Here is a 228,632-nt window from a genome sequence, read left to right on the forward strand (position 1 = left end):
GTTGAGGCATTTTTGCGTTCAGCAACTTTCAGCCAATGATTGATGCGCGCATGACATCTCATGCCGGCTGTGACACGCTCCGTGGCGCACTCCGAACCCGGGCGGCTCCGGTGAGCGGCTTGGGTTCCCCCCACCCACAAGCTGTGGCAAGGAGAGCGACATGAAGTACACCCCCACCCTGACCGGCTTGGCCGCGCTGGTGATGGCGGTCGGCATCGGTGTTCCTACCTCGGCGTATGCGAGCGGTGCCGTCGCCGGCGCGGAGGTCGACGGCGTGATCGTCGTCTCCGGGAACACCTGTACATGGACCGGTGCCGACGCCAGTGCGACTCCGCCGAGCGCCCTCACCGTCGACCGGTCCACGATCAACAAGCCGGGCGGGAACCTGTCCTGCGGCGGGGGCATCACCGCCTCACTCAACAACAACCCGGCTTTCACCTTCGACGACGCCGCCGGTACGGCGACGACGGACGTCATCGACCTCACCGGGAAGCAGTCGTTCGTCTCCTGCCGCTACAAGGTGACGAACATCGTCTGGAACCGGGACGGGGCCACCAGGAAGTACGTGAACACGCCCTTCACGGCCACCAAGGTGTCGGGCTCGTTCCTGTGCCCGGGGTCCTTCAGCGCAGCGGCCGGGGAGGCTTCTGTCGTGTTCCGTTGATGCGTGGCGCCATCTCTGGTCGATGGCCGGTGCGGCGTTTCTCGCCGTGCCGGCCATCGGCGTGTGCCGCTTCTACAGGCGGCCGGCTGCCTTCAGGGCGAGATACGCGTCGGCCAGGGCCGGGGCGAGGGCGTCGGGGGAGGCGTCGACGACCGTGACGCCGTGGCGGCGGAGCTGGTCCGCGGTGCGGGAGCGCTGGGACCGGGTCTGGGTGGCCGCCGCGGCCTCGTAGACACCCTCGATGGTGCCGCGGGTCGTCGCCATGCGGGCGACGTGGGGGTCGGAGACCGAGGCGAGCAGGACCGTGTGGCGCTGGGCGAGCTGGGGCAGCACCGGGAGGAGCCCCTCCTCGACCGGTGCGGCGTCGAGGCTCGTCAGAAGGACGATCAAGGAGCGGCGGGGAGCTCGGGCGAGGGCCGTCGCGGCCAGGCCGCGGGCGTCCGTCTCCACCAGTTCGGGTTCGAGCGGGGCGAGGGCGTTGACCACGGCGGGCAGGACGTCGCCGGCGGAGCGGCCCTGGACCTGGGCGCGGAGGCGCCGGTCGTAGGCCAGGAGGTCCACGCGGTCACCGGCGCGGGAGGCGAGCGCGGTGAGCAGGAGGGCCGCGTCCATGGAGGCGTCCAGGCGGGGGACGTCGCCGACGCGGCCGGCCGAGGTGCGGCCGGTGTCCAGGACGATCAGGATGTGACGGTCGCGCTCGGGGCGCCAGGTGCGGACGGCGACCGTGGACTGGCGGGCGGTGGCCCGCCAGTCGATCGAGCGGGTGTCGTCGCCGGGGACGTACTCGCGGAGGCTGTCGAACTCCGTGCCCTCACCGCGTGTCAGGACGCTGGTGCGGCCGTCGAGTTCACGGAGACGGGCCAGACGGGACGGCAGGTGCTTCCGGCTGGTGAACGGGGGCAGGACGCGGACGGTCCAGGGGACCTCGTGGTGGCCCTGACGGGCGGCCAGGCCCAGGGGACCGTACGAGCGGACCGTGATCCGCTCGGCCCGGCGGTCGCCGCGGCGGGTCGGGCGCAGGCTCGTGGTGAGGCGGCGGCGTTCGCCGGAAGGGACTGTCAGGCGGTGGCGCGAGGCGGCCTGTTCGGTGCCGGGGCGCCAGCTGCTGGGCGGCCAGGCGTCGCGGAGCTGGGCGCGGAGGGGGCGGCGGGACCGGTTGGTGACGGTGAGCTGGACGTCTGCCTCGTCACCGAGTCGAACGGATGTGTCACTACTTCGGGTGAATTGGAGCGTTCGTACTGGCGCCGCCAGGAGGTAGTCGCACAGAATTGCGAGGGAGAGGGGCGCGTTCACCGCGAGCATCCCCGCCCAGCTGGGGGCGAGGATGCCGACGGGGATCGATCCGAGGGCGGCGAGCAGCGCTGTTCGTCCGGTGAGGGCCATGGGGCGCCGTTCTCAGCGGGGGACGGGGACGTGGGCGAGGATCGAGTTGATGACGGAGTCGGGGGTGACTCCTTCCATCTCGGCCTCGGGCCGCAGGTGGATGCGATGACGCAGGGTGGGGAGAGCGAGGGCCTTCACATCGTCCGGGGTGACGTAGTCCCGGCCGGTGAGCCAGGCCCAGGCGCGGGCGGTGGAGAGCAGGGCGGTGGCGCCTCGGGGAGAGACCCCGAGCGTGAGTGAGGGGGATTCACGCGTGGCACGACAGATATCGACGACATAGCCGGCGATCTCCGCGGAGACGGAGACCTTGGTGACGGCGGCCCGGGCGGCTTCGAGTTCGGCGGGGCCTGCGACGGGGCGGACACCGGCGGCCTTCAGGTCGCGGGGGTCGAAGCCCTCGGCATGGCGGGTGAGGACCTGGATCTCGTCCGCACGCGAGGGGAGAGGAACCGTCAGCTTGAGCAGGAAGCGGTCTAGTTGGGCTTCGGGGAGGGGGTAGGTGCCCTCGTACTCGACGGGGTTCTGGGTCGCCGCCACCAGGAAGGGCTCGGGCAGTGCGCGCGGGATGCCGTCGACGGTGACCTGGCGCTCCTCCATCGCCTCCAGGAGGGAGGCCTGGGTCTTCGGAGGCGTGCGGTTGATCTCGTCGGCGAGCAGGAGATTCGTGAAGACCGGGCCGGGCTGGAAGGAGAACTCGGAGGTCCGGGTGTCGTAGACCAGGGAGCCGGTCACGTCGCTCGGCATCAGGTCGGGGGTGAACTGGACGCGCTTGGTGTCGAGTTCGAGTGCGGCGGCGAGCGAGCGGACCAGCAGGGTCTTCGCGACGCCGGGCACGCCTTCGAGGAGGACGTGTCCGCGGCAGAGCAGGGCGACGACGAGACCGGTGACGGCGGGGTCCTGGCCGACCACGGCCTTTCCGATCTCGGTGCGCAGGGCCTCCAGGGAGGCGCGGGCGCTGTCCGAGTTCGCAACGGTCTCGGGGGTCGGGGCGCTCATGAGGTGCGTACCTCTCTTTCGAGGGCGTCGAGTTGGTCCGCCAGGCGGATCAGAGTGGCGTCGTCGGCGGGAGCCGGGCCGAAGAGGAGATGGCGGGGGTCCGCGGTGGTCTCGGGGAGACGGACGGAGAGTGCGGGGAGGAGGCGGTCGGCGGAGTGGGCGTCCTGGACGGGGACGCCGAGCAGCGGGGCGATCCGGGTGCGGGTCGCGGTGCGCAGTACCGAGGCGGCGCGGTCGCGGGCGTTCGCCTTGCGGTAGAGGCGGGCGCGGCCCTCGGTGGTCTCGGAGGCGCGGAGGGTGACAGGGAGGCGCTCGGTCACCAGGGGGCCGAGGCGGCGGGCGCGCCAGACGGCGGCGAGCAGGGCCGCGACCGCGAGCTGGAGCGTGCCCCACAGCCAGCCGGAGGGGATGAGGGAGAGGAAGCCGCCCGTGGTGCCGTCGTCGGGTGTGTCGGCGGTGGCGGAGGCATCGGTCAGGGAGGGGAGGTACCAGACGAGATGGGGCCGGGAGCCGAGGAGCTGCAGGGCGAGCGAGGCGTTGCCCTGCTGGTCGAGACGCTTGTTGTAGAGGATGTCGGGCGAACCGAGGAGGACGGTGTCGGTGGTGCCCCGCCCGGGGAGGCGGAGCAGGGTCGGCAGGCCGTCGGACGGGTAGCAGGAGTCGGCGGTGCTGCCGGGGGCGGTGAGGTAGCGCTCGCCGCCGAGGTCGACGGTGCCGGCGCGGGTGGCCTCCGCCAGGGTGCAGGAGGGGGCGCGGTGCTCCACGGGGGTGCTGGTGGAGCTGGTCACTCCCGGGGCGAGGGTGTCGAGGGAGGGCTGCCCCGCGCCGACGAGGATCGTGCGGCCGGCGGAGCCGGTCATGGCCTGGTGGAGCGTGGCCTGCTGAGACCGGGTCAGCAGGTCGGGCGTGGTGACCAGGAGGGTCGCGTCGGGGGTGGTCGCGGCGGTGGCCTCGTCGAGGGTGGTGACGAGGGTGAGCTCGATGCCACGGGTCCTGAGGAGTTCCGCGACGGCCCGGCTGCCGGTCGGGTCGGCGGAGCGGGGGTCGAGGGAGCCGTGGGAGTCGGAGGACCTCAGCGTCGCGAGGGCCAGGCCGCCGATGAGGATCAGGGCGAGGACGAGTGCCGCGCCGCGGGCCCGGGTCCAGAGCTGGCGGGGGGAGGCGGCGGTCGACGTGGTGCTGGTGGCCGGGCGGCTCATGCGGGTGTTCCCGTGGAGGCGGTGTCGAGGGTGGGACGGGTGCGCTCCAGGGCGGTGTCCAGTTCCTCGATGCGGCGGTACGCGGGCTCGTCGGCGGTACGGCCGCCGTACGTGACGTCGTCGAAGACGCGGACGGCGAGGCGGAGGTCGTCCGCGTGGGCCGGGAGGGAACGGCTCGCTTCGGCGGCGGCCTCGTCCGCGGTGCGGCCGGGGCGCGGGTCGAGCAGGGTGCGTTCCTCCAGGGAGCGGACGATGGCCCGGGTGCGTTCCTGGACGGCCTGGTTCCAGCGGCCGGCGGAGGCGTGGCGGGCGGCGGCCGCCCGGTGGTCGCGGGCGGTGCGGGGGCCGTCCGCGAAGAGGGAGTCGCCGGTGGTGGACGGTGCGCGGCGGGGGGTGCCGAGGCGCCACCAGAGGGCGGCGACCGCGGCGATCACGAACAGGACGATCGCGACGAGGCCGATCGCGCCGCCGGGCGTGGCGCCCGAGGCGGCGTCGAAGAGGTCGCCGACCCACTCCCAGAAGCGGTCGAGGCCGCGCTGGAGGAGGTTCGGGTCGTTCTCGTGGTACATCGGCTTGGACAGCTCCCGTTCCGCCGCCTCCTGGGCGGGGACGCGGGAGATGTCCACCGGGATCTCGTCGTCGGCGCGGAGCCGCGCCAGTGCCGTGGTCGTTCCCCCCGTGACCGTCACGGCATCAGCCTCCGACGGTCTGGGCGCCCGGGGCGGGGCCGTAGCCGGGGATGCCCGCGGCCCGTGCCAGTTCGAGGTCCAGGGCTTCGCGGCGGATGCGCTGGTCCACGTAGAGGAGGACCGTGACACCGGCCGAGATCGGGTAGGTGATCGCGCTGGTGATCACACCGCCGATGCCCGTGATGATCAGGAACGGCCAGCCGAAGGTGGTGGACGAGCCGGAGAGCATGTCGGAGAAGCCGTCTCCGTCGACCGCGATGCCGATGATGGTGAACGGGATCGCGATGATCATGGAGAAGATGAAGATCAGCAGCTGGGTGAGGAGCGTGATGCCGAAGATGCGCCACCACGCGCCCCGCACCAGCTTCGCCGAGCGCTTCAGGGACTGGACCACGCCGCCGCGCTCCAGCATCAGGGCGGGAGAGGCCAGGTTGAAGCTGATCATCAGCCAGACCACCGCCACCAGGGCACCGAGACCGCCGAGGAGCGTCAGGGCCACCCCCGCGGCGCCGCCGATCAGCAGACCGGGCAGCAGACCGACCAGGACGATGGCGGTGCTCATCGCGGCCAGCAGCAGCGTCAGGCCGACGAGCTGGAGGAGCCGCGGCCGGGCCTCCTGCCAGGCGGCGCCGAGCGAGACCGGACGGCCGAGGACGGCGCGGCTGATCACGACGGTCAGCAGGGCGGCGCTGACCAGCGATGCCATCAGCGTCACGAGGAGGGCGGGCCCCAGACCGACCAGGGACGACTGGGCGGCGTCGAGGGACTGCTCGAGCGCCTCGGCCGGAGTGGCGTCCGGGTTCGCCGCCGGAACGTCCGGGGAGAGATAGCGCTGGGCCAGGATGTCGGCGATCTGGGAGATCACCGCGACCGTGACCGTGATGGCCAGGACGGTGCGCCAGTAGGTGCGGAGGGTCTTCACCGCGCCGTCGAGGATCTCGCCCATGCCCAGCGGGCGCAGCGGGATCACTCCGGGCTTCGCGGCCGGCGGCCGGCCCCAGTGGGCGTTCGGGGGAGGAGCGCCCCAGCCCTGGCCCTGACCCTGGCCGGGGGCCGGGGGCGGGGTCTGGCCGGTCGGCGGGGACCACTGGCCGGCGGGCGGCTGGTCCTTGGACCACTGAGGGGCGGAGCCGTTCGCGTCGGCCGGAGCGGCGGGCCGGGGGACCCCGGAGCCGTTCTGATCGTCGGAGGGGGCGGATCCGGGCGAGGTCCAGCCCGGAGTGTCGTTCACGGTCGTCCACCTCGGAGGAATGGTCGCGGTGCCGGATCGGCGAACCGGCTCGGTCACGGCGGCCGACACCTGACGCGGCGGCGGGCCGGGTGCCATCGTGCCACGCGGGACCCGCCCGTGGGCCGGAGCGTCCGTGACCTTCGTACCTTCGTCCGGACCTTCATTGTGGGAGAGACAGACGGCACACTGTGCGGATACCCGATCATCTCGCGCGAACCGTGCGGTGGCGGGCCGAGCGGGGCGCGATCGACGGGATCGCGGGTCCGGGCTGGGGGAGGCGCTGTGGGGCAGGTCACGGCAGGTAACGATTGGCTAATGGGATGATGTCGATATGAAGGGACGCGTTCTTGTCGTCGACGACGACACCGCACTGGCCGAGATGCTCGGCATCGTGCTGCGGGGTGAAGGGTTCGAGCCGTCGTTCGTCGCGGACGGTGACAAGGCGCTTGCCGCATTCCGGGAGGCCAAGCCTGACCTGGTGCTGCTCGACCTGATGCTGCCCGGGAGGGACGGCATCGAGGTGTGCCGCCTGATCAGGGCCGAGTCGGGTGTGCCGATCGTCATGCTCACTGCGAAGAGCGACACCGTCGACGTGGTCGTGGGTCTGGAGTCCGGGGCCGACGACTACATCGTCAAGCCGTTCAAGCCGAAGGAGCTCGTGGCCCGTATCCGGGCACGGCTGCGGAGGTCCGAGGAGCCTGCGCCCGAGCAGCTCACCATCGGTGACCTCGTCATCGACGTGGCGGGGCACTCCGTGAAGCGGGACGGGCAGTCCATCGCCCTGACCCCGCTGGAGTTCGACCTGCTCGTCGCGCTGGCGCGCAAGCCGTGGCAGGTGTTCACCCGCGAGGTGCTCCTCGAGCAGGTCTGGGGCTACCGCCACGCGGCGGACACCCGACTGGTGAACGTGCACGTGCAGCGGCTGCGCTCGAAGGTCGAGAAGGACCCCGAGCGGCCCGAGATCGTGGTGACCGTGCGAGGCGTCGGATACAAGGCGGGACCGAGCTGACATGAGTACAGGCAGTACTGCTCCGAAGCCCGGGGACCCGGGAGACCGTACGGGGCGGGCTGCCGGACCGGGGCGGGGGGGCTCGCGTTCCGGCCGTCCGCCGCGGGGCGGACGGCTGTTCCGGGACGGGACGCCGGGCGGACCCGTCCTCCGGCTCTTCGCGCGCTGGGTGCGCCGACCGCTGCTGCCCGCCGTGCGGCTGTGGCGGCGCAACATCCAGCTGCGGATCGTCGCGGGCACCCTGCTGATGTCGCTCGGCGTGGTGCTGCTGCTCGGCCTGGTCGTGATCGGCCAGGTCCGCAACGGACTGCTCGACGCCAAGGAGAGGGCCGCCCAGAGCCAGGCCGCCGGCGGGTTCTCCGCCGCCCAGGACCGGGCGGCGACGACTCCCTCGGCACCCGGCCAGCAGGACGGCGCGCGGGCCGGTGCCTCCGTGAACTGGCGCTCGACCCTGGTCGAGCAGCTCGCCAGTGGCGGCCAGAGCGCCTTCAACGTGGTCGCGCTCTCCCTCGACACCGGTGACGCCGCGAGCCGCGGCGCCCGGGCCTCCGGAGAGGTCGATCCGACCACCAGCATCCCCGCGGAACTGCGGCACCAGGTGGCGCAGGGCACGGACACCTTCCAGAAGTTCACCCGCATCCACTACACCAGCGGGAAGTCGTCCGAGGCCGGTCTGGTGATCGGCAAGCGGCTGAACGACGCCGAGGGCACGCAGTACGAGCTGTACTACCTCTTCCCGCTGACCCAGGAGGAGGACTCCCTCACCCTGGTCAAGGGCACCCTCGCGACCGCCGGGCTCTTCGTCATGGTGCTGCTCGGCGCCATCGCCTGGCTCATGGTGCGCCAGGTCGTCACGCCGGTACGGATGGCCGCCGGGATCGCCGAGCGGCTCTCGGCAGGCCGCCTCCAGGAACGTATGAAGGTCACCGGCGAGGACGACATCGCCCGACTGGGTGAGGCCTTCAACAAGATGGCCCAGAACCTCCAGCTCAAGATCCAGCAGCTGGAGGAGCTGTCGCGGATGCAGCGGCGGTTCGTCTCGGACGTCTCGCACGAGCTGCGCACCCCGCTCACCACGGTCCGGATGGCCGCCGACGTCATCCACGAGGCCCGGGTCGACTTCGACCCGATCACCGCCCGTTCCGCCGAACTCCTCGGCGACCAGCTCGACCGCTTCGAGTCGCTGCTCGCCGACCTTCTGGAGATCAGCCGCTTCGACGCGGGAGCGGCCGCCCTGGAGGCCGAGCCGATAGACCTGCGGCAGGTCGTGCGCCGGGTCATCGGCGGCGCCGAGCCCCTCGCCGAACGCAAGGGCACCCGGATCGTGGTCGTCGGCGACACGCAGCCCGTGGTGGCCGAGGCGGACGCCCGCCGGGTCGAGCGGGTGCTGCGCAACCTCGTGGTCAACGCCGTCGAGCACGGCGAGGGCAAGGACGTGGTGGTGAAGCTGGCCGCCGCCGGCGGCGCCGTCGCCGTCGCGGTGCGCGACTACGGCGTCGGGCTCAAGCCGGGCGAGGCGACCCGGGTCTTCAACCGCTTCTGGCGCGCCGACCCCGCCCGCGCCCGCACCACCGGCGGCACCGGCCTCGGCCTGTCGATCGCGGTGGAGGACGCCCGGCTGCACGGCGGCTGGCTCCAGGCCTGGGGCGAGCCCGGCGGAGGTTCGCAGTTCCGGCTCACCCTGCCGCGGACCGCGGACGAGCCGCTGCGGGGCTCCCCGATACCCCTGGAGCCCGAGGACTCGCGGCGCAACCGCGAGCAGGCGGCCGCCGGACGCGCCCAGGACAACGCACGCCTCGCGGCGGTGCCGGTGCAGCCCGCCGGCGACCGGCCGCAGCTCCCCGTACCGCCGAGGCTCCCCGCGCCGACGCGGGCGACCGTCGACCCGACGGCGCTGCCCGGCAGCGGTGCCCGGGTCGTGGCGCGTACGGCGGCGGAGAACGACGGTGCAGGGGCGGGTCCGGCCACGGCCGACGCACACGGGAACGCGGAGCGGGAGGACGGGACACGTGGGCGCTGACTCCTCACAGGGGCACGCGGGGCGGGGCTTCCGAAGGGGGCACGTGGCCTGGGGCTTCCCGGGCCTCCGCGGGGGGCACACCGCTCCGGACCTCCCTCCGGTGCAGGGCCGGGGCCGCGGTACGCGCGCGGTGGTGCTCGCCGCGTGCGGCGGACTCCTGGTGACCGGGTGCGCGACCATGCCCGACAGCGGCGACGTCCAGCCGGTCAAGGGGGCCAACCAGGGCGACTCGCAGGTACGGGTCTACGCGGTGGCGCCCCGGGAGAACGCCGACCCGGACGAGATCGTCGACGGCTTCCTCGAAGCCATGACCAGTGACGACCCCGGCTTCGCCACGGCCCGCAAGTACCTGACCAGCCAGGCGGCGCGGACCTGGAAGCCGGAGGAGAGCATCACCGTGCTCACCACCGCGCCCAACCGCGACCTCGCCGACCGGAACGCCGACCCCGACAACCAGGGCCGTTCCTACCCGCTCTCCGGCCGCAGGATCGCGACCGTGGACGACCGGCACGCGTACCAGCCGTACAGCCCCGCCGCGTACCTCCAGTCGATCCACGTCGTGCAGCAGCCCTCGGCCAACGGCAAGGGCAAGGAGTGGCGCATCGACAGCCTGCCGCCGGGCCTGGTGCTCGGCGAGGCCGATTTCCTGCGCAACTACCGGTCTGTCAACAAGTACTACTTCGCCTCGGGGGAGGACTGGGTCGTCGCCGACCCGGTCTACATCCGGCAGCGGCAGGACCCCGTCACCCGGATGGACCCGGTGACGCAGACGGTCCGGGCGCTCCTCGAAGGACCCACGGACTGGCTGAAGCCGGCCGTCGACTCCAGCTTCCCCTCCGGTACGGAGCTGCGGAAGGGCGTCACCACGCTCACGCCCGACGACCAGTCCACGCTCAAGGTGCCGCTGAACGGCAAGGCGGACCTGGTGGGAGGCGAGCCGTGCCGGCGGATGGCGGCGCAGCTGCTGTTCACGCTGCGCGACCTGACCTCGGTGAACGCCGAGCAGGTGGAGCTCCAGGGGTCGAGGGGCCAGGCGCTGTGCCGCCTGGGCAAGGGGCAGGCGACCGACGAGTTCGCCCCCGTGCGGAACACGGACCGGGACGAGAACCCGTACTTCGTCGACGAGCACCGCAAGCTGGTGATGCTGGTCGGCGCGGGCAAGGAGTCCAACGCGCCCGTCGAGGTGCCCGGCCCGTTCGGCAAGGGCACGCTGCGGCTCGGATCGGTCGCCGTGGACCGGGGCGAGACCCGGGCCGCGGGGGTCGCGGAGACCGGCCGCGAGCTGTTCGTCTCCTCCATCACCACCGAGGAGGAGGGGGCCCCCGCGATCCTGCGCAGCAAGGCCGTCAAGCCCACCGACCGGCTGTCCGCGCCCAGCTGGGACGGCCTGGGCAACCTGTGGATCGCCGACCGCGACCCCGCCGCGCCCCAGCTGTGGATGGTGCCGGACGGCACCGGCGACCCCGTCAAGGTGCGGACGCCGTGGCCGGCCGACGAGGCCAGGATCGAGTCGCTGCGGGTCTCCCCCGACGGGGTCCGGATCGCGCTCGTGGTCACCCGGGGCGGGGACACCACCCTGCAGATCGGCCGCATCCAGCGGCAGACGTCGGGCGACGAGCCGGTCGTCTCCGTGGACGACCTCCAGCCCGCCGCGCCCCGGATGGAGTCGGTCACGGCCGTCTCCTGGGCCGGTCCCAGCCGGCTCGTGGTGGTCGGCAAGGAGGCGGGCGGCGTCCAGCAGATCCGCTACCTCCAGACCGACGGCTCGACGTCGGCGTCCTCGGTGCTCCCCGGGCTGAACGGGGTGACGTCGGTGGCCGCGCCGTACAAGGGCTCCGCGCCGCTGGTCGCGGACTCCGGCAACGACGGCATCGTGCGGCTCGCGCCGGGCACGAACTGGCAGCCCGTGGTCAAGACCGGGATCTCGCCCGTCTATCCGGGGTAGCCGCCGCCCGGCTGCGGAGGGCCTCCGCCCAGGCCCTCCGCAGCCCACGAGGCTCCCGCGCGGCCCCCGGGGAGGCTGCGCGAAGCCTTCCGCGCGTGGCGGTCGCCGCCGTCCGCGGGCGGTTACCTGACGTACTCCGGGGGCACCCGCGAGGGGTTTTCCACAGGGGTGGCCGAGGCGCCCCGGAAGGCGCACAGTGGAGCCATGCGGGGGTGGTGGCGCGAGATCGCCGGGCTGGTGCTGCCGGTCGCCTGCGGAGGCTGCGGCAGGCAGCGCACCGAGCTGTGCCCGTCGTGCGAGGCCGCGTTGACCGGGGCGGGGAAGGGACCGCGCAGGGTGCGGCCGTCGCCCGAGCCGGCCGGGCTGCCCGTCGTCCATGCCGTCGCGCCGTACGCCGACGCCGTACGCGAACTGCTCATCGCCCACAAGGAACGCGGGGCGCTCCCGCTCGCCCGGCCCCTGGGCGGTGCCCTCGCCGCCGCCGTGGAGGCCGCTGCCGGGGGCGCCGAGGGCCTCGCGGCGCGACCGCTGCTCCTTGTACCGGTGCCCTCCTCACGGCGCTCCGTGCGGGCGCGTGGCCACGATCCGACGCGCCGGATCGCGCTGGCCGCGGCGGCCCGGCTGCGGGGCGCGGGACGGCGGGCGCGGGTCGTGCCGGTGCTGCGGCAGCGGCGGTACGTGGCGGACCAGGCGGGTCTCGGGGCGCGCGGACGGCTGGAGAACCTCTCCGGCGCGCTGGAGGTCGTGCCCGGCGGCGGGCGGCTGCTCCGGGCGGGAGAGGTGGTGCTCGTCGACGATCTGATGACCACGGGCGCCTCGCTGGCGGAGGCGGCGCGCGCTCTCGAAGACGTACACCCTTCGTTCATTCCTGGAATACCGCACGGCTTACCGAGTGGTTCGGCGCAGCGCGGATTCGAACAGCGGGCGGCGGCTGTGATCGCATCCTCTCCCGCTTCGTTCGAAATAAACCGGAACTCGCAAGGAACTTGGAACGTTGCAGGTGGTGAGAGGTGAAGGCACCCGAACGGAGGTATGTCTCGGTACCGGGTGCCGACACCCGTCCGAAGGGGCTATGTTCGGTTGTGAGGAATGGCGAAAGCCATCACCTAGCCGAATACATGGTTGCGCCTACAGGACAGGAGTTCAGGGCGAATTAACCTCTTGTCGATGGGGTGGGGATCTCGTCGACTGGGCAGGAGGAGGTGAAACTCGCCGAGTCCGAGCTCCGGTGACCGACCGGAGTCTGGTGCAAAGGGAGAAGCCCTGCGGCCGAGAGAGCCGACAGGGCGATCCGGGAACGGAGTTCTGCGTGGACATCGTCGTCAAGGGCCGCAAGACCGAGGTGCCCGAGCGGTTCCGCAAGCACGTGGCCGAGAAGCTGAAGCTGGAGAAGATCCAGAAGCTCGACGGCAAGGTGATCAGCCTCGACGTCGAGGTGTCCAAGGAACACAACCCGCGGCAGGCCGACAGGTCGGACCGCGTGGAGATCACTCTCCACTCCCGAGGCCCGGTGATCCGGGCGGAAGCCGCGGCGGCTGACCCGTACGCGGCCCTCGACCTCGCCAGCGACAAGCTCGAGGCACGACTGCGCAAGCAGCACGACAAGCGGTACACCCGCCGTGGAAACGGCAGGCTTTCGGCGGCGGAGGTCGGGGACGTGGTGCCCGGCGCCGCCCAGCTCAACGGAGACGGCCAGCTCGTCGCCGACGAGTCCGACAAGGTGCCCACCACGATGATGGGCTCGATCGAAGTCCAGGGCGAAGGCCCGCTGGTGGTCCGCGAGAAGACCCACCGGGCCGCACCGATGACGCTCGACCAGGCTCTCTACGAGATGGAGCTGGTCGGCCACGACTTCTACCTCTTCGTCGACTCCGACACGAAGCAGCCGAGTGTCGTCTACCGCCGACACGCTTACGACTACGGCGTCATCCACGTGGAGAGCGACCCGCTCGCCGAGGGTGGCGGCGCCGGTGGTGCGCTCGGCGGCTGACCGCCGTCTCGCGCCCCCACACCCCCATTGCCCCTCACGGTGCCCCTGGAGCGCTCTCCGCGCCCCCAGGGGCACCCCCGTGCGTCTGCGGATCGCCCCCGTTGCCGCCGGAGCATGAAAGCATGGCGTGCACGCCAACCGGTGCTCCCCGAGTAGCGGTTGGAGGACCGGAAACGACTTCAGGCCACGGCCTTCAGGGGGAGGAACGATGGCGGACAGCTTCGGGCCGGTGCTCAGCGGGCGCGAGCACGGTGGTGCGGTCCCGGAGGGATCGGAATCGGACAGCGGCGCGTTCCGCAAGGAGCCGATCCGGGTCCTCGTCGTGGATGACCATGCCCTCTTCCGCCGCGGACTCGAGATCGTCCTCGCGCAGGAGGAGGACATCCAGGTCGTCGGGGAGGCCGGCGACGGGGCGGAGGCCGTCGACAAGGCGGCCGACCTGCTGCCCGACATCGTCCTGATGGACGTACGGATGCCCCGGCGCGGCGGCATCGAGGCGTGCACCTCCATCAAGGAGGTGGCCCCCAGCGCGAAGATCATCATGCTGACGATCAGCGACGAGGAGGCCGACCTCTACGACGCGATCAAGGCGGGGGCGACCGGCTACCTCCTCAAGGAGATCTCCACCGACGAGGTCGCGACCGCGATCCGCGCGGTCGCCGACGGCCAGTCGCAGATCAGCCCCTCGATGGCGTCGAAGCTCCTCACCGAGTTCAAGTCGATGATCCAGCGCACCGACGAGCGCAGGCTCGTGCCGGCGCCCCGGCTGACCGACCGTGAGCTGGAGGTCCTCAAGCTCGTCGCGACCGGGATGAACAACCGGGACATCGCCAAGGAGTTGTTCATCTCCGAGAACACCGTGAAGAACCACGTCCGGAACATCCTGGAGAAGCTGCAGCTGCACTCCCGGATGGAGGCCGTGGTCTACGCGATGCGGGAGAAGATCCTCGAGATCCGGTAGCCGGGCGCCCTAACCCAGCGCCGCCACCAGGTCCTTCGCCAGTGCCGGGGTGTCCACGCGCTCCACCCTCACCGCGTCGCAGCCGACCCATTCGGCCGCCTCGCGCAGCGCCCGCGCCACCGCGGGCACGGACTTGGGACCGTCGAGCGACACCTGGCGGGCGACGAGCGTCCCGCCTTCCCGCGCCGGGTCCACCCGGCCGACCAGACGGCCGCCCGCCAGGACCGGCATCGCGAAGTAGCCGTGGATCCGCTTCTGCTTCGGCACGTACGCCTCCAGGCGGTGCGTGAAGCCGAAGATCCGCTCCGTGCGGGGCCGCTCCCAGATCAGCGAGTCGAACGGCGACAGCAGGGTCGTACGGTGCCGGCCGCGCGGCTCCGTGGCCAGCGCCGCCGGGTCCGCCCAGGCGGGCTTCCCCCAGCCCGCCACCGTGACCGGCACCAGGCCCGCCGCCTCGACCACCGCGTCGAACTGCTCCCCCTTGAGCCGGTGGTAGTCGGCGATGTCCGCGCGCGTGCCCACGCCCAGCGCCTCGCCCGCCTGCCGGACGAGCCGCCGCACGCACTCGGTGTCGTCCAGGTCGTCGTGGAGCAGGGCCTGCGGGATCGCCCGCTCCGCCAGGTCGTACACCCGCTTCCAGCCGCGCCGCTCGACCACGACCACCTCGCCGAACATCAGCGCCCGCTCGACGGCGATCTTGGTGTCCGACCAGTCCCACCACTCGCCCTTGTTCTTGGCGCCGCCCAGCTCGGTCGCCGTCTGCGGCCCCTCGGCGCGCAGCTGGTCGACGACCTTGTCGTACGCCCCGGCGGACAGCTCGTGGCCCCAGTGCGGGCGGCCGCGGTAGGCGCGCCTGCGGAAGGCGAAGTGCGGCCACTCCTCGATGGGCAGCACGCAGGCCGCGTGCGACCAGTACTCGAAGGCGTGGGGCCGTGCCGGAGGGGCGCCGTCGGGTCCGGTGGTCCAGTAGGCCTCCTCGACCGCCGTACGGCCGACGGCGCCCAGGCGCGCGTACGGGATGAGCTCGTGCGAGCGGGCGAGGACGGAGATCGTGTCGAGCTGGACCTGGCCGAGCCCGCGCAGCACGCCGCGCACTCCGGCGCGGCGGTCGGGCGCACCCAGGAAGCCCTGGGCTCGCAGGGCGATCCTGCGGGCGTCGTCGGCGGACAGTTCGGCGGCGGGGCGCGGCACAGTCGTCATGAACCGCACCCTAGGCCCCCGCACTGACAGTCCGGCGGGGGCGGTGCCGCCCGAGTCCGGCCCCGGAGCGGGGGCTCAGGACGGGGTCCGGAGGTCACGGGCCGGGAGGTACGGCAGGGGGCTCGGGAGGCCGAAGTCGGAGGGGAGCAGGGCGGCGACCCAGCTGTCCCGGAGCGTGCCCTTGTTGGTGAGGCCGGCGCGCTGGGCGCCCTCGACGACGAAGCCGACCCGCTCGGCCACCGCGCGCGAGCCGGTGTTCCCGACCTCGGCGCGCCAGACCAGGCGGGTGCAGCCGAGCCCGGTGAAGGCCCAGTGGGCGACGGCCCGGACGGTCTCCGTCATGTAGCCGCTGCCGCGGTGCTCGCCGGCGAGCCAGTAGCCGACCTCCCAGACGCCCATGCCGCGACTGGTCAGGGAGACGGCGGCGAGCAGCGGGCCGCCGGCCAGCGGCTCGACGGCGAAGGCGTACTCGGTGTCCTCGCGCCAGCCGTCGGGCACGAGGCGGTTCAGGAAGAGCTCGGCGTCCTGCCGCGTATAGGGGTCGGGGACGACGGTCCAGCGGCGGATGTCCGGGTCCTGACAGATGGCGTGCACCGCGTCGGCGTCCTCGGGGACGAAGTTCCGAAGCCGCAGTCGGTCGGTGGTGAGGGTGATCGGATCCATGCCGGGATTGTGGTGAGCCGCCGGACCGGAAGCGAACACTTTTCGGGTGGGGCGGCACCTTCCGCCCACCTCGTGCGTTCTCTTTCCGGGCGGGCGTACGGCTCCGGCACTGTGGGCCTCCCTTCGCGAGGGCGGTCTCGCTTACGATGGCCGTTGCGGTGGGGACCACCTGCCGTGCCCGCGCTCGCGTCCATGACAAGACCCAGTGCCAGGCCCGACCGGCAAGGAGACCAGCCTCAGTGTCCGTCTTCAACAAGCTCATGCGTGCAGGCGAAGGAAAGATCCTGCGCAAACTGCACCGCATCGCGGACCAGGTCAACTCCATCGAAGATGACTTCGTCAACCTCTCCGACGCCGAGTTGCGGGCGCTCACCGATGAGTACAAGCAGCGGTACGCCGACGGTGAGAGCCTCGACGACCTGATGCCCGAAGCCTTCGCGACGGTCCGCGAGGCCGCGAAGCGGGTGCTCGGTCAGCGCCACTACGACGTCCAGCTGATGGGTGGCGCCGCGCTCCACCTCGGCTATGTCGCCGAGATGAAGACCGGTGAGGGCAAGACCCTCGTGGGTACCCTCCCGGCGTACCTCAACGCGCTCTCCGGCAAGGGCGTGCACCTGATCACGGTCAACGACTACCTGGCCGAGCGTGACTCCGAGCTCATGGGCCGGGTGCACCGCTTCCTGGGTCTGTCCATCGGGTGCATCCTCGCCAACATGACGCCGGCCCAGCGCCGTGAGCAGTACAACTGCGACATCACGTACGGCACGAACAACGAGTTCGGCTTCGACTACCTCCGCGACAACATGGCGTGGTCCAAGGACGAGCTCGTCCAGCGCGGCCACAACTTCGCCTGTGTCGACGAGGTCGACTCCATCCTCGTCGACGAGGCCCGTACGCCGCTGATCATCTCCGGCCCGGCCGACCAGGCGACGAAGTGGTACGGCGACTTCGCCAAGCTCGTCACCCGCCTCTCCAAGGGCGAGCCCGGCAACCAGCTCAAGGGCATCGAGGAGACCGGCGACTACGAGGTCGACGAGAAGAAGCGCACCGTCGCCATCCACGAGGCCGGTGTCGCCAAGGTCGAGGACTGGCTCGGCATCGACAACCTCTACGAGTCGGTGAACACCCCGCTCGTGGGCTACTTGAACAACGCCATCAAGGCGAAGGAACTGTTCAAGAAGGACAAGGATTACGTCGTCATGGACGGCGAAGTCATGATCGTCGACGAGCACACCGGCCGTATCCTCGCCGGCCGCCGCTACAACGAGGGCATGCACCAGGCGATCGAGGCGAAGGAAGGGGTGGCGATCAAGGACGAGAACCAGACCCTCGCCACGATCACCCTGCAGAACTTCTTCCTCCTGTACTCGAAGCTCTCCGGCATGACCGGTACGGCCATGACCGAGGCCGCCGAGTTCCACCAGATCTACAAGCTGGGCGTCGTCCCGATCCCGACGAACCGGCCGATGATCCGCAAGGACCAGTCCGACCTGATCTACCGGACCGAGGTCGCCAAGTTCGCCGCCGTCGTCGACGACATCGCGGAGAAGCACGAGAAGGGTCAGCCGATCCTGGTCGGCACGACCTCCGTCGAGAAGTCCGAGTACCTCTCGCAGCAGCTCTCCAAGCGCGGTGTCCAGCACGAGGTCCTCAACGCCAAGCACCACGACCGCGAGGCGAGCATCGTCGCGCAGGCCGGTCGCCGCGGCGCCGTCACCGTCGCCACGAACATGGCCGGTCGCGGTACGGACATCAAGCTCGGCGGCAACCCGGACGACCTCGCCGAGGCCGAGCTGCGCCAGGCGGGTCTCGACCCGGTCGACCACGTCGAGGAGTGGGCCGCGGCCCTCCCCGCCGCCCTGGAGCGCGCCGGGAAGGCCGTGAAGGCGGAGTTCGAGGAGGTCAAGGACCTCGGCGGGCTGTACGTGCTCGGCACCGAGCGCCACGAGTCGCGTCGTATCGACAACCAGCTGCGCGGTCGTTCCGGCCGTCAGGGCGACCCGGGCGAGTCCCGCTTCTACCTCTCGCTCGGCGACGACCTGATGCGTCTGTTCAAGGCGCAGATGGTCGAGCGCGTGATGGCCATGGCCAACGTGCCGGACGACGTGCCGATCGAGAACAAGATGGTCACCCGGGCGATCGCCTCCGCCCAGTCGCAGGTCGAGACCCAGAACTTCGAGACGCGCAAGAACGTCCTGAAGTACGACGACGTCCTCAACCGGCAGCGTCAGGTCATCTACGGCGAGCGCCGCCGCGTCCTGGAGGGCGAGGACCTGCACGAGCAGATCCAGCACTTCATGGACGACACGATCGACGACTACATCCGCCAGGAGACCGCCGAGGGCTTCGCGGAGGAGTGGGACCTCGACCGCCTGTGGAACGCGTTCAAGCAGCTCTACCCGGTGAAGGTCACCGTGGACGAGCTGGAGGACGCGGCCGGAGACCGGGCGGGCATCACCGCCGAGTTCATCGCCGAGTCCATCAAGGACGACATCCACGAGCAGTACGAGTCGCGGGAGAAGCAGCTCGGCTCGGAGATCATGCGTGAGCTGGAGCGCCGCGTGGTCCTGTCCGTCCTGGACCGCAAGTGGCGCGAGCACCTCTACGAGATGGACTACCTCCAGGAGGGCATCGGCCTCCGCGCCATGGCGCAGAAGGACCCGCTGGTCGAGTACCAGCGCGAGGGCTTCGACATGTTCACCGCCATGATGGAGGGCATCAAGGAGGAGTCCGTCGGCTACCTGTTCAACCTGGAGGTCCAGGTCGAGCAGCAGGTCGAGGAGGTCCCGGTGCAGGCGAGCGGTCCCTCGCTCGACAAGCAGGACGCGGTGCCGGCTGCCGCCGGGCGTCCGGAGATCCGCGCCAAGGGGCTCGACGCCCCGCAGCGGCCGGACCGGCTGCACTTCTCCGCGCCGACGGTGGACGGTGACGGCGGTGTCGTCGAGGGCGACTTCGCCTCGGACGACGTCGACGCCGGTGACGGGATGACGCGGGCGGAGCGCCGCAAGGCGCAGAAGAACGCGGGTGGCGGCGGGCGTCGTCGCAAGAAGTGAGTGAGGTGAGGCCGCCGGCGCGGTGAGTTCGTCGCGCCGGGTCCTTCGCGGAGGGGTCGGTCGCCCGGGTGGGCGGCCGGCCCCTCCGTCATGCCGGGCGGGGTACGGGGCGGGTCGCCGCGCCCAGGCCGTCGAGCTCCACCGCGGCGCAGCGCCAGCGCTGGTCCCCGCCGCGTTCGAGCCGGAACGCCATGGCCCGGACGCGGGCGCCGACGGCGATCGTCGCGAAGGCCTCGACCGCGGTCCGGCCGTCGTCCACCTGGACCGAGCAGCGGCGCAGGACCGGGCGGGGGCCGAGGGAGCGCAGGGGCGTCTCCGGGGCGATCCGGACGAGCTGCTCGTACGCCTCGCCGACGGTGTGGCCGAGCATCCAGTGGACCGGGCGTTCGCCGCTGAGCACGGCGAGCAGGCGCTCGGCGAAGACGGTGTGCGGGGGCAGGGCGCGGGGCCGGTCCGGGCGGGGGTGGCCCTCGCGGGGGCGGGCTTCGCGCGGGTGGCCTTCACGGGGGTGGGCTTCGCGGGGGTGGCCTTCACAGGGGTGGGTGCCCGCCGGGCCGCGGGGGCGCGTGCCTGCCGGGCCGCCGGGCGCCCTGCGGGGGCGCGGGGTGCCGGTCGCGGTGAGGATCGTGCTGGTCATGGTGGCCTGCCCCTGTCGTCGCGTCACCGAGGGATACCGGTCGGTAACTTTCCGTTGGGGATCTTGTACGGGCGGGCCCTGAGGGGCCGCAAGGAGTCCGCCACCGCTCGACGGTCCGATAGGGGAATCACCTATCCGGGTGACGTGAGAGAAATTCGGCTCCCGGGGGTCCGGAGGACGGCCTCCCGGTGTGGACGTACGGCCGCTCCGGCCGCCCACCCCGAAGGGGGACTCCGCACGTATCCTGAGGGCCTCTCCGTCTACGAAAGCGGCCAGCCATGCGCGTCTACGTCCCCCTGACCCTCCCCGGTCTCGCACAGGCGCACAAGGCGGGCGAGCTGGGCCCCGGTCCGCTGACCGCCTACGCCGTCACCCCGGCCCTGCGCGAGTGGTACGTCTCCGACGACATCGAGGAGCTGGAGTACGCGGCGCTCAACCGGGCCGCGTCCGCCTCGCTGCGACTGATCGCCGGGGACCCCGAGGCTCCCCGGCGGCGGATCGTCGTCGCCGTCGACGTCGCCGACAAGGACGCCGCCACGGACCCCGACGGGGCGCTGACCGTGAGCTCCATCGGCGAGGTCCGGATCGCCGGTCCGGTGCGGCTCGCCAAGGCGGCGGCCGTGCACGCGGACGCGGACGACGCGGCGGCCGACGTGACGGCGGCGGCGGACGCGCTGGGGGCGGCGGACCAGGGCGACGACGACGCGCAGTTCGTCGTCGACGGGGCCGAGGACCACGAGCTGCTGTGGTTCGGGGTGCAGGAGATTCCCGGGCTGCTGGGCTGACACCGCCGGGTCCGGGAGCCGGGGCGCCCGGCTTGGATGTCTGTCGGTGGCGCCGGGTACCGTCTTTCCATGGGGAAGCACGACGGCTTGCGCGGCAAGCATCTGGTCTGGGACTGGAACGGCACACTGCTCGACGACATCAGCGCGGTCATCGGCGCGACCAACGCCGCGTTCGCCGAGCTGGGGCTCGAAGCGATCACTCTGGAGCGGTACCGGGAGCTCTACACGGTGCCCGTGCCCAAGTTCTACGAGCGGCTCATGGGGCGGTTGCCCACCGACGCCGAGTGGTCCGTCATGGACGGCGCCTTCCACCGGCACTACTGGGAGCGGGCCGAGGCCTGCGGGCTGACCTCGGGGGCCGCGGAGCTGCTCGCGGCGCGGCAGGCGTCCGGGTTCACGCAGTCACTGCTGTCGCTCGCGCCGCACGCCGAGCTGATACCGCTGGTGCGGAGGCACGGGATCGCCGAGCGGTTCGTACGGATGGACGGGCGGGTCGACGCCTCCACGGACGGGAAGTCCGGGCACATGGTGCGGCACCTGGCCGCGCTGGAAGGGGTGCTCGCCGAGCGGGTCGTCGTCATCGGCGACGCGGCGGACGACGCGATCGCCGCGCGGCACGTGGGGGCGAAGGCGGTGCTCTACACCGGCGGGTCCCACAGCCGGGCCTCGCTGGAGCGGGTGGGCGTCCCCGTCGTGGACTCGCTCGCGGAAGCGGTCGCCGTGGCGGAGGAACTGGTCTGACGGGGCCGGCCGGTGACGGGCGGAGCCCAGGGGCCGGCCGGTGGATGCGTGGTATCCGCTCACCCACCGGCCGGCGCCCCGTCGAACGTATGCCCGCGACCACCGGCGGCGGTGCCGCCCGGGGTCCCGCACGCGGTCCCTCGTGTCAGGCCTTCGTGTCAGGCCTTCGCCCGGAGGACCTTCAGGAACTCGCGCATCCAGGTGGGGTGGTCCGGCCAGGCCCTCGAGGAGACCAGGAGGCCGTCCACCACCGCCGCGCTGTCCTGGAAGGTCGCGCCGGCCGCCTGCATGTCCAGTTCCAGCGCCGGATAGGCCGTGACCCGGCGGCCCTCCAGGCCGCCGACCGCCGCCGTCAGGAGCGGGCCGTGGCAGATCTGGGCCACCGGCTTGTCCGCGTCGAAGAAGGACTTGAGGATCTTGCGGAGCTCCGGGTCGTTGCGCAGGTACTCCGGCGCCCGGCCGCCCGGGATCACCACCGCCAGGTACGCGCCCGGGTCGACCTCCGAGAAGGCCAGGTCGGCGGGCCAGGTGTAGCCGGGCTTCTCGGTGTACGTGTCGAAGCCCGGTTCGAAGTCATGGACGACGAAGCGCAGCTGCTTGCGGGCCGGGGCGGCGATGTCGACCTCGTAGCCCTCCTCCAGTAGCCGCTGGTAGGGGTACATCACCTCCAGCGACTCCGCCGCGTCCCCGGTCACGATCAGGATCTTCGCCATGGCTCTCCCAGATCACAGATGGTCGGTCTGCCGTGCTGCGCCCCTGCTCGCCTCCACGCTGCCCGCGTCGGGACGCTTTGCCAAGAGGACATGTGTCGCTGTCCAGAACGTCAAACTTCCACCCCGTCTTTTGTACACATACGGACCATGACGGTTCGGGGGGCGAGGGCGATAGGCTTTTGCCGTGATCAGCGCGATACGCCGTGGGGGCAGTGAAGCCCCCGGCTGCCGCCCGACCCGCGACAGCGGCCGGGCCGACAGTGCGTTCGCCGATCCTCTCCGTCCGGGCGCGCCGCTCTCTGTGGCCGATAACGACCCGGGCATCTCTCATTCGGGCATAACGTCGTCTTCGACCGGAATCACCGCGTCGAGGCGTCGCTGTGTCCTTTCTTCCACCGACGTCACGCAACGGCGCGCGACAGGAGTCAGAGGACATGCAGACCAAGCTGGACGAAGCCAAGGCCGAGCTGCTCGAAAGGGCCGCTCGGGTAGCTGAGCACAGCCCGGTCGGGGGGCGACTTCCGACGGGCCCGGAGGGTGCCGGGGAGCGCCCGGACCGGGACACCGTGCTCGAGTACCTCCAGCGCTACTACCTGCACACCGCGCCGGAGGACCTCGGCGACCGGGACCCGGTCGACGTGTTCGGCGCGGCGCTCTCTCACTACCGCCTCGCGGAGAACCGTCCGCAGGGCACGGCGAACGTGCGCGTCCACACCCCGACGGTCGAGGAGAACGGCTGGACGAGCAGCCACTCCGTCGTCGAGGTCGTCACCGACGACATGCCGTTCCTGGTGGACTCGGTCACCAACGAGCTCTCGCGCCAGGGCCGCGGCATCCACGTCGTGATCCACCCGCAGGTCCTCGTCCGCCGTGACCTCACGGGCAAGCTCATCGAGGTCCTCTCGGCGCAGATCGAGGGCGAGCTCCCGCACGACGCGCTCACCGAGTCGTGGATCCACGTCGAGATCGACCGGGAGACCGACCGCGCCGACCTCAAGCAGATCACCTCCGATCTGCTGCGCGTCCTGTCCGACGTCCGCGAGACGGTCGAGGACTGGGAGAAGATGCGCGACGCCGCGCTGCGGATCGCCGAGGGCCTCCCGGCCGAGCCCACCGCGTCCGACCTGCGTCCGACCGAGGTGGAGGAGGCCCGCGAGCTGCTGCGCTGGCTCGCCGACGACCACTTCACCTTCCTCGGCTACCGCGAGTACCAGCTGGTCAACGGTGACGCCCTGTCCGCCGTGCCCGGCACCGGCCTCGGCATCCTGCGCTCCGACCCGCAGCACGGCAGCGACGACCAGGGCCACCACGCCCACCCCGTCTCGCCGTCCTTCAGCCGGCTGCCCGAGGACGTCCGCGCCAAGGCGCGCGAGCACAAGCTGCTGATCCTGACGAAGGCCAACAGCCGCTCGACCGTGCACCGCCCCTCGTACCTCGACTACGTCGGTGTGAAGAAGTTCGACGCCGACGGCAACGTCATCGGCGAGCGCCGCTTCCTCGGCCTGTTCTCCTCGGCCGCCTACACCGAGTCCGTCCGCCGCGTTCCCGTGGTCAAGCGCAAGGTCCAGGAGGTCCTGGCGGGCGCCGGCTTCTCGCCGAACAGCCACGACGGCCGCGACCTGCTCCAGATCCTGGAGACGTACCCGCGCGACGAGCTCTTCCAGACCCCGGCCGACCAGCTCCGGTCCGTCGTCACCAGCGTCCTGTACCTGCAGGAGCGGCGCCGGCTGCGCCTGTACCTGCGCCAGGACGAGTACGGCCGCTACTTCTCGGCCCTCGTCTACCTGCCGCGCGACCGCTACACGACCCGCGTCCGGCTGCGGATCATCGACATCCTGAAGGAGGAGCTCGACGGCACCAGCGTCGACTTCACCGCCTGGAACACCGAGTCGATCCTGTCCCGGCTGCACTTCGTCGTCCGCGTCCAGCCCGGCAACGAGCTGGCCAAGCTGACCGACGCCGATGTCGACCGCATCGAGGCCCGGCTCGTCGAGGCCGCCCGCTCCTGGTCCGACGGCTTCGCCGAGGCGCTCAACGCCGAGTGCGGCGAGGAGCGTGCCGCGGAGCTGCTCCGCCGCTACGGCAACGCCTTCCCCGAGGGCTACAAGGCCGACCACTCGCCGCGCGCGGCCGTCGCCGACCTGGTCCACCTGGAGGCCCTCGCCCGCAGCGGCGGCGGCAAGGACTTCGCGCTCTCGCTGTACGAGCCGGTCGGCGCGGGCCCCGGCGAGCGCCGTTTCAAGATCTACAAGACGGGCGACCCGATCTCCCTGTCCGCCGTGCTCCCGGTGCTCAACCGGCTCGGCGTCGAGGTGACCGACGAGCGGCCGTACGAGCTGCGCTGCGCCGACCGCACCCACGCCTGGGTCTACGACTTCGGCCTGCGGATGCCCGTCGCGACCGGCAACGGCGGCGACTACCTCGGCGACGACGCCCGCGAGCGCTTCCAGCAGGCCTTCGCCGCCACCTGGACCGGTGAGGCCGAGAACGACAACTTCAACTCGCTCGTCCTCTCCGCCGGGCTCAACTGGCGCGAGGCGATGGTGCTGCGCGCCTACGCCAAGTACCTGCGCCAGGCCGGCGCGACGTTCAGCCAGGACTACATGGAGGACACCCTCCGCAACAACGTCCACACCACCCGGCTGCTCGTGAACCTCTTCGAGGCCCGGATGGCCCCGGAGCGCCAGCGCGCCGGCACCGAGCTGATCGACGCGCTCCTGGAGGAGCTGGACGCCGCCCTCGACCAGGTCGCGAGCCTGGACGAGGACCGGATCCTGCGGTCCTTCCTGACCGTCATCAAGGCGACGCTGCGGACGAACTTCTTCCAGCTGACGGCGGACGGCACACCGCACTCGTACGTGTCGATGAAGTTCGACCCGCAGGCCATCCCGGACCTCCCGGCGCCCCGCCCGGCCTTCGAGATCTGGGTGTACTCCCCGCGCGTCGAGGGCGTCCACCTGCGCTTCGGCAAGGTCGCCCGAGGCGGTCTGCGCTGGTCCGACCGCCGCGAGGACTTCCGTACGGAGATCCTCGGCCTGGTCAAGGCCCAGATGGTGAAGAACACCGTCATCGTGCCCGTCGGCGCCAAGGGCGGCTTCGTCGCCAAGCAGCTCCCGGACCCGTCCGTGGACCGTGACGCCTGGCTGGCCGAGGGCATCGCCTCGTACAAGACCTTCATCTCGGCGCTGCTCGACATCACCGACAACCTGGTCGCGGGCGAGGTCGTGCCGCCGGTCGACGTGGTCCGCCACGACGAGGACGACACGTACCTGGTGGTCGCCGCCGACAAGGGCACCGCGACCTTCTCCGACATCGCCAACGGGGTCGCCGAGGCGTACGGCTTCTGGCTCGGCGACGCGTTCGCCTCCGGCGGCTCCGCCGGGTACGACCACAAGGGCATGGGCATCACCGCCCGCGGCGCCTGGGAGTCCGTCAAGCGGCACTTCCGCGAGCTGGGCCACGACACCCAGACCGAGGACTTCACGGTCGTCGGCGTCGGCGACATGTCCGGCGACGTCTTCGGCAACGGCATGCTGCTGAGCGAGCACATCAGGCTCGTCGCCGCGTTCGACCACCGGCACATCTTCCTCGACCCGAACCCGGACGCTGCCGTCTCGTACGCCGAGCGCCGCCGGCTCTTCGAGCTGCCCCGCTCGTCCTGGGCCGACTACGACACCTCGCTGCTCTCCGCGGGCGGCGGCATCCACCCCCGCAGCGCCAAGTCGATCCCGGTCAACGCCCAGGTCAGGGCCGCCCTCGGCATCGAGGACGGCATCACCAAGATGACCCCGGCCGAGCTGATGAAGGCCGTGCTCCACGCGCCGGTCGACCTGCTGTGGAACGGCGGCATCGGGACGTACGTCAAGTCCTCGGCCGAGTCGAACGCCGACGTCGGCGACAAGGCCAACGACGCCATCCGCGTCGACGGCCAGGACGTCCGCGCCCAGGTCATCGGCGAGGGCGGCAACCTCGGTGCGACCCAGCTCGGCCGCATCGAGTTCGCCCGCACCGGCGGCCCCGAGGGCCAGGGCGGCAAGGTCAACACCGACGCCATCGACAACAGCGCCGGCGTCGACACCTCCGACCACGAGGTCAACATCAAGATCCTGCTCAACGGGCTCGTCGCCGAGGGCGACATGACCGTCAAGCAGCGCAACAAGATCCTCGCGGAGATGACCGACGAGGTCGGCAAGCTCGTCCTGCGCAACAACTACGCGCAGAACACGGCCCTCGCCAACGCCGTCGCCCAGTCGCCGTCCCTGCTCCACGCCCACCAGCGCTTCATGCGCCGGCTGGGCCGCGACGGGGCCCTCGACCGCTCCCTGGAGTTCCTGCCCAACGACCGGCAGATCCGCGACCTGCTCAACAACGGCCGCGGTCTGAGCCAGCCGGAGCTCGCCGTCCTCCTCGCGTACACCAAGATCACGGTGGCCGACGAGCTCATCGGTACGGAGCTGCCGGACGACCCGTACCTGCGCGGGCTGCTCCACGCCTACTTCCCGACGCTGCTGCGCGAGAAGTTCACCGAGGCCGTCGACAACCACGCGCTGCGCCGCGAGATCATCACCACCGTCCTGGTCAACGACACCGTCAACGCCGGTGGCTCGACCTTCCTGCACCGCCTCCGCGAGGAGACGGGCGCGTCGATCGAGGAGATCGTCCGGGCGCAGACCGCGGCCCGGGTCGTCTTCCGCCTCGGCCAGGTCTGGGACGCCGTCGAGGCCCTCGACAACCAGGTGCCCGCCGACGTCCAGACCCGGATGCGGCTGCACTCCCGCCGGCTCGTCGAGCGCGGCACCCGCTGGCTGCTCAACAACCGGCCGCAGCCGCTCCAGCTCACCGAGACCATCGAGTTCTTCGCCGAGCGCGTCGAGCAGGTCTGGGCGCAGCTGCCGAACCTGCTGCGCGGCGCGGACCTGGAGTGGTACCAGTCGATCGTGGAGGAGCTGACCGAGGTCGGCGTGCCGGAGGAGCTCGCGCTGCGGGTGGCCGGCTTCTCCTCCGCCTTCCCGACGCTCGACATCGTGGCGATCGCGGACCGGACGGACAAGGACCCGCTGGCGGTGGCCGAGGTCTACTACGACCTGGCCGACCGGCTGCGGATCACCGACCTGATGGACCGGATCATCGAGCTGCCGCGCGACGACCGGTGGCAGTCGATGGCCCGTGCGTCGATCCGCGAGGACCTGTTCGCGGCGCACTCGGCGCTGACCGCGGACGTCCTGGCGGCCGGGGACGGCGCGTCGAGCCCGGAGCAGCGGTTCAAGGACTGGGAGGAGAAGAACGCGGCGATCCTGGGCCGCGCGCGGACGACCCTGGAGGAGATCCAGGGCTCGGACACCTTCGACCTGGCGAACCTGTCGGTGGCGATGCGGACGATGCGCACGCTGCTCCGTACCCACAGCTAGCGGCTGAGGCAGTGACGTGAGAAGGGCCCCACCGGTCGTCCGGTGGGGCCCTTCTCGTCGGTCCGTGCCGCGCGGCTTCCGCCGTCCTCGTTACGCGGATTCCTCGGGCGGGCCGGTGACCGTCGACGTCCACAGGCGGCGGGCGGCCAGCAGGGTCGCAGCGAGCAGCAGGCCGTTGCGCAGGACCATGACGGTCAGCCCCTGGGGGGTGCCGGCGACGACGTGGTCGTACAGGACGGGGTACGCGAGGGAGCTGAGGGCGGCCGCCGGGAGCAGCAGCAGCGCCACCGGGCGCATCACGGTGCTGCGCGAGGTCAGACAGACGGCGGCGAGGCCGAGCAGCCAGATCATGTACTGGGGGCTGATCACCCGGCTGGTGACGGTGAACAGCAGGACGGCGGTGAGGGCCGCGTCGAGCGGGGTGGCGGCGGTCCAGCGGTGGGCCCGGACGCGCCACAGGAGCAGCCAGCCGAAGGCGACGACGGTGAGCAGCAGGGCGAGGTGGCCGAGGGTGGAGACGTAGGGGCCGACGTACTCGAAGGCCCCGTAGCGGAACGCGACCCTGCCCGGCCAGATGCCGCCGGCCTCGGCCAGCGCGAGGGCCGTGCCGCCGAGCGACTCGATCTGGATGCCGCGGCTGCCCTGCTGGCGCAGGAAGCCGAGGGAGTCGGAGAAGAACAGCGCCAGGGTGGCGAGCAGGGCGAGCGCCGCGACGACCGCGGCGGTCCACGCCTCGCGGGTGGTACGGCCGCGGGGGGTGCCGATCAGGGCGAGCGCCGGCCAGACCTTGACCATCGCGCCGATGCCCGCGAGCGCCCCGCCGAGCTGATGGGCGGCGGTGGAGCGGGCGGTGAGCGCGAGCAGCGCGAGGACGGCCAGGGCGGTGGCCTGGACGTCGTAGCGCGCGAGCGGCAGGTGCAGGAGCAGCGGCAGTCCGCAGACCCAGATCCACGCGCCGTGGGTGAGCCTGGCGCTGTCGGCGCGGGCGAGTGCGGCGGTGACGGCCGCGTCGGCCAGGAGGGTGAGCGCGACGAACGCCTGGAGGTACGTCAGCCAGGGGAGGATGCCCGGCGACATGATGACGAGCCCCGCGCCGGGCGGGTACTGCCAGGTGACGTCGCCGGGCGGGAAGGTGCCCTGGGCGAACTGCCCGTACCAGTACCGGTAGAGGTCCACCTCGCGGCGGACGCCGCCGATGCCGAGGTTGTCGCGCAGGAGCAGCAGCACCATGCCGACGCGGGTGATCAGCCAGACGGCCGCGACGGCGAGGTAGGGGCCGCGGTCGACCGTCACGAAGGTGGCGGAGGTGAAGGTGTCCGAGTCGAAGGGGGACTTGGTGAGGCTGGGGGGCTCGGCGCGGGACCCGCGGGCTTCTGGCGGCGGTGGGGGCTGATCGTTCGTCATCCCTCCGCACTGTAGCCCTTAATGTCTTATTTGCCCTTTTCTTTGGCCCCTGTTCCGGCTCCTGTCGCGGTGAACTCCTCGTACGCCGCCACCACCTCCTTCGCCGGACCGTCCATCCGCAGGGTGCCCGCCTCCAGCCACAGGGCCCGCTCGCAGGTCTCCGTGATCGTCGAGTTCGAGTGGCTGACCAGGAACACCGTCCCCGCCTCCGCCCGCAGCTCGTCGATCCGCTGCTGGCTCCTGCGGCGGAAGCGCGCGTCCCCGGTGGACAGGGCCTCGTCGATGAGCAGGACGTCATGGCTCTTCGCGGCGGCGATGGAGAAGCGGAGCCGCGCCCCCATGCCGGAGGAGTACGTCCCCATGGGGCGGGAGATGGCGTCGTCCTTCTCGTTGATGCCGGAGAACTCCACGATCCCGTCGTAGCGCTCGCGGACCTCCGTGCGGCTCATGCCCATCGCGAGACCGCCCAGGATCACGTTCCGCTCGCCGGTGAGGTCGTTCATGAGGGCCGCGTTGACGCCGAGGAGCGAGGGCTGTCCGTCGGTGTAGATCTGGCCGCGCTCGACGGGCTGGAGGCCCGCGATGGCCTTCAGGAGGGTGGATTTCCCAGATCCGTTCGAACCGATCAGGCCAATTGCCTCGCCCCGGTGCGCGACGAAGCTGACACCCTTCACGGCGTGGACCCGGCGGCCGGTCGGCCGCTTCCCGTCGCGCCGGAGCAGGCGGCTCAGCGCGGCCGTCGCGGCGCCTCGGCCGCCGGTGCCGCCGCCGTTGACCGTGTAGGTGATGTGGACGCCGTCGACCACGACGGTGGGTGCGGGTGCGGGTGCGGGTGCGGGTGCGGGGGTGGGGCTGGTGGTGAGGGTGGGGGTGGGGGTGCTTTGCGGGTCAGCCACGGCCGTACGTCTCCTCCGCCTTCCAGAACCAGATGAAACCGCCCGTGAAGGCCAGCAGGGCCCAGCCGGCGGCGAGTGCCCAGACGTGCGGCGGCAGTTGCGCCGACGTGTAGCTCTCGATGAGCGCGAAGCGCATCAGGTCGATGTAGACCGCTGCCGGGTTGCACTGGAGGGCGAGCACCACGGCGTCGGGGAAGCGTCCGCTCGCCGCCAGGTTCTGGATCGACCACATGGCGCCCGAGGCGTACATCCAGGTGCGGAGCACGAACGGCATCAGCTGGGAGATGTCCGGGGTGCGGGCCGCGAGCCGGGCGAGGACGAGCGCCACGCCCGTGTTGAACAGCGCCTGGCAGAGCAGTGCGGGGACGGCGAGGAGCCAGCTCCAGGTGGGGAACTCGCCGAGCCCGAAGAGGATCATGACCAGTGCGGCGAGCGAGAGCAGCAGCTGCTGGAGCTGCTGCAGCGACAGGGAGATCGGGAGGCTCGCGCGGGGGAAGTGGAGGGCGCGGACGAGGCCCAGGTTGCCGCTGATCGCCCGGGTGCCGGCCAGGATCGTGTTCGAGGTGAACGTCCACACGAAGATGCCGGTGATCAGGAACGGCACATAGTCGGCGACGCCGTCCTTGGCGTCCATGAGGACGCCGAAGATCAGGTAGTAGACGGCGGCGTTGAGCAGCGGGGTCATCACCTGCCAGACCTGGCCGAGCCGCGCCTGGCTGTACTGGGCGGTGAGCCGGGCGGTCGCGAAGGCGGCGATGAAGTCGCGGCGGGACCAGATCTGCCGGGCGTAGGCGGGCAGCGAGGGGCGGGCGCCGCTGACCGTGAGGCCGTGGCGCCGGGCGAGGGCGCGCAGGTCCTCACTAGAGGCCGCGCGCGGAGGGCCCTCCGGGGGAGAGGTGTCTCCAGGAGGCGGGCTCTGGAGGGGCGGGGGAAGCGTCTGGGTGGTCACGGGTGGGCGCTTTCGACGAAGGGTGCGGGCATCTTCGGCGATGGAACGGGTCCGTATCGTCGCTACGGGGAGAGTAGGGTCAGCAACGTCGGAACGCAACCGTATCGTCGTGACGGCGTCGGGGCGTCGCCGTTGGTTAGGATGCCGTTCATGACCGATCCGACCCCCCGCCGCGCCCCCGCCGGAGCGGCCGTGCTCCGCGAGGACGTGACCGAGGCCATCCGCGCCGCCGTCTTCGAGGAGCTCGCGGCCGTCGGTTTCGCCCGGATGTCCATCGAGGGCATCGCGCGCCGCGCCGGAGTCGGCAAGACCGCCGTCTACCGGCGCTGGAAGTCCAAGCTCGCCCTCGTCCTCGACCTCGTCGGGGCGTTCGCCGTCCAGGGCCTGCCGGCGCCCGCCACCGGCTCCCTCCACGGGGACGTGCGCGCGCTCCTCCAGGTGGCCTCGCACGCGCTGCGCCACCCCGTCGCCTCGCAGGTCATCCCGGACCTGCTCGTCGAGGCGGCCCGGCAGCCCGAGATCGCCGAGGCCGTCACGTCGGCGCTGCTCGACGGCCAGCGCGGCGTCGTGACCCAGATCGTCCGCGAGGCCGTCGCCCGCGGTGAACTCCCCGAGGGCACCGACCCGGGCCGCGCCCTCGACCTGGTCGTCGGGCCGCTCTACTGGCGCCTCGTCGTGGTCCGTACGCCGCTGCCCCCGGGGTACGTGGACGACCTGGCGCGCTCGGCGGTGGCGGCGCTCACGGCCTGAGCGCGCGGCGGAGGGCCGACGGCATCGCCGCCGGGGCGATCGCGGGCGGGGGAGCGCCGCCGGGTGGAGCATCACCGCTGGGTGGAGCGCCGGCGCTGGGAGCGCCGCCGGTGGGAGCACCTCCGGTGGGAGCACCTCCGGTGGGAGCACCTCCGGTGGGAGCACCTCCGCGGGGAGCGCCGTCGATCGAGGCGACGGCGATCCCCGCGGAGGCGATCCCGGCGCCCTCGTGGACCGGTGTCAGCCGTGTGTCGCCGGGGTCAGCGGGGCCACCGGCGTCGCCTCGACCGAGCGGGCGGCACGGTCGAGTGCGCTCGCGAGGAGGGCCAGATCCGTCGGCCCGTTGCCCAGCTCGCGGACCGGACGGCGGGTCGGCGGGTCGCCCATCCGCTCCCACTCCAGCGGCACGACGGTGGGGCGGAGCGTGGCCGTCCGGGGGATCCGGCCGGTGACGCGGCCCGCCTGGAAGGGCGTCACCCGGCCGTCCGGATGGCCCAGGCGTCCGCGCCCGGCCGCCGGTACGTCCGGGCCCGCCGTCACCGGGGGCGCGTCGAGCACGATCCGCAGCCGGGCCCCGTGGGCCAGCTCCGTGTCGGCCGTCCGGTCGGGGCGGGCGGAGGTCGCGACGAGGTGCACGCCGAGCCGTTCGCCGTTCCGCGCGACGGCCTCCAGGGCCCGCACGACGGACCCGGCGGCGGGGCGGCCGGAGGCGCCGAGCGCGGGGGCCACGAGGGCGTCGTAGTCGTCGACGAGAACGATGAGCCGGGGGAGGTGCGCGGGTCCGCCCGAGGCACGCCCGGCCCCCTGCTCGTCGCCCGCGGACCGGGGGACGCGCCCGGCCGTCTCCTCGCCGGAGGGCCGGGGCACGCGTCCGCTGGGGCGGTCGGTGAGGTCGCCGGTGCGGGACACGCGGCCGCTCGGGACTCCGCCGAGGTCGCCGTCGCCGGGGCGTGGCACCCGTCCGCTGCCGTGGCCGCCGAGGTCCTCGGCACCCGTCCGGGACACGCGTCCGCTGCCGTGGCCGCCCAGGTCCTCCGCACCCGTCCGGGACACGCGTCCGCTCGGGAGGTCCGTCAGGTCGCCGTCGCCGGTGCGGAGGGTGCGGCCGCCGGAGCGGTCGTCGCCGTCCCGGCGCGGCAGGCGTCCGCTGGGCGTGTCGGTCAGGAAGGAGTCGGCGCCGGGCCGGGTCCGGGCACTGGGCCGCTCGTCGAGCGAACCGTCCCCGGGCCGGGGCACGCGCACGCCGCCGGGTCCGCCGCGGTCGTCCGCCCCGGGCCGGGGCACCCGTCCGCTGCCCCGGCCGCCGAGGTCCTCCGCACCCGTGCGGGACACGCGTCCGCTCGGGCGGTCCGTGAGGTCGTCGTCGCCCGTGCGCAGGGTGCGGCTGCTGGGGCGGCCGAGCGGGTCCTCGGACCCCGGGTACGCGATCCGCCCGCTCGCCCGGCCGTCGAGGTCGCCCGTGTACGTGATCCGGCCGCTCGGGCGGCCGCCGAGGTCGTCCGACGCGGGGTACGGGCCGTCCGCGCGGCCGTTGCGCGCGGTCGGGAGGGCGCCGATCGTGCCGTCGCCCGTGCGCAGGGTGCGGCCGCTGGGGCGGTCCGCGAGGTCGCCCCGGTCGTGGAGACGGACGGTCGCGCGGGCGCCCTGGGGCACGGACTCCGCCGCGCTCGGGGCGCGCTGGCCGATCAGGCGGTCGGCGGCGGCCGGCGCGCGCGTCCCCCGGCGGTCGGCGAAGTGGCCGTCGCCGATCAGCTCCGCGCGGCGCTTCAGCTCTGCGCCCAGGGCCTGCGCGAACTCCCGCATCCGGACCGGGTCCGAGGCGACCAGGTGCTCCGTGACGTGCGGCAGTTCGGTGCAGACCGCGAGTCCTTCGCCGCGGTCGCCGCCCGCCCCGTCCACCAGGAGCAGGCCGAGCCGGTCGGGGCGGCCGCCGGCCGCGAGCGAGGCGGCGATGGAACGGAGCAGCTCCGTCCGTCCGCTTCCCGCGGGTCCCTCGATCAGGAGGTGCGGGCCCTCGCGGGTGAGGTCCACGGCCAGCGGGCCGCGCGGTCCCGTGCCCAGGACGGCCGTGCCGTCCCCGGCGGAGGCCCAGCGGGCCATCAGGGAGGCGGGGGTGGCACGGGCGAGCCCGAGCTCGTCGAGGAGGCGGGACGACGGGGGCAGCGCTGCGGCACGCGCGCCGGGCGCCGCCGTCGTGTCCGTACGCAGCGGGGCGAGCGCGCGGCCGAAGCGCTCGGCCCAGGCGACCGAGACCGCGTCGACCACACCGACGGTGCCGTGGCCGGCGACCCGTCCGCCGGAGGTCCTGAGCAGCCGCAGCGCCGTCGCCACGTCGCCGCTCAGGAGCGCGGCGGCCCCGCACTCGCGGAACGCGAGGGACGCGGCGCACGCCGTCTCGTAGGTGGCGGCCACCGGGGAGACCGGGGAGGCGGAGGGGGCCTCGGCGAGGCACAGGAGGTGGATCCCGGCCGCAGCTCCGGCGCCGGCCAGCCGCGCGACGGTCTCGCGCAGGGCCGCCGAACCGGGGTCGCCGTCGACGACCACGACCGTCGTCGGCCCCTCGTGGCGGGCCGCCGCCTCGGCGACGGACGCGCGGTCGGCGCTGGGCCAGCCGGGGCCGAGCGGACCGTCGTCGAGCCGTCGGGTCAGCTCCGCCGTACGGGCCTGGGCCTGCTCGCGGTCGTACGCCAGGAGCAGCCGGCAGTCCTGGCCGTGGGCCGGACGGACGTGGGGGAGCCAGCCGAGCCAGCCCCAGGACCGGCGCCGCTCGTCGAGGGAGCGGTTCCGGTCGGCGCTGATCAGCACGATCTCCAGGTCGGAGGGGGAGTGCAGGGCGGCGAGCTGGGCGACGACCGAGCGGGCCAGACCGGCGAGCCGGTCGGCGGGGCCCGCGAGGCCCAGCGAACCGGCCTCCCGCAGTCCCACGGTGACCGGGACGCCGGACAGCTCGGCGCGGTCCGTGGTCCCGAGCCGGACCACGAGGGACTCGGGGTGGTCCTGGCCGCGCTCCCAGAGCCGGGGGCCGGGACCGAGGGCGGTGAGCAGGACGGTGGCCGGGTCGGGCCAGGTGTCGGCCATCGGCACGGGCGCGGGGGAGCCCTCCGGGGCTCCGGCGGCGAGCCGGGCTCCCGTGTGGGTGTCCGGGGCCGTACGCGGGTCGGTGGCGGGCGCCGGGACTTCCTCGCGTCCGCCGGCCAGGCGCCGGGCCCAGGCGCCGAGGCCGCGCTTGCCGCTCCCCGCGCGCGGGGAGCCGGCCGGGGGAGTGTCGCCGCGGGACGGGCGGGTCCCGCCGTGGGCCTCGCCGCCGCCGTCGGGCCCGTCGGCACCGGGGTGGTCGCCGGTGCGGGCGTGGCCCGCGCCGGGGGAGTCCGTACCGCGGTCGCGGGCGCCGCCCGGGCCGTACGGGTCGTGGTGCGCGCCGTGGGCGGCACCGCCGAGCGGGACGCCGCGCGCCCCGCCGTGGGTGGTGTCGTCCACCGGGCCGGCGCCGGTCGCGCGGGGCACGCCCGCGCGGGCGTGCCGGTCGTCGGCGGCCGGATCCCGTCCGTCGCCTCCGGGCGGTGCCACGCGCAGGTGGCCCTCCCCGTCGGGGGCCGTGGGCCTCGCCTCCGCGCCGCCGGGGTCGCCGCCGGGGCCGGTCAGCCGGAGCGCCGACTCGCCGAGGCGCAGCAGGGCACCCGGCCGGAAGGCGACCGGGCGGTCGCCGACCGGCACGCCGTCGAGGGTCGTGCCGTTCGTCGAGCCGCGGTCGGCGACGGTGATCCGGCCGTCCTCGCCGACGGTCACGGTGCAGTGCGCGCGGGAGACGTCCGGGTCGTCGAGCGGTACGTCGGCGTCCACGGAACGGCCGATTCTGATCGCTCCGCCGTGCAGCAGGTGCACTCCGCCCGCGTCCGGGCCCGCCACCACGTGCAGCCGGGCCGCGGCGGCCTCGCCGACGCGGTCGTCGGGGCCGGGGACCTGGAGGGAGAGGACCGCGCCGTCGACCAGCGGGGGCTCGCCGAGCACGCACCGGCTGCCGTCGAGCCGCTCCGCGCCCGCGTAGAGCACGGTGGTGCCCGAGGCGGAGGTGTCGGGGCCGGTGACGGCGGCGGCGAGATGGGAGGCCACGGCGGCCAGGGCCGTCCCGGCGGGGGCCGTGACGAGAACGTCGCAGGTACGTCCGGCGCCATGGCCGGCGTACGGCGCGAGGACGGTCAGCCGGATCTGCATCGCCGTCAGCGGTCCCTTCTGCGTGATGCCCGGCAGGGGAACCGCCCTGTGACTCCCCCCACCCGGCACGGACGCGTCGCCCGGTACAGGTCGGCACGGCGCGGGGGCTCCCGACCCCACCGATGCGACGTGCTGGAGGCATCCTCGCACCTGCCACCGACAACCCGCCCCCGGGTCGGCCGGAAGTGATCTTGAATGGTCGGCTGTGGACGCAAAAGTGCCTGGTTGAGCATGCCTTCGGAACATGCCCGGCAACCGTCCGGCCTCCGGAAGCGTCTTCTTTCGGACAGACCGGACCCACCGGGACCCGCCCGGCGGAGGCGCGCGTCGCCGCCGTCGCCGGTACGGCACCGGTCCGCCCGCGGCGGGCCGCCGGCCGGGCCCCGGAATCGGAATCGGCCTGTGGACGACCGGCCGGTACCCCGTTCGGCGGCACTAAAGTGGGTCGGACACCCGGACGGGTCACAACAGAGAACAGGGACCCCGGGAGCATGACCGGATCACCCCAGGACCACGATCAGCAGGGAGCGCGTGACGTGCGGCCTATCGGCAGCAAGTACCTGCTCGAGGAGCCGCTCGGCCGCGGCGCCACGGGCACCGTCTGGCGAGCCCGCCAGCGGGAGACGGCGGGAGCCGAGGCGGCCGTGCCCGGCCAGCCCGGCGAGACCGTCGCGATCAAGGTCCTCAAGGAGGAGCTGGCCAACGACGCGGACATCGTGATGCGCTTCCTGCGCGAGCGGTCCGTGCTGCTCCGGCTCACCCATCCCAACATCGTGCGGACCCGCGACCTGGTCGTCGAGGGCGATGTCCTCGCCCTCGTCATGGACCTCGTCGAGGGCCCCGACCTGCACCGGTACATCCGGGACAGCGGCCCGCTCACCCCGGTCGCCGCCGCCCTCCTGACCGCCCAGATCGCCGACGCGCTCGCCGCCAGCCACGCCGACGGCGTCGTCCACCGCGACCTGAAGCCGGCCAACGTCCTGCTCGCCGAGCAGGGCGGCCAGATGCACCCGATGCTCACCGACTTCGGCATCGCGCGCCTCGCGGACTCCCCGGGCCTGACCCGCACCCACGAATTCGTCGGCACGCCCGCGTACGTGGCGCCGGAGTCCGCCGAGGGCCGCCCGCAGACCTCCGCCGTCGACATCTACGGCGCCGGCATCCTGCTCTACGAGCTGGTCACCGGCCGGCCCCCGTTCGCGGGCGGCACCGCCCTCGAGGTCCTCCACCGGCACCTCAGCGAGGAGCCCCGCCGGCCCTCGACCGTGCCCGGACCGCTGTGGACGGTCATAGAGCGCTGCCTCAGCAAGGACCCGGAGCGGCGGCCGAGCGCGGTGAACCTCGCGCGCGGTCTGCGCGCGGTCGCCGCCGGCATCGGCGTGCACTCCACGCCCGCCCAGATCGAGGCGGCCGAGGGCGTCGGCGCGCTCCTCGCCCCCGACCCGGCGCCCGCGCCCGTCCCGGAGACCCCCGGGGCCGGGGCCGCCGACCCCACCCAGGTGCTGCCCAGCGGCACCGGGATGCCGCCGCGGTACGACCCCGCGGGCGCGACCAGCGTCATGCCGACCAGCGGCGCGGCGGGCGCCGCCGACCCGACGGCCGTCATGCCCCCCGTACCGCCGCAGCCGCCGCAGGGCACGCAGGCGGCACAGGCCGCTCAGTCGGAGGATCCGCACCCCTGGCAGAGCCAGCTCCGCGCGGCCCGCGACCGCAACGAGCAGACGCAGGTGCAGTACCTGGACCCGAGCCAGGACCCGCTGCGCCGCCGCCCCCAGCGCCAGCAGCCCCCGCAGGACCAGCGGCCCGGCCAGTACGGCCAGCAGGGCCAGCAGGGCCAGCAGGGCCAGTACGGGCAGCAGCCGCCGCAGCCGTACCAGCAGCAGCGCCCCGCGCAGCAGCGGCCGCAGCAGCCGTACCCGCCGCAGCACCAGCAGCAGCACCAGCCGCAGCAGTACGCGCCGCCGCCCGCCCCGCAGCAGTACGCCCCGCCCCAGCAGCAGTACACCCCGCCGCAGCCGCCGCCCCAGGCCCCGGCCCCGCGCGAGCCGCGTCCGCCGCGCCAGCGCAGCGCCAACCCGGTGCGGATCCCCGGCCTCGGCTGCCTCAAGGGCTGCCTGGTCATGATCGTGCTGTTCGTGGTCGCGGGCTGGCTCGTCTGGGAGCTGACCCCGCTGCAGGACTGGATCGCCGAGGGCAAGGGCTACTGGGAGGCCATCGGAGACGGCATCTCGAAGGTGACCGACTGGTTCTCCAAGCTCGGCGAGGCCACCGACTCCACGGGTGCTACCGGCGGTACGACCGGCCAGTGACCCCGTAGGACGACGCAATACTGCCGATTTATCGACTTCCGAGGGGTGATTTCCCCTCGGAAGTGACGTCCGGCGGCTGCGGACGCGTAACTTTGCACGCGAACCGCAGCCGCTGAGGGAGCAGTCTTGGCACGGAACATCGGCAGCCGCTACACCACCCACCAGATCCTGGGGCGGGGCAGTGCAGGGACGGTGTGGCTCGGCGAGGGTCCCGAGGGACCCGTCGCCGTCAAACTGCTGCGCGAGGACCTGGCGTCCGACCAGGAGCTCGTCGGCCGCTTCGTCCAGGAGCGGACCGCCCTGCTCGGCCTCGACCACCCCCGCGTGGTCAAGGTCCGCGACCTCGTCGTCGACGGCAACGACCTGGCCCTCGTCATGGACCTCGTGCGCGGCACCGACCTGCGCACCCGCCTCGACCGGGAGCGCAGGCTCGCCCCCGAGGCGGCCGTCGCGATCGTCGCCGACGTCGCCGACGCGCTCGCGGCCGCGCACGCCGCCGGGATCGTCCACCGGGACGTCAAGCCGGAGAACATCCTGCTCGACATGGAGGGACCGCTCGGGCCCGGCGGCGCGCACCCGGCCCTCCTCACCGACTTCGGTGTCGCCAAGCTGATCGACACGCCGGGCCGCACCAAGGCCACCCGGATCATCGGCACCCCCGACTACCTCGCCCCCGAGATCGTCGAGGGCCTCCCGCCGCGCGCCGCCGTCGACATCTACGCCCTCGCGACCGTCCTGTACGAGCTGCTCGCCGGCTTCACCCCCTTCGGCGGCGGCCACCCCGGCGCCGTGCTGCGCCGCCACGTCACCGAGACCGTCGTCCCGCTGCCGGGCATCCCCGAGGAGCTGTGGCAGCTGGTCGTGCAGTGCCTGGCCAAGGCCCCGGCCTCCCGGCTGCGCGCCTCCGAGCTCGCCACCCGCCTCAAGGACGTCCTGCCGCTGCTCAAGGGCATCCCGCCGCTCGACGTGGACGAGCCGGACGCGGAGCCGGCGCCCGAGGCGCACGAGGAGGACGCGTACGCGACCGGTACGGGCGCGCGGGAGCCCGGTCCGCGCCGGGCCGCCGTCCCGCTCGTCCCCGGCGCCTCCGCCGACTCCAACCGCGACACCCACACCTCCATGCGCGTCCCGGCCCCCGACGAGCTCTCCGGCGGTCCGCTGGGCACGGCCCGCGCCCCGCGCTCCGCGGGGGCCCGCAGACCCGGCTCGGCCCGTCACAAGGCCGGGGTGGTCCGCAAGCGCCGGATCACCCTCACCATCGCGGCGGTGGTGGTCGCGGGCGCCCTCGGCGCGGGCGGCTACCTGGCGGTCTCCGGGGACGCCGAGACCCCGCCGCAGGACTCCAAGCAGTCCTCACTGCCGTAACAGGGGCGGCGAGCCGTTACGCTGGACGCGTGGCAGTCGTCGATGTATCCGAAGAGCTGAAGTCCCTCTCCTCGACCATGGGGTCGATCGAGGCCGTCCTGGACCTCGAGAAGCTGAGGGCCGACATCGCCGTGCTCGAAGAGCAGGCCGCGGCCCCGTCCCTGTGGGACGACCCGGAGGCGGCGCAGAAGATCACGAGCAAGCTTTCGCACCTGCAGGCCGAGGTCCGCAAGGCCGAGACCCTGCGCGGGCGCATCGACGACCTCGCGGTGCTCTTCGAGCTCGCCGAGGAGATGGACGACCCGGACACCCTCGCCGAGGCCGAGACGGAGCTCGGCTCCGTCCGCAAGGCCCTCGACGAGATGGAGGTCCGCACCCTCCTCTCCGGCGAGTACGACGAGCGCGAGGCCCTGGTCAACATCCGCGCCGAGGCCGGTGGCGTCGACGCCTCCGACTTCGCCGAGCGGCTCCAGCGCATGTACCTGCGCTGGGCGGAGCGCCACGGCTACTCGACCGAGGTCTACGAGACCTCGTACGCGGAGGAGGCCGGCATCAAGTCGACCACCTTCGTGGTGAAGGCGCCGTACGCCTACGGCACGCTCTCCGTCGAGCAGGGCACCCACCGCCTCGTCCGCATCTCGCCCTTCGACAACCAGGGGCGTCGCCAGACCTCCTTCGCCGGCGTCGAGATCCTGCCGGTCGTCGAGTCCTCCGACCACGTCGAGATCGACGAGTCCGAGCTGCGCGTCGACGTCTACCGCGCCTCGGGCCCCGGCGGCCAGGGCGTCAACACGACCGACTCGGCCGTGCGCATCACGCACCTCCCGACCGGCATCGTCGTCTCCTGCCAGAACGAGCGCTCGCAGATCCAGAACAAGGCGAGCGCCATGAACGTCCTCCAGGCCAAGCTCCTCGAGCGCCAGCGCCAGGAGGAGCGGGCCAAGATGGACGCCCTGAAGGACAGCGGCAGCTCCTGGGGCAACCAGATGCGCTCGTACGTCCTGCACCCGTACCAGATGGTCAAGGACCTCCGGACGGAGTTCGAGGTCGGCAACCCGCAGTCCGTCCTGGACGGCGAGATCGACGGCTTCCTCGAGGCGGGCATCCGCTGGCGCAAGCAGCAGGAGAAGTAACCCCGGAACACGGCACGTTCGGGCCCCGCACCGTCACGGTGCGGGGCCCGTCGTCATGCTGCGCGGTGGCCTCCGTCCGGTCAGCGGATTCGCTGACGCAAGCGGAAACGAGGTGGTCGGGGAGCTTTGTCGACAAGGGAACTGGCGGCGTGGAGCCCGGAGTTCTGGGTTTACGTCACAGTTGCATCGCCGTATGTAGGACACGTAGTGATCTTTCGGGCATCGCACGCGCAACGACCTTGACGCTTCATCGGAAACTCGGAAGGGTGACGTACTGGCATGCGCATTTCTGGGGCGCGTGCGAACGGGGGCGGGCCCAGTGGTGAGCCGCCTCTGTCGCGTGCCCCGAGCGCTGCCCCATGACGAGATGAGCTACTGGGGGTAGCAGCCAGATGACCAAGCAGATGCGAGTCCGTATCGCGCGCATCGCCGCGGGTGCGGTGATCGCGGCCGGTGCGTCGCTGACGGCGGCGGGCGCGGCACAGGCCGTGGACATGTTCGGCGAGCCGGACCCGACGCCCACCTGCATCCCGGGTACCGCCGGGTGCGAGGTGACGACTCCTCCGACCACCGAGCCGCCCACGACGGAGCCTCCGACCACGGAGCCCCCGACGACGGAGCCGCCCACCACCGAGCCTCCGACCACGGAGCCGCCGACCACCGAGCCGCCCACGACGGAGCCTCCGACCACGGAGCCCCCGACGACGGAGCCGCCCACCACCGAGCCGCCGGTCACCGAGCCGCCCACGACGGAGGAGCCGCCGGCCACCGAGCCGCCGACCGAGCCGGAGCCGGGCGACACGGACGGCCCGGGCCAGACCGAGGCGCCGACCACCCCGGGTGACGGCGGCGACACCGACAACGGTGACGCCGGCACCTGCACCGTCGACCTCGACGGCGCCGAGTGCGTGGACAGCGGCAACAGCAACACCGACACCAACAACGCCGGCTCGCAGCCCGTGCAGCAGGGTCAGGCGAAGGAGGAGCTCGCCGAGACCGGTGCGGCCGAGACCTCGTTCCTGATCATCGGCGCCGCGACCATGATCGCCGGTGGCATCGGCTTCCGTATGCTGCCGCGTCTCGTCGGCGGAGGCCGCGCCGCCGTCTGATCCCGCCGTGAGCGCGGATCGGTACGGCGCATGACGTACAGAGCATGAGGAAGGGCCGGGGAGTCTCTCCCCGGCCCTTCCTCATGTCCTCATGGCTCCGGCTCGTGTGGACGCCGTGCGGTCCCGCTAGACCGTACGGACCGCCGCGAGCAGGGCGATCGCGGCCAGCAGGGCGATCGCCAGCGTCAGCAGCATCGCGGGCGAGAGACCGTTCTGAGGGGTCAGTCGCTCCCGGTTCGCGCGGCAGACGGGGCAGCGGCCCTCGGCGACCGGGGCCGCGCAGTTGGCGCACACCAGTCGGTCGTAGGTCATGCGCTCTCCTCCTCCCGCACTGGGTTTCACACCAGGACAACGTCCGACGGGGTCCGGACGTTCCCCCTACCACTGTGCCAGCTCGACGGCGTTTCGGCGCGCCCCACCGGATCGCGACCGTTTCGTCCGCGAGGGCGAAAAGGATAAACAGCGCAAGCCGGAACCGCGACTGCGCGGGTCTTCCCCGGTCGCGTAAGGTCACGCACACCTACTCCCGGCCGACCGTGGTGCATCCGTGATCCGATTCGACAACGTCTCCAAGTCCTATCCGAAGCAGAACCGCCCCGCGCTCCGGGATGTATCCCTGGAGATCGAGAAGGGGGAGTTCGTCTTCCTCGTCGGTTCGTCCGGCTCCGGAAAGTCGACTTTCCTGCGGCTGCTCCTCCGTGAGGAGCGCGCCAGCCAAGGCCAGGTGCACGTCCTCGGCAAGGACCTGGCCCGGCTCTCCAACTGGAAGGTGCCGCACATGCGGCGTCAGCTCGGCACCGTCTTCCAGGACTTCCGCCTCCTTCCCAACAAGACCGTCGCCGAGAACGTGGCCTTCGCCCAGGAGGTCATCGGCAAGCCGCGCGGCGAGATCCGCAAGGCCGTGCCGCAGGTGCTCGACCTCGTCGGTCTCGGCGGCAAGGAGGACCGGATGCCGGGCGAGCTCTCCGGTGGTGAGCAGCAGCGCGTCGCCATCGCCCGGGCCTTCGTCAACCGCCCGATGCTGCTGATCGCCGACGAGCCCACCGGCAACCTCGACCCGCAGACCTCGGTCGGCATCATGAAGCTGCTCGACCGCATCAACAGGACAGGGACCACCGTCGTCATGGCGACCCACGACCAGAACATCGTCGACCAGATGCGCAAGCGCGTCATCGAGCTGGAGAAGGGCCGCCTCGTCCGCGACCAGGCCCGCGGCGTCTACGGTTACCAGCACTGAGCAGGTAGGGGACTCAACACACCATGCGCGCTCAGTTCGTGCTCTCCGAGATCGGCGTCGGTCTCCGGCGCAATCTCACGATGACGTTCGCCGTCATCGTCTCCGTGGCCCTCTCGCTCGCCCTGTTCGGCGGTGCGCTGCTCATGCGTGAGCAGGTCAGCACGATGAAGGACTACTGGTACGACAAGGTCAACGTCTCCATCTTCCTCTGCAACAAGGCGGACGCGGCCTCGGCGGCCAAGTGCGCCAAGGGCGCGGTCACCGCGCAGCAGAAGGAGCAGATCGAGGCCGATCTGAAGGACATGGCCATCGTCGACACCGTCATGCACGAGACGGCGGACGAGGCGTTCAAGCGGTACAAGGAGCAGTACGGCGACACCGCCATCGCCTCCGTCGTGACGCCGGACCAGATGCAGGAGTCGTTCCGGGTCAAGCTCAAGGACCCGGAGAAGTACAAGGTGGTCGCCACCGCCTTCGCCGGCCGCGACGGCGTCGAGTCGGTCGCGGACCAGCGGGGCATCCTGCAGAACCTCTTCGACCTGATGAACGGCATGAACATCGCCGCCCTCGGCGTCATGGGGCTGATGCTGGTCATCGCGCTGATGCTGATCGTCAACACGGTCCGCGTCTCGGCCTTCAGCCGCCGCCGCGAGACCGGGATCATGCGGCTCGTCGGCGCGTCCAGCTTCTACATCCAGATGCCGTTCATCATGGAGGCGGCGTTCGCCGGCCTCCTCGGTGGCGCGGTCGCCTGTGTGCTGCTGCTCGTCGGCCGGTACTTCCTCATCGACCACGGCATCGCGCTCGCGGAGAAGATGCAGCTCGTCAACTTCATCGGCTGGGACGCCGTCCTCGCCAAGCTCCCGCTGGTGATCGCGATCGGGCTGCTGATGCCCGCTATTGCCGCTTTCATCGCGCTGCGCAAGTACCTGAAGGTGTGAGAAGACACCACTGTCGGTGAAGGGCGTCGTACGGGCAAAGCCCGTGCGGCGCCCTTGCCTTGTCCTAGAGTGGGCGGCATGCCGGCCGGCACCGACCACCTCTGTATCCGGCCCCGCGGAGTGCTCCGTGGGGCCGTTCTGACGTTGGTCTTCACCGGGGTCCTGGCCACCGCCGCCGCCACCGGCTCGCTGCCCCGGCAGGAATCCGCCGGACGCACGGGGGCGACCCTGCGCGCGGGGGAGGCTGCGCGGAGTTCCGGGACGGTCGACAGCGCCGCCCTGAACCGGGCCGCGGCCGATGCCATGGCGGACGGCAAGTCGGGCAAGCAGGCGGCCGAGGAGTTCGTCAGCCGCAGCGGTGACCGCTGGGGCGCGGTGTACGACAAGAGGGAGTACGCCGAGTTCGAGCAGGCCCTTGACGGCGCCTACACCGGCGTGGGGCTCTCCGCGGGCCGGGTCGGCGAGAGCGGCGTCCGGGTGACCCGGGTGCAGCCCGGCGGCCCCGCCGAGCGGGCCGGGATCCGCGCGGACGACCGGCTCGTCTCCGTCGACGGCCGCCCGGTCGCCGGGCTCTCCGTCTCCGAGGTCGTCGCCCTCCTGCGCGGCGACGGCGTACCCGGCTCCACCGTCGCCCTCCGGGTCGAGCGCGGCCGCGCGGCCTGGACCCGGACCCTGCACCGGGCCAGGCTCGCCACGGACCCGGTCACCGTCCGCCGCCTCGGCGACGGGACCCTGATGATCAGGGTCGCCGCCTTCACGAAGGGCGCGGGCACGCGCGTGCGGGACGCGGTACGGGCCGCCCCGGCCGGCGCCGGCGTCCTCCTGGACCTGCGGGGCAACTCCGGCGGCCTGGTCGCCGAGGCCGCGGTGGCCGCCTCCGCCTTCCTCGACGGCGGTCTCGTCGCCACGTACGACGTGAAGGGCGAGCAGCGCGCCGTGTACGCGGAGGGCGGCGGCGACACCGCCAGGCCCCTGGTGGCGCTGATCGACGGCGGCACCATGAGCGCGGCCGAGCTGCTCACCGGCGCCCTCCAGGACCGCGGCAGGGCCGTCACCGTCGGCTCGCGCACCTTCGGCAAGGGCTCGGTCCAGATGCCGAGCGCCCTGCCGGACGGCTCCGTCGCCGAGCTGACCGTCGGCCACTACCGCACTCCGGCCGGTCACGCCGTCGACGGCCGGGGCATCACGCCCGACCTGACCGCCGGGGAACGGGCGGAGGAACGGGCGAAGACGGTATTGAGTGGCCTCGGAGGGGGCTCGTAGTGCGAAAATGACCGCACTATGGCAAAGGGACTCGTGAACGTGCAGGGCAAGCCTGCGAAGAAGAACCAGGACAAGGCGCCCGAGCGCAAGATCATCGCGCAGAACAAGAAGGCGCGCCACGACTACCACATCGTCGACACCTACGAGTGCGGACTGGTGCTCATGGGCACCGAGGTGAAGTCGCTGCGGATGGGCCGCGCCTCGCTGGTCGACGGCTTCGTGCAGATCGACCGGCACGAGGCGTGGCTGCACAACATCCATGTGCCCGAGTACATGCAGGGCAGCTGGACCAACCACTCGGCGAAGCGGAAGCGGAAGCTGCTGCTGCACCGCGAGGAGATCGACAAGCTGGAGGCGAAGTCGCAGGAGACGGGTCACACGATCGTGCCCCTCGCGCTGTACTTCCTGAACGGCCGGGTCAAGGTCGAGATCGCGCTCGCCAAGGGCAAGAAGGAGTTCGACAAGCGCCAGACCCTGCGCGAGAAGCAGGACACCCGCGAGACCAACCGGGCCATCGCGGCGGCCAAGCGCAAGCAGCGGGCGGCGCAGATCCCGTAGCCCCGCGCCGCCGCCCGGCGGCCCGGCGCGGCCGCGGGTAATACGCTGGCGACAGCGCCCGTCGGTCACGTACGATGGGCCGTGCACACCCCGCAAGGGTGCGCACTTTGAAAAATGAACATGGGGATGATCGGTTTCGACAGCGGATACCGATGCAGGGGAAGCGTGTCGAGGAAGCGGCAATGATCTCGTTAACCATATGTCGCAACCAATAATCGCCAACTCCAAGAGCGATAACTCCCGCTTCGCCCTCGCTGCCTAATTTTAGGTAACGACAAGAAGCCTCTGTGAGGAGCGTCAGCCCGGGGGTGGTCCCGACCCGGATCCTGGCGTCATTTAGGGATCTAAACCTCTCACCCCGGTCACGGGGGTGAGAGGGAAATCAAACAGTGACTGAGCCCGTCGGAGACTTGTCCGTGTGATCTCCGGGGCTGAGAAACTCGTAGCGGACTGCGCACGGAGAAGCCCTGTTTCCGTACCGTTGGACGCGGGTTCGATTCCCGCCATCTCCACCGAGCGTCCGGGAGGCCAGCCCTCTCGGACACCTCATCCCATGTGGGCGAAGGCCCGGCAGTCAGCAGACTGCCGGGCCTTCGTCATGCCCGGCCGCCGACCCTGGTCGCCGCGCAGAGCACCAGCGCCGCGGCGGCCGCGGTGGCCGGGACCAGGAATCCGAAGGAGGCGAACGGGGCGTGGTCGGCGGCCCAGCCGCCGGTCGCGGAGCCGGCCGCGATGCCGCCGAGCAGGGCGGTCACGGCCAGCGTCATGCCCTCGTTGAGCTGGCACGCCGGGGTCAGGCGCTGCACCAGGCCCATGCCCGTCACCATCGTCGGAGCCGTCGCCATGCCCGCCACGAGGAGTCCGGCGGCGAGGGCGAGCAGCGAGCCGGTCGAGGCGGCGAGCAGCGGCATCGTCATCAGGACGGCCATCGCGGCCAGGCAGGTGCGGAGCCGGACGGTGCGGCGGGCGCGGCCGTAGAGGAGGCCCGCCGCACAGGAGCCCGCGGCCTGGAGGGCCAGCACCGGACCGGCCACGGGGCCGTCCACGAACGCCACGGTCACCACCTCCATGGAGCCGAAGACCGCGCCGGTGGCGAGGAAGACCGCCAGGAGCGGGGCCATGCCGGGGACCCGCAGCGGGGAGCCCGCGGCGGTACGGGGGGAGACCGGCGGCTCGGTGGAGCGCTGGGCGGCGAAGACCAGGACGCCGGTGAGGAACAGGGCGGCGCCGACGAGGGTGCCGGCCTCGGGGAAGAGCGTGGAGCAGAGGAGCGCGGCCACGACCGGGCCGAGCATGAAGCAGAGCTCGTCGGTGGCCTGTTCGAAGGCGTTGGCGGTGTGCAGGGCGTCCCGGTCGCCCCGGAGGAGATGGGCCCAGCGGGCCCGGGACATGCCGCCCGTGTTGGGCGAGGTGGCGGTGAGCGCGGCGGTGGCGAACAGGGCCCAGGCGGGCGCCTTCTCATGGACGCAGAGCAGCAGCACCAGATGGCCGAGGACGGCGTAGGCGGTGGCGGGGACCGCGATCCGCGCCTGGCCGTACCGGTCGACGAGCCGGGCGATCCACGGGGCGGTGAGGGCCCCGGCGGCCATGCCGGTGGCGGTCACGCCGCCCGCCAGGGCGTACGAGTCGTAGGCCGCGGCGATCATGATCACCGCACTGACGCCGAACATGCCCATGGGCAGCCGGGCGATCAGATTGCCGACGATGAAGCCGCGGGCGCCGGGGACGGCGAAGAGGCGGAGGTAGCCGCTGCGGGGGGTGGGAGCGGGAGCGGGGGCGGACGTGCGGGTGGGGAGCGTGGGGCGCGTGGGGTGGCTGGGGGCGGCGGTGCGCCGGTCGTCGTAGCGGGGGGCGAGGGCCGGGCCCGCCGGGGTCAGGGTGAGGTCCGGTTGCGGCATGGATCAAGGCTCGCGGGAGGAGGCCGGACGGGTCCAACACCTGTTCGGTGGCCATTCACGCAGCTGTGTTGTTAAATGCGGCGATGCCCTCTCCGGTGCCTTCCCCCGTGCCGCCGCCCGCCGCGCCGGTGACCGCCGTGCCTGCGTCCGTCGTGCCGCCGCCCGTCGTGCCGCGGGACGTCGACCCCCGTCTGCTGCGCGCCTTCGCCGCCGTCGCCGAGGAGCTGCACTTCACCCGCGCCGCCGCCCGCCTCTACGTCGCCCAGCAGGCCCTCAGCCGCGACATCCGGCGCCTGGAGCGCGAGCTGGGCGCCGAGCTCTTCGTACGGACCACCCGGCAGGTCTCCCTCACGCCGGACGGCGAACGCCTCCTCCCTTACGCACTCCGGGTGTTGGCCGCGCACGACGAGCTGGCCGAGGCCTTCCGGGCCGCGCCCCGGCCGCTCCTCGTCGACCTCAACAGCCCCGACCTCGCCCCCGAGAGCGTGCTGCGCCGGGCCCGTGAACTCGCCCCGGACCACGAGCTGATGGCCCGCTACGAGAGCGGACTCACCGGAGCCGTACGGGAGATGCTCGCCGGGCGGCTCGACACCTCCTTCGGCCGGTACGGCGGGCTCGACGCCGGGCTGCGGGCCCGGCTCGACTCCCAGTTCGTGCGGTACGAGCGGATGGCCGTGATCCTCCCCGACGACCATCCGCTGGCCGGCCTGCCCGAGGTGCCGCTCGCCGCACTCGCCGGGGAGCGGATCTACGCGGGCGCCGGGAACGACCGCACGCCCGAGTGGACCGACCTCGCCGCCCGGCTCTTCGCCGGGCGCGGCATCGAGATCGCCCCGCCCGCGCCGCTCGCCGTCGGCAAGGAGGAGTTCCGCCGCATCATGGCCAAGCACCGCAACCCGGTGCTCGCCGTCGTCGACTTCCCGCCCATGCCGGGCTGTGTGCTGCGGCCGCTCGTCGACCCCGTACCCCTGTCGCCCGTGAGCCTGGTGTGGCGCAAGGGGCTGCGGCATCCCGGTCTGGACGCGCTGCGGACCGCGGCCGCCGAGATGGGCGCCAGGGAGGGCTGGCACGTCCGCCCGGCCGGGTCCTGGCTGCCGGAGGGGGAGCCGGGGCTGCCGGGCGCCTGAGGGGGAGCCGGGGCTGCCGGGGGCGCCTGAGGGCGCGCTCACAGGGGCTCCGCGCTCCGGGTGAGAGCAAGGTTCCGCTGCCGACACCTCCCGGCACCGGGCCGAAACGCGGCCTCCCTAGCCTCGGGGGCAGATGGACCGGGGCGGTGGACGCCCCAGGACCCGACACCCGCGGAGGTACGACATGGGCGGCCGGTGGATCGAGCAGTGGGAGCCGGAGGACGAGACCTTCTGGCGCGAGAAGGGGGAGCGGATCGCGCGGCGGAACCTGCTCTACTCCGTCCTCTCCGAGCACATCGGCTTCTCCGTCTGGAGCCTGTGGTCGGTCATGGTGCTCTTCATGGGGCCGCAGTACGGGGTCGACCCGGCCGGCAAGTTCTTCCTGATCGGGACCGCGACCTTCGTCGGCGCGCTGATCCGCATCCCGTACACCTTCGCCGTCGCCCGCTTCGGCGGCCGCAACTGGACGGTGTTCAGCGCCCTGCTGCTCCTGCTGCCCACCGGCTTCGCCTTCGCGGTGATGGAGCCCGGGACCTCGTACACCACTTTCGTCCTGGTGGCGGCGCTCACCGGCGTCGGCGGCGGCAACTTCGCCTCCTCGATGACCAACATCAACGCCTTCTTCCCGCTGCGGAAGAAGGGCTGGGCGCTCGGGCTCAACGCGGGCGGCGGCAACATCGGCGTCCCCGTCGTCCAGCTCGTCGGCCTCCTCGTCATCGGCACGGCGGGCGCGATGCACCCGAGGATCGTGCTCGGCGTCTACCTGCCGCTGATCGTCGTCGCCGCCGTCTGCGCCGCGCTCTTCATGGACAACCTCGCCCCCGTCAGGAACGACACCGGCGCCGCGAAGGAGGCCGTCCGGGCCCGGCACACCTGGATCATGGCCTTCCTGTACATCGGCACCTTCGGCTCCTTCATCGGCTACAGCTTCGCCTTCGGCCTGGTCCTCCAGACCCAGTTCGGCCGCACCCCGCTCCAGGCCGCCTCGCTCACCTTCATCGGCCCGCTGCTCGGCTCGCTCATCCGGCCCATCGGCGGCTCCCTCGCCGACCGGCACGGCGGTGCCCGCATCACCCTCGGGACCTTCGCCGCGATGGCCCTCGCGACCGGAGTGGTCATCTACGCCTCGGTGGCCGAGTCCCTCACCGTCTTCCTCGTCGGCTTCATCGGCCTCTTCGTCCTCAGCGGCCTCGGCAACGGCTCCACGTACAAGATGATCCCGGCGATCTTCCTCGCCCAGGGGCACCGCAAGGGCCTCGCCGGAGAGACCGCGGAGGCCTACGGGCGGCGGCTCTCCGGCGCGGCGATGGGCCTCATCGGAGCGGTCGGCGCGCTCGGCGGCCTCGGCATCAACCTCGCCTTCCGCCAGTCCTTCCAGACCTCCGGCACCGGCACGGCGGCCTTCGTCGCCTTCCTGGCCTTCTACGGGGCCTGCATGGCCGTCACCTGGGCGGTATACCTTCGCGCTCCGGCCGCGGTCCCCGCCACGGCCGCCGCGACGGCCGCCGCCACGGGCCCGGAGGGCGCCGGGGGCGTCGCCGAGCCGGAGCCCCGGCCCGGCTACGCGAAGGTGTGACGCCCGATGCCCGGCGCGGACCGTAACGATCAGGAAATACGGGCGAACCGAGACCGTCACGCGTCCCCGTCAGGCTCTGACCCCATGGACGAGCAGCAAGAACACGGCCCGGCCGGGCCCCTCGCCGGCTTCACGGTCGGCGTCACCGCGGCGCGGCGCGCGGACGAGCTCATCGCGCTGCTGCGCCGGCGGGGCGCGGCCGTCGTCCACGGACCCGCCCTGCGGATCGTCCCCCTCGCGGACGACACCGAACTCCTCGCCGCCACCAAGGAACTCATCGGCCACGCCCCGGACGTCGTCGTCGCCACCACGGCGATCGGCTTCCGGGGCTGGGTCGAGGCGGCGGAGGGCTGGGGATGCGGGGAGGAACTCCTCGCCGTCCTGCGGGACGTCGAGCTGCTCGCCCGGGGACCCAAGGTCAAGGGAGCCGTACGGGCCGCCGGACTCACCGAGTCCTGGTCGCCCGGCTCGGAGTCCATGGCCGAGGTCCTCGACCGGCTCCTCGGCGAGGGCGTCGCGGGCCGGCGGATCGCGCTCCAGCTGCACGGGGAGCCGCTCCCCGGCTTCGTGGAGGCGCTCACGGCCGGCGGCGCGGAGGTCGTCGGCGTCCCCGTCTACCGCTGGATGCCGCCGGAGGACATCGGGCCGCTCGACCGGCTCCTCGACGCCGTCCTGTCCGGAAGCCTGGACGCGGTCACCTTCACCAGCGCGCCCGCCGCGGCGTCGCTGCTGTCGCGGGCGGCGGAGAGGGGCGTACGGGCCGCACTCGTCGCCGCGCTCCGGCACGACGTCCTCGCGGTGTGTGTGGGGCCCGTGACGGCGCTCCCGCTCCAGGCGGAGGGCATCGACACGTACGCGCCGGAGCGGTTCCGGCTCGGGCCGCTCGTCCAGCTGCTCTGCACGGAGCTGCCGGCCCGCTCACGGGTCCTGCCCGTGGCCGGCCACCGGGTGGAGGTCCGCGGGCACGCCGTCCTCGTCGACGGCCTCCTCCGGCCCGTCCCGCCCGCCGGAATGGCCCTCCTCGGACTCCTCGCCCGCCGCCCCGGCTGGGTCGTCTCCCGCGCGGACCTGCTGCGCGCGCTGCCGGGCGCGGGGCGGGACGAGCACGCGGTGGAGACGGCGATGGCGCGGCTGCGGGCCGCCCTGGGCACGCCGAAGCTGATCCAGACGGTGGTGAAGCGGGGGTACCGGTTGGCGCTGGACCCGGCGGCGGACGCCAAGTACGGCGACTGAGGGGGACGGAGGACGGCTGAGGGGGGCGGAGGAACGCGACCCGGTTCGGGGGTCTCGCCTGACACAGTGGGGGCCGGTGGCGTACGCTCGACGGCTGCCCAGTGCACGTCAGAAGGGGGCCTTAGGTGGCCGCGCAGGAAGCCGTGGACACGGTCAGAGACCGTGAGATCGGTGTCGAGCAGGAACATCTGGATCACGTCTACCGCCGACTGGAGGAGAAGATCCACGAGGCGGAGTTCCTGATGAACGACGCCGCCCAGCGGGGCCAGGTCGGCACGCCCGGCGCGCTCGCCGAGCGCGACGCCCAGGTCTTCCGGGCCGGCATCCACCTCAACCGGCTCAACAACGAGTTCGAGGACTTCCTCTTCGGCCGGATCGACCTGCTGGAGGGGAAGGACGGGAAGAAGGGCCCGGACGGGGCGTACACCTCCGTCGAGCCCGCCGAGGACGCCGTGCGGCCCGACAGCACCGCCGAGATCGGCGAGACGCTGCACATCGGCCGGATCGGCGTCCTGGATTCCGACTACGCGCCGCTGGTCATCGACTGGCGCGCACCCGCCGCCGCGCCCTTCTACGGGTCCACGCCGGTCGATCCGGGCCGGGTCGTACGGCGCAGGGTCATCCGCTCCAAGGGCCGCAAGGTCCTCGGTGTCGAGGACGACCTGATGCGTCCCGAGCTCCGGGCCACCCTGGAGGGGCGCGAGCTGCCCGTCATCGGCGACGGCGCCCTGATGGCCGCCCTCGGGCAGGCCCGCAGCCACACGATGCGGGACATCGTGTCCTCCATCCAGGCCGAGCAGGACCTCGTCATCCGCGCGCCCGCCGCGTCGGTCACGTACGTCGAGGGCGGGCCGGGCACCGGCAAGACCGCCGTGGCCCTGCACCGGGCCGCCTACCTGCTCTACCAGGACCGCAGGAGGTACGCGGGCGGCATCCTGATCGTCTCGCCGACCCCGCTCCTCGTCTCGTACACCGAGGGCGTCCTGCCCTCCCTGGGCGAGGAGGGGCAGGTCGCCATCCGCGCGGTCGGCAGCCTCGTCGACGGTGCCGAGGCCACCGCCTACGACGACCCGGCCGTCGCCCGGATCAAGGGCTCCTCCCGGATGCTGCACGTGCTCCGCAAGGCCGCCCGCGGCGCCCTGGAGACCCCGCCGCCCAGGACCCAGCCCGAGCTGGGGGAGGAGGACGCCCCCGTCCCGGCGGGCACGCCGACGCGGCTGCGGGTCGTCGCCTTCGGCCGCCGTCTGGAGCTGGAGGCCGACGAACTGCGGCGCATCCGGCACAACGTCCTCGGCGGCACCGCACCCGTCAACCTGCTGCGCCCGCGCGCCCGTCGGCTGCTCCTGGACGCGCTGTACGCCAAGTCGGGCGCGGTCGGCCGGCACAGCGACCCCGAGCTCGCCGCCGAACTGCGCTCCTCGTTCGACGAGGACGTGTCGACGGAGGACTCCTTCCTCGGGTTCCTCGACGCCTGGTGGCCCGAGCTCACCCCGCGCCGGGTCCTCGACGCGATGTCCGACGAGCGCCGGCTCGGCCGCTGGGCCCGCCGCATCCTCAACCCGGGGGAGGTGCGCCGGCTCGCCCGTTCGCTGCGCCGCAGGGAGCTGTCCGTCCACGACGTGGCGCTCCTCGACGAGCTGCACACCCTGGTGGGGACCCCGGCGCGGCCCCGGAAGAAGCGCGAGTACGACCCGCTCGACCAGCTCACGGGCCTGGAGGAGCTCATGCCGGTGCGGGAGGAGACGCAGCGCGAGCGCGCCGAGCGGCTCGCCGCGGAGCGCACCGAGTACGCGCACGTGATCGTCGACGAGGCGCAGGACCTCACGCCGATGCAGTGGCGGATGGTCGGGCGGCGCGGCCGGCACGCCACCTGGACGGTCGTCGGCGACCCGGCGCAGTCCTCCTGGTCGGACCCGGACGAGGCCGCGGCGGCCCGGGACGAGGCCCTCGGGTCCCGGCCGCGGCGCCGCTTCGAGCTGACCGTGAACTACCGGAACCCGGCCGAGATCGCCGAGCTCGCGGCCAAGGTGCTGGCGCTGGCCATGCCGGGCAAGGAGTCGCCCCGCGCGGTCCGCTCGACCGGCGTCGAGCCCCGGTTCGTCCCGGTTCGGGAGGTCGAAGGCAAGCCTGATCTGGCTGAAACTGTTCGGTCCGAGGCGCGGCTGCTCCTGGAGCGGGTCGAGGGCACCGTCGGTGTCGTCGTGGCCATGAACCGGCGTCAGGAGGCGGCCCGCTGGCTGGCCGAGCTGGGCGACCGGGTGGTGGCGCTGGGCTCCCTGGAGGCGAAGGGCCTGGAGTACGACGCCACGGTCGTGGTCTCGCCCGCGGAGATCGCGGACGAGTCCCCGGCCGGCCTGCGGGTCCTCTACGTGGCTCTCACCCGGGCGACGCAGCAGCTCACGGTGGTCGCGGCGGCGGCCGACATGCCGGACGAGGCGGGGGTCCCGGACCTGCTGAGGGACTGATCCGGACCCGGCGGGAGGCTGGGCCGGACCCGTCGGGGGGCTGGGCCGCCGGAGCCCGGGACACCGATTTCAGGTCAACCTGTGGCGCTGGAATCACCGACCAGGGTGGTTTGTTAGCCTTGTCGTGGCACCGGCTCGATCCAAGCCCCCGGGCCCAACCTTCGTCCCTCAGAGGGACCACTTGCCGCGAGGCGAGCATGGCGGGTCGGTGCCACTTAGACGTATGTACGAAGTTGAGGCCCTCGTCACCCCTGGTGACGGGGGCCTCTTCTGTTTCCTCCGTACTTCTCGTATGGTGGAAACTACTTTCCGAAAACAAAATGACCGCATTACCTGCTACCGGCAGGTAGGTGCGACCATCGGAGGGCGCCGCCGGGCAACCAGCCGGGGCGGCGTAGCAACGAAGCTCAGGGAAAGCAGAGGAACTCGGCCATGGCAACGGCGCCCAGCGTCTCGTACTCGATGACGGTCCGGCTGGAGGTTCCCGCGAGCGGAACCGCGGTCTCCCAGCTCACCACGGCGGTGGAGTCCCACGGCGGATCCGTCACCGGCCTCGACGTGACCGCCTCCGGCCACGAGAAGCTCCGCATCGACGTCACGATCGCCGCGACGTCCACGGCGCACGCCGACGAGATCGTCGCCCAGCTGCGCACCATCGAGGGCGTCGTCCTGGGCAAGGTCTCCGACCGTACGTTCCTGATGCACCTCGGCGGCAAGATCGAGATGGCGGCCAAGCACCCCATCCGCAACCGTGACGACCTCTCCATGATCTACACCCCGGGCGTCGCCCGCGTGTGCATGGCCATCGCCGAGAACCCCGAGGACGCCCGCCGCCTCACCATCAAGCGCAACACCGTCGCCGTCGTCACCGACGGCTCCGCCGTCCTCGGCCTCGGCAACATCGGCCCGATGGCCGCCATGCCGGTCATGGAGGGCAAGGCGGCCCTGTTCAAGCGCTTCGCCGACATCGACGCCTGGCCGATCTGCCTCGACACCCAGGACACCGACGAGATCGTCTCCATCGTCAAGGCGATCGCCCCCGGCTTCGCGGGCATCAATTTGGAGGACATCTCCGCGCCCCGCTGCTTCGAGATCGAGGCCCGGCTGCGCGAGGCCCTCGACATCCCCGTCTTCCACGACGACCAGCACGGCACCGCCATCGTCGTCCTCGCCGCCCTGACCAACGCGCTCCGCGTGGTCAACAAGGGCATCGGCGACGTACGGGTCGTCATGTCCGGTGCGGGCGCCGCCGGTACGGCCATCCTCAAGCTGCTCATCGCCGCGGGCGTCAAGCACGCCGTCGTCGCCGACATCCACGGTGTGGTGCACGCGGGCCGCGAGGACCTGGTCGACGCCGCGCCCGGCACCCCGCTGCGCTGGATCGCCGACAACACCAACCCCGAGGGCGTCACCGGCACCCTCAAGCAGGCCGTGGTCGGCGCGGACGTCTTCATCGGCGTCTCGGCCCCCAACCTGCTGGGCGCGGACGACGTCGCCGCGATGGCAGAGGGCGCGATCGTCTTCGCGCTCGCGAACCCCGACCCGGAGGTCGATCCGGCCGTCGCGCGCCAGACGGCCGCCGTCGTCGCCACCGGCCGCTCGGACTTCCCGAACCAGATCAACAACGTGCTGGTCTTCCCGGGTGTCTTCCGCGGTCTCCTCGACGCCCAGTCCCGTACCGTCAACACGGAGATGATGCTGGCGGCCGCCACGGCCCTGGCCGGCGTCGTCACCGAGGACGAGCTGAACCCGAACTACATCATCCCGTCGGTCTTCAACGACAAGGTCGCGGGCGCGGTCGCCGGAGCCGTGCGCAACGCGGCCAAGGCGGCGGCCGGAAGCCCGGCGGCGACCGGGCGCTGACGGCGCGTCGCGATTCGCGGAGTCGTAAACCCGCCTTTAGGGTGGCTTTTCGGCTCCGCATGGTTTTCGCGGAGTCGACAGAACGTCACCACCACGGGGATCTGGCGCTTTTCGTGTGACCCCAGGGGGTGCCGGATTGGCGTTCCCGCCGCTGGTGGGGGCAGGATGCGTGTTTGGGCGCGAGGGTCTGTCATTAGACCCGGGTCCGGGGACTGTCCGAAGGCCCTGGCAGCATCGGCTTCGCTGTACCCAATCACGCGGCTTCCGCCGCGTGGCACGCCTCACAGGCAAGAAGAACACGGGAGTAACAACATGAACCGCAGTGAGCTGGTGGCCGCCCTGGCCGACCGCGCCGAGGTGACCCGCAAGGACGCTGACGCCGTGCTGGCCGCTCTCGCCGAGACCGTCGGTGAGGTCGTCGCCAAGGGCGACGAGAAGGTCACCATCCCCGGCTTCCTGACCTTCGAGCGCACCCACCGTGCCGCTCGCACCGCTCGTAACCCGCAGACCGGCGACCCGATCAACATCCCGGCCGGCTACAGCGTGAAGGTCTCCGCGGGCTCGAAGCTCAAGGAAGCCGCCAAGGGCAAGTAAGGCCGACAAGGCCGCGTAAGGCAGCCTGGAGGCACAGAAAGGGCGGCCACCCTGTCAGGGGGTGGCCGCCCTTTCGTTTGCCCTTCAGAGGCCCGCTGACGCGGTCGGAGGCCGGTGCACGCGCGCGGGGAGCGGTCCCCGTACGCGCACGGGCCGGTCGAAGGCGCCCGCGGCCGGCCCGTACGCGTACGTCGGGCCGGCCCGTACGCGTACACCCGGCCGGACGTACGCCTGCGCCCGGTCAGACCAGCGCGCTGCCCGGCAGCTCGACCTTGGCGCCGAGCTCGACGAGCTTCTCCATGAAGTTCTCGTAACCGCGGTTGATCAGCTCGATGCCGTGCACCCGGGAGGTGCCCTGCGCCGCGAGCGCCGCGATCAGGTACGAGAAGCCGCCGCGCAGGTCGGGGATGACCAGGTCGGCGCCCTGGAGCTTCGTCGGGCCGGACACGACGGCCGAGTGCAGGAAGTTGCGCTGGCCGAAGCGGCAGTCGGAGCCGCCGAGGCACTCGCGGTACAGCTGGATGTGCGCGCCCATCTGGTTGAGCGCGGAGGTGAAGCCCAGCCGGGACTCGTAGACCGTCTCGTGGACGATGGAGAGGCCGGAGGCCTGCGTCAGGGCCACGACCAGCGGCTGCTGCCAGTCCGTCTGGAAGCCGGGGTGCACGTCCGTCTCCAGGTGGATCGCGTTGAGCGAGCCGCCCGGGTGCCAGAAGCGGATGCCCTCGTCGTCGATCTCGAAGGCGCCACCCACCTTCCGGTAGGTGTTGAGGAAGGTCATCATCGAGCGTTGCTGGGCGCCGCGCACGTAGATGTTGCCCTCGGTCGCGAGCGCCGCGGACGCCCAGGAGGCCGCCTCCAGGCGGTCCGGGAGCGCCCGGTGGGTGTAGCCGTCGAGGCGGTCGACACCGGTGATCCGGATGGTCCGGTCGGTGTCCATGGAGATGATCGCGCCCATCTTCTGCAGCACGCAGATGAGGTCCTCGATCTCGGGCTCCACGGCGGCGTTCGACAGCTCGGTGACACCCTCGGCGAGCACCGCCGTCAGGAGCACCTGCTCGGTCGAACCGACCGAGGGGTACGGCAGCCGGATCTTGCAACCGCGAAGACGCTGCGGGGCCTCCAGGTACTGCCCGTCGTCCCGCTTCTCGATGGTGGCGCCGAACTGGCGCAGCACGTCGAAGTGGAAGTCGATGGGCCGGCCGCCGATGTCGCAGCCGCCGAGGCCGGGGATGAAGGCGTGGCCGAGGCGGTGCAGCAGCGGGCCGCAGAAGAGGATCGGGATGCGCGACGAGCCGGCGTGGGCATCGATGTCGGCGACGTTCGCCGACTCGACGTGCGTCGGGTCGAGGACGAGCTCGCCGGGCTCCTCGCCCGGACGGACCGTCACTCCGTGCAGCTGGAGCAGTCCGCGGACCACGCGGACGTCACGGATGTCGGGCACGTTGCGCAGGCGGCTCGGGCCGCTGCCGAGCAGGGCGGCGACCATCGCCTTGGGCACGAGATTCTTCGCGCCGCGGACGCGGATCTCTCCCTCCAGCGGGGTTCCGCCGTGGACGAGGAGTACATCATGGCTGTCTGTGCCGGTCATGAATCTCGCGTTCCGGAGTGGGTGCGGTCGGGTGGCCAGTGAAAAGGGTAAGGGTCCAGGAGACCCCTCTTGGGTGCTCCGGGTGCCCTGTCAGATGTAATGAATTCGGCACAACACCCTCTGTTCCCGTGATCTTGCGGAGCGTCACCGTCCGCTTCCGCCGCCCGGGCGCCGTCACGGGCCCGCCCCGTCCCCTCTGAACTGCGGCGGTCGGCGAGTTCCGGACATCGGGTCCCTCGGTACCCCCGAGACCGCCCGCGAAGCCGGAAGATGCGGGATCATGTCTCGCATGACCGAGGTGTCCTCGCTCACAGGACGGCTGCTCGTCGCCACCCCCGCCCTCGCGGACCCGAATTTCGACCGCGCGGTGGTGCTGCTGCTCGACCACGACGACGAGGGCTCGCTCGGTGTGGTCCTCAACCGGCCCACTCCGGTGACCGTCGGCGACATCCTCGCCCCCTGGGCCGGACTCGCCGGCGAACCCGGGGTGGTCTTCCAGGGCGGCCCCGTCTCCCTCGACGCCGCGCTCGGCGTCGCCGTGATCCCCGGCGACGAGGGGCCGCTCGGCTGGCGGCGGGTGTACGGGGCGATCGGACTGGTCGACCTGGAGACCCCGCCCGAGCTGCTCGGACCGGCCCTCGGCTCGCTGCGGATCTTCGCCGGGTACGCGGGCTGGGGCCCCGGTCAGCTGGAGACCGAGCTCGGCGACGGGGCCTGGTACGTGGTCGAGTCGGAGCCCGGTGACGTCTCCTCGCCGCAGCCCGAGACGCTCTGGCGGCAGGTGCTCCGCAGACAGCGCGGCGACCTCGCGATGATCGCGACGTACCCGGACGATCCCTCCCTCAACTGAGGGCCCCGGCTTTCAGTACCCTTGGCCCTTATGAGCACTCTCGAGCCCGAGCGCGGGGCAGGTACGGGAACCCTCGTCGAGCCGACGCCGCAGGTGTCCCACGGTGACGGCGACCACGAGCGCTACGCCCATTACGTCCAGAAGGACAAGATCATGGCGAGCGCCCTCGACGGCACCCCCGTCGTGGCGCTGTGCGGAAAGGTCTGGGTGCCGGGGCGTGACCCCAAGAAGTACCCGGTCTGTCCGATGTGCAAGGAGATCTACGACTCCATGGGCGCCGGCGGTGGCGACAAGGACAAGGGCGGCAAGGACAAGTAGAGCTGTCCTGACGTCCCGGAACGTCGGGGGCGGCCCCCGTCACGCGTACTTCGGTACGGGTGACGGGGGCCGTTTCGTTTTCCGGTGCCCGGAGCCGTTGCGCAGGGTGCTTCCGCCGGTCACGGAGTGGTTGAGGTGGTCGAGACCTCTTGTCGGGTCCCCGGAGGCGCGCCTAACCTCACGCGTGTTGTGCAGAACGAAACGCGCATTGCGCATGTTGCAACGCACGCATCCGGAGGGGATCCGTCATGAAGTTTCCTGCCCTCCCCCGCGCCCTCGGCTCCGGCCGAGCAGGGGGAACCCGCGTCACCGCCCGCCTCACCGCCCCGGCCGCCGCGCTCCTGCTGGCCGGCCTGACCGCCACGGCGTGCGCGCCCCAGACGTCCGACGGCAAGGCCACGACGGACGAGAAGACCGGCACCCTGCGGGTCTGGCTCTTCCAGGAGGTGAGCAACAAGCCCAAGGAGCAGGTCGTCGCCCAGGCCGTCGCCGCCTTCGAGAAGCAGCACGAGGGCGCGAAGGTCGAGGTCGAGTACATCCCCGTCGAGACCCGCGCCCAGCGCGTCAAGGCCGCCTTCAACGACCCCAAGTCGGCACCCGACCTCATCGAGTACGGCAACACCGACACCGCCGGATACGTCAAGGACGGCGGACTCGCCGACATCAGCGCCGAGTTCGGCGCCTGGGACGAGGCCAAGGACACCGACCCCACCGCCAAGCAGTCCGTCACCGTCGGCGGAAAGGTCTACGGAGCCCCGCTGTTCGTCGGCGTCCGCGCCCTCTACTACCGCACCGACGTGTTCCGCGACCTCGGCCTCACCGCCCCCAAGTCCCAGGCCGAACTCGTCTCCACGGCCAAGAAGATCCGCAAGGCCAGGCCCGAGCTGTACGGCATCGCCGTCGGCGGCGCGTACACCTACGGCGCCATGCCCTTCGTCTGGGCCGCCGGCGGCGAACTCGCCACCGCGAACGGCGACGCGTACAAGGCCGCCGTCAACAGCGAGGCCGCGCTCAAGGGCATCAGCACCTACACCTCGCTCTTCGGCGACGACAACTGCCCCGCCGCCAAGTGCGCCCAGATGGGCGGCAACGCCACCGTCACCGCCTTCGCCTCCGGCAAGGCCGCCATGGCCATCGGCGGCGACTTCAGCCACGCCGCCGTCGAGGCCGGCACCGTCAAGGGCAAGTACGCCGTCGTCCCGCTGCCCGGCACCACCCCCGGCTCCATCGCCCCGGCCTTCGCCGGCGGCAACAACATCGGCGTCCTCAAGAGCAGCTCCCACCGCAGCCTCGCCGTCGACCTCCTCAAGTCCCTCACCGGCAAGGAGACCCAGGGCAGGCTCTTCGACGCGATGGGCTTCCTCCCCACGTTCACCGACGTCCGGACCGCCGCCGCCCAGCGGCAGCCCTTCGTGAAGCCCTTCATCGACACCCTCGGCGCCGGCACCAAGTTCGTCCCGGCATCCGCCGGCTGGGGCCAGATCGACGCCTCCCTCGTCCTGCCCACGATGTTCCAGGAGGTCGTCAGCGGCCGTAAGGACGTCAAGGCGGCGGCCGACGACGCCGCGAAGAAGATGGACGCGGCCTTCGCGCCGGCGGGCTGAACCGCATGACGACCCAGCTCACCCCGCCCACCGCCACCGGGAAGCGGCCGGGTGCGACCACGCCCCCGGCCGCCGCCCGGCGGGCCCGGCGCGGCGGCCCCCGGGGCCACCGCCCCTGGACCCCCTGGCTGTACCTGCTGCCCGCCCTCGCCGTCCTCGGCGGACTCCTCGTCTACCCCGTCTACCAGCTCGGCCTGATCTCCTTCCTGGAGTACACCCAGGCCCAGGTAAGCGGCGGCGAACCCACCTCCTTCAAGGGCTTCGGCAACTACACGACCCTCTTCGCCGACCCCCAGTTCTGGCAGGTCCTCCTCGCCACCGTCCTCTTCGCCGCCGCCTGCGTCGTCACCACGCTCGCCGTCGGCTGCGCCCTCGCCGTACTCCTCACGCGCGTGCGCGCCCTGCCGCGGTTCGTCCTGATGATGGCCGCGCTCGGCGCCTGGGCCACGCCCGCGATCACCGGCTCCACGGTCTGGGTCTTCCTCTTCGACCCCGACTTCGGCCCCGTCAACAAGCTGCTCGGGCTCGGCGACTTCTCCTGGACGTACGGGCGGTACAGCGCCTTCGCCCTCGTCCTCCTCGAAGTCGTCTGGTGCTCCTTCCCGTTCGTGATGGTCACCGTCTACGCCGGCATCAAGGCCATCCCGTCCGAGGTCCTGGAGGCCGCCGCCCTCGACGGCGCCTCGCAGTGGCGGATCTGGCGCTCGGTCATGGCGCCGGTGCTCCGGCCGATCCTGGTCGTCGTCACGATCCAGTCGATCATCTGGGACTTCAAGGTCTTCACCCAGATCTACGTGATGACGAACGGCGGCGGCATCGCCGGCCAGAACCTCGTCCTCAACGTGTACGCCTACCAGAAGGCCTTCGCCTCGTCCCAGTACAGCCTGGGCTCGGCGATCGGCGTCGTCATGCTGCTGATCCTGCTGGCCGTGACCCTGGTCTACCTGCGCCTGCTGCGACGCCAGGGAGAAGAACTGTGAGCGTTCCGAACGCCCTCCGCATCCGCCGCCCCGGCCGCCTCGCCGCCGAGGCCGTCACCCTGCTCGTCGCGGCCGCCGTCGCCTTCCCGCTGTACTGGATGGTGCTCTCGGCCTTCAAGCCGGCCGGTGAGATCCAGTCCACCGAGCCCCGCCCGTGGACGCTCTCCCCGTCGCTCGACTCCTTCCGGCGCGTCTTCGAACAGCAGGAGTTCGGGCGCTACTTCCTCAACTCGCTGATCGTGGCGGGCACGGTCGTCCTCGCCTCCGCGCTGATCGCCTTCCTCGCCGCGACGGCCGTCACCCGGTTCCGCTTCAAGTTCCGGACGACCCTCCTGATCATGTTCCTGGTCGCCCAGATGGTGCCGGTCGAGGCCCTCACCATCCCGCTGTTCTTCCTCATGCGGGACGCCGGCCAGCTCAACACCCTCGGCTCGCTGATCCTCCCGCACATCGCGTTCTCGCTGCCGTTCGCGATCTGGATGCTGCGCGGCTTCGTCAAGGCCGTCCCCGAGGCCCTGGAGGAGCAGGCCCAGATCGACGGGGCGAGCCGCACCCGGTTCCTGTGGCAGATCCTCTTCCCGCTGGTCTTCCCCGGCCTCGTCGCCACCAGCGTCTTCTCGTTCATCTCCACCTGGAACGACTTCCTCTTCGCGAAGTCGTTCATCATCAGCGACACCTCGCAGTCGACCCTGCCCATGGCGCTGCTCGTCTTCTTCAAGCCCGACGAGAACGACTGGGGAGGCATCATGGCCGGCTCGACCGTGATGACCGTCCCGGTGCTCGTCTTCTTCGTACTCGTACAGCGCCGCCTGGTCTCGGGACTGGGCGGGGCGGTGAAGGACTGACGCGATGACCACCGACGCGACGACCACCGACCCGTACCCCGGCACGGACCTGATCCCGGCACCGCTCCGCCAGGAGACGCGCGGCGACTCCCCGGGCTCCTTCTCGCTCGACGAGCGCACCACCCTCGACGCGGGACCCGGCACCGCGTCCACCGCCCGCTGGCTCCGCACCGTCCTCGGCGCCGCCACCGGCCTGCCGTTCGCCGACGGCACCGGCCCGCACGCGATCCGGCTGCGCGTGAGCGAGGACGTGGAGCGGGAGCACGGCCCCGAGGGCTACCGCCTCACCACCGAGGACCCCGACGCCGCCGTCGTCATCGAGGGCGGCGGCCCCGCCGGGGTGTTCTGGGGCGCCCAGACCCTCCGCCAGCTCCTCGGCCCCGGGGCGTACCGCAGGGCGCCGGTGGGCGGCGGCCCGCGGGACCTCCCGTACGTCACCGTCGAGGACCGGCCCCGCTTCGGCTGGCGCGGCCTCATGCTCGACGTCTCCCGGCACTTCATGCCCAAGGACGACGTCCTGCGCTACCTCGACCTGATCGCCGCCCACAAGCTCAACGTCTTCCACTTCCACCTCACCGACGACCAGGGCTGGCGCATCGAGATCAAGCGCCACCCCCGGCTCACCGAGGCCGGCTCCTGGCGGGCCCGCACCAAGTGGGGCCACCGCGACTCGCCCCTCTGGACCGACACCCCGCACGGCGGCTTCTACACCCAGGACGACATCCGCGAGATCGTCGCCCACGCCGCCGAGCTGCACATCACCGTCGTCCCCGAGATCGACCTCCCCGGCCACTCGCAGGCCGCCATCGCCGCGTACCCCGAGCTCGGCAACGCCGACGTCGTCGACACCGCCGCCCTCACCGTCTGGGACACCTGGGGCGTCAACCCCAACGTCCTCGCCCCCACCGAAGCCGTCCTGCGCTTCTACGAGGGCGTCTTCGAGGAGGTCCTCGACCTCTTCCCGGCAGCCGTGTCGCCCTTCGTGCACGTCGGCGGCGACGAGTGCCCCAAGGACCAGTGGAAGGCCTCCCCGGCCGCCCAGGCCCGCATCCGGGAACTCGGGCTCGCCGACGAGGACGAGCTCCAGTCCTGGTTCATCCGCCACTTCGACCGCTGGCTCGCCGCCCGCGGCCGGCGGCTCATCGGCTGGGACGAGATCCTGGAGGGCGGCCTCGCCGAGGGCGCGGCCGTGTCGTCCTGGCGGGGGTACGGGGGAGGGATCGCCGCCGCGGAGGCCGGCCACGACGTCGTCATGTGCCCCGAGCAGCACGTGTACCTGGACCACCGTCAGGCGCCGGGCGAGGACGAACCGATGCCCATCGGGTACGTCCGCACCCTGGAGGACGTCTACCGCTTCGAGCCCGTCCCGCCGGGCCTGTCGCCGGAGGCCGCCGCCCACATCCTGGGAACCCAGGCCAACGTCTGGACCGAGGTGATGGAGAACCGGTCCCGCGTCGACTACCAGGTCTTCCCGCGCCTCGCCGCCTTCGCCGAGGTCGCCTGGTCGGCGCTGCCCGCGCCGGAGGCGCGCGACTACCCGGCCTTCGCCCGCCGGATGCGCACCCACTACGCCCGCCTGGACGCCCTCGGCGTGGACTACCGCCCGCCCGCCGGACCCCATCCCCGGCAGCAGCGCCCCGGAGTCCTCGGGAGGCCCAGGGAAGGCACGCCCCCGATCGTGTGAGGGACCCGACATCCCCCTTCACCCAAGAGCGGCGAAACGGAAGTTACCGTCATTCGTCGGGGCGTCCCGGACGGAACAGTCCTTCGCGGGCCCTCGCGCCGGACCGCTCGGAAGATGTGCCAGAGTTGCCACGTCCGGCCTGTGAGCACGTACGGTACGCCCACACGCAGGCGCGACCGCCGGGCACATTCGGGGACCACCGGGACACCGGGAAGGGGCAGCGGGTTGACCACGCACGCACCACAGACGGCGCAGTCCGTGACGCTGCCCGCCTCGCTCGACGAGGCCGTGGCGGCGCTCACGGCCATGCCGGCCGCCGTCCCCGTCGCCGGTGGCACCGACCTGATGGCAGCCGTCAACAAGGGGCAGCTCCGCCCCGCCGGACTGGTCGGCCTGAGCCGCATCAACGAGATCCGCGGCTGGCAGTACCAGGACGGCCACGCGCTGCTCGGCGCGGGCCTCACCCACGCGCGCATGGGCCGCCCCGACTTCGCCGCCCTCATCCCCGCCCTCGCCGCCGCCTCCCGCGCCGCGGGACCGCCCCAGATCCGCAACGCGGGCACCCTCGGCGGCAACGTCGTCACCGCCGCGCCCACCGGCGACTCGCTGCCCGTCCTCGCCGCCCTGGAGGCCGACCTGGTCGTCCTCGGGCCGCTCGGCAGCCGCGAGATCCCCGTCTCCCACCTGCTCGCCGGCCGCGACCTGCTGGCCCCCGGCGAGCTCGTCGCCTTCGTCCGCGTCCCCCTGCTCCACGCCCCCCAGGTCTTCGTCAAGGCCACCGGCCGGACCGGCCCGGCCCGTGCCACCGCCTCCGTCGCCGTCGTCCTCGACCCGGCCCGGCGCGGCGTGCGCTGCGCGGTCGGCGCGGTCGCGCCGATGCCGCTGCGCCCGCTGGAGGCCGAGCGCTGGATCGCCTCGCTGGTCGACTGGGACAACGACCGGGGGCTCGCCCCCGAGGCGCTCGCGGCCTTCGGCGAGTACGTCGCCGCCGCCTGCATCCCGGACCCGCCGGGCGACGAAGCGTTGCCCCCGGCCGTACTGCACCTGCGGCGCACCGTCGCCGCACTCGCCCGACGGGCACTGGGGAGGGCACTGTCGTGAGCAGCGAACAGCAGCGTCAGCAGCAGAACTCCGGCGGCTGGGAGCCGATCCCGCAGAGCGAGGGGTACGACGGGGACGCCACCGCGTTCGTCCAGCTGCCGCCCGACTTCATGCTGGACGGCGTCCCCCTGGAGGCGCCCGGCCACGGCTACGTGCCGCCGATGATCACCCCGCTGCAGCCGCTCGACCCGGCCGCGGCCGACCCGTCGGCGACGGGCACGTGGAACGTCCACCTGCCGACGCAGGCGGAGCAGACGCAGTACTTCGACGGGACGGAGTACGCGGAGCAGGGCGGGTACGGCGAGCAGGGCGGGTACCCGGCGCAGGGCGGATACGGCGACGGACAGGGCGGGCAGGGCGGCTACGGCGACGGCCGGGCCGGGCACGCGGCCGGGCACGGCGGGCACGCCGAGTACGCCGAGCGGTTCGAGCAGGACCCGCACGCGACGTCCGAGTGGCGCTTCACGGAGGCGGCGGAGGCCCAGGCGCCCGCCGGCCCCGGCGCCACGGGCCAGTGGGAGATTCCGGGCGTAGCGGATGTACCGGGCGTGTCCGGGACGGGCGAAGGGGCGGGCTCCGTCGAGGAGTCGGGCGACTTCGCCGCCTCGGCGGTCCGGCCGTACGCGGAGGCCCCGGCGACCCTGCCGGGCGGCGCCCCGGCCCCGTGGGCCGTACGGGAGGAGCCGACGGCCGAACCGGTCGCGGAGGCCGCGGAGGCGGCGGACACCGCCTTCACCGGCGCCGGCGGCGAGGCCGGGGAGGGGCAGGGCGCGAGCCGGGCGGCGGAGTCGGCCGAGGCCGGGGCGGAGGCGCGGGAGCGCGACGGCGAGCCGGACGCGACCGACGCGTCCCGTACGTCCGACGCGTCCCACCAGTCCGACCCGTCCCACCTTTCCGACTCTTCCGGCGTTCCGGACCCTTCGGGCTTGTCGGACCCTTCGGGCCTGGCAGACGGGTCCGACGCGTCCGGTCAGGCTGCCTCGGAGGCGGACACCGCCCCCGAGCCCACGACCGAGATCCCGGCCGCACTTGCCGCACCCGCCGCCTCCGACGCGGGGCTCGCCGCCTCCACCGACAGCGACGAGCACCCCCACACCTCGTACACCCTCCGGGTCAACGGCGCCGACCGGCCCGTCACCGGCTCCTGGATCGGCGAGTCGCTGCTCTACGTCCTGCGCGAGCGCCTCGGCCTCGCCGGGGCGAAGGACGGCTGCTCGCAGGGCGAGTGCGGCGCGTGCAACGTGCAGGTCGACGGCCGGCTCGTCGCCTCCTGCCTGGTCCCCGCGGCGACCGCCGCCGGGAGCGAGGTGCGGACGGTCGAGGGCCTCGCGGTCGACGGGGAGCCCTCGGACGTGCAGCGGGCGATGGCCAGGTGCGGCACCGTCCAGTGCGGCTTCTGCATCCCCGGCATGTGCATGACCGTGCACGACCTGCTCGAGGGCAACCACGCCCCCACCGAACTGGAGACGCGCCAGGCGCTCGCGGGCAACCTGTGCCGCTGCTCCGGCTACCGGGGCGTCCTCGACGCCGTGAAGGACGTCGTGGCCGAGCGCGAGGCGAGCGCCGCGGCCGGCGCGTCCGAGGCCGCCGAAGAGCCCCGGGTCCCGCACCAGATCCCCCACCCGCACGACGGAGGCATGGCGTGAGCGACGCGATCACGGCCGTTCCCACGATCCCGGTCCTGGACACCCCCGGGACCCTGGGCCAGGAGCCGGCCGCGCACGGCCTCGGCACCTCGCTTCCGCAGGCCGAGGCGAGGGCGAAGACCGAGGGCACCTTCCCGTACGCCTCCGACCTGTGGGCCGAGGGGCTGCTCTGGGCCGCGATCCTGCGCTCCCCGCACCCCCACGCGCGCATCGTCTCCGTCGACACGAGCGCCGCCACCGCCATGGCGGGCGTACGGGCCGTGGTGACGGCCGCGGACGTGCCCGGCGCCGCGACGTACGGCCGACAGGTCGCCGACCGGCCGGTGTTCGCCTCCGACCTGGTCCGGCACCACGGCGAGGCGATCGCCGCCGTCGCCGCCGACCACCCCGACACGGCCCGGCTCGCGGCCGCCGCGATCGCCGTCGAGTACGAGGTGCTCGACCCGGTCACGGACCCGGAGAAGGCGTTCGCGGCCGAGGCGCTGCACCCCGACGGGAACCTGATCCGGCACATCCCGCTGCGCTTCGGCGACCCCGACGCGACGGGCGAGATCGTCGTCGAGGGCCTGTACCGGATCGGGCGCCAGGACCCGGCGCCGATCGGCGCGGAGGCGGGTCTGGCCGTACCGCGTCCGGACGGCGGGGTGGAGCTCTACACCGCCTCGACCGACCCGCACACCGACCGGGACCTGGCCGCCGCCTGCTTCGGCCTTCCGCCCGAGCAGGTCAAACTGGTGGTGACCGGTGTCCCCGGCGCCACGGGCGACCGCGAGGACCCGGGCTTCCAGATCCCGCTGGGCCTGCTGGCGCTGCGGACCGGCTGCCCGGTCAAGCTCACCGCCACGCGCGAGGAGTCCTTCCTCGGCCACGCCCACCGGCACCCCACCCTGCTGCGCTACCGGCACCACGCGGACGCGGAAGGACGCCTGGTGAAGGTGGAGGCGCAGATCCTGCTCGACGCGGGCGCGTACGCCGACTCCTCGTCGGAGTCGCTCGCGGCGGCCGTGGCGTTCGCCTGCGGTCCGTACGTCGTCCCGCACGCCTTCGTCGAGGGCTGGGCGGTCCGGACGAACAACCCGCCGTCCGGCCATGTGCGGGGCGAGGGCGCGATGCAGGTGTGCGCGGCCTATGAGGCGCAGATGGACAAGATCGCGGCGAAACTGGGCGTGGACCCGGCGGAGCTGCGCATGCGGAACGTGATGTCCACCGGCGACATCCTGCCGACGGGCCAGACCGTGACCTGCCCGGCCCCGGTGGCCGAACTCCTCTCCGCCGTACGCGACTTCCCGCTCCCGCAGCTCCCCAAGGACACCCCCGAGGGCGAGTGGCTGCTGCCCGGCGGCCCCGAGGGCGCGGGCGAACCGGGCGCCGTACGACGGGGCGTGGGCTACGCGCTGGGCATGGTCCACATGCTGGGCGCCGAGGGCACGGACGAGGTCTCGACGGCGACCGTGCGGGTCCAGGACGGGGTCGCGACGGTCATCTGCGCGGCCGTGGACACCGGTTCGGGCTTCTCGACGCTCGCCCGGCAGATCGTGCAGGACACCCTCGGCATCGACGAGGTCCACGTGGCGCCGGTCGACACCGACCAGCCGCCGGCGGGACCCGCGGCCCACGGCCGCCACACCTGGGTCTCCGGCGGTGCGGTGGAGCGGGCCGCGAAGATGGTCCGCACCCAGCTCCTCCAGCCGCTGGCCCACCAGTTCGGCATGTCGACGGAGCTGTTGCAGATCACCGACGGCAAGATCACCTCCTACGACGGGGTGCTGTCGACGACCGTCACGGAGGCGATGGACGGCAAGGAGCTCTGGGCCACCGCCCAGTGCCGCCCCCATCCGACGGAGCCGCTGGACGAGGCGGGCCAGGGCGACGCGTTCGTCGGCCTCGCGTTCTGCGCGATCCGCGCGGTGGTCGACGTGGACATCGAACTCGGCGCCGTACGCGTCGTGGAGATGGCCGTCGCCCAGGACGTCGGCCGCGTCCTCAACCCGGCCCAGCTCGCCACCCGCATCGAGGCGGGCGTCACCCAGGGCGTCGGCGCGGCCCTCACGGAGAACCTCCGCACCGCCCGCGGCCTGGTCCGGCACCCCGACTTCACCGGCTACGCACTCCCGACATCCCTGGACGCCCCGGACATTCGCATCGTGAAACTCGTCGAAGAGCGGGACGTCGTCGCGCCGTTCGGCGCGAAGGCGGCGAGCGCGATCCCGGTCGTCACCTCACCCGCCGCAGTGGCCTCAGCGGTACGCGCGGCGACGGGCCGCCCGGTCAACCGCCTCCCGATCCGCCCCCAGGCAGCGGTGGCCGTGCCCAATTCGTAACCCTGTGATGTCCGTTGCTTGTGCAACCCGGAGGTGCGCACTGTCGTCGTTCCTGACTACAGTGGACTTCTGACTTGGCAGTACGGCGGACAGTTGTTCGACGGGGGAGGAGCGCGGGCATGGAAGCCTACGTGGACGGGGGCGGGTACGGGATGCGGGCGATGAGCGCCGACGCGGTGCGCTACAACACCGAATCCATGTCGGAGTTCAAGACGAGCATCGACGGGCTGATCGAGATGCTCACCTCGTCGGAGGCCGGCACCGGCAACATGAAGGCCGACCCGTTGGGGCGCCTCAAGTTCGGCGGCGGTGGTGCGGCCTGGGGCGAGGCGAACGGCATCTACACCTCGTACGAGACCGTCCTCGGGCAGCTGACGGAACTCTCCGGCCTGCTGCAGGACTGCCTGGAGGGCCTCGGCATCGCGGTCGTCGCGTCGAAGGACGGCTTCGAGCAGATGGACGACGACGTCAAGCGGAAGATGATCAACATTCACCAGCGGACCGATGACGCCAAGACGAAGGCGGACCGCGAGGCCGGACGCATCCCGGAGACCGGGACCGACCAGACGGGTGACGGGGCCGGCGCCTACCGCTAGGGCGGGCGCGGACGGAATGTCGGGGACACGGGGAAGAGGCGAAGGATGAGGCCAGCAGAGGGTGGCGGCGGAGGCGGCGGCACCGATTTCACCTCCATGACACACCAGCAGATGCTGGATTGGCTGGACGAAGCCAGCGAATCCGGCGTGAGGATCGCGGGCGACCGCTTGAAGGCGGCGGCCGAGAAGCTGCTGGAGATCGCGGACCAGCTCAAGAACCGCTCGACCCGTGTGGAATGGGAGGGCGAAGCCGAGAAGGCCTTCAACGTGTGGGCCGAAGGCGTGGTGAGCTCGACCAAGTCGCTCAGCGAGTACAGCGGCAACGGTGCCCTGGAGATGCACAAGACGGCATCGGCCATCGCCAGTGCCAAGAGCGCCATGCCGCGCTACACCTCCCACGAGTCCGCCAAGGCGAACCTGGCCGCCGCGCAGAAGTACCACAACGACCCCGACGCGGCGGGCGTCGCCCGTGACGCGCAGAGGTCGATCGCCGCCAAGGAGGACCTCCAGGCCATTCTGGCCAAGGAGGCGGAGACCAAGCGTGCGGCGGAAGACGAGATGCGGAAGCTCTCGTCCGCGTACTTCTGGTCGGGCTTCCACATGACGAGCGTGGAGCCGCCGACCTTCCCGCCGCCGCCGGGCGACTTCGTGCCGGCGGCCTCCGACGTGAGGGACAGCTCCTCCTCGGTCGGATCCTCGCCGAGCAGCGGCAGCCGTTCCACCGGAACGAACACGGACACCGGGACGGGGACCCACATCGCGCGGCCGCGCGAGGACGACCGTGCCACGCCCGACACGCACGCCACCCTCCCGCCGACCTCCACCAAGGACCCGTCGGGACCGACCCACGTCGTCCGCCCGGACGTGCGGCCCGACGTCCCCGTGGACCTCGGCATCGACAGCGTCGACACCAAGACGCCGCCGACCGCGCCGACCGGACCCACGCAGACCCCGGGCACCCCGCCGCCGATCACCAAGCCGGACGGCAGCGCGCCTCCGTTCGTGACGGCGCCCGGCATGCCCCCGCTGCTCGCGAAGGGCGGCCCCGGGGGCACGCCTCCCACCGGCCCCGTCACCGGCGGCACGCGCAACCCGCTGAACACCATCAGCGGCCCGCGCGGCCTTCCGACCGGCACCGGCCCGCTGGGCGGTCCCCGCGAGGGCATCAGCGGCGGCAAGGCCGTGCCCAGCGCGAACGGACGTCCCCAGACCGGACTTCCGCGCAGCACCGTCATCGGCACCGAGCCCGGCGCCCGCAACGGCACGGGCATGGGCCGCGCGCCCATGGGCGGCGGCATGGGCGGCCCGATGGGCGGCGCGGGCGCCGGACAGCACGGCATCACCGGCGGGCGCCGTCTCGCCGGCGAGACCGGCGGAGTCGTCGGAGGCAAGGCGCAGCGCGCCAGTGCCGCCGGCGGCACCGCGCGTCCCTTCACGCCCGGCGGCTCCGGCCTCGTGCGCGGAGGCTCCGCGCAGCGGCCCGGCGAGCGCGAGGAGACGAACGGAGAGCGTCCCGACTACCTGGTCGAGGACGAGGAGACCTGGCAGCAGGGGCGCCGCGTGGCGCCGCCCGTCATCGACTGATCAGCGCGAGGAAGCAGATGCGTACCAGCAGTATTCGTCGGAGCCGTGCCCGAGCCACCGCCTCGGCCGCCTTGGGGATGCTGCTGGTGGGCATCGCTTCCGTTCCCGCCCACGCGGACGGTGTCCGCGACCGGCAGTGGCACCTGACCGCGATGGGCGCGGAGGAGATCTGGCAGCTCAGCACGGGCAAGGGCGTGACCGTCGCCGTCATCGACTCCGGGGTGGACAGGAACAACCCGGACCTGCGGGGTCAGGTACTGGACGGCAAGGACTTCGCGACGGAGCAGTCGGGGGACCAGTTCACCGACTACCTCGGTCACGGCACGGGCATGGCCGGTCTGATCGCCGGTACCGGAGCGAGCGACGGCGGCAAGGGAGCCTTCGGCCTCGCACCGGGCGCGAAGATCCTGCCCGTGCGCGTTCCCGGACTGGAGGAGGGAACGGCCAGCATCGCCGAGAGCGACAGGGAGTTCAATCGCGTCGTCCCTCCGGCGATCAGGTACGCCGCCGATTCCGGAGCCAAGGTCATCAACGTCTCGCTCGGTGCCACCACGGGCTCGCGCGAACTCACCGACGCGGTGACGTACGCCCTGGACAAGGGCTCCCTGGTCTTCGCCTCCGTCGGCAACAGCGGCGACAAGTCCAACAAGCCGGAGTACCCGGGCGCGACCCCCGGTGTCGTCGGCGTCGGCGCCATCGACGAGAAGCTGAAGCGCGTTCCCGTCTCCCAGTACGGTCCGCAGGTCGACATGGTGTCCGCCGGCAAGGACGTCGTCGCCGCCTGCGGCGACGGCATCTGCAAGGGCACCGGCACCAGTGACGCCACCGCCCTCGCCTCCGCAGCCGCCGCGCTCATCTGGTCGAAGCACCCCGACTGGACCAACAACCAGGTCCTGAAGGTCATGCTCAACACCATCTCGCCGCCGACCGAGGGCGCCAAGCGCAGCGACTACATCGGCTACGGCGCCATCCGGCCGCTCCGGGCGCTCAAGACGCCCGGCGACCCCGGTCCGGCCGATGTCCGGCCCATCGACGACCTCGGCGAGACCGCGACGCCGTCCGCCTCCGCCTCGGCGGCCCCGGCCCCGGCGGAGTCCTCCGTCGCCCCCGCGCCCGCACCCGCCGCCACCCAGGCCGCCGGTGAAGACGGCGGAAACACCGGTCTCTGGATCGGCCTCGGTATCGGCGCAGTCGTGTTGATCGGTGCCGCCATCGCCGTACCCGTACTCCGTTCGCGGCGGGGCTGAGCACACGCCCTGCCGCCGGACGTCCGTATCTCACCCATGGGGAAGTAGATGTCTTTCGACGAGGAGTGGAGCCAGGTCCGCAGCGAGACCGCGGCGATGAGGCTCAACAGCGTGCCCGCCGAAGGCGGCGGTGGCGGTGGCGGTGGCGCCACCGACTACAAGGTGACCTCCGCCGACCTCAAGGCCATCGGCAACGAGGCCCAGGAGCTCTACCACTGGTTCGAGCGGGACGCCTTCCACGCGGGCGCCCAGACGGACGCGGCGGCCAAGAGCCTCGACGGCGACGGCTTCCAGACCGGATCGGCCATGTGGACCATGTGGGACATGTGGCGGGACCAGGCCGAGACCCTCATCAGCGCGTGCGCGCACATCCACAACCACCTTGAGGACACGGTCACCAGCCACGCCAACCACGAAGAAGTGCTGATCACGAACTTCTCCATGGCCACGATCGACGAGCACTTCAAGTAGGCCGACGGAACGGCACGCACGGCACGGCACGGCGCGGTACGAAACGGCTGACGAGGGACGTTAGATGCTGAAGTTCGACCAGGTTCTCCACGCTCGGCTCGGAAGCCTCCAGGAGGCCTCCTCTGTCTGGTCGGAGGCGGTGTCCAAGCTGGAGAAGAGCAAGGACAAGGCCGAGACCGGCCTCAAGGGCAAGGCGGAGAAGGCGGATTGGAAGGGCGAGAACGCCGGGGTGACCCAGGCGTTCGTCAGGAAGACCGCCAAGGAGTTCGGTGACGCCCTCATCGGGGCGACCAGCATCCGCAACATCCTGCGTGACGCCCACACCGAGTTCCAGGCGGCGAAGAGCGAGCTGGAGAAGCTGGTCGCGGAGGCGCCGGGCAAGGGCATCCGCATCGACCAGGACGGTGTCGTCAGCTACCTGATCCACCCCGACCGGCGGGCCAAGGACTACGACGGCCCCAAGCCCGAACAGGCCGACTTCGAGGCGACGCGGTCGGCGATCAAGGCGGCGATCGACCGGGCGAACAACGCCGACGACGTCGCGTCCCGCGCGCTGCGCGGTCTCGTCGGGACGGACAAGAACAACTTCTCCGGGACGCGTTACGACTCGCTCGGCGCCGCCTCGAAGGCGCAGGACGCCGAGGACGCGCACGCCGCCTACGAGCTGTACAAGAAGGGCGACGAGGCCACCCCGGCGGAGATCGACCGGCTCAACGCCCTCTTCAAGGCTAACCAGAAGGACCCGTACTTCGCCGAGAAGTTCGCCCTGGAGGTCGGGCCGAAGGGCAGCATGGAGTACTGGGCCGACATGGGCGACCCGAGCGACGGCTCGCGCCTCGGTGTCGACCACCGGGACAAGCTGAAGGAGCTCCAGACGAACTGGAGCATGACGCTCGCCACCGCCACCCACTCCACCAGCCCCGAGATGGAGCAGTGGAAGGCCGACGTCATCAAGGCCGGCGGCGAGCCCATCCAGACGCGCGGCACCAGCCCGTACGGCTTCCAGGTCATGAGCAACCTGATGCGGGTCGGCGACTACGACGACAAGTTCCTCAAGGACTACGGCAACGGGCTCGTCATCACCGAGCGGAAGATGACGCACGACGGCCGGCTGCCCGCCGACCGCGCCTGGCACGCCATGGGCGGCATGCCGAGCCACCTGAACTGGCAGGGCGGCGACCTCGGCAACGATCCCATGATCGGCTTCATGGAGGGGCTCGGGCACAACCCGAAGGCGTCGACGGACTTCTTCAACGGCAGCATCGACCTCACGCCCGAGAACTCCAAGGACGACAAGAAGATCGACCCGTTCGACTACTTCACCAAGGACCGCGAGTGGCCCGAGGAGCTCAACGACAAGGGTGACAGGACCAAGGAGCCCGGCTACAACGCGCTCGGCCACGCCCTGGAGTCCGCGACCACCGGCCACCCGTACGACGCCGACACCGAGGGCCTCAAGGACGTACGGACCAAGGAGAACGCCGAGGTCATGCAGAAGGTCGTCGAGCGGTACGGCGACGACCCCAAGTACATGCACAAGCAGCCGGGCATCGACGACAGCCTGGGCAAGATGGGTGCCGCCTACATCGACGAGCTGAACCGCTCCCTGGAGACGGACAGCGACACGACGATGGAGGAGAAGAAGAACTCCCCCTTCGGTTACAACGACGACAAGGGCAAGTCCCGCTTCGGCGAGGAGTTCGACACCGGGCTGCTCTGGAACCGCGGCGACGCCGTCAACTTCATGGGCATCGTGTCCCAGAGCGAGACCGGCCACGCCACTCTCTCGGCGGCCGAGACGCTCTACACGACGAGCGTCCTCGACGAGGTCGGCCCCAAGCCCGGGTCCACCTTCGACGAGCGCGACCTCACCGACGCCCGCACCACGCTCCGCATCGGGTCCGAGGCGCAGGGAATCATGGACGAGTCCCGCATGGCGCAGATCGACAAGGACTACGAGAAGGACTCCGAGGAGCACAAGAAGGCCGTCGGCCGGACGACCGAATGGGTCAAGTTCGGGGTCGGCGCGGCCGCCGCGGGCGGTGTCGTCGCTCTGACCGGCGGTGCCGGTGGCGTACTCGTACCGCTGGCCGCCGAGACGGTGGGCGGGGCCGTGACGACCTTCATCGGCATGGAGGCCGACGACATGGCCGAGAAGTACGAGAAGGACGAGCTGCTCAAGAAGAAGTCGGACGACCTGAAGGACGAGGCACTGGCCATGGGCAAGGAGAACTCGCTCCGCCCCGGCATCGCCTACGCGAACGCGCCCGGCTGGAGCGAGCGTGACCGCAACTACCTCGACGAGATGCTGGTCGACGAGGTCCGTGACGCACGCCTGCACGCCCGGGACAACTCGCTCCCCGACCCGTACGAGAAGAAGTGACGCACATGCGGTCCGCGCTGACGCGACTTGGGGCGGCTGCGGCCGTGGCCGCCCTCCTCACGAGCTGCTCCGGGGGGAACGACGGCGGCGCCGGTACGAACGAACCCAGCGGCCTGTCGGCGAGCCAGGTGTGCCGGGGCGCCTTCGCCGAGGACGCCGCCGCCACGGCCGCCCTGAAGGCCGTCATGGGCAGTGGCCGCTTCGACGACGGCCTCGCGAAGTCGGAACCGGACAAGGCCCTCGAAGAGCTGCGCAAGGCCTCCCCGGAACAGTGGGCCGAGTCCTACCGGCCGGAGCCGCGGCGGTACTGCTGGTTCTGGCCTGTTGAGGACGGCGGCAGCGAGAAGGACCTCCAGGTCCAGCTGAGCCCGGCCAAGTCCGCCCCGGGGTTGCTTCCGGAGCACGCCAAGAAGGTGACCTCCTACGCCTCGGGGCTGCAGGCCTACGCCTCCTCCGGCTTCAGCAGGGTCTACTTCTCCTGCCGTATGAAGTCGCCCGCTCACGAGATCGTCGTCGAGACGGTGGTGCGGGGCCCGGCCGGCATCCCGGACGCGGATCCGGACCAGCGGACCCGGCTGATCACCCTCGCCAACGCGGCGGCCCGGCAGGTCTCCAAGGAGCTGGGCTGTGAGAAGGACGGGCTCGCGACGGGCACGCCCTCGCCCACCGCGCATCCGACGTCCTGAGGGCGCCTACACCCCGAGCACCGGAAGCGCTCCGATCCGGCCGCCGCGGGCGATGAAGACGCGGTTGCCGTCGCTCGCCAGCTGGTAGGTGCCCTGGCGCTGCATCGTGATGGTGAAGAGGCGCGCGTGGGTGGCCTTGTGGACGACCTGGATGCTGCTGTTGTCGGGGGCGTGCAGCCAGACCGTCGCGCCCTCGACGGCCGGCGGGTTGACGGTGCCGGGGCCCGTGCCGTCCATGACCTCGTACCAGTCGGAGACGGGGAAGCGGACGTCCTTCATGGTGGAGTACCGGTAGGCGTTGTACCGGTTCATCGCGAAGACGAGCTCGCCGGTGGCGGTCGGCGTGCCCCAGAAGCCCGCGGTGCTGCCGGCCTCCTCCTCCCACAGGAAGTCGCCGCGGTCGAGGCGGCGGGCCGTCAGCTTGCGGCCGCCGAAGTAGGCGGCGTTGTTGGTGCCGAGGGCCGGTGCCTGGCCCTCGGTGCCCTGGTCCTTGATCTCCCAGTCCGTCTCGCCCGTCTCCGTGTACAGGGCGGCGCAGTGGCCGTCCCTGCCGTGGATGACCAGCCGCTTCCGTCCCACGACCGCCTTCGCGGGGCCGTGCGGGGAGCGCTCCGACGTCATCGGGCGCGTCCAGGTGGTGGCCAGGGTCCAGGCGTCGACGGCCCGCAGCCGGTTGTCGGTCGTCACCAGGTAGACGTGCGTGTCGTCCGCGGCGATGACGGCGTCGACATCGGACTGCGTCTGCCAGACGGGCGTGCCGGTGGAGGCGACGAACGCGCACAGGACGCCGTTGACGTCGACACCGACGACGAGCCGGTCGGCGACGGAGACGAACCCGGCCTCCGCGTCGATGTCCTCGGCCCGCCAGCGTTCCTTGCCGTTCGTGACGGACAGCGCGAGCAGGCCGCCCGCCTTCGCCTGCACGACCACCACATCCCGTACCGGCAGCGGCAGTTCGCCCTCGGCCGCCGTCACGTCGAGCGGCCCCCACAGTGCCTTCGGGGACTCGCCCGGCTTCATGTCGACGGCCGAGACGAACGCGGCCTCGGGGGTGGCCGCGGCGGGCGGCACATCGGCCGTGGGCGACTTCTCCGCCCCGCCGCGGTTCAGCCACCAGGCGCCCGCCCCGCCGCCGGCGCCCAGGACCGCCACGCCCACGGCGGCGCCGGTGAGGAAGCGGCGCCGGGACGGCGAGCCGGAGGCGACGACGGTGTCGGCCGGCGCGGCCAGGCGCTTCGTGGCCGTCTCGCGGCGCCTGATGTCGTCGGCGAGCGGCCCCTTGCGCCAGGCGCGGTCCGCGCCCTTCGGCGGGGCGAAGGCCTCGGCGACCTGCGGCGGCCCCGGGCGGTGCGCCGGGTCCTTCGCCAGGCACGGCGCGATCAACTCCCGCAGCTCCGGCGGGACCTGGCTCAGGTCGGCCGTGCCGTGCACGACCTCGTACTGGACGGCCGGCACGTGGGCGCCGTCGAAGGCGCGCCGCCCGCTCGCCGCGTACACGAGGACCGCGCCGAGCGAGAAGACGTCCGAGGCCGGTCCGACCCGCTGTCCGAGGACCTGCTCGGGCGCCCCGTACCCCGGGGTGACCGGGATCTGGCCCGTCGTCGTCAGGGTGAGGCCGTGCTCGGGGCGGGCGATGCCGAAGTCGATGATCCGCGGGCCCGTGGAGGTGAGCACGATGTTCGCGGGCTTGAGGTCGCGGTGGATCAGGCCGGCCGCGTGGATGTCGTGCAGCGTGCGGGCGAGCTGGGCCGCGAGCGCGCGGACCGCCGGCACGTCCATCGGCCCGTACGCCCGGACCGCCTCGTCGAGCGTCGGCCCGGCGAGGAACTCGGCGGCGATCCACGGGCGTCCGCCCTCGGTCTGCGCCCCGAGGACCCGGGCCACGCCCGTGCTGGTGACGGCCCGCGCCATGTCGGCCTCGCGGACGAAGCGCTGGGCGAGGTGCTGGTCGTGGGCGAGTTCGGGCCGCAGCACCTTGACGGCCGCGGGTGCGCCGTCGCCGTCCCGGCCGACGTACACCTTGCCCATGCCGCCCTCGCCGAGGACACCGAGCAGGCGGTACGGGCCGAGCCGGAGCGGGTCGCCGGTGGCGAGGGGCTGAGTGGTCACGGGGTTCTCCGGTGAGGGGCTGGGGGGAGGACGGGGCGAGGGCGGGGCGAGGTGCGAGGAAGGGTCAGACGAGAGGGAGGGCCACGACGGACGTCTCGCCCGCGCCGATGACGCGCGTCCGTTCCTTGTCGGTGACGAACCGGGTGGCGTCCGTTTCGAACACCCACACCGAGCGGCCGGTGTCCGGGTCGACCGCGCTCAGCCCGCCGCGTACGGGCGCGTACACATATCTCTCGCCGACCACGGGAGGGGAGAAGAAGTCGGGTGTCAGCGAGCGGCCGGAGGGCGACTCCGTCCAGCGCCTGGAACCGTAGTCGGCCGTGACGGCCAGAAGCCCCGGGGTGTCCCTGTCCTCCTGTGCGTAGACGACCCCGCTCGCGACGGCCGGAACGCCGTACGAGGTGGCGGCGGAGCCGGAGCCGTACTCCCAGGCGATCCCGCCGTCGCTGAGGCGCAGCGCCCGGAGACGGTCCCCGCCGAAGTACGCGTGCCGCTCGTCGATCGCGAGGTGGCCGGGCTTGAAGGACTCGGATTCCTTCAGCGGCAGGCGACGCTCCCACAGCCGGCGTCCGGTCTGCGTGTCACGAGCCTGGACGAGGAAGGTCTTCCGGTCGCTGCTGTTCTTGCCCAGGATCAGCCGGCCGCCCGCCACCTGCGCCAGCCAGGGGCGGGCATTGGTGTCCGAGTGGGGGTGCCGCCATGCCTCCTTGCCCGTACGCAGGTTGACGGCGATCAGATGCCAGCCGGTCGTGTCGTCCTCGTCGTCCCGTCCGCCCACCCGGGAGGAGGCGTAGAGCACGCCGCCCGCGGCGGTGAGGAGTTCCGTGCCGAACTGGGACCCCTCGAAGCCCTTGAGCGTGATCATCCTCGCCGCTTCCTTGCCGGTGCGGGCGGCGAGCGTGCTGATCCGCAGGGCGGACGGTCCTTCGAGCGGGTAGGTGGACATGTAGAAGTTCGTGCCGTCCGTGGTGACCTGCTTGGGGTCGGAGGCCCTCCTCTCCTCCCACAGCACCGTCCCGTTCTGCGGATCGAAGGCCCGGAGCGACACCGTCTCCGCGAACCCCACGACGCCCCCGGCGAGCAGCGGCATGACGCTCTCCTCGCGGTCCAGGGCGTCGCCCCGCCACAGCGCGGCGGGCGCGCCGTCCGAGGCGGTGGTGGCCGGGATCGCGGTGGGCCCCGTGGGCGTCGGCCCGGCCTTCGGGTCCTGCGGGGTGTCCCGTGAGCCCAGCCACGCCCACACCCCGCCCCCCGCCCCGGCCACCCCGAGCAGGCCCGCGCCGCCCAGCGAGAGCAGCCGGCGGCGGGAGAGCGGTGTGCCGGGGACCGTCTCGGCCACCGCCGAGCCCGCGGGGGCCGGCAGGCGGTGCGGGGCGTGGAGCCAGACGTCCGTGGCCCGGCGGGCGATGTCGGTGAGCAGCAGGGGCGGCAGGTGGTCGGCGAACTCGCCGTGCCCGTCGTGGAATCGGTCGATCAGCAGGCCCGTAGTGGGCCGGGCCGACGGGTCCTTCGCGAGGCAGGCCGCGAGGATCGGGACGAGCGCCTCCGGTACGCCGGTGAGGTCGGGATCCGCGTAGCGGACGCGGTAGAGGAGGTCGGCGGCGGAGCCCGTACCGAAGGGGCCGTGGCCGGTCGCGGCGAACACCAGGACGCCCGCGAGCGCGAACACGTCGCCTGCGGGCGGGTGTTCCTGCCCGCTCGCCTGCTCCGGCGACATGAACGCGGGCGTGCCGGCCGCCGCTCCCGTGCGGGTCAGACGGTCGTCGCCGGCCGCGCGCGCGATGCCGAAGTCGATGATCTTCGGTCCGTAGGCGGTGACGAGGACGTTCGAGGGCTTGAGGTCCCGGTGCACCACGTCCGAGGAGTGCAGCTGCGCCAGCGCCCCGGCGAGGGCCGCGCCGAGGGCGCGGACCGTCGGCTCGGGGAGCGGACCGCCGAGCGCCACCGCGTCGTCGAGCGGCGGGCCGAGGACGTACTCGGTGGCCAGCCACGGCGTCTCGGCCAGCGGGTCCGCGTCGACGACGGCCGCGCCGTGGCGCGCGCCGATGATCCGCGCCGCGTCCGTCTCCAGCCGGAAACGGGCCCGGAACGCCGGGTCGGTGGCGAGCCGCGCGTGCACGGTCTTCAGGGCGACGGTACGACCGCCGGGGGTGCGCGCCAGGTAGACCGTGCCCATGCCGCCGGAACCGAGGCGGGCGATGAGCCGGTACGTGGCGACCGAGGCCGGGTCGTCGTGGGTCAGGGGCGACAGCATGGATGAGGTCCGTCAGGTCCGAGGGCGGGAGGAGGAGAGGGGCGTGCCCGGGCGTCAGGCCCTTGCCGGTGCCGGGAGTTCGGCGGCGAGGAGCTCCGAGGACTGGCGGGCGAGCGCCGCCACGACGCGGCCCGGCAGCCAGCCGGGGGCGAGGAGCGAGCCGGCCGAGTTCAGGACCGTCCCGTGGGTCGTCGGCGGGGCGAGCGCGGTCATCAGGGCGGTCGCCGTCGGCCGGTCGGCGGGGTCGCGGGCCAGGCAGGACGAGATCGCCGGGCGCAGGGCGGGCGGGAGTTCGTCCCGTTCGGGCACGGTGTGACCGGTGGCGGCGTACGCGAGGACCGCGCCGAGCGCGAAGACGTCGCCGGGCGGGCGCGGGCGGCCTCCCGAAGCCTGTTCGGGGGCGAGCGCTCCCGGGTCGAGGCCGGGCAGGCCGGTGCGCGGCTCACCGTCGGCCGAGGCGGCCCGTACCGCGCCGAAGCAGGTCAGCCGGGGCCCGTCCGCGGTGAGCAGGACGGCGGCGGGGGACACCCCGGCGTGGGTGAGGCCCTGGCCGTGGGCGGCGGCGAGGGCTTCGGCGAGGGCGGCGCCGACGGCGCGGACGGTGGTCTCGGGCAGCGGGCCGCCGTGGACGGCGAGCGCCACGGGCAGCGGGAGCGCCGGTGTGTACGGGCTCGCGTACCAGGGGGGCTCGCCGGGTCCTGCCACGCTCGTCACCGGGGCGACCCAGGGGCCGAGGAGGTGGCGGGCGGCGTCGGCCTCCACGGCGAACCGGCCGGGATCGGTGCCGGGCAGCGGGGTGTTGAGCAGCACGGTGTGCTCGCCGTCCTTGGTGCGGGCCACGAACCGGCGGCAGGGCAGGACGGTGTGGGGCGGGTCGAGGCGGGTGATCAGGCGGTACGGGCCGATCCGCCGCGCGGATTCCCGCCGCGCGGGTTCGTGCCGTGCGCGCGACTGTTCCACCGTTCGTGCCCCCCGTCGTCCGTGCGCCCGTGGTGACGGGGCGGGACGAGCCTATCGAGGCGGGGACGGGAGCCCGAGGCGAGGGCCGCACCGGCCCGGGGGGCCGGTGCGGATCATTGGAGACCGTGATCGGATTCGAACCGACGTAACCGGCTTTGCAGGCCGGCCCCTCAACCACTCGGGCACACGGTCGTGTGGTGCGACGAGTACGACCGTAGGCGGGAGCCGGGAGGGGCTCAAGGGGTTCCGGGGTCGTGCCACGCGACCGCAACGGTGCTGCCATACGGCGTTCACAGTCGGGCGTCCGACGTACGTCCAAGGGCTGAGTCGGTCCGGGACTCCTGACAGGGGTCATTTACCTCTTCACCTCTTACTCTGGGGGAATGAGCGCCCTCGAACCCCGCGACGCAGAGGCGGACGCGGACATAGCCGCCGACCCCGCCCCGAGACCCGGACCCCTCGCCCCGCACGACGGCGGCACCGTCACCAAGGGGTCCGTCCTCGATGCGGCCCATCGGGCGCTCAGCATCGGCATGGTCTCCGTCGTGCTGCTCATCGCCTTCGAGGCGACCGCCGTCGGCACGGCCATGCCCGTGGCGGCCCGCGAGCTGAACGGCATCCCCCTCTACGCCTTCGCCTTCTCGGCCTACTTCACGACCAGCCTCTTCGCCATGGTCCTGGCCGGGCAGTGGTCCGACCGCCTCGGGCCGCTCGCCCCGCTCACCGCCGGCATCAGCGCCTTCGCCGCCGGACTGCTGCTCTCCGGGACCGCCGGCGCCATGTGGCTGTTCATCCTCGGGCGGGCCGTGCAGGGCCTCGGCGGGGGGCTCGTCATCGTCGCCCTGTACGTGGTCGTCGGCCGGGCCTACGCCGAGCACCTCAGACCCGCGATCATGGCGGCGTTCGCCGCGAGCTGGGTCGTCCCCTCCGTCGTCGGACCGCTCGCCGCCGGAACGATCACCGAGCACCTCGGCTGGCGCTGGGTCTTCGTCGGCATCCCCGTCCTCGTCCTCCTCCCGCTGGCCCTCGCGCTCCCCGCGATCCGCCGCACCGCCTCGGGGCCCGCCGACCCGACCGCGCCCGTCGCGCCCTGGGACCGGCGCAGGATCAGGCTCGCGCTCGGCATCTCGGCGGGTGCGGCGCTGCTCCAGTACGCCGGACAGGAGCTGCGCTGGCTCTCCGTGCTGCCGGCGGCGGCCGGTGTCGCCTTCCTCGTGCCCGCGGTCCGCGGGCTCCTTCCGCGGGGCACCTACCGGGCCGCCCGCGGTCTGCCGTCCGTCGTCCTGCTCCGCGGCATCGCCGCGGGCGCCTTCATCGCCGCCGAGTCCTTCGTGCCGCTGATGCTGGTCACCCAGCGGGGCCTGAGCCCCACCCTGGCCGGGCTCTCGCTCGCCGCGGGCGGTCTCACCTGGGCCCTCGGGTCCTGGATCCAGGCCCGGCCGTGGACGGAGCCGTACCGGGAGCGGCTCGTCGTCGCCGGCATGGTCCTGGTCGCGATCGCCATCGCGGCGGCGCCCAGCGTGCTGATCACGGCCGTGCCGGTGTGGGTGGTCGCTGCGGCCTGGGGGCTCGGCTGCCTCGGCATGGGGTCCGTGATCGCCTCGACGAGCGTGCTGCTCATGAAGCTCTCGGCGCCCGAGGAGGTCGGTGCGAACTCGGCCGCCCTCCAGATCTCCGACGGCCTCTCCAACGTCCTGCTGCTCGCCGCGGGCGGCGCGGCCTTCGCGGCGCTCGGCGGCGGCGCGGTCGGCCACGCGGTCACCTCGTCCGCGGCCACGGGCTCCCACCCGGGGGCCTTCGCGGCGGTCTTCCTGCCGATGGCGGGGGTCGCTGCGGTGGGGGCGTGGGTGGCGACGCGCCTGCACACGAACGGGGCGGGTGCGGCCTAAATCCGTCGCCGTCACGGTCGCCGTCTCCTACTCTCCGCACATGCGTGAGACGACCGTTCCGGTCGGTGACGGGTTCGCCGACCTCGCCGATGCCCGGGGCGTCAGCCCGGACGAGCTGGCCGCCGAGGCCTGCGGGCGGCTGCTGGCCGCCGAGGCCGAGCTCGTACGCCGCGAGGCCCGGCGCCTCGCCCGGGTGCACGACTCCCTCCTGAGGAGGCTCGGAGAATGAACGACGCCACCACGCGCTTCCTCACCGTCGACGAGGTCGCCGAGGTCGCCCGGATCGCCTTCACCGGCGACGGGGTGCCCGAGCTGCGGGCGCCCGGGCTGCTGGCGTCCGCCGTGCACCGGCCGAGGGCCCGGATGTTCGGGGAGAGCGCGTACGAGGACGTGTACGAGCAGGCCGCCGCGCTGCTGCACGCGGTCGCCACGAACCACCCCTTCGTCGACGGGAACAAGCGGGCGGCGTGGCTGTCCGCGGCCACCTTCCTCGCTGTCAACGGAGTCGATCTCGCCGAGGCCGACCTCGAACGGGCATACGGCCTGGTCATCGGCGTGGCCGGCGGCGAACTGGGTGACATTCCGGACATCGCGCGCCGCCTCCGGGGGCTGTGAGGACCGTCTCAAGCGCACCCGCCACGCCTTCGCGCGGGGCGGGTCGCGGCGCCCGCACCGGTAAGGTGGCCCGGTTGTCATATCTGGACGAGCGTCGAACCCGGAGATCGTGACTACTACCACCACTTCCTCCCATCACCTTTCTCCCGCCTTCCCAGGACGGGCCCCGTGGGGTACCGCCGGGAAGCTGCGTGCCTGGCAGCAGGGCGCGATGGAGAGATACATCCAGGAGCAGCCCCGTGACTTCCTCGCGGTCGCCACACCTGGCGCCGGCAAGACCACCTTCGCCCTGACCCTCGCGTCGTGGCTGCTGCACCACCACGTCGTGCAGCAGATCACCGTCGTCGCGCCCACCGAGCACCTGAAGAAGCAGTGGGCCGCCGCCGCCGCGCGGATAGGGATCAAGCTCGACCCGGACTACAGCGCCGGGCCGCTGAGCAAGGAGTACGACGGGGTCGCCATCACCTACGCCGGTGTCGGTGTCCGCCCGATGCTGCACCGCAACCGTTCCGAGCAGCGCAAGACCCTCGTCATCCTCGACGAGATCCACCACGCCGGAGACTCCAAGTCCTGGGGCGAGGCCTGCCTGGAGGCCTTCGAGCCCGCCACGCGGCGCCTCGCGCTGACCGGCACCCCGTTCCGTTCCGACACCAACCCCATCCCCTTCGTCACGTACGAGGAGGGGAACGACGGCATCCGGCGGTCCTCCGCCGACTACACCTACGGCTACGGCAACGCCCTCGGCGACGGCGTCGTCCGGCCCGTCATCTTCCTCTCCTACAGCGGCAACATGCGCTGGCGCACCAAGGCGGGCGACGAGATCGCCGCCCGTCTCGGCGAGCCGATGACCAAGGACGCCGTCTCGCAGGCCTGGCGGACCGCCCTGGACGCGAAGGGCGACTGGATGCCGAACGTCCTGCGCGCCGCCGACCAGCGGCTCACCGAGGTCCGCAAGTCCATCCCGGACGCGGGCGGCCTCGTCATCGCCTCCGACCAGGACTCGGCCCGCTCGTACGCCAAGCTGATCCGCGAGATCACCGGCACCAAGGCCACCGTCGTGCTTTCCGACGACACCGGCGCCTCGAACCGCATCGACGAGTTCAGCGAGAACAACGACCGCTGGATGGTCGCCGTCCGCATGGTGTCCGAGGGCGTGGACGTGCCCCGTCTCGCCGTCGGCGTGTACGCGACGACGATCTCGACCCCGCTCTTCTTCGCCCAGGCCGTCGGCCGTTTCGTGCGTTCGCGCAGGCGCGGCGAGACCGCCTCCGTGTTCCTTCCGACGATCCCCAGCCTCCTCGGGTTCGCCAACGAGATGGAGGTCGAGCGCGACCACGTCCTCGACAAGCCCAAGAAGCAGGGCGAGGAGGACCCGTACGCCGAGTCCGAGAAGGAGATGGCGGAGGCGGAGCGCGAGCAGGACGAGGACACCGGCGAGCAGGACATGCTGCCCTTCGAGGCGCTGGAGTCCGACGCCGTCTTCGACCGCGTCCTCTACAACAGCGCCGAGTTCGGCATGCAGGCCCACCCCGGCAGCGCAGAGGAGCAGGACTACCTCGGCATCCCGGGCCTCCTCGAACCCGACCAGGTCCAGCTGCTCCTCCAGAAGCGCCAGGCCCGGCAGATCGCGCACAGCCGCAAGAAGCCGGACGACGAGGCGGACCTGCTCGAACTCCCCGCCGAGCGGCGGCCTGTCGTTTCCCACAAGGAGCTCCTCGAACTGCGCAAGCAGCTCAACACCATGGTCGGCGCGTACGTCCACCAGACCGGCAAGCCCCACGGTGTGATCCACACGGAGCTCCGCCGGGTCTGCGGCGGACCGCCGAGCGCGGAGGCCACCGCCGGCCAGATCCGGGAACGGATCAAGAAGGTGCAGGAGTGGGCCACCCGCATGCGGTGACCCCGTTCCCCCGCCCCGCCCCCGGGTGTGGCTGAGGCCCGTACGACGGCGTTCGTACGGGCCTCACTCGTCCCGCGCGACGGCGGACCGGTGAAGGAACCGCGGCGGGACCGCGTCGGAGACCGGCCCCCACGGTCGGCCTCCGGGCCCTTCCACGCTACGTGCACGACAAAGCCGATCTTGTCAGCCAAAGTCCCGCATGCGACCGACGAAGGTCCCGAACCGTCTCTATTCGCTCGTCGGCGCCCGGATTCTGGACGAGGTCTTCCGCTGAGCGGAGCGGGTCGCTACTGTCCCGGCTCAAAAGCAAACGCCCCGTGGCAGCGCCGCCGCGGAGCGCAGCCGGTGTACCCCTTCCTGCCGGCGGCCTCTGACGTGCGTCGCCGACGGGACCGGTGACGCGACACCCGTGAGAGCCCGCCGCCACTCACTCCGAAGGAGAGGGCGTCGTGACCGCGGAGACCTCCCAGACGCTCGACCGGGGACTCAGAGTCCTCAAACTGCTCGCCGACACCGACCACGGCCTGACCGTCACCGAGTTGTCCAACAAACTCGGTGTCAACCGGACCGTCGTCTACCGGCTGCTCGCCACCCTCGAGCAGCACGCCCTCGTCCGCCGCGACCTCGGCGGACGCGCCCGCGTCGGCCTCGGCGTGCTCCGGCTCGGCCGCCAGGTCCACCCGCTCGTGCGGGAGGCCGCGCTCCCCGCGCTGCGCTCGCTCGCCGAGGACATCGGGGCGACGGCCCATCTGACGCTGGTCGACGGTGCGGAGGCACTCGCGGTCGCCGTCGTCGAACCGACCTGGACCGACTACCACGTGGCCTACCGGGCCGGCTTCCGCCACCCGCTGGACCGGGGCGCGGCCGGGCGCGCCATCCTCGCCGCCCGCCAGGGCGGGCTGATCGAACCGGGCTTCACGCTCACCCACGGCGAGCTGGAGGCGGGCGCGAGCGGCGCGGCCGCCCCGCTCGTCGGCGTGACGGGCGTCGAGGGCAGCGTCGGCGTCGTGATGCTCGCGGACGCGGTGCCGGAGCGGGTCGGACCGCGGGTGGTCGACGCGGCACGCGAGGTCGCGGACGCACTGCGCTAGGGCGCGGGCGGGCTGCTCCGGTCGTCGGGCGCCGGTCGTCGCGCGCCGGCACCGCCCTACGGTGTCGTGCCGACGACGAGCATCCCCAAGGGGGTCTGCTCGTGGTGGACGGATCTGCCCGTTCTCGTCGTGGTGATCAGGCCCGCCGCCCTCAGGGCCGCCGCGTGGGCGGAGGCCGTCGCGTTGCCGATGCCCGTGCGCCGGGCGAGGTCGGTCGTCGTACGGGGTTCCGCGAGGGCCCGGAGCACGACGGCCCTCGTACGGCCCAGGGCCGCCGCCAGGCCACGGTCGTCGCTCCGCGCCCCCCGGGGCTCCGGCGCGGGCGGAAGGCCGCCGCCCGCCGGGTAGGCCAGCACCACCGGGCGGTCCGGCAGGTCCTGCACCAGCGGGCCTCCCCTCCAGTGGAAGGTCGGCAGCAGCACCAGGCCCCGGCCGCCTAGGCGGACCTCACGGGTGGCACGGGCCGCACGGGCTTCCCCGACTTCCCCGGGTTCCGGGCCTTCGGAGGCTTCCCGGGCCGCCCCGGCTCCCCGGGCCGCCGGGTCGTCGCGGGCTTCCGGGGCTTCGAGGGCCGACCGTGTCGACGGGGCCGACGGCCACTCCCAGACGCCGTCCCGCAGCCGTGAGCCCGGGGCGACCGCCGCCAGCGCGGCGGCCAGGCCCTGTTCCGCCGCCGTCAGGGCGTAGCGGGTGAACTCCGCCCGGTGCAGGTCCTGGACCAGCGGCCACACCGGTGCGAGGACCGTCTCGTGGGCCGCCCGCTGGGCCCGGTCGAGCGTGTCCCAGGCCGTCGCGTCCCCGCGGTGCAGCGCCCTGACCCAGGGCGGGACGGCGCCCTGTCCCGCGTACACCCGCGCCAGCTCGGACCGTACGAACTCCGGCCGCGCCGAACGGATCAGCGCGAAGCCCTCCTCCCGCGTGCCGCCGAGGACGTCGAGGAAGCGCGGGGCCGCCCCGCCCGGCACCAGCTCCCCGAGCGGTTCGGCCGCGCCCGGCAGGGTCCGCAGCAGCCTGCCGCGCCAGCGGCCGAAGAGCAGCCCCTCGTGCGGGGCGCCCAGCATCAGCAGGGCCGCGTGCAGCTCGGGCACGGGGGAGGGGCGGGGCGCGAACCGCACCCGGCTCATGTCCTCCGCCGTGAAACGGATGTGAAGCACCGCACCGACCCCCGTTCGACGCCAGCCTTTCGGGCAGGGCCGCAACCTTCGCTCCGGCGTCCCGTCCGCTCCCAGGATGACGCCCATGACCATGACACCCGATCACACACCCGGCCACACGCCCGCCGGCCACGCGCCCCCCCGCCGTACCGTCGTCGCCGGGGCCCTCGCAGGGGCCGCCGCCCTGCTGCTCGGCACCGGAACCGGCACCGCCTCGGCCACGCCCGCCCGCCCCCTCGTCCTCCGGCTGCCCGCCCCCACCGGCCCGCACGCCGTCGGAGCCACCGTCCGGCATCTCGTCGACCGCTCCCGCAACGATCCGTGGGTGCCCGCCGTCGGGGTGCGGGAGCTGATGGTCACCGTGTTCCGGCCGGCCGCCTCGGGCCGGGGCCTCCCGCGCCTGCCGCAGCTCACCCCCGATGCCGCCGAGGCGTTCACCCTCCTCGCCCCGCTGGTTCGCCCCGCCCTGCCGGCGGCAGGGGTCGACTGGGCGGCCACCCTCACCCACGCCCGCACCGGCGCCCGGCCGTTGCCCGCCCGGCGGCCGGTGCTGGTGTACAGCCCCGGCGGCGGGGACTCCCGGGCGATGGGCAGCTCCCTCGCGATCGACCTCGCCTCGCACGGCTGGACCGTCGTCACCGTCGACCACCCCGGCGACGCCTCCGAGGTGGAGTTCCCCGACGAGCGGCCGGGGCGCGACCGGGTCCGGACCACCGTCCTCCGTCCCGACCTCGACGCCGGGACCTTCCGCACCATGATCGACACGAGGGTCGCCGACCTCCGCTTCGTCCTGGACGCGCTCGGCCTCGACCGGGTCGGGCTCTACGGGCACTCCGCGGGCGGCACCGCCGTCGCGCAGGCGCTCCACGAGGACCCCCGGGTCGCCGCCGCCGTGAACCTGGAGGGCTACCTGGACCAGATGGACGGCGCACTCCTGCCCGTCGCCCGCGAGGGGACGGACCGGCCGCTGCTCCTCGCCGGCACCGACGGCTTCCGCGACGCGCGCCTCGACCGCTCCTGGTCGGCGCTCCTCGGCCACGGCGGACCCGTCGCCCGGCGGCAGCTCGCCGACAGCCACCACTGGGTCTTCACCGACTACGCGGCCCTCGTCCCGCAGCTCCGCGCCGCGGATCTGATGACCGCCGCCGGGCGGGCCGCGATGGTCGGCGGCGTCGACCCCCGGGTCTCGGTGCCCGCCGTGCGGACGCTCGTACGGTCCTTCTTCGACCGGCACCTGCCGGTGCCCGGGTCCGGGGCCCGGTCCGGGGCGGCGTCCGGGGCCGGGTCCGGGGCGGCGTCCGGGGCCGTGCCCCGGGCCGGGCGCGGGTCCGGCTCCGCGCCCACGGCCCGGCTGGGGCGGCCGCCCCAGTAGATTGGGGACGTGCTCTCCAGTCTCTCCCGTCCCAAGGCGCTCGCGGTGTGCGCGCTGCCCGTCGTCGCGCTCTTCGCCGTCGTCGGGCTCGCGCCGCTGCCCTATGCCATCGCGCAGCCCGGTACGACCGCCGACGTGCTCGGCAAGGACAAGGGGCAGGAGGTCATCACGATCACCGGCGCCCCGGTCCGGCCCTCCGAGGGGCAGCTGCGGATGACGACGATCGTCGCGACCGGGCCGTCCACGGACGTGGACCTCGGGGACGTGGCCGACGCCTGGTTCCGTACGGACCGGGCCGTCCTGCCGCGCGACTCCGTCTACCCCCCGGGGAAGTCGGACGCCGAGGTCGAGAAGCACAACCTCGGTCAGATGAAGGAGTCGCAGGACGCGGCCACCCTCGCCGCCCTCGACTACCTCGACGAGGACCCCGAGAAGGTGAAGGTGGACCTGAACCTCGCCGACATCGGCGGGCCCAGCGCGGGTCTGCTCTTCTCCCTCGGCATCGTCGAGAAGCTCGACGGCGACGGCGCGGGCGGGGACCTCACCGGCGGCCGGACCATCGCCGGCACAGGGACGATCGAGGCGGACGGTTCGGTCGGCGCCGTCGGCGGGGTCTCCCTGAAGACCCAGGCCGCCGCGCGGGACGGGGCCACCGTCTTCCTCGTACCGAAGGCCGAGTGCTCGGACGCCCAGGCCGAGCTCCCGAAGGGGATGCGGCTCATCCCCGTCACCGCGCTCAGCGACGCGGTGGCGTCCCTGAAGGCCCTGGAACAGGGGCAGGAGGCGAAGGTTCCGTCCTGCTGACGGGTGCACCGGCGGTGGCTGCGCCGTCCCCTGCCGTCCGCTCGGGCGGCGGCGCGTCCATGCCCCGCCAGGCCGGGAAGACCAGCGGCGAGAGCGTGGCGAGGAAGTAGAGCCCGCCGATCCCGAGCAGGGTCGCCGTCAGCCCGGCGCGCTCGACGAGGAAGCCCGCCGCCAGGCCGCCCAGCGGGGTCGTCAGGAGCACCCCCGCGGTGCTCGCGCCCATGACACGGCTGCGCAGCGCGTCGGGGACCTGCTCGTACATCACCGTGGTCAGGATCGGGTTGAGGACGCCGACGCCGAACCCGGCCGCCGCGAGCGTCACGAGCAGGGGTGTGGTGGTGTCGGTGAACGCGGCCACCACGTACGGCGGGGCGCCGCCGAGCAGGAAGCCCGCCGTGAAGACGGCCCGGCGCGGGAAGCGCTGCCCGACCGCCCCGTAGAGCAGGGCGCCGGCCAGGGCGCAGCCGCCGAAGACCGACACGAGCAGGCCCTGGGTGGCGGGACCGCCGAGATCCTGGCGCGCGTGGACCGGAAGCAGCACCGAACTCCAGCTCTGGTTCAGGCCGTTGGTGACCATCACCATGACCGTGATGCCGAGCAGCAGCCGCGCGCGGAACAGGAAGGCGTACCCCGCGCGCAGATCGGCCCGGTAGCGGGCCGGGGAGAGCCGGGGGCCGTCCCGCACCGGCTCCGCCGAGGGCACCCCGCGCAGGCCCGCGGCGACGAGCAGCGCGGAGAGGCCGAAGGTCGCCGCGTCGACGACCAGGACCGTGTCGGCGCCCAGGAACGCCACGAGGAGTCCGGCGACCGCGGCCCCCGTCATCCGGGCCCCGCGCGCCACGGCGTCGTACAGACTGGCGACCCGGGGCAGTGAGGTCCCGGCGCGCCGGGCGAGATCGGGGACCAGGACGTGCCGGGCCATCTCCCCGGGTGCGTGGAAGAGGCCGGTGACGGCCATCAGGGCGCACAGCATCCAGAACTCCAGGACGCCGGCGCGGTGCAGCAGCGGGATCGCGGCCAGCGCGAGCCCGCAGACCAGGTCGGAGGCGACGCTGACCCGGCGGCGGCCGATCCGGTCGATGACCGGGCCGCCGGCGATCGCGGAGACGAGGACGGGCAGGGCCGCGCAGAAGGCGACGACACCGGCCTTGCCGGGGCTTCCCGTGGTGTCGAGGGCGAACCACGGGACGCCGATGAGGGTGAGTGAATTCCCTGTGATGGAGACGGCGTTGGCGGTGAGGACGGTCGCGAGGGGAACCCGGTCCCGCTTCGTCCCGCTGTCCGGCCCGGGCGTGTTCGGCTCGGGCGTGTTCGGCTTCGCCGCGTCCGCGTCGTTTCCCCCCGGAGTGGTCATGCGGCCAGGCCGACCGGGTGCCGGTGCGCGGGCGTGGCCAGGCGAAGCCCCAACTCGACCATTCGCCAGCCGAGTTGTACGCGGAGGGCGGGGCCGGGGACGCGCGGGGCGGTGGTGGCGGCCGCGCGGTGGAGTTCGGCGGCGTGCAGCTGGTGGAGCTGGAGGTGGATGTCGGCGTGCATGACTCCGTGGTTCCTTCCGTCAGTTCTCGTGCTGCGGGAACGCGTGCAGATGGATCCGTACGCGCTCGGCGTCGGGCGCGTCGGCCTCCTCGATGCCCCGGTACGTCTCGATGAGCGCGTGCATCTTCTGGTCGAGCTCGCGGAGCTTCTCGGGGGGCAGCCGAAGGGTGAAGTCGCTCATGTCGGAGACGCCGATCCACGCGTCGCCCCAGTCGTGCCGGGTGCCGAGGTAGGTGCTCAGCTCCTGGGTGTGGATGGTCGCGATCTCGTGGACGTAGAGGTCGAGGGCGCCGCGGACCTCCGGGTCCGGGTTCCGGGAGAGCGTCTCGTCGACGGTCACGCCCTGCTGGCCTGCCTTCCACCACCGCTCCCGCCCCTTGCCGCGCGTCGGGTCGTCCTCGACGAAGCCGTGGGCCGCGAGCTGGCGCAGGTGGTAGCTGGTCGCTCCGCTGGACTCGCCGAGGCGCTCCGCGAGTTGGGAGGCGGTGGCGGGTCCGTGGGCGCGCAGGGTGCGCAGCAGCTGGATGCGGAGGGGGTGGGCGAGCCCGCGCAGGGTGCGCGGGTCCAGGGGGCGGGTCGGGAAACCTTCGGGCTCGGGCATGGTCCGAGCGTAGAGTTGCAAAGGACTAGTTGCAAGGCTTTCTTTGCAAATAGTCCTTTGTAAGCGGTGGGTGTTCGGCGTTCGGTGCCTACTCCTGCGCCGCCTACTCCTGCGCTGCCTGCTCCACCAGCGGGATGATCCGCAGCGGCACCGGGTTCTCCATCACGATCGCCGTCGACGCCCGCACGATCCCCTCGAACGCCACCACCTTGTCGATCACCCGCTGGAGGTCCGCGTTCGAGCGGGCGACGAGGCGGCACAGCATGTCGCCGTGGCCCGTCGTCGTGTGCAGCTCCAGGACCTCCGGCACCGTCGCCAGATGCCCGCGCACATCCGCTCCCTGCCCCTGCTTGATCTCCAGGGTCGCGAACGCCGTCACCGGATAGCCGAGCGCCGCCGGGTCCACCTGCGGCCCGAAACCCCTGATCACCCCGCTCGCCTGGAGCCGGTCGAGGCGCGCCTGCACCGTCCCCCGCGCCACTCCGAGCCGCCGCGAGGCCTCCAGGACCCCGATGCGCGGCTCACGTGCGAGGAGCGTGATGAGCCGGCCGTCCAGATGATCGATCGCCACAGCGGTCTCCCCATGGTCAGGATGTACAAGTCGCACGGCCATACTCGCCGGTCGCTGTGCAACATGACCAGTGGATCAGCGAACTCTTGCGCACCTTGCAGAACGGCGGGACATTGCTGCCATGACTGAGACCATCGATCACACCCCCTCCACGGCGCGGCAGGCCGATCCCTTCCCCGTGAAGGGAATGGACGCGGTCGTCTTCGCCGTCGGCAACGCCAAGCAGGCCGCGCACTACTACTCCACCGCGTTCGGCATGAAGCTCGTCGCCTACTCCGGACCGGAGAACGGCACCCGCGAGACGGCCAGCTACGTCCTCACCAACGGCGCCGCCCGGTTCGTGTTCACCTCCGTCATCAAGGTCACCACCGACCGGGGCCGCTTCCTCGCCGACCACGTCGCCGAGCACGGCGACGGCGTCGTCGACCTGGCCATCGAGGTGCCGGACGCCCGCGCCGCGTACGCCTACGCCGTCGAGCACGGCGCCACCGGCCTCACCGAGCCGCACGAGGTGAAGGACGAGCACGGCACCGTCGTCCTCGCCGCGATCGCCACGTACGGCAAGACCCGCCACACCCTCGTCGAGCGCTCCGGCTACGACGGCCCGTACCTCCCCGGCTTCGTCGCCGCCAAGCCGATCGTCGAGCCGCCGGCCAAGCGGACCTTCCAGGCCATCGACCACTGCGTCGGCAACGTCGAACTCGGCAAGATGAACGACTGGGTCGGCTTCTACAACAAGGTCATGGGCTTCACCAACATGAAGGAGTTCGTGGGCGACGACATCGCCACCGAGTACTCCGCGCTCATGTCGAAGGTCGTCGCGGACGGCACCCTCAAGGTGAAGTTCCCGATCAACGAGCCCGCGATCGCGAAGAAGAAGTCGCAGATCGACGAGTACCTGGAGTTCTACGGCGGCGCCGGCGTCCAGCACATCGCCCTCGCCACCAACGACATCGTGGCCACCGTGCGCGCGATGCGGGCCGCGGGTGTGTCCTTCCTCGACACCCCCGACTCGTACTACGACACCCTCGGCGAGTGGGCCGGCGAGACGCGCGTGCCCGTCGAGACCCTGCGCGAGCTGAAGATCCTCGTCGACCGCGACGAGGACGGCTACCTGCTGCAGATCTTCACCAAGCCGGTCCAGGACCGCCCGACCGTCTTCTTCGAGATGATCGAGCGGCACGGGTCGATGGGCTTCGGCAAGGGGAACTTCAAGGCGCTGTTCGAGGCGATCGAGCGCGAGCAGGAGAAGCGCGGCAACCTCTGACCGCGACGCCGCACCCGCAGGGCCCGGGGCCACCTCCCGGGCCCTGCGGGCTATGTGGCAGCTGTCGGCCGGCCCGGCGGCCCGCCGGCCTCGGCCCGGGCGCGCGTGGCCGCCCACCGGGCAGCTCCGGCCCGCCGGGCTGGGCGGCGCCCGCCCCGCCCCCGCTCCACTGTGGCGGCGCCGGCCCCCGCCGGGCTGCGGCGGTGCCCGCCCCCGCTCCACTGTGGCGGTGCCCGCCCCCGCCCACCCCGTTGTGGGCATCTGTTCCGCTGGGGCGGAACGGGTGGGCACAACGGACGGTGCCCCTTGCCGGGCCTAGGCTTCCGCGCCTGTACCCGCACCACAGGTGCGGTGCACCGTGTGTGCGGGCCAGGGCGCAAGTGGCGGAGGCGCCGCCGAGCGCGCCGTCCCGTGTGCCCACCCGTCCCGCCCTGCGGGACGATTGCCCACACGGGCGGTGGGGAGGGCGGCGGGCGCGGCCCACGCGCCGGGGGCGCGACCCGCACGATGAGTGCGCGGCCGGCAGGGCGGTGGCGCGGCCCGCCCAGCGGTCGCCGTGGCCCGCGCGGCAGTGGCGTGGCCCGCGCAGCAGCGGCCGTTCGTGCAGCGGCCATCCGATCCGGCGGGCTCCGGCCCACGCGGGGGGTGGGCCGGGGCACCGTCCACATGTGTACGGCGCCGCGTGGCAGGGCCCAAGAACCGGCTACTCCTGCGGCCGCGCCACCCGGCGTCATCCAGGAACCGGCTACTCCTGCGGCCGCGTCGCCGCTGGCGCCGCCCCCGGCGGCGTGCCCGGGCCCGCCCCCCGTCCCCTCTCCGATGCCGATGCCGCGACCGCCACCGGCGCCCCATCCGGGCGGAGTTCCTTCGGGAGTTCCTTCGACGGCTCGCCGAGCACCGCCAGCGTCGCCTCCGCCCTCGGCGCCAGCAGCGGAGAGAAGTGCGGGTTGATCCGCAGCGCCTCCGCCACGTGCCGCCGCGCCGGCCCCTGGTCCCCCAGGGCCCGTTCGATCTCGCCCCGGTGGTACGCGAAGAGGGCGCTCCGCAGGCCCTCCTCCGTGGCCCGTGTCGCGTACTCCAGCGCCTCCTTGGGCTGACCGGCCCGGTACAGCGCCCAGCCGAGCGCGTCCGCCACCCGCACCGAGCGGTGCCCGCGGGCCCATTCCGCCCGCATCCGGGTGACCGCCGCCGCCGCGTTGCCGTGGTCCGCGTCGAGCAGCGCCAGGGCCACCTCCCCGTCGGCCCAGGTCCCGGTCCGCAGCCGCTCGTACAGCGTCCGCGCGTCCCCGTTCAGGCCCAGCGACTCGGACAGCTCGCCCGCCTCCAGGACGTACTCCGGCAGCGGCAGCCGGGCCAGTGCCGCCCGCCAGTCCCGTTGCGCCTCGTCGGTGCGGCCCAGCGCCGCCAGCGCCCGCGCCCGGCCCGCGAGCGCCGGCCCGTGGTCCCGTACCTGCGTCAGCGCCGCCCCGAACCGCGCGAGCGCCTCGTCCGGTTCACCCCGCTCCCACGCCAGGTCCCCGAGCCGCGTCAGCGCGGCCGCCTTGTCCGGGGCCGTCTCGGCGAGCGCCACCGCGTCGAGGGCCGCCGCGTCGGCGTCCTCGCGCCAGCCCCGGTCGCGGTAGGTCAGCGCGGCCCGTGTCCGCACCATCGGGCCCGTGTGGAGCCCCGCCAGGCTCTCCATCGACTTCTGGGCCGCCTTGTAGTCGCCGAGGCCGTTGTACGCGTCCATCAGGACCGGGTACGCGGGCCAGCGGCGCGGATCCGCCTTCCGTACCTTCTCGCCCCACTCCTTGGCCGACTTCCAGTCGCCGCGCGCCCCCGCGAGCGCCCCCAGCCCCAGCTGCGCGGCCGTGTTGCCGCGCGCGGCGGGCCGTTCGGCCAGCGAGCGCCGCAGCGCCCGCTCGGCGCGCGGATAGTCCTGTACGTCGCCGAGCCGCGCGCCCCGCTCCGTGTAGGCCGCGCCGAGCTCCGCCCAGGACGCGTCGTCGTCGGGGTGGGCGCGCAGCCACGCCTCCCGGTCGGTGATCAGCGCGGCCAGGTCGGGGAGCGAGGCCTGCGCGCCCGCGTGGGCCGCGATCGTCGCCCGCTCCGCCGGGCCCGGCGGGGGCGGCGGGCCCTGGTCGAGGAGCTCGGGGACGTAGAGGAGTGCCGTCGCCGCGAGCACCGCGCCCACTCCGGCAGCGAGGACCGTCCTCGACACGTTCTGGGTCTTCATGGCGCTCACTGTGCGCCCGCCCGCACCTGTACGAAGAGCACACGAAGCGGCTGCCCCGGCGGGTTCACACCGATGGCCCCGGGTGCCACGCTGGAGTCATGGACGATCTTCTGACGCGGCTGCGCGCCGGGCTGCCCGCCGAGGCGCTGCTCACCGATCCGGACGTGACCGCCTCGTACGCGAACGACATGGCGAGTTTCTGCGAGGCGGGCTCCCCTGCTGTCGTGGTGCTGCCGCGCACCGTCGAGCAGGTGCAGCACGTCATGCGCACCGCGACCGAACTCCGCGTCCCCGTCGTCCCGCAGGGAGCCCGCACGGGCCTCTCCGGCGGCGCCAACGCCTCCGAGGGCTGCATCGTGCTCTCCCTGGTCAAGATGGACCGCATCCTGGAGATCAACCCGGTCGACCGGATCGCCGTCGTCGAACCGGGTGTCGTCAACGCGGTGCTGTCACGGGCCGTCGCCGAGCACGGCCTGTACTACCCGCCGGATCCGTCCAGCTGGGAGACGTGCACCATCGGCGGGAACATCGGCACGGCCTCCGGCGGCCTGTGCTGTGTGAAGTACGGGGTGACCGCCGAGTACGTCCTCGGCCTCGACGTCGTCCTCGCCGACGGCCGGCTCCTGACCACCGGCCGCCGTACCGCCAAGGGCGTCGCCGGCTATGACCTGACCAGGCTCTTCGTCGGTTCGGAGGGCAGCCTCGGCATCGTCGTCCGGGCCGTGCTGCAGCTCAGGCCGCAGCCTCCGGCGCAGCTCGCGCTGGCCGCCGAGTTCCCCTCCGCGGCCGCCGCCTGCGCGGCCGTCTGCACGATCATGGAGCGCGGCCACACCCCGTCGCTGCTCGAACTCATGGACCGCACCACCGTCCAGGCCGTCAACAAGATGGCGCGCATGGGCCTGCCCGACAGCACCGAGGCGCTGCTCCTGTGCGCCTTCGACACCCCCGACCCGGCCGCCGATCTGGCCGCGGTGGGGGAGCTGTGCGCGGCGGCGGGCGCCACGGAGGTCGTTCCGGCCGCCGACGCCGCCGAGTCCGAACTCCTCCTCCAGGCACGCCGGCTCTCCCTCACGGCCCTGGAGACGATCAAGTCGGCGACGATGATCGACGACGTGTGCGTGCCGCGGACGCGACTCGCCGAGATGCTCGCCGGCACGGCGGCGGTCGCGGAGAAGTACGACCTGACCATCGGCGTCTGCGCGCACGCCGGCGACGGCAACACCCATCCCGTCGTCTGCTTCGACCACACCGACGAGGACGAGTCGCGGCGCGCGCGGGAGTCCTTCGACGAGATCATGGCGCTCGGGCTCGCGCTCGGCGGCACGATCACCGGCGAGCACGGCGTGGGCGTGCTCAAGAAGGAGTGGCTGGCACGGGAGCTGGGGCCGGTCGGACTCGAGCTGCAGCGCGGGATCAAGGCCACCTTCGACCCGCTGGGGCTGCTCAACCCCGGAAAGCTCTTCTGACCCGCGGGATACGGGGGACCTGAGGGACCTGAGGGACCCGAGGGACCTGAGGGACCTGAGGGACCTGAGGGATACGGGGGATCCGGAGGCCCCGCGGGGGCGCACAGGTACGGCGCTCGCCGGTGCGGCGCGCACAGGTACCGCGCTCACAGCTCGCCGTCCTGCGACTCGTCCGACGGCCACGGGTCGCGCAGCCACAGCTCGTCGGCGATCACGGTGGTCGCCAGGAGTTCGGCGAGCCCGTCGTCGATGCCGAGCCGCTCGCACTCGGTGCCCGGCGGCACCGCGCGCAGGGTCCGCTCCAGCCAGGCGGACACCTGCGCGGAGGGGGCTTCGAGGAGGGCGTCGCCGTCGGGGGAGGAGAGCGCCATCAGGATGACGCTGCTGCCCTCGACCTTCGTCGGCCAGATCCGCACGTCACCGTGGCCGCAGGCCCGGAACACGCCCTCGACCAGGAGTTCGCGCGCGAACGTCCAGTTGACCGGGTGGTCGGTGCCGATGTGGAACGTGATGTGGACGGCGTACGGGTCGTCCGTGCGGTAGGCGAGCCGGGCGGGGACGGGGACGGCGCGCTCGGGCGAGAGCACCAGCTTGAGCTCCAGCTCGCGCTCGACGGTGGTGTTGTCGGTGTTCTGCATGGTCGTGCTCCCTCTCGCGGACCGGCCCCGTGCGGGCCTTCACCGGGAGAGAGCGGGGCAGCCGCGGTTCATTACGCGACTTCGGAAAGTTTTCTCGGGAAGATTTCCCGGGAAGTTCTCCGGACGTGCTCACCGGGCTGCGGAGCGCGGGGCATGTCCGGCCCGAACATCACCGGGAGTGATCGATTCCGGTACGTCTCCTCCTCGAAGGCGGCCTTTCTCGCGGGCTCTTTGTTCCCTCGGGGACGTTCTTCGTTACTGTCCTCCTTGGGCGCGGCACGCCCGGCACGCGGCCGCGCGGTTCAAGGGCGTTGTGACTGAACGGAGTCGGGGCAGTGGCTACTCCTCCTGGAGGCGGCGGAGAGGTACCGCAGGCGGGGTACTACCCGGACCCGTCCATTCCCGGGTACATCCGGTACTGGAACGGGGGCGCCTGGGTTCCCGGTACGAGCAGGCCCGCGCCCACGGACGGTGAGGTTCCGCAGGGCCCGCCGGCCTCGGCGATCCCGGCCGGCCCGATCCTGGCCTCCGGCCCGGCGCCCGCACCGGCCGCCGCCCAGCCGGCCCGTTCCGAACCGGAGCCGGTCCAGCCGCAGCAGCCCGTACGGCACCAGCCGCAGCACGTCCAGGAGCAGCGGCTCCCGGCGCAGGAGAGCCAGCCGCAGCAGAGCCCCGCGCAGCACCAGCCGCACGAGCGCCACGAGCAGCAGGTCCCGTCGCACCAGCTCCCCGAGCGCCGGCTTCCGGCCCAGCAGCTCCACGAGCCGCCGGTCCCCGCGCAGTCGTACCCGTCGCAGTCCGCGCCCCCGCTCGAACCCGTGCGCCCCGCCGCGTCCGCACCCGCGCAGGACCGGGCGCCTGCCCAGCTCCCCGCGCAGGACCGGGCGCCCGCCCCGGCTCCCGTACCCGCCGTGGAGGAGACCGGACCCGTCTTCTTCGACGAGGACCCGGCCCCCGCGGAGCCCGCGTCGGCCTGGCAGGCGGACACCTCCCGCCAGACCGGCTTCGGCGGCGACCTCGACCAGAAGGTCTCCTGGGGCGCGCCCCGGACCCCCGACCCGCGCACCCCGGCGGACTGGCCGGTCGCCGGTGCGGGTGAACCCGAGCCCGAGAGCCCGGCGCGGTCCGCGGCCCCGGCGGCGGACCCCCGGGCCACCGGGGGAGCGGCGCGCCTCGGCGGGATGCCGGTCACGCGGATCCCCACCCCCGCCCCCGAGCCCGCCGCCGCCCCTCAGCAGCCCCAGCCGGCCCCGCAGGCCCCCCGGCCCCAGCCGGCTCCCCAGCCTGCCCCGGCGCCCGCGCCCGCCCCCGCGCACCAGGCGCCCGCGCCCGCCCCGGCGCCCGCCACCCCCTCCTGGGCCCAGCAGCCCCAGCAGCAGGGCCAGTCCCAGGCGCAGCAGGGCCGGCCCCAGCAGCAGGGCCAGTCCCAGGACCCGCAGCAGCCCGTCGTCCCCTGGAAGCCGCCCGTCGACGACCTGTTCGTCCAGGCGGCCCGCGCGCAGGCCTCGGCGCGTCCCGCCGGGCTCGGCCGGCGGCTGATCGCCCGGCTGGTCGACACTCTCGTCCTGGGGGCGCTGGTCGGCGCCGCCGCCTTCCCGTTCGTGACCGCCGCCCTCGACCACATCGACGGCAAGATCGAGGCGGCCAAGCAGTCCGGCGCCACCGTGCAGGTGTGGCTGGTCGACGGCACGACCTCCGTGCAGTTCGGCATCGCGCTGGCCGCGTTCTTCGTCATCGGCGTCCTGTACGAGGCGCTGCCCACCGCCAAGTGGGGGCGCACGCTCGGCAAGAAGCTGTGCGGGATCGAGGTGCGGGACATCGAGGCGCACCAGCCGCCGGGGTTCGGGGCGGCCCTGCGCCGCTGGCTCGTCTACAGCGTCCTGGGCCTGCTGGCCATCGGCGTCCTCAACGTCCTGTGGTGCCTCTTCGACCGCCCCTGGCGGCAGTGCTGGCACGACAAGGCGGCCCGTACCTTCGTGGCGCGCTGATCCGCGGCCGCCGGGCCCCGGCGGGACCGGGCGGTCCACCGGCGGCGGGCGGGTCCCCCGAACGGGCGGTGATTCCTTGCGGGGGCGCCCGGCCCGGGATGCACTGCCCCCATGAGCACCGACCAGCCGCCGCCCGGCCAGCCGCCCGAGGAGGACCCGTTCCTCAAGAGGCCGCAGGAGCCTCCGCCGCCCTCCGCAGGCCAGCCGCCCCCGGCCGGGCCGCCCCCGGAAGGGCCTCCGCCCGGGGGGCCTCCGCCGGGCGGTCCGCCGCCGGAGGGTCCGCCGCCGGGAGGTCCGTCGCCCGGGAGTCCGTACGGACCCCCGGGTGGTTCGCCGTACGGTCCGCCGGGCGGCTCCCCGTACGACAGCGCGCCGCCGCCCCCGTACGGCGGCTACGGCGCCGGGTACGGAGGGACCGATCCGCTCTCCGGGATGCCGCCGCTCGCCGAGTCGGGCAAGCGCATCATCGCCCGCGTCATCGACTGGCTGATCATCGCGATCCCGCTGGCGATCATCGGTATCCCGTTCAAGATCTACTCGCGGGCGACCGAGGACGGCAACGACTTCGGCGACACGGTCAACAGCCTCAACGGCGGTAGCCAGCTGGTCTTCCAGCTGATCACGATCGTCGCGTTCGTCGCGTACGACACGGTGATGGTGGCGAAGAACGGCCAGACGCTCGGCAAGAAGTGGATGAAGCTGCGGGTCGCCATGCTCAACGACGGCTCGACGCCGCCGATGAGCCAGTCGCTGCTGCGCGCGATCGTCCTGTGGCTGCCCGCCCTGGTCTGCTGCGCCTGCCTGTGGCCGCTGCTCCTGCTGATCCTGATCCTGGTCGACAAGCCCTACAAGCAGGGTCTGCACGACAAGGCGGCGAAGACGGTGGTGGTCTCCGTCCCGCAGTAGCCGAACCGGCGCCGTCCGCGGGGAACCGGCGGAGACGGCGCATCACGGACGAGGTGTCACGAACCGGTCCGGGTGTCGACTCCCGCGCCCACGCGCGCGGTCGGGACCCGGACCTCTTCGTGCGCGGCGGGCGCCGGAGTCGGTGCGGCGGTCTTGACGCCGTTCGTCCGCGGGGGCATCGTCACGGCCACGAGCAGTCCGAGCAGCAGGCCGGCGAGGCTGATCACCGTGATGCCGAGCGTGCTCGTCGTACCGGAGAGCAGCAGCAGGGCGACGGTCGCGAGGACGACGGTGGCCGAACCGTAGGTGAGTTGCGCGGCGTTCGGACGCTGCATGACACGTACCGCCCTCTCAGGACAACGGTTCGACTCCTGGTCCGTGGATGCCCGGGCGGAACCGAAGTAAGCATGACCTCACCCAGGATGCGGGGGCACGGGGTGCACGGGGGGCGCACGGAGTCATGGGTCATGTGATTTTTACCCGTAAGACGCCCGTCGATCGTCCGATAATCGGAATTCATCTCCCGCATAGTGCAGTTGGTATGTGCAAGTCAAGATCTGTCTTTTCTTGCGTACCTCCGGTCGAATGTCGTCACTTGTGACGCGCGACCCGCCGGACGGACACCCCACCTTCGGTCCGAAGCGCGGGCGCCGGGGAGGACATATCAAGTGACCAACAGACGACGGGCGATCAGAACGTCCGCAGTTGTTGTGGCGCTCGCGGCCACCGCCGCCACCGCCTCGACCTTCACCACCGCATGGGCCGACAATCACGGCAGCGTGAACCCGGCCGATGTCCGTCACGACCCGGCGCCCGGCGCCGGGATCGACAAGACGGCGGTCGACCACGACCTCGAGGGTCCCTTCAGCGAGCAGCAGGAGCAGCAGCGCAAGGCTGCCCTGGAGCAGGTGCTGAGCGGCGAGTCGAAGGTGGAGCGGCGCAACGGCTCCCAGGTCGTCAAGCTCGACGACAAGAAGTACGTCGAGCTGGGCCGTGAGAAGACCGACAAGATCTTCACGATCCTCGTCGAGTTCGGCGACAAGGTGGACAACACCACCCTCGTCGACCGCGCGGACGACGACACGACCGAGCCGAAGCCGAAGTTCGGCGGCACGCCCGGTCCCCTGCACAACCAGATAGCCAAGCCGGACCGTGCGCACGACAACTCCACGGACTGGAAGGCCGACTACAACCAGCAGCACTTCCAGGACCTGTACTTCGGCACCGGCAAGGACGCCAAGGGTCAGGCCAAGCAGTCGCTGAAGACCTACTACGAGAAGACCTCGTCCGGCCGTTACTCGGTCGACGGCAACGTCTCCGACTGGGTCAAGGTCGAGTACAACGAGGCCCGTTACGGCTCGAACTACTGCGGCAACAGCAACTGCTCCAACGTCTGGGACGCGGTCCGCGACGGCGTCACCGCCTTCGTCGCCGACCAGAAGGCCAAGGGCCGCACCGACGCCCAGATCAAGGCCGACATGGCCCAGTACGACCTCTGGGACCGGTACGACTTCGACGGCGACGGCAACTTCAACGAGCCCGACGGGTACATCGACCACTTCCAGATCGTCCACGCGGGCGAGGACGAGTCGGCGGGCGGCGGCGCCCAGGGCGGCGACGCCCTGTGGGCCCACCGCTGGTACGCCTACGGCACCAACGCGGGCAAGACCGGCCCGGCGAACAACAAGGCCGGCGGCACGCAGATCGGCGACTCCGGCATCTGGGTCGGCGACTACACGATGCAGCCGGAGAACGGCGGCCTCGGCGTCTTCGCGCACGAGTACGGCCACGACCTCGGTCTGCCGGACCTGTACGACACCTCCGGCCTCTCCGGCGCCGAGAACTCGACCGGCTTCTGGTCGCTCATGTCCTCCGGCTCCTGGCTCGGCCGCGGCAAGGACGCCATCGGCGACCTGCCCGGCGACATGAACGCCTGGGACAAGCTGCAGCTCGGCTGGCTGAACTACACCAAGGTCGCCAACGAGGCCCGCAAGTGGAACTCCACCCACAAGCTGGGCGTGGCCGAGTACAACACGAAGAACCCGCAGGCGCTCGTCGTCGAGCTGCCGAAGAAGGCCGTCACCACCGATGTCGTCGCGCCCGCCGAGGGTGCCTCGCAGTGGTGGAGCAACATGGGTGACGACCTCAAGAACACCCTGACCCGCTCCGTCGACCTGACGGGCAAGACGTCCGCCTCCCTGAAGCTCAAGGGCTGGTACGACATCGAGCTCGACTACGACTACCTCTACACCGAGGTGTCGACCGACGGCGGCGCCAACTGGACGGCCCTGGACGGCACCGCCGACGGCAAGCCGCTCCCGCGCGACGCCAGCGGCGCCCCGGCGCTGACCGACGTGTCGGGCACGCACAAGGAGCTCGTCTACGGCCTCGACGCCTACGCGGGCAAGAAGTTCGACCTCCGCTTCCGCTACCAGACGGACGGCGGCGCCGGCGGCAAGGGCTTCACGGCCGACGCCATCACGCTGACCGCCGACGGTGCCACCGTCTTCGCGGACGGCGCCGAGAACGGTGACAACGGCTGGGCGGCCAAGGGCTTCTCGCGGGTCGGCAAGGGCTTCACGAAGGAGTACGAGCAGTACTACATCGCGGAGAACCGCCAGTACGTCTCGTACGACTCCACCCTCAAGGTCGGCCCGTACAACTTCGGGTTCACCGGTGACAAGGCCAGCTGGGTCGAGCACTACGCGTACCAGAACGGCCTGCTCATCTGGAAGTGGGACCTCTCCCAGAAGGACAACAACACCGCGGTCCACCCGGGCCAGGGTCTGATCCTTCCGGTCGACTCCCACCCGACCCCGCTGAAGTGGAAGGACGGCACCCTGATGCGCAACCGCGTCCAGGCGTACGACTCCACCTTCGGCACGTACAAGACCGACGGCATGCTGCTCCACAAGGCCGACGTCGCGTCCTTCGTCCCGTCGCTGCCGGGCAACCCGGTCTTCGACGACCGCAAGGGCACGTACTGGTTCAAGGAGACGGCGCGCGCCGGTGTCCAGGTAACTGACACCAACACCAAGATCCAGGTCGTCAAGGAGCCGTCGAACGGCGAGACGATCACGGTCCGCGTGGGCCCGTCCACGAAGTAATCGGTAAAACCGCAGGTCAAGCCATGATCGGCCGTCGCCCCTCTAGCGGGCGGCGGCCGATCGTGTTTAGGTGCGTCTGACGCATCAGACCGATGTTCTTATTGACAGTCGATCCACGGGGGAGTGGTTCCGCATGCCCAACGGAGGGTTCTGCAAGTTGCCGGGAGGCAGCGTGGTCGTCGCGATAGGGCTGCCCAGCCCGGCCCGCGACGGCGCCAGCGTCCGCTTCCTGGTCCACGCCGCCAACCGTGCCCGCGCCCTGACCCGGCTGCGGAACCTCGGGCTGCGCGCGGTCTACCTCCGGGGCAACAGCGAGCCGCCCACGCCGGACGAGATCACGGCCGTCCTCCACCACCCCGACGGCCTGCTGTGGAGATCCGCGCCCGGCGCGGCCCAGGAGCTGTGGCACCCCGTACGGACCCTCCCCAGGGAGCCGGCCGCCTGAGCGGCCCCGCCGGGCCCCGCGGCACCGCTCAGGCCACCACGGGCTTGCCGGTCAGCTCCACGCCCGCCGTCCGCAGCTCCTCCAGGGCCCGGTCCGTCGTCTCCTTCGCGACGCCGGCCGTCAGGTCGAGCAGCACATGAGTGCGGAAGCCCGCGCGGGCCGCGTCCAGAGCCGTCGCCCGCACGCAGTGGTCGGTGGCGATGCCCACCACGTCGACCTCGGTGACGTCCCGCTCGCGGAGCCACTCCGCGAGCGTCATGCCGTTCTCGTCGTGGCCCTCGAAGCCGCTGTACGCCGCGTCGTACGCGCCCTTGTCGAAGACGGCGTCGATCGCCCCGCTGGCGACGGCCGGCGCGAAGTTCGGGTGGAAGCCGACGCCCTCCGTGCCGGCCACGCAGTGCACCGGCCACGAGGTCACGTAGTCCGGCTCCTCACCGGCCGGCGCGAAGTGCGCGCCCGGGTCGACATGGTGGTCGCGGGTGGCGACCACGTGCCGGTAGGAGCTGCCCGCCGTCTGGCCGACCAGGTCGGTGATGGCGGCGGCGACGTCCGCGCCGCCGGTCACCGCGAGGCTGCCGCCCTCGCAGAAGTCGTTCTGAACGTCCACAACGATCAATGCGCGGTGCATGGCGGGTGTCCTTAGCGCGTCGGGGAGGGGTGGGACCGAGCCTAGAGAATCGGCCCGCCCACCGGGAGGGGGCGGGTCCGGTCTCCGCGGGCTCCGGAGTGCCTCCGGAGGTCCTCTAGAGATATTCCGTCGGGAGCACCGGCTCGCCCCGGGAGAGCTGCATCGCCGACATGGGCAGCGCGGCGCGGGCCGCGATGTGCCGGGCCCGGGCGGCCTCCAGGGGCTCCCTGGCCACCACGTCGCCGCCCTTGACCAGCTCGACCAGGAGCTGGTGGTCGGCGAGCTCCGGCGGTACCGGGCCGGTGCCCAGGACCTCCGCCTCGGCGACGCCGTACGCGTCGGGGCGGCGCGCCGCCCACTTGCGTCCGCCGACCGAGGCCTTGCCGCCGAGGGACTTCTTGGCGACCGGGGTGAGGGGGGCCCTGAGGTCGGCCGAGGAGGCGCGGGCGACCAGCTTGTAGACCATGGAGCAGGTCGGGTGGCCGCTGCCGGTGACCAGCTGGGTGCCCACCCCGTAGGCGTCGACCGGGGCCGCCGCGAGGGAGGCGATGGCGTACTCGTCGAGGTCCGACGTGACGACGATCTTCGTGTCCCGCGCACCCAGCTCGTCAAGCTGCTGCCGGACGCGGTGGGCGACGAGCAGCAGGTCGCCGGAGTCGATCCGGACGGCCCCGAGCTCGGGGCCCGCCACCTCGACGGCGGTGCGCACGGCCTCGGCGACGTCGTAGGTGTCGACGAGCAGTGTCGTACCGCGGCCGAGGCTCTCGACCTGGGCGCGGAAGGCGTCCCGCTCGCTGTCGTGGAGGAGCGTGAAGGCGTGGGCGGAGGTGCCGACGGTCGGGATGCCGTAGCGGAAGCCCGCCGCGAGGTCGGAGGTGGAGTCGAAGCCGCCGACGTACGCGGCGCGGGAGGCGGCGACGGCCGCCAGCTCGTGGGTGCGCCGGGCGCCCATCTCGATCAGGCGCCGGCCGCCGGCCGCTGCCGACATGCGGGAGGCGGCGGCGGCGATGGCGGAGTCGTGGTTGAGGATGGAGAGGATCACCGTCTCCAGGAGCACGCACTCGGCGAAGGAGCCCTCGACGCGCAGCACGGGCGAGCCGGGGAAGTACACCTCGCCCTCGGGGTAGCCCCAGATGTCGCCGGTGAAGCGGTAGCGGGCGAGCCATTCCAGGGTCGGCTCGTCGACGATGCCGCGCTCGCGCAGGAAGCCCAGGACGGCGGGGTCGAACCGGAAGTTCTCGACGGCGTCGAGGACCCGGCCGACGCCCGCGAGGACGCCGTAGCGCCGTCCCTCGGGCAGCCGCCGGGTGAAGACCTCGAAGACCGAGCGCCGGTCGGCGGTGCCGCCCCGGAGGGCTGCCTGGAGCATGGTCAGCTCGTACTGGTCGGTGAAGAGCGCGGTCGACGGCACGTCCACCGGCAGCCCAAGGTCCGCAGCGTTCATGTCAGCGATGCTAGCGCAGAAATCGTCAGAGTGACGAATAGTGGCGCGAGCGGGTGACGGGCGGGTGACCCGTTTGTGCGACGGGCCCTCCGGGGTGGCAGCATGGGGTGAGTGAGCGTCGCGCCTATTGAGATCGAACGTACGGAATCGGCCCAGGAGGTCTCCGCGGTCGTCGAACCCGACGTGCCCTGGGTGACCCTCGTGCACAACGATCCGGTCAACCTGATGAGCTACGTGACCTACGTCTTCCAGGCGTACTTCGGCTATTCCAAGGACAAGGCGCACAAGCTGATGCTCGACGTGCACCACAAGGGCCGTGCGGTGGTCTCCAGCGGCACCCGCGAGGAGATGGAACGCGACGTGCAGGCGATGCACGGCTACGGCCTCTGGGCGACCCTCACCCAGGACCGCGGCTGATGGCCGGCCACTTCGAGACCCTGCCCGGCGGCGGCGCGGCCGTCGCCCTCGACGACGTCGAGATCTCCATCCTGCGCTCCCTCGCCGTCCAGCTCATGGAGCTGATCGGGCCGGGCGACGAGCCCGCCAAGGACGCCGACCCGCTGGCAGCGCTCTTCGCGGAGGGCCCCAGCAAGCCGCCGTCCGACCCCGCCCTCAAGCGCCTCTTCCCCGACGCGTACGGGGACGACAGCGAGGAGCTGCGGGCGGCCGCCTCCGACTTCCGCCGCTTCACCGAGAACGACCTGCGCGCCCGCAAGCGCGACGACGCCCTCGTCGTCGTCCGCGCCCTCGACGGGCTCTCCGCCGAAGCCGCGGGCGAGGGCGGCGCCGTCCTGAAGCTGACCCCGGACGAGTCCCGCGCCTGGCTCGGCGCGCTCAACGACCTCCGGCTGACCATCGGCACCCGCCTGGAGGTCACCGACGAGGAGGGCGAGCAGCTGTACCGGCTGCCGGACTCCGACCCGCGCAAGCCGATGGTGATGGCGTACCTCTGGCTGGGGGCGCTCCAGGAGTCCCTCGTCGAGACCCTGATGTCCTGACGGCACCTCCCGGCGCCGCCCGGCGCCGCCCGGCACCTCCCTCCGGACGCCCCTCCGTGACGGGATGTTCGCTCAGCGGACGCTCAAATCCGGATAACGAATGCGTTATCAGAGCGTCCGCTTTGGCGTCTTGCATCCCTTTCGCCCGTCGCTTTCTGTGGCGTGCGCCACATCCAACTCCCTCGATCACGCGTCGGCCCGTGATAAATCTTCACGACCGCTCGGGGACGCCACCCCTGTTCCCGAGGGCGCTTGGACCGGCTGACCGCCGGTGGCACTCCATCCACATCCGGGGGGATCAGGATCTGATCCGCGGCAGACGCACTCGCAGTCGCGCGGATCAGCATGGAGAAAGGCGCACCACCATGACCTCTGTGCAGGTCGACAAGCAGCACGACGGCACCGACGGGGCCGTGGACGGCGGCGAGGGCTACCAGCGTGGCCTCGGCGCCCGGCAGATCCAGATGATCGCGATCGGCGGTGCCATCGGCACCGGCCTCTTCCTCGGCGCCGGCAAGGCCATCGCCAAGGCGGGGCCCAGCCTGATCCTCGCGTACGCCATCGCGGGCCTGGTCATCTTCTTCATCATGCGCGCCCTGGGCGAGCTCCTCATGTACCGCCCCGTGTCGGGCTCCTTCGCGGAGTACGCACGGGAGTTCGTCGGCCCCTTCTGGGGCTTCGTGACCGGCTGGACGTACTGGCTCTTCTGGGTCGTCACCGGCATCACCGAAGTCACCGCCGCGGCCACCTATATGACGTACTGGTGGGACATCCCGCAGTGGATCTCCGCACTGGTCTTCACCGTCATCCTCTACGGCGCCAACCTGATCTCCGTGAAGCTCTTCGGTGAGCTGGAGTTCTGGTTCTCCATGGTCAAGGTCACCGCCATCATCGGCATGATCCTGATCTGCGCCGGCATCCTCACCATCGGCTTCTCCGACGCCGGCGACACCGCCTCCGTGACCCACCTGTGGGACCAGGGCGGCTTCTTCCCCACCGGCATCGGCAACACGCTGATGACCCTGCAGATCGTCATGTTCGCGTTCCTCGCGGTCGAGCTGGTCGGCGTCACCGCCGGCGAGTCCAAGGACCCGAAGACCGTCCTGCCCAAGGCCATCAACACCGTGCCGTGGCGCATCGCCGTCTTCTACGTCGGCGCGCTGATCATGATCCTGTCGGTCGTCCCGTGGACCGAGTTCCAGCCGGGCGTCTCCCCGTTCGTCGCCGCCTTCGAGAAGATGGGCCTCGGCGTCGGCGCCGCCATCGTCAACTTCGTGGTGCTGACCGCCGCCCTGTCCTCCTGCAACTCGGGCATGTACTCCACCGGCCGCATGCTGCGCGACCTCGCGCTCAACGGCCAGGGCCCGAAGGTCTTCACCAAGCTCACCAAGAGCGGCACCCCGCTGCTCGGCCTGACCTTCTCGGCCTCGCTGATGCTGGTCGGCGTCTGGATCAACTACGTCGCCCCGGGCAAGGCCTTCGAGTACGTCGTCTCCTTCGCCACCATCTCCGGCATGTGGGCCTGGATCATGATCCTGGTCTGCCAGATCCGCTACCGGGCCAAGGCCAACCGCGGCGAGCTCCCCGAGTCCACCTTCAAGGCCCCGGGAGCCCCGTACACCAGCTGGTTCGCGCTCCTCTTCATCGGCATGGTCATCGTCATGATGGGCATCGACGAGGGCGCCCGCGTCTCCCTGTACGCGGCCCCGGTCTGGGGTCTCATCCTGGGCGTCTCCTACCTGGTCCTGAAGTCCCGCAACCCCGAGGGCGCCGCCTTCGCCAAGCGGTCCTGACCGGACCCCCCGGACGATCGCCCCGGGCCGTCCCCAAGCGGCGCTGACCTCGATCGTCTCGGCATACGGGCCGTTCCGTACCACTCCCCGGTACGGAACGGCCCGTCGGCTTATCCTGTCGGCATGCTGACCATCACCCGGGCCCTGTACGACCAGATCGTGGAACACTCCCGCGCGGACCACCCCGACGAGGCCTGCGGCGTGGTCGCGGGACCGGTCGGCACCGGCCGCCCCGAGCGGTTCATCCCGATGCTCAACGCGGCCCGCTCGCCCACCTTCTACGAGTTCGACTCCGCGGACCTGCTCAAGCTCTACCGCGAGATGGACGACCGGGACGAGGAGCCCGTCATCGTCTACCACTCGCACACCGCGACCGAGGCCTACCCGTCCCGCACGGACATCTCGTACGCCAACGAGCCCCAGGCCCACTACGTCCTCGTCTCCACCGCGGACAGCGACGGCGCGGGCCCCTTCCAGTTCCGCTCCTTCACCATCGTCGAGGGCGTCGTCACCGAGGAAGAGGTCAAGGTCGTCGAGGCGTACGACGCCTGAGACACTGACGGGGACCTACGGGCGGCAGGACCCAGGAAGCCGGTGCGAATCCGGCACGGTCCCGCCACTGTGACCGCCTCCTCCGGGAGACGGAAGCCAGGAACTGACCTGCCGCCTTCTCACCACCGATCGGGGACGTGGAAATCCCCGGAGGAGGCACGTTCCGTCATGTCCCGGCCCCGCCGCACCCGGCTGCCCCTGGCGCCCCTGCTGTCCGCCGCCGCACTGCTCCCGCTGCTCGCCGCCTGCTCGGCCCCCGCGACGGAGACCCCCGACGCCAAGGCCGCCCCGGGATTCCCGTACACCGTCTCCAACTGCGGTGTGAAGACGACCTTCAAGGCCCCGCCGAAGCGCGCGGTCACCATGAACCAGCACGTCACCGAGGTCATGCTCGCCCTCGGCCTGGAGAAGTCCCTCGTCGGCACCGCCTACCTCGACGACGCGATCCTCCCCGCCTACGAGAAAGCGTACGACTCCGTCCCCGTCCTCGCGAAGGAGTACCCCTCCAAGGAGGCCCTGCTCGCCGCGAACCCCGACTTCGTCTACGGCGGTTACTCCTCCGCCTTCTCGGGCAAGGACGGCCGCAGCCGCGACGACCTGAAGCGCGCGGGCATCGACACCCGGCTCAACACCGAGTACTGCCCCTCCGGTTCGCCGTCCGTCGACGACCTCTACCGCGAAGTCGACGAGATCGGGCGGACGTTCGGCGTCCCCGACCGGGCCGCGAAGTGGGTGTCCGAGGCGCGGACCACCGTCGCCGCCACCGAGAAGCGCCTCAAGGGCACCGCGCCCGTCTCCGTCTTCGTCTACGACAGCGGCGACAAGACCGCCTTCACCGCGGGCGGCAAGGGCATCGGCAACGAGCTGATCACCCGCGCCGGCGGCCGGAACGTCTTCGCCGACCTCGACAAGGCCTTCGGCGACGCCACCTGGGAGCAGGTCGTCGCCCGCAAGCCCGAGGTCGTCGTCATCTACGACTACGGCTCCACCACCGTCGAACAGAAGAAGAAGCGGCTCATCGGCGACCCGGCCCTCAAGGACGTCCCGGCGATCAAGAACCGCCGGTTCGCCGTGATGCCGCTCTCCGACACCGTCCTCGGCGTCCGCGTCCCCGCGGCCGTCGACAAGCTGGCCGCCCAGCTCCACCCGGCCCGATGACCCCGGAGCCCGCCCGCACGGCGAGCACACCGAAAGACCCGCCGCCGCCCGGTCCCCGAATCCCGACCCCCACCGATCCTGCGGACACCCCTGCCGGGGGGCCCGCAGGGGCGCCCGGTCGTGACCCGCGTCCCCGGGCCGGGTGGGCGGGGGTGGACCGGGGTGCGGGGGGCGGGCCGCTGCGGTACGTGGTCGTCGTCGCCGGGCTCCTCCTCGCCCTGGCCGCCGCCGTGATCGCCTCGCTCGCCCTCGGCTCCGTCCGCATCCCGCCCGGCCAGGTCCTCGACGCCCTCACCGGACGCGCCGCCGACCCCTCCCCGTACCGCACGATCGTCCTCGACGTACGCCTGCCCCGGGTCCTGCTCGGCGTGGTCGTCGGCGCCGGGCTCGCCGTCGTCGGCGCCGTCCTCCAGGCCCTCGTCCGCAACCGGCTCGCCGACCCCTTCCTCCTCGGGATCTCCTCCGGCGCCTCCGCGGGAGCCGTCCTCGTCCTGGTCGTCGGCGGGGGAGCGGGCCTCGTGAGCGGTGTGACCACCACGATCGCCATGCCCGCCGCCGCCTTCGCGGGAGCCCTGCTCGCCCTCGTCCTCGTCTACGGGCTCGCGCGCCGCGGCGGCACCCTGACCAGCACCCGGCTCGTCCTCGCCGGAGTCGCCGTCTCCTACATCCTGTCCGCGCTCGCCACCCTGCTCCTGGTCGTCGCCGGACGCCCCGAGCAGTTCCAGGAGGCCATGTACTGGTCCCTCGGCGGCCTCGGCAGCGCCCGCTGGGACACCCTGGTCCTGCCCGCCGCCGTTCTCGCCGTCGGCGTCGCGGTCCTCCTCACCCTCGCCCGCCCGCTCGACCTGCTCCTCGTCGGCGAGGAGGACGCCACCATCCTCGGCCTGGACACCGCGCGCTTCCGCGCCGCCGTCTTCGTCCTCGCCTCCCTTGTCACCGCCGTGATGGTCGCCGCCAGCGGAGCCGTCGGCTTCGTCGGCCTGATGGCGCCGCACGCCGCCCGGCTCGCCGTCGGCGCCCCGCACCGCCGGCTCCTCCCGGTCGCCGCGCTCGGCGGAGCGCTCGCCCTGGTCCTCGCCGACCTGGCCGCCCGGACCGTCGCCGCACCCCAGGACGTCCCGGTCGGCATCCTCACCGCCCTCACCGGCGGCCCGTTCTTCCTCTGGCTGATGCGCCGCCGCCCGGAAGGAGCACAGCCGTGACCGAACTGAGCCTGCACGGCCTCTCGTACGAGAACCGGCTCCGCTCCGTCGATCTCACCGTCCGGCCGGGCGAGACCGTCGGTCTCATCGGACCCAACGGCAGCGGAAAGACCACCCTCCTGCGCTGCGTCTACGGCACCCTCACCCCCACGGCGGGCCGTGCCCTCCTCGACGGCGACGACCTGCACGCCCTCGGCCCCAAGGCCCGCGCCCGCCGCGTCGCCACCGTCCCGCAGGACAGCGCCCTGGAGTTCGAACTCACCGTCGGCGAACTCGTCGCCCTCGGCCGCTCCCCGCACAAGCGGTTCTGGGAGGGCGACACCGGAGCCGACCGGGAGCGCGCCGCGGAGGCCCTCGCCCGGGTCGGCCTCGCCGACCTCGCCGACCGCCCGTACCCCACCCTCTCCGGCGGCGAACGCCAACGTGCCCTGGTCGCCCGCGCCCTCGTCCAGGACCCGGCCCTCCTCGTCCTCGACGAACCCACCAACCACCTGGACATCCGCCACCAGCTCGACGTCCTGGCCCTCGTCCGTACCCTGGGCACCACCAACCTGCTCGCGCTGCACGACCTGAACCTGGCGGGGGCGTACTGCGACCGGATCTACGTCCTGGAGCGTGGGAGGCTCGTCACCGGCGGCACACCCGCCGAGGTGCTCACCCCCGCCCTGCTTGAGGCCGTCTACGGGGTGGACGCCGAGGTCATCCCGCATCCGAGGACGGGGAGCCCCACCGTCCTCTTCCAGCACCGTCCGGCAGTCGGGCAGGAATCATCCACCATGTGAGATCACATTCCGAAACCCGGACCGGGAATCGATACGATGAGCCCATGGTTTCCCACGACGTGAGCGAAGAGACTCCGGGCACAGTCCTGCTCGTCGCGCGCCTGCACGTCGACCTGTGCCGCCTCGCCAGCGCGATCTGTTCGTCCCGCGCTGCGCTCTGAGCGACCGGCCGAGCGCACGTACGTACGACCCCCCTCCGCGCGGGGGCCCCAGCAGCGCGCCCATCACGCCACTTCCGACAGGAGCCCACGCCATGGCCATCGAGGTCCGCATCCCGACCATCCTCCGCACCTACACCGACGGCGAGAAGGCCGTCGAGGGCAGCGGCGGCACCCTCGCCGAGCTCTTCGCCGACCTGGAGTCCCGCCACGCCGGGATCGAGGCCCGCATCGTCGACGACGGCAAGCTCCGCCGCTTCGTCAACGTCTACCTCAACGACGAGGACGTCCGCTTCCTCGACGGCATCGACACCAAGCTGACCGACGGCGACAACGTCACGATCCTGCCGGCCGTCGCCGGTGGCATGGTCTGATCCACATGCGCTACGACTCCTCGCTGGCGGCGGTCGGCAACACACCGCTCGTCCGCCTCCCCCGGCTCTCGCCCTCGGACGACGTCCGCATCTGGGCGAAGCTGGAGGACCGCAACCCGACCGGCTCGGTCAAGGACCGCCCCGCGCTCCACATGATCGAGCAGGCGGAGAAGGACGGCCGACTCACCCCCGGCTGCACCATCCTGGAGCCGACCAGCGGCAACACCGGCATCTCCCTGGCCATGGCCGCCAAGCTCAAGGGCTACCGCATCGTCTGCGTCATGCCCGAGAACACCAGCGAGGAGCGTCGCCAGCTGCTCTCCATGTGGGGTGCCGAGATCATCTCGTCCCCCGCGGCGGGCGGCTCCAACACGGCGGTGCGCGTCGCCAAGGAGATCGCGGCGGAGAACCCGACCTGGGTGATGCTCTACCAGTACGGCAACCCGCACAACGCCGGCGCCCACTACGCCACCACCGGCCCCGAGATCCTCGCCGACCTGCCCTCCATCACCCACTTCGTGGCGGGCCTCGGCACCACCGGCACCCTGATGGGCGTCGGCCGCTACCTCCGCGAGCAGAAGCCCGACGTCAAGATCGTCGCCGCCGAGCCGCGCTACGACGACCTCGTCTACGGCCTCCGGAACCTCGACGAGGGCTTCGTACCGGAGCTGTACGACGCCTCCGTCCTCACCACCCGCTTCTCCGTCGGCTCCGCCGACGCGGTCACCCGCACCCGCGAACTCCTCAAGCAGGAGGGCATCTTCGCGGGCGTCTCCACGGGCGCGGCCCTGCACGCGGCCATCGGCGTCGGCAACAAGGCGGTGAAGGCGGGCGAGAGCGCGGACATCGCCTTCGTCGTCGCGGACGGCGGCTGGAAGTACCTCTCGACGGGCCTCTACACGGCCGCGACGACGGAGGAGGCCATCGCGGCGGTCCAGGGCCAGCTCTGGGCCTGAGCCCCTGCGGCCCTGCGACTCCGGTCCAGGGCCGGCTCGGGGCGGCCTGAGCCCTGCGGCTCCGCCCCGCCCAGCGCCCCGAAGGCCCGCACAGCGCTCAGGCGCTCAGGCGCCATCCCGACAGCGCTCACGCACCACCGCGCTCACGCGCTACCGCGCCAGATGGCGGACCCGGTCCCAGAGGACCGGGTCCGCCGTTCCCGCTTTCCGCCGGAAGTCGCCCACCGGCACCTCGCGGAGCTCATCCGTCTCCAGGAAGCTCGGCCGCCCCTGCGCGTCCCCCACCGCACCCGGCGGCAGCGCGATCACCCCGGGCCGCTCGTCGTGGTACTTGCTGGTGATCTTGGCGACGAGCGCGCTGTGCCCCCGTACCGACAGCACGAGACAGGGCCGGTCCTTCGACCCGGGCCCGTCCTCGAAGGGCACGTCCGCCCACCAGATCTCCGCGGCCCGCGGCAACCGCGACGGAGCCTTCCGCGGCCCGGTCGGCCGGGCCGGCGGCCGGGTCCGCCCCGACGGGCGGCCCGCCGGGCGCCCCTGCGCACGCCCCGAGGGGCGGCGCGACGACCGCCGCCACCCGTCGGCGAGCGCCACCACCAGAGCGATCACCACGACCGCGACCAGCGCGGGCCACCACGACGTGTCCATACCTCAAGAAGGTACCGGCGCGCCGCTCACGGCGCCGAGGCGGCCCGCCATCCATCCGAACCGGTGACAGAGCCCGTGAGTTCGCCCACAACGGGCCACCGCAAAGGAGCGACAGGCCCTGGAGCGCCTTACGCTCGACAGACCGCACAGCCTCCCCCTTCCTCAGCGCGCTTTCCGTATCCGTCCACGGAGGTTCACGCTCCATGAAGCTCACCGTCGTCGGCTGCTCCGGGTCGTTCCCGTCCGCGGATTCGGCCTGTTCGAGCTACCTCGTCGAGGCCGACGGCTTCCGGCTGCTCCTCGACATGGGCAACGGCGCCCTGGGCGAGCTGCAGCGACACATCGGTCTGTACGACCTCGACGCGATCTTCCTCAGCCATCTCCACGCCGACCACTGCATCGACATGTGCGGGTACTTCGTCGCCCGCTACTACCGGCACGAGGGCGGACGCTGCGACGCGCTCCCCGTCTACGCCCCGGAGGGCGCCGAGCAGCGCCTGACCACGGCGTACGCGGACACCCCCTCGCCCAGCTCGATGAGCGAGGTCTTCGACTTCCGCACCCTGAAGTCGGAGGCCTTCGAGATCGGCCCGTTCTCCGTCCGTACGGAGAAGGTGTGCCACCCGGTGGAGGCGTACGGCATCCGGGTCGAGCACGACGGCCGCTCGCTGACGTACTCCGGGGACACCGGGGTCTGCGAGTCGCTGCACAAGCTCGCCGAGGGCACCGACCTCTTCCTCTGCGAGGCCTCCTTCACCCACGGCAAGGAGGACATCCCGGCCCTCCACCTCAACGGCCGCGAGGCGGGCGCCGAGGCGACCCGCTCGTCGGTGGGCCGGCTCGTCCTGACCCACATCCCGCCGTGGACGGACGGCGAACAGAACCTGGCGGACGCCCGCCAGGTCTACTCGGGTCCGTCGGAGCTGGCGAGACCGGGCGCGGTCTACGAGGTCTGAGCCTTGCGCGGACACGGGGAAGGCCCCGGAACCTGTCGGTTCCGGGGCCTTCCCTTTCGTGCGGACGGAACTCACGCCTTGGTGAGGTCCTCGATCTCCTCGTCGGGCTCGCGGCCCGGCGTCGGGAGGTTGAACTTGGTGATCGCGAAGCGGAAGACCACGTAGTAGATCGCCGCGAAGACGAGACCGATCGGGATGATCAGCCACGGCTTGGTCGCGAGGTTCCAGTTCAGCAGGTAGTCGATGCCGCCTGCCGAGAAGGTGAAGCCCGCGTGGACACCGAAGGCCCAGGTGACGGCCATGGACACGGCGGTCAGGACGGCGTGGATCGCGTACAGGACCGGCGCGATGAACATGAAGGTGAACTCGATCGGCTCCGTGATGCCGGTGACGAAGGAGGTCAGCGCGAGGGAGACCATCATGCCCATCACGGCCTTGCGGCGCTCGGGGCGAGCGGCGTGGGCGATGGCGATGGCGGCGGCCGGGAGGCCGAACATCATGATCGGGAAGAAGCCCGACATGAAGATTCCGGCGCTCGGGTCACCGGCGAAGAAGCGGTTGAGGTCACCGTGGACGACCTCGCCGGCGGCGTTGGTGAAGTCGCCGATCTGGAACCACGAGACGGTGTTCACGAACTGGTGCATGCCGACGGGGATCAGCGCGCGGTTGATGAGACCGAAGAGGCCGGCGCCACCGGCGCCCAGGCCGGTCATCCACTCGCCGAAGTTGGAGATGCCCTCACCGATGGGCTCCCAGACCAGACCGAACACGACACCGACGAGGGTGCCGACGAAGGCCATGATGATCGGGACGAGACGGCGGCCGTTGAAGAAGCCGAGCCAGTCGACGAGCTTGGTCCGGTGGAACTTCTGCCACAGGACGGCCGCGATCAGACCCATCAGGATGCCGCCGAGGACACCCGGGTTGTTGTACTTCGCGGCGACGTCGACGCCCTTGTTGGCGGTCGTGTTGACGACGGCCTCGGCGACGGGGAAGGCCTTCAGCACGTTGCTGTAGACCAGGAAGCCGACCAGTGCGGCCAGGGCGGTGGAGCCGTCCGCCTTCTTGGCGAAGCCGATGGCGACACCGATGCAGAAGAGCAGGGGCAGGTTGTCGAAGACCGCGCCGCCGGCGGTGGCGAAGACGGAGGCGACCTTGTCCCAGCCGAGCCCGTCCTTTCCGAAGACGTCGGGCTGGCCGAGACGGAGCAAGATACCCGCGGCCGGCAGGACGGCGATCGGCAGCTGCAGGCTGCGACCGACCTTCTGCAGGCCCTGGAACAGGCCGGATCCGCGCTTCTTCGCGGGAGCGGCGGCCTGGGCGGTGGCCGTACTCATCAACTTCCTCCAGTAAGGCAAGGCGCCGCCAGGGGACCGGGGAAGGGGGGACGGCGACGTCTCGTGGAACGCGGTGGTCTGGACCGCGTGGTCTACACCAATGAGTGGTGTAGACCAGTTGTAGCACGTGAGACTTAGATAAGGAACCTGCGAATTTTGTGTGCTCAGCCATAGCTGGAAATGCACGACATAAGGCCCCCGGACCGTCAGGTCCAGGGGCCTTTCGCGGGGCTTACGGGAGGGACGAAAGCCTCGAAACGGTCAGGCTCCGCGGGGTGGTCGCGGCGCTACTTGACGTTCTCCCGCTCCATCTCGTCGCCGATCTCGTCCGGCTCGCGGCCGGGTGTCTGGAGGTTGAACTTCGTGATCGCGAACCTGAAGATCGCGTAGTACACCACCGCGAACGCGAGACCGATGGGGATGATCAGCCAGGGCTTCGTCGCGAGGTTCCAGTTGATCACGTAGTCGATCAGACCGGCCGAGAAGCTGAAGCCGTCCTTCACGCCGAACGCCCAGGTCACGGCCATCGATACACCCGTGAGCAGGGCGTGGACCGCGTACAGCAGCGGGGCGATGAAGAGGAACGAGTACTCCAGCGGCTCGGTGATGCCGGTGACGAACGACGTCAGTGCCACCGACAGCATCAGACCGCCGACCTCCTTGCGGCGGTGCGGCTTCGCGCAGTGGGTGATCGCGAGCGCCGCCGCCGGCAGCGCGAACATCATGATCGGGAAGAAGCCCGTCAGGAACTGGCCGGCGTTCGGGTCGCCCGCGAGGAACATCGGGATGTCGCCGTGGACCACCGTGCCGTCCGGCTTCTCGTACGTGCCGAACTGGAACCAGATCGGCACGTTGAGGAACTGGTGCAGGCCGATGACCAGCAACGCCCGGTTCGCCACGCCGAAGATGCCCGAACCCCAGGAGCCGAGGCCGACCAGCCAGTCGCTGAAGCTCTCCAGCGCGTCACCGATCGGCGGCCAGATCCACAGGCAGATCGCGGCGAACGCGATCGCCACGAAGGTCATGATGATCGGGACGAGGCGGCGGCCGTTGAAGAAGCCCAGCCAGTCGACCAGCTTCGTCCGGTGGTAGCGCTGCCACAGGTACGCGGTGAGCAGACCCATCACGATGCCGCCGAAGACACCGGGGTTCTGGTACGTGTAACCCGCGAAGGAGTCGTCGAGGGCGAGGCAGCCGCCGCCGATGTCCTTCGAGCCCGACGGGCAGTCCTTCGGGAACTGGCGCAGCACGTTGTAGTAGACGAGGAAGCCGACGACGGCCGCGAGCGCGGTCGAGCCGTCTGCCTTCTTCGCCATGCCGATCGCGACACCGATGCAGAAGAGGAGCGGCAGGCCGAGGTTGCCGTCGAGCAGCGCGCCGCCCGCACCCGCCATCACCTTGGCGACGTTGTCCCAGCCGAGACCGTCCGCGCCGAACACGTCCGGCTGCCCGAGCCGGTTGATGATGCCCGCGGCCGGGAGGACGGCGATGGGGAGCTGGAGGCTGCGGCCCATCTTCTGGAGGCCCTGGAAGAGTCCGCCCCACACGGACTTCTTCGGCCGTGCCGCAGCGCTGTCGGTACTCATCGGCGTCCTCCCTGCCCGGAACAAGCCGGGTCCGCGTCTCGTTGCACACTGGTGTAGACCAGTTGCGATAGGCTCCCCGGAGCCCGCTGAGGACAGGCCGCCGGTGATCGTCATCTTTCGGCAGAACGGCGGCACTCGCTCGCGAAGTTGGGCCAACCGTGGGTTACCGTGACAAAGCGGACCACCGGTGCGCCGAGATTCGCGTACGCGCGAACGGAACGGACAGGGAGAAACACATGGCCAGCAAGGCTGAGAAGATCGTCGCCGGGCTCGGCGGCATCGAGAACATCGAAGAGGTCGAAGGCTGCATCACCCGCCTGCGCACCGAGGTCGTGGACCCGTCCAAGGTCGACGAGGCCGCCCTCAAGGCCGCCGGCGCCCACGGCGTCGTCAAGATGGGCACCGCGATCCAGGTCGTCATCGGCACCGACGCCGACCCGATCGCCGCCGACATCGAAGACATGATGTAAGCAGCCGCATCAGCTGAAGGGCCCGTTCCGGCAGGGGAACGGGCCCTTCGTCATGCCCGGCCCGGCAGGGGAACAGCCCCCTCCCCGCGTCCCGCTAGGCTCGTCCCATGTCTCGTATCGACGGCCGTACCCCCGAACAGCTCCGCCCCGTCACCATCGAACGCGGATGGAGCAAGCACGCCGAGGGCTCCGTCCTCATCTCCTTCGGCGACACCAAGGTCTTCTGCACCGCCTCCGTCACCGAAGGCGTCCCGCGCTGGCGCAAGGGCAGCGGCGAAGGCTGGGTCACCGGCGAGTACTCCATGCTCCCGCGGGCCACCAACACCCGCGGCGACCGCGAGTCCGTCCGCGGCAAGATCGGCGGCCGCACCCACGAGATCTCCCGCCTCATCGGCCGCTCCCTGCGCGCCGTCATCGACTACAAGGCGCTCGGCGAGAACACCATCGTCCTCGACTGCGACGTCCTCCAGGCCGACGGCGGCACCCGTACCGCCGCCATCACCGGCGCGTACGTCGCCCTCGCCGACGCCGTCGCCTGGGCCCAGGGCAAGAAGCTCGTCAAAGCCGGCCGCAAGCCGCTCACCGGCACCGTCGGCGCCGTCTCCGTCGGCATCGTCGACGGCGTCCCCCTCCTCGACCTCTGCTACGAGGAGGACGTCCGCGCCGACACCGACATGAACGTCGTCTGCACCGGCGACGGCCGCTTCGTCGAGGTCCAGGGCACCGCCGAGGCCGAGCCCTTCGACCGCGACGAACTCAACGCCCTCCTCGACCTCGCCTCCGGCGGCTGCGCCGAACTCGCCGAGATCCAGCGCAAGGCCCTCGAAGGAACCCTCTGACCCCGCACTGCGTCCTGACGGGCGGGCAGCCCGGTACGATCCGTGCGCCCGCCCGTCCGCGTGTACGTATCTGGGGGAGGACCCGCCTTGAAGCGCCGTCTCGCACTCGCCGTGGCCACGGCCGCCGCACTCACCACCGTCCTGAGCGGCTGCGGAGCCCTCGACAAGGCCATGGACTGCGTCAAGACCGCCGACGCCATAGCCACCTCGGTGAGCAACCTTCAGCAGGCGGTCTCCAACGCCTCGAACGACGCCACCCAGATCGAGGAGTCCCTCAACTCCATCTCCACGGAACTGGGCAACCTCAAGAACACCACCGACAACGCCGACCTCTCCAAGGCGGTCGACGACCTCACCAAGGGCGTCGACACCGTCCGCGCCGCCGTCAAGAACGGCGACACCACGCCGGACATCACCCCCGTCACCGACGCGGCCACCGAGATCGGCAAGGTCTGCACCCCGGGATAATCGGTGGCATGACCCGTCTGATCCTCGCCACCCGCAACGCGGGCAAGATCACCGAACTCCACGCGATCCTCGCCGACGCAGGTCTCGACCTGGAACTCGTCGGCGCGGACGCGTTCCCCGAGATCCCCGACGTCAAGGAGACCGGCGTCACCTTCGCGGAGAACGCCCTCCTGAAAGCCCACGCCCTCGCCCAGGCCACCGGCCTGCCCGCGGTGGCCGACGACTCCGGCCTGTGCGTCGACGTCCTCAACGGCGCCCCCGGCATCTTCTCCGCCCGCTGGTCGGGCACGCACGGCGACGACCGCGCCAACCTGGACCTCCTGCTGGCCCAACTCTCCGACATCGCGGCCGAACACCGCGGCGCCCACTTCGCCTGCGCGGCGGCCCTGGCCCTGCCCGACGGCACGGAACGCGTCGTCGAGGGCACGATGCCGGGCACCCTCCGCCACACCCCGGCCGGCACGAACGGCTTCGGCTACGACCCGATCCTCCAGCCGGAGGGCCACGACGTGACCTGCGCCGAACTGACCCCGGCGGAGAAGAACGCGATCAGCCACCGGGGCAAGGCGTTCCGCGCCCTCGTCCCGGTGGTGCGGGAACTGCTGGGCTGAGGCCCCAAACAGCCGTGAGGGGCCGTCCGGATCGGACGGCCCCTCACGTATGGTGCGGCCGGTGGGACTCGAACCCACACGGGCTTTCGCCCACTGGGACCTAAACCCAGCTCGGCTGCCAGTTACGACACGGCCGCGTGCACCGTCATCGTAGCGGGCGCCGCCCGTTCGGATCAGCCCTCCGGCGGCGTCCGCCCCGCCGCCGCGCACCCGCGGGCGTGCGGCGGCCAGAGCCGGTCAGAACCTCGGTTCCGGGGCCTGGGCCATCACGATCTCGGCCGCTTCCTCCGGGGTCTCCACCGAGGGCGGGGAGCCCTCAAGGGGCTGCCGGGCCGTCTCCTTCATGCAGGCGACGGCGATCACACCGACGAGCGCCGCGCCCATCGCGTAGTACGCCGGCATCAGGTTGCTGCCGGTCGCGCCGATCAGGGCCGTGATCACCAGCGGGGTCGTACCGCCGAACAGCGACGCCGACAGGTTGTAGCCCACCGACAGGGAGCCGTAGCGGACGTCGGTCGGGAAGAGCGCCGGGAGCGCCGCCGACATCGTGCCGAGCAGGCAGACCAGGGACAGGCCGAGCATCACCATGCCCGCGGTGATCGCCGGGATGCCGCCCTGTCCGATCAGCAGGAACGCGGGCAGCGACAGGAAGAAGAAGCCCAGCATGCCCGCCATCAGCAGCGGCTTCCGCCCGAAGCGGTCGCTCAGCCGGCCGACCTGGGTGATGACCAGCATCAGCAGGACCATCACGAGCAGCAGGATCAGCAGACCATGCGTCTCGCTGTAGCCGAGTTCGTCGGAGAGGTACGTCGGCATGTACGACAGCAGCATGTAGTCGGTGATGTTGTACGCGCCGACCAGCGCGATGCAGAGGATCAGCGTCGGCCACTGCTGCCGGAATATCTTCGCCAGGTCGCCCTTGGTGGAGGTCTCGACCGCGTCGGCGGCGTCGGAGGCGCGCGCCGAGTCGCTCTCCAGCTTCTGGAAGGCGGGCGTCTCGTCGAGCCGCAGCCGCAGGTAGAGGCCGACCAGGCCCAGCGGGCCCGCGACGAGGAACGGCACGCGCCAGCCCCAGGCCTCCATGGTGTCGGAGCCGAGCCAGGTGGTGAGCGCGGTCACGAGGCCGGCCGCGGCGACGTAGCCCGCGAGGGTGCCGAACTCCAGGAAGCTGCCGAAGTAGCCGCGGCGGCGGTCGGGGGCGTACTCGGCGATGAAGGTGGAGGCGCCGCCGTACTCGCCGCCGGTGGAGAAGCCCTGGAGCATCCGGAAGAGGATCAGGAGGACCGGCGCCCAGAAGCCGATGGAGGCGTACGAGGGGATCAGGCCGATCGCGAAGGTGCCGACGGCCATGAGGATCATCGTGAGGGCGAGGACCTTCTTGCGGCCCAGCCGGTCACCCATCGGGCCGAACACCATGCCGCCGAGCGGGCGGACCAGGAAGGCCACCGCGAAGGTCGCGAAGGACGACAGCAGCTGGACGGTGTCGTTGCCCGAGGGGAAGAAGACATGGCCGAGGGTGACGGCGAGGTAGGCGTAGATGCCGAAGTCGAACCACTCCATGGCATTGCCCAGCGAGGCCGCCTTCACGGCGCGCTTGACGGCCGCCTCGTCGGTGACCGTGATGTCGGTGCGCCGCAGTCTGGGCTGCCGCCGCCGGGTGACGGCCTTGAACAGCAGCGGATGACGCCGCTGGGCCTCGGGATCGGCGACGGGGCCGTCGCTGTCTGTGGCCGGCATGGCCGTACGTCCTCTCTCCGGGAAAAGCTCCAGAGGACCTTCTGCACGGTCATGCCGTTCACAAACGGAAGTCGTCCGGGATTGGGACGTCCGTCACGTCGTCGGCGCGGTGGTTCAGGCCTCGATGGAGAGGTCCCTGAGGATCTTGGCCACGTGGCCCGTCGCCTTCACGTTGTAGAACGCGTGCTCCACCTTGCCGTCCTCGTCGACGACGACCGTCGAGCGGATCACGCCGGTCACCGTCTTGCCGTAGAGCTTCTTCTCGCCGAAGGCGCCGTAGGCCTCCAGGATCTCCTTGGACGGGTCGCCGACCAGCGTGACCTTGAGGTTCTCCTTCTCGCGGAACTTCGCCAGCTTCTCCGGCTTGTCCGGCGAGACGCCGATGACGTCGTAGCCCGCCGCCGCGAGCACGTCCAGGTTGTCCGTGAAGTCGCAGGCCTGCTTCGTGCAGCCGGGTGTCAGCGCGGCCGGGTAGAAGTAGACGATGACCTTGCGGCCCTTGTGGTCCGCGAGGGAGACCTCGTTGCCGTCCGCGTCGGGCAGGGTGAAGGCGGGGGCGGTGTCGCCGGGCTGCAGTCGCTCGCTCATGGCTGGCTCTCCTCGAGATCGTTCGCGTACGCATTCAGAGCCTAATGGGGGTCGGGGACAGCCCGGCGGCGGCAGAGCTGACAGACTGTCCACAAGGACCGATCAACGACCGGATCACGACCCACCCGGATCACGACTACGGAGGCAGCGCGGTGTCGGAGGCCAGGACCCCTGCGCAGATCGAGGCGGACATCGTCCGCCGGCGCGAGCAGCTCGCCGTCACTCTCGACGAGATCGGCATTCGGATGCACCCGAAGACGATCATCGGGGATGCGAAGGCCAAGGTCGCCTCGACGGTCGACCAGACCGCCGGACGCGCCTTCGTCGCCGTCAACCGGGTCGTCTCGGACGTGAAGGCACGTTTCACCCATGAGGACGGCGCTCCCCGCCTGGAGCGCGTGGTGCCGGCGGCGCTCGTCGCCGTCGCGGTCATCGGACTGCTCGCCGCCTCCTCCCGCAAGGGAAAGGGATGACCCCTCCCCGCTCCGGGTTCCGTATCCGGGCAGGTAGGTTCACACCGTGAGCGAGAACACGCACGACAAGCTGCCCATCCGGATGCTCCACGACCGCGTCCTGGTCCGCACCGACTCTCCGGAGGGTGAGCGGCGCTCCGGCGGCGGCATCCTGATTCCGGCGACCGCCGCGGTGGGCCGTCGTCTCGCCTGGGCCGAGGTGGTCGCGGTCGGTCAGAACGTCCGTACCGTCGAGATCGGCGACCGGGTGCTGTACGACCCCGAGGACCGTGCCGAGGTCGAGGTGCGGGGCGTGGCGTACGTCCTGATGCGGGAGCGCGATCTGCACGCGGTGGCCGCGGACCGCTTCCAGGGGACGACGGACTCGACCGGGCTGTATCTCTGACCCCGTGTGCTTCGGAAGGCCTTGGTGACCATGGTCACCAAGGCCTTCCGCCGTTCTTTGCTAGCCTGGAGACACCCGACGAGACGCGCCGTACCGGGATTCCGACAAGACGACGCACCCCTGTTGTTCCGTCTCGCGGAGGTGTCGTCATGGCCTGGGTTCTTCTTGTCGTCGCGGGTCTGCTGGAAGTCGGCTGGTCGATCGGGATGAAGTACACCGACGGCTTCACGCGGCTCTGGCCCAGCGTGTTCACCGGTGCGGGGATCATCGCCTCGATGGTGCTGCTGTCGCATGCCGCGAAGACCCTGCCGATCGGTACGGCGTACGGCGTGTGGGTGGGTATCGGCGCGGCCGGTGCGGCGGTGCTCGGCATGGTGGTGCTGGGTGAGCCGGCGACCGCCGCCCGGATCTTCTTCGTCTGTCTGCTGCTGGTCGCCGTCGTGGGTCTGAAGGCGACCTCGGGTCACTGACCCGGGGTGCCGCGAGGCGGCCTGGGGCTGCGGGGCGCCGCTCCCGGTCCCGCCTCGCCCAGCTCGTACGGCCCCGCGGGAGCCTCGTGTGCCTCTCGCACCTCTCGTGCCTCGCGCGCCTCACGAACATCAGGAGCCTCTGAGACCTCAGGGGCTCCTGATGCGTCGGGGGCTGTCGAGTCGTCAGGAGCCGTAGAGGCATCCGAGACACCAGGGGCGTTCGAGACACCAGGGGCGTTCGAGGTGCCGGGAGCGGCCGAGGCGGCAGCGCCCGCCGCGGCGTCCGGGGCATCGGGCGACGGCGGGAGCGGCGGCGGTTCCTCCGCCCCCGGCATCAGCTGGAGCTCGAAGTCCCGCGGGGTCGTCCCCGCCAGTGCCTCGCGGGTGAACTGCGCCCAGATCTCGGCGGGCGTCCCGCCCCCGTTGATCCGGGCCTGTCCGAGCGCGCCGTACAGCGGTTCCTGCCGGCCCGACTCGGGGTCCTGGCCCATCACGGCGACGACCGCGGCGAGTTCCGGGGTGTAGCCGGCGAACCAGGCGGCCTTGTCGTCCTCCGCCGTGCCCGTCTTGCCGGCGGCGGGGCGTCCGACGGCCTGCGCGGCCGTGCCCGTACCCGTCTCGATGACGCTCCGCAGGATGGCCGTGGTGGTGTCGGCGGCCTCCCGGCTCACCGCCTGCCGGGACGCCGGAGCCGGGACGGCCATCTCCTGGCCGTCCCGGCTGAGGCCCTCGACGAGGGAGTACCCGCCGTGCCGGCCGTGCGCGGCGAGGGTCGCGTACGCCGTCGCCATGTCCAGGACACTCGCCGTGGCCGCGCCGAGCGCGATGGAGGGGGAGGCGGTGAGGTCGGGGGTGGAGCCCGGCAGGCCGAGGTCGACGGCGGTGCGGCGCACGTGCCCAGGGCCGACGTCGACGGCCATCTGGGCGTACACGGCGTTCACCGAGAGATCGGTGGCGGCGCCGACGGGGAGCTCGCCGAAGCTCTCGTCGTCCTCGTTGGCGGGATCGTACGGGGCGCCGTTCCAGCCCTCGACCGGGCGCCGGTTGCTGCCGTCGTACACGGTGTACGGGGTGATCGGCTCGCCCTGCTGGGTCTGGGCGCCGCTCTGGACGGCGGCGGTGAAGACGAAGGGCTTGAAGGTGGAGCCGACCTGGTAGTCGCGCCGGGTGGCGTTGTTGACGTACTGCCGGGTGTAGTCGACGCCGCCGTACAGGGCGAGGACCTTGCCGTTCGCCGGGTCGATGGCGGCCGCGCCGACCCGTACGAACCGGTCGGCGGGGGTGCTCGCCGGGTCGAGCTTGGACATGACCTGCTCCTCGACGGTCTCGACGAGCGCGTCCTGCTTGGCGGGTTCGAGGGTGGTGGTGATGCGGAAGCCGCCGCCGGCGAGGGTCTTCTCGTCGACGATGCCGTGCTCGGTCAGGTACTCCTCGACGGCCTGGACGAGATAGCCGCGCTGGCCGGAGAGGCCGGTCGCGGGGCGGGCGGTCTCGGGGGTGGGGAAGCGGGCGGCGGCGCGGTCGGCGCGGGTGAGCCAGCCTTCGCCGACCATGCCGTCGAGGACGTAGTTCCAGCGGGCGACGGCCTTGGCGCGGTTCTCGGGGTGGGTGGTGACGTCGTAGGCGCTGGGGGCCTTGAGGACGGAGGCGAGGTACGCGCCCTCGGCGGTGTCGAGGTCCTCGGCGTCCTTGCCGTAGTAGGCGCGGGCGGCGGCCTGGAGGCCGTAGGCGTTGCGTCCGAAGTAGCTGGTGTTCAGATAGCCCTGGAGGATGTCCTCCTTGCTCTTCTCGCGGCCGAGCTTGATCGCGATGAAGAACTCCTTCGCCTTGCGGGTGAGGGTCTGCTCCTGCCCCAGGTAGTAGTTCTTGACGTACTGCTGGGTGATCGTGGAGCCGGACTGGCGGCCCTTGCCGGTGACGGTGTTCCAGGCGGCGCGGACCATCGCCTTGGGGTCGACGGCGCGTGAGGTGTGGAAGTCGCGGTCCTCGGCGGCGAGGACGGCCCGCCGGACGGTGAGCGGGACGCGGTCGAGCCGGATGTTCTCGCGGTTGACCTCGCCGTCGCGGGCGAGGGTGGTGCCGTCCCGGTAGAGGTAGACGTTGGACTGGGCGAGGGCGGCGGAGTTGGCGGGCGGGATCTCCACCAGGAGGTACCCGGCGGCGAAGACGCCCGCGAGCAGCAGGGTGCCGAGGAGCAGGAGCCCGAAGAGGGTGCGCAGGAGGCGGCGGGGACGGCGCCTCGGCGTGCGCGAGGGGGGAGTGGAGAGGGTGGGGTCCCTCGGCTCCCAGCCCGTGGGGCGGGCCGGCCGGGGGGCGTCGGAGTCGCTCGTACCGGAGGAAGGGGGCATGGCAAGTCATATTGCCCCTTAAGGGGCGAAACTCCTGAATGCGACCCGAGGTGGCGGGAAATCCGGTCGCGGGGCCGCGGCGCCCTTCGCTAGGGTCGTGCGCTTCGGCGTTTTTCGGTTCTTTACGGACTGGGGAGGAGAAGCCGCATGCTGCGGCTGTACTCGACGGTGGCCGCGGGAGGCTTCCGGCGGCATGCCACCTACCGGGTGGCGACGGCGGCGGGGGTGTTCACCAACTCCGTCTTCGGTCTCGTCCTGTCGTACACCTACATCGCCCTCTGGGACGAGCGCCCGCACCTCGGCGGCTACTCGATGGACGACGCCCTCGCGTACGTGTGGATCGGGCAGGCGCTGCTCACGGTCTGCGGCCTGATGGGCGGCGGCTTCGAGGTCGAGCTGATCGAGCGGATCAGGACCGGGGACATCGCGGTCGACCTCTCCCGCCCGGCCGACCTCCAGGCCTGGTGGTTCTCGGCCGACCTGGGCAGGTCCGCCTACCAGTTGCTCGGCCGCGGGGTCGCTCCGATGGCGGTCGGCTGGCTGGCCTTCCGCTTCACCCTGCCGGCCGGGCCGGGCTCGTGGCTCGCCTTCCTGCTTGCGGTGGCGCTCGGATCGACGGTCGGCTTCGCGCTCTGGTACCTGGTGGCCATGAGCGCGTTCTGGCTGCTCGACGGCCAGGGCGTGGTCCAGGTGGCCTGGCTGGGCGGCCTGTTCTTCTCGGGGATGCTGCTCCCGCTCAACGTCTTCCCCGGCGCGCTCGGCGAGGTCGCGCGGGCCCTGCCGTGGGCCTCGCTGCTCCAGGTGCCGGCCGATGTGTACCTCGGGAAGTACGAGGGCTGGGGCCTCGCGGGGGCGTACGCCTTCCAGGGCGGCTGGGCGCTGGTGCTGCTGGGCGCCGGCCGCGCGGCGCAGGCGGCGGCGACGCGGAAGGTGGTGGTGCAGGGTGGCTGAGGCGACGCGTACGCCGGTGGGGTCCGGGGGCCGTTCCGGAGGCGCGTCTGGGGGTCGCTCCGGAGGCGGGTCGGGAGGTCGCTCCGGAGACGGGTCCGGTGGCCGCTCCGGAGACGGGTACGACCGGGCTGCCGCTCCCGGCCGCCTGGGCGACGCCTGGCGGACGTACCGGATGGTCGCGGGGATGTGGATCCGCTCGACGATGACGTACCGGGCGTCCTTCCTCATCACGCTGTTCACGAACTTCTGCGTCACGTTCTTCGACTTCGTCGTGATCCTGCTGATGTTCGGTCAGGTGAAGGGCCTGGGCGGCTTCGCCTTCGCGGAGGTCGCGCTGCTGTACGGGACGGCGGGCACGGCGTTCGGGATCGCGGACCTCACGGTGGGCTCGCTCCAGCGGATGGGGGCACGGGTCAGGGACGGCTCGCTCGACACGTTCCTGATGCGCCCCGCGCCGCTGCTCGCGCAGCTCGCCGGGGACAAGTTCGCGCTGAAGAGGTTCGGCCGGGTCACGCAGGGCCTCGTCGTCCTGGTCTGGAGCCTGTGCCTGCTGGACGTGGCGTGGACGCCGCTGAAGGTGCTGCTGCTGCCGGTGTCGGTGGTGAGCGGCGCGGTGATCTTCGGGGCGGTGATGGTCGCCGGCGCGTCGGTGCTGTTCTGGATGCAGGACGCGGCGGAGGTGACGAACGCGTTCACGTACGGCGGGAACACCCTCCTCCAGTACCCGCCGACGATCTTCGCCCAGGACCTGGTGCGGGGTGTGGTGTACGTCGTACCGCTGGCGTTCGTGAACTGGCTGCCGGTGCTGTACGTGCTGGACCGGCCGGCGCCGGCGGGCGTGCCGGAGTGGGCGGCGTTCGCGTCGCCGCTGGTGGCGGCCGTGTGTTGCGGAGTGGCGGGGCTCGCGTGGCGGGCCGGGGTCCGCGCGTACCGATCGACGGGAAGCTGAGGGCAGAGCATGGCATCGCACACGACGGGCCCGAGGGACGGGGCGGCAGGGGGCCCGACCGGTGGCCGGCCTACCGGCCCGCCCACCGAACCGTTCATCGAACTGGAGGACCTGGAGAAGGTCTTCACGGTCCGGCGGAAGGCGGCGGGCCTCCTCCGCCGCGAGAAGCGAGAGGTGAGAGCGGTCGACGGCATCAGCTTCACCGTCGAGCGCGGGGAGATGGTCGGCTACATCGGCCCGAACGGCGCCGGGAAGTCGACGACGATCAAGATGCTGACCGGCATCCTCACCCCCAGCGCCGGCCGGCTGCGCGTCGCGGGCATCGACCCCGCGCGCGAGCGCACCCGTCTGGCCCAGCGCATCGGAGTGGTCTTCGGCCAGCGGACGACACTCTGGTGGGACCTGCCGCTGAAGGACTCGTACCGGCTGATGCACCGGATGTACCGCATCCCCGACGCCCGCTTCCGGGAGAACCTGGACCGCTGCGTGGAACTCCTCGAACTGGAGGAGCTCCTCGACGTGCCGGTACGGCAGCTGTCGCTGGGCCAGCGGATGCGCGGGGACATCGCGGCGGCCCTCCTCCACGACCCGGAGGTCCTCTACCTGGACGAGCCGACGATCGGCCTGGACGTGGTGTCGAAGGCGAGGGTGCGGGAGTTCCTGAGCCATCTCAACACCACCGAGGGCACGACCGTCCTCCTGACCACCCACGACCTCACGGACATCGAGCAGCTGTGCTCGCGGGTGATGGTGATCGACCACGGGCGCCTGATGTACGACGGGAAGCTGTCGGGCCTGCACGCGGTGGGGGAGAGCGAGCGGCTCCTGGTGGTGGACCTGGAGCGGGAGCTGCCGCCGATCGAGGTCCCCGGCGCCCGCTTCGTACGGGCGGAAGGCCCCCGCCAGTGGCTCGCCTTCCCGGCCACGGCATCGGCGGCCCCGCTGGTCGCGGAGGTGGCGGCGACGTATCCCCTGCTGGACCTCTCGGTGCGGGAGCCGGACATCGAGACGGTGATCGCGAAGATGTACGGGGGAACTCGGGACGAGCGCCGGGAGTCCCTGATGTAGGAGGTCGGGCCCATGGTGAGTTTTTCGTACACGGCAGCGGACGAGGAGAAGAGCAGAGGCGTCCGCCGCATGAAGTCGCTGGCGACGGCGCTGCTGCTCACCGTGGCGGTGATCTACGCCCTGGCGACCTGGGCGGAGAACGCGGGCTGGGGGCCCTGGACGGGCTATGTCGCGGCGGCGGCGGAGGCGGGCATGGTCGGCGCGCTCGCGGACTGGTTCGCGGTGACGGCGCTCTTCCGGCGCCCGCTGGGCCTGCCGATCCCGCACACGGCGATCATCCCGACGAAGAAGGACCAGCTGGGAGCGTCGCTGGGCCAGTTCGTCGGAGAGAACTTCCTCTCCGCCGACGTCGTACGGGGCAGGCTGGCGGCACTGGGCATCGGCCGACGCCTCGGCGGGTGGCTGGCGGACCCGGCGCACGCGGACCGGGTCACGGCGGAGGCGTCCACGGCGCTGCGGGGCGCGCTCACCGTGCTGCGCGACTCCGACGTGCAGGCGGTCGTGGGCGAGGCGATCACCCGGCGGGCGGAGGCGGCGGAGATCGCGCCGAGCCTCGGCAAGACACTGCAGAAGATCGTCTCGGACGGGGCGCACCACCGGGCGGTGGACCTCGTGTGCACCAGGGCCCACGACTGGCTGGTGACCCACGGCGACTCGGTGATGGACGCGGTGCAGGGCGGGGCGCCGGGCTGGACGCCGCGCTTCGTGGACAAGCGCATCGGCGAACGCGTCTACAAGGAGCTCCTCCGCTTCGTCACGGAGATGCGGGACATGCCGGGGCATCCGGCGCGCGGCGCGATCGACCGCTTCCTGACCGACTTCGCGGCGGACCTCCAGGCGGACACGGACACCAGGGCCCGCGTCGAACGCCTGAAGTCGGACCTGCTGGCCCGCCCGGAGGTCCAGGACATCATCGCCTCGGCCTGGTCCTCGGTCCGCAACCTGATCATCGCGGCGGCCGAGGACGACCGCAGCCAACTCCGCCTCCGCGCCCGGGCGTCCCTGATGTCCCTGGGCAACCGCCTGGCGACGGACACCCGCCTCCAGCAGAAGGTGGAGGGCTGGGCGGAGGACGCGGCGGCCTACGTGGTCACGACGTACCGGCACGAGATCACGTCCCTGATCACGGACACGGTCGCGGGCTGGGACGCGACGCAGACCTCGAAGAAGATCGAGGCGAACATCGGCCGCGACCTCCAGTTCATCCGCATCAACGGCACGGTGGTGGGCGCACTGGCGGGCCTGCTGATCTACACGGTGAGCCACGCGGCGGGAGGCTGAGGACCGGGGTGCTGCTCACCCCGGTGAGCGGCCACCGGGCGAAGGGTCAGCCCCGGTCGCGGGTGACGGCCCAGGAGGCGGCGGCCATGCCCCCGGCGACGGAGAACACCGCCGGCCAGGCCCCGATCTTCTTGGCGAGCGGGTGGGACCCGGCGAACGCGGCGACGTACGCGGTACCGAGCCCGGCGGCGACCTTGGCCCCACCGACCTGCTGCCACTCCCGAGCGGCTGCGACACCGGCCCCGGCGAGCACGACACCCCCGAGGGGCCGCTTCTTGGTCCACCGGGCGACGGCATAACCACCGACGAGCCCGGCGGCGGCGATGACGGGGGAGGGGATGCGGGGCATGACGGGGCCTTTCGCTCGGTGGGGTTGCCCTTCGAGCCTACGAGGGCGCGCGAAGGCGCTCCCCGCCGGGCACCGGCACCGGCTCGTCACGGGTGGGCGCGGCGCATGCGGCGCACAGGGTCTCGTCGGCGAGCGGCCGGAACAGCATGGGCTGGGTGTGGTGACCGGTGCACTCGCGGGCGCCTTCGAGGCGGACGGAGAGCCGGATCGGTGTGGGGGCGGTCGGGGGCGGAGTCGGCAGGGTGCGGGGCGGGACGTCACGGAGGAGATGGCGGACGAGTCCGCCGGGCCGGTGAACGGGCGTCCCGGCGCCGGGCAGGCCACGGAGGACGTGCTCGTGGACATCGGCGGACGAGTGCCCCGCGTCGAGCCAGCGGGCGGCGAGACCGGCGAGTTCGTCGCGCATGGCGGGCGGGATGTACCGCAGGGCGGGGGAGAGCAGGTGCAGCGCTCCGACGAGGGCGCGGGCGTCCTCGAGGCGGGGGCTGGCGGGCGCGCCGTCGGCGGTCACCGTGGGCTCGGCGGCCTCGGCGGGCCCGGCGGCCTCGGCGGCCTTTGCGGGCCCGACCGGAGGGTTGGAGGTGTCTTTCCTCAGGTGTTCATCTGGATGACCGTCGGTGGGCGGGGTGGTCGGGCGACCGGCGGCCGGATTCCGGGGACTCGGTGCGACCTGCGGGGTGACGGGGTCCGCGCAGGCGGGGAGGGGTGTCCGGGCGAGGAGTTTGGCGGCCTCGCCGGGGGCCAAAGGGGTACTGGAGACGAGCTGCTGGGTGGTCCATCGCCCGCCGGGCCCCTGCACCCGCCGCTCATGCACGAATCCCTCCTCCTTGAGCTGCCGCTTGGCGCGGGTGAAGGCGCATCCCCCGATCCGGGCACGTCGGGCGGTCGCGGAAAGGGACTCGCGCGCGTTCTGCGGGAGGGAGAGCTGCCAGGTGAGGAGTCGAACGGCGTCGGAACTGAGCCGAGGATGCCGAATGATCTCGTGCGAGAACTGACTGAAGGCACGCGAGGGCGCGTTAAAGTGCCGGTAGATCACGGTGGACGCCTTTTCCACGAGTGGTTCAGGCCCTCGCCGACGGTTGCAGCCATCGGCGGGGGCCGTTTTGCGCGAACGTAGCGTGTTGATCGTCCGCGCAGGGACACGTCGGCGGAACAACGCTCGTGTGGGTGACGGAGGAGAGGGGAGCGCGGCGGTGAAGACGATCGGGCTGATCGGCGGAATGAGCTGGGAGTCGACGGCGGAGTACTACCGCCTGCTGAACGAGTTCACGCGGGACCGCCTGGGCGGACTCCACTCGGCGCGTTGCGTGCTCTACTCGGTGGACTTCGCGGAGATCGAGCAGCTGCAGGTCCAGAACCGCTGGACGGAGGCGGGCGAGATCCTGGCGGCGGCCGCACAGGCGCTTGAAGCGGCCGGCGCGGAGATGATCCTGATCTGCACCAACACCATGCACAAGGTCGCCGACCAGGTCGGGGCGGCGGTCTCGGTACCCCTGCTGCACCTGGCCGACGCCACCGCGCAGGCAGTACGGGCGTCGGGCCTGCACCGAGTCGGCCTGCTGGGCACGGCGTTCACGATGGAGCAGGACTTCTACCGGGGGCGCCTGGAGGAGGGCGGGCTCGCTGTCCACATCCCCGATGCCGACGGCCGAGCGCTCGTTCACCACGTGATCTACGACGAACTCTGCCGCGGCATCGTGCGGGAGGAGTCACGTGCCGCGTACCAGAAGGTCATCACGGACCTGGTCGCCGCCGGCGCGGAAGGCATAATCCTGGGCTGCACCGAGATCGAGCTCCTCATCGGCCCCGAGGACAGCCCCGTCCCGATCTTCCCCACGGCCCGCCTCCACGCCGCAGCCGCCGTGCAGGCGGCACTGCCGACCGACTAGCCCGACCCCGAACCGGCAACGAGAGTGCGGGCGCGGCCGCCCTCTTTCCGAGTGTGGCGCCCTCCACCACCGCGTCAAGGGCGCCTTCGGCGTCGGCTTCGCCGATGGGCTCCGCCCACCCTTGACCCGGCGGCGGAGGCCGCCTTTTCCCACTCGGAGGGCGGCCGAGGGCCGGGGCCGACGCCAGGGCCCGGGTAGTGGCCGGTGCTTGGGGGCGTCTGATTGCCGGTGGGTGGGGGGCTTGGTTTGTGGCGGGGGTGAGTGGGCTCCGGTCGGCCGGTTCGGGGTGCGCGGTTGTTGAATGGGGCGGCCCGGCAGCGCTTAGCGACCGACCTTCGTCGTCGGGCTGGGATTCAGGCCCCGCTGGTCACTGCTGGTGGGTGGTGAGGTGGGGTCGGCGTGAGTTTCTTACACTTTCACCGCCCGTTAAGGGTGATTCGCCCGTTATGGGGCATCTTTCGGGTCGTGTTACTCGGAGTAGCCCGCAGTTTCCTCCACCCACACTCCACCGGCAGTGACCAGCGGGGCCTGAAGCCCCACCACGAACGACCTTCCGCCGCTAAGCCGTGCCCAGCTGCCCCATTCAACAACCGCGCACCCACCCACCGGTCGGCACACGCCCGCCGACGGCGGCCACTGCCCGAGGCCTGGCGTGGACCCGGTCCCCTGGACCGCCCTCCGAGAGTGTTTTCGCTCCTGGAGGTGGTGGGTCAAGGGTGGCCGAAGGCCATCGCGCAGCGACGCGACGAAGGAGCGCCCTTGACGCACCGCCGGAAGGAGCGACTCTCGGAAAGAGGGCGGTCCCACCCGTCACTTACACACCCGGCCCACCTGATGGGCCCACCTCAGCGTTCGGAGGCGTCTCGCCAGTAGTCGGCGAGCATCTCGCCCGGCCACGTCGGCTGAGTCACCGGCCCGCGAGGCAGCATCTCCTGGAACGTCGCGACAAGATCGACGATCTGAGTGCCGTCGTCTGCGTCGAGGTCCACGACATGCAGGTCGTGACCATCGACCTTGAGGAGTCTCGGGAAGGAAGTAGCCAGCCGCGCTGGGCGGCGGTGGTTGTGATGGACGAAGGTGCCGGTCGCCGGCCACGCGGGGTTGTCGCGGGGGCTGCGTGCGTGAAGCGCGACATCGTCCGGTGATCCGAGGTTGAAGAACCACGTGACCTGAAGGTGCGAGAACTCCTCGATGCCCTGCAGGGTCTCCACGGGGAACTCCGGCCGCAGGCGGATGATCGATTCCACGCCGCCCTTGAAGTCGTCGAGCCGTCCGGCATGCCCTCCGACCACGTCGGCGATGACCGGCACCTCGATGAACTGCGTAGCCACGTTGTCCCCTTCTCCCTTACAGAAAAAGCCACTTGTGGGTCCAGAGGCTTCGACTCCGTCAGGCTACTCGTCGGAGTGTGACCCGAGCTCGCTCGTCCACTTCGGTAGCAGACGGGATTCCGCGATTGCGGAACGGGGACAGAGTCGTCCGCATGGTGAGCGCCGCTTCCCGCGTTCTACCGGACTCAACGCCGAGGTCGGTTTCGGCTTAGTTGATCGCGGCGATCGCGTTGCTCTTCTGGCCATTCACGGCCAGCGCCCGCGCACGCACGATGCCGATCAGAGCTCGTTCGCGCGGAGTGGCGTGGACATACACCTTGACCTCGGGCCGTGAGGGCCCTTGGTCAGGGTGACGGGGTAGCGGCGGGCTGTCCACGGAGAGAGGCCGGTGCTCACGGGTGTTGCAGGTGACCGAGCAGCGCGTGGAGGTCGGCGGAGTCCATTCCCCACGGAGTGAGGTCCTCCTCCGGGTCCGCCAGTTCCCGTACGACCGGGTCGTCGAGGATCTGGCCCATGAACTCCAGCTTGCGGCCGAGGCGCTCGTGCACGATGGTGTCGATCGTCCCCTCGGCGACGAGCACCGTCACGCGGGTGTCCGTATCCGGTGCGAGTCCGAGCCGGTGGATCCGGTCGAGGCTCTGGAGGTAGCGGCCGGCTGCGAAGTCGCGGTCTAGGTAGACGGCGTCGTGACAGACGTGGTGAAGGCTGATCCCCTCGCCCAGCGTGGCCGGGTTGGAGAGCAGCACCATGCAGTCCGGGTCCTCGCGGAACCTACGGATCTGCTCGTCCCGGTCCGGTGTGGCGCCGTGGACCACTGCGGGGCGGAGCGAACCGAGAGAGGCCGCGAGCGTGGTCAGGTTTCTGACGAACGTCGACCAGACGAGTGTCTTGCGGCCTGCGCGGGCGTTCTCCGTCACGGTCCGCAGAACGGCCTCGTACTTAGGGGACAGCTCGTAGCGCGGAAGCTCCCGCATGAGATCCAGCAGGGGGAGCCCGGGGTCCGCTGGGCGCCGGCCCGCGAAAAGCGGCAGGGGCTGGTACCGGTCCGATCCGGACTCCAGCAGGGCGGGGTTCGTACTGGCCATCATCAGGTACACGAGCACCTTGCCCAGCCGGGCAAACTCCTCCTGCTCACGGTCCTGGATATCCGTGAGCTGGTTCTTGAGCGCGGCGTAGAGGCGGCGGTGCGCCTCGGGAAGCGGAACGTACTTCACCCGTATGTCCACTGGAGGGAGCTGGAGTTCGTTCTTCGTCGTCCTGGTGAAGAGCGGTCTCAGCACCCGGCTCGCGTGCGCGAGGTCCCCGCCCGCCACCGCCCGGTCCACGGCTCGCCGCCCGTGACCGGGCCAGACGAACGAGAGGAGGCTCTCCAGGTCCTTGGCGCCGTTCGGCGCCGGAGTCCCGGTGAGGATGAGGCGGTGCGCGGCCAGCGGCCCAAGGGCCATACAGCTGGCCCCGTACGTCCCCCGGACTCCCAGCTTCATCCGGTGGGCCTCGTCCAGGACCATGAGCGCCGGGGCGGCCGAGAGCCACTCGGCGAGCTGGGACTGCTGTCTGCTCAGCCGCTCGTAGTTGACGAGCAAGATCTCTGCACCGCTGTCCTCCGACCGCTGGAAGACGCGGAGAACGGGGGGCACGGAGAAGCACATGGCAGCTTCGTCGGTCCAGGCCTCGTACGCGGACTTGGGGCTGACTACCAGAAGCCGCCGGACTTTGCCGGCCTGCCGGAGGGCCGCGTATACCGCCAGAGCGGCGCGGGTCTTGCCCGCCCCGGGGACGCTGAAGTTGGCGCCGTGCGTGAGGGACAGCAGCTTTGCGATGTCGCGCTGCTGGAAACTAGTCAGCGGAGCCGTCCAGGCCGGGCCGAGGAGCGCCGGGACGTCAGAGGGCGAGACCTCTCCCCGTACCTGCTCGCCGCGCTGCCCCGCCTCCAGCCGGGCTTCCACCGCCTGTGAATCCCGTACCGACCCTTCGGCGAGCGCCTTCAGGCCGGGCGAGAACGCGACACCCTGCGGGTCGTACCAGTGGGTCAGCAGAGGCAGCTGGGCGAGGAACTCCTCCAGGTCCACCTCCGCCGCCTGAGGACCGCGCTGGCTCCCGCTGCCGTACCGTGCGATGAACCGCACGAGATGACCCTGGCCGTCCGCGAGGCTCCGGAACACCACTTTTGTACGGGTCTCGTCAAAGCTGATTCTGAGCGAAGGCTCTTCGGTATCGGCCACGCTCAGTCCTCGCTCGCCTTGATCAGCCAGCTGACACCCTCACCGCGCGTACTGACACCACGGCTGGCCTGTCGGGCCAGCTTCGCGAGACTGCTCCGGACCCTGAGCAGCGCGCTGTCGAAACTCGCCTCGTCGAGGCTTTGGCTGCCGAGCGCCTGCACCAGATCGCTCACGCTCTGGTCGATTGACGCGCGCGCGTCGTCGAGACGCTCCGCGGTGGTCTGCCTGACTTTCCTGAGCCGGTCGTCCCGCTCCGCCGCGTCCAGCGCGCGGCGCATCCCCTTGCGTGCTTCGGTGATCTCGCGTTGGGCGGCCTCACGTACGGCGTCCGGAACGTTCCGGGAGGACCAGGTGGCGCGGGCCTGGAGGATCTGGTCGGTGACGGCCCGGGCCCGGATGACCGGATCCGAGGGCGGGGCGACGGCGACGGACAGACCAGGGATGGAGATTCCGGCCGGGCTCTCCCCGCCGGAACCGGCACCCTCGAACAGAGTGGGGAGGCTTTCCTCCAGGTAGTCCCCCTGGAAATCCTCTCCGATGACACGGGTCTTGGTCTTGGCGAAGTCCAGGATGATGGCCGCGATCCGATTCTCCTTGACCCGCTCGGCCTGTTCCTGACTCGAAGCCCGCACCTTCTCGTACGTACGGTGCAGCTCCTTCAGGTTCTCCTGATGGCCCTCGAAGTCCGAGAGGCCGAGCTGGGCGCCTTCTGGCGTGGCGCTGCGCTCGATCATGTCCCGGATCACTCCGAGGATCCAGCGCTCCTGCCGGAAGGTCTTGAGCTGGATGTGGAAGTCGCGGGCGATGTCGGCCGCCTCGCGACCCATCTCCTCCTGCTCCTCCATGGCGATCAGGCGGTTGATGTAGGAGTAGTCACGACGCTTGTCGGGGCGCAGCTGAAGGGTCAGCTCGACCGCGTTGATGTCGTCCCAGGTGAAGGAACGGGGGAGGACGCCGACCCGGATCGAGGTGCGCCCCAGCCGGCGCAGGGCCGCGGCACGTGTGTTGCCGTTCACGAGGATGCCCTCGTGCGTCATGAGTCCGGGTTCCTGCTGGTCGACGGAGCGCAGGCTGTCCAGCAGTGCTTCGAAGTCAGGGTCCGTCTCGTCCGGGCTGGCGGGCTTTCCCCTCAGCAGGCGGTCGAGGTATTCCTGGCTCTCCACGCTCCACGGGTCCGACTTCAGCCCGCGGGCGAGGTCGGGGTCGTGGTCGCGCTGAGCCCTGATGCGGTGAGTCGCCGGGTTGTAGTAGACGTCGCGCAGCGGCATGTCGATGACACCGACATGAAGCGGACGGCCGTTCCACTCCACGGTCACGGTCTCGCTGATTCCGTCGCCTTCGGTGGACTCATGGAGCCGCCGTGCGACGAGCTCGGTGTTCTCCGGGCCCTTAGGCGGAAGAGCGAATGCCAGCATTCCCACGTTTCTCCTCAACTCCGGACCTCGGCCCGTTCTTTCTTCCAGCTCTCCGCTAAGACGGGCTACGGCCGTCTGACCGCCGTGCGGACCGTCTCACGGGACTCCGCCGGCAGACTGCGGTACTCGCCCCACAGCCGCTCCATGGCGCTGAAGTCCCGGTGGTCGGCGGCCACCCACTGTGCGAAGAGCTCGCGCTCCACACCGCTCATCTTCCCCAGCCGGCCAAGGATGTCCGCCACGTCGGTCTGCCGGCCCCGGCCGCCGATCCTGCACCGCCGGCACTCGATGACCAGCTCGACGGTCTTGCCGCCCGGCTTCAGTACCTCGCGGCGGGCGATGTCCAGCTGGGCGGTCTCGATTCCGCCGTCGTACGCCTCGCCGGCAGCGATGCCGCACACCCGGCAGAGGTGATCGTCCCGGTCGAGGATCTCACGGCGCTGCGGAGCGCTGATGCCGGCGGCGGCCGGCTTGATCCGTGCCTGACCGGGCTTCCAGACCTCGGCCCCCTGCTCGACGAACCGGTGCTCGTTCGGGGAGAGGGTGGGGTCCTCGCGATTTGTCGCAATGACCCAGCCATGTACCCGGAGATCGCGCATGCGACGGTCGATCTGCGAGGTCTCCGGGAACGCCTCGCGCAGCTGGGTCTTGGTGAAGACCGAACCCGCGCCGACCTCGGTGACGAGCCAGAGCGCGCAGCGGACCATGGTCCCCTGTGTGCTAGTCCGCCACGAGGGAATGCCGGTGTCCACCACGATGATCTCCTTAAGGCCGACCAGGGGTCTGCGTCCGCGTGCGGTTGCCGGCGCCCGGATCCGTTTGCCTTCCATTGGACGCGGGGGCCGGCCAGTAGATCAAGCTGTCCCGGGTGTTTGCGGCCCAACGCAAACATGTGGGTGCGCGGGTCGGCGGAAACGCAAACACCGGGAGACGGAGCTCACGGCAAATGCAAACATCCGGGTTCGCCGGAACGACTGGTTCCTGTGTTGTCCTGCGCATGATCGCGTCAGACTGAATGATCGACAAATGCGTTCGTCTCTGGAGGTTCGATGGCAGCTCTGGGTCGAGTAAGGGAAACGTTCTGGGAAGGGTGTACGCCCGAGGGCATCGCGTTTGCCACGGAGTTCCGTGCGCTGGTGAACGCGATGACGTCCCCCAAGCAGCGTGTCCGCGCACTGCAGTTGGGCATCGCGCCCAGCACCCTGTCCAACTACTGGATCGGCCGCCGCATCCCCTGGCAGTCGCGCCTTCGTGCCCTCTTCGCGGCGGCACGGAAGTACTCGGCTGGTGACGCGCCGGTGACCCTGGCCGCGCTTGAGAAGCTGCGTGTGTATGCGCGGCTGAACCGGCTCAGCCGCGACGCCCACGCCGCGTCCGTCATCGGGAGGCTGCCTGACGTGGCTCTCGCGTCCGGCACGGACGCCCCGGAATCCGGCACCGTTCCGGCAACGGGACCGGCGCAGGACCGGCGGAACGATGGGAACACCGGGCCGCTGGAGACCGGGGAGAACCTGGAGAGCTCAGAGATGCCGGGGTACTCGTCGCAGGACCCGGGAAACCAGGAGGGACCGGAGGCCGCCGAGACGAGCTCGGAGGTCACCGAGAGTGGCGCGGTGGCTGAAACCCTGGGGATCCTGCGGGCGGCGCGGGCATCGGGGAACCTCCGGCAGCTCGTCGGTACGGCCTGGTCGGCCAGTAGGGCCTTCAGTGAGGCCGAATTCTGCGCTGCCGTCGCCGCGCTCCACACCACCGGCGACGCGGACCTGGCCGAGGCGCTGCTTCTCGCCGACGGACAGCGTGACGCGGACGCCACGATGCGGCTGGCTCTGGCGCTGATGGGCGCCGATCTCGGAAGCTCCGCCGAGCTCGTCATGCGGGCCAGCCTTCCCGCGGAGGCCAGCCTGGGGCGCTAGCCGACGGCCCTCGGGGCATTCCGAAGAACACCAGCACGGGGTGGGACGACGTCGCCGCTCCGGTCTCTGTGGCGCCCGGATCCGGACCGCCTCCTCGCTCACGTTGCACAGGAGTCCCTTCATGCTGCACATTTCGCTGGCCCTGATCGTCGGGATCGGCTTCGCCGTCTTCGTCGCGGTCGTCGCCGCCGCCGCTGCCTTCGCCCTCTCCAGGGGGGAGGGGGAGACGATGTTCGTCTCGGTCCGCTGGGGAGCCGGAGCCTTCGCCGGCGCGCTCACCCTCGGCATCCTGATCCTCACTCTGCTCAGGAGTGTGGCGGGTTAGCCACCGTGGGCGCCGTGCGAGGAGTACGCTCCCGATCCGCCCGAGGCGCGGTCAGACGCCCGTGCCTGATGCCGCACACTTATGTGGGCGCTGTCTGTTCTCGGGGCTCATTGTCAGTGGGGTCTGTCACCCTCTGTGATGGCTGGTGGCACAAGGCGCCAGCCGGGGTTCGCGTACGAAGGAGGGTGCATGGCCGGCACTGCATCGGAGTTCACCTCGATCGAGATCTGTGCTGGAGCCGGCGGACAGGCCATCGGCCTGCACCGCGCGGGTTTCCGGCACCTCGCGCTCGTGGAGATCGACAAGAACGCCAGGGAGACGCTGCGGCGGAACATCGAGACGCGGCCGGACTGGGCGTGGGAGCTGCGGCACTGTGACCTCAGCCACTCGGACGTGCAGGATTTCGAGCCCCTCGAAACCATCCGCCGGGATGGGGCGCCGCTCCAGCCGGAGGAGCTGGACCTCCTGGCCGGCGGCGTGCCGTGCCCTCCGTTCTCGCACGCCGGAAAGCAGCTGGGCAGGGACGACGAGAGGGATCTCTTCCCGCGCATGCTCGATCTCGTGGGAAAGCTCCGCCCCCGGGCGGTCATGATTGAAAACGTGCGGGGCATTCTGGACCCCAAATTCGAGGACTACCGGGACTACATCAGGGCCAGGCTCGCAGGTGGCTCGTACCGCGAGGTAGACGGGACCGAAGTCACCGTAAAGGGGATGAACTACCGGGTCTGTCACTGGGGGCTTCTGGAGGCCAGTAACTTCGGGGTCCCGCAGCTCCGCCCGCGTGCGATTCTCGTCGCCATCCGGGAGGACGTCCTGAAGGACGTGAAGTACGAGTGGCCCACGCCGACGCACGAGGAGCCGTTCAGCGTCGCGGAGGCGCTGAAGGAGTCGATGGAGGCGCGGTACGCCGCTCACTACGACGGCGTCCGTGAGCAGCAGGCGCGGGATGCCCTGGAGAGGTGGCACCGGAAGGCGTCGGAGCGACACGCGGAGCTCAGGGCCAAGGGCAGCGCCGGCATCGCCCCCACGCTCGTGGGCGGCTCCAAGAAGCACGGCGGGGCCGACCTCGGTCCGAGCCGGGCCAAGGCGGCCTGGAAACAGCTGGGTGTGTCGGGCCTCGGGGTCGCCAATGACGCCGAGACCGCCGAGAAGAAGAACTCGGCGGACCGCGACCTCTTTGGCGCGGACGGCCCGATGCTGACGGTCGAACAGGCCGCGATCATCCAGGGCTTTCCGCACGACTGGATCTTCGACGGGGGCAAGACGGCTCAGTACCGGCAGGTCGGCAACGCCTTCCCGCCGCCGGTCGCCGAGGCTGTGGGCCGCTCGATCATGGAGGTCCTGAAGGCTGCCCGGGAGAGGGACGCGCAGCAGTCCTGATCAAGCAGAGTCCGTGCCTGTGTCCGTGCCCATTTTCGCCGCGCGGGCACAGGCGCGGCGCTTCTCTACTTCGGCGGCGATCCGGAGGGCGCACTCAGCGGGTGCCTCGTGCTCCCAGAAGCGGAGGACGGTCCATCCCGCCTCCACCAGCCGCGCGTCCGTGTCCCGGTCGCGGGCCATGTTGCCGGCGACCTTGTCCGACCAGTAACCGGGGTTCGTTTTGGGCGGCACGTAATGTTCGGGGCATCCGTGCCAATAGCACCCATCGATGAACACTGCGACCCTCACCGGCCGGAAGACGATGTCTGCCGTCCGCCGCAGGTCGGCCACCGGCCTGGCGGCCACGCGGTAGCGCAGCCCCTGAGCGTGCAGCAGCCTCCGGACCAGTTGCTCCGGCTTCGTGTCGCGGCTACGGATGGCCTGCATATTGCGCCGGCGGGCGGCAGATGAGGCCCAGGAGCCCGGCGGGAGTTCCGGCTCCCCGGCCGACGGGCGGGTGTCCTTCTGGCGCGGATTGTCCATGGTGCTGGCGGCCCCTACAGAGGCGCGGGGACGGTCGGCTGTTCCCCGGGGAGGGGGACAGCGTAGAAGAGCCCATTGATTTCGGCCCTGGCCCGGCTGCTTTCGGGGCCGACTTGAGTAAGGGCCGTGGAGAGCCACGATCCCTTTCCTGGAACGCCGAGGCCGAGTGCCCGGGCGATCTGAGGGTGCGGATTCAGGTGCCCGAGGATGGCGATGCCTTCGGAGCGCAGCCTGTTTCTGGCGTCGCGGACCCGCTTGGGGCTGTCGTCCTGCCGGGCGACGGTGAGAACGGTGTCCCGGTTGATGATGCGTCCCTGAATCCGCCGGAACAGCTCGTCGGTACGTAGCTGTCCGCTTCTTCCCCCGCCAGCTCCGAAGATTGCTTCCCGGTCGGCTTGGCTGGTGTGGAGAAGGATGTTCTCCGGGAGCTTTGCCCGGTTGGCAATCCAGAGGACGGCGTTCCGCCCCGACGCCGAAAGAGTTCGCTTGCCGTCCCGGTTCCTGCCGGGGTTCAACACGTCGTCGCGGATGCGCAGGATTCCCGCAGTGAATTCACCTTTCCGGTCGTTGGCGGAGACGAGAAGGCAGATGTGCCCGTCGGCCTCCGACGGAATGGTCCAGTTCTGTCCGACGGTGAACTTCGAGTCGACCTCATGACTGGCGATCACGTAGTCCATGCTCCGGCCGCGACCCAGGCCGAAGGCGCTCCTCAGGATGATCTCCACCTTGGTGCCGAGGTAGGTCTTCTCGGTCTTTTCCAGCGTGTCGATGTCGAAGCGGCCGGTGCGCTGACCGTCCAGCACTTCGTCGAATGCCTGCCGGATCGAGTCTCCTATGACCTCAACCGCCTGTCGCTGCTCCAGCCAGGCGGCCACCTCGGAGACAGCGGCGTCAGGTTCTGGGGAGCAACTGGGCCGGCTTCCCATGTTCTGCGCGGCCGCGATGTCGAAAGGAAGGAAGGATTCCTGCACTGCTGTCAGCTCCCCGGATGTGTCCCCGCCCGATGTGCGACTCGGATCACTCTGCCCCTTGGCACTCCTCGTACCGTTCTGAGCCGCACCCGCATTCTGCCGGACCGGCCAGCGGTCATTCCGCCCCGTGGCACTCCCCGTACGTCCGTTCCGAGCCGCACCAGCATGTGTCCGCCCAGGCCGGCGGCCAAGCCGTCGCCTTGCCTCTGGCTGCCAGGGTCGTCGCGTACTGGGGCAGCAGGTCCGCGTTCGACGGGCGGGTGGATTCCGAGGCCGCGAAGGCTTCGTACGAGGGGACCGTGGCGCGGACGATGCCCAGGTTCGGGGTGCCCGCCTGGGCGAGTTCGCGGAGGGAGGCTTCGATGTCCGTCAGGTGGGCGCGGTACGTGGGGTACTCCGCCTCCAGTTCCGGGTACGCCGCGAGCAGTTCGTCCAGTTCCGGTTCCGGCCAGTGCAGGACCGCCACCGGGAACGGGCGGGACAGGGCCGTGCGGTAGGTGCCCAGTTCCGAGCGGAGGCGGTTGATCTCCGCCTGCAGTTCCGCCGGGTCCTCCGAGCCCAGCGACCACAGGCGCTTCGGGTCGTGCAGTTCGTCCAGCGGGACGGCCCCCGTGTGCAGGCGGTCCGCCTGGGCGTCCCAGTCGTCGTGCTCCAGTGCCAGCATCCGGCGGACGCGGTGCCGGGTCATCAGGAGCGACTGCGTCGCGTGCGGGAGTTCCGCCGAGGTGACCAGCAGCGCCGCCGCCTCCGTCAGCGTCTGCTCCGCCGCCTCCAGTTCGTCGTGCGCCTCCAGCGTCTCCGCCGCGATCTCCCACGGCGTCGCGTCGGTGGGCCGTGCGCTCCGGACGCCTTCGATGATCGCGCGGGCCTCCGCCTCGTGGCCGTACTCCCACAGGTTCGCCGCCTTCAGCGACCTGATCAGGAGCGGGTTCGCGGGGGTGGCGGAGAGCAGCTCGTCGTACAGGGCCGTCGCTGCCTGGCGGTCGCCCGCCAGTTCCAGGTGTGCCGCGGCCTGGAGGTAGAGGGGTTCCCGGTCTCCGGGGTACTGCGCTGCCGTGCGCAGCAGGCGCTCGGCTTCGGTGGCGTGGGCGGCAGGCGTGTCGGGGCGCATGCCCTCCACCGTACTGCTGTACGGGCCTGGAGAGTTGGCGCCCCAGCGCTTATCGTGCCCGGCGTGCGGGCCAGGGTGGGGCAGCGGGTGCCGGTCGTCGTCCAGTCGCGAGGGCGGCGCCGTACCGGTGCGCGCGTGCTGTGGGTGTGTGCCGAGACCGTCGTCACCTGTGGTGTCGTGGTGCTGCTTCTCGTGGTGCATCAGCTGTGGTGGACCAACCAGCAGGCCCGTGCCGAGGCCCTTCAGCAGGTGCGGGTCCTCGAGCGGGAGTGGGACATCTCTCCTCCCGGGCCGACCTCGCCGACCTCGCCGACCGGGCCTGTCGCCGATGCCGGTGCCGGCAGCGGTGCCGATGCCGGCGCCGGTGGTTCCTCGCCCAGCGGCGCCCCCTCGGACGGTGCCACCCGTCGGCCCGCCCCCGATGCCGCCCCGGGCCGGAGCGATCCGGCGCCCTCCGACGCCTTCGCCGTCCTCCGCATCCCCCGTCTCGGCCTCACCGTCCCCGTCGCCCAGGGGATCTCCAAGCGGTCCGTCCTCGACAAGGGGTACGTCGGGCACTACCCCGGCACCGCCGCCCCTGGCCGTAGCGGGAACTTCGCTCTCGCCGGGCATCGCAACACCCACGGCGAGCCCTTCCGGTACATCAACCGGCTCGCCGAGGGCGACGTCATCTCGGTGCGGACCCGGGGGGCCACGTACACCTATCGCGTCGACCAGATCCTGCCCCGCACCGCTCCGCGTGACGTGGGGGTCGTGCGGGCCGTGCCCCGGTCGATCGTCAAGCCCTCGTACGGGTACGACGCCCCCGGCGCCTATCTCACCCTCACCACCTGCACCCCCGAGTTCAGCAGCGCCTACCGGCTCGTCGTGTGGGCGAAGCTCGTCTCCTGAGGAGGGGCGTCCTCGCCCTGGGGGGAGGGGGGGAAGGGGGGGGGAGGGGGGAGGGGAGGTCACCGGCCCTGTCGTCGTCCCAGCGCCAGCGTGAGTCCCGCGCCCGTCAGGGCCAGGGCCGCCGCCACCACGACCGCCGTGTCCGGGCCCGCCGTCGCCAGTGCCAGCATCAGGGCCACGCCGGCCGAGGAGCCGATGTAGCGGGCGGTGTTGTTGGCGCCCGAGCCCATCGCGGCGCGTTCCGGCGGTACGGAGTCGACCGCGAGGCGCGGCAGGGCGGCGTTCAGGAGGCCGCTGCCCGCGCCCGCCACCAGGAGGCCGGGGAGGAGACGCGGCCAGGAGCCGGCCGGGCCTTCCAGGCCGCCGAGCAGGGCCAGGACCCCGGCCGCCGACAGGACGAAGCCCAGGGCCAGCTGGTACGGGGCGGAGAGGCGGGCCGCGAGTCGGCGGGTCTGCAGGGCCACGACGAACGCCGTGCCCGACCAGAGCACGAACAGCCACGCCGCGCCCAGCGGGGACATCCCGCCACCCGCGCCGCCACCCGGGCCGCCGCCGGTCCCGCCGCCGCCCTGGAGCAGCGCCGGCACCACGCTGAACAGGCCGATCACCGCCAGGCCCGTGAACAGCGCGCCCAGCGTCGACGCCAGGAACGCCGGCCGCCGGAGCAGTGCCAGATCCACCATGGGCGTACGGCTCCGGTGCTCGACCCGCACGAACAGTGCCGTCAGGGCGAGGGAGGCGAGCAGCAGGAGGCCCACCTGGGGGCGCAGCCAGCCGTCCCGGCCGAGGGTGAGTGCGGTGAGCAGCGCCGCCAGGGCGAGGCCCAGGGCGAGCGCGCCCGCGATGTCGGGGCGGTTGCCCGAAGTGCCGGTCTTCTCCGTTGTCCCTTCGGCCGCTCCCTCGGCCGCCCCGCCGGCCGGCAGCAGCCGCGCTCCCGCCCCCGCGATCACCAGTGCCGACGCGCCCAGGACCTCGTACGCCAGCCGCCAGTCCACCAGGCTCAGCGCGCCGGCGAGCAGCGGGCCCAGGGCGATGCCGGCGCTGACGGACGCGCCCCAGATACCGGTCGCCCTGATCCGGTCCCGGCCGGCCGGGTACGCCTGGGCCAGCAGGCCGAGGCTGCCCGCGAGGACCGCCGCGCTCGCCGCGCCCTGGGCGATCCGGGCCGCGGTGAAGGTGGCCGTGGAGCCCGCGAAGGCGCCGGTGGCGGTGGTGAGGCCGAGGGCGAGGGTGCCGAGGAGGAAGACCCGGCGGCGGCCGTGCGCGTCGGCGAGGCTGCCGGCCACCAGGAGGAGGACGGCGAGGCCGAGCGGGGTGCCGTTGAGCAGCCAGGCACGGGCAGAGGCCGGGGTGCCGAACGCGGCGGCCATGTCGGGGAGGGTGAGCATCGGGGCCGTGTAGTTCATCAGCGCGACCGCGGTGGCCGCGGCGGTGACGGCGAGCGTGGCCCCGGGGCGCGGACCGGGGCGGGTGCGGGTGGCCCGGGACGGGGGCGGGGCGGGGGTGCGGGCGGTGGATGCGGGCTGTGGCATGGCGGGACCTTTCCACCGGTCGGTTCGGTGAACGAACTCTGGGTAGGACGGTCAACGTACCAGGAAGGTTCATTCATTGAACCCGTATTGAGTACGATGCATTCCATGGCTCTCGGCAAGGACTACGCCCACCAGCAGTGCTCCATCGCCCGCGCCCTCGAAGTCGTCGGGGAGCGGTGGACCCTGCTCGTCGTGCGCGACGCCTTCTACGGCGTCCGCCGCTACAACGACTTCCTCGTGCACCTCGGCGCCCCCCGCGCCGTCCTCGCCGCCCGCCTCCAGGCCCTCGTCGAGGCCGGTGTCCTCGACAGGCGGCGCTACCAGGAGTCGCCCCCGCGCGACGAGTACGTGCTCACCGACCGCGGTCTCGCCCTCTGGCCCGTCCTGCGCTCGCTCGGCGCCTGGGGGCGGGCCGGGGTTCCGGAGGCCCCGGCGGTGCGCCACTTCCACCACGCCGACTGCGGCACCGAACTCGGCTCCTACGGCGAGTGCCCGTCCTGCCGCGTCCCCGTACCGCCCGCCGACGTCGAGATGCGGCCCGGCGCCGGGCTCGACCGGGACCCCGCGGACCCCGTCAGCCACGCCCTGCTCGCGCCCCGCCGACTCCTCGTCCCGCTGGACCACGCGCATCTCTGAACGGAAGGAATGGGGGTGCCGGTCCGGGAACTCCGGGGCCGCTCCGTACGTCCTCTCGGTGAGAAACGACGTGACTCGGGACAGAGGAGGTGGCGGATGACGACCAGGAACGTTCTCCTGCGCGTCCTCGCGCCGCTGTTCTTCCTCCTCGCCCTCGCCGATCTGCTGCTCTCCGACGGCGGTGGCCTCTCCGCCGCCGTCGCGCTCGCCGCGACCACCGTCGTCTGCGCGCTGCTCGGAGCCCCCGCGGCCCCGGCCGTGCCGCCCACCGCCGTGCGCACCGCCATCCGCGACCGCGAGCGGCGCACCGCCTTCCTGCCCCAGCGCGATCCCGACGCCGCGGGGCGTCGCAGACCCCGCGCACCCGGCCGTCCCCTCCTGACGGCCGCGTAGCAGAACGCCCCACCGGACCTGCCCCACGCGGATCCGTCATGCCGAGAACCGACATCTCCCCGGCACGACGAGACCCCACGGAGGGCTCCCCATGTCCGACATCCTTTCCGCCTTCGGCTCCCTGGTGGAGCGGCTCGCCGCCCTGCTCGAACCGCTCTTCGCCACCACCGCCACCGCCGCCGCGATCGTCCTCTTCACGATGCTCGTACGGCTCGCGGTCCACCCGCTGTCCCGGGCGTCCGCCCGCGGGCAGAAGGCGCGCACCCGGATCGCGCCGGAGCTCGCCGCGCTCCGCAAGAAGCACGCCAAGAACCCCGAGCGGCTGCGGAAGGCGGTGACGGAGCTGCACGCGCGGGAGAAGGTCTCGCCGTTCGCCGGGATCCTCCCCAGCCTGCTCCAGGCGCCCGCGTTCCTGCTGATGTACCACCTGTTCGCCGGCGACCGGATGGCCGGGCACACCCTTCTCGCCGCCCCGCTCGGCGACCACTGGGCCGACGCCCTCTCCCACGGCGGCCCCTTCGGCCCGGCGGGCCGGGTCTACCTGGTCCTCTTCGCGCTCGTCGCCGCCGTGGCCACGTACACGTACCGGCGTACGAAGGCGCAGCTCGCCGCCCAGCCCCTGGACCTGGGCCAGCCCACGCCGGGCGCGGGCACCATCGCCAAGGTGATGCCGCTGCTCTCCTTCGCCACCCTGGTCACGGTCGCCGTCGTCCCCCTCGCTGCCGCGCTCTACGTGGTCACCAGCACCACCTGGACCGCCGTCGAGCGCACCCTGCTCTTCCGTGAGCGCCCTGCCGAGGGCGACGAGACGGGTGACGGGAAGGGCGGAGAGGAAGACACGCAGAAGGTTGCGCAGAAGGGTGCGCCGAAGAGCGTGCAGAAGAGTGCGCAGAGGGGCGCGCCGAAGGGCGCGAAGAAGAGGGCTCAGAAGGGGCGCGCGCCGCTTGCTACTCGCGCGTAAGGGTCCAGTAGCTGAACGGGGTCTTGCAGAGTGACCCGTTGTCTTGGAGGATCGACCAATCCTCCGATGGCCGCACTCCATCGGCCGGGGTACCTCAGGGCCCTTTCCCGGGCCCGCCTCGACCACAGGGAGAAGTCCATGAAGCTGCTGCGTGTCGGCCCGCCCGGAGCCGAGCGTCCCGCCCTGCTCGACCAGGACGGGACGCTTCGCGACCTGTCCGCGCTGGTCGACGACATCGACGGCAGTCTGCTCGCCGACGCCTCCGCCCTCGACCGGGTGCGGGCCGCCGCCGGTGCCGGTGTGCTGCCCGCGCTCGACGCCACCGGGCTGCGCGTCGGCCCGCCCGTCGGCCGGATCGGCAAGGTCGTGTGCATCGGGCTGAACTACCACGGCCACGCCGCCGAGACGGGCCAGGCGACCCCCGCCGAGCCCGTCGTCTTCCTCAAAGCCGCCGACACCGTCGTCGGCCCGGACGACACCGTGCTCGTACCGCGCGGCTCGGTGAAGACCGACTGGGAGGTGGAGCTCGCGATCGTCATCGGCCGCACCGCCCGCTACCTGGAGACCGACGAGGAGGCCCTCGCGCACGTCGCCGGGTACGCCGTCGCCCACGACGTCTCCGAGCGCGAGTTCCAGATCGAGCGCGGCGGCACCTGGGACAAGGGCAAGAACTGCGAGACGTTCAACCCGCTCGGCCCCTGGCTCGTCACCGCCGACGAGGTGCCGGACCCGCAGGCGCTCGGCCTGCGCCTCTGGGTCAACGGCGAGCTCAAGCAGGACGGCGACACCTCGGACCAGATCTTCCCCGTCGCCGAGGTCGTCCGGTACGTCAGCCGGTTCATGACCCTCTACCCGGGCGACATCATCAACACCGGCACCCCCGCCGGTGTCGCCATGGGGCAGCCGGAGCCCAAGCCGTACCTGCGCCCCGGTGACGTCGTCGAGCTGGAGGTCGACGGCCTGGGCCGGCAGCGGCAGGAGCTCAAGAGCGCCTGACCCCCGATTGCATCCTTCCTCCGGGAAAACGGCGGCGCCCCGCGTGGGGCGTCGCCATTTCCATATCCTTTTTTGCATATTGCCGGATATGGAACACCTGGAATCGCCGGAGTCCCCGGAAGCAGCGGGCCGCCCCGACGCGTCGGCAGCCACCGCGTACCAGCGTGGACGCGACCGGCGCCGACTCGCCGTCATCGCCGCCTCCACCGTCGCCGCCACCGCGCTCGTCGGCGCGCTCGCCGTCAACAGCTGGGCCGACCCGCTGCCGGGCGGGCTCGGGCCCTGCCTCCCGGGCACCTGCCCGACCGGCACGTACCCCGACATCGGCAGCGGCACCGTCACGCACCGCGACAACAACATCAACGTCTACGTCGGCGGCGACATGCGCGTCCGCGAGGCCGCCGCCGAGGCCGAGGGCAAGATCGTCGTCCTGGGCGACTTCGACATGCGGAAGCGCGCCGGCGCCTCCAGCGTCTACAACGTCGGCGTCGCGGGCGTCGGCTCGCGCGTCCCGCCGGACAACGGCACCGACTTCCTCACCGTCGGCACGAACCTGACGGTCGCCGCCGGCCAGCGCCTGCTCGCCGAGGAGGGCTCCGTCAGCGGCCTCGTACGGTACGGCGGCACGCTCTCCGGCACGGTCGCCCCGCCCGCCGTGCACACCGCCGGCGCCGACGCCCCGTACACCGCGCTCCGCGAGCAGCTCACCGACGCCAGCCAGTGCTACGCCTACGTGAACGGCGCCTCCCGCCCCGCCACCGGCACCGCCGTCAACAACAACAGCGAGACCCTCTTCACGGGTGACGGCACGTCGAAGCTCCAGGTCTTCAACGTCGCCTTCGACCTGGAGACCATGGGCGGCCGACAGCAGGGCATCCGCTTCGAAAGGATCCCGGCCGGTTCGACCGTCCTCGTCAACCTGCTGGGCGCCGACCGCACCGTCGACACGTACATCAACCAGCTCCCGGACGGACTGCGCGAGCGGGTGCTCTGGAACTTCCCCGACGCCACCACCGTCACGTTCGAGGGAACGGCCCAGTTCGCGGGCAGCGTGCTGGTCGGCAACCAGACCAGCACGACGACGATCACGATGCCGGGCATGAACGGCCGCTTCTTCACCACCGGGAATCTGGCGCACACCTCGGAACAGGGCGGCGGCGGGGGCCAGGAGCTCCACGCCTATCCGTTCAACGGCGACCTGCCGTCCTGCGGGGGCAGCACGCCCACGCCCACGCCGACCCCGACGGATCCGACTCCGACTCCCACGGACCCGACGCCGACCCCGACGGACCCCACACCCACGCCGACGGATCCGACCCCGACTCCCACGGACCCGACGCCGACCCCGACCGATCCCACCCCCACCCCGACCCCGACCCCCACGCACACCCACCCGGCGACCGGCGGGTCGGCGAACGGCGGCAGTGACGGCGGCCACGGCGGCAACGGCGGCAACGGGGGCGACGGCGGGTACGGAGACTCCGGCGGCGGCCACCACGGCCCCGACGGCGAACTCTCCGAGACCGGCGCCGGCACCGGGAACATCGTCATGGGCGCCGCCGCCGTCGGTCTCGCCCTCGGCGGCGGCGCGCTCGTCCTCGTCAGCCGCCGGCGGAGGCGTACGAACTGAGCAGGCGCTCCAGTGCCTCGACGACCATGGCGTGGTCCTCGGCCTGCGGCAGCCCCGAGACCGTGACCGAGCCGATCACGCCCGCGCCCTCGACCGCGACCGGGAACGCGCCGCCGTGCGCCGCGTACCGGTCGGGGTCGAGGCGCGAGGACGCCTCGAAGGTCGTCCCCTTGGCGCGGAACCTCGCGCCGACCAGGAACGAGCTCACGCCGTACCGCTCGACGACCCGTCGCTTGCGGTCGATCCAGGCGTCGTTGTCCGCGCTCGACCCCGGTAGGGCGCAGTGGAAGAGCTGCTGCGGCCCGCGCCGGATGTCGACGGCCACCGGCGCCCCGCGCTCGCGCGCCATGCCGACGAGCAGGCCGCCGAGCGTCCAGGCGTCCTCGTACGTGAAGCGGGGGAGGACCAGCCGGGCCTCCTGCGCCTCCAGCTCACGGACTTCCCGGTCGCTCGCATCCCGGCCGCTCACGTCCCGGCTGCTCACTTCCCGGTCGCTCACAGCGCCACCGTGATTCCCTCGCGGGCGGACCGCTTCGCCGCCTCCAGGACGTCGAGCGCGGCCGCGGCCTCGTGGGCCGTCACCGGGTTCTCGCCGGTGCCGCGCAGGGCGGCGGCGACGGCCGCGTAGTACGCCGGGTAGTCGCCCGGCAGCGACTCGACCGGGATCCCGCCCCCGGTCAGCGGCGACTCGCCGGAGCCGAGCCGGCCCCACAGCTCCTCCGGCTCCACGCCCCACACCGTGCCCGGCACCGGGCGCAGACCGTCGCGGAGGGCCGCCTCCTGCGGATCGAGGCCGTACTTCACGAAGCCCGCGCGCTGCCCGAGCACCCGGAAGCGGGGGCCCAGCTGGGCGGTGGTGGCGCTCACGTACAGGTGCGAGCGGACGCCGTTCGCGTGGGTGAGCGCGAGGAAGGTGTCGTCGTCGGCCTCGGCGCCCGGCCGGCGGACGTCCGACTCCGCGTACACGGAGACCACGGGGCCGAAGAGGACCAGTGCCTGGTCGACGACATGGCTGCCCAGGTCGTAGAGCAGACCGCCGATCTCCGACGGCGCGCCGGACTCGCGCCAGCCGCCCTTGGGCAGCGGGCGCCAGCGCTCGAAACGGGACTCGAAGCGCTGGACCTCGCCGAGCGCCTTCTCGTCGACGAGGCTGCGGAGGGTCAGGAAGTCGTTGTCCCAGCGGCGGTTCTGAAAGACGGAGAGCAGCAGGCCCCGCTCCTCGGCGAGGGCCGCGAGGGTGCGCGCCTCGGCGGCGGTCCCCGCCAGCGGCTTGTCGACGACGACCGGCAGGCCCGCCTCCAGGGCGGCCGTGGCGATCGCGACGTGCGTCTTGTTGGGGGAGGCGACGACGACCAGGTCGAGCTCGTCCGCCGCCCCGTCCGCCCACAGCTCCTCGGGGGTGGCCACGACCCGGACGCCCGGGTGGGCGGCGCGTGCCTCGGCGGCCCGTTCGGGGTTGCCGGTGGTGACGGCCGCGAGGACGAGGTCCTCGGACGCGGCGATCAGCGGGGCGTGGAAGACGGAGCCCGCGAGGCCGTAGCCGACGAGGCCGACGCGGAGAGGGGTGCGGGGGATGCCAGTCATGCCCCTCACTTAAGCAACGGTGTTGCCAAAGTGCAAGCGACAGCGACAATGGGCAGGTGGAGACGGACCTGATCGGAGTGGTGGAGTGAACGTGCCGGCCCTGCGCAGCCCCAACGCGGCGCTCGTGCTCGACCTGCTGCGCACCGCGGGCGAGACCGGCATCAGCCGCCTCGAACTGGCCGAGCGGACCGGCCTCACCCCGCAGGCCGTCAGCAAGATCACCGCACGGCTCCGGTCCGAGGGCCTCGCCACCGAGGCCGGCCACCGCGCCTCGACCGGCGGCAAGCCCCGCACGGTCCTGCGGCTCGTCCCCACCGCCGGGTACGCGGTCGGCGTCCACCTCGACCGCGACGAGCTGACCACGCTCCTCACCGACCTCGCGGGCGCGGTCGTCGCCCGGCGCACGCGCGCCCTGGACCTGGGTGCAGGCGCGGGGCCCGTCCTGGACGCGGTGGCGGAGGAGGTACGGGGACTCCTGACGGCCGGCTCCACGGCCCACGCGGCCGGGCCTGAGGTCGGGCGTGACGCGAGGCCCGAGGCGAGGCCCGATGCCAGGCCCGACGCGAGGCCCGATGCCGAGCCCGACGCCCGTGCCGCCGGACTCGACTGCGTCCCCGGCCCCGACTCCGCCCCCGCCGCCGCACCCGCCGCCGGACCCGCTCCCGACCCCGCCCCCGTCCTCGGCGTCGGGGTCGCCATGCCCGGGCCGCTCGACCACCGCGCCGGAGTCCCGGGCCGGGTGACCGGTTTCCCCGAGTGGGAGGGCCACCCCGTCCGCGAGGAGCTGGCCCGGCGCCTCGGACTCCCCGTCGTCCTCGACAAGGACACCAACGCCGCCGCCCTCGGCCTGGCCGTCCGCCCCGCCGCCCCCGGCTCCTTCGCGTACGTCCACCTCGGTACGGGGCTCGGCGCCGGCCTCGTCCTCGGCGGGGCGCCGCTCCGGGGGGACAGGACGGGCGCCGGCGAACTCGGCCACCAGACCGTCCAACTCGACGGGCCCCCGTGCGGCTGCGGCGGGCGCGGCTGCCTGGAGGTCCTGTGCCTCGCGGCGGTGGCGCGCGGCGACGACGCCGGGGCGGCGCGCATCCTCGGCGCGGGCGCGGCCAACGTCGTACGGCTCCTCGACATCGACGAGGTCCTGCTCGGCGGCCGGCTGGTCCTCGCCGCGCCGGAGGTGTTCGCGGGCGGGGTGCGGGAGGTCCTCGACGGGCTCGGCCTGACGGCTCCGGTGCGCGTGGCGGGGGAGCGGGACGCGGTGGCGGAAGGTGCCGCGTGGCTGATCCTCGCCCCGGTCTTCGGAACGTAGGCAGAGCCGTAAAGCCGCAGAGCGGTTAAGCAGTGGACCCGTAAAGCCGCAGACCCGTAAAGCCGCAGAGCCGCAGAGCCGCTAAACCGCAGACCCGTAAAGCAGCAAAGCCGTACGTACGACAGTAGGCCGATCGGGCGGATCGGCCGGGCCGTCCGGGGGCGGACCCGGTGTCGCTGCCCGGCCCCCACCCCCGGGGCATGGCAGCGTCGCGGCCGACCCGTACGTCCCGCGAGCAGCAAAGGCCCGGCCCCATGACATCCGCCCCCCTGCGACCGCGCAGCCCCCGCGCCCTGACCGCGGCGGCCGCGCTGACGGTCACCGCGACGGCCCACCTGGCCCTGGCGTCCCCCGCCCTGGCCGCACCGGCCCCCTCGGTGCCGCCCACGACGGCCCCCGCCCCGGCACAGGCCGCCCCCGACATCCCCGCCCCCGATCCGCCGGCCCCGACCTGCGGCACCCCCTCCGGCTCGGCCTTCCCGCTCGACACCCGGATCCACGGCGGCCCCGCCGACTACCCCGCCGGCGGCCCCCTCCAGGAGTGGAAGCTCGATCTCACCAACACCACCGACGCCACCTGCTCGGGCATCCACCCCGTGCTCGTCCTCACCGACGAAAAGCGGGTGCTGAAGCCCGCGCAGATCCGGTTCGAGTTCTACGACGCCGGGGCCGCGCGCTGGCGGCCCGTGACCTTCGAGGCCACCGAACAGGCCGAGAACATCGGTGTGTTCAGCACGCCCGAGGACGCCGGAAGGTCCGCCGGTTCCGGCGTCTCCAGCGGTTCCGGCACTTCCGGCGGTTCCGGTGCCTCCGACGGGCCGGAGGGCTTCGACGGCTTCATGGTGCCCGCGGGCGGGACCCTCACCGTCCCCGTACGGCTCGGCTTCCGCGCGGAGACCGCCCCCGACCAGGTCGTCGTGAATGCCGCCGTCGTCCAGCGGCGGGGCGTCGACGGCGACTGGGTCGGCGAGTCCGGCGACTACCGGCTGGCCGTAGTGCCCGCGGTGCCCGCCGATCCGGACCGCTCCACCGGCGCGGACGAGCCCGCACCTGACACATCCGGCACGCCCGACCCGGGCACCCGCTCCCGGCCGCCCGGGGCGACGCCCCGCCCGCCGGGTTCCACCGCCGAAGACTCGGGAGACCTCGTACTCGCCGGCCCGGACAACGAACTCGCGGAAACGGGACGGGAGTCGGGGGATCGCGCCAGGTTCCTGGCGCCCCTCGCGGCCGCCCTCGTCCTCCTGGGCGCCGTCCTCTTCCGGGCCGCCCGCCGCCCCCGGCACCGGTGAGTCATGCCGCGTACACCTTCCCGTTCATCCCCGTCTGCGACCATCCCCCGGTGAACTACCAGAACGCCCCCGGCACCCCGGGCGCCCCCGTGAACTCCGGCATCCCGGAGCACGGCCGCGTGCCCAAGTACTACGCCGTCAAGGCCAAACTCGCCCTGATGGTCGACGAGTTGGGGGAGGGTGGGCTGCTGCCCACCGAGCGGGACCTCGCCGTCCGGTACGAGGTGTCCCGCGAGACCGTCCGGCAGGCGCTGCGCGAACTCCTCCTGGAGGGACGGCTGCGCCGCCAGGGCCGGGGCACGGTCGTCGCGGGCCCCAAGCTGGAGCAGCCCCTCTCGCTCGCGAGCTACACGGAGGGCGTCCGCCGGCAGGGCCTCCGCCCCGGCCGCAGCCTCATCTCGCTCGACCGCTTCCCCTGCCCGGAGGCGCTCGCCCCCGAGGTCGGCGCCGAACGGGGCGAGCCCGTCTGGCACATGGAGCGCGTACTCCTCGCCGACGACGAGCGGGTCGGCCTGGAGAGCACGTACGTCTCCGAGGCCCGCGCCCCGCACCTGGACACCGAGTTCGACCCGGACTCCTCCTTCTACTCCTACCTGCACGACCGCCTCGGCATCTCCTTCGGCGACGCGGACGAGCGCATCGAGACGGTGCTCGCGACGCCCCGCGAGGCCCTTCTGATCGGCACCCCGCCGGCCCTGCCGATGCTGCTGCTGCACCGCGTCTCCCGGGACACCGCGGGGCGGCCCCTGGAGCGGGTCCGCACCCTCTACCGGGGCGACCGGTTCAGCTTCACCGCCCATCTGGGACAGCGGGGCTGACCGAGGGGCTGGCCGAGGGGCTGGCCGAGGGGCCGAGCACCCGCCCGGGGTGAATTCGCGCCCCCTCCACCCCGCTCAGATCACGAGAAGATAACGGGTCTGGTCCAAGCTTGGCGGGCCGTTCACCGTCCCGTCGCCCACCGGCCCCGTCCGGGTCACCCGCTCCCAGGACCGTCGACGGCATGAAGGTGATCGTCGTAGGAGCCGGCGTGGTGGGAACCATGCACGCCTGGCACGCAGTGGAACGCGGCCACGAGGTCGTACACATCGAGCGCGAGGCCGAGGCGCGCGGAGCGTCCCTCCGCAACTTCGGCCAGATCTGGGTGAGCGGACGGGCGGGCGGAGAGGAGCTGGACACCGCCCTGCGCGCCCGGGAACTCTGGGAGGGCATCGGCGCCCGGGTCCCCGGCCTCGGCTTCCGGGCCATCGGCTCGCTCACCCCCGTCCGGAACGAGCTGGAACTCGCCGTCGCAGAGGCCGCCGTGGCCCGCCCCGACGCCGCCGCCCGCGGCTACAAGCTGCTGACGGCCGACGAGGCCCGCGCGGTCAACCCGGCCCTGCGCGGCACGTTCGAGGCGGCGCTCTGGTGCGAGCGCGACGCGGCCGTCGAGCCCCGCCTCGCCCAGCTCGCGCTCCGCGAGGCCCTCCTCGCCACCGGGAAGTACACCTTCCTGCCGAACCGCGAGGTCAGGGACGTCGTCGGGGAGAACGCGGTCCGCGACGACCGCGGCGAGCTCCACAGCGGCGACGCCGTCGTCCTGTGCACCGGAGCCTGGCTCTCCGGCCTCGTCCGCGAGGTCGCCGGCGAGATACCCGTCCGCCGCGTCCGGCTCCAGATGATGCAGACCGAGCCTCTCGGCGAGGCGCTCACCACCTCCGTCGCCGACGCCGACTCCTTCCGCTACTACCCCGCCTACGCCTCCGAGGCCCTGGACTCCCTCCAGGCCGCGCAGCCGCAGGACCCGACCGCCGCCGCCCACAAGATGCAGCTCCTCATGGTGCAGCGCCTCGACGGCGGACTGACCATCGGCGACACCCACGAGTACGAGCACCCCTTCGCCTTCGACACCCTCGAAGACCCCTACGAGCACCTCACCCGCGTCGTCGAGTCCTTCCTCGGCCGCCCGCTGCCGAAGATCAGGCGCCGCTGGGCCGGGGTGTACGCGCAGTGCGTCGACACCAGCCGGGTCGTCCACCGCCAGCGGGTCCGCGACGGCGTGTGGCTGGTGACGGGGCCCGGCGGCCGCGGCATGACCTGCTCGCCCGCCATCGCCGAGAAGACCGCAGACGAACTGGGCTGGTGAACCACATGAGCACGCTCCCCACGCAGACGCAGACGCAGACGCAGACGCACACGGGCACCCCCACGGGCACCCACACGCACACCCACACGGACACCCACCCGCACAAGCGCCGGCACGGACTCGTCGTCCTCGACATGGCCGGCACCACCGTCGCCGACGGCGGTCTCGTCGAGCAGGCCTTCACCGCCGCCGCCGAGCGCCTCGGCGAAGACCCGGCCACGATGATCGACTACGTCCGCGCCACCATGGGCGAGTCCAAGATCTCCGTCTTCCGCCACCTCTTCGGCGGCGACGAGACCCGCGCCCAGGAGGCCAACCTCGCCTTCGAGGCGGCCTACGGCGAGCTGGTCTCCGGCGGCCGGATCGCCCCGATACCCGGCGCGGCCGAGGCGATCGACGAGCTGAGGGCCCAGGGCCGGCGGGTGGTCCTCACCACCGGCTTCGCCCGGGTCACCCAGGACGCCATCCTCGACGCGCTCGGCTGGCGGGACCTGGTCGAGCTGACCCTCTGCCCGGCGGACGCCGGCGGTCGCGGACGCCCGTACCCGGACATGGTCCTCGCCGCCTTCCTCCGCACCGGCGCCGTGGACGACGTCCGGCAGCTCGTGGTCGCGGGCGACACCTCTTACGACATGCTCAGCGGGGTCCGCTCGGGCGCCGGGATCGTCGCGGGCGTCCTGACCGGCGCGCACGACGAGGCGGCGCTCAAGGAGCACGGCGCGACGCACGTCCTCCCCTCGGTCGCCGGACTTCCCGCGCTGCTCGGGGAGTCGGACGCATGACCAGCGGCATCCGCTTCGACGCCGTGTCCGTCGCGTACGGCGGCACCACCGTCCTCGACCGGCTCGACCTGACCGTCGAGCCCGGCGAGGTCATGGCCCTCCTCGGGCCCTCGGGTTCCGGGAAGACCACCGCGCTGCGGGCCGTCGCCGGATTCGTGCGGCCGGCCTCCGGGCGGGTGCTCATCGGCGACCGCGACGTCACCGGCCTCCCACCGTACAAGCGGGGGATCGGCATGGTCGTCCAGCAGTACGCCCTCTTCCCGCACCTGCGGGTCGAGGCCAACGTCGCCTTCGGCCTGAAGGCGCAGAAGGTCCCCAAGGGCGAGATCCCCGGCCGGGTCGCCGAGGCCCTGGAGATGACCGGCATGGCGGCCTACGCCCACCGGTACCCGCGGGAGCTCTCCGGCGGGCAGCAGCAGCGCGTCGCCATCGCCCGCGCGCTCGCCATCCGGCCCAAGGTCCTCCTCCTCGACGAGCCGCTCTCCGCGCTCGACACGCAGCTGCGCTCCGGCATGCTGGCCGAACTGGCCCGACTCCACCGCGAGTTGCCCGATGTGTCGATCCTGTACGTCACCCACGACCAGGTCGAGGCGCTGACCCTCGCGGACCGGATCGCCGTCATGGACAAGGCCCGGCTCCAGGACTGCGGCACCCCGCAGGACCTGTACCGCAGGCCGCGCACGGAGTTCACGGCCTCGTTCGTCGGGAACGCCAACCTGCTCCCGGTGACGGTCGGCGCGGACGGGGTCGTCTTCGCGGGCACGGAGCTGAAGGTCGGCACGGAGGGCGCGCCGGGACCGGCCCTCGGCGCGGGCGCCACGCTCTGCGTCCGGCCCCACCTGATCGGCCTCGGAGACGGTCCGAACGCGCTGCGGGGCCGGATCGGCGAGGTCCAGTGGCGGGGGTCCACCCACCGGCTGTACGTGGAGGTGGGCGGGCACCGGGTGAAGGCGGACGTACGGGAGCTGCGGGAGACACCGCTGCTCGGGACCGAGGTCACGCTGCACTTCGCGCCCGAGGACGCGGTGCTGCTCGGGGCGGGGGTGTCCGATGGGTAGCCCCGCGAGCGGGCTCAGGGAACGGCGGCCCGCGACGGGCGTGGCGACCGGCCCCTCCGTCCCCGTGGAACGCCCGTCCGCGACGAGGCGCGCCACCCCCGCCTGGGTCTGGGCCCTCCCGCCCGTCGCCGTGCTCGCCGTCGTCTTCCTCTATCCGCTGGCGCTCGTCGTCCAGGAGTCCCTGGCCCCCGGCGCGTACGGGGACGTCCTCGCCTCCGCGTCCTTCCGCCAGGCCCTCGTCACCACTGTGTGGCTCGCCGTCGCCTCCACCGTCGGGTGCCTCGTCCTCGGCTTCGTGCTCGCCGTCGTGATCGCCTTCGTGCCCTTCCCCGGTGGGAAGGCGGTGTCGAAGTTCATCGACGTCTTCCTCTCCTTCCCGTCCTTCCTCATCACGCTCGCCCTGCTGTTCCTCTACGGCACGGTCGGCATGGCCAACGGCGTCTGGACGGACGTCACCGGGGACCCCTCGGGCCCGTTCCGGTTCCTGGCCACCCCGTGGGGCGTCCTCCTCGCCGAGATCACGTACTTCACCCCGTTCGTGATGCGGCCGCTGCTCGCCGCCTTCTCGCAGATGGAGACGGCCCAGCTGGAGGTCGCGTCCTCGCTCGGCGCCCGGCCGCTCCGGATCGTCCGGCGGGTGATCCTGCCGGAGGCGCTGCCCGCGCTCGCCGCCGGCGGCAGCCTCGTCCTCGTCATGTGCCTGAACGAGTTCGGCATCGTCCTCTTCACCGGGGCCAAGGGCGTCACGACCCTCCCCATGCTCGTCTACGGCAAGGCGATCCTCGAGTCCGACTACGCGGCCGCCTGTGTCGTCGCCGTCGTCAACGTCGCCCTCTCCGTGGGCCTCTACGTCCTCTACCGGGGGGTGAGCCGCCGTGCTGGTGCATAGCCGCAGCGGCAGGTGGACGGCCTGGGCCGTGTTCGCCGTCCTGTTCGTCCCGCTCTTCGCCCTCCCGCTCCTGGTCATCGTCGCCGCCTCGTTCGCCACGCACTGGTCCAGCGCCTTCCCCTCCGGGCCGACCACCGAGCACTACGCGGCGGCCGTCCGCGGGGAGTCCCTCCAGGCCCTCACCACCAGCCTGGTCACCGCCCTCACCGCGAGCCTGGTCGCCCTGACCGTCGGCACCTGGGCCGCGCTCGCCGGCGCCGCGCTCGGCCGGAGGGGCAAGCGGGTCCTCGACGCGCTGTTCATGCTGCCGGTCGCCGTGCCGTCCGTGGTCGTCGGCCTGGCCGTCCTCGTCGCGTTCTCGCAGCCGCCGGTGCTCCTCAACGGCACACGCTGGATCGTGATCCTCGCGCACACCGTGCTCGTCACGGCGTTCGCCCACCAGTCGGTGTCGGCCGCGATCCAGCGGCTCGACCCGATGTACGAGCAGGCGGCGGCCAGTCTCGGCGCCCGCCCCTCGTACGTCCTGCTCCGGGTGCGGCTGCCGCTCCTGCTGCCGTCCCTGAACGCGGCCGCCGGACTCTGCTTCGCCCTGTCCATGGGCGAGTTGAGCGCCACGATGATGCTCTACCCGCCGGACTGGATGCCGCTCCCGGTGCTCATCTTCACGGCCACCGACCGCGGTTCCCTCTTCACCGGATCGGCGCTGGCCGTGGTCCTCATGGCCACGACCCTGCTGGCCCTGCTCGCCGTCTCCCGCATCCGCACCAGGGCCTCCTTCCGCTAGAGGCCCCGGCGTTCCCTCCCCGCGCTTCCATCAGCCAGAGATCCTCAGGAGAACACGACGTTATGCGTACGTACGCCAAGCCGATCGCCGCCGTCACCGGCTCCCTCGTCCTCGCCGCGGGCCTCACCGCCTGCGGGGGTTCCACCGCCGCCTCCGACGAGAAGACCGTCACCGTCTACAGCGCCGACGGCCTCAAGGGCGAGGCGGGCGACGGCTGGTACGACAAGGTCTTCGCCGACTTCGAGAAGAAGACCGGCATCAAGGTCAAGTATGTCGAGGGCGGCTCCGGGGAGATGGTGCAGCGCGCCCTCCGCGAGAAGAGCAACACCCAGGCCGACGTCCTCGTGACCCTGCCGCCCTTCATCCAGCAGGCCGGATCCAAGGGCCTGCTCCAGAAGTACACGCCGCAGGGCGCCGACCACGTCGGCGGCGGCGACAAGGCGAGCGACGGCACCTGGACCTCGGTCGTCAACAACTACTTCGGCTTCGTCCACAACAAGAAGGAGCTCCCCACCGCCCCCACGACCTGGGAGGAGCTGCTCGACGGCAGGTTCAAGGACAGGCTCCAGTACTCCACCCCGGGCGTCGCGGGCGACGGCACCGCCGTCCTCATCAAGGCGATGCACGACTTCGGCGGCCAGGAGCCGGCCATGGAGTACCTGAAGAAGCTCCAGGCCAACAACGTCGGCCCGTCCTCCTCCACCTCCAAGCTCGCCCCCAAGGTGGACAAGGGCGAACTCCTCGTCGCCAACGGCGATGTGCAGATGAACTTCGCCCAGTCCCGGTCCATGCCGAACCTCGGCATCTGGTTCCCGGCCAAGGGCACGGGCCGGCCCACCACCTTCGCCCTGCCGTACGCGGCCGGCCTGGTGGACAAGGCCCCGCACGCCGAGAACGGCAGGAAGCTCCTCGACTTCATGCTGACCGAGGGCGCCCAGCGCGAGGTCAGCGCCATCGGCGGCGGCTTCCCGGCCCGCAAGGACGTCAAGGCGACCGACGCCAACGCGATCGAACTGGCCAAGCTGATGGAGGGCGTGGAGGTGTTCGAGCCGGACTGGGCCGACATCGACAAGAACCTCACGGCGTACGTCGACGCGTGGAAGTCCGCGACCGGAAGCTAAGAGTTCACCGTACGACCCTGGAAAGCCCCCGTTGATCGCGGAAAGATAACGGGTACGGACCAACGCCCCTGAGGAATCAGGGGCGTTGGCGCGCGTCCGCACCCCCATCGACCCCGCTCACGGAGGACTTCGACATGCCGATCACCGGCATCTCCCGACGCACCGTGCTCGCCGCCGCCGGTGCCACCGCGGCCGTCGCCGCCACCGGCCTCGCCACCGCCCCGGCGGCCCTCGCCGCCGCCGCGCCCACGCTCCCCGACGGCACCAGCAAGGACAAGGTGCTCGTCGTCGGCATGGACGGCCTGCGCCACGACCGGATCGACGCCGCCAAAGCGCCGCACCTCAAGTCCCTGATGGCGAACGGCACCTACGGCCGCTCCCTGCTCTACGCCAACCCGATGGCCGCGACCTCCTCCGGCCCCGGCTGGTCCACCATCTCCACCGGCGTCTGGCCCGACAAGCACGGCGTGAAGGACAACACCTTCAGCGGCAAGAACTACGGCCAGTACCCCGGCTTCCTCGCCCGCCTGAACCAGGTCCGCCCCGAGCTCTCGCTCTTCGCCGCCGTCGACTGGCCCGAGCTCGACACCCACGGCACCGTCACCCCCGGCGCCGACGCCAAGCTCGTCTACAACAACAACTACGTCGTCAACGACCTCGTGATCACCGACATCACCGAGGACGTCCTGCGCAACCAGAACCCGGACGTCCTCTTCGTCTACTTCGGCGAGACCGACGAGATCGGCCACAACCACGGCGCCGCCAGCCCCAAGTACACCGACGCCATCGACGTCCAGGACGGCTACCTCGGCCGGCTGCTCACCGCGATCAAGGCCCGGCCCGCGTACGCCACCGAGCGCTGGACGGTCATCGTCACGACCGACCACGGCCACACCGACGGCGGCGGCCACGGCGGCTCCTCCATCGAGGAGCGGCGCACCTTCGTCCTCGCCCAGGGCCCCGGCATCGCCGCCGGCGCCCGCCCCATCGACACCCGGCTCGTCGACGTCGCCGCCACCGTCTTCCGCCAGCTCGGCATCACCCCCGCCGCGTCCTGGGGCCTCGACGGCAAGCCGATCCAGGACCGCTCCACCGACCCCTTCGACAGCCTCTACGGCTCGCTGACCGGCCGCGTCGACGAGACCGGCATCCCCGCCGGGATCCTCGGCTTCACCCGCACCGCCCCCAGCGGCTGGTCCGTCATCAACACCGCCATGGGCACCGGCGGCATGACCGAGTGGCGCGGCTGGTCCTTCGCCACCGACGAGTTCTGGTCCCGCTCCCAGCGCGACCAGTCCCGCGAGCTGAACGTGCGCGCCCGGGGCGTCTTCGCCGTCGCCGACTCCGACGAGTGGGCCGACAAGACGTTCTCGGGGACGTACGACTCGACCCTCGTCACCCCGGCGTACGGCGTCGCGGGCGCGACCCGGGTCACCCTGGACTTCACGACCTTCTACCGCCAGGAGGGCAGCCAGAGCGCCCAGGTCCAGGCCGTCTTCAACGGCGGCACCCCGACCGTCGTGAAGAACTACACCGCCGATGTGATCTCCCAGCCCCAGTCCCTCGCGGTCCCCGTCCCGGCCGGCGCGTCCACCGTGAGCTTCCGCTTCCGCTACACCGGCTCCAACAACTGGTACTGGGTGATCGACGGGGTCAAGGTCACGACCTCTTGACGCAGGCCCCGCCCACCCGCACGCGCTGGGCTCGCGGGCTCTGGCACGCACATCTGCGGCGTTGTCGTCGGTCGCCATGGCTCCGCCATGCCTCCCTCCTCCGCCTTGCAGCTGCACGCACCAGAACCCGCTCCCTGACCCAGCCCGCGCGGGCGGGCAGGGCCTAGGCTGGGGGCGTCGCCACAGCGCTGTCGCGGCGCCCCCAGCACACCGCACTTCGCACGGCAGGAGTCCCGCACCCATGGCAGAGCGCAAGCCGATCGAATCCTGGCTGACCGACATGGACGGCGTCCTCATCCACGAGGGCGTGCCGATCCCCGGCGCCGACGCGTTCATCAGGAAGCTGCGGGACACCGGGAAGCCCTTCCTCGTCCTCACCAACAACTCGATCTACACGGCCCGCGACCTGCACGCCCGCCTCGCCCGGATGGGCCTGGAGGTCCCCGTCGAGAACATCTGGACCTCGGCCCTCGCCACCGCCAAGTTCCTCGACGACCAGCGCCCCGGCGGCACCGCGTACGTCATCGGCGAGGCCGGTCTGACCACCGCGCTGCACGACATCGGCTACGTCCTCACCGACCACGACCCGGACTACGTGGTCCTCGGCGAGACCCGTACCTACTCCTTCGAGGCGATGACCAAGGCCGTCCGGCTCATCAACGCCGGCGCCCGCTTCATCTGCACCAACCCCGACGAGACCGGCCCCTCCCTCGAAGGACCGCTGCCGGCCACCGGCTCGGTCGCCGCGCTCATCACGAAGGCCACCGGCAAGGACCCGTACTTCGCGGGCAAGCCGAACCCGCTGATGATGCGCACCGGACTGAACGCCATCGGCGCCCACTCCGAGACCAGCGCCATGATCGGCGACCGGATGGACACCGACATCCTGGCGGGTCTTGAGGCGGGCATGCAGACCTTCCTGGTGCTGACCGGCCTGACGTCGGAGGCGGAGATCGACCGCTTCCCGTTCCGCCCCTCCAAGATCGTGAAGTCGATCGCGGACATCGTCGACCGGGTGTAGCGGCCGCTCGCCGGCGCCCCTGCGGATGCGAGAAGCCCCGATCCGGGTGACCCTGCCAGTATCAGGAGGTCACGATGCGTTCAGGTCCCATTGCTCTCCGTGCCGCAGGGGCGGCCCTCGTACTCGTACTGGCACCCACGGCCGGTGGCGCGTACGCCCACGACGGGGTGAAGGTCACCGTCACCCCGTCCACCGCCTCGCCCGGCGCCGACGTCGACGTCCGCGTCCAGGGCTGCAAGGGCACGACGGGGGCCGCGAAGTCCCCGGCGTTCGTCGCCGACGCCGAACTCACCGGCCGGGACGGCGGTGGCGCACCGCTGTTCGGCGACACCACGATCAAGACCCGGCTCGAGAACGGCACGTACAAGGTCAGCGTGACCTGCGACGGCCACGACCACCCGGATGTCGGCACCGTGCGCGTCGAGCGCCAGAAGCCCACGCACGAGCCGACCCGCAAGCCCACGCACGAGCCGACGTGGAAGCCGACGCACGAGCCGACGCACGAGCCGACCCACGAGCCGACCCACCACGCCAGCCCGGTCGCCCCGGTCCGCGCGGGCGGCGGCGGCACCGCCGCCTTCGCCGCCCCGGCCGCCCCCGGCGTCGCCCAGACCACCAGCGAGAGCGGCCTCGGCACCCCGTACACCCTGCTCGGCCTCGGTCTCGCGGCCGTCGCCGCGGTCGCGGTCGCCTTCCGCAGCTCCCGCCGACGCGGTACGGGGGCGAGTACGGGCACGGGCTCGGGGTCGGGTACGGAATGACGGGGCCGTCCGGCTCCCGCCCGGCGGGCACCGGGCGACTCGTCACCGGCGTGGCCTGGGCGCTGCTCCTGCTCGGGCTCTGGCTCTGGGGCCGCGAGGTCACCGAGGGCCCCGGGGGCAGCTCCGCGCCGACCACCGGAGACATCGCCGCCGTCGGCCGGCCGCTCGGCGTCCCCCTGCCCCCGGCGCGCGACCCCCTCGCACCCCTCGAGCCCCGGCGGGTCGAGATCCCGTCCCTCGGCATCGCCGCGCCCGTCGTGGCGCGCGGCCTGGACAGCACGGGGGCGATCGATCCGCCGCCGTACGAGATGCCGCACACGGTCGGCTGGTTCGGCGCCGGCACCCGGCCGGGCGCCGCGGGCCCGGCCCTCCTCGTCGGCCACGTCGACACCGAGACGCGGCCGGCGGTCTTCTACGGCCTGAGCGCGGCCCGCCCCGGAGCGAAGGTCCGCGTCACCCGTACGGACGGATCGGTCGCCGAGTTCACGGTGGACGACGTCCAGGTCTACCCGCGGGAGTCCTTCGACGCGAGCAAGGTCTACGGGGCGCGGGATCCGCACCGGGCGGAGCTGCGGCTGATCACGTGCGGGGGCACGTTCGACCGCGGCGCGAACGCGTACACGGCGAACGTGGTGGTCTCGGCCTACCTGACAGCCGCCACCCCCTGACCCCCTCCCGGCGCCCGGGGCACCCGGTCCCATCTGCCCGGGCCCAGGGCCTGGCGCACCCCCGGCCCCGCCGGGCCAGGCCTGTCGGCCCGACCCGGACGGGCGCCCGCCGCCGCCCACCCCCGTTGTGGGCATCTGTTCCGCTGGGGCGGAACGGGTGGGCACAACGGAACGGCGCCCGTTGCCGGGCCTAGGCTTCCGCGCCTGAACCCGCACCCCTTCGCGCCGCACAACTGGGTGCGGGTCCAGGCACAAGGGGCGGAGGCGCCGCCGAGCGCGCCGTCCCGTGTGCCCACCCGTCCCGCCCCAGCGGGACGATTGCCCACACGGGCGGTGGGGCGAGGGTACGGGCGCAGCCCACACGGCGGTGGGCGCGGGCGCAGCCCACACGGCGGTGGGCGCGGGCGCGGGCCGCATGGCGGTGGGCGCGGGCGGCGCGGCCCGCACGGCGGGTGGACGCGGGCGCGGGTCCGCGCGGGCGGTGGGTGAGGGCGCGGGCGCGGTTCGCACGGTGGTGAGTGGCGCTGCGGGTGCGGCCCGTACGGGCGGTGGGTGGCGAGGGCGCGGCCCACGGCGGGGCGGGGGGCGTGGTTCCGAGGGCGCGGTCGCGCGGCCCGCACCGGGTCGTACCGGGCGCGTCGACCGCGCGGCGAGTGGTGGCCGCCCCCGTCGACGCGGACGCGCGGACCTGGCCCCGGTCGGCGCCGCGCGTCCCGCTGCCGCCGCCGACCGGGCCGGTCCTCCACCGCAGGGCTCGCGGACGCGGGAGGGGTCCGGTGCCGCCGCGGGAGGTCGAGGTTCCGGACACTGTAAGGGCCCCGCCCCGCCCGGCCCAGAGGGCTGTCGTGTCACGCTGCTCACGACCGCGCGCCGAGCCGGGTCCACACCCCCGCCCCACCGGCCGGCCCGCAAGGCATCCGCGAGACGTCCGCACGACGTCCGCGAGGCACCCGCCAGGCACCCGCCAGGCACCCGTAAGGCACCCGCGCTCGTCACTCCACCGACCAGACCACGGCCGAGAAACGAACAAGACCCCCTCACCATCGGTGAGGGGGTCTTGACTCTGCGTGCGCCGCCAGGGACTCGAACCCCGGACCCGCTGATTAAGAGTCAGCTGCTCTAACCAACTGAGCTAGCGGCGCTTGCTGACAGAGAGAACTCTACCCGACGTCCGGGTGTGCTCCTGACCAATTACGGTCACCCCCGGCCTGTCGGATGGTCGTATCAGGCCTTCGATCCGTCAAAATGCGATTTGTCCAGACAGTTGAGACACTGACGCCCAAAACCAAGGGTCAAAAGATCTTGACGAGTGTGGAGGGGAATCGCATGAGCGTGCCGGTCTTCGAGGAGTTCGAACCCGCGGCCGACTGCGGCTGCCCGGGCTGTGCCCGGCAGCGGCGCGACCTCGCGCTTGGCCTGCCGGTCCGGGCGGGCGGACACCCCGCGGCGCACGGCGCGCGCCGCGCCCTGGTCCTGGTGACGGCCGCCGGCGTGGCCCTCGGCGGTGGCGGGGCCGCCGTGGCGGCGGCCCTCCCGCCGCCCTCCGCCCCGTTCACCCCGGCGGACCTCACGGAGCCCGCCACCGACACCGCCGCCCACCCGGACGCCCCCGAGCCCGACACCCCGCAGGGCGGCCGGGGGCCGCTGCACGGAGCGCCGGGCCCCGGCGGGCAGCCCTCCCCGAACGCGGACCCGACGACCAGTCAGGTCTCGGCCGCCACCCTGCGGAAGACGAGCCGGACCGAGATCATCAACCGCGCGAAGCTGTGGGTGACCGCCCAGGTCCCGTACTCCATGGAGAAGTACTGGACGGACGGCTACCGCCAGGACTGCTCGGGCTACATCTCGATGGCCTGGAACCTCCGCAGCAACGAGTGGACCGGCAGCCTCGACCGCTTCGCGGACCGCGTCGACCGCACCGAGCTGCAGCCCGGCGACATCCTGCTCTTCCACAACCCGGCCAACCCGACCCGCGGCTCGCACGTCACGATCTTCGGCGGCTGGACCGACTACACCCACACCTCCTACGTCGCGTACGAGCAGACCAAGCCGCGCACGCGGAAGCAGGCGACGCCGATGGCGTACTGGGAGAACTCCAACCGGTACGTGGCCTACCGCTACAAGGGCCTGGCCGGCGGCGGCACCGGCGGCACCACGGGCGGGGCGGTCTCCACGGCGACGCCCTACCCGGGCATCGCGATGTTCGGCACCGGCGCGAACAACGCGTACGTCACCCAGCTCGGCCGGCTGCTCGTCGACCGCGGCGGCAAGCGGTACTACAGCCAGGGACCCGGCCCGAAGTGGGGCGAGGCGGACCGCCGCGCGACCCAGGCGTTCCAGCTGGCGCAGGGCTGGAAGGGCAAGGAGGCGGACGGCCTGCCCGGCCCCGAGACCTGGAAGCTCCTCGTGACCGGCAAGGGCAGGGACATCGGCGGTTCGAGTGGTGCGAGCGGGTCGACTTCGAATGCGACGGCATTTCCCGGGCGTGGCTCCTTCCGTCCGGGCCAATCCAACGCATATGTGGAGAAGCTGGGCAAACAACTGGTGAAGCGGGGCTTCGGCAAGCACTACCTGTCGGGACCCGGTCCGCGCTGGACGGAGGCGGACCGCCGCAACGTCGAGGCGTTCCAGCGGGCACAGGGCTGGCGCGGCGCAGCCGCCGACGGCTACCCGGGCCCGGAGACCTGGCGGCGCTTGTTCCGATGACCCCGAGAGCATGAGGTGGACCCGAATGACGGCATCGACCCCGAACCCCGCGGATTCCGGCGCGGCGGCCTCACGTGACGCGGCCCGCACGGCCCGCCGCCTGACGGACGGCACCCTCCCGCGCACGTCCCCTCCCCAGGGCGCGCCCCCGGGCACCCCGCCGACCCGACGTGAGACGGCGGAGGAGTCGCGGGAGTCGCCGGAGCCGCGGGAGCCTGGGGCGCCGGGGGAGTTGAGCGAGTCGAGGGACGGCGCACCGGCGGAGGGCGGCGCGCCGTCGCCGGACGACGTGGCGGCGGCCGCGACGGCAGCGGCAGCGGCCGTGGACGACGCGCCGGCGTCCGCCGCCCAGGACGTCGCGCCGGTACGCCCGGGCGCCGCGCCGGCCGCCGCGCAGGGCGTCGCGCCGGGCGTCGCGCCGGGCGGGACCTCGGGCGCCGCGCCGGGCGGGACCTCGGCCGGGACCTCGGCCGGGACCTCGGCCGGGACCTCGGCCGGGACCTCGGACGGAGCGCCCGTCGGGCAGGCTCCCGCGCCGGAATCCCCTGCGGCCGGTGAGCCGGCGCCGTCGGCCCCGGCCGCCGGGGAGCCGGTGACGACCTCGCGCAGGGTCCCGGTGTGGCCCGAGCCGGGAGCGAGGGGCGGCGCCGCTGCGGCGGCGGCCAGCCCGGAAGCCACGACCAGGCCTGACGCCCCGGCGAGGCCGGAAGCTCGAACGGAGCCGACCGCCACTTCGGGGCCGACCGCCCCGACCACCCGCATCACCCCGACCGCCCCGACTGCCCCGACTGCCCTGGCCGCGCCGACCGGCCCGGAGTCGGGTCGCGGCACGGGGACGGCCGGTGCGTCGCCCCGCGACGGGGCCGGGTCGTCCGGCGCGTCCGCGGTCCGCCCGCTCGGCTCCACGCCCCCGGTCGCGACCGCGCCCCCCGTCGGCGCCACGCCCCCGACCGCGTCCGCATCCGGTACGGCCTCAAGTGCGCCCGCCGCCCCGGCAGTCGCCCCGGTGATCACCCGGGTGCAACCCGTTCCGCCCGCCTACCCCGGCACCACGCCCTCCGGTGCGGGCCGCCACGCCCGCCCCCATTCCTCTTCTTCCCCCTCCCCCTCCCCCTCCTCTTCCTCCTCCTTCAAGGCCGCCGTCACCGTGCGGTCCGGTGGACCTTCGCCGGTCCCGGCCGCAGTGCCCGCCGCCGCCCCGACCGCAGCCCCCGGTACCCGGCCCGCGTCGGACCGCCCCGCCACCCCCGACTTCGGGCGGATCGCCGGGGCCGGTGTCGGTGCCGTCGCCGTGCCCGTCGCAGCCGTCGTGCGGGTCGCTCGGCGGAAGAACGTGATCGGGGCCGAGACCACCGGCTCGATCCCGGTGCATCTCCTCTTCCGCGACCAGCCGGGGAACGCCGTGCCCTTCGCGGCCGGTGAGGACGACGGCGGTCCCGACACCGTCGCCATGGCCGCGCCGACCCTGCCCAGGACGGGTACGGGCGCCGCCATTCCCGGCCCGTCGAAGGTCCAGGCCCAGGACCCGGAGCAGCCCCGGGCGGACGCCGCCGGTGCCGGGGCCGGGGCCGCCGGCCGTGCCTCGTCCAAGCGGAAGTCGAAGTCCCCGTCGAAGGCGGAACTCAACGGGCGTCTCGACGGGCGTCTCGACGAGCGGCTCGACGGCCGTCTCGCCCGACGCCTCGACGCACCGCTCAAGGCGCGGTCCGCGTCCCACCCCGGCGCGCAGGCCGCCAAGGCCTCCGCCCCCGCCCCCGCCCCCGCCCCCGCCACCGCCACCGCCTCCGCCTCCGCTTCCCGGTCCTCCGCCTCCCGGCCCGCCCCCACCGCCGATCCCGCTCTCGTCGAACGCACCGGGCCGGTGCTGCCCGGCTGGGTCGGGGTGGTCGGCGGGGCGCTCGCGCTCGCCGCGTGCGCGGCGGTCGTGTGGTGGGCCGGGGCCGTGCCCGAGGAGGCGTCCCGGATGCTGCGGCTGCCGGAACGCCCGTACAACGGCATCCATCTCGGCCAGTGGGCGCTCCTCGCGCTCGGTGTCGTCCTCACCCTGTTCGCGCTCGGCGGGCTCGGCCGGGGCCGGGTCGGCTACGCCTGGGTGCTGACCCTGTTCGGCGACTACCGCGGCACGGTCCGCCGTACGGGTCTGGTCTGGGTCAGCCCGCTCCTGCTGCGCCGCCGCGTCGACGTACGGCTCCGGCACTGGCGCAGCGAGCCGCTGTCGGCGGTGGACGCCAAGGGCACGGCGCTCGATGTCACCGTGCTCGTGGTGTGGCGGGTGCGGGACACCGTCCGGGCGGCGCTCGGCGTCGACGGGCACGAGGACTATCTGCGGGAGCAGGTGGAGGCGGCGATGGCCCGGGTGCTGTCGCAGCTTCCGGCGGACGCCTTCCACGAGGACGCCCCCACGCTCCGGGACGCGGAGGCCGTCGGCGAGGCGCTGACTTGGATGCTGTCGGCGGAGTGCGCCCCGGTCGGTGTGGACGTGTTCTCGGCGCAGCCGACGCGGATCGAGTACGCGCCGGACGTGGCGGCGGCGATGCGGCGGCGCCGGATCGCGGCGATCGACGCGAAGCACCGGGACAGCGTGCTGACCTCGGTGGTGGACGCGGTGGACGACGTGGTCCACCGGCTGACCAGTCGTGGTCTGGTCGAGCTCGACGACTACGAGCGCAAGGCGCTGGTCAAGGACCTGACGGTGGCCTTCTACACGGGGCGGACGGGTCCTGTAGAGGGGGCGTGAAGGGATGGACATGTTCAACTTCCGTCCATACCTTGGTACTTGGTCCAGACCAAAATCGGTACGACGTACCACCGCACGCGTGCGCGCACGGCCCAACAGAACCCCCACGTTCTCCTGGAGCGAAGCATGCGCAAAAAGTCAGTCGGGGCGGCGGTGGTGGCGCTCGGCGTCGCCGGCGTCACCCTCTTCGCCACCGGTAGCGCCGGCAGTCACGGCTACACCGACTCGCCGATCAGCCGCCAGAAGCTCTGCGCCAACGGCACCGTGACCAACTGCGGCTCCATACAGTGGGAGCCGCAGTCGGTCGAGGGGCCCAAGGGCTTCCCCGCCGGCGGTCCCGCCGACGGCAAGATCTGTTCCGCCGGGCTCACGCAGTTCGCCCAGCTGGACGACCCGAGGGGCGGTGCGTGGCCCACGACGCAGCTCACGTCGGGGCAGAGCTACAGCTTCCGCTGGCAGTTCACGGCCCGGCACGCCACCACCGACTTCAAGTACTACATCACCAAGAACGGCTGGAACGGGACCCAGAAGCTCACCCGGGCCATGCTGGACCCCCAGCCGTTCCTGACCGTCCCCTACAACAACCAGCAGCCGCCGGCGACCCTCTCGCACTCCGGGACGATCCCGGCGGGCAAGACGGGCCGCCATCTGATCCTGGCGGTGTGGACGATCGCGGACACGTCGAACGCGTTCTACGCGTGCTCGGACGTCAGGTTCTGACGCCCGGGGCCGCTCGGTGGCCGTCCGGTGGCCGGTCCTGACGGTCGCCGGACGGTCTCTCCCGCCCGTTCATTTCTGATGGATCGTCAGTTACAGTCCGGCCCATGAGGGGTGCGGACACCGTCGCGGAACTCGTACGGCGCAAGTGGGGCGACCACCGGATCGGGCTGAGGGACGAGCACCACGCCCTCACCCACCACCAGGTCGCCGCCGGCGCCGCCGCGCGGGCCGCACTCCTCGTGGACCTGATGCCACCCCTGCCGGGGGGCGAGCCGCACCTCGGCATCCTGCTCGACAACACGCCGGAGTACCCGCTCTGGCTCAGCGCGGCGGCCCTCGCGGGGGCCGCCGTCGCCGGGATCAACCCCACCCGGCGCGGCGCCGAACTCGCCCGGGACATCCGGCACACCGCCTGCCGGGTCCTGGTCACCCAGCGCGCCCATCTGCCGCTCCTCGACGGCCTCCCGCTGCCCGGCGTGCGGATCCTGGTCACGGACACCGACGCGTACCGGGAACTCCTCGCCCCGTACGGCTCGGCCCGCCCGGGCGACGCGCGCCTCGGCCCCGTACGCCCCGACAGCCGCTTCCTGCTCTCCTTCACGTCCGGTTCGACGGGCGCCCCGAAGGCGGCACTCTGCAGCCAGGGCCGGCTGGCGGCGGCCGGAGCCTCGCTCGCGGCGCACTTCTCCGTCGGCCGGGACGACGTCCACTACGTCTGTATGCCGATGTTCCACGGGAACGCGGTGATCGCGGACTGGGCCCCGGCCCTGGTCGCCGGGGCCGGGGTGGCGCTGCGGTCCCGCTTCTCGGCCTCCCGCTTCCTCTCGGACGTACGGGACTTCGAGGCCACCTACTTCACCTACGTCGGCCGGGCGGTGCAGTACCTCCTGGCGACCCCGCCCACCCCCGAGGACCGCGCGCACCGGCTCCGCCTCGGCTTCGGCACGGAGGCGGGGGCGGTGGACGCGGCCCGCTTCCGGGAGCGGTTCGGGGTGCCGCTCGTGGAGGGGTACGGCTCCTCGGAGGGAGGCGCGTCGATCCAGCGGACGCCGGACACGCCGCCGGGCGCGGTCGGCCGGGCGGCCCCGGCCGACGACCTGCTGGTGGTGGACGCGGAGACGGGCCGTGAGTGCGAGGCGGCCCGCTTCTCCCCCGAGGGCCGGCTCCTCAACGCCGCCGAGGCCGTCGGAGAACTCGTCAACCGGGGCCGCAGCGCCTTCGAGGGCTACTGGCGCAATCCGGAGGCGCAGGCCGCGCGGCTGCGCGACGGCTGGTACTGGACCGGTGACCTCTTCTACCGGGACGCGGACGGCTTCCTCTACTTCGCGGGCCGTACGGACGACCGGCTGCGGGTCGACAGCGAGAACCTGGCGGCGGCGATGATCGAACACATCCTGGCCCGCTGGGACCGGGCCGCGGGGGTCGCGGTCTACGCGATACCGGACCCGGTGGCGGGGGACCAGGTGATGGCCGCGCTGGCGCTGCGGGAGGGGGCGGTCTTCGATCCGGCGGAGTTCGCCGGCTTCCTCGCGGCGCAGCGGGACCTGGGGACGAAGATGCCGCCCCGGTTCGTCCGGGTGATGCCCGAACTCCCCCTCACCGCCACGAACAAGATCCACCGGGTGGCCCTCCGCCGCGAGTCCTTCCTCTGCGAGGACCCGGTCTGGTGGCGCCCGACCCCGGGAGCCCCGTACGAGCCACTGACACCCGCGGCCACGGCCGCGCTCCGGGGGGAGTACGCCCGCCAGGGGCGGAGTCCGGGGCTTGCGGACAGCTGAGGGAGAGGCGGTGGACGGACGCCCGGGGCACGGGCTGACGGCCGTCGCGGCCGGAACCACCGGCTCCTACGGCGCGGGCGACGAACAGCCGGGCGACGAACAGCCGGGTGACGAACAGCCGGGTGACGAACAGCCGGGTGACGAACAGCCGGGTGACGAACAGCCGGGTGACGGCGGCCCCGACCCCGCGCCCGCAGTGCGACCGCCGCTGGGGCGACCACCCTCGGGGCGACCGCAGGGGCGACCCCTGCCGCGACTGCCGCCGCCGAGGTAGGCCCAGCCCCACCACCGCCCACCCCGCACCCCCACCCCAGCCCCACCCCTCCACCCCATCGCCCCGCCCCGGTCGGCGGGCCTAACGTGGGGCCGCATGGACCCCCGTACCCCCTGGCAGGCGCTCACCCGGCCCCGGTTCCTCCTCGGACCCTGGCCCTGGCGATCCGTCGCGTACCTGGCGACCGGCGCGCTCCTCGGGGGCCTCGTCTGCGCCGTGTTCGCGCTGCTCGGGCTGTTCTCCGTCCTGCTCGTCGGACTGCCGCCGCTCCTCCTGTCCGGGCTCGCCCTCGGCGGCGTCGAGCGCCGCCGCCTCCGCCTCGTCGACCTCGACCCCGCCCCGGATCCGCACCGCGTCCCCACCGCGCCCGGCCTCGCCGCCTGGCTCCGGCTCCGGGCGGGGGAGCAGGCGACCTGGCGGGAGCTCGCGTACGCCCTGCTCCTCGCCACCGTCCTGTGGCCGCTCGACCTCCTCGCCGTCGCCGTCGGCGTCGGCCTCCCCGTCCTGCTCCTCGGCGCGCCGGTCCAGCTGGCCGTGGACGGCCAGGAGGCCAAGGTCGTCAAGGCGTACCTGGTGACCTCCTATCCGGAGGCCTTCGCCGCCGCCCTCCTCGGCGCCCTGCTCCTCGTCGCCCTCGCCCACCCGCTCGCCGCCTTCGCCGGCGCCCGCGCGGCCCTCGTCCGCGCCCTGCTCACCCCTCGCGAGTCCGCCCGGCAGGGCGCGATCGGCGAGGTCATCGCCTCCCGTGCCCGGCTCGTCGACGCCTTCGAGGCCGAGCGGCGCCGGATCGAGCGCGATCTGCACGACGGAGCGCAGCAGCGTCTGGTCGCCCTCACGATGACCCTCGGGCTGGCCCGGCTCGACGCCCCGCCGGGCGGCCCGCTCGCCGAGCAGCTGGCGAAGGCGCACGCGGAGGCCGGACAGGTCCTCACCGAACTGCGCGAGCTGATCCACGGGATCCATCCGCAGGTCCTCGCCGACTACGGCCTCGGCCCGGCCCTCGCCGACGCCGCCGACCGGTCCGCCGTGCCCGTCGCCACCGACGTCGACCTGCCCCGGCTGCCGGAGTCCGTGGAGAGCGCGGGGTACTTCGCCGGCTGCGAGGCCCTCGCCAACATCGGCAAGCACAGCGGGGCGAGCCGGGCCTCGATCACCGCCCGGCATGCCGGCGGTGTGCTCCGGATCGACGTCGAGGACGACGGGCGCGGCGCCGCCGACCCGGCCGCGGGCACCGGTCTCACCGGCCTGGCCGACCGGATCGCCGTCCTCGATGGCACACTGACGATCATGAGCCCGCCGGGCGGGCCGACCCTCCTCCGAGTGGAGATCCCATGCCCCGCACTGAGCGAACGCTCCGCGTCGTCCTCGCCGAGGACAGCGTCCTCCTCCGGGAGGGACTGACCGGGCTCCTGGCCCGTTTCGGCCACGAGGTCGTCGCCGCCGTCGGGGACGCCGACGCGCTGAGCGCCGCGGTCGCCGCCCACGATCCGGACATCGTCGTGACCGACGTCCGGATGCCGCCCGGCTTCCAGGACGAGGGGCTGCGCGCCGCCGTCGCGCTCCGCGCCGAGCGCCCCGCCCTGCCGGTCCTCGTCCTCAGCCAGTACGTGCAGCGCAGCTACGCCGCGGATCTCCTGGACGCGGGCGACGGCACCGGCGTCGGCTATCTGCTCAAGGACCGGGTCGGCCAGGTCGAGGAGTTCCTGGACGCGCTCGCCCGGGTCGCGGACGGCGGCACGGTCGTCGACCCCGAGGTCGTACGGCAGCTGCTCCGCCGGCACCGCGATCCGCTGGAGGCGCTGACCCCGCGCGAGCGCGAGGTCCTGGGCCTGGTCGCGGAGGGCCGTTCGAACGGTGCCATCGCCCGCAGTCTGGTCGTCACCGAGGCCGCCGTCGGCAAGCACATCGGCAACATCCTGGCGAAGCTGGATCTGCCGCCGGCCGAGGACACCCACCGCCGGGTCCTCGCCGTCCTCACCTACCTCCGGGCCTAGGGGGATAGGGGATGGGGGATGGGGGAGCCACCTCAGGCCTGCCCCCGGGGACTGGCCCCTGGTACTGCCCCCCCCACGCACGAAGAAGCCCCCCGCTTCCGCGAGGGGCTTCTTCCGTCTGTGCGCCGCCAGGGACTCGAACCCCGGACCCGCTGATTAAGAGTCAGCTGCTCTAACCAACTGAGCTAGCGGCGCTTGCTGACAGAGAAAATACTACCTGGTCCCGCGGGGTGCTCATGACCATCCCGCGCGAGCGCGCCGCAGGGGCGTCCGCATGCCCCGGGCCGCGGATTCCTCCGCCGCCCGGGGCCCCGTGTGTCTCAGATCGCCAGTGCCATGACCACCGGCGCCGCGCGCCGGTTCAGTGTGTCGGCCGCCGAGCGCAGCCGGTGGGCGTGCTCGATCGGCAGGGAGAGGGCCAGGCAGCCCACGGCGGAGCCGGCCGTCAGGGGAACGGCCGCGCAGACCGTGCCCACCGCGTACTCCTGGAGGTCGAGGACCGGGACGGTCGGCGGCTGGCTGTCCAGCTTGGAGAAGAGGATCTGCTCGCTGGTGATCGTCCGGGAGGTCAGTCGGGCGATCTTGTGCCGGGACAGGTGGTCCCGGCGTCCGTTCTGGTCGAGCTGGGTGAGCAGGCACTTGCCGACCGCGCTGGCGTGCGCGGCCGAGCGGAAGTCGACCCACTCGTTGACCTTCGGTGTGCGCGGGCCGTCGGCGAACTGGGTGATCTTCACCTCGCCGTCGATGTACCGGCTGATGTAGACCGCCGCGCCGACGGAGTCGCGCAGCTCGGTCAGGGTCTCCTGGAGCTTCGCCTCCAGGGCTTCGCGGCGGGTCAGGCCGGAGCCGAGGAGGACGAGGGAGTCCCCGATCACATAGGCGCCGTCGGCGACCTGCTCGACGTACCCCTCACGGCGGAGCATGAGGAGCAGCGAGGTGAGGTGGGCCACGGGCAGGCCGGCTTCGCGCGCGATCTGGACGTCCGTCACTCCGCCACCGTGCCGCGAGATCGTCTCGAGGACGCGCAAGGCGTATTGCACCGAGTGGAACGGCGCGGTGGGCTCGGGCTTCAGCGCCACGGTTTCCCCCTACCAGGTTGTGACCGCAAGCTTTCGTACCACGATAGCCGCCAAGCGCCGTTTGCGGGGCGGCTGTTGGCGAGAATGATGCGGAGCGTCCGGGCCCTGGACTGGGGTGCACCACTCTGGCATATGCCGTGGTCATGACGTGGCGGGAGAGTCTCAGGTCAGGGCCGTGCGCGAGGGGTTTCGCGTATGCGTTCGGCCCTGGGGGAGCGTGAGATTTTTTATGGGGAAACGGACGCGGTGGCGGTCGTTCCGGTCGCCTTCCGGCCCCTCGTGGTGGCCGAGAACCATCGGAAGGTCCCCGTGAAGCCCCCGGCGCCGACCCGGAATAAACGGAGACACCCTCCTGTTGTCATGCAGTCCACGCCGATCCACGGGTCGCTCAGCCGGTCCGTGCGTCGTCCATGAGTCCGTACGTGTGCCGAGGAGGGTCCCGAAGGTGACCGACGCTATTCGAGGAGAGGCGCGGGGCTCCGCGCCCGTGCCGCTGTCCGTGCTGGACCTGGTGACCGTCGGCAGCGGCAGGACCGCGACCCAGGCGCTCGCCACCAGCGTCGAGCTGAGCAGGCTCGCCGAGCGGCGCGGCTTCCACCGGCACTGGGTGGCCGAACACCACTCCATGCCGGGCGTCGCCTCCTCGTCCCCTGCGGTGATCCTCGCCCATCTCGCCGCCCACACCACGCGCATCCGCCTCGGTTCGGGCGGCGTCATGCTGCCCAACCACGCCCCGCTGGTCATCGCCGAGCAGTTCGGCACCCTGGAGGCCTTCGCCCCGGGCCGGATCGACCTCGGGCTCGGGCGCGCGCCCGGAACCGACGGGGCCACGGCCGCCGCGCTGCGCCGCACCGCCACCCTCCACGAGGGCGCGGACGATTTCCCGGAGCAGCTCGCCGAGCTGACCCGCTTCCTGGACGACGACTTCCCGGACGGCCACCGGTACGCCCGGATCCACGCCGTGCCCGGCCCGGTGCAGGGCCCGAAGGGCCGGCCGCCGGTCTGGCTGCTCGGCTCGTCCGGCTTCAGCGCGCGCCTGGCCGGCCTGCTCGGGCTGCCCTTCGCGTTCGCCCACCACTTCTCGGCCAGGAACACGATCCCGGCGCTCGACCTCTACCGGGAGTCCTTCCGGCCCTCCGAGGTGCTCGACGCGCCGTACGCGATGATCGGCGTCTCGGCGCTGGCCGCCGACGAGGCGGCGCAGGCCCGTCGCCAGGTCCTCTCCGGCGCCCTCGCCATGCTGCGGCTGCGCACCGGCCGGCCCGGTCTGGTGCCGACGCCGGAGGAGGCGGAGGCGTACGCGTTCAGTCCCGCCGAGCGGGAGTTCGTGAACGACTGGCTGGCGAACATCGTCCACGGCACCCCCGACGAGGTCCGTACCGGTCTGGACGACCTCCGGAAGCGGACGGGCGCGGACGAGCTGATGATCACGGCCAACGCGCACGGCGGAGAGGCGCGGCTGCGGAGCTACGAGCTCATCGCGGACGCGTACGAACTCCCCGAGCTGCCCCAGGAGTAGGTCGCGCCGGCTGTTCCGGGGTGGGGGCGGCCGGGTAAAAACCCTGGTCCCCGGAGGCGGTTGGTTCCTGCACGGATCCGGCCCCGCTCCACCCCTAAGTGAACCTTAAACCGCTCGTCACCGATGGTGGCGGGCGGTTCCGTTTTGTGCTGCGCGCCTCTGACGAGGCCTTTCTCCTTCGAATTGGTCTAGTCCTCAATCTGGTTCAGACCATTGACGCACTGTTCACGTGCCGGTTATCACTGCTCCAGCTCCTGTACGGCACCACCCCCGCACTCCCCCCGATGGAGGCCGCACGTGCACCCCCGTAAGCCCTTGATCGCCGCGCTCCTCAGCACGGCCCTCGCCGCCGGCGCCCTCGCGGCGACCGTCGGCCTCGGCTCCGCCCAGGCGGCCGACACATCGACCACTGCCGCTGCGGGCGGTGTGCGCATCGCGTACTACGACCAGTGGAGCGTCTACGGCAACGCGTTCTACCCCAAGCACCTCGACACCCGGGGCATCGCGGGCCAGCTGGACGTCATCAACTACTCGTTCGGCAACATCCACCCCACCAACCTCACCTGTTTCATGGCCAACAAGGCCGCGGGTGACGACAACAACCCCAACGCGGGTGACGGTGCGGGCGACTCGTACGCCGACTACCAGAAGTCCTTCAGCGCGGCGGACAGCGTCGACGGCGTCGCCGACAAGTGGGACCAGCCGATCGTGGGCGTCTTCAACCAGTTCAAGGAACTGAAGGCGAAGTATCCCCACCTGAAGATCAACATCTCGCTCGGCGGCTGGACCTACTCCAAGTACTTCAGCGACGCGGCCAAGACGGACGCGAGCCGCAAGAAGCTCGTCTCCTCCTGCATCGACCAGTACCTCAAGGGCAACCTGCCCGTCGAGGGCGGCTACGGCGGCGCGGGCACCGCGGCCGGCATCTTCGACGGCATCGACATCGACTGGGAGTACCCCGGCTCCTCCGGCGGTCACCTGGGCAACCACTACGCCCCCGAGGACAAGCAGAACTTCACGCTGCTCCTCGCCGAGTTCCGCAAGCAGCTCGACGAGTACGGCGCCGCCAACGGCGGCAAGAAGTACATGCTGACCGCCGCCATGCCGGCCGGCCAGGACAAGATCAAGTACATCGAGACCGACAAGATCGGCCAGTACTTGGACTACGCCAACATCATGACGTACGACATGCACGGCGCCTGGGACGGCGACGGGCCGACGTACCACCAGTCGCCGCTGTACTCCGGCGCGAACGACCCGACCGACCCGATCGCTCCGGGCACCGAGAAGTACTCGATCGACAACGCGATCGACTCCTGGATCGACGGCAAGCCCGCCTACGGCATCGCCGGCGGCTTCCCCGCCAGCAAGCTGACCCTGGGCTACGAGTTCTACTACCGCGGCTGGAAGGGCGTGCCCGCCGGCTCCGCCAACGGCCTCGGCGGCACCGCGACCGGCGGCTCCAGCGTCCGCCCGCTCAGCCAGCAGGCCGGCATCGCGCACTACAAGGAGCTCGGCGGCATCGTCGACAACGCGGCGACGACCTTCTGGGACGACCAGGCGAAGGCCTCGTACTTCTACAAGGACGGCGAGTTCTTCACCGGCCTCAACCAGCGCTCCATCCAGGCCCGCGTGGACTACGCCAAGCAGCGCGGCCTCGGCGGCGCGATGATGTACTCGCTCCTCGGCCTGGACGAGAACGCCACCCTGCTGAAGCAGATCAACACGGCGCTCGGCTCCACCACGACCCCGCCGACCACCCCGCCGACGACGCCCCCGACCACCCCGCCCACCACGCCTCCGACCACCCCGCCGACGACCCCGCCGACCACCCCGCCCACGGGCTGCGGCTCGGTCCCGGCGTACGTGGCCGGCACGGTCTACAACGGCGGCACGGTCGTCTCCCACAACGGCCGCAAGTGGCTCGCCCAGTGGTGGACCCAGAACGAGACCCCCGGCACCACCGGCGAGTGGGGTGTCTGGAAGGACCAGGGCGCCTGCTGAGGCCCTGACCCGCACCGGGGCCAGGGAGGACCACATGACTCGCTGACCCCCGCATGAACCGCTGCCCCCGCCCGGAATGTCCCTCCGGCCGGGGGCAGTTCCATGTCCCGGGACCCGGGCGGGCAGCGGCTCCACGCCCGCCCGCGCCCGCCGGAGCCCGCGCCGTCCCTCCGTCCCCGGTCTCAGGCCGGCAGCGGCTCCGCGCCGATCAGCTCCGCGATGCGGTCCGGGGTCACGGCCCGCGAGTACAGCCAGCCCTGCCCCGTGTCGCAGCCGATCCGGCGCAGCCGGCTCGCCTGCCCCGAGGTCTCCACGCACTCGGCGGTGACCGTCAGCCCCAGCCGGTGCGCGAGCTGGACCAGCGCCTCGACGATCAGCTCGTCGGCCGGGTTGGCGTGCTCCTCGTCCTGGAAGCCGCGGACGAAGGAGCCGTCCAGCTTGAGCACGGAGACCGGCAGCCGGCTCAGATAGGCCAGGTTCGAGTAGCCGGTGCCGAAGTCGTCGATCGCGATCCGCACCCCCATGTCGCTCAGCGCCTGGAGCGCCTGGAGCGGCCGGCCGGCGGAGCCCATCACGGCCGACTCGGTGAGCTCCAGCTGGAGCAGGTGCGGGGCGAGCCCCGTCTCCGCGAGGATGCCGGCCACGTCGGCGACCAGGTCGGAGTCCCAGACCTGACGCACCGCCACGTTGACGCTGACGAAGATCGGGCGCTCCCGCGGATGGTCCTTCTGCCACTGCCGGGCCTGCCGGCAGGCCGTGTTCAGCACCCAGCGGCCGAGCTCCACGATGGAGCCGTCCTCCTCGGCGATCCCGACGAACCGATTCGGCGGAAGGACGCCGAACTGCGGGTGGTTCCAGCGCACCAGCGCCTCCACCCCGCGCACCGCGCCGTCCGCCAGATCCACCAGCGGCTGGTACTCCAGGGCGAACTCCCCGCGCTCCACGGCCGGGCGCAGGGTGGAGGAGAGCGCCTGCCGGGTCATCCGGTGCGCGTTGCGCTCCGGGTCGAACAGGGTCCAGCGGGCCTTGCCGTCCGCCTTCGCCCAGTACAGCGTGGTGTCGGCGTCCTGCATCAGGGCCGTCGCCGTCGTGCCGGACCCGGAGCGCTCGACCACGCCGATCGAGGCGGAGACCGAGAGCCGCTGGCCGCCCAGGTCGAAGGGCCGCTGGAGCGCGTTCAGCACCGAGCGCGCCAGATCGGCGAGTTGCTCCGTGCCGGTGGATTCCTCGACCACGATCGCGAACTCGTCCCCGCCGAGCCGCGCCACGAGATGGCCTCCACTGCGGGTGTAGCCGTCGCTGTCCGCGCACTCCGTGAGACGGGAGGCGACGGCGGCGAGGAGCCGGTCGCCGACCCGGTGGCCGAGGGTGTCGTTGACGGCCTTGAAGCCGTCGAGGTCGAGGTAGCAGAGGCCGATCCGCCCTGTTCTGCCATACCCGTACGACTCGTACGACGAGCTGATCGTCCCGCCCGGTCCCACCGTGTCCACCGCGCCCGCGACGGCGACGGCGCTCGCGGTGCCCGCGACGGCCGCGGCGCTCGCGCGGTCCGCCGCGTCCTGCGTCGAGGACTCCAGGGCCGCCGAGAGGCGCTCGAAGAACAGGGCGCGGTTGGGCAGTCGGGTCACCGGGTCGTGCATCTGGAGGTGCCGCAGCCGCGCCTGGAGCTCGCGCCGGTCGCTGATGTCCGTGATCGACAGCAGGACGCGCCGGCTGTCGGGCACGGGCGCGACGGTGACCTCGGCCCAGAGCGAGCGCCCGTCGGCGTGCTTGAGGCGGCGGGTGCAGCGGAAGCGGGAGCGCCGGCCGCGCAGCACCTCGCGGTACGCGTGCCAGGTGCGCCCGTCGGACGCGAGGTCGACGAGGTCGGCGGCGGCCTGCTCCCGGAGCGACTCCGGCGCGGCGCCGACGAGGGTGCCGAAGGAGTCGTTGGCGGTGACGACGACGCCGTCCTGGTCGATGACGGCCATCGCGAGCTGGGCGACGCGGAACGCGGCGCGGTAGTCGCGGAGTTCCGAGGGGGAGCAGCCGACGCGCGGCTCGGCTCCGTACGGAGGGTGACGCTCCGTGAGTGCGGACTCCGCCGCGCGTGTCTCCGGCGGCTCTGGGTGCACCGGTCCTTCGGGGGTTCCGCTCACCGCTCGCTCCCGTAGTGCAGTCGGGCCGGTCACATGTGGTCGGGACGGTCGGCCGAGGAAGAGTGTGCCGATCATAGAGCCCGTACGGGGGAGCCTTCCAGCTCCGGGGCGCCTCCGGGGAGCGCCCGCCGCTGTGAGACCGCCCACCGCCCCACCCCGCTCGATCGTTTCTGCGCGGGTCTGACATGGGTCGATGACGATGTGACCGAATGTGACTTTCCGTGAGCTGAAGCGTGCTCGTGTCGCGTCGACCGCGTGTTGCGCTCTCACCCGACCGGGGCAGCGGAAACGTGCGAAACCTCGCAAACCATCACAAGGTGGGTGGAGTGTCCCGCATTCCCGATCCGGAGGTCCACGTGAGGGGTCAGCAGCCACCCGGGGGAGTGGACCGCTCGCGGCTCCGCGCCGGCGCGGCGGCCCTCACCTCGTTCGCCGCCCTGGCCGCCACCGGGCTCGTCGCCGGCCCCGCCGTCGGCGCCCCCACGGCGGGGCCCTGCGTCCTGCCCCGTACGGCGGCCCATCACTCGCTCGGCCTCGACACCTGGAACAGGTCGTACCCGCGGCCCGACCGCACCCTCGACGCGGTCATGATCTTCCTGTCGTTCCCGGACTCCGAGCCGCTCACCGAACCGGCCGAACTCGCCGCCGACCACTTCCCCGCCACCAGCGAGTACTTCGCCCGCGCCTCCTACGGGCGCTTCCACCTGCGCCCGCACCCCCAGCGCGGCTGGACCCCGATGCCGAAGGAGTCGAGCGCGTACGACATACGGCGTGACTGGGACGCCGGACAGCGCTCCGCGTACCTCCGGGACGCGATCGGCGCCGCCGACGCGAGCATCGACTTCTCCCGGTACGACATCGTCTACCTGGTCGCCGACCCGGACGCGCCCGGTGTGGACTCCGACGCGACCAAGGTCGTCAACCTGGAGAAGCCGATCGAGGTCGACGGCACCGAGATCAAGCGGGTCGTCACCGTCTTCGAGCGGCACCCGCCCGACCGGAACGTCCTGGCCCACGAGACCGGGCACGTCTTCGACCTGCCCGACCTCTACCACCGTCCGGCGGACGGCAAGGGCGACTGGGACACCCATGTGGGTGACTGGGACGTCATGGGCAGCCAGTTCGGGCTCTCCCCGGACCTCTTCGGCTGGCACAAGTGGAAGCTCGGCTGGCTCTCCAGCGCCCAGGTCGCCTGCGTGCAGGGGACGGGTGCCCGGATGGTCAGCCTGGAAGCGACCGACGCCCAGCCCGCTCCCGGCGCCAGCCTCGGCACCCGGCTCGCCGTGGTCCGTACGGGCCCCGACAGCGTCCTCGCGATCGAGGCCAGGGGCCGCGCCGGCAGCAACGCCGAGACCTGCACGGAGGGCGTCCTCGTCTACCGCGTCCGCGGTACCGCGGCCTCCGGCGACGGCCCCGTCGAGGTCGTCGACGCCCACCCGCGCACCGAGGCCTGCTGGGACCGCTCCGTCTACCCGCCCCTGGCGGACGCCCCGCTGGACGAGGGCGAGACGCTCACCGTGCCCGGGACGGGGGTACGGGTGGAGGTCGCGGAACGGACCGGGACGGGTGCCTGGACGGTCCGGATCACCCCGCCCGCCGTCGACTGAGCGCCAGGACCGGCAACCCGCGGGGAACACGGCCGGGGAACACCGCCGGGAACACGAAGAAGCCCCTCGCTTCCGCGAGGGGCTTCTTCTGTCGGTGCGCCGCCAGGGACTCGAACCCCGGACCCGCTGATTAAGAGTCAGCTGCTCTAACCAACTGAGCTAGCGGCGCCTGCTGACGTCGTAGACATTAGCACCCGGATCGGCGGGAGGAAAAATCGATACCCGCACGTCGGCGGCGGAAGCCGCCCGGACGGCCCGCACGCAGGCCCAGAGCACGACCTCGGGGCCGGGCAGCCAGGGGTTCCGGGTGTCGGGCGCCACCAGCCAGCGGGGCCCGGCGGAGCCGGAGGGCACGAGCGGCGGCACGGTCACCGCGTCCCCGATGCCGTGGCAGAGCGGCCGGGGGACGGCCTCGCCCCACTCCTCCCAGTCCAGCAGGGCCGGCAGCCGCTGGGCCGTGCCCGGCGCGGTGAACAGCATCATCCGGCCCCGGTGCACCGCCACGGGCCCCGAACCCGGGCCCTCCTCCCAGAGCCGGTCCAGCATGCGGCGCCCGAAGACCGGGTCCACGTTGACCACGTCGAAGACGGCCCCGCAGGGCAGTGCCGCGAGGGAGTCCGGCCGGGACTCCCAGCGGGTGAGCGCGGCCTCCCGGTTCCCGGTGGCGGAGGCGAGCCAGGAGGCGCCGTCGGCGGTCACCCGGGCGGTCTGGTGCCGCCCCTCGTCGCCCTCCCGGAGGAACCGGAAGATGTCGTGCTCGGCCTCGTCGCGCGTCCACGTCGTCATACGTCCAGGTCTACCGGCTGTCACGGATCGGTCGCCGAGAGTTCACCGAATCCCGGACAGAGGGAGAGGGGGAGGAGTATCGTGCACCCCCGGCATATGCCAGCTGTGCTTTTCGGCCACATACGACGAAGCCCTCCGGGCGGCCGGGAGGGCGCGCCGGAGGGCTCGGTGGAGGGCTCAGCGGACGGCTCGGTGGCGGCCGGGAGGCTGGGGCGCCGCCGCGAGGCTCGGGCGCCGCCGCGAGGCTCGGGCGCCGCCGGGAGGCTCGGGGGCCGCCGGGCGGCTCGGCCCTCCGTCGGGCGGCTCAGTCCTCGGACGGCCGGCCGTTGGTCCTGATCAGGTCGCGGCCGAACTCGATCATCTTCCGGGCGTAGTCCTCGGTCCACTGCGCCCGCTCGGCGACGTCCGCCGGTGTCAGGCGGTCGAACCGGCGCGGATCCGCCAGCTGCGCCGCCGCGATCGCCTGGAACTCGGTCGCCCGGTCCGTCGCCGCGCGGAACGCCAGCGTCAGTTCCGTCGCACGGGCCAGCAGCTCCCGCGGATCGTCCAGCGACTCCAGGTCGAAGAAGTGCTCCGGGTCGGCGGTCGCCTCGGCAGGCTCGAAGACCAGCGGTGCCGGCCTCAGCCGCCGCTGTCCGCTCCGCTCCGCGGGTTCCGCCATCGTCGCTCTCCTCTTCACGTTCACGGTCAGGCCGTACGCACCGGCGCGTCGCGCACCGGCTCTCCGCACACGGGCGGCCCGGAACCCCGGGCCGTCTTCCATTGTCCCGCGCCCCGCAAGAGGGCGTCGGGGGGCCGGGGCGCGGTCAGCCGTCGAGGCCGCGCAGAAGCAGTCGCAGGCCGCCGAAGAACTCCTGGTCGGGGTCGACTTCGCCGGCCGTCCGCGCGGTCTGCGTCAGATACGGGAACCTGTCCTCGGGCAGCGCGGCGATGGCCGAGGTGCCCGCTCCCGCCAGCGGCCCGAGGTGTTCGAGCTGGATGGCGCCGGTGAGGTACCCGTGGAGCGCGCGCAGTGCGACGACCCGGCGCGGGCCGTCGATGCCGGCCTCGGTCAGGATGCCGAGCACCGTCTCCGACCACAGCAGGCCGCCGGGGGCGCGGTGCCGGTGGGCGAGGGTCAGCCGGACGGCCTCCGGGTGGCGGGCGACGGCGTCGCGCAGCCGTCCGGCCATGGTCTCGATCCGGTCCCGCCAGGGCGTGTCCGCGGCGGGCGGGGTGGTGTCGAGGTCGCCCAGGACGCGGTCGACGACGAGCGCCTCCAGCTCCTCGCGGTCGGCGACGTAGCGGTAGAGCCCCATGGGGCTCATGCCGAGTTCCTTGGCGGCGGTGCGCATCGAGAGGGCGGCGAGTCCGTCGCGGTCGATGACGGCGAGGGCGGCGGCGGCGAGCCGGTCGGGGGTGAGGGAGCGGGGTCGCGGCATGACGGTTGACAGCGTACGCCCTACGCCTACGCTGATAGGAGTACGCCGTACGCCTACGAGGATGGTGTCCCATGCGCATGCCCCAGACCGCCTCTTCGACGACCTCGCCCGTGACGTCCTCCACGACCCCGCCCCGCACCCGGCCGGCCCCCGGCGACCTCGTGCCGGTCCGCTCCCTCACCCCGGTGACCGGCCCGGAGCTGACCCTCCCGGACCCCGGCCGGACCACCCACGTGCAGTTCCGGCGCTTCGCGGGCTGCCCCGTCTGCAACCTCCATCTGCGCTCGGTGGCCCGGCGGCACGACGAGATCGAGCGGGCCGGGATCCGGGAGGTCGTGTTCTTCCACTCGCCCGCCGAGGAACTGCGCGAGCACGTGGCGCACCTGCCGTTCGCCGTCGTCGCCGACCCCGACAAGGTGCTGTACACCGCGTTCGGCGTGGAGTCCCACCGCCGGTCCCTGCTCGACCCGCGCGGCAGGCCCGCGATCGCCGGAGGCGTGCTCCGCGACACCTGGGAACTGCTCCGGGGCAGGGGCCGGCTCCCGGCCGGCACCCAGCCCGCCGGCCGGCTGGGACTCCCCGCCGACTTCCTGATCACGCCCGACGGCCGGGTCGCCGCCGTGAAGTACGGCGAGCACGTCTACGACCAGTGGTCGGTGGACGAACTCCTCGCCCTGGCGGCGCGACCCGCCCCGTAGCACCGCGCGGGAGCGCCGGGGGCCACCGGGCCGCCCGGCACCTGAGGCGGCCGGCTCACGGCGTCCAGGTGACCCGGTGCTCCGCCAGGTGGGAGAGGACCGCGTGGTTCGCCTCCCAGCCGTCCGGGAACGACACGGCGACGCCCAGCTGGACCGGCTCGGTCGACGGGTGCGCGTCGAGGAGGTCCGTGACGCCCGCCCGGCAGACCACGACGCACGCGTGCCGGTGCCGGGACGCGAGGACGCACAGCCGGCCCGTCTCCAGGTGGAAGGCGGTCGCGTCGGGGCGCCCGGACAGCGGATGGAGGACGACGGTCACGTCGTACTCACGCCCCTGGAGCCGGTTCGCGGTGTCCACCGTCACGCCCGAGACGCCCAGTTCGGCGAGGGCCGCCCGGATCGCCGCCGCCTGGTCGCGGTGGGCGGTGCCGACCGCGACCCGGTCGGGCGTCAGCGGGACGGGGGTCTCCGAGCGCTCCGACACCGCGGCGCCGCCCCGGTCGAGGAGCCGGCGCACCACGAGCGCGACCGCGCCGACCGCCTCCGGGTCGGTGCGGGGGGTGTGCCGGGCGGGCAGTTCGAGCAGGCCCCAGCCCGACTCCGCCGCCTCGTCGAGGACCCGGTCGGGTCCCGAACCGTCCGAGGCGGCCGAGAAGGAGAGCTTCCGGTCCCCGTGCCCGGTGCCGCTGCGGAACGGCGTGAACGGGTAGAACGCGTCCGAGACCAGCGGCGCCGCCGAGGCGGGCAGCCGCCAGGACACCGGCAGCCGGTGCTGCGGCAGTTCCGGGTTGTGCGCGAGCAGGGTGGAGACCGCGCTCGCCGACGGGTCGTACGAGAGCCCCGCCCACTGCTCGGCGCCCACCACGGAGAAGGGGTCCAACTGCCCGGGGTCGCCCACGAACAGCGCCCGCTCGAAGAGGCCCGCCACGGCGAGCAGCGCGTCCGAGCGCATCTGGTACGCCTCGTCGACGATCGCGTGCGCCCACGGTTCGACGTTCTTCACGTGCCCCCACTTGGCGGCCGTGGAGAGGACGACCGGCAGCCCGGTCAGCTCACCGGCCTTCGCCGACTTCCGTACGTTCTCCAGGTCGTCGAGCGCCTTGTCGTACGGGTCGCTGTCGTTCGAGTGCAGCCGGCCGACCTCCAGGTCGGGCTCCTTCTCGGCGAGCCGCAGGACCAGGTCGTCCACCTGCGCGTTCGTCTGGGCCACCACCATCAGGGGGCGTCCGGCCGCGGCCAGTTCGAGCGCGGCCCGCACCACCAGCGTCGACTTCCCCGCGCCCGGCGGGGAGTCCACGACGACACCGCGCGCGGTGCCCTCCAGGGTGGCCGCGAGGATGTCGGCCGTCGCCCGGCCCGCGGCGGCCGCGGGATCGAACGGCGCCGCGTCGTCCACGGGCGGCGTCGAGAGGTCGAACACGGTCACAGCACGTCCTCCGCGGTCACGGCGTCGGGCAGTTCCACGGCGTCGGTCCGGGGAGGACCGCCGTGCGTCCAGGGCGTCTCCTCCGCCTCCGGAAGCTGCGGCCCGACCCGCTGGTCGTGCTCGAACAGCGTCCAGGCGATCCGCTCGCCCTTCTCCGGCACCGAGCCCTCCGCGGGCTCCTTCGAGCGGCCCATCCGGTCCAGCAGGCGGAGCAGCAGCGCCCCGTCCTCCTCGTACCGCACGAACTCCGCCGACTGCGGCTTCCCGCCGAGCGAGCGGTACACCTTCACCTTCTCGCCCAGATGCGGCCGGTCCTCGGTGCGGACCGTGAGCAGCGGGCGCGGCGCGGGCCGCTTGGACTCCGTCCACGCCATCGTCACCTCGACCACCTCGGCCGCGAACGCCTCGCCCGACAGCCTCCGTCCGGCGAGGACCAGCGGATCGTCGAGGGCCTCCTGCGCCTCCAGCTGGCCCTGGGCCTGCTCGCGCGCGGCGAGCTTGCGGGCCGCCGTCACGGCGTCGTCCCGGCGCGGCTGCGGCGGTTCACCCGCGGTGACCCGGTCCCGGTGGGCGGTGAAGGACCAGCGGTCGCGGGTCCAGCGGTCCTCGACCCTGGCCCCCTCCGGCAGCTCCCGCAGCAGGCCGATCGCCCGCCAGACCGCGTCCCACGTGGGCTTCGTCTGCGAGGCGACCAGCCGGCGCAGTTCCCCCTCGGCCCGGTGCAGTTCGCCGAGTCCGCGCTCGGCCGCCTCGCCGTCCTCGGCGGCGCCGACGGCCTGCCGGGCCCGGTCGTACCGCTCGATCGCCGGCGCGAGGAGACCGTTGTCGAAGGCGGGGTCGGTGGCGGGACCGGCGGGCGGGCACAGCAGCTGCCCCTCGGCGTCCCGCCCGGTCTCGGCCCGCAGCGCCGCCTCGGCGCCCGGCTCGCCGTCGTGGTCGATCCACGCGAGCAGCGCGCCCAGGTGCTGGTCCTCCAGGGAGGACTGGCCGGTGGCCCAGTGGCGGTTGAGGAGATCGGTCGCCGACAGCAGCAGCGAGGAGCCCGGCACCCGGGCCCGGTCGCCGAGGTGCGTCAGCCAGCGGCCGAGGAGCGGGACGCGCGGCGGCGCCGGGAACGGCGTCTCCGGGTCCTGCTCGGCCGTCCGCCGGAACCGCGTCGACCGCCCGAGGAGCCGTACGTACTCGATGCCCGCCCGGCTCGGCACGATCAGCTGCGGCGCGTCCGCGCACAGCTCGACCTCGACCTTCACCTTCTTGCCGGTCTCGGGATCGACCTCGCTCTTCTCCGCCGCCTCGACGGCCGCCGTGAAGGAGTCGATGTACGGCAGGACCTCCTCGGCCAGATCGGCGAGGAACGCGAACCGCAGGTCCCGGTCCCGGGGCTGGGCCACCACCAGGAGCCGCGGCTCCTCCGGGTCGGTGCCGACGAGCGCGCCCAGCGGGGCGCCCGCCTCGCCGGCCGTGGTCAGCGGCACCAGGACGAGCGGCCGCTCGGAGAGCCGCCGGTGCCGGACGGTCGCCAGGGGCTGCGCCCGGCCGGACTCGACGGCCTCCATACGGGCCAGGGTGGAGATCAGCGACATGCCCGCGCCCCCGCTCCCGACAGCGCTTCCTCGCGGAGCGCGCGCGCTCTGCGCAGGGCCGCCACCGCCGGGTCCGCCGGGTCGCCCTCCTCGCCCCGCGCCGCCGCGAGGACCGCGCCGACCGTCGTCAGGCCGCCCAGCTCACCCCGTACCGAACGGCCCAGGGTCTCCACCGCGTCCGCCTGCCGCGTCCGCGACCGGCAGTGGAAGGCCAGCTCGCAGGCGGCCAGGCACTCCGGCGCGTACTGATGGGGCACGGATTCCACGGCCGCCGTCAGCTCCTCGGCCGAGCGCTCCGCCACATCGAAGCCGACCCCCTCCGGCAGGGCCGCCGCGATCTCGTCGATCCGGGTCAGCCGGTCCAGCTGGCGCCGGGTGACGGACCGCTGCTTGCGCACGTCGACGACCGAGGCGGTCGGCAGGTTGGAGAAGTCCTTCGGGCAGACGAGGAGCACCGACTGGGCGACCCGGGCGCCCTCGGTCGCCGCCGCCACCCGTTCGAGCGCGAGCACGTACACGGCGGCCTGCCGGGCCGCCGCGCCGACCTTCGACGCGTCCGCCGCGCCGTCGACCATCGGGAAGGACTTGATCTCCACGACCGTCCACCCGCCGTCGGGCCGGACCACCACCGCGTCCGGCTCCAGGTACACCGGCGAACCGGCGACCTCCAGGGCGAGCAGCGGATGGTCGAGCAGCGTCCAGGTCCCCGCCGCGGTCGCCTCCCGCAGGGCGAGGGCCGTGCGCGCCACCCGCCCCTCGGGCCCCGCGGCCGAGAGCTCGGGCACGGACACCGTCCCCGGATCCTCGACGCCGATCAGGCGCAGCAGCTCGCGGCCGCCGTCCGCCTTGACCTTCGCCTCGAAGGAGTTGCCCCGCACGATCGCGAACTGGGACTGCCCGAACGGGGCGGGCGAGCCGAGCTTCGCGGCCAGCGCGGACTTGTCGACCCCCGCGCCGTCGAGCAGGGCCCGGCGCCGGCATCCGGGGTTGGCGGCCAGCGCCGCGAGGGCCCGCGCGTCCAGCGGACGCGGTGGGGTGGCCGGTCCGCGCAGCTCAGCGAGCCGCTGTCGACGTGTCGTCTGCGGAGGTCGGGACAGACCGCTGTCCGGGGATGCGCTCACCCGTGGAAGTCTCGCATCCGCCACTGACAACCGGGGGCGCTTCCGCCGTCCCGCGCAGGCGCCGGGCGAGCCGCAGCACGGGCGGGGTGAGGAGCAGACCCGCCCCCATCACGGCCGCGCCGGCGACCGCGTCGAGCAGGTAGTGGTTGGCGGTCCCCATCACGACCACCGTCGTGACCAGCGGATACGCGAGCCCCAGCGCCCTCGTGACGGGGGTCCGCCCGTACCGCCAGAGCATCACCCCGCACCACAGCGCCCAGCCGACGTGCAGGCTGGGCATCGCCGCGTACTGGTTGGTGAGGCCGCCGAGGCCGCGCGGCGCGCTGGCCTCGCCGCCCCACCAGCCGTACGCGCTGAAGTGCGCCATGGTGTCGGTGAAGCCGTACGCCGGGTCGAGCAGCCGGGGCGGGCAGGTGGGCAGCAGGGTGAAGCCGACCAGGCCCAGCAGGGTGGAGAGCATCAGCCAGGTGCGGGCGGCCCGGTAGTGGGCGGGCCGGCGGCGGAAGAGCCAGACCAGGACCGCCGGGGTGACGAGGTAGTGCAGCGAGGCGTACGCGAAGTCCGCCGGTATCCCGAGCGCGGGCACGTCCGTGAACAGCCGGTTCAGGGGGTGCTCGGCGTCGATCCCGAGGAGCCGTTCCAGACGCAGGATGGCGAGGCCGTGCTCGACGGCCTGGGCCTCGCCGCCCCGGACGAGCAGCCGCCCGCCCGAATAGGCCGCGTACACGACCGCTATCAGCGCCGATTCGGCCCACCAGCGTGGCTTGCGCATACGAGAAGGTCCCCCCAACCGGTGATCGCCCCGGGGGAGGGGACGCCGGAGGCCGCCCGGGGGTTGCCCGGAGGTCACCCCGAATCCACGTGGGCGATGATGGACGGAGGCACGTCCGCACCGTGAACCCCTGGAGATCCTTCCCATGGCACCGCGCATCCTGCTCGCCCGGCACGGCCAGACCGAGTGGTCACTTCTCGGCCGGCACACCGGCAGGACCGACATCCCGCTGCTCGACGAGGGGCGGCGCGGCGCGAAGCTCCTGGGCGAGCGCCTGCACCGCGGCCCCTGGCAGGGACTGCCCGGCGTGGAGGTGCGCACGAGCCCCCTGGTCCGCGCGAGCGAGACCTGCGAGATCGCCGGTCTCGGTGAGCGGGCGGAGCCCTGGGACGCGCTGATGGAGTGGGACTACGGGGCGTACGAGGGGCTGACCCCGCCGCAGATCCAGGACATCAGGCCGGGCTGGTTCATCTGGCGCGACGCGGTGCCGGACGGCGAGACCCTGGCGCAGCTGTCGGACCGGGCCGACGAGGTCGTGAACTGGGCCCGCTCGGCCGACCGCGACGTGCTGGTCTTCGCCCACGGCCACATCCTGCGGTCGATCGGCGCCCGCTGGCTCGGCGAGGACGTCTCCTTCGCCTCCCGCATCCGCCTCGACCCGACGAGCCTGTCCGTCCTGGGCTGGGCGTACGGCGCCCCCGCGATCGAGCGCTGGAACGACACCGGGCACCTGGAGCAGTAGCCGCCGGCCGCCGGTCAGTACGCGGCGAGGGCCCGGCGGGTGTCGACGAGCATCCCGCGGATCCGGGCGGACGCGATGCCCTCCAGGGAGTCCACCACCCGCTTCGCCTCCGCCGCGGCCTCGTCGGGGCGGCCCGCGTGCGCCAGGTTCTTGGCGAGGTGGGCGCGGTAGAGCGCCAGGTTCCGCGCGAAGTGCGGGTTCTGCAGGACGGCGGCCCGGTGGGAGTGCCGGGCCGCCCGGCCCCAGTCGCCCAGGGCCGACCAGCACTGGGCCTCCAGGGCCTCCCGCTCCGGCTCCCCGAAGAACGACATCCACTCGGGGTCGTCGTCCGCCGGGCCCCGGTCGAAGAAGCCGTGCGCGCGGCCGAGCGCCTGCTCGCAGGCCGACCGGTCGCCGAGGCCGGCCCACGCGGCGGCCTCCCGCAGCGAGAGCAGCGACAGCAGCCGGGCCGAGTCCAGCGCCTGGGCGGCCCGCAGGCCCGCCTGCGCCGCCCGCACCGCCTCCCGGTACCGCCCGGTGTCGCGGGCGAGGAAGGACGTGTTGCAGAAGGCGTGCGCCTCCAGGGCCGCGTTCCCCGACACGCGCGCGGTGGCGAGGGCCTCGGCGTAGTGGGAGCGGGCGTCGTCGTGGCGGCCCGAGTCGTGGGCCAGCCAGCCCACCGAGAGGGAGAGCTCGCCCGCGCCCGCGTGCAGCCGGTCCTCGGTGGAGCGGCGGGTCATGGTGCCCGTGTCGAGCAGCGCGTACGCGGCCCGGAGCGGGTGGGCGGCGACCTTGTAGAGCCCGTCGGCGCCGTGCCGGTCGTCGAGCAGACGGATCTGCCGGACGGCGTCCTCGACGGCCCGGACCTCGGCGTCGCCGATCCGGTGGGTGCCGCGGGGGGCGGGGATCGCGACGGCGGGGCCGCCGAGTCCCAGCGAGGCGGCCGCCAGGGTGGCGGAGCCGCTCGTCATGAATGCGCGACGCAGCACGTCGCTCTCCTCATCGTTCCGGGTCGGGAGTGCCGCGGGAGGCGGAGCCCCGGCCGCGACCGGCTGCCGCCGGCCGCGCACCGTCTCCCGCGCGGAGAAGCCCAGGTCGGAGAGGCCCAGACCGGGGAACATGTGCAGGAAGACCCGCTCGTACGCGTAGTTGGGGCAGCGGATCTCGCCTGCCTCCACGCGCCCGATGTAGCGGGCGTCGCACGCGACCTGTTCGCCGATCTCCCGCGCCGCCCGGCGGACCGCCGCGGCGAACTCCGCCGGCGAGTGCTGCCCGCGGAGCCGGCGGAAGGCGAGATTGGGAACTGCCCGTGACATCGCCATGGCCGAGCCCTCTCCTGTGCTGCCGGGTGGTCCGGCGGCAAGAACGTACCTGCTGTGACCGGATGCCTACACAGCGTTTGGCTACAAATCGGATATCTCGCCTGTGATCTGCCATGAACTGCCATCCTTTGCGGCGGCATGGCGCCGTAGCCGTTGACGCGCACGGGCGTTGAACCGTAAGGGAGAGACGGAACGTGTCTCCTCAGGAGCGAGGAGGGGTCCCATGTCGGAGATCGGTTCCCAGTCGGCCACGCGCCACGTGCCCGCCCCGGACGCCCGCGCGTCCCTGGCCACCCCCCAGGACCGCGGTCCGGTTCCGGCCGCCGCCCAGCAGCCCGCCGAGCCCTGGGACCTGGTGACCGTGCCGGTCCGGCAGGGTCTCGAGGCCGTCGACATCCTGCGGCGCGGAGCGGGCCCCGCCGTCGGCCCCGTCGTCCACGACGGCGCCTGCGACACCCTCGGCTTCCTCGTCCCGCCCGGCACGGCCGCCGGGTGGGACATGCCCGGCAGCGCGTGCACCCGGACCTCGGGCCGCGGCCTGCGCCTCCCCGAGCTGCCGGAGCTGCCCGAGCCGGCCGGGGACGCGCCCCGCCCCGCCGGCTGGCTGCTGCCCCCCGGCGACACCGACCCCGTCACCGATCCCGTCGTCCTGCGCCAGGCGCTCGGCGAGGCGGCCCGGCTCATCGAGGCGGCCGACGGCTGTCACTGACGGCGGTCGCGCGGGCCGCGGCGCCGCGCTCCCGGGGCCGTCGGACGGGGCCGTCGGGCGGGGCCGGGGCGAAAGCGCCGATAATGGGCCCGTGGCCAGGAACAAGCAGCGCGACCGGGCGGCGTCCGCCGCCTCCGTCGTCGAGACCGTCGACGGCGGGCTCGCCGAACTCATACCCGACCGGGAGCGCCCCCGCGCCTGGACCCTCCTCATCGACGGCGCCCCGCAGTCCCATGTGGACCTCGACGACCCGGCCCACCTCGGCTTCGAGTACCAGCGGCGCCTCGGCCACATCGCCGACCTCGTCGCCCCGCCGAACCGGCCCCTCCAGGTCGTCCACCTCGGCGGCGGCGCCTTCACCCTCGCCCGGTACGTCGCCGCGACCCGGCCCCGCTCCACGCAGCAGATCGTGGAGGTCGACGGGCTCCTCGTGCAGCTCGTCCGCCGGGAGCTGCCGCTCGACGCGGGGGCCCGGATCCGGGTCCGCTCCACCGACGCCCGCGCCGGGCTCGCCAAGGTCCAGGACGGCTGGGCCGACCTCGTCATCGCCGACGTGTTCAGCGGGGCCCGCACCCCCGCGCATCTGACCAGCACCGAGTTCCTCGGCGAGGTGCGGCGGGTGCTGCGCCCCGGCGGCTGGTACGCCGCGAACCTGGCCGACGGCCCGCCGCTGACGCACCTCCGCGGCCAGATCGCCACCGCCGCGGCCGTCTTCCCCGAGCTCGCCCTGGCGGCCGACCCGACGGTGCTGCGCGGCCGCCGCTTCGGCAACGCGGTGCTGCTGGCCTCCGAGCGGGAGCTGCCGGTGGCGGAGCTGACCCGCCGGGTCGCCACCGACCCGCACCCGGGCCGGGTCGAACACGGCCGGGCCCTCGCCGACTTCGCCGGGGGAGCGGTGCCGGTCACCGACGCGAGCGCCAAGCCCTCACCCGTACCGCCCGCGTCCGTCTTCCGCTGACCCGCCGGTCGCCCGGGGCGCCGGGTCAGACCGCGCGGTCGTCGATCTCCACGCGGGGCGCGGTGTCGTGCCAGACGCAGAAGACGGACAGCTCGCGGCCGTTCGCCGTGAACGTGACCCGGATCCAGGTCGTCTGCTTCCACACCTGCATCTGCCAGCCGGAGGCGGGGATCGCCGAGACCAGCTCGGCCGAGTTCTCGCCCAGGTCGAAGGTGACCCGGCCGCCGTCCACCGTGTAGGTCTTCACGTCCGATTCGGCCGGCGGCGCGGTGACGGGCGGCGCCTGCGTCGTCGGACTCGCCGTCCGCGAGGGGGCCGTGGACGGGGTGGACGACGGGGCGGCCGCGGTCGAACGGCCGCTGCTCGGCGTCGGCATCCTCGTGACGGCGGCCGTGGGCTCGACGGTCTCGGGCCGCTGGGTCGAGGAGGACAGCGGATCGTTCCCGTCCGGGTCCGCCTCACCGGTGCCGCCGGCCGGCAGGGGCAGCGCGCGCGGGGGGTCGTAGACCGTTCCGGACATGACCGTGTGCACTCCCCACCAGGAGAGCGTGACCGCCGCGCCGGTGGCGAGCGACCAGGCCAGGGCGTGCACGAGTCCTCTTCGCATCGGGGCCATACTGCACCACGTGGTCCCCGCCCTCACCGCAGGGTGCTCCTTGCCTCCCGTTCCCCCGAATGGCGTACGGTGCCGCCCATGGCAAGTGTGCTCGTGGTCGAGGACGACCAGTTCGTGCGCTCCGCCCTCATCCGCCGGCTCTCCGAGGCGTCCCACACGGTACGGAGCGTCGGTACGGCTCTGGAGGCGCTGCGCGAGGTCGCCCATTTCCGGTTCGACGTGGTCATCCTGGACCTCGGACTGCCCGATCTGGACGGGTCGGAGGCGCTCAAGATGCTCCGCGGGATCACCGACGTACCGGTGATCATCGCGACCGCCCGGGACGACGAGGCGGAGATCGTACGGCTCCTCCACGCGGGCGCCGACGACTACCTCGTGAAGCCGTTCTCGGTCGACCACCTCTCGGCCCGGATGGCCGCCGTCCTGCGCCGGGCCCGGTCCGGCGCGGGCGAGGCGCCGCCGCCGCGGGTGATCCGGGTCGGCGGGCTCACCGTCGACCCGCTGCGCCGGCAGGCGGAACTCGACGGGGCGCCCCTGGACCTGACCCGGCGGGAGTTCGACCTGCTCGCCTTCCTCGCCGGGCGGCCCGGCGTCGTCGTCCCGCGCAAGGAGCTGCTCGCCGAGGTGTGGCAGCAGTCGTACGGGGACGACCAGACCATCGACGTCCATCTGTCCTGGCTGCGGCGGAAACTGGGCGAGACGGCCGCCCGGCCCCGCTATCTGCACACCCTGCGCGGAGTCGGCGTGAAGCTGGAGCCGCCCCGGGAGCCGCAGCCGTGAGATGGGCGCTCGTCAAGGTGTCGCTCGCCGTCACCGCCATGGTCGTCGTCGCCTTCGCCGTACCCCTCGGGCTCGTCGTCAAGGAGATGGCCCGCGACCGGGCGTTCTCCAACGCCGAACGGCGGGCCGCCGGCCTCGCCCCCGTGCTCGCCATCACCACCGACCGCGAGGAGCTCGACAAGGCCGTCGCCACCACCGAGGACGGCGCCGCCGGGCGGCTCGCCGTCCATGTGCCGGCCACCGAACCCGGCGGTACGGGCCTGGAGATCGGCACCCGGCGGGCCGGCGAGGAGGAGCTGGCCGCCACCCGCCGGCTCGGCCGGGCGTCCATCGCCGAGGTGCCGGGCGGCTTCGCGCTGCTCCAGCCCACCGCGCTCAGCAGCGGCGAGGTCGCCGTCGTCGAACTCTTCGTCGCCGAGGGCGAGGTGTCCAACGGCGTCGCCACCTCCTGGCTGGTCCTCGCCGGGGTCGGCATCGCCCTGATCGTCGGCTCCGTCGCCGTCGCCGACCGGCTCGGCGTCCGGATGGTCCAGCCCGCGCAGCGGCTCGCGGGCGCCGCCCACGACCTCGGCGAGGGCAGGCTCGGCGCCCGCGTTCCCGAGGAGGGGCCGCCCGAACTGAAGTCGGCCGCCGTCGCGTTCAACTCGATGGCCGACCAGGTCGTCCAACTCCTCGCCAACGAGCGGGAGCTGGCCGCCGACCTCTCCCACCGGCTGCGCACCCCGCTCACCGTGCTCCGGCTCAACGCGGCCTCGCTGGGCTCGGGTCCGGCCGCCGAGCAGACCCGCGCGGCCGTCGAGCAGCTGGAGCGCGAGGTCGACATCATCATCAGGACCGCCCGGGACGCGAAGCCGCAGACCCAGGCGACCGGGCCCGGCGCGGGCTGCGACGCCGCCGAAGTGGTGCGTGAGCGGATGGAGTTCTGGTCGGCGCTCGCCGAGGACGAGGGGCGCCGGGTCCGCGTCGCGGGCGTCGAGCGCCCGGTCCGCATCCCGGTCGCCCGCCCCGAACTCGTCGCCGCGCTCGACGCGCTGCTCGGCAACGTCTTCCGGCACACCCCCGAGGGCACGGCCTTCTCGATCGACGTCCACAACGGCGAGGATGCCGTCATCGTCCTCGTCTCCGACGCGGGCCCCGGCATCGAGGACCCGGCGGCCGCCCTCGCCCGCGGCAACAGCGGGGCCAGGGACGGCTCCACGGGCCTCGGCCTGGACATCGTCCGGCGGATGGCGGAGACCACCGGCGGCGACGTCCGCATCGGGCACTCGGTGCTCGGCGGTACGGAGGTCCGGATCTGGATCGGCCTCGACGGGCGTGGCACGGGCGGCGCGACCGGCCGCCGCGGCCACCGCCCGGCCCGGCGGCGGCGCGGCGGCACCGGCACCCGCAGGGCCGCCGAGCACTGACGACATCCCCACCGCCACCGCCACCGCCACCGCCACCCCCACGGCCCCTCCCCAGACCGGCGTCGGCCCCTCAACCTTTCCTGGCTCCGATGCCTTCCTTAAGCGGAGCCTAAGGATCCCCACGCGCGTCCACGGACGCCGGTTTGTCCGTTTCCCGGTCGCTAGCGTGCTGCCGCACCCCTTCCCCACCCCCCAGCACGCAGAGGCAGGCACGCGATGGGCACCAGTTCGCACCGGCGCAGGGCGAGCACCAGGACCAAGGCCGTCGGAGCGCTCGTCGCGGCCGCGGTCGTCGGCGGTGCCGCGTTCGCGCTCACCGGTACGGCCCAGGCCGCCGCCGTCGGCGCCGCGTACACCAGGACCAGCTCGTGGACCGGCGGCTACACCGGGCAGTACGTCGTCACCAACGAGACCTCCGCCGCCCAGTCCGACTGGACCCTGGAGTTCGACCTGCCGGCCGGCACGACCATCGGCTCCCTCTGGAACGGCGAGCACACCGTCTCCGGCAGCCACGTCACCGTGAAGCCCGCCGGCTGGAACAAGCAGCTCGCGCCCGGCCAGTCGGTCACCGTCGGCTTCGTCACCTCCGCCGCCGGACAGGCCGGCGACCCCGCCGGCTGCCGGATCAACAAGGCGGCCTGCTCCGCCGGAGGCACCGCCCCCACCCCCAGCGGCCGCCCCACCACGACCGCCCCCACCCCCACCGCGACCCCGAAGCCGACCGCCACCGCCACCACGAGCCCCAGGCCGACCGCCACCCCCACCACCACGGCGCCCCCGAAGCCCACGGCCACCCCCACGCCGACCCCCACCCCCACGGCGACCGCGACCGGCGGGCCCGTCGCCGCCGCCCGGTTCGCCCCGTACGTCGACACCTCGCTCTACCCGGCCTACGACCTCCTCGCCACCGCCGACGCCACCGGCGTGAAGGAGTTCAACCTCGCCTTCATCACCTCCGGCGGCTCCTGCGCCCCGCTCTGGGGCGGGGTCACCGACCTGGCGAACGACAGGGTCGCCGCCCAGATCGGCGCCCTGCGTGCCAAGGGCGGCGACGTCCGGGTCTCCTTCGGCGGCGCCGCCGGGCACGAGCTGGCCCTGAACTGCTCCTCGTCCTCGGCGCTGGCCGCCGCGTACGGCAAGGTCGTCGACCAGTACAAGCTGACCAAGGTCGACTTCGACGTCGAGGGCGCGGCCCTGCCCGACACCGCGGCCAACACCCGCCGCTCGCAGGCGATCGCCCAGCTGCAGAAGTCCCACCCCGGCCTGAACGTCTCCTTCACCCTGCCCGTCATGCCCGAGGGCCTCACCCAGCCGGGCGTCGACCTGCTCGCCGACGCCAAGCGCAACGGGGTCCGCGTCGACGCCGTCAACATCATGGCGATGGACTACGGGCCGGCCTACAGCGCCGACATGGGCACGTACGCCGTCCAGGCCGCGACCGCGACCCAGGCGCAGATCAAGGGCGTCCTCGGGCTCTCCGACGCGGCCGCCTGGAAGGCCGTCGCGGTCACCCCGATGATCGGCGTCAACGACGTCGTGAGCGAGGTCTTCAGGGTCGACGACGCCACCCAGCTCGTCGACTTCGCGAAGTCCAAGGGCATCGGCTGGCTCTCGATGTGGTCCTCGACCCGGGACAAGCAGTGCCCGGACGGCGCCGTGAACCGCGCCGACGCCACCTGCTCCTCGATCCTCCAGCAGCCGCTGGCGTTCACGAAGGCCTTCGCCGCCTACAAGTAGCCGCCCCCACAGACCAGTCGGTCCGCCCCCACAGACCAGTCGGTCCGCCCCCCCCGGACCAGTCGGTCCCCCCCCAGGAGCCATCGCGCCCCCCACACCGCGCGCCCCGGCCGGAGACACCCCACCTCCCGGCCGGGGCGCGCACCCCTGTGTCCGGAGCCGTCCGGAGCCGTCCGGAGCCGTCCGGAGCCGTCCGGAGCCGTCCGTTGCCGTCAGGCCCGGGCGGCCTTCCACTCCTCGGCGTAGTCGTTGAAGATCGCCCGCAGATGGTGGCCGATCTTCAGGTAGTCCAGGTCGTCGAGGTTGGCGAGGGACACCCGGACCGACCACTCGGGGCCGTCGAACCCGCCGCCGTTGAGGAGGACGACACCGGTCTGCTCGGCGAGCCGGAACAGCGGGTCGACCGGCTCGTACTCCTTCTCCAGGAAGTCCGCGAAGTCCTTCCCGTGCACCCGCTCGGCCTCGGCGAGCAGATCGAGCTCGATGTAGTAGCCGGCCCGCTTCACGTCCTCGGCGATCTTCATCTGGGCGCCCTCGAGGAGCAGGTCGAGGCGCTGGCGCACGATGCCGCGGATCTTCTCCTTGTAGGCCTGGCCCTCGGGCAGCAGGTCGAAGAGCGAGAACAGCGACATCATGACCTGCTGGGGGAGCGAGAGGCCCGCCGTGTGGTTGAGGGCGACCTGGCGGGAGTCGGCGACCAGGCGGTCGATGAACCGGATGTTCGCCGGCTCCAGGGACAGCGTCCCGTACCGCTTGTCCAGGAGCTCCTTCTCGTCCCGCGGCAGGTTCGCCAGCATCTCGTCGACGACGTTGTCGTCGTGGAGGGCGATGACGCCGAGCCGGTGGCCGGTGCAGCCGTAGTGCTTGGAGTACGAGTACACGAGGAGCGTGTTGCGGGGCAGGTCGGCGGCGATCGAGCGGAAGCCCTCGACGAAGGTGCCGTACACGTCGTCCGTGACGATCAGCAGGTTCGGGTTGGTGGTGGCGACGATGTCCTGGATCTGGCTCGCGACCCGCTCGCTCAGCGCGAGCGACGGCGGGTTCGAGGGGTTCACGAGGCAGACCATCTTCACCGAGGGGTCGGCGAGCTTGGCGACCTCCTCGGCCGGGTAGCGCCACTCGCGGACGCCGGTCTCGGTGAAGAGGCTCGCGTTGACCGTCACGACGTCGAAGTCGTACGTATCGAGCTCGGGGATCTCGATGTACGGGGTGAAGACCGGCACCATCAGGGCGATCCGGTCGCCCTTCCGCAGGATCCCGTTCTTCATCAGGGAGTCGAAGATGTAGCACATGGCGGCCGTGCCGCCCTCCGTCGCGAAGAGCGACGTGGTCCCGGCGGGCGGCCGCTTGCCGAACATCTCGTCGTCGAGGTAGCCGCGGACGATCTGCTCGGCGTGCGGCAGCATCCGGTCCGGTACGGGGTAGTTGTCGCCGATCGTGCTGTCGGTCAGCTCGTGCACGAACGCGTCCTTGCCGAAGCCGAAGCGCTCGATCGCGTACTCCACACAGCTCTGCAGCAGCTCGATCCCGGGCAGGTCCGGGTGCTGCCGCACGAAGGCGTCGAAGCGGTCTCCGGAGCCCCGGAGTTCGGGCATGCCGCCGAGGTTGTCGGCGGTCCAGACCCGGCGGGACTCGGAGAGCGCGAAGTAGCCGAGGGCGAAGAAGGCCTCGCGGGGGCCGGTGGCGACCCAGTTCGGGTTGCCGCGGCCCGCGTTGAGCATCTGGGCCTGCGACTTCTCCTTCTGGCCGGGCTTGTCGGCCTGCGCGGCCTGCGCGAGCTGGATGAACTTGTCCTTCAGCTCGAACGGCGAGAGCTGCGCGAAGGACTTGATCTCCTCGCGGGTGAAGGTGGTCCTGGGCACGGTGGCTTCCTTACGTACGGGAGGGGGGGCGGTCGGCTCAGTGGGTGAGGATGACGATCACGGCGCCCCAGATGGTCAGCAGGACGTTGCCCACCGCGTAGGGGATCGTGTAGCCGAGAGTGGGGATCTGGGACCTGGACTGCTCGTTGATCGCGCCGATCGCCGCGGTCGTCGTCTGGCCGCCGGCCAGGACGCCCATCAGGACCGGGAAGCGGATCTTCTGGATGTAGTGCCCGACGCCGAAGCCCACGAGCAGCGGGACCACCGTCGCCACCGCGCCCCAGACGAGCAGCCCCCAGCCGGCCGTCGAGAGGCCGCTGGTGAAACTGGGGCCGGCGTTGATGCCGACGACCGCGATGAAGAGGCAGAGGCCGAGGGTGTCCATGAACCACTGGGCGCCGGGCGGCACATTGCCGTACGTCGGGTACTTGCCGCGGATCCAGCCGAAGACCAGGCCCATGATCAGCGCGCCGCCCGAGGTGGACAGGGAGACCGGCACGCCCGACACGGTCAGCGCCGGGATGCCGATGCACCCGCCGAGGAAGATGCCGAGGCCGACCCAGAGCATGTCGGTGGCGAAGGAGGTCGGCACGGGTGTGCCGATCGCCCTGCCCGCCGGGTCCACCAGGCGCTTCGGCCCGGTGAGGATCACCGTGTCGCCGCGTTCCAGCGTCGTGGAGAGCCGGTACGGGAACTCCGCGCCCGAGCGGTAGATCTTGTCGATGTAGACGCCGACCATGAAGGGCTCGCGCCGCAGGTCGGCGATCGACTTCCCGAGCTGCGCCTTCTCCGAGGCGACGACGTGCAGGGTCTCCGTCTGGTAGCCGAGCAGTTCCACGTCGTCGGTCTCGGGACCGATGTGGGCGCGGGGGTCGAAGTCGACGAGGGCCCCGCGCAGGGCGCTGACGGCGACCACGTCGCCGGGGCGCAGCACCGTCCCCTGGTCGTGGGCGAGGATCAGCCCCTCGCGCCGGACCCGGGTGATGTAGATGCGGCGCCCGAGCTCCTTCTGCTGGTTCTCGAAGTCGTCGATGGTCCGGCCGGCCAGCGGCGAGCGGTCCATCCGGTACGCGCGGAGGACGACCTCGTAGTAGCCCTCGGCCAGGTCGGGGTCGTCGCCCGGGGCGTCGAGCTCCTTGGCGATCCGGGCGGACTCCTCGGCCAGGTCCCGCTTGTACAGCTTGGGCAGGACGTTGGCGAGGAGCATCGCGCAGAGGATGGTGCCGAGCGGGTAGGTGACGGCGTAGCCGATCGCGACCAGGTTCTCCTCGGTCTTCATCTGTTCGGCGGAGAGCCCGGGCAGGTTGCCGATGGCGTCCTGGGCGACACCGATGACCGCGGACTGGGTGAGCGCGCCGCCCAGCAGGCCGGCGGAGAGCCCGGGGCCGTAGCCGAGCATCACGGCGAAGCCCCAGGAGACCAGGAGTCCCGTCACACAGACGACGACGGCGTTGACGACCTGCGGCATGCCGTCCTTCTTCAGGCCGCGGAAGAACTGGGGGCCGACCTTGTAGCCGAGGGCGAAGAGGAACATCGTGAAGAAGAGGTTCTTCACCGTGCCGTCGATCGTGACCTTGAACTGCGCCCCGAGCAGCAGGCCGGCCACCAGGCAGCCGGTGACGGCGCCGAGCGCGATCGCCTTGTAGCGGAGCTTGCCGAAGAGGAAGCCGATCGCGACGGTGATGAAGACGAGCAGCTCGGGGTGGGGCTGGAAGATGTTCCGGTTGAGGAAGTCGATCATGGGTGCCCCTCACGCTCCGAGGATGCCGACGAGCAGCGGGCCGGTCAGCGGAAGCAGGAAGTTCGAGAGCGTGTACGTGATGGTGTAGCCGAGCATCGGGACCGAGCTCTGGGCGACCTGGGTCACCGAGGTGATGGCCGGGGTCGAGCACTGCTGGCCGGCGATCGCGCCGATGAGCAGCGGTTTCTCGATGTTCAGGAGCTTGCGGCCGACGAACAGCGAGATCGTCGCGGGGATCAGGACCATCGCGATCCCGGCGAACGGCAGCAGCGCCCCGTACTCCTTGAGCAGCGGCCAGGCCTGCGGGCCCGACACCAGGCCCGTGCACGCGATGAAGATCGCCAGGCCCATGTCCTTGAGGGTGGCGGCGGCCTGCGGGGGGAACGCGCCGAAGGTCTGCATCCGGGACCGGAACCAGCCGAAGAGCAGGCCGGAGATCAGACAGCCGCCACCGGTGCCGAGCGACATGGGGACGTCGCCGAACGTGACCACGACCTGGCCGAGGAGCGAGCCGCAGACGATGCCGAGACCCAGGTAGATGAAGTCGGTGGCGTCGTTCTTGACGACCGCGCCGACCTTGGACGCCAGCTTGCCGAGGCCCGCGCGGGCGCCGACCAGGGTGAGGACGTCGCCCCGGGCCACCACGGTCTCGGGGGTCGCGGGCAGGTGCTGGTCGTTGCGGAGCACGTCCGTCACGTACACCCCGCCGGAGGAGAACTCCGGGTGCTCCTTGGACAGGGTGTCCAGGGACTTGCCGGCCGCGTTTTTGTCGGTCAGCGAGATCTGGGTGGTGGCGAGCGGGGTGTCCAGGCCGGGGACGGCCGGGGTCTCGGGGCCGATGACCCGGCCCGCCTCGATGATGTTGGCCCGCCGTCCGACGGTGAGCACGAGGTCGGAGAGGGTCAGCTCGAAGTCGGGCGGGGGAGGGGTGAGGACCTTGCTGCCCCGCTTCACCGCCTCGACGGTGACCCGGCCGCCGAGCGAGCGCTCCAGATCGCCGACCCTGGCGCCGTCCGCCTGGGTGACCAGGAACGTCCGGCCGACCATGCCGGGCAGCGCCTCGCGCTCGTCGTCCTCCAGGCCGCCGCCCGAGCCGCGCATCTTCTCCCACAGCTCGCGGCAGGCGTCGCGGAGGTTGATCCGCATCATCATCGGCATGATCTGGCTGGTGTAGATGACGATGGTGATGAGGCCGAAGAGGTAGCAGACGGTGTACGCGGTGGCGACATGGCCCTGGTACTGGGTGATCTGCTCCTGCGTCAGGTCGGACAGGTTGCCGATGGCCTCGGTGGCCGTACCGACGACCGCCGACTCGGTGGCGGCCCCGGCGAGGATGCCCGCGGCGGTGCCGACGTCCAGGTCGAAGGCCTCGGCGAGGCCGAGCGCGATGCCGACGACGCAGACGACCTCGATCAGGCAGAGGGCGAAGTACCGCAGGCTCTTCTTGTTGAGGTTCGCGAAGAACTGGGGGCCGGCCATGTAGCCGAGCGAGAAGATGAAGAGCGCGAAGAAGATCGTCTTCACGTCGTCGGAGATGGTGAGCTTCGTCCAGGCGCCGACGAGCAGCGAGACGATCAGGGTTCCGCAGATGCCGCCGAGCGTGATGGGGCCGACCCGGAGCTTGCCGACGAGATAGCCGGCCGAGAGGCAGAGGAAGAGGGCGAGTTCGGGGTTGTCACGGAGGACTCCCATCCGCCCTCACCTCGCCCAAACAGGGCGAATAGTGAGGATAGTGGACATAAGGGGACGCTAACAGGGTGGTGGAGGGAGAGGGGCAACGCCTCACCCGAACGGGTGAGCCAGTGATGCCTGTTCGACCCCTGCGGGTGTCGCACGTCCCCCGGCGGGGTGTCGCGCGTGCCTCTGAGGGCGGCGCCGGCCGGAACGGCTCAGGCCCCGGTTCGCGACGAACCGGGGCCTGAGCCGCACGAGTGGGGGTGGAGGGCGCCGTCAGGTCGCGGGCCGCGCCCTGCCGAACTCGCCCCGGAGCCCCAGGCCGCACGCGGCGATGGCGACCAGGGCGAGCAGCACCATCACCCAGTTGATGACGAGGTCCGGTCCGCCCTCGCGTGCCAGGGCGTTGGACACGGCCTCCCGGACGACGAACACCTGCAGGGCCGCCGCCGCGCCGAGCGCCGCGACCCGGGCCCAGCGGGGGCCCCTGCCCCTGAAGGAGTCGAGCCCGAGCACCGCCGCGCTCCAGAGCATCACCACCGCCACGGCGGCTTCGGCCGCGAGGAAGAGGAGGACGGCGCCGGAGCTCCTCGGATCGGTGTGGTCGATCTCGGCGGTGTCCGGCGTGAACAGCACCATGGCCAGCTGGATGAGGAGGACGTAGCCGATCTCCAGGGCGAGGACGGACGCCCCCGCCTGCCTGAGGAAGCGGGACGTCATCGAGGGCTCCTGGTGGTCATGACGGTCGGGAGTACGACTCAGGCCCCGGTTCGCAAGGAACCGGGGCCTGAGCTGAAAGGGTGAGTAACGGGACTCGAACCCGCGACATCCTGGACCACAACCAGGTGCTCTACCGTCTGAGCTATACCCACCATGACCGGCGGTTTCCCGAGGGTTTCCCCGACCGGCCGAGAAGAAGTCTACAGGGTTCTGGAGGGTGCTCGCGCCCACATTGATCTGCGGGCACGAGCGGCCCTGCGCGGAGGGGATTATTCGGCCGGTACGACGTGCCGGGCCGCGATCTGCTTCGCGGTCTCCGAGTCGGGGCCGGGCTGCGGGACGAAGACCGCCTCGCGGTAGTAGCGCAGCTCCGCGATGGACTCGCGGATGTCGGCGAGCGCCCGGTGGTTGCCGTTCTTCTCCGGACTGTTGAAGTACGCCCTCGGGTACCAGCGGCGGGCCAGCTCCTTGACCGAGGAGACATCGACGATCCGGTAGTGCAGGTGGCTCTCCAGGGCGGCCATGTCCCGGGCGAGGAAGCCGCGGTCCGTGGAGACCGAGTTCCCGCACAGGGGCGCCTTGCCGGGTTCCTTGACGTGCTCGCGGATGTACGCGAGGACCTGGGCCTCCGCGTCGGCGAGCGTGGTGCCGTCGGCGAGCGCGTCGAGCAGCCCCGAGGCCGTGTGCATCTGGCGCACGATCTCCGGCATGGTCTCCAGGGCGCTGTCCGGCGGGCGGATCACGATGTCCACCCCGTCGCCGAGCACGTTCAGTTCCGAGTCGGTGACCAGTGCGGCCACCTCGATGAGTGCGTCGTCCGTCAGCGAGAGCCCGGTCATCTCGCAGTCGATCCACACCATGCGATCGTTCATGCGTCCACCTTAGGGGCTCTTTCCCCTGTCGGAGCGGGCCGAGCCGTCCCGTGCCGGGGCGGATACGGGAGCCGGCGCCGTTTCCCTCCCGCGCCCGGAGGCCGCTCCCGCCCCGGCGGCCCCGCCGGCACGACGCCGACGGGCCCCCGGGGGAGATGTCCCCGGGGGCCCGTCGTTCCTGCGGCGCGCCGCTTGTGGCGGCGGCGGTCTTCTCTTTCCTTACGGCGCGCTGCGCTGGCCCGGGAGCGCGGGCCGCCCCGGAGCGTAGGCGTCGGACTGCGGCTTCCCCTGGTCCAGCGGGGACCCGGGGCGGCGGATTCCGGCCATGACCTGGGCGGGCACGACCGGGTCGAGCACCGCCGTGGCGGTGTCGCCCTGCGGCCGCCGCGCGCGGTACGCCGCCCGGTAGGCGGCCGGCGAGGAGCCGAGCTGCCGCCGGAAGTGGCCGCGCAGCGCCACCGGCGAGCGGAAGCCGCACCGGCCCGCGACCTCGTCGACCGAGTAGTCGGAGGTCTCCAGCAGCCGCTGGGCCTGCAGCACCCGCTGGGTGATCAGCCACTGGAGGGGGGCCGAACCGGTCAGCGAGCGGAACCGGCGGTCGAAGGTCCGCCGTGACATGTACGCGCGGGCGGCCAGGGTCTCCACGTCGAACTGCTCGTGGAGGTGCTCCAGCGCCCAGGCGACGACCTCGGCCAGCGGGTCGGCGCCGATCTCCTCAGGTAAAGACCTGTCGAGGTAGCGCTCCTGACCGCCGCTGCGCCGCGGCGGGACGACCAGCCGGCGCGCCAGGGCGCCCGCGGCCTCCGTGCCGTGGTCGGTCCGCACGATGTGCAGGCACAGATCGATTCCGGCCGCCGTGCCCGCGGAGGTCAGGACGTCCCCGTCGTCGACGAAGAGCTCCCGGGGGTCCACATGGACCGACGGGTAGCGCTTGGCGAGCGTCGGCGCGTACATCCAGTGCGTCGTCGCCGGGCGGCCGTCGAGCAGGCCGGCCGCGGCGAGGACGAACGCACCGGTGCACAGGCCGACGATCCGCGCGCCCTCCTCGTGGGCGCGGCGCAGCGCTTCGAGCGCCTCCGGCGGTGGCGGCGAGGTGATCGACCGCCAGGCCGGGACGACGACGGTGCCCGCCCGGCTGATCGCCTCCAGGCCGTACGGCGCGGTCAGTTCGAGTCCACCGGTGGTCCGCAGCGGTCCGTCCTCGCCCGCACAGACGAGCAGTCGGTAGCGGGGCACTCCGGCGTCCTGCCGGTCGATGCCGAACACGGAGAGCGGGATGGAACTCTCGAAGATGGGGCCGCCGCTGAACAGCAGCACCGCGACGACTTCGCGACGGCGGCGCCCGGTCAGCTTCCGTGCGGCCTCCGGTGCGGTGGAGTCCTGGCTCATGACGCTAAGCCCCCCTCGGTGTTCGCGTCTCCCTGGTCGTGTCGCTCCTGCACGTTTCCCCTCGGTTTTGCACGAGACCCCAGTCTTCGGTACCCATGATCGAATCTACTGCGTCCCGTGGCGCCGGCGTGACAAGTTCTCCATCCGGTGGATTGTCGACAAGGCCACTTGGCGTGAAGCGATCGATCGCGAACTCTTCCGCCGGGAGGCCCCCCGGGGAGGGGGCGGGGCGACGAACGCCCCCGTACGCGGGGGGTGCGAGCCCTTGGTACGGGGCATTTCCGGGTCCTGGCGCCAGGGTTGGCCAACCGTTTTGCCAAGGACTCGCCGACGGATGGAACTTGGCTGAAAACATATGGGTTCGCGTGTACGAACCTGTCAACTCCACGAGGGGCGGGGCCGATCGGCGTCCCGTTACGGGCTGGTTTGCACCCCGGAAATCTAGGGCCTGTCCGGGTCGCGCCGCCTGCCGCGGGCACCCTCGCTCCGCATCCCCCGCTCCGAGCGGCGCAGCAGGACCCGGCAGGCCGCCGTCACCGAGACGAGGCCGAGCGCGGTCCCGGCGGCGCCGCCGAGGGAGGTGCCGTAGACGAGCAGGACCACCGGCACCAGGACGCAGCAGAAGACCGCCCAGCGGACGACGTCGCCGGCCTGGTCCGCGGCGGCCGCGCCGGCCCCCGCGGCTCCCCCGCCCGTCCCCCCGCCGGCTGCCCCGTCCGTCCCCCCGCCGGCCGCCCCGCCCCCGGCCCGCACGGGCGCCCCCGCCGGTCCCCGCCCGCTGCCCGGATCCGGGTCGGCGGTGGCGGCCGGGCCGAGGACGGGCGTCCGGCGACGGCCGCGGGGCCCTCCGAGCGCGGCGGCGTGGGCGGTGGCGGAGGCGGTGGAGGTCTGGCCGGCGGCGGTCGATGGTGCGGGCACGGGCGGTCTCCCTGCGACGGTGGGCTGGACCTGTGGCAACGAGAAACGGAACGTTCCGGTCACTCTCGGCGACGTCCGTTTGGCCCCCGTACGGACACCTGTAGGGCACATCCGGCATTGCCAGATCCCGAACCGCTCGTGCATGCTCCCTGGGACGCCGCGCGAGTGCGGGGCGCACGCCGGGAGCGGCACGGCGGGCTCTGGGCAGGAGAGGAGTGTCGCCGTACCCTTGGGGGTATGGGCTTGGGAAGATGATTCCCGGACACGGCTCCCGCCGCCACCCGTTGCTCCGTCCCCTTCCGTCCCCCGTCCCTTCCCACGAGGACTCCCTTCGCCGAGACACCGATGGCCGGTCACGAATTCTCCGAACCCGCGGACCGCAAGCGCGTCGCCGATTCCACGGTCGACCCCCTCGCGGTCGAACAGCCACGTCACGCCTGCGACCCGGCCTTCCGGCACGGTGTCGTCGTCGGCTTCGACGGCTCCACGTCCAGTGAGCGCGCCCTCGCGTACGCCATCGGCATGGCCAGGCGCTCCGGCTCGGGCCTGATCATCGTGCACGTGGCCAACAGGCTGCCCACCACGGTGTGGGCCGGCTGCGAGCCCCCCGTCTTCGTCGACGTGCCCGATCACCGGACCGAGGTCCTCGGTCTGGAGCTGGCCTGCGCCGAACACCTCTCCGAGGTGCCCTGGATCCTCGTCGAGCGCGGTGGCGACATCTGCCACGAGCTGGAGGAGGTCGGCCGGGAGTACTCGGCCGACGCGATCGTGGTCGGCTCCACGCACGGGATCGTCGGCAGGATCTTCGGCTCGGTCGCCGGCCGCCTCGCGCGCCGCGCCCAGCGGCCCGTGATCGTCATCCCGTAGCGCGTCCGAGAACCCCTCCCGCTCCGTACGGTCCGTCAGGCCGCCTTCCCAACTGACGTCATCCCGCCATAATTTCGGCCTTCCTCAGGTGAATTGTGTGCTTGTGAAGGGTACATAAGCGTCACCGGAACACAGGAGCTCACGCAGTACACCTGCGCACTTGAAGGGAGCCCGCCGTGGACAACGAAGTCGCCGCGGGAAACACCACTTCCACTCTCGGCCACCTCGCACTCGGACTGACCCTGCTGGCCTTCGGCCTGGGCGGCACCGGTGTCATCGACAACGTCGCGGCAGCGGATGCCGCGGGCCTCGCCACCTGGGTCGGCGGGGTGACGCTCTTCCTCGTCGGCCTGCTCGCCCTCCGCGCGGGCGACAAGGGTGAGGGCACGGCGTTCGCGGCGCTCGGCGCCTTCTGGTTCACCTGGGGCACCGCGGCGGGCGGCGGCGCGTCCGCCGACGCCGTGGGCGTCTTCCTGCTCCTGTGGGCGCTCCTCGCGCTCACGCTGACGCTGGCCGCCTCGGGCAGCGGGCTGTTCGGACAGGGCGTGTACGGGCTGCTGTTCGTCGCGCTGTTGCTGCTCGGCATAGGGGCGCTCGCCGACAACGGCGGGCTGGCGAAGGCGGGCGGCTGGGTGGCGGCCGTCGCCGGTCTGGTCGCCTGGTACGGCGCGACGGCCGCGGTGGCCGGCTGGCCGACCGCGCTGGGCCGGGCGAACCGCAGCGCGGCCGCGGCGAGCTGACGGACGGCCCGGACGGATGAAGAGACGTACGGGCTGACCGTACGAGCGGAAAAGAAGAGGTCCCCCCGTGCACCTGGGATGCACGGGGGGACCTCTTCGTGTCCGGTCGAACCTCCGGGGGACAGGCCCGGCGGCGCGGCTCGGGGGGACAGGCCCCGAGGCCGCTGCTACTCGACCGTGACGGACTTGGCCAGGTTGCGCGGCTTGTCGATGTCGCGGCCCATGGCGAGCGCCGTGTGGTAGGCGAGGAGCTGGAGCGGGATGCCCATCAGGATCGGGTCCAGCTCGTCCTCGTTCTTCGGCACGACGATGGTGTGGTCGGCCTTCGCCTGCTCCTGGTGCGCGACCGCGAGGATGCGGCCGCTGCGGGCCTTGATCTCCTCCAGGGCGGCGCGGTTCTTCTCCAGCAGGTCGTCGTCGGGGACGATCGCGACCGTCGGCAGGGCCGGCTCGATGAGGGCGAGCGGGCCGTGCTTCAGCTCGGAGGCCGGGTAGGCCTCGGCGTGGATGTAGGAGATCTCCTTGAGCTTCAGGGAGGCCTCCAGGGCGACGGGGTAGCCCCGGACGCGGCCGATGAACATCATCGACTGGGCGCCGGCGTACTCCGCGGCGATCTTCTTGATCTCGTCCTCGGTCTCGAGGATCTCCTGGATCTGCGCGGGCAGCTTGCGCAGGCCCTCGATGATCCGCTTGCCGTCGGTGACGGACAGGTCGCGGATGCGGCCCAGGTGCAGGGCGAGCAGCGCGAACGCGGTGACCGTGTTGGTGAAGCACTTGGTGGAGACGACGCAGACCTCGGGGCCGGCGTGGACGTACACGCCGCCGTCGGCCTCGCGGGCGATGGCGGAGCCGACCACGTTGACCACGCCGAGGACGCGGGCGCCCTTGCGCTTCAGCTCCTGGACGGCGGCGAGCACGTCGTAGGTCTCGCCGGACTGGGAGACGGCGATGTAGAGGGTGTCGGGGTCCACGACCGGGTTGCGGTAGCGGAACTCCGAGGCCGGCTCGGCGTCGGCGGGGATGCGGGCCATGGACTCGATGAGCCCGGCGCCGATGAGGCCGGCGTGGTACGAGGTGCCGCAGCCGAGGATCTTGATGCGGCGGATGGTGCGGGCCTCGCGCGGGTCCAGGTTCAGACCGCCCAGGTGCACGGTGGAGAAGCGGTCGTCGATCCGGCCGCGCAGCACGCGGTCGACCGCGTCGGGCTGCTCGGAGATCTCCTTGTGCATGAAGGTGTCGTGACCGCCCATGTCGTACGAGGCGGCCTCCCACTCCACGGTCTCCGGGGTGGCGGTGGTGGTCGCGCCCGAGGTCGTGTACGTGCGGAAGTCGTCGGCCTTCAGGGTGGCCATCTCGCCGTCGTCGAGGGTGACGACCTGGCGGGTGTGGGCGATCAGGGCGGCGACGTCGGAGGCGACGAGCATCTCCTTCTCGCCGATGCCGAGGATGACCGGCGAGCCGTTGCGGGCCACGACGATGCGGTCGTTGAAGTCGGCGTGCATCACGGCGATGCCGTAGGTGCCCTCGATGACCTTGAGCGCCTCGCGGACCTTCTCCTCGAGGGTGGTGGCCTGGGAGCGGGCGATGAGGTGGGTGATGACCTCGGTGTCCGTCTCGGAGGCGAAGACGACGCCGTCGGCCTCCAGCTTGGCGCGGAGCTCCTGGGCGTTGTCGACGATGCCGTTGTGGACGACCGCGACCTTGTTCTCGGGGTCCATGTGCGGGTGCGAGTTGATGTCGCTCGGCGCGCCGTGGGTGGCCCAGCGGGTGTGGGCGATGCCGGTGGTACCGGTGAAGCGCTTGGGGACGCGGGCCTCCAGGTCGCGGACGCGACCCTTGGCCTTCACCATCTTCAGGCCGGAGGCCTTCGGGCTGGTGACGACCATGCCGGCCGAGTCGTATCCCCGGTACTCCAGACGTGCCAGGCCCTCGAGGAGCAGCGGGGCGACGTCGCGCTTTCCGATGTAACCGACAATTCCGCACATAAAGGTGAAACCCCTCCAGGTTGGTGAGCGTGCCCGCCGTGGTCGTTCGTGGCTCAGCCGTAGACGATGCGGCGCAGTTGCCGGAGCGAGAGCTCCGGCGGCGCCACGGCCCGGTGGGGCAGTTCCGCCGAGATCCGTTCGAAGATCTCGGCGTTCACGGCCCCGCCGGACTGCAGTTCGCGGTGTCGGCGGCGGACGAACTCCTCGGTCGTCTCGTCGAAGTACGCCAGTACGTCGAGCACGACCCGGGCGGCCTCACCGCGCTGGAGCGCGGTGCTGCGGACCAGGTGGTCGATGAGGTCGTCGTGCGACGGGCGGCGTTCGAGCACCCATGAATATTGGGGGGTAGCTGTCGCCGTTCGCAAGAATCCTGCCCGATATCGGGCAGGTGTGTCATGATCGACCCGCTGTCCGGGGTGATTGGTCCATACCTTGACGGGTGGATACCCCGGCGGTACGCATGGTGACGGTTCGGTTATAGAACTCGACAGACGCGTCCAACGCCTGATCCAACGCCCGAAGGGGACCAGCCTGTGACACAGCGCCGAAGGATTCCGCGCCTGATCGGATCCCTGCTCCTCGTCGCCGCCGCCGGTGTCGGCTGCGGCGAGGCCTCCGCCGACAGCACGCCGGACGGCAAGAACGCCGCGGCCGCCGAGCCCGAGGTCCGCCCGCTCGGCCGCATCGTGCCCGTACCCGCCTCCGTCACCCCCCAGGGCGAGCCCTTCACCCTCACCCTGACCACCCGCATCGGCGTGGACGACACGAACCGCGAGATCCGGGACCTCGGCCGCTACCTCGCCGGACTGCTCCGCCCCGCCACCGGCTTCCCGCTGCCCGTCGTCGACGACGAGGCCGCCGGCGGCGGCATCCGGCTCCGCCTCAGCCCCGGCGACACCGAGCTCGGCGCCGAGGGCTACCGGCTCCACTCGGCCCCCGACGGCGTCACCCTCACCGCGCGCGAACCCGCGGGGCTCTTCCGCGGCGTCCAGACCCTGCGCCAGCAGCTGCCCTCCGCCGTCGAGCGCAAGAGCGTCCAGAACGGGCCCTGGAAGATCGCCGGCGGCACGATCACCGACACCCCGCGGTACGCCTACCGGGGCGCCATGCTCGACGTCTCCCGCCACTTCTTCACCGTCGACGAGGTGAAGCGGTACATCGACCAGCTCGCGCTCTACAAGGTCAACACCCTCCACCTGCACCTCTCCGACGACCAGGGGTGGCGCATCGCCGTCGACTCCTGGCCCCGGCTCACCACCTACGGCGGCTCCACCGAGGTCGGCGGCGGCCCCGGCGGCTTCTACACCAAGGCGCAGTACCAGGAGATCGTCCGCTACGCCGCCTCCCGCTACCAGGAGGTGATCCCCGAGATCGACCTCCCCGGCCACACCAACGCCGCCCTCGCCTCCTACGCCGAGCTCAACTGCGACGGCGTCGCCCCGCCGCTCTACACCGGCACCAAGGTCGGCTTCAGCTCCCTGTGCGTGCCGAAGCCCGTCACGTACGACTTCGTCGACGACGTGATCCGCGAGATCGCCGCGCTCACCCCAGGCCGGTACATCCACATCGGCGGCGACGAGGCCCACTCCACCAGCCACGCGGACTACGTGACCTTCATGGACAAGGTGCAGCCCGTCGTCGCGAAGTACGGGAAGAAGGTCGTCGGCTGGCACCAGCTGACCGGCACCACCCCGGCGGACGGCGCCCTCGTCCAGTACTGGGGCCTCGACCGCACCCCCGCGGAGGAGAAGGAGCGGGTCGCGGCCGCCGCCCGGAACGGCGCCGGCCTCGTCCTCTCCCCGGCCGACCGCACGTACCTCGACATGAAGTACACCAAGGACACCAAGCTCGGCCTCGCCTGGGCGGGCTACGTCGAGGTCCGCAGGTCGTACGACTGGAACCCGTCCGCCTACCTCGCGGGCGCCCCGGCGGACAGCGTCCGCGGCATCGAGGCCCCGCTCTGGACGGAGACCCTGGCCACCACGGACGACCTGGACGTCATGGCCTTCCCGCGGCTCCCGGGCCTGGCGGAACTGGGCTGGTCGCCGGCGGCCACCCACGACTGGGACACCTACAAGGTCCGCCTCGCGGAGCAGGCCCCGCGGTTCGACGCCCTGGGCATCGACTACTACCGCTCCCCCGAGGTCCCCTGGCCTGCGGAGTAGCCCCGCGCACAGAGATGTGAGCCCCGGCGGAGGACCGTACTCCGCCGGGGCTCACATCGGTTCGGGGGTTACGCGAAGCGGGCGATCGGGTTGACCAGGTCGCCGACGAGCTGAAGGGCCGCCGACGGGTCGGACAGGTCGACCATCTGCTTGTTGTTGCGGAGCTGCAGGCGGTTCAGGGCCGACAGCGCGAAGGTCTCCGCGAACATGTCGTACTGGGCGAACCGGTCCGCCAGTTCCGGCTTCGACTGCTCGTAGCCGCGCACGCACTCCGCGACCGTCCGCCAGAAGCCGTCCTCGTCGAGGACGCCCTCCGTGGCGAGCGTCGCCGCCAGGAAGCGGAAGAAGCAGTCGAAGACGTCCGTGAAGACCGAGAGGAGCTTCATGTCCTCGGGGATCTCCGCGCGGACCCGCTCCACCGCCGGCGGCAGGACCGCCGCCGGGTCCATGACGACGATCTCCTCCGCGATGTCCTTGAAGATCGCCCGCGACACCGCGCCGCGCTCGTCGAGGACCAGGATCACGTTCTCGCCGTGCGGCATGAACGCCAGGTCGTAGGCGTAGAAGCTGTGCAGGACCGGCAGCAGGTAGGCGTCCAGGTACTGGCGGAGCCAGTCCCGGGCCTCCAGGCCCGACTCCTTGATCAGCGCACCCGCGAACGACGCGCCCGTGTGGTCCACGTGGACGAGGGACGCCATCGTCGCGAGCCGCTCGCCCTCGGCGAGCGTCGGCACGGGCGACTCGCGCCAGAGCGCCGCCAGCATCTTGCGGTACGGCGAGTAGCGGTCGGTCGCGGCCTCGTACTCCAGGTGCCGGTAGCCGACGGCCGCCCGCTCGCGGATGATCGAGAAGCGGACCGAGCGGAACGTCGCGTCCGACTCGATCAGGGTGTGCAGCCAGTCGTTGATGGCCGGGGTGGCCTCCATGTACGCGGCCGAGAGACCCCGCATGAAGCCCATGTTGAGGACCGACAGGGCCGTCTTCACATAGTGCTTGGCCGGGTCCGAGGTGTTGAAGAAGGTACGGATCGACTGCTGCGCCAGATACGTGTCGTCGCCCTCGCCCAGGTACACCAGGCGCTGCTGCGCGACCTCGGCCGCGAAGGTGACGGACAGCTTGTTCCACCACTGCCAGGGGTGCGCCGGCATGAGGAGGTAGTCGGCCAGGTCGAGACCGCGGGCGGCCAGAACGGCCGCGAAGCCGTCCACCGCCGCGTCGCCCAGCTCCGCGCGGACGAAGGCCTCGTAGTCGATGCCCGCGCCGGCCGTGAAGGTGGTGCGGTCGCGCCGCGCCGCCAGCCAGATCAGACGGATCCCGCTCGCCGCCTCGGGGGCGTACGCGCGGAACTCGTCGACGCCGAAGCCGAGCCGCCCGTTGTTCGCGACGAAGCAGGGGTGGCCCTCGGTCATCCCCGTCTCGATCGCCTGGAAGCCGGCGTGGGCCAGCTCGGCTGAGGTCACCGGCTCCTTGGTCGCCTTGAAGGCCGTACCGGCCAGCGTGGAGGAGATCTCCTCCAGGTAGACCGGCAGGACCTCGTCGCTCAGCCCGAGGGCGCCGCGCAGCTCGGTGACGAACTGGAGCGCGTCGAGCGGAAGCTGCTCGTCGCCGCGGTGGCGGCTGATCGACTCCGCGTAGACCTGCCAGTGGTCGAGGGCGTACCGGTCCGCGGTGAAGCGGTACTCGGTGGCGCCGTCGTCCGACAGCACCGCGTAGCGGCTGTCGCCGAGCTCGCGCGGGTCGAGGAGCCGCTCGTGGGCGAACTCCGCGAGGCCCTTGCGGATCAGCGCGCGGTTGGCGTCCGCCCAGAGCTCGGGGGTGAGGTGCGCGACGGGGTTCGTCGTATCGGCGGTGCTCATGCGGCGACTCCCACGGCGGCCTCGAACTGCTCCCGGGTGCAGAAGCTCAGCAGTGCCTTCTTCTCCGGCTTCTGGATCTCCCGCTCCGGCACGAAGCCGACGGCCTCGTTGAGCGCGTGGACGGCCTTGTTGGACACGTCGGGCTCGACGACGACCCGGGCGGTCGCCGGGTCGGCGAACAGCTCCGTCATCACGGCGGTGATCACCTTGCGGGTGAAGCCGTGCACGGGGGTGTCGGTCGGGGCGACGAGGAAGTGCATGCCGACGTCGCCCGGCTGCGGGTCGTAGAGGCCGACCAGCTCCAGGTGGGCCGGGTCGTAGCGCTCCATGAGGATCGCGGGGACCTCGTCGACCAGGCCGATGAACGCCTCGTGGTGGGGGTGGGCGGCGAAGGCCGTGTACTCGCGCACGACGTCCTCGACGCTCGCGTCCTGCATCATCCAGAACGCGGCCTTGGGGTGGGTGACCCAGCCGTGGAGCAGTTCCGCGTCCTGGACGGGGTCGAGCGGGCGGAAGCGGACGGTCATGCGGCGAACTCCTGGAAGGCGATGGTCTTCTCGACGGGGTAGTAGTCGTAGCCCAGCATCGCTCCGATGATGTACGCGTTGCGGTACGCACCCATGCCGAGGTCGGGCGAGGTGATCGAGTGGGTGTGCACGGAGGCGTTCTGCAGGAACACCCCGCGGCCCGTCGTGTCGATCGCGTAGTTGCGGGCCACGTCGAAGCGGCCCTGTCCGTCCCAGTTGAGGCGGTCGCGGACCGGCTCCAGGAAGGCGGGGACGGCGTACTTGTAGCCGGTGGCGAGGATCAGGCCCTCGGTGTCCAGGGTGAAGTCCTTCTCCTGCTCCTCCTGGCGGAAGCCGAGGGTGTACGTGCCGGTCGACTCCTCGTACGCGGCGGTGTGCAGCGCGGAGTTGGTGAGGAGGCGGGTGGGCACGGGGCCGGCCAGGTTCTTCTGGTAGAGCAGGTCGAAGATGGCGTCGATGAGCTCGCCGTCGATGCCCTTGAAGAGGCCCTTCTGCTCGGTCTCCAGGCGGTAGCGGGTCCGCTCGGGGAGCGCGTGGAAGTAGTCCACGTACTCCGGGGAGGTCATCTCCAGGGTGAGCTTGGTGTACTCCAGCGGGAAGAAGCGCGGGGAGCGGGTCACCCAGTTGAGCCGGTACCCGTGGACGTCGATCTCGCCGAGGAGGTCGTAGTAGATCTCGGCGGCGCTCTGGCCGCTGCCGACCAGGGTGATCGACTTCTTCTTCTGGAGCTCCGCCTTGTTCGGGAGGTAGCGCGAGTTGTGGATCAGGTCGCCGCCGAGGTCCTGGCAGGTCTCGGGGACGTACGCCGGGGTGCCGGTGCCGAGGACCAGACGACGCGAGCGGAACGTTTCTCCGGCCTCGGTGGCCACCACGTACACCTCGGCGGCCTCGTCGAACGTCACGGTGGCGACGGTCGTCGAGAAGCGGACGGAGGAGAGGCGTCCGGCGGCCCAGCGGCAGTAGTCGTTGTACTCGGTCCGCAGCGGGTAGAAGTTCTCGCGGATGTAGAACGAGTACAGCCGGCCCTTGTCCTTGAGGTAGCTCAGGAAGGAGTACGGCGAGGTCGGGTCGGCCATCGTGACCAGGTCCGACATGAACGGGGTCTGGAGGTGGGCGCCTTCGAGGAACATCCCCGAGTGCCACTCGAAGTCGGGCTTCGACTCCAGGAAGAGGCCGTTCAGCTCGTCGATCGGCTCGGTCAGGCAGGCGAGTCCGAGGTTGAACGGACCGAGCCCGATGCCGATGAAGTCGTGGATCTCGGTCGTCTCAGGCGTGGACAAGGGTCTCTCCCAGGTACTGCTCGGCGTAGCCGGCGATCAGATCGAGGACGGCGGCGATGTCGGCCGCGGTGGTCTCGGGGTTGAGCAGGGTGAACTTGAGGTACTGGCGGCCGTCGACCTTGGTGCCGGCGACGACGGCCTCACCGGAGGCGAACAGGGCCTTGCGGGCGTGCAGGTTGGCCCGGTCGATGTCCTCGGGGGACGCGGCGCCCCGCGGGATGTAGCGGTAGACGAGGGTGGAGATCCGCGGCTCGACCACGACGTCGTAGCGCGGGTCGGCGGCGAGCAGCGCGAAGCCCTCGGCGGCCAGGTCGCAGACCTCGTCGAAGAGCTGCCCGACACCGTCGGCGCCCATCACGCGCAGGGTCATCCAGAGCTTGAGCGCGTCGAAGCGGCGGGTGGTCTGGAGGGACTTGTCGACCTGGTTGGGGATCTGCTCGGCCACCGTGCGAGCCGGGTTGAGGTAGTCCGCGTGGTAGGTCGCGTGGCGCAGGGTGGCGCCGTCGCGGACCAGGATCGCCGAGGAACTCACCGGCTGGAAGAAGGACTTGTGGAAGTCGACGGTGACCGAGTCGGCCCGCTCGATGCCGGACAGGAGGCCGCGGCGGGTGGGGGAGGCGAGCAGTCCGCAGCCGTAGGCGGCATCCACGTGCATCCAGGTGCCGTACTCGTCGGCCAGGGCCGCGATCTCGGGCAGCGGGTCGATGGAGCCGAAGTCGGTGGTTCCGGCGGTGGCGACGATCGCCATCGGGACGAGGCCCTCGGCGCGGCAGGCCTCCAGCTCGGCGGCGAGGACGACGGACTGCATCCGCTTGTCCCGGTCGACCGGGATGGAGATGACGGCGTCCTGGCCGAGGCCGAGGAGGCCGGCCGACTTCTGGACGCTGAAGTGGCTGCACTCGGAGGAGAAGATCCGGAGCTTCGACAGGTCGGTGCTCTTCGCCTCCTCGCGGGCGAGGAGCAGCGCCTGGAGGTTGGACTGCGAACCGCCGCTGGTGAACACGCCGTCGGCGCCCGGGCCGAAGCCGATGCGGCCGTTGGTCCAGTCGACGAGCTTGCGCTCGATGAGGGTGCCGCCCGCGCTCTGGTCCCAGGTGTCGAGCGAGGAGTTGACCGCCGAGAGGACGGCCTCGCCGAGGACGGCCGGGATGACCACCGGGCAGTTGAGGTGGCCCAGGTAGCGGGGGTGGTGGAAGTAGACGGCGTCGCGGAGGTAGACGCTCTCCAGCTCGTCGAGCGCGGCGGAGGCGTCGCCGAGCGGACGGTCGAGGTCGACGGCGTCGATGACGGGGGCGAGCTCGGCGGGGGTCACTCCGGTGAACGGACGTCGCGTCGCGGCGAGTTTGTCCGCCACCCGCTCGACTCCTTCGGTGACGGAGCGCCGGTAGCTCTCCGCCGTGGTGTCGTTGAGCAGGTGAGAGCGCATGTGGGGGGCCTCCAGGTACGGGGCTCGGTCGCGCCCTCCGGACAGGGGAAAGGGGCGAGGGGCGACGCGGTGAAAACAAGGTTAGCCTAACCTAACTTTCCACCGCAATGACCCTCGCCCCTCACCTGTCACGGCAGTTGGCGGCCGTCATCGACCGGACTGTCCGCTTTTGACGGGGAGTGTGCTGGCTGGCTGGCTATGCGTCTTCCTGTGTCTCGTCCGGGACCTCGCGCAGCGCGTCCTCGGACAGGCCCTTGCGCCAGTAGCCGACGAACGTCACCCGGCGCCGGTCGAGTTCGCGGTCCCGCACGAAGTGCCGGCGCAGCGCCTTCACCGCGCCCGACTCGCCCGCGATCCAGACGTACGGGGCCTCCCCGGGCAGTTCGGCGCCCCGCACCGCCTCCACGGCGGACGGCGCCCCCTCCTCGCGTACGAGCCAGGTGACGGTCGCGTCCGCCCGCGTCGCCAGGTCCGTGCGGTCGCCGGAGTACGGCACCTCCAGGAACACCTGGGCGCGGATCCCGGCCGGCAGCCACTCCAGGATCGCCGAGGCGGCCGGAAGCGCGGTCTCGTCGGCCCAGATCAGGACCGAGTCGGCGTCCTCGGGCAGCCGGAAGCGGACGGCGGTGTTCTCGGCGATCGCCGGGCCGAGGACGACCACGCGGTCGCCCGGGGTGGCCCGCGAGGCCCAGCGGCAGGCGGGGCCGCCGTCCTCGTGGATCGCGAAGTCGATGTCGACGGCGTTCTCGGAGTGCTCCGCCTCGGTGCGCTGCTCGCGGACGGTGTACGAACGCATCACGGCCCGCACGTCCTCGGGCATCGCACGCCAGGCGCCGAGGACCGCGTACATGTCCGGGTCGTCGAGCGGGGGCAGGACGGGTGCGTCCTGGCCGGGGTGCGGCAGGAAGAGGGAGAGCGACTGGTCGCGGCCGCCGGCGGCGAAGTTCTTCAGGTCGTCGCCGGTGAAGGTGACGCGGACCAGGGACGGGCCGAGCCGCCGGGTCCGGTCCACCCGCAGGCGGAAGAACTGGAAGGGGGCGGTCTCGGGGTGCGTCATGGAAACATAGGTTAGCCTAACCTCATAAGTGCTGGAACGGGGGGAGGGCCCGCCGCCCCCGCGGGGCGACGGACCCTCCACGCGAGCCGGGCCGGGTCAGCCCTGGAGGCCCAACTCCCTCGCGATCAGCATGCGCTGGACCTCGCTGGTGCCCTCGCCGATCTCCAGGATCTTGGAGTCGCGCCACATCCGGGCCACCGGGTACTCGTTCATGAAGCCGTAGCCGCCGTGGATCTGGGTCGCCTCACGGGCGTTGTCCACAGCCACCGTCGAGGAGTACAGCTTCGCGATCGCCGCCTCCTTCTTGAACGTCTCGCCGAGCACCAGCCGCGAGGCCGCGTCCCGCCAGCCGATCCGCGCCATGTGCGCCCGCATCTCCATGTCGGCGATCTTGAACTGGATGGCCTGGTTGTCACCGATCGGCCGGCCGAAGGCGTGACGTTCCTTCGCGTACTTCACCGACTCGTCGACACAGCCCTGCGCCAGACCCGTCGCCAGCGCCGCGATCGCCACCCGGCCCTCGTCCAGGATCCGCAGGAACTGCGCGTACCCGCGCCCCTCCTCGCCCAGCAGGTTCTCCACCGGGACCCGCACGTCGTCGAACGACAGCTCACGCGTGTCCGACGCGTTCCAGCCCACCTTCGAATACGGCGCGGCCACAGTGAACCCGGGAGTCCCGGACGGCACGATGATGGAGGAGATCAGCGGACGGCCGTCGGGCTTGCGGCCCGTCACCGCCGTGACCGTCACCAGACCCGTGATGTCCGTACCGGAGTTGGTGATGAAGCACTTCGAACCGTTGATCACCCAGTGGTCGCCGTCGCGCACCGCCGTCGTCCGCGTGCCGCCCGCGTCCGAACCGGCGCCCGGCTCCGTCAGACCGAACGCACCCAGTACCTCACCCGCGCACAGCCGCGGCAGCCACTCCCGCTTCTGCTCGTCCGTGCCGAAGAGGTAGACGGGCATCGCACCGAGCGACACCCCCGCCTCCAGCGTGATCGCCACCGAGGAGTCCACCCGGGCCAGCTCCTCCAGCGCGATCCCCAGCGCCAGATAGTCACCGCCCATACCGCCGTACTCCTCGGGGAACGGCAGCCCGAACAGGCCCATACGGCCCATCTCGCGGACGATCTCGTACGGGAACTCGTGCCGCTCGTAGTAGTCGCCGATCTTCGGCGCCACGACATCGTGCGCGAACGCCTCGACGGTACGGCGGAGTTCCTCGTGCTCGGCGGAGAGCCGGTGGTCGAGAGACATGGGGGACGTCACTCCTTGTGGGAGAGGGCGCGGACGGTACGGGAGGGGCTGGGACGGCCCAGCTGTTCGGCCATCCACACGCTCGTGGCGGTGAGGGCGGCCAGATCGACCCCGGTCTCGATGCCGAGACCGTCGAGCATCCACACGAGATCCTCGGTGGCGAGATTGCCGGTCGCGCTCTTCGCGTACGGGCAGCCGCCGAGGCCGCCGGCGGAGGCGTCGACCGTGGTCACTCCGTGGCGGAGCGCGGCGAGCGTGTTGGAGAGGGCCTGGCCGTAGGTGTCGTGGAAGTGCACGGCCAGGCGGGAGGTCGGGACGCCCGCCTCGTGCAGCGCGGTCAGCAGCGCCTGGACGTGGCCGGGGGTGGCCACGCCGATCGTGTCCCCGAGGCTCAGCTCGTCGCAGCCCATCTCCGCGAGGGCCTTGGTGACGCGGACCACCTGCTCGATCGGGACGGCGCCCTCCCAGGGGTCGCCGAAGCACATCGACAGATAGCCGCGGACCTTGAGCCCGGCCTCTATGGCCCGGGTGACCGTCGGCGCGAACATCGCGAGCGCCTCGTCCACGGTCCGGTTCAGGTTGGCCTTCGCGAAGGACTCGGTCGCCGAGGCGAACACCGCCACCTCGCGTGCCCCGAGCGCCAGGGCGCGGTCGAGGCCGCGCTCGTTCGGCACGAGCACCGGGAGCCGGACCGGCAGATCGCGGACCAGCGGGAACAGGTCCTCCGCGTCGGCCAGCTGGGGCACCCACTTGGGGTGCACGAAGCTGGTCGCCTCGACGGTGGACAGCCCGGCGGCGGCGAGCCGCCGGATGAACTCCGCCTTCACATCCGTCGGGACGGCGCCCTTCTCGTTCTGCAGCCCGTCGCGCGCGCCGACCTCGTGGATCCGCACCCGGGCCGGCAGCGCCGGATCGGGCACGGCCATGGGCAGTCCTGCGGCGGTCATGCGGTCTCCTCCTCGCGGGGCGCCACCACGGCCAGGATCTGGTCCATGGCGACGGTCGAACCGGGCATGACGTCCAGCTCGGTGACGGTGCCGGCGTGCGGGGCGGAGATGACGTGCTCCATCTTCATCGCCTCGACGACCAGCAGACTCTGCCCGGCCTCGACCTCGTCGCCGACGGCCACCTTGACGACGGTCACGGTCCCCGGCATGGGAGCGGCGAGCGTGTCGGCACCCCCGTGCCGGGCGCCGGAGAGCGCGGCGGCGACGGGATCGTGGTCCCTCACGTGCCAGGAGTCGCCGTCGCGGCCCAGCCAGTCGCCGGCCCGGTGGAAGCGGTGGACGACGCCGTCCACCGTGACCGCCACCGAGGACTCCGTGACCCGGGCGCCGGCCGGCGCCTCGGCCGTCACGGCTTCGAGTCCCGCCGCCCGCACGGGGAAGGGCAGCGGGGCCGGGCTGCCGCCCAGGCGCCAGCCGCTCGGCACCGAGAACGGGTCGGTCCAGCCGCCCCCGGAAGCCGGAGCCAGCCCGGCGAGCCGGACGGCCGCCGCCGCCGCGTACACCTCCTCCGGGACGCCCGCCGGGACCAGGCTCTCCGCGTCCCGCTCCACCAGGCCCGTGTCCAGGGCGCCGGAGACGACGTCCGGGTGGGCCAGGAGCCGGCGCAGGAAGCCCGCGTTCGTCGGGACGCCCAGGGTCACCGTGTCCGCCAGGGCCGCGCGCAGCCGGCGCAGCGCCGTCGGGCGGTCCTCGGCGTGGACGATGACCTTCGACAGCATCGGGTCGTAGAGGGACGAGACCTCCGTGCCCTCCGAGAGGCCCGAGTCGGTCCGGACCCCTTCGCCCGCCGGCTCGTTCAGGGCCAGCACCGTGCCGCCGGAGGGCAGGAAGCCCCGGGAGGGGTCCTCCGCGCAGATCCGCGCCTCGATCGCCCAGCCCGTGAGGGTGATGTCCTCCTGCGCGAAGGGCAGCGGCTCGCCCGCCGCCACCCGCAGCTGCCACTCCACCAGGTCGATGCCCGTGATCAGTTCGGTGACCGGGTGCTCGACCTGGAGGCGGGTGTTCATCTCCATGAAGTAGTACGAGGACGGGTCGCCGCCCGGGACGATGAACTCGACCGTGCCCGCGCCCACATACCCGCAGGAGCGCGCCGCCTCGACCGCCGCCGCGCCCATCGACGCCCGGATCTCCGGGGTCAGCAGGACGCTCGGCGCCTCCTCGATGATCTTCTGGTGGCGGCGCTGGAGCGAGCACTCGCGCTCGCCCAGGTGGACCACGTTCCCGTGGGCGTCCGCCAGGACCTGGATCTCGATGTGCCGGGGCCGGTCGATCCACCGCTCCACCAGCAGCGTGTCGTCACCGAAGGAGGCACGGGCCTCGCGCCGCGCGGACGCGATCTCCTCCGTCAGCGTCGACAGGTCGCGGACCAGCCGCATGCCCTTGCCGCCGCCGCCCGCGCTCGGCTTGAGCAGCACCGGTGCGCCCAGCTCGCGCGCCGCGGCCTCCAGTTCGGGGTCGGCCGCGCCGGGGACGACGGGGACACCCGCCGCCTTCACCGTCTCCTTCGCCGTGATCTTGTCGCCCATCAGGGAGATGGCCGCGGCGGGCGGGCCGATGAAGACGAGCCCCGCGTCCGCGCAGGCCTGCGCGAACCCCGCGTTCTCCGCGAGGAAGCCGTAGCCGGGGTGCACCGCCTGCGCGCCGGTCCGGCGGGCCGCGTCGAGCAGCGCCGCCACCGACAGGTACGACTCCGAGGCCGGCGGCGGTCCGATCCGTACCGCCGTGTCCGCCTCCCGGACGTGCCGGGCGTCGGCGTCCGCGTCGCTGTACACCGCGACCGCGCGCACGCCGAGCGCCCGCAGCGTGCGGATGACCCGGACCGCGATCTCGCCGCGGTTCGCGACGAGCACTGTGTCGAACATGGACGTCCTCACACCCTCACATCCGGAAGACGCCGAACTGGGGGTCTCCCAGGGGCGCGTTGGCACAGGCGGTCAGGGCGAGGCCGAGGACCTGCCGGGTCTCCATCGGGTCGATGACCCCGTCGTCCCAGAGCCGGGCGCTCGCGTAGTAGGCGCTGCCCTGGGTCTCGTACTGCTCGCGGATCGGGGCCTTGAAGGCCTCCTCGTCCTCCGCGCTCCACCCGTCGCCGAGCTGGTCGCGCTTGACGGTGGCGAGGACGGACGCGGCCTGCTCGCCGCCCATGACCGAGATCTTGGCGTTCGGCCACATCCACAGGAAGCGCGGCGAGTACGCCCGGCCGCACATCGAGTAGTTGCCCGCGCCGTACGAACCGCCGACGACGACCGTCAGCTTCGGGACCCGGGTGGTGGCCACGGCCGTCACCATCTTGGCGCCGTGCTTGGCGATGCCGCCGTGCTCGTACGCCTTGCCGACCATGAACCCGGTGATGTTCTGCAGGAAGACCAGCGGGATGCCGCGCTGGTCGCACAGCTCGATGAAGTGCGCGCCCTTCTGGGCCGACTCGGCGAACAGGATGCCGTTGTTGGCGACGATGCCGACCGGGTGCCCGTGGATCCGGGCGAAGCCGGTGATCAGCGTCTGCCCGTACTCGGACTTGAACTCCTGGAAGCGGGAGCCGTCCACGACCCGGGCGATGACCTCGCGCACGTCGTACGGGGTACGGGAGTCCACCGGCACCGCGCCGTACAGCCCGGCCGGATCCACCTTCGGCTCCTCGACCGGCTCGACCGACCACGGCAGCGGGCCGCGCTCGGGCAGCGTCGCGACGATGTTCCGCACGATCCGCAGCGCGTGGGCGTCGTCCTCGGCGAGGTGGTCGGTGACACCGGAGATCCGCGAGTGGACCTCGCCGCCGCCCAGCTCCTCCGCCGTCACGACCTCACCGGTCGCCGCCTTCACCAGCGGCGGACCGCCGAGGAAGATCGTGCCCTGGTTCCGTACGATCACGGCCTCGTCGCTCATCGCCGGCACGTACGCGCCGCCGGCCGTGCACGAACCCAGGACCGCCGCGATCTGCGGGATGCCCGCGCCGGACATCCGGGCCTGGTTGTAGA

General features: G+C 72.3%; 194 protein-coding genes, 6 tRNA genes, 1 other RNA gene, 1 pseudogene and 2 riboswitches (1 of these 204 running past the window's edge). Of the genes and pseudogenes, 120 read left to right on the top strand and 82 right to left on the bottom strand.

The window, feature by feature from the left end; all coding sequences use genetic code 11:
* The first annotated feature begins 160 nt into the window (after positions 1-160).
* A complete protein-coding gene (locus tag AMK27_RS26820) occupies positions 161-664 on the top strand; it encodes a hypothetical protein (RefSeq protein WP_073913279.1) in 504 nt (167 codons plus the stop codon).
* Positions 665-736: 72 nt separating this feature from the next.
* Here AMK27_RS26820 and AMK27_RS26825 read toward each other — a convergent pair whose 3' ends face one another.
* The 5 genes from AMK27_RS26825 to AMK27_RS26845 are packed head-to-tail and all read right to left on the bottom strand — an operon-like array spanning position 737 to position 6,162.
* Complete coding sequence (locus AMK27_RS26825) at positions 737-2,047, bottom strand: DUF58 domain-containing protein (RefSeq protein WP_073913281.1); 1,311 nt, start codon at positions 2,045-2,047, stop codon at positions 737-739.
* Between the two features lie 12 nt (positions 2,048-2,059).
* On the bottom strand, positions 2,060-3,043 hold the full coding sequence (locus AMK27_RS26830) for an AAA family ATPase (protein ID WP_073913283.1): 984 nt from the start codon (positions 3,041-3,043) through the stop codon (positions 2,060-2,062).
* On the bottom strand, positions 3,040-4,242 hold the full coding sequence (locus AMK27_RS26835) for a DUF4350 domain-containing protein (RefSeq protein ID WP_073913286.1): 1,203 nt from the start codon (positions 4,240-4,242) through the stop codon (positions 3,040-3,042). Before AMK27_RS26835 ends, AMK27_RS26830 begins: the two co-directional genes overlap by 4 nt.
* Positions 4,239-4,931: a DUF4129 domain-containing protein gene (locus AMK27_RS26840; RefSeq protein WP_073913289.1), complete on the bottom strand. Its 693-nt coding sequence runs from the start codon at positions 4,929-4,931 to the stop codon at positions 4,239-4,241. Before AMK27_RS26840 ends, AMK27_RS26835 begins: the two co-directional genes overlap by 4 nt.
* 4 nt (positions 4,932-4,935) lie before the next feature.
* Positions 4,936-6,162 carry a DUF7544 domain-containing protein gene (locus AMK27_RS26845; protein WP_073913291.1) on the bottom strand — a complete coding sequence of 409 codons (1,227 nt, stop codon included), beginning with the start codon at positions 6,160-6,162 and terminating at the stop codon, positions 4,936-4,938.
* A 331-nt stretch (positions 6,163-6,493) separates the two neighbouring features.
* Here AMK27_RS26845 and mtrA point away from each other — a divergent pair, with 331 nt between their 5' ends.
* The 6 genes from mtrA (at position 6,494) to AMK27_RS26875 (ending at position 14,087) form a co-directional block, all read left to right on the top strand.
* The gene (mtrA, locus tag AMK27_RS26850) at positions 6,494-7,171 is read left to right on the top strand and encodes a two-component system response regulator MtrA (RefSeq protein WP_010356958.1); all 678 of its coding nucleotides are present in this window, start codon (positions 6,494-6,496) and stop codon (positions 7,169-7,171) included.
* A 1-nt stretch (position 7,172) separates the two neighbouring features.
* Positions 7,173-9,191 (top strand): MtrAB system histidine kinase MtrB, encoded by a 2,019-nt coding sequence (gene mtrB / locus AMK27_RS26855; RefSeq protein ID WP_073913294.1) that lies wholly within the window; start codon positions 7,173-7,175, stop codon positions 9,189-9,191.
* A 178-nt stretch (positions 9,192-9,369) separates the two neighbouring features.
* Complete coding sequence (locus AMK27_RS26860) at positions 9,370-11,136, top strand: LpqB family beta-propeller domain-containing protein (RefSeq protein WP_107425697.1); 1,767 nt, start codon at positions 9,370-9,372, stop codon at positions 11,134-11,136.
* 204 nt (positions 11,137-11,340) lie between these two features.
* A complete protein-coding gene (locus AMK27_RS26865; protein WP_073913295.1) occupies positions 11,341-12,150 on the top strand; it encodes a phosphoribosyltransferase in 810 nt (269 codons plus the stop codon).
* 295 nt (positions 12,151-12,445) lie between these two features.
* Positions 12,446-13,126 (top strand): ribosome hibernation-promoting factor, HPF/YfiA family, encoded by a 681-nt coding sequence (gene hpf, locus AMK27_RS26870; RefSeq protein ID WP_055603779.1) that lies wholly within the window; start codon positions 12,446-12,448, stop codon positions 13,124-13,126.
* A gap of 208 nt (positions 13,127-13,334) precedes the next feature.
* Positions 13,335-14,087 carry a response regulator gene (locus AMK27_RS26875; RefSeq protein WP_073913298.1) on the top strand — a complete coding sequence of 251 codons (753 nt, stop codon included), beginning with the start codon at positions 13,335-13,337 and terminating at the stop codon, positions 14,085-14,087.
* Between the two features lie 9 nt (positions 14,088-14,096).
* Here AMK27_RS26875 and AMK27_RS26880 read toward each other — a convergent pair whose 3' ends face one another.
* A complete protein-coding gene (locus AMK27_RS26880; RefSeq protein ID WP_198955944.1) occupies positions 14,097-15,287 on the bottom strand; it encodes a winged helix-turn-helix domain-containing protein in 1,191 nt (396 codons plus the stop codon).
* A 75-nt stretch (positions 15,288-15,362) separates the two neighbouring features.
* Positions 15,363-15,950, bottom strand: a complete 588-nt coding sequence (locus AMK27_RS26885; protein WP_073914390.1) for a GNAT family N-acetyltransferase — start codon at positions 15,948-15,950, stop codon at positions 15,363-15,365.
* Positions 15,951-16,189: 239 nt separating this feature from the next.
* On the opposite strand from AMK27_RS26885, the gene secA reads away from it, so the two are divergent.
* On the top strand, positions 16,190-19,003 hold the full coding sequence (gene secA, locus AMK27_RS26890) for a preprotein translocase subunit SecA (protein ID WP_073913302.1): 2,814 nt from the start codon (positions 16,190-16,192) through the stop codon (positions 19,001-19,003).
* Positions 19,004-19,091: 88 nt separating this feature from the next.
* Here secA and AMK27_RS44375 read toward each other — a convergent pair whose 3' ends face one another.
* On the bottom strand, positions 19,092-19,640 hold the full coding sequence (locus tag AMK27_RS44375; protein WP_338014338.1) for an Rv3235 family protein: 549 nt from the start codon (positions 19,638-19,640) through the stop codon (positions 19,092-19,094).
* A gap of 278 nt (positions 19,641-19,918) precedes the next feature.
* Between AMK27_RS44375 and AMK27_RS26900 the strand changes: the two genes are divergently transcribed.
* Both AMK27_RS26900 and AMK27_RS26905 read left to right on the top strand, forming a co-directional pair.
* On the top strand, positions 19,919-20,425 hold the full coding sequence (locus AMK27_RS26900) for a DUF6912 family protein (RefSeq protein WP_073913304.1): 507 nt from the start codon (positions 19,919-19,921) through the stop codon (positions 20,423-20,425).
* Between the two features lie 69 nt (positions 20,426-20,494).
* Positions 20,495-21,166, top strand: a complete 672-nt coding sequence (locus AMK27_RS26905) for an HAD family hydrolase (RefSeq protein ID WP_073913306.1) — start codon at positions 20,495-20,497, stop codon at positions 21,164-21,166.
* Between the two features lie 158 nt (positions 21,167-21,324).
* Here AMK27_RS26905 and AMK27_RS26910 read toward each other — a convergent pair whose 3' ends face one another.
* The gene (locus AMK27_RS26910; protein ID WP_073913309.1) at positions 21,325-21,879 is read right to left on the bottom strand and encodes a DJ-1/PfpI family protein; all 555 of its coding nucleotides are present in this window, start codon (positions 21,877-21,879) and stop codon (positions 21,325-21,327) included.
* 434 nt (positions 21,880-22,313) lie between these two features.
* On the opposite strand from AMK27_RS26910, the gene AMK27_RS26915 reads away from it, so the two are divergent.
* Positions 22,314-27,287, top strand: coding sequence for an NAD-glutamate dehydrogenase (locus AMK27_RS26915; protein WP_073913310.1), 4,974 nt, complete (start codon positions 22,314-22,316; stop codon positions 27,285-27,287).
* A 90-nt stretch (positions 27,288-27,377) separates the two neighbouring features.
* Here the strand turns inward: AMK27_RS26915 and AMK27_RS26920 are convergent, their stop codons facing one another.
* From AMK27_RS26920 to AMK27_RS26930, 3 genes are all read right to left on the bottom strand, one after another.
* Positions 27,378-28,691 (bottom strand): glycosyltransferase 87 family protein, encoded by a 1,314-nt coding sequence (locus AMK27_RS26920; protein WP_107425682.1) that lies wholly within the window; start codon positions 28,689-28,691, stop codon positions 27,378-27,380.
* Positions 28,692-28,717: 26 nt separating this feature from the next.
* Positions 28,718-29,497: an ABC transporter ATP-binding protein gene (locus tag AMK27_RS26925; RefSeq protein WP_073914398.1), complete on the bottom strand. Its 780-nt coding sequence runs from the start codon at positions 29,495-29,497 to the stop codon at positions 28,718-28,720.
* A gap of 82 nt (positions 29,498-29,579) precedes the next feature.
* Positions 29,580-30,536: an ABC transporter permease gene (locus AMK27_RS26930; protein WP_073913313.1), complete on the bottom strand. Its 957-nt coding sequence runs from the start codon at positions 30,534-30,536 to the stop codon at positions 29,580-29,582.
* Positions 30,537-30,677: 141 nt separating this feature from the next.
* Here AMK27_RS26930 and AMK27_RS26935 point away from each other — a divergent pair, with 141 nt between their 5' ends.
* Positions 30,678-31,286, top strand: a complete 609-nt coding sequence (locus AMK27_RS26935; RefSeq protein WP_107425683.1) for a TetR/AcrR family transcriptional regulator — start codon at positions 30,678-30,680, stop codon at positions 31,284-31,286.
* A 240-nt stretch (positions 31,287-31,526) separates the two neighbouring features.
* Here the strand turns inward: AMK27_RS26935 and AMK27_RS26940 are convergent, their stop codons facing one another.
* Positions 31,527-35,498, bottom strand: a complete 3,972-nt coding sequence (locus AMK27_RS26940) for an FtsK/SpoIIIE domain-containing protein (RefSeq protein ID WP_107425684.1) — start codon at positions 35,496-35,498, stop codon at positions 31,527-31,529.
* A gap of 536 nt (positions 35,499-36,034) precedes the next feature.
* On the opposite strand from AMK27_RS26940, the gene AMK27_RS26945 reads away from it, so the two are divergent.
* From AMK27_RS26945 to AMK27_RS26960, 4 genes are all read left to right on the top strand, one after another.
* The gene (locus tag AMK27_RS26945; protein ID WP_073913318.1) at positions 36,035-37,807 is read left to right on the top strand and encodes a serine/threonine-protein kinase; all 1,773 of its coding nucleotides are present in this window, start codon (positions 36,035-36,037) and stop codon (positions 37,805-37,807) included.
* A gap of 126 nt (positions 37,808-37,933) precedes the next feature.
* Positions 37,934-39,172, top strand: coding sequence for a serine/threonine-protein kinase (locus AMK27_RS26950; RefSeq protein ID WP_073913320.1), 1,239 nt, complete (start codon positions 37,934-37,936; stop codon positions 39,170-39,172).
* 29 nt (positions 39,173-39,201) lie between these two features.
* Positions 39,202-40,305: a peptide chain release factor 2 gene (gene prfB, locus AMK27_RS26955; protein WP_073913322.1), complete on the top strand. Its 1,104-nt coding sequence runs from the start codon at positions 39,202-39,204 to the stop codon at positions 40,303-40,305.
* A 392-nt stretch (positions 40,306-40,697) separates the two neighbouring features.
* On the top strand, positions 40,698-41,414 hold the full coding sequence (locus tag AMK27_RS26960) for an LPXTG cell wall anchor domain-containing protein (RefSeq protein ID WP_073913324.1): 717 nt from the start codon (positions 40,698-40,700) through the stop codon (positions 41,412-41,414).
* A 126-nt stretch (positions 41,415-41,540) separates the two neighbouring features.
* Here AMK27_RS26960 and AMK27_RS26965 read toward each other — a convergent pair whose 3' ends face one another.
* Positions 41,541-41,726 (bottom strand): hypothetical protein, encoded by a 186-nt coding sequence (locus tag AMK27_RS26965; protein WP_073913327.1) that lies wholly within the window; start codon positions 41,724-41,726, stop codon positions 41,541-41,543.
* Between the two features lie 235 nt (positions 41,727-41,961).
* On the opposite strand from AMK27_RS26965, the gene ftsE reads away from it, so the two are divergent.
* From ftsE to ssrA, 5 genes are all read left to right on the top strand, one after another.
* On the top strand, positions 41,962-42,651 hold the full coding sequence (gene ftsE, locus AMK27_RS26970; RefSeq protein WP_030223113.1) for a cell division ATP-binding protein FtsE: 690 nt from the start codon (positions 41,962-41,964) through the stop codon (positions 42,649-42,651).
* A 23-nt stretch (positions 42,652-42,674) separates the two neighbouring features.
* A complete protein-coding gene (gene ftsX, locus AMK27_RS26975; RefSeq protein ID WP_073913329.1) occupies positions 42,675-43,592 on the top strand; it encodes a permease-like cell division protein FtsX in 918 nt (305 codons plus the stop codon).
* 78 nt (positions 43,593-43,670) lie between these two features.
* A complete protein-coding gene (locus AMK27_RS26980) occupies positions 43,671-44,855 on the top strand; it encodes a S41 family peptidase (protein WP_073913332.1) in 1,185 nt (394 codons plus the stop codon).
* An 18-nt stretch (positions 44,856-44,873) separates the two neighbouring features.
* Positions 44,874-45,413: an SsrA-binding protein SmpB gene (gene smpB / locus AMK27_RS26985; RefSeq protein ID WP_073913334.1), complete on the top strand. Its 540-nt coding sequence runs from the start codon at positions 44,874-44,876 to the stop codon at positions 45,411-45,413.
* A 122-nt stretch (positions 45,414-45,535) separates the two neighbouring features.
* Positions 45,536-45,928, top strand: a transfer-messenger RNA (tmRNA) gene (ssrA, locus tag AMK27_RS26990).
* An 81-nt stretch (positions 45,929-46,009) separates the two neighbouring features.
* On the opposite strand, the gene AMK27_RS26995 is transcribed toward ssrA, so the two are convergent.
* Positions 46,010-47,311, bottom strand: a complete 1,302-nt coding sequence (locus tag AMK27_RS26995) for an MFS transporter (protein ID WP_241847614.1) — start codon at positions 47,309-47,311, stop codon at positions 46,010-46,012.
* A gap of 83 nt (positions 47,312-47,394) precedes the next feature.
* Here AMK27_RS26995 and AMK27_RS27000 point away from each other — a divergent pair, with 83 nt between their 5' ends.
* The 6 genes from AMK27_RS27000 (at position 47,395) to AMK27_RS27025 (ending at position 56,169) form a co-directional block, all read left to right on the top strand.
* Positions 47,395-48,438: a LysR family transcriptional regulator gene (locus AMK27_RS27000; protein WP_376463113.1), complete on the top strand. Its 1,044-nt coding sequence runs from the start codon at positions 47,395-47,397 to the stop codon at positions 48,436-48,438.
* Between the two features lie 184 nt (positions 48,439-48,622).
* A complete protein-coding gene (locus AMK27_RS27005; protein WP_073913337.1) occupies positions 48,623-50,014 on the top strand; it encodes a nitrate/nitrite transporter in 1,392 nt (463 codons plus the stop codon).
* 84 nt (positions 50,015-50,098) lie between these two features.
* Positions 50,099-51,247: a uroporphyrinogen-III synthase gene (locus tag AMK27_RS27010; protein WP_073913339.1), complete on the top strand. Its 1,149-nt coding sequence runs from the start codon at positions 50,099-50,101 to the stop codon at positions 51,245-51,247.
* A 125-nt stretch (positions 51,248-51,372) separates the two neighbouring features.
* Positions 51,373-53,712 (top strand): HelD family protein, encoded by a 2,340-nt coding sequence (locus tag AMK27_RS27015; RefSeq protein WP_073913342.1) that lies wholly within the window; start codon positions 51,373-51,375, stop codon positions 53,710-53,712.
* Between the two features lie 432 nt (positions 53,713-54,144).
* Entirely contained in the window at positions 54,145-55,575 is a 1,431-nt protein-coding gene (locus AMK27_RS27020; RefSeq protein ID WP_073913344.1) for an NAD-dependent malic enzyme, read from the top strand.
* Positions 55,576-55,887: 312 nt separating this feature from the next.
* Positions 55,888-56,169 (top strand): HU family DNA-binding protein, encoded by a 282-nt coding sequence (locus AMK27_RS27025; protein ID WP_017237029.1) that lies wholly within the window; start codon positions 55,888-55,890, stop codon positions 56,167-56,169.
* Between the two features lie 241 nt (positions 56,170-56,410).
* Here AMK27_RS27025 and murA read toward each other — a convergent pair whose 3' ends face one another.
* Entirely contained in the window at positions 56,411-57,757 is a 1,347-nt protein-coding gene (gene murA / locus AMK27_RS27030; RefSeq protein ID WP_073913346.1) for a UDP-N-acetylglucosamine 1-carboxyvinyltransferase, read from the bottom strand.
* Between the two features lie 289 nt (positions 57,758-58,046).
* Here murA and AMK27_RS27035 point away from each other — a divergent pair, with 289 nt between their 5' ends.
* The 15 genes from AMK27_RS27035 to AMK27_RS27105 all read left to right on the top strand — a co-directional run bounded on the left by AMK27_RS27035 (position 58,047) and on the right by AMK27_RS27105 (position 76,073).
* Positions 58,047-58,607 carry a YqgE/AlgH family protein gene (locus tag AMK27_RS27035; protein WP_073913348.1) on the top strand — a complete coding sequence of 187 codons (561 nt, stop codon included), beginning with the start codon at positions 58,047-58,049 and terminating at the stop codon, positions 58,605-58,607.
* Positions 58,608-58,637: 30 nt separating this feature from the next.
* Entirely contained in the window at positions 58,638-58,925 is a 288-nt protein-coding gene (locus tag AMK27_RS27040) for a DUF3039 domain-containing protein (protein ID WP_015033918.1), read from the top strand.
* Between the two features lie 248 nt (positions 58,926-59,173).
* Positions 59,174-60,529 (top strand): extracellular solute-binding protein, encoded by a 1,356-nt coding sequence (locus AMK27_RS27045; protein ID WP_073913350.1) that lies wholly within the window; start codon positions 59,174-59,176, stop codon positions 60,527-60,529.
* Between the two features lie 5 nt (positions 60,530-60,534).
* Entirely contained in the window at positions 60,535-61,509 is a 975-nt protein-coding gene (locus AMK27_RS27050; RefSeq protein WP_073913352.1) for a carbohydrate ABC transporter permease, read from the top strand.
* Positions 61,506-62,354 carry a carbohydrate ABC transporter permease gene (locus tag AMK27_RS27055; protein ID WP_073913355.1) on the top strand — a complete coding sequence of 283 codons (849 nt, stop codon included), beginning with the start codon at positions 61,506-61,508 and terminating at the stop codon, positions 62,352-62,354. The genes AMK27_RS27050 and AMK27_RS27055 overlap by 4 nt, the downstream gene beginning before the upstream one ends.
* 4 nt (positions 62,355-62,358) lie before the next feature.
* On the top strand, positions 62,359-64,038 hold the full coding sequence (locus AMK27_RS27060) for a beta-N-acetylhexosaminidase (RefSeq protein WP_073913358.1): 1,680 nt from the start codon (positions 62,359-62,361) through the stop codon (positions 64,036-64,038).
* 225 nt (positions 64,039-64,263) lie between these two features.
* A complete protein-coding gene (locus tag AMK27_RS27065; RefSeq protein ID WP_073913361.1) occupies positions 64,264-65,139 on the top strand; it encodes an FAD binding domain-containing protein in 876 nt (291 codons plus the stop codon).
* Positions 65,136-66,785, top strand: coding sequence for a (2Fe-2S)-binding protein (locus AMK27_RS44210; protein ID WP_073913364.1), 1,650 nt, complete (start codon positions 65,136-65,138; stop codon positions 66,783-66,785). Before AMK27_RS27065 ends, AMK27_RS44210 begins: the two co-directional genes overlap by 4 nt.
* A complete protein-coding gene (locus AMK27_RS27075) occupies positions 66,782-69,106 on the top strand; it encodes a xanthine dehydrogenase family protein molybdopterin-binding subunit (protein ID WP_073913367.1) in 2,325 nt (774 codons plus the stop codon). Before AMK27_RS44210 ends, AMK27_RS27075 begins: the two co-directional genes overlap by 4 nt.
* 119 nt (positions 69,107-69,225) lie before the next feature.
* Positions 69,226-69,702: a hypothetical protein gene (locus AMK27_RS27080; RefSeq protein ID WP_073913369.1), complete on the top strand. Its 477-nt coding sequence runs from the start codon at positions 69,226-69,228 to the stop codon at positions 69,700-69,702.
* Between the two features lie 111 nt (positions 69,703-69,813).
* Positions 69,814-71,286 carry a hypothetical protein gene (locus tag AMK27_RS27085; protein ID WP_241847639.1) on the top strand — a complete coding sequence of 491 codons (1,473 nt, stop codon included), beginning with the start codon at positions 69,814-69,816 and terminating at the stop codon, positions 71,284-71,286.
* Between the two features lie 17 nt (positions 71,287-71,303).
* The gene (mycP, locus tag AMK27_RS27090) at positions 71,304-72,533 is read left to right on the top strand and encodes a type VII secretion-associated serine protease mycosin (protein WP_073913374.1); all 1,230 of its coding nucleotides are present in this window, start codon (positions 71,304-71,306) and stop codon (positions 72,531-72,533) included.
* Between the two features lie 48 nt (positions 72,534-72,581).
* Positions 72,582-73,004, top strand: coding sequence for a hypothetical protein (locus tag AMK27_RS27095; protein WP_073913377.1), 423 nt, complete (start codon positions 72,582-72,584; stop codon positions 73,002-73,004).
* A 64-nt stretch (positions 73,005-73,068) separates the two neighbouring features.
* Complete coding sequence (locus AMK27_RS27100) at positions 73,069-75,387, top strand: DUF6571 family protein (RefSeq protein WP_073913380.1); 2,319 nt, start codon at positions 73,069-73,071, stop codon at positions 75,385-75,387.
* Between the two features lie 5 nt (positions 75,388-75,392).
* A complete protein-coding gene (locus AMK27_RS27105; protein WP_241847615.1) occupies positions 75,393-76,073 on the top strand; it encodes a hypothetical protein in 681 nt (226 codons plus the stop codon).
* A 6-nt stretch (positions 76,074-76,079) separates the two neighbouring features.
* On the opposite strand, the gene AMK27_RS27110 is transcribed toward AMK27_RS27105, so the two are convergent.
* The 4 genes from AMK27_RS27110 to AMK27_RS27125 all read right to left on the bottom strand — a co-directional run bounded on the left by AMK27_RS27110 (position 76,080) and on the right by AMK27_RS27125 (position 81,588).
* Complete coding sequence (locus AMK27_RS27110; protein ID WP_073913384.1) at positions 76,080-78,182, bottom strand: protein kinase domain-containing protein; 2,103 nt, start codon at positions 78,180-78,182, stop codon at positions 76,080-76,082.
* Positions 78,183-78,246: 64 nt separating this feature from the next.
* Complete coding sequence (locus tag AMK27_RS27115) at positions 78,247-80,436, bottom strand: protein kinase domain-containing protein (RefSeq protein ID WP_073913386.1); 2,190 nt, start codon at positions 80,434-80,436, stop codon at positions 78,247-78,249.
* A gap of 54 nt (positions 80,437-80,490) precedes the next feature.
* Positions 80,491-81,396 (bottom strand): serine/threonine protein kinase, encoded by a 906-nt coding sequence (locus AMK27_RS27120; RefSeq protein WP_107425686.1) that lies wholly within the window; start codon positions 81,394-81,396, stop codon positions 80,491-80,493.
* Positions 81,397-81,513: 117 nt separating this feature from the next.
* Positions 81,514-81,588: transfer RNA gene (locus AMK27_RS27125), tRNA-Cys, on the bottom strand.
* A 191-nt stretch (positions 81,589-81,779) separates the two neighbouring features.
* Between AMK27_RS27125 and AMK27_RS27130 the strand changes: the two genes are divergently transcribed.
* The 5 genes from AMK27_RS27130 to AMK27_RS27150 all read left to right on the top strand — a co-directional run bounded on the left by AMK27_RS27130 (position 81,780) and on the right by AMK27_RS27150 (position 86,891).
* On the top strand, positions 81,780-83,285 hold the full coding sequence (locus AMK27_RS27130) for an MFS transporter (RefSeq protein WP_073913388.1): 1,506 nt from the start codon (positions 81,780-81,782) through the stop codon (positions 83,283-83,285).
* A 40-nt stretch (positions 83,286-83,325) separates the two neighbouring features.
* Positions 83,326-83,514, top strand: a complete 189-nt coding sequence (locus AMK27_RS27135; protein WP_107425700.1) for a hypothetical protein — start codon at positions 83,326-83,328, stop codon at positions 83,512-83,514.
* The gene (locus tag AMK27_RS27140) at positions 83,511-83,900 is read left to right on the top strand and encodes a type II toxin-antitoxin system death-on-curing family toxin (protein ID WP_073913392.1); all 390 of its coding nucleotides are present in this window, start codon (positions 83,511-83,513) and stop codon (positions 83,898-83,900) included. Before AMK27_RS27135 ends, AMK27_RS27140 begins: the two co-directional genes overlap by 4 nt.
* 106 nt (positions 83,901-84,006) lie before the next feature.
* A complete protein-coding gene (locus tag AMK27_RS27145; protein ID WP_073913395.1) occupies positions 84,007-85,800 on the top strand; it encodes a DEAD/DEAH box helicase in 1,794 nt (597 codons plus the stop codon).
* Between the two features lie 449 nt (positions 85,801-86,249).
* Positions 86,250-86,891, top strand: coding sequence for an IclR family transcriptional regulator (locus AMK27_RS27150; protein ID WP_015033894.1), 642 nt, complete (start codon positions 86,250-86,252; stop codon positions 86,889-86,891).
* A gap of 56 nt (positions 86,892-86,947) precedes the next feature.
* On the opposite strand, the gene AMK27_RS27155 is transcribed toward AMK27_RS27150, so the two are convergent.
* Positions 86,948-88,045, bottom strand: a complete 1,098-nt coding sequence (locus AMK27_RS27155) for a helix-turn-helix domain-containing protein (protein ID WP_073913398.1) — start codon at positions 88,043-88,045, stop codon at positions 86,948-86,950.
* A gap of 85 nt (positions 88,046-88,130) precedes the next feature.
* Here AMK27_RS27155 and AMK27_RS27160 point away from each other — a divergent pair, with 85 nt between their 5' ends.
* Together AMK27_RS27160 and AMK27_RS27165 are read left to right on the top strand one after the other, a co-directional pair.
* Entirely contained in the window at positions 88,131-89,417 is a 1,287-nt protein-coding gene (locus AMK27_RS27160) for an alpha/beta fold hydrolase (protein ID WP_073913400.1), read from the top strand.
* A 9-nt stretch (positions 89,418-89,426) separates the two neighbouring features.
* Positions 89,427-90,221, top strand: a complete 795-nt coding sequence (locus AMK27_RS27165) for a S16 family serine protease (RefSeq protein ID WP_073913402.1) — start codon at positions 89,427-89,429, stop codon at positions 90,219-90,221.
* On the opposite strand, the gene AMK27_RS27170 is transcribed toward AMK27_RS27165, so the two are convergent.
* The 4 genes from AMK27_RS27170 to AMK27_RS27185 all read right to left on the bottom strand — a co-directional run bounded on the left by AMK27_RS27170 (position 90,154) and on the right by AMK27_RS27185 (position 92,929).
* Complete coding sequence (locus AMK27_RS27170; protein ID WP_073913404.1) at positions 90,154-91,575, bottom strand: MFS transporter; 1,422 nt, start codon at positions 91,573-91,575, stop codon at positions 90,154-90,156. The genes AMK27_RS27165 and AMK27_RS27170 overlap by 68 nt on opposite strands.
* Positions 91,572-91,757 (bottom strand): hypothetical protein, encoded by a 186-nt coding sequence (locus AMK27_RS27175; protein ID WP_073913406.1) that lies wholly within the window; start codon positions 91,755-91,757, stop codon positions 91,572-91,574. The genes AMK27_RS27170 and AMK27_RS27175 overlap by 4 nt, the downstream gene beginning before the upstream one ends.
* 19 nt (positions 91,758-91,776) lie before the next feature.
* A complete protein-coding gene (locus tag AMK27_RS27180) occupies positions 91,777-92,358 on the bottom strand; it encodes an ArsR/SmtB family transcription factor (RefSeq protein WP_073914409.1) in 582 nt (193 codons plus the stop codon).
* Between the two features lie 103 nt (positions 92,359-92,461).
* Positions 92,462-92,929 (bottom strand): Lrp/AsnC family transcriptional regulator, encoded by a 468-nt coding sequence (locus AMK27_RS27185; protein WP_041662431.1) that lies wholly within the window; start codon positions 92,927-92,929, stop codon positions 92,462-92,464.
* Positions 92,930-93,050: 121 nt separating this feature from the next.
* On the opposite strand from AMK27_RS27185, the gene hppD reads away from it, so the two are divergent.
* A complete protein-coding gene (gene hppD, locus AMK27_RS27190) occupies positions 93,051-94,196 on the top strand; it encodes a 4-hydroxyphenylpyruvate dioxygenase (protein WP_073913408.1) in 1,146 nt (381 codons plus the stop codon).
* Positions 94,197-94,941: 745 nt separating this feature from the next.
* On the opposite strand, the gene AMK27_RS27195 is transcribed toward hppD, so the two are convergent.
* Positions 94,942-96,411 (bottom strand): tetratricopeptide repeat protein, encoded by a 1,470-nt coding sequence (locus AMK27_RS27195; protein WP_241847616.1) that lies wholly within the window; start codon positions 96,409-96,411, stop codon positions 94,942-94,944.
* Between the two features lie 98 nt (positions 96,412-96,509).
* On the opposite strand from AMK27_RS27195, the gene AMK27_RS27200 reads away from it, so the two are divergent.
* Complete coding sequence (locus tag AMK27_RS27200) at positions 96,510-97,877, top strand: FAD-binding oxidoreductase (RefSeq protein ID WP_073913410.1); 1,368 nt, start codon at positions 96,510-96,512, stop codon at positions 97,875-97,877.
* Between the two features lie 146 nt (positions 97,878-98,023).
* On the opposite strand, the gene AMK27_RS27205 is transcribed toward AMK27_RS27200, so the two are convergent.
* A complete protein-coding gene (locus AMK27_RS27205) occupies positions 98,024-98,515 on the bottom strand; it encodes an SsgA family sporulation/cell division regulator (RefSeq protein ID WP_073913412.1) in 492 nt (163 codons plus the stop codon).
* A 335-nt stretch (positions 98,516-98,850) separates the two neighbouring features.
* On the opposite strand from AMK27_RS27205, the gene AMK27_RS27210 reads away from it, so the two are divergent.
* Positions 98,851-100,503, top strand: coding sequence for an RDD family protein (locus AMK27_RS27210; protein WP_079188610.1), 1,653 nt, complete (start codon positions 98,851-98,853; stop codon positions 100,501-100,503).
* A gap of 111 nt (positions 100,504-100,614) precedes the next feature.
* A complete protein-coding gene (locus tag AMK27_RS27215; RefSeq protein ID WP_073913414.1) occupies positions 100,615-101,409 on the top strand; it encodes an RDD family protein in 795 nt (264 codons plus the stop codon).
* A gap of 56 nt (positions 101,410-101,465) precedes the next feature.
* Here the strand turns inward: AMK27_RS27215 and AMK27_RS27220 are convergent, their stop codons facing one another.
* Positions 101,466-101,744 carry a hypothetical protein gene (locus AMK27_RS27220; protein ID WP_073913416.1) on the bottom strand — a complete coding sequence of 93 codons (279 nt, stop codon included), beginning with the start codon at positions 101,742-101,744 and terminating at the stop codon, positions 101,466-101,468.
* 333 nt (positions 101,745-102,077) lie between these two features.
* On the opposite strand from AMK27_RS27220, the gene AMK27_RS27225 reads away from it, so the two are divergent.
* Positions 102,078-104,516, top strand: coding sequence for an immune inhibitor A domain-containing protein (locus tag AMK27_RS27225; protein ID WP_073913418.1), 2,439 nt, complete (start codon positions 102,078-102,080; stop codon positions 104,514-104,516).
* A gap of 133 nt (positions 104,517-104,649) precedes the next feature.
* The gene (locus AMK27_RS27230; protein ID WP_073913420.1) at positions 104,650-104,961 is read left to right on the top strand and encodes a hypothetical protein; all 312 of its coding nucleotides are present in this window, start codon (positions 104,650-104,652) and stop codon (positions 104,959-104,961) included.
* A gap of 28 nt (positions 104,962-104,989) precedes the next feature.
* On the opposite strand, the gene AMK27_RS27235 is transcribed toward AMK27_RS27230, so the two are convergent.
* Together AMK27_RS27235 and AMK27_RS27240 are read right to left on the bottom strand one after the other, a co-directional pair.
* Positions 104,990-105,589 carry a nicotinamidase gene (locus tag AMK27_RS27235; protein WP_073913422.1) on the bottom strand — a complete coding sequence of 200 codons (600 nt, stop codon included), beginning with the start codon at positions 105,587-105,589 and terminating at the stop codon, positions 104,990-104,992.
* Positions 105,590-105,704: 115 nt separating this feature from the next.
* Positions 105,705-107,033: a nicotinate phosphoribosyltransferase gene (locus AMK27_RS27240; protein WP_073913424.1), complete on the bottom strand. Its 1,329-nt coding sequence runs from the start codon at positions 107,031-107,033 to the stop codon at positions 105,705-105,707.
* Between the two features lie 111 nt (positions 107,034-107,144).
* Here AMK27_RS27240 and clpS point away from each other — a divergent pair, with 111 nt between their 5' ends.
* From clpS to AMK27_RS27285, 10 genes are all read left to right on the top strand, one after another.
* Positions 107,145-107,450: an ATP-dependent Clp protease adapter ClpS gene (gene clpS, locus AMK27_RS27245; protein WP_073913426.1), complete on the top strand. Its 306-nt coding sequence runs from the start codon at positions 107,145-107,147 to the stop codon at positions 107,448-107,450.
* Positions 107,450-108,031 (top strand): DUF2017 domain-containing protein, encoded by a 582-nt coding sequence (locus AMK27_RS27250; protein WP_073913429.1) that lies wholly within the window; start codon positions 107,450-107,452, stop codon positions 108,029-108,031. The genes clpS and AMK27_RS27250 overlap by 1 nt, the downstream gene beginning before the upstream one ends.
* A 365-nt stretch (positions 108,032-108,396) precedes the next feature.
* On the top strand, positions 108,397-109,824 hold the full coding sequence (locus AMK27_RS27255) for an amino acid permease (protein WP_030324932.1): 1,428 nt from the start codon (positions 108,397-108,399) through the stop codon (positions 109,822-109,824).
* Positions 109,825-109,947: 123 nt separating this feature from the next.
* Positions 109,948-110,376 (top strand): Mov34/MPN/PAD-1 family protein, encoded by a 429-nt coding sequence (locus AMK27_RS27260; RefSeq protein WP_073913431.1) that lies wholly within the window; start codon positions 109,948-109,950, stop codon positions 110,374-110,376.
* Positions 110,369-110,502, top strand: a riboswitch (cobalamin riboswitch). Its footprint overlaps the gene before it by 8 nt.
* Before the next feature lie 42 nt (positions 110,503-110,544).
* Positions 110,545-111,534, top strand: coding sequence for an ABC transporter substrate-binding protein (locus AMK27_RS27265; protein ID WP_073913434.1), 990 nt, complete (start codon positions 110,545-110,547; stop codon positions 111,532-111,534).
* Between the two features lie 152 nt (positions 111,535-111,686).
* Complete coding sequence (locus tag AMK27_RS27270) at positions 111,687-112,736, top strand: FecCD family ABC transporter permease (RefSeq protein ID WP_073913436.1); 1,050 nt, start codon at positions 111,687-111,689, stop codon at positions 112,734-112,736.
* Positions 112,733-113,518, top strand: coding sequence for an ABC transporter ATP-binding protein (locus AMK27_RS27275; protein WP_073913438.1), 786 nt, complete (start codon positions 112,733-112,735; stop codon positions 113,516-113,518). Before AMK27_RS27270 ends, AMK27_RS27275 begins: the two co-directional genes overlap by 4 nt.
* A 44-nt stretch (positions 113,519-113,562) precedes the next feature.
* Positions 113,563-113,679, top strand: a complete 117-nt coding sequence (locus tag AMK27_RS44380; RefSeq protein WP_315986240.1) for a putative leader peptide — start codon at positions 113,563-113,565, stop codon at positions 113,677-113,679.
* 92 nt (positions 113,680-113,771) lie between these two features.
* Entirely contained in the window at positions 113,772-114,050 is a 279-nt protein-coding gene (locus AMK27_RS27280; RefSeq protein ID WP_073913441.1) for a MoaD/ThiS family protein, read from the top strand.
* Between the two features lie 5 nt (positions 114,051-114,055).
* A complete protein-coding gene (locus tag AMK27_RS27285; RefSeq protein WP_073913442.1) occupies positions 114,056-115,006 on the top strand; it encodes a PLP-dependent cysteine synthase family protein in 951 nt (316 codons plus the stop codon).
* A 150-nt stretch (positions 115,007-115,156) separates the two neighbouring features.
* On the opposite strand, the gene AMK27_RS27290 is transcribed toward AMK27_RS27285, so the two are convergent.
* The gene (locus AMK27_RS27290; RefSeq protein ID WP_073913445.1) at positions 115,157-115,654 is read right to left on the bottom strand and encodes a type II toxin-antitoxin system PemK/MazF family toxin; all 498 of its coding nucleotides are present in this window, start codon (positions 115,652-115,654) and stop codon (positions 115,157-115,159) included.
* A gap of 203 nt (positions 115,655-115,857) precedes the next feature.
* On the opposite strand from AMK27_RS27290, the gene AMK27_RS27295 reads away from it, so the two are divergent.
* A complete protein-coding gene (locus AMK27_RS27295; RefSeq protein WP_073913446.1) occupies positions 115,858-116,610 on the top strand; it encodes an MBL fold metallo-hydrolase in 753 nt (250 codons plus the stop codon).
* Positions 116,611-116,681: 71 nt separating this feature from the next.
* Here the strand turns inward: AMK27_RS27295 and AMK27_RS27300 are convergent, their stop codons facing one another.
* Together AMK27_RS27300 and AMK27_RS27305 are read right to left on the bottom strand one after the other, a co-directional pair.
* A complete protein-coding gene (locus tag AMK27_RS27300) occupies positions 116,682-117,947 on the bottom strand; it encodes a PTS transporter subunit EIIC (RefSeq protein ID WP_073913449.1) in 1,266 nt (421 codons plus the stop codon).
* Positions 117,948-118,234: 287 nt separating this feature from the next.
* A complete protein-coding gene (locus AMK27_RS27305) occupies positions 118,235-119,533 on the bottom strand; it encodes a PTS transporter subunit EIIC (RefSeq protein WP_073913451.1) in 1,299 nt (432 codons plus the stop codon).
* A gap of 197 nt (positions 119,534-119,730) precedes the next feature.
* On the opposite strand from AMK27_RS27305, the gene AMK27_RS27310 reads away from it, so the two are divergent.
* The 4 genes from AMK27_RS27310 (at position 119,731) to rdgB (ending at position 121,921) form a co-directional block, all read left to right on the top strand.
* Positions 119,731-120,003 carry a glucose PTS transporter subunit EIIB gene (locus AMK27_RS27310; protein ID WP_073914414.1) on the top strand — a complete coding sequence of 91 codons (273 nt, stop codon included), beginning with the start codon at positions 119,731-119,733 and terminating at the stop codon, positions 120,001-120,003.
* A gap of 107 nt (positions 120,004-120,110) precedes the next feature.
* On the top strand, positions 120,111-120,842 hold the full coding sequence (rph, locus tag AMK27_RS27315; protein WP_073913454.1) for a ribonuclease PH: 732 nt from the start codon (positions 120,111-120,113) through the stop codon (positions 120,840-120,842).
* Between the two features lie 87 nt (positions 120,843-120,929).
* The gene (locus tag AMK27_RS27320; RefSeq protein WP_073913457.1) at positions 120,930-121,310 is read left to right on the top strand and encodes a hypothetical protein; all 381 of its coding nucleotides are present in this window, start codon (positions 120,930-120,932) and stop codon (positions 121,308-121,310) included.
* An 8-nt stretch (positions 121,311-121,318) separates the two neighbouring features.
* Positions 121,319-121,921 (top strand): RdgB/HAM1 family non-canonical purine NTP pyrophosphatase, encoded by a 603-nt coding sequence (gene rdgB, locus AMK27_RS27325; RefSeq protein WP_073913460.1) that lies wholly within the window; start codon positions 121,319-121,321, stop codon positions 121,919-121,921.
* Positions 121,922-121,971: 50 nt separating this feature from the next.
* Here the strand turns inward: rdgB and AMK27_RS27330 are convergent.
* The 3 genes from AMK27_RS27330 to bcp form a co-directional block, all read right to left on the bottom strand.
* A tRNA-Leu gene (locus tag AMK27_RS27330) sits at positions 121,972-122,058 on the bottom strand.
* 100 nt (positions 122,059-122,158) lie between these two features.
* Complete coding sequence (gene proP, locus AMK27_RS27335; RefSeq protein ID WP_073913463.1) at positions 122,159-123,658, bottom strand: glycine betaine/L-proline transporter ProP; 1,500 nt, start codon at positions 123,656-123,658, stop codon at positions 122,159-122,161.
* 114 nt (positions 123,659-123,772) lie between these two features.
* Positions 123,773-124,246 carry a thioredoxin-dependent thiol peroxidase gene (bcp, locus tag AMK27_RS27340; protein ID WP_073913466.1) on the bottom strand — a complete coding sequence of 158 codons (474 nt, stop codon included), beginning with the start codon at positions 124,244-124,246 and terminating at the stop codon, positions 123,773-123,775.
* A gap of 152 nt (positions 124,247-124,398) precedes the next feature.
* On the opposite strand from bcp, the gene AMK27_RS27345 reads away from it, so the two are divergent.
* The 3 genes from AMK27_RS27345 (at position 124,399) to AMK27_RS27355 (ending at position 125,574) form a co-directional block, all read left to right on the top strand.
* Positions 124,399-124,719 (top strand): DUF3618 domain-containing protein, encoded by a 321-nt coding sequence (locus AMK27_RS27345; protein ID WP_073913470.1) that lies wholly within the window; start codon positions 124,399-124,401, stop codon positions 124,717-124,719.
* A gap of 46 nt (positions 124,720-124,765) precedes the next feature.
* A complete protein-coding gene (locus tag AMK27_RS27350) occupies positions 124,766-125,104 on the top strand; it encodes a GroES family chaperonin (protein ID WP_015033852.1) in 339 nt (112 codons plus the stop codon).
* Positions 125,105-125,153: 49 nt separating this feature from the next.
* Positions 125,154-125,223, top strand: a riboswitch (guanidine-III (ykkC-III) riboswitch).
* Positions 125,224-125,253: 30 nt separating this feature from the next.
* The gene (locus tag AMK27_RS27355; RefSeq protein ID WP_073913474.1) at positions 125,254-125,574 is read left to right on the top strand and encodes a DMT family transporter; all 321 of its coding nucleotides are present in this window, start codon (positions 125,254-125,256) and stop codon (positions 125,572-125,574) included.
* On the opposite strand, the gene AMK27_RS27360 is transcribed toward AMK27_RS27355, so the two are convergent.
* Positions 125,568-127,922 carry a transglycosylase domain-containing protein gene (locus AMK27_RS27360; RefSeq protein ID WP_073913477.1) on the bottom strand — a complete coding sequence of 785 codons (2,355 nt, stop codon included), beginning with the start codon at positions 127,920-127,922 and terminating at the stop codon, positions 125,568-125,570. The two genes, AMK27_RS27355 and AMK27_RS27360, sit on opposite strands and share 7 nt — an antisense overlap.
* 150 nt (positions 127,923-128,072) lie before the next feature.
* On the opposite strand from AMK27_RS27360, the gene AMK27_RS27365 reads away from it, so the two are divergent.
* From AMK27_RS27365 to AMK27_RS27380, 4 genes are all read left to right on the top strand, one after another.
* A complete protein-coding gene (locus tag AMK27_RS27365) occupies positions 128,073-128,873 on the top strand; it encodes an ABC transporter permease (protein ID WP_073914418.1) in 801 nt (266 codons plus the stop codon).
* Between the two features lie 184 nt (positions 128,874-129,057).
* A complete protein-coding gene (locus AMK27_RS27370) occupies positions 129,058-129,822 on the top strand; it encodes an ABC transporter permease (RefSeq protein WP_445194875.1) in 765 nt (254 codons plus the stop codon).
* Positions 129,823-129,831: 9 nt separating this feature from the next.
* Positions 129,832-130,890 (top strand): ABC transporter ATP-binding protein, encoded by a 1,059-nt coding sequence (locus AMK27_RS27375; protein ID WP_241847617.1) that lies wholly within the window; start codon positions 129,832-129,834, stop codon positions 130,888-130,890.
* Between the two features lie 12 nt (positions 130,891-130,902).
* The gene (locus AMK27_RS27380) at positions 130,903-132,171 is read left to right on the top strand and encodes a DUF445 domain-containing protein (RefSeq protein ID WP_073913484.1); all 1,269 of its coding nucleotides are present in this window, start codon (positions 130,903-130,905) and stop codon (positions 132,169-132,171) included.
* A gap of 46 nt (positions 132,172-132,217) precedes the next feature.
* On the opposite strand, the gene AMK27_RS27385 is transcribed toward AMK27_RS27380, so the two are convergent.
* Complete coding sequence (locus tag AMK27_RS27385) at positions 132,218-132,520, bottom strand: hypothetical protein (protein ID WP_073913487.1); 303 nt, start codon at positions 132,518-132,520, stop codon at positions 132,218-132,220.
* Between the two features lie 37 nt (positions 132,521-132,557).
* Positions 132,558-133,334, bottom strand: a complete 777-nt coding sequence (locus AMK27_RS27390; RefSeq protein ID WP_143204884.1) for a hypothetical protein — start codon at positions 133,332-133,334, stop codon at positions 132,558-132,560.
* A gap of 379 nt (positions 133,335-133,713) precedes the next feature.
* On the opposite strand from AMK27_RS27390, the gene AMK27_RS27395 reads away from it, so the two are divergent.
* Positions 133,714-134,409, top strand: coding sequence for an aspartate/glutamate racemase family protein (locus tag AMK27_RS27395; protein WP_073913491.1), 696 nt, complete (start codon positions 133,714-133,716; stop codon positions 134,407-134,409).
* Between the two features lie 845 nt (positions 134,410-135,254).
* Here the strand turns inward: AMK27_RS27395 and AMK27_RS27400 are convergent.
* From AMK27_RS27400 to AMK27_RS27415, 4 genes are all read right to left on the bottom strand, one after another.
* Positions 135,255-135,740, bottom strand: coding sequence for a TrmO family methyltransferase domain-containing protein (locus AMK27_RS27400; RefSeq protein ID WP_073913494.1), 486 nt, complete (start codon positions 135,738-135,740; stop codon positions 135,255-135,257).
* Between the two features lie 392 nt (positions 135,741-136,132).
* Positions 136,133-137,962: a DEAD/DEAH box helicase gene (locus tag AMK27_RS27405; protein WP_073913497.1), complete on the bottom strand. Its 1,830-nt coding sequence runs from the start codon at positions 137,960-137,962 to the stop codon at positions 136,133-136,135.
* 2 nt (positions 137,963-137,964) lie between these two features.
* Positions 137,965-139,377, bottom strand: coding sequence for a hypothetical protein (locus AMK27_RS27410; RefSeq protein ID WP_073913500.1), 1,413 nt, complete (start codon positions 139,375-139,377; stop codon positions 137,965-137,967).
* A 65-nt stretch (positions 139,378-139,442) separates the two neighbouring features.
* Positions 139,443-140,132, bottom strand: a complete 690-nt coding sequence (locus tag AMK27_RS27415) for a hypothetical protein (protein ID WP_445194876.1) — start codon at positions 140,130-140,132, stop codon at positions 139,443-139,445.
* Positions 140,133-140,513: 381 nt separating this feature from the next.
* On the opposite strand from AMK27_RS27415, the gene AMK27_RS27420 reads away from it, so the two are divergent.
* From AMK27_RS27420 to AMK27_RS27430, 3 genes are all read left to right on the top strand, one after another.
* Complete coding sequence (locus AMK27_RS27420) at positions 140,514-141,290, top strand: hypothetical protein (RefSeq protein ID WP_143204885.1); 777 nt, start codon at positions 140,514-140,516, stop codon at positions 141,288-141,290.
* A 121-nt stretch (positions 141,291-141,411) separates the two neighbouring features.
* The gene (locus AMK27_RS27425) at positions 141,412-141,615 is read left to right on the top strand and encodes a hypothetical protein (RefSeq protein ID WP_073913506.1); all 204 of its coding nucleotides are present in this window, start codon (positions 141,412-141,414) and stop codon (positions 141,613-141,615) included.
* Positions 141,616-141,804: 189 nt separating this feature from the next.
* Positions 141,805-142,995: a DNA cytosine methyltransferase gene (locus tag AMK27_RS27430; protein ID WP_073913509.1), complete on the top strand. Its 1,191-nt coding sequence runs from the start codon at positions 141,805-141,807 to the stop codon at positions 142,993-142,995.
* On the opposite strand, the gene AMK27_RS27435 is transcribed toward AMK27_RS27430, so the two are convergent.
* The 3 genes from AMK27_RS27435 to AMK27_RS27445 all read right to left on the bottom strand — a co-directional run bounded on the left by AMK27_RS27435 (position 142,996) and on the right by AMK27_RS27445 (position 145,599).
* The gene (locus tag AMK27_RS27435; RefSeq protein ID WP_073913512.1) at positions 142,996-143,517 is read right to left on the bottom strand and encodes a very short patch repair endonuclease; all 522 of its coding nucleotides are present in this window, start codon (positions 143,515-143,517) and stop codon (positions 142,996-142,998) included. It abuts the gene before it with no gap.
* Between the two features lie 14 nt (positions 143,518-143,531).
* On the bottom strand, positions 143,532-144,488 hold the full coding sequence (locus tag AMK27_RS27440) for a NaeI family type II restriction endonuclease (protein WP_107425688.1): 957 nt from the start codon (positions 144,486-144,488) through the stop codon (positions 143,532-143,534).
* 115 nt (positions 144,489-144,603) lie between these two features.
* Positions 144,604-145,599, bottom strand: coding sequence for an SEC-C domain-containing protein (locus AMK27_RS27445; RefSeq protein ID WP_073913515.1), 996 nt, complete (start codon positions 145,597-145,599; stop codon positions 144,604-144,606).
* Between the two features lie 63 nt (positions 145,600-145,662).
* Here AMK27_RS27445 and AMK27_RS27450 point away from each other — a divergent pair, with 63 nt between their 5' ends.
* Positions 145,663-146,490, top strand: a complete 828-nt coding sequence (locus AMK27_RS27450; RefSeq protein ID WP_107425689.1) for a class E sortase — start codon at positions 145,663-145,665, stop codon at positions 146,488-146,490.
* A gap of 59 nt (positions 146,491-146,549) precedes the next feature.
* On the opposite strand, the gene AMK27_RS27455 is transcribed toward AMK27_RS27450, so the two are convergent.
* The gene (locus AMK27_RS27455; RefSeq protein ID WP_073913518.1) at positions 146,550-148,022 is read right to left on the bottom strand and encodes an MFS transporter; all 1,473 of its coding nucleotides are present in this window, start codon (positions 148,020-148,022) and stop codon (positions 146,550-146,552) included.
* Positions 148,023-148,127: 105 nt separating this feature from the next.
* Here AMK27_RS27455 and AMK27_RS27460 point away from each other — a divergent pair, with 105 nt between their 5' ends.
* The 5 genes and pseudogenes from AMK27_RS27460 (at position 148,128) to AMK27_RS27480 (ending at position 152,638) form a co-directional block, all read left to right on the top strand.
* Positions 148,128-148,658 carry a winged helix-turn-helix transcriptional regulator gene (locus tag AMK27_RS27460; protein WP_079188613.1) on the top strand — a complete coding sequence of 177 codons (531 nt, stop codon included), beginning with the start codon at positions 148,128-148,130 and terminating at the stop codon, positions 148,656-148,658.
* Between the two features lie 96 nt (positions 148,659-148,754).
* Positions 148,755-149,051 carry a DUF6412 domain-containing protein gene (locus AMK27_RS27465; protein WP_073913523.1) on the top strand — a complete coding sequence of 99 codons (297 nt, stop codon included), beginning with the start codon at positions 148,755-148,757 and terminating at the stop codon, positions 149,049-149,051.
* 91 nt (positions 149,052-149,142) lie between these two features.
* Positions 149,143-149,853 (top strand): annotated as a pseudogene (locus tag AMK27_RS27470) (YidC/Oxa1 family membrane protein insertase); the annotation flags it as partial.
* Between the two features lie 297 nt (positions 149,854-150,150).
* Positions 150,151-151,008 carry a fumarylacetoacetate hydrolase family protein gene (locus tag AMK27_RS27475; protein WP_073914446.1) on the top strand — a complete coding sequence of 286 codons (858 nt, stop codon included), beginning with the start codon at positions 150,151-150,153 and terminating at the stop codon, positions 151,006-151,008.
* 88 nt (positions 151,009-151,096) lie between these two features.
* Complete coding sequence (locus AMK27_RS27480) at positions 151,097-152,638, top strand: choice-of-anchor A family protein (protein ID WP_079188614.1); 1,542 nt, start codon at positions 151,097-151,099, stop codon at positions 152,636-152,638.
* On the opposite strand, the gene AMK27_RS27485 is transcribed toward AMK27_RS27480, so the two are convergent.
* Both AMK27_RS27485 and AMK27_RS27490 read right to left on the bottom strand, forming a co-directional pair.
* A complete protein-coding gene (locus AMK27_RS27485; protein ID WP_445194877.1) occupies positions 152,610-153,137 on the bottom strand; it encodes a heme-degrading domain-containing protein in 528 nt (175 codons plus the stop codon). The genes AMK27_RS27480 and AMK27_RS27485 overlap by 29 nt on opposite strands.
* Positions 153,134-154,222: a Gfo/Idh/MocA family protein gene (locus AMK27_RS27490; RefSeq protein ID WP_073913526.1), complete on the bottom strand. Its 1,089-nt coding sequence runs from the start codon at positions 154,220-154,222 to the stop codon at positions 153,134-153,136. Before AMK27_RS27490 ends, AMK27_RS27485 begins: the two co-directional genes overlap by 4 nt.
* Before the next feature lie 85 nt (positions 154,223-154,307).
* Between AMK27_RS27490 and AMK27_RS27495 the strand changes: the two genes are divergently transcribed.
* The 13 genes from AMK27_RS27495 (at position 154,308) to AMK27_RS27555 (ending at position 167,699) form a co-directional block, all read left to right on the top strand.
* Positions 154,308-155,528: an ROK family transcriptional regulator gene (locus AMK27_RS27495; protein WP_241847619.1), complete on the top strand. Its 1,221-nt coding sequence runs from the start codon at positions 154,308-154,310 to the stop codon at positions 155,526-155,528.
* Between the two features lie 254 nt (positions 155,529-155,782).
* A complete protein-coding gene (locus tag AMK27_RS27500; protein ID WP_073913530.1) occupies positions 155,783-156,820 on the top strand; it encodes a hypothetical protein in 1,038 nt (345 codons plus the stop codon).
* A gap of 50 nt (positions 156,821-156,870) precedes the next feature.
* Positions 156,871-157,638 (top strand): GntR family transcriptional regulator, encoded by a 768-nt coding sequence (locus AMK27_RS27505; RefSeq protein WP_073914458.1) that lies wholly within the window; start codon positions 156,871-156,873, stop codon positions 157,636-157,638.
* Between the two features lie 182 nt (positions 157,639-157,820).
* The gene (locus AMK27_RS27510; RefSeq protein WP_073913533.1) at positions 157,821-158,942 is read left to right on the top strand and encodes a TIGR03364 family FAD-dependent oxidoreductase; all 1,122 of its coding nucleotides are present in this window, start codon (positions 157,821-157,823) and stop codon (positions 158,940-158,942) included.
* Positions 158,943-158,947: 5 nt separating this feature from the next.
* Positions 158,948-159,724, top strand: a complete 777-nt coding sequence (locus AMK27_RS27515) for a phosphonatase-like hydrolase (protein ID WP_274535750.1) — start codon at positions 158,948-158,950, stop codon at positions 159,722-159,724.
* Positions 159,721-160,782, top strand: coding sequence for an ABC transporter ATP-binding protein (locus AMK27_RS27520; protein ID WP_073913536.1), 1,062 nt, complete (start codon positions 159,721-159,723; stop codon positions 160,780-160,782). The genes AMK27_RS27515 and AMK27_RS27520 overlap by 4 nt, the downstream gene beginning before the upstream one ends.
* Complete coding sequence (locus tag AMK27_RS27525; RefSeq protein ID WP_241847620.1) at positions 160,775-161,671, top strand: 2-aminoethylphosphonate ABC transporter permease subunit; 897 nt, start codon at positions 160,775-160,777, stop codon at positions 161,669-161,671. The genes AMK27_RS27520 and AMK27_RS27525 overlap by 8 nt, the downstream gene beginning before the upstream one ends.
* On the top strand, positions 161,658-162,455 hold the full coding sequence (locus tag AMK27_RS27530) for an ABC transporter permease (protein WP_073913540.1): 798 nt from the start codon (positions 161,658-161,660) through the stop codon (positions 162,453-162,455). Before AMK27_RS27525 ends, AMK27_RS27530 begins: the two co-directional genes overlap by 14 nt.
* Positions 162,456-162,517: 62 nt before the next feature.
* Positions 162,518-163,576, top strand: coding sequence for a 2-aminoethylphosphonate ABC transporter substrate-binding protein (locus tag AMK27_RS27535; RefSeq protein WP_073913543.1), 1,059 nt, complete (start codon positions 162,518-162,520; stop codon positions 163,574-163,576).
* Between the two features lie 134 nt (positions 163,577-163,710).
* On the top strand, positions 163,711-165,249 hold the full coding sequence (locus AMK27_RS27540; protein WP_073913546.1) for an alkaline phosphatase family protein: 1,539 nt from the start codon (positions 163,711-163,713) through the stop codon (positions 165,247-165,249).
* A gap of 241 nt (positions 165,250-165,490) precedes the next feature.
* Complete coding sequence (locus tag AMK27_RS27545) at positions 165,491-166,270, top strand: HAD-IIA family hydrolase (protein WP_073913548.1); 780 nt, start codon at positions 165,491-165,493, stop codon at positions 166,268-166,270.
* Between the two features lie 74 nt (positions 166,271-166,344).
* Positions 166,345-167,031, top strand: a complete 687-nt coding sequence (locus tag AMK27_RS27550) for a PT domain-containing protein (protein WP_073913550.1) — start codon at positions 166,345-166,347, stop codon at positions 167,029-167,031.
* Entirely contained in the window at positions 167,028-167,699 is a 672-nt protein-coding gene (locus AMK27_RS27555) for a class F sortase (RefSeq protein WP_073913553.1), read from the top strand. The genes AMK27_RS27550 and AMK27_RS27555 overlap by 4 nt, the downstream gene beginning before the upstream one ends.
* A 1,068-nt stretch (positions 167,700-168,767) precedes the next feature.
* On the opposite strand, the gene AMK27_RS27560 is transcribed toward AMK27_RS27555, so the two are convergent.
* Positions 168,768-168,841 (bottom strand) — tRNA-Lys (locus AMK27_RS27560).
* A 184-nt stretch (positions 168,842-169,025) separates the two neighbouring features.
* On the opposite strand from AMK27_RS27560, the gene AMK27_RS27565 reads away from it, so the two are divergent.
* From AMK27_RS27565 to AMK27_RS27595, 7 genes are all read left to right on the top strand, one after another.
* A complete protein-coding gene (locus AMK27_RS27565; RefSeq protein ID WP_073913556.1) occupies positions 169,026-170,405 on the top strand; it encodes a peptidoglycan-binding protein in 1,380 nt (459 codons plus the stop codon).
* 25 nt (positions 170,406-170,430) lie between these two features.
* A complete protein-coding gene (locus tag AMK27_RS44215) occupies positions 170,431-173,142 on the top strand; it encodes an SPFH domain-containing protein (RefSeq protein WP_274535751.1) in 2,712 nt (903 codons plus the stop codon).
* A 126-nt stretch (positions 173,143-173,268) separates the two neighbouring features.
* Positions 173,269-173,862, top strand: coding sequence for a lytic polysaccharide monooxygenase auxiliary activity family 9 protein (locus AMK27_RS27575; RefSeq protein ID WP_073913558.1), 594 nt, complete (start codon positions 173,269-173,271; stop codon positions 173,860-173,862).
* A 104-nt stretch (positions 173,863-173,966) separates the two neighbouring features.
* Positions 173,967-175,640 carry an AMP-binding protein gene (locus tag AMK27_RS27580; protein ID WP_073913560.1) on the top strand — a complete coding sequence of 558 codons (1,674 nt, stop codon included), beginning with the start codon at positions 173,967-173,969 and terminating at the stop codon, positions 175,638-175,640.
* Between the two features lie 10 nt (positions 175,641-175,650).
* Positions 175,651-175,914, top strand: coding sequence for a hypothetical protein (locus tag AMK27_RS27585; RefSeq protein ID WP_073913563.1), 264 nt, complete (start codon positions 175,651-175,653; stop codon positions 175,912-175,914).
* 96 nt (positions 175,915-176,010) lie between these two features.
* Positions 176,011-177,315, top strand: a complete 1,305-nt coding sequence (locus AMK27_RS27590) for a sensor histidine kinase (protein ID WP_073913565.1) — start codon at positions 176,011-176,013, stop codon at positions 177,313-177,315.
* Positions 177,246-177,908: a response regulator gene (locus tag AMK27_RS27595; protein ID WP_073913567.1), complete on the top strand. Its 663-nt coding sequence runs from the start codon at positions 177,246-177,248 to the stop codon at positions 177,906-177,908. Before AMK27_RS27590 ends, AMK27_RS27595 begins: the two co-directional genes overlap by 70 nt.
* Before the next feature lie 121 nt (positions 177,909-178,029).
* On the opposite strand, the gene AMK27_RS27600 is transcribed toward AMK27_RS27595, so the two are convergent.
* Together AMK27_RS27600 and AMK27_RS27605 are read right to left on the bottom strand one after the other, a co-directional pair.
* Positions 178,030-178,103 (bottom strand) — tRNA-Lys (locus AMK27_RS27600).
* Positions 178,104-178,228: 125 nt separating this feature from the next.
* Positions 178,229-178,987 carry an IclR family transcriptional regulator gene (locus AMK27_RS27605; RefSeq protein ID WP_073913569.1) on the bottom strand — a complete coding sequence of 253 codons (759 nt, stop codon included), beginning with the start codon at positions 178,985-178,987 and terminating at the stop codon, positions 178,229-178,231.
* A 445-nt stretch (positions 178,988-179,432) separates the two neighbouring features.
* Here AMK27_RS27605 and AMK27_RS27610 point away from each other — a divergent pair, with 445 nt between their 5' ends.
* Together AMK27_RS27610 and AMK27_RS27615 are read left to right on the top strand one after the other, a co-directional pair.
* On the top strand, positions 179,433-180,506 hold the full coding sequence (locus AMK27_RS27610) for an LLM class flavin-dependent oxidoreductase (protein ID WP_073913571.1): 1,074 nt from the start codon (positions 179,433-179,435) through the stop codon (positions 180,504-180,506).
* A 297-nt stretch (positions 180,507-180,803) separates the two neighbouring features.
* Positions 180,804-182,510 (top strand): glycosyl hydrolase family 18 protein, encoded by a 1,707-nt coding sequence (locus tag AMK27_RS27615; protein ID WP_073913574.1) that lies wholly within the window; start codon positions 180,804-180,806, stop codon positions 182,508-182,510.
* Positions 182,511-182,692: 182 nt separating this feature from the next.
* Here the strand turns inward: AMK27_RS27615 and AMK27_RS27620 are convergent, their stop codons facing one another.
* Positions 182,693-184,648 carry a putative bifunctional diguanylate cyclase/phosphodiesterase gene (locus AMK27_RS27620; protein WP_073913578.1) on the bottom strand — a complete coding sequence of 652 codons (1,956 nt, stop codon included), beginning with the start codon at positions 184,646-184,648 and terminating at the stop codon, positions 182,693-182,695.
* Positions 184,649-184,974: 326 nt separating this feature from the next.
* On the opposite strand from AMK27_RS27620, the gene AMK27_RS27625 reads away from it, so the two are divergent.
* Positions 184,975-186,255, top strand: coding sequence for a M6 family metalloprotease domain-containing protein (locus tag AMK27_RS27625; protein ID WP_445194878.1), 1,281 nt, complete (start codon positions 184,975-184,977; stop codon positions 186,253-186,255).
* Positions 186,256-186,350: 95 nt separating this feature from the next.
* Here AMK27_RS27625 and AMK27_RS27630 read toward each other — a convergent pair.
* The 4 genes from AMK27_RS27630 to AMK27_RS27645 all read right to left on the bottom strand — a co-directional run bounded on the left by AMK27_RS27630 (position 186,351) and on the right by AMK27_RS27645 (position 188,462).
* A tRNA-Lys gene (locus AMK27_RS27630) sits at positions 186,351-186,424 on the bottom strand.
* Entirely contained in the window at positions 186,415-187,041 is a 627-nt protein-coding gene (locus tag AMK27_RS27635; protein WP_073913580.1) for a bifunctional DNA primase/polymerase, read from the bottom strand. Before AMK27_RS27635 ends, AMK27_RS27630 begins: the two co-directional genes overlap by 10 nt.
* Positions 187,042-187,345: 304 nt before the next feature.
* Complete coding sequence (locus tag AMK27_RS27640) at positions 187,346-187,702, bottom strand: hypothetical protein (protein WP_073913583.1); 357 nt, start codon at positions 187,700-187,702, stop codon at positions 187,346-187,348.
* Between the two features lie 145 nt (positions 187,703-187,847).
* On the bottom strand, positions 187,848-188,462 hold the full coding sequence (locus AMK27_RS27645; RefSeq protein ID WP_073913584.1) for a TetR/AcrR family transcriptional regulator: 615 nt from the start codon (positions 188,460-188,462) through the stop codon (positions 187,848-187,850).
* A 71-nt stretch (positions 188,463-188,533) separates the two neighbouring features.
* Here AMK27_RS27645 and AMK27_RS27650 point away from each other — a divergent pair, with 71 nt between their 5' ends.
* Complete coding sequence (locus AMK27_RS27650; RefSeq protein WP_338014339.1) at positions 188,534-189,160, top strand: peroxiredoxin-like family protein; 627 nt, start codon at positions 188,534-188,536, stop codon at positions 189,158-189,160.
* A 55-nt stretch (positions 189,161-189,215) separates the two neighbouring features.
* Here the strand turns inward: AMK27_RS27650 and AMK27_RS27655 are convergent, their stop codons facing one another.
* Genes AMK27_RS27655 through AMK27_RS27670 form a run of 4 tightly spaced genes read right to left on the bottom strand, consistent with a single transcriptional unit; the run spans position 189,216 to position 194,062 of the window.
* Complete coding sequence (locus AMK27_RS27655) at positions 189,216-190,586, bottom strand: AAA domain-containing protein (protein WP_241847621.1); 1,371 nt, start codon at positions 190,584-190,586, stop codon at positions 189,216-189,218.
* Entirely contained in the window at positions 190,583-192,169 is a 1,587-nt protein-coding gene (locus AMK27_RS27660; RefSeq protein WP_073913587.1) for a hypothetical protein, read from the bottom strand. Before AMK27_RS27660 ends, AMK27_RS27655 begins: the two co-directional genes overlap by 4 nt.
* Positions 192,160-193,290 carry a hypothetical protein gene (locus AMK27_RS27665; RefSeq protein ID WP_107425690.1) on the bottom strand — a complete coding sequence of 377 codons (1,131 nt, stop codon included), beginning with the start codon at positions 193,288-193,290 and terminating at the stop codon, positions 192,160-192,162. Before AMK27_RS27665 ends, AMK27_RS27660 begins: the two co-directional genes overlap by 10 nt.
* Positions 193,223-194,062: a phosphatase PAP2 family protein gene (locus AMK27_RS27670; protein WP_073913591.1), complete on the bottom strand. Its 840-nt coding sequence runs from the start codon at positions 194,060-194,062 to the stop codon at positions 193,223-193,225. Before AMK27_RS27670 ends, AMK27_RS27665 begins: the two co-directional genes overlap by 68 nt.
* A gap of 145 nt (positions 194,063-194,207) precedes the next feature.
* On the opposite strand from AMK27_RS27670, the gene AMK27_RS27675 reads away from it, so the two are divergent.
* Complete coding sequence (locus AMK27_RS27675) at positions 194,208-194,804, top strand: histidine phosphatase family protein (RefSeq protein ID WP_073913594.1); 597 nt, start codon at positions 194,208-194,210, stop codon at positions 194,802-194,804.
* Positions 194,805-194,818: 14 nt separating this feature from the next.
* On the opposite strand, the gene AMK27_RS27680 is transcribed toward AMK27_RS27675, so the two are convergent.
* Entirely contained in the window at positions 194,819-196,105 is a 1,287-nt protein-coding gene (locus AMK27_RS27680) for a transcriptional regulator (protein ID WP_073913595.1), read from the bottom strand.
* A gap of 223 nt (positions 196,106-196,328) precedes the next feature.
* On the opposite strand from AMK27_RS27680, the gene AMK27_RS27685 reads away from it, so the two are divergent.
* Together AMK27_RS27685 and AMK27_RS27690 are read left to right on the top strand one after the other, a co-directional pair.
* Positions 196,329-196,814: a hypothetical protein gene (locus AMK27_RS27685; protein ID WP_073913598.1), complete on the top strand. Its 486-nt coding sequence runs from the start codon at positions 196,329-196,331 to the stop codon at positions 196,812-196,814.
* Between the two features lie 91 nt (positions 196,815-196,905).
* On the top strand, positions 196,906-197,772 hold the full coding sequence (locus AMK27_RS27690; RefSeq protein ID WP_073913599.1) for a spermidine synthase: 867 nt from the start codon (positions 196,906-196,908) through the stop codon (positions 197,770-197,772).
* A 25-nt stretch (positions 197,773-197,797) separates the two neighbouring features.
* Here the strand turns inward: AMK27_RS27690 and AMK27_RS27695 are convergent, their stop codons facing one another.
* The gene (locus tag AMK27_RS27695) at positions 197,798-198,388 is read right to left on the bottom strand and encodes a hypothetical protein (RefSeq protein ID WP_073913602.1); all 591 of its coding nucleotides are present in this window, start codon (positions 198,386-198,388) and stop codon (positions 197,798-197,800) included.
* Between the two features lie 78 nt (positions 198,389-198,466).
* Between AMK27_RS27695 and AMK27_RS27700 the strand changes: the two genes are divergently transcribed.
* The 3 genes from AMK27_RS27700 to AMK27_RS27710 all read left to right on the top strand — a co-directional run bounded on the left by AMK27_RS27700 (position 198,467) and on the right by AMK27_RS27710 (position 202,311).
* Positions 198,467-199,168 carry a response regulator transcription factor gene (locus tag AMK27_RS27700; RefSeq protein WP_055604237.1) on the top strand — a complete coding sequence of 234 codons (702 nt, stop codon included), beginning with the start codon at positions 198,467-198,469 and terminating at the stop codon, positions 199,166-199,168.
* Positions 199,165-200,574: a sensor histidine kinase gene (locus AMK27_RS27705; RefSeq protein ID WP_073913603.1), complete on the top strand. Its 1,410-nt coding sequence runs from the start codon at positions 199,165-199,167 to the stop codon at positions 200,572-200,574. The genes AMK27_RS27700 and AMK27_RS27705 overlap by 4 nt, the downstream gene beginning before the upstream one ends.
* A 216-nt stretch (positions 200,575-200,790) precedes the next feature.
* Positions 200,791-202,311: a glycoside hydrolase family 18 protein gene (locus tag AMK27_RS27710; RefSeq protein WP_073913605.1), complete on the top strand. Its 1,521-nt coding sequence runs from the start codon at positions 200,791-200,793 to the stop codon at positions 202,309-202,311.
* Positions 202,312-202,523: 212 nt separating this feature from the next.
* Here the strand turns inward: AMK27_RS27710 and AMK27_RS27715 are convergent, their stop codons facing one another.
* The 8 genes from AMK27_RS27715 to AMK27_RS44220 form a co-directional block, all read right to left on the bottom strand.
* Entirely contained in the window at positions 202,524-204,173 is a 1,650-nt protein-coding gene (locus tag AMK27_RS27715) for a bifunctional aspartate transaminase/aspartate 4-decarboxylase (protein WP_073913607.1), read from the bottom strand.
* Positions 204,174-204,210: 37 nt separating this feature from the next.
* Positions 204,211-205,914 carry an aspartate-alanine antiporter gene (gene aspT, locus AMK27_RS27720; RefSeq protein WP_073913609.1) on the bottom strand — a complete coding sequence of 568 codons (1,704 nt, stop codon included), beginning with the start codon at positions 205,912-205,914 and terminating at the stop codon, positions 204,211-204,213.
* Between the two features lie 9 nt (positions 205,915-205,923).
* Positions 205,924-207,606 carry an aspartate-alanine antiporter gene (gene aspT / locus AMK27_RS27725; RefSeq protein WP_073913611.1) on the bottom strand — a complete coding sequence of 561 codons (1,683 nt, stop codon included), beginning with the start codon at positions 207,604-207,606 and terminating at the stop codon, positions 205,924-205,926.
* 258 nt (positions 207,607-207,864) lie between these two features.
* Entirely contained in the window at positions 207,865-208,308 is a 444-nt protein-coding gene (locus AMK27_RS27730) for a hypothetical protein (protein ID WP_073913613.1), read from the bottom strand.
* A 79-nt stretch (positions 208,309-208,387) separates the two neighbouring features.
* Positions 208,388-208,460 (bottom strand) — tRNA-His (locus AMK27_RS27735).
* A 117-nt stretch (positions 208,461-208,577) separates the two neighbouring features.
* Positions 208,578-209,180 carry an oligoribonuclease gene (gene orn / locus AMK27_RS27740; RefSeq protein ID WP_073913615.1) on the bottom strand — a complete coding sequence of 201 codons (603 nt, stop codon included), beginning with the start codon at positions 209,178-209,180 and terminating at the stop codon, positions 208,578-208,580.
* Between the two features lie 219 nt (positions 209,181-209,399).
* Positions 209,400-210,569, bottom strand: a complete 1,170-nt coding sequence (locus AMK27_RS27745; protein WP_073913617.1) for a helix-turn-helix domain-containing protein — start codon at positions 210,567-210,569, stop codon at positions 209,400-209,402.
* Positions 210,570-211,010: 441 nt separating this feature from the next.
* Positions 211,011-211,487 carry a hypothetical protein gene (locus AMK27_RS44220; RefSeq protein WP_073913619.1) on the bottom strand — a complete coding sequence of 159 codons (477 nt, stop codon included), beginning with the start codon at positions 211,485-211,487 and terminating at the stop codon, positions 211,011-211,013.
* 345 nt (positions 211,488-211,832) lie between these two features.
* Between AMK27_RS44220 and AMK27_RS27755 the strand changes: the two genes are divergently transcribed.
* Both AMK27_RS27755 and AMK27_RS27760 read left to right on the top strand, forming a co-directional pair.
* Positions 211,833-212,354 (top strand): universal stress protein, encoded by a 522-nt coding sequence (locus tag AMK27_RS27755; protein WP_073807719.1) that lies wholly within the window; start codon positions 211,833-211,835, stop codon positions 212,352-212,354.
* Between the two features lie 176 nt (positions 212,355-212,530).
* On the top strand, positions 212,531-213,094 hold the full coding sequence (locus AMK27_RS27760; RefSeq protein WP_073913621.1) for a GPR1/FUN34/YaaH family transporter: 564 nt from the start codon (positions 212,531-212,533) through the stop codon (positions 213,092-213,094).
* A gap of 167 nt (positions 213,095-213,261) precedes the next feature.
* Here the strand turns inward: AMK27_RS27760 and glmS are convergent, their stop codons facing one another.
* Together glmS and AMK27_RS27770 are read right to left on the bottom strand one after the other, a co-directional pair.
* Complete coding sequence (gene glmS / locus AMK27_RS27765; RefSeq protein ID WP_073913624.1) at positions 213,262-215,079, bottom strand: glutamine--fructose-6-phosphate transaminase (isomerizing); 1,818 nt, start codon at positions 215,077-215,079, stop codon at positions 213,262-213,264.
* 53 nt (positions 215,080-215,132) lie between these two features.
* Complete coding sequence (locus AMK27_RS27770; protein WP_030324756.1) at positions 215,133-215,408, bottom strand: hypothetical protein; 276 nt, start codon at positions 215,406-215,408, stop codon at positions 215,133-215,135.
* Positions 215,409-215,612: 204 nt separating this feature from the next.
* Here AMK27_RS27770 and AMK27_RS27775 point away from each other — a divergent pair, with 204 nt between their 5' ends.
* The gene (locus AMK27_RS27775) at positions 215,613-217,244 is read left to right on the top strand and encodes a beta-N-acetylhexosaminidase (RefSeq protein ID WP_073913627.1); all 1,632 of its coding nucleotides are present in this window, start codon (positions 215,613-215,615) and stop codon (positions 217,242-217,244) included.
* A gap of 68 nt (positions 217,245-217,312) precedes the next feature.
* On the opposite strand, the gene AMK27_RS27780 is transcribed toward AMK27_RS27775, so the two are convergent.
* The 9 genes from AMK27_RS27780 to AMK27_RS27820 form a co-directional block, all read right to left on the bottom strand.
* Positions 217,313-219,100, bottom strand: a complete 1,788-nt coding sequence (locus AMK27_RS27780; protein WP_073913629.1) for an IucA/IucC family protein — start codon at positions 219,098-219,100, stop codon at positions 217,313-217,315.
* Entirely contained in the window at positions 219,097-219,627 is a 531-nt protein-coding gene (locus AMK27_RS27785; RefSeq protein ID WP_073913633.1) for a GNAT family N-acetyltransferase, read from the bottom strand. Before AMK27_RS27785 ends, AMK27_RS27780 begins: the two co-directional genes overlap by 4 nt.
* Positions 219,624-220,907 (bottom strand): lysine N(6)-hydroxylase/L-ornithine N(5)-oxygenase family protein, encoded by a 1,284-nt coding sequence (locus AMK27_RS27790; protein WP_073913636.1) that lies wholly within the window; start codon positions 220,905-220,907, stop codon positions 219,624-219,626. The genes AMK27_RS27785 and AMK27_RS27790 overlap by 4 nt, the downstream gene beginning before the upstream one ends.
* The gene (locus AMK27_RS27795; protein WP_073913639.1) at positions 220,894-222,333 is read right to left on the bottom strand and encodes a pyridoxal phosphate-dependent decarboxylase family protein; all 1,440 of its coding nucleotides are present in this window, start codon (positions 222,331-222,333) and stop codon (positions 220,894-220,896) included. Before AMK27_RS27795 ends, AMK27_RS27790 begins: the two co-directional genes overlap by 14 nt.
* A gap of 196 nt (positions 222,334-222,529) precedes the next feature.
* Entirely contained in the window at positions 222,530-223,390 is an 861-nt protein-coding gene (locus AMK27_RS27800; protein WP_073913642.1) for a siderophore-interacting protein, read from the bottom strand.
* Positions 223,391-223,486: 96 nt separating this feature from the next.
* On the bottom strand, positions 223,487-224,647 hold the full coding sequence (locus AMK27_RS27805) for an acyl-CoA dehydrogenase family protein (protein ID WP_073913645.1): 1,161 nt from the start codon (positions 224,645-224,647) through the stop codon (positions 223,487-223,489).
* Positions 224,648-224,655: 8 nt separating this feature from the next.
* The gene (locus AMK27_RS27810) at positions 224,656-225,594 is read right to left on the bottom strand and encodes a hydroxymethylglutaryl-CoA lyase (RefSeq protein ID WP_073913648.1); all 939 of its coding nucleotides are present in this window, start codon (positions 225,592-225,594) and stop codon (positions 224,656-224,658) included.
* Entirely contained in the window at positions 225,591-227,516 is a 1,926-nt protein-coding gene (locus AMK27_RS27815; RefSeq protein WP_073913651.1) for an ATP-binding protein, read from the bottom strand. The genes AMK27_RS27810 and AMK27_RS27815 overlap by 4 nt, the downstream gene beginning before the upstream one ends.
* Before the next feature lie 16 nt (positions 227,517-227,532).
* A protein-coding gene (locus AMK27_RS27820; protein WP_073913654.1) for a carboxyl transferase domain-containing protein crosses the window boundary here: on the bottom strand, positions 227,533-228,632 show its 3' portion. The gene runs 508 nt beyond the window's last position; 1,100 of the gene's 1,608 nt are visible here — the last part of the coding sequence; its start codon lies off the right edge, out of view; it ends in the stop codon at positions 227,533-227,535.

Source organism: Streptomyces sp. CB02009 (genome assembly GCF_001905825.1).
Classification (GTDB): Bacteria; Actinomycetota; Actinomycetes; order Streptomycetales; family Streptomycetaceae; genus Streptomyces.

Bases quoted from the DNA above. Each gene is read 5' to 3' on its own strand.
- AMK27_RS26820 (WP_073913279.1), top strand. From the start codon at position 161: ATGAAGTACACCCCCACCCTGACCGGCTTGGCCGCGCTGGTGATGGCG.
- AMK27_RS26825 (WP_073913281.1), bottom strand. From the start codon at position 2,047: ATGGCCCTCACCGGACGAACAGCGCTGCTCGCCGCCCTCGGATCGATC.
- AMK27_RS26830 (WP_073913283.1), bottom strand. From the start codon at position 3,043: ATGAGCGCCCCGACCCCCGAGACCGTTGCGAACTCGGACAGCGCCCGC.
- AMK27_RS26835 (WP_073913286.1), bottom strand. From the start codon at position 4,242: ATGAGCCGCCCGGCCACCAGCACCACGTCGACCGCCGCCTCCCCCCGC.
- mtrA (WP_010356958.1), top strand. From the start codon at position 6,494: ATGAAGGGACGCGTTCTTGTCGTCGACGACGACACCGCACTGGCCGAG.
- mtrB (WP_073913294.1), top strand. From the start codon at position 7,173: ATGAGTACAGGCAGTACTGCTCCGAAGCCCGGGGACCCGGGAGACCGT.
- AMK27_RS26860 (WP_107425697.1), top strand. From the start codon at position 9,370: ATGCCCGACAGCGGCGACGTCCAGCCGGTCAAGGGGGCCAACCAGGGC.
- AMK27_RS26865 (WP_073913295.1), top strand. From the start codon at position 11,341: ATGCGGGGGTGGTGGCGCGAGATCGCCGGGCTGGTGCTGCCGGTCGCC.
- AMK27_RS26875 (WP_073913298.1), top strand. From the start codon at position 13,335: ATGGCGGACAGCTTCGGGCCGGTGCTCAGCGGGCGCGAGCACGGTGGT.
- AMK27_RS26880 (WP_198955944.1), bottom strand. From the start codon at position 15,287: ATGACGACTGTGCCGCGCCCCGCCGCCGAACTGTCCGCCGACGACGCC.
- AMK27_RS26885 (WP_073914390.1), bottom strand. From the start codon at position 15,950: ATGGATCCGATCACCCTCACCACCGACCGACTGCGGCTTCGGAACTTC.
- AMK27_RS44375 (WP_338014338.1), bottom strand. From the start codon at position 19,640: ATGACCAGCACGATCCTCACCGCGACCGGCACCCCGCGCCCCCGCAGG.
- AMK27_RS26900 (WP_073913304.1), top strand. From the start codon at position 19,919: ATGCGCGTCTACGTCCCCCTGACCCTCCCCGGTCTCGCACAGGCGCAC.
- AMK27_RS26905 (WP_073913306.1), top strand. From the start codon at position 20,495: ATGGGGAAGCACGACGGCTTGCGCGGCAAGCATCTGGTCTGGGACTGG.
- AMK27_RS26910 (WP_073913309.1), bottom strand. From the start codon at position 21,879: ATGGCGAAGATCCTGATCGTGACCGGGGACGCGGCGGAGTCGCTGGAG.
- AMK27_RS26915 (WP_073913310.1), top strand. From the start codon at position 22,314: ATGCAGACCAAGCTGGACGAAGCCAAGGCCGAGCTGCTCGAAAGGGCC.
- AMK27_RS26920 (WP_107425682.1), bottom strand. From the start codon at position 28,691: ATGACGAACGATCAGCCCCCACCGCCGCCAGAAGCCCGCGGGTCCCGC.
- AMK27_RS26935 (WP_107425683.1), top strand. From the start codon at position 30,678: ATGCCGTTCATGACCGATCCGACCCCCCGCCGCGCCCCCGCCGGAGCG.
- AMK27_RS26940 (WP_107425684.1), bottom strand. From the start codon at position 35,498: ATGCAGATCCGGCTGACCGTCCTCGCGCCGTACGCCGGCCATGGCGCC.
- AMK27_RS26960 (WP_073913324.1), top strand. From the start codon at position 40,698: ATGACCAAGCAGATGCGAGTCCGTATCGCGCGCATCGCCGCGGGTGCG.
- AMK27_RS26965 (WP_073913327.1), bottom strand. From the start codon at position 41,726: ATGACCTACGACCGACTGGTGTGCGCCAACTGCGCGGCCCCGGTCGCC.
- ftsX (WP_073913329.1), top strand. From the start codon at position 42,675: ATGCGCGCTCAGTTCGTGCTCTCCGAGATCGGCGTCGGTCTCCGGCGC.
- AMK27_RS26980 (WP_073913332.1), top strand. From the start codon at position 43,671: ATGCCGGCCGGCACCGACCACCTCTGTATCCGGCCCCGCGGAGTGCTC.
- smpB (WP_073913334.1), top strand. From the start codon at position 44,874: ATGGCAAAGGGACTCGTGAACGTGCAGGGCAAGCCTGCGAAGAAGAAC.
- AMK27_RS26995 (WP_241847614.1), bottom strand. From the start codon at position 47,311: ATGCCGCAACCGGACCTCACCCTGACCCCGGCGGGCCCGGCCCTCGCC.
- AMK27_RS27000 (WP_376463113.1), top strand. From the start codon at position 47,395: ATGCCCTCTCCGGTGCCTTCCCCCGTGCCGCCGCCCGCCGCGCCGGTG.
- AMK27_RS27005 (WP_073913337.1), top strand. From the start codon at position 48,623: ATGGGCGGCCGGTGGATCGAGCAGTGGGAGCCGGAGGACGAGACCTTC.
- AMK27_RS27010 (WP_073913339.1), top strand. From the start codon at position 50,099: ATGGACGAGCAGCAAGAACACGGCCCGGCCGGGCCCCTCGCCGGCTTC.
- AMK27_RS27020 (WP_073913344.1), top strand. From the start codon at position 54,145: ATGGCAACGGCGCCCAGCGTCTCGTACTCGATGACGGTCCGGCTGGAG.
- AMK27_RS27025 (WP_017237029.1), top strand. From the start codon at position 55,888: ATGAACCGCAGTGAGCTGGTGGCCGCCCTGGCCGACCGCGCCGAGGTG.
- murA (WP_073913346.1), bottom strand. From the start codon at position 57,757: ATGACCGGCACAGACAGCCATGATGTACTCCTCGTCCACGGCGGAACC.
- AMK27_RS27035 (WP_073913348.1), top strand. From the start codon at position 58,047: ATGACCGAGGTGTCCTCGCTCACAGGACGGCTGCTCGTCGCCACCCCC.
- AMK27_RS27040 (WP_015033918.1), top strand. From the start codon at position 58,638: ATGAGCACTCTCGAGCCCGAGCGCGGGGCAGGTACGGGAACCCTCGTC.
- AMK27_RS27045 (WP_073913350.1), top strand. From the start codon at position 59,174: ATGAAGTTTCCTGCCCTCCCCCGCGCCCTCGGCTCCGGCCGAGCAGGG.
- AMK27_RS27050 (WP_073913352.1), top strand. From the start codon at position 60,535: ATGACGACCCAGCTCACCCCGCCCACCGCCACCGGGAAGCGGCCGGGT.
- AMK27_RS27060 (WP_073913358.1), top strand. From the start codon at position 62,359: ATGACCACCGACGCGACGACCACCGACCCGTACCCCGGCACGGACCTG.
- AMK27_RS27080 (WP_073913369.1), top strand. From the start codon at position 69,226: ATGGAAGCCTACGTGGACGGGGGCGGGTACGGGATGCGGGCGATGAGC.
- AMK27_RS27085 (WP_241847639.1), top strand. From the start codon at position 69,814: ATGCTGGATTGGCTGGACGAAGCCAGCGAATCCGGCGTGAGGATCGCG.
- mycP (WP_073913374.1), top strand. From the start codon at position 71,304: ATGCGTACCAGCAGTATTCGTCGGAGCCGTGCCCGAGCCACCGCCTCG.
- AMK27_RS27095 (WP_073913377.1), top strand. From the start codon at position 72,582: ATGTCTTTCGACGAGGAGTGGAGCCAGGTCCGCAGCGAGACCGCGGCG.
- AMK27_RS27100 (WP_073913380.1), top strand. From the start codon at position 73,069: ATGCTGAAGTTCGACCAGGTTCTCCACGCTCGGCTCGGAAGCCTCCAG.
- AMK27_RS27105 (WP_241847615.1), top strand. From the start codon at position 75,393: ATGCGGTCCGCGCTGACGCGACTTGGGGCGGCTGCGGCCGTGGCCGCC.
- AMK27_RS27115 (WP_073913386.1), bottom strand. From the start codon at position 80,436: ATGCTGTCGCCCCTGACCCACGACGACCCGGCCTCGGTCGCCACGTAC.
- AMK27_RS27130 (WP_073913388.1), top strand. From the start codon at position 81,780: ATGAGCGCCCTCGAACCCCGCGACGCAGAGGCGGACGCGGACATAGCC.
- AMK27_RS27135 (WP_107425700.1), top strand. From the start codon at position 83,326: ATGCGTGAGACGACCGTTCCGGTCGGTGACGGGTTCGCCGACCTCGCC.
- AMK27_RS27140 (WP_073913392.1), top strand. From the start codon at position 83,511: ATGAACGACGCCACCACGCGCTTCCTCACCGTCGACGAGGTCGCCGAG.
- AMK27_RS27160 (WP_073913400.1), top strand. From the start codon at position 88,131: ATGACCATGACACCCGATCACACACCCGGCCACACGCCCGCCGGCCAC.
- AMK27_RS27170 (WP_073913404.1), bottom strand. From the start codon at position 91,575: ATGACCACTCCGGGGGGAAACGACGCGGACGCGGCGAAGCCGAACACG.
- AMK27_RS27175 (WP_073913406.1), bottom strand. From the start codon at position 91,757: ATGCACGCCGACATCCACCTCCAGCTCCACCAGCTGCACGCCGCCGAA.
- AMK27_RS27180 (WP_073914409.1), bottom strand. From the start codon at position 92,358: ATGCCCGAGCCCGAAGGTTTCCCGACCCGCCCCCTGGACCCGCGCACC.
- hppD (WP_073913408.1), top strand. From the start codon at position 93,051: ATGACTGAGACCATCGATCACACCCCCTCCACGGCGCGGCAGGCCGAT.
- AMK27_RS27195 (WP_241847616.1), bottom strand. From the start codon at position 96,411: ATGAAGACCCAGAACGTGTCGAGGACGGTCCTCGCTGCCGGAGTGGGC.
- AMK27_RS27200 (WP_073913410.1), top strand. From the start codon at position 96,510: ATGGACGATCTTCTGACGCGGCTGCGCGCCGGGCTGCCCGCCGAGGCG.
- AMK27_RS27205 (WP_073913412.1), bottom strand. From the start codon at position 98,515: ATGCAGAACACCGACAACACCACCGTCGAGCGCGAGCTGGAGCTCAAG.
- AMK27_RS27215 (WP_073913414.1), top strand. From the start codon at position 100,615: ATGAGCACCGACCAGCCGCCGCCCGGCCAGCCGCCCGAGGAGGACCCG.
- AMK27_RS27220 (WP_073913416.1), bottom strand. From the start codon at position 101,744: ATGCAGCGTCCGAACGCCGCGCAACTCACCTACGGTTCGGCCACCGTC.
- AMK27_RS27230 (WP_073913420.1), top strand. From the start codon at position 104,650: ATGCCCAACGGAGGGTTCTGCAAGTTGCCGGGAGGCAGCGTGGTCGTC.
- AMK27_RS27235 (WP_073913422.1), bottom strand. From the start codon at position 105,589: ATGCACCGCGCATTGATCGTTGTGGACGTTCAGAACGACTTCTGCGAG.
- AMK27_RS27240 (WP_073913424.1), bottom strand. From the start codon at position 107,033: ATGAACGCTGCGGACCTTGGGCTGCCGGTGGACGTGCCGTCGACCGCG.
- AMK27_RS27250 (WP_073913429.1), top strand. From the start codon at position 107,450: ATGGCCGGCCACTTCGAGACCCTGCCCGGCGGCGGCGCGGCCGTCGCC.
- AMK27_RS27255 (WP_030324932.1), top strand. From the start codon at position 108,397: ATGACCTCTGTGCAGGTCGACAAGCAGCACGACGGCACCGACGGGGCC.
- AMK27_RS27260 (WP_073913431.1), top strand. From the start codon at position 109,948: ATGCTGACCATCACCCGGGCCCTGTACGACCAGATCGTGGAACACTCC.
- AMK27_RS27265 (WP_073913434.1), top strand. From the start codon at position 110,545: ATGTCCCGGCCCCGCCGCACCCGGCTGCCCCTGGCGCCCCTGCTGTCC.
- AMK27_RS44380 (WP_315986240.1), top strand. From the start codon at position 113,563: ATGGTTTCCCACGACGTGAGCGAAGAGACTCCGGGCACAGTCCTGCTC.
- AMK27_RS27280 (WP_073913441.1), top strand. From the start codon at position 113,772: ATGGCCATCGAGGTCCGCATCCCGACCATCCTCCGCACCTACACCGAC.
- AMK27_RS27285 (WP_073913442.1), top strand. From the start codon at position 114,056: ATGCGCTACGACTCCTCGCTGGCGGCGGTCGGCAACACACCGCTCGTC.
- AMK27_RS27290 (WP_073913445.1), bottom strand. From the start codon at position 115,654: ATGGACACGTCGTGGTGGCCCGCGCTGGTCGCGGTCGTGGTGATCGCT.
- AMK27_RS27295 (WP_073913446.1), top strand. From the start codon at position 115,858: ATGAAGCTCACCGTCGTCGGCTGCTCCGGGTCGTTCCCGTCCGCGGAT.
- AMK27_RS27300 (WP_073913449.1), bottom strand. From the start codon at position 117,947: ATGAGTACGGCCACCGCCCAGGCCGCCGCTCCCGCGAAGAAGCGCGGA.
- AMK27_RS27305 (WP_073913451.1), bottom strand. From the start codon at position 119,533: ATGAGTACCGACAGCGCTGCGGCACGGCCGAAGAAGTCCGTGTGGGGC.
- rph (WP_073913454.1), top strand. From the start codon at position 120,111: ATGTCTCGTATCGACGGCCGTACCCCCGAACAGCTCCGCCCCGTCACC.
- rdgB (WP_073913460.1), top strand. From the start codon at position 121,319: ATGACCCGTCTGATCCTCGCCACCCGCAACGCGGGCAAGATCACCGAA.
- proP (WP_073913463.1), bottom strand. From the start codon at position 123,658: ATGCCGGCCACAGACAGCGACGGCCCCGTCGCCGATCCCGAGGCCCAG.
- bcp (WP_073913466.1), bottom strand. From the start codon at position 124,246: ATGAGCGAGCGACTGCAGCCCGGCGACACCGCCCCCGCCTTCACCCTG.
- AMK27_RS27355 (WP_073913474.1), top strand. From the start codon at position 125,254: ATGGCCTGGGTTCTTCTTGTCGTCGCGGGTCTGCTGGAAGTCGGCTGG.
- AMK27_RS27360 (WP_073913477.1), bottom strand. From the start codon at position 127,922: ATGCCCCCTTCCTCCGGTACGAGCGACTCCGACGCCCCCCGGCCGGCC.
- AMK27_RS27370 (WP_445194875.1), top strand. From the start codon at position 129,058: ATGTGGATCCGCTCGACGATGACGTACCGGGCGTCCTTCCTCATCACG.
- AMK27_RS27375 (WP_241847617.1), top strand. From the start codon at position 129,832: ATGGCATCGCACACGACGGGCCCGAGGGACGGGGCGGCAGGGGGCCCG.
- AMK27_RS27380 (WP_073913484.1), top strand. From the start codon at position 130,903: ATGGTGAGTTTTTCGTACACGGCAGCGGACGAGGAGAAGAGCAGAGGC.
- AMK27_RS27385 (WP_073913487.1), bottom strand. From the start codon at position 132,520: ATGCCCCGCATCCCCTCCCCCGTCATCGCCGCCGCCGGGCTCGTCGGT.
- AMK27_RS27410 (WP_073913500.1), bottom strand. From the start codon at position 139,377: ATGCTGGCATTCGCTCTTCCGCCTAAGGGCCCGGAGAACACCGAGCTC.
- AMK27_RS27425 (WP_073913506.1), top strand. From the start codon at position 141,412: ATGCTGCACATTTCGCTGGCCCTGATCGTCGGGATCGGCTTCGCCGTC.
- AMK27_RS27430 (WP_073913509.1), top strand. From the start codon at position 141,805: ATGGCCGGCACTGCATCGGAGTTCACCTCGATCGAGATCTGTGCTGGA.
- AMK27_RS27435 (WP_073913512.1), bottom strand. From the start codon at position 143,517: ATGGACAATCCGCGCCAGAAGGACACCCGCCCGTCGGCCGGGGAGCCG.
- AMK27_RS27445 (WP_073913515.1), bottom strand. From the start codon at position 145,599: ATGCGCCCCGACACGCCTGCCGCCCACGCCACCGAAGCCGAGCGCCTG.
- AMK27_RS27455 (WP_073913518.1), bottom strand. From the start codon at position 148,022: ATGCCACAGCCCGCATCCACCGCCCGCACCCCCGCCCCGCCCCCGTCC.
- AMK27_RS27460 (WP_079188613.1), top strand. From the start codon at position 148,128: ATGGCTCTCGGCAAGGACTACGCCCACCAGCAGTGCTCCATCGCCCGC.
- AMK27_RS27465 (WP_073913523.1), top strand. From the start codon at position 148,755: ATGACGACCAGGAACGTTCTCCTGCGCGTCCTCGCGCCGCTGTTCTTC.
- AMK27_RS27475 (WP_073914446.1), top strand. From the start codon at position 150,151: ATGAAGCTGCTGCGTGTCGGCCCGCCCGGAGCCGAGCGTCCCGCCCTG.
- AMK27_RS27480 (WP_079188614.1), top strand. From the start codon at position 151,097: ATGGAACACCTGGAATCGCCGGAGTCCCCGGAAGCAGCGGGCCGCCCC.
- AMK27_RS27490 (WP_073913526.1), bottom strand. From the start codon at position 154,222: ATGACTGGCATCCCCCGCACCCCTCTCCGCGTCGGCCTCGTCGGCTAC.
- AMK27_RS27500 (WP_073913530.1), top strand. From the start codon at position 155,783: ATGACATCCGCCCCCCTGCGACCGCGCAGCCCCCGCGCCCTGACCGCG.
- AMK27_RS27510 (WP_073913533.1), top strand. From the start codon at position 157,821: ATGAAGGTGATCGTCGTAGGAGCCGGCGTGGTGGGAACCATGCACGCC.
- AMK27_RS27515 (WP_274535750.1), top strand. From the start codon at position 158,948: ATGAGCACGCTCCCCACGCAGACGCAGACGCAGACGCAGACGCACACG.
- AMK27_RS27520 (WP_073913536.1), top strand. From the start codon at position 159,721: ATGACCAGCGGCATCCGCTTCGACGCCGTGTCCGTCGCGTACGGCGGC.
- AMK27_RS27525 (WP_241847620.1), top strand. From the start codon at position 160,775: ATGGGTAGCCCCGCGAGCGGGCTCAGGGAACGGCGGCCCGCGACGGGC.
- AMK27_RS27535 (WP_073913543.1), top strand. From the start codon at position 162,518: ATGCGTACGTACGCCAAGCCGATCGCCGCCGTCACCGGCTCCCTCGTC.
- AMK27_RS27540 (WP_073913546.1), top strand. From the start codon at position 163,711: ATGCCGATCACCGGCATCTCCCGACGCACCGTGCTCGCCGCCGCCGGT.
- AMK27_RS27545 (WP_073913548.1), top strand. From the start codon at position 165,491: ATGGCAGAGCGCAAGCCGATCGAATCCTGGCTGACCGACATGGACGGC.
- AMK27_RS27550 (WP_073913550.1), top strand. From the start codon at position 166,345: ATGCGTTCAGGTCCCATTGCTCTCCGTGCCGCAGGGGCGGCCCTCGTA.
- AMK27_RS27555 (WP_073913553.1), top strand. From the start codon at position 167,028: ATGACGGGGCCGTCCGGCTCCCGCCCGGCGGGCACCGGGCGACTCGTC.
- AMK27_RS27565 (WP_073913556.1), top strand. From the start codon at position 169,026: ATGAGCGTGCCGGTCTTCGAGGAGTTCGAACCCGCGGCCGACTGCGGC.
- AMK27_RS44215 (WP_274535751.1), top strand. From the start codon at position 170,431: ATGACGGCATCGACCCCGAACCCCGCGGATTCCGGCGCGGCGGCCTCA.
- AMK27_RS27575 (WP_073913558.1), top strand. From the start codon at position 173,269: ATGCGCAAAAAGTCAGTCGGGGCGGCGGTGGTGGCGCTCGGCGTCGCC.
- AMK27_RS27580 (WP_073913560.1), top strand. From the start codon at position 173,967: ATGAGGGGTGCGGACACCGTCGCGGAACTCGTACGGCGCAAGTGGGGC.
- AMK27_RS27590 (WP_073913565.1), top strand. From the start codon at position 176,011: ATGGACCCCCGTACCCCCTGGCAGGCGCTCACCCGGCCCCGGTTCCTC.
- AMK27_RS27595 (WP_073913567.1), top strand. From the start codon at position 177,246: ATGCCCCGCACTGAGCGAACGCTCCGCGTCGTCCTCGCCGAGGACAGC.
- AMK27_RS27635 (WP_073913580.1), bottom strand. From the start codon at position 187,041: ATGACGACGTGGACGCGCGACGAGGCCGAGCACGACATCTTCCGGTTC.
- AMK27_RS27640 (WP_073913583.1), bottom strand. From the start codon at position 187,702: ATGGCGGAACCCGCGGAGCGGAGCGGACAGCGGCGGCTGAGGCCGGCA.
- AMK27_RS27645 (WP_073913584.1), bottom strand. From the start codon at position 188,462: ATGCCGCGACCCCGCTCCCTCACCCCCGACCGGCTCGCCGCCGCCGCC.
- AMK27_RS27650 (WP_338014339.1), top strand. From the start codon at position 188,534: ATGCGCATGCCCCAGACCGCCTCTTCGACGACCTCGCCCGTGACGTCC.
- AMK27_RS27660 (WP_073913587.1), bottom strand. From the start codon at position 192,169: ATGTCGCTGATCTCCACCCTGGCCCGTATGGAGGCCGTCGAGTCCGGC.
- AMK27_RS27670 (WP_073913591.1), bottom strand. From the start codon at position 194,062: ATGCGCAAGCCACGCTGGTGGGCCGAATCGGCGCTGATAGCGGTCGTG.
- AMK27_RS27675 (WP_073913594.1), top strand. From the start codon at position 194,208: ATGGCACCGCGCATCCTGCTCGCCCGGCACGGCCAGACCGAGTGGTCA.
- AMK27_RS27680 (WP_073913595.1), bottom strand. From the start codon at position 196,105: ATGGCGATGTCACGGGCAGTTCCCAATCTCGCCTTCCGCCGGCTCCGC.
- AMK27_RS27685 (WP_073913598.1), top strand. From the start codon at position 196,329: ATGTCGGAGATCGGTTCCCAGTCGGCCACGCGCCACGTGCCCGCCCCG.
- AMK27_RS27695 (WP_073913602.1), bottom strand. From the start codon at position 198,388: ATGGCCCCGATGCGAAGAGGACTCGTGCACGCCCTGGCCTGGTCGCTC.
- AMK27_RS27700 (WP_055604237.1), top strand. From the start codon at position 198,467: ATGGCAAGTGTGCTCGTGGTCGAGGACGACCAGTTCGTGCGCTCCGCC.
- AMK27_RS27710 (WP_073913605.1), top strand. From the start codon at position 200,791: ATGGGCACCAGTTCGCACCGGCGCAGGGCGAGCACCAGGACCAAGGCC.
- aspT (WP_073913609.1), bottom strand. From the start codon at position 205,914: ATGATCGACTTCCTCAACCGGAACATCTTCCAGCCCCACCCCGAGCTG.
- aspT (WP_073913611.1), bottom strand. From the start codon at position 207,606: ATGGGAGTCCTCCGTGACAACCCCGAACTCGCCCTCTTCCTCTGCCTC.
- AMK27_RS27730 (WP_073913613.1), bottom strand. From the start codon at position 208,308: ATGACGTCCCGCTTCCTCAGGCAGGCGGGGGCGTCCGTCCTCGCCCTG.
- orn (WP_073913615.1), bottom strand. From the start codon at position 209,180: ATGAACGATCGCATGGTGTGGATCGACTGCGAGATGACCGGGCTCTCG.
- AMK27_RS27745 (WP_073913617.1), bottom strand. From the start codon at position 210,569: ATGAGCCAGGACTCCACCGCACCGGAGGCCGCACGGAAGCTGACCGGG.
- AMK27_RS27755 (WP_073807719.1), top strand. From the start codon at position 211,833: ATGGCCGGTCACGAATTCTCCGAACCCGCGGACCGCAAGCGCGTCGCC.
- glmS (WP_073913624.1), bottom strand. From the start codon at position 215,079: ATGTGCGGAATTGTCGGTTACATCGGAAAGCGCGACGTCGCCCCGCTG.
- AMK27_RS27780 (WP_073913629.1), bottom strand. From the start codon at position 219,100: ATGAGCACCGCCGATACGACGAACCCCGTCGCGCACCTCACCCCCGAG.
- AMK27_RS27785 (WP_073913633.1), bottom strand. From the start codon at position 219,627: ATGACCGTCCGCTTCCGCCCGCTCGACCCCGTCCAGGACGCGGAACTG.
- AMK27_RS27795 (WP_073913639.1), bottom strand. From the start codon at position 222,333: ATGCGCTCTCACCTGCTCAACGACACCACGGCGGAGAGCTACCGGCGC.
- AMK27_RS27800 (WP_073913642.1), bottom strand. From the start codon at position 223,390: ATGACGCACCCCGAGACCGCCCCCTTCCAGTTCTTCCGCCTGCGGGTG.
- AMK27_RS27805 (WP_073913645.1), bottom strand. From the start codon at position 224,647: ATGTCTCTCGACCACCGGCTCTCCGCCGAGCACGAGGAACTCCGCCGT.
- AMK27_RS27810 (WP_073913648.1), bottom strand. From the start codon at position 225,594: ATGACCGCCGCAGGACTGCCCATGGCCGTGCCCGATCCGGCGCTGCCG.
- AMK27_RS27815 (WP_073913651.1), bottom strand. From the start codon at position 227,516: ATGTTCGACACAGTGCTCGTCGCGAACCGCGGCGAGATCGCGGTCCGG.